The 230,686-nt window shown below is 35.3% G+C and carries 215 protein-coding genes, 2 tRNA genes and 4 pseudogenes (2 of these 221 cut by a window edge); 98 read left to right on the forward strand and 123 right to left on the reverse strand.

What is annotated here, in order from left to right:
• The 3 genes from Dongsha4_RS07080 to htpG all read left to right on the forward strand — a co-directional run.
• A protein-coding gene (locus tag Dongsha4_RS07080; RefSeq protein WP_330204992.1) for a bestrophin family protein crosses the window boundary here: on the forward strand, window positions 1–642 show its 3' portion. It extends 258 nt beyond the left edge of the window; the window shows 642 of its 900 coding nt (coding positions 259–900); its start codon lies beyond the left edge, outside the window; the stop codon is at window positions 640–642.
• Window positions 643–756: 114 nt separating this feature from the next.
• Window positions 757–2,544 (forward strand): signal peptide peptidase SppA, encoded by a 1,788-nt coding sequence (gene sppA / locus Dongsha4_RS07085; RefSeq protein WP_330204993.1) that lies wholly within the window; start codon window positions 757–759, stop codon window positions 2,542–2,544.
• A 216-nt stretch (window positions 2,545–2,760) separates the two neighbouring features.
• Window positions 2,761–4,722, forward strand: a complete 1,962-nt coding sequence (htpG, locus tag Dongsha4_RS07090; protein WP_330204994.1) for a molecular chaperone HtpG — start codon at window positions 2,761–2,763, stop codon at window positions 4,720–4,722.
• A gap of 64 nt (window positions 4,723–4,786) precedes the next feature.
• Here htpG and Dongsha4_RS07095 read toward each other — a convergent pair whose 3' ends face one another.
• Window positions 4,787–5,071, reverse strand: coding sequence for a hypothetical protein (locus Dongsha4_RS07095; RefSeq protein ID WP_330204995.1), 285 nt, complete (start codon window positions 5,069–5,071; stop codon window positions 4,787–4,789).
• Entirely contained in the window at window positions 5,064–5,261 is a 198-nt protein-coding gene (locus Dongsha4_RS07100) for a hypothetical protein (RefSeq protein ID WP_015220890.1), read from the reverse strand. The genes Dongsha4_RS07095 and Dongsha4_RS07100 overlap by 8 nt, the downstream gene beginning before the upstream one ends.
• Window positions 5,262–5,505: 244 nt before the next feature.
• On the opposite strand from Dongsha4_RS07100, the gene Dongsha4_RS07105 reads away from it, so the two are divergent.
• The 6 genes from Dongsha4_RS07105 (at window position 5,506) to uvrB (ending at window position 10,884) form a co-directional block, all read left to right on the forward strand.
• Window positions 5,506–5,751 (forward strand): hypothetical protein, encoded by a 246-nt coding sequence (locus tag Dongsha4_RS07105; protein ID WP_330204996.1) that lies wholly within the window; start codon window positions 5,506–5,508, stop codon window positions 5,749–5,751.
• Window positions 5,744–5,995, forward strand: a complete 252-nt coding sequence (locus Dongsha4_RS07110; protein ID WP_330204997.1) for a type II toxin-antitoxin system RelE family toxin — start codon at window positions 5,744–5,746, stop codon at window positions 5,993–5,995. The genes Dongsha4_RS07105 and Dongsha4_RS07110 overlap by 8 nt, the downstream gene beginning before the upstream one ends.
• Window positions 5,996–6,011: 16 nt before the next feature.
• Window positions 6,012–6,278, forward strand: coding sequence for a DUF4926 domain-containing protein (locus Dongsha4_RS07115; RefSeq protein ID WP_330204998.1), 267 nt, complete (start codon window positions 6,012–6,014; stop codon window positions 6,276–6,278).
• 87 nt (window positions 6,279–6,365) lie between these two features.
• Entirely contained in the window at window positions 6,366–7,862 is a 1,497-nt protein-coding gene (locus Dongsha4_RS07120; protein WP_330204999.1) for a protein kinase domain-containing protein, read from the forward strand.
• Window positions 7,863–7,878: 16 nt separating this feature from the next.
• Window positions 7,879–8,847, forward strand: a complete 969-nt coding sequence (locus Dongsha4_RS07125) for a D-alanyl-D-alanine carboxypeptidase family protein (protein WP_330205000.1) — start codon at window positions 7,879–7,881, stop codon at window positions 8,845–8,847.
• A gap of 42 nt (window positions 8,848–8,889) precedes the next feature.
• A complete protein-coding gene (uvrB, locus tag Dongsha4_RS07130) occupies window positions 8,890–10,884 on the forward strand; it encodes an excinuclease ABC subunit UvrB (RefSeq protein ID WP_330205001.1) in 1,995 nt (664 codons plus the stop codon).
• A gap of 129 nt (window positions 10,885–11,013) precedes the next feature.
• Here the strand turns inward: uvrB and Dongsha4_RS07135 are convergent, their stop codons facing one another.
• The 6 genes from Dongsha4_RS07135 to Dongsha4_RS07160 form a co-directional block, all read right to left on the reverse strand.
• Window positions 11,014–11,316 carry a hypothetical protein gene (locus Dongsha4_RS07135; RefSeq protein ID WP_330205002.1) on the reverse strand — a complete coding sequence of 101 codons (303 nt, stop codon included), beginning with the start codon at window positions 11,314–11,316 and terminating at the stop codon, window positions 11,014–11,016.
• A 91-nt stretch (window positions 11,317–11,407) separates the two neighbouring features.
• A complete protein-coding gene (gene cynS, locus Dongsha4_RS07140) occupies window positions 11,408–11,851 on the reverse strand; it encodes a cyanase (protein ID WP_330205003.1) in 444 nt (147 codons plus the stop codon).
• A 61-nt stretch (window positions 11,852–11,912) separates the two neighbouring features.
• Window positions 11,913–12,338 carry a nuclear transport factor 2 family protein gene (locus tag Dongsha4_RS07145; RefSeq protein WP_330205004.1) on the reverse strand — a complete coding sequence of 142 codons (426 nt, stop codon included), beginning with the start codon at window positions 12,336–12,338 and terminating at the stop codon, window positions 11,913–11,915.
• A 43-nt stretch (window positions 12,339–12,381) separates the two neighbouring features.
• Entirely contained in the window at window positions 12,382–13,254 is an 873-nt protein-coding gene (locus Dongsha4_RS07150; protein ID WP_190362137.1) for an ABC transporter ATP-binding protein, read from the reverse strand.
• Complete coding sequence (gene ntrB, locus Dongsha4_RS07155; RefSeq protein WP_330205005.1) at window positions 13,251–14,084, reverse strand: nitrate ABC transporter permease; 834 nt, start codon at window positions 14,082–14,084, stop codon at window positions 13,251–13,253. The genes Dongsha4_RS07150 and ntrB overlap by 4 nt, the downstream gene beginning before the upstream one ends.
• A gap of 138 nt (window positions 14,085–14,222) precedes the next feature.
• Window positions 14,223–15,839: an ABC transporter substrate-binding protein gene (locus Dongsha4_RS07160; protein ID WP_330205006.1), complete on the reverse strand. Its 1,617-nt coding sequence runs from the start codon at window positions 15,837–15,839 to the stop codon at window positions 14,223–14,225.
• 341 nt (window positions 15,840–16,180) lie between these two features.
• On the opposite strand from Dongsha4_RS07160, the gene Dongsha4_RS07165 reads away from it, so the two are divergent.
• Complete coding sequence (locus tag Dongsha4_RS07165; protein WP_330205007.1) at window positions 16,181–16,939, forward strand: MBL fold metallo-hydrolase; 759 nt, start codon at window positions 16,181–16,183, stop codon at window positions 16,937–16,939.
• A 141-nt stretch (window positions 16,940–17,080) separates the two neighbouring features.
• On the opposite strand, the gene Dongsha4_RS07170 is transcribed toward Dongsha4_RS07165, so the two are convergent.
• Window positions 17,081–18,517, reverse strand: a complete 1,437-nt coding sequence (locus Dongsha4_RS07170; protein WP_330205008.1) for a phosphoglucomutase/phosphomannomutase family protein — start codon at window positions 18,515–18,517, stop codon at window positions 17,081–17,083.
• Between the two features lie 160 nt (window positions 18,518–18,677).
• On the reverse strand, window positions 18,678–19,181 hold the full coding sequence (locus tag Dongsha4_RS07175) for a DUF1499 domain-containing protein (protein WP_330205009.1): 504 nt from the start codon (window positions 19,179–19,181) through the stop codon (window positions 18,678–18,680).
• A gap of 430 nt (window positions 19,182–19,611) precedes the next feature.
• On the opposite strand from Dongsha4_RS07175, the gene Dongsha4_RS07180 reads away from it, so the two are divergent.
• The 5 genes from Dongsha4_RS07180 (at window position 19,612) to Dongsha4_RS07200 (ending at window position 22,913) form a co-directional block, all read left to right on the forward strand.
• Window positions 19,612–20,208 carry a FeoB small GTPase domain-containing protein gene (locus tag Dongsha4_RS07180; protein WP_330205010.1) on the forward strand — a complete coding sequence of 199 codons (597 nt, stop codon included), beginning with the start codon at window positions 19,612–19,614 and terminating at the stop codon, window positions 20,206–20,208.
• Window positions 20,198–21,661: a ferrous iron transporter B gene (locus tag Dongsha4_RS07185; RefSeq protein ID WP_330205011.1), complete on the forward strand. Its 1,464-nt coding sequence runs from the start codon at window positions 20,198–20,200 to the stop codon at window positions 21,659–21,661. The genes Dongsha4_RS07180 and Dongsha4_RS07185 overlap by 11 nt, the downstream gene beginning before the upstream one ends.
• 229 nt (window positions 21,662–21,890) lie before the next feature.
• Window positions 21,891–22,331 (forward strand): helix-turn-helix domain-containing protein, encoded by a 441-nt coding sequence (locus Dongsha4_RS07190; RefSeq protein ID WP_330205012.1) that lies wholly within the window; start codon window positions 21,891–21,893, stop codon window positions 22,329–22,331.
• A complete protein-coding gene (locus Dongsha4_RS07195; RefSeq protein WP_330205013.1) occupies window positions 22,328–22,603 on the forward strand; it encodes a DUF6883 domain-containing protein in 276 nt (91 codons plus the stop codon). The genes Dongsha4_RS07190 and Dongsha4_RS07195 overlap by 4 nt, the downstream gene beginning before the upstream one ends.
• Window positions 22,604–22,661: 58 nt before the next feature.
• Window positions 22,662–22,913, forward strand: a complete 252-nt coding sequence (locus Dongsha4_RS07200; RefSeq protein WP_330205014.1) for a DUF4926 domain-containing protein — start codon at window positions 22,662–22,664, stop codon at window positions 22,911–22,913.
• Between the two features lie 91 nt (window positions 22,914–23,004).
• On the opposite strand, the gene Dongsha4_RS07205 is transcribed toward Dongsha4_RS07200, so the two are convergent.
• Window positions 23,005–23,337: a hypothetical protein gene (locus Dongsha4_RS07205; RefSeq protein WP_330205015.1), complete on the reverse strand. Its 333-nt coding sequence runs from the start codon at window positions 23,335–23,337 to the stop codon at window positions 23,005–23,007.
• 279 nt (window positions 23,338–23,616) lie between these two features.
• Window positions 23,617–24,576: an orange carotenoid-binding protein gene (locus Dongsha4_RS07210; RefSeq protein WP_330205016.1), complete on the reverse strand. Its 960-nt coding sequence runs from the start codon at window positions 24,574–24,576 to the stop codon at window positions 23,617–23,619.
• 183 nt (window positions 24,577–24,759) lie between these two features.
• Between Dongsha4_RS07210 and Dongsha4_RS07215 the strand changes: the two genes are divergently transcribed.
• The 4 genes from Dongsha4_RS07215 to Dongsha4_RS07230 all read left to right on the forward strand — a co-directional run bounded on the left by Dongsha4_RS07215 (window position 24,760) and on the right by Dongsha4_RS07230 (window position 27,016).
• Entirely contained in the window at window positions 24,760–25,479 is a 720-nt protein-coding gene (locus Dongsha4_RS07215) for a fatty acid desaturase (protein ID WP_330205017.1), read from the forward strand.
• Between the two features lie 330 nt (window positions 25,480–25,809).
• On the forward strand, window positions 25,810–26,040 hold the full coding sequence (locus Dongsha4_RS07220) for a FeoA family protein (protein ID WP_330205018.1): 231 nt from the start codon (window positions 25,810–25,812) through the stop codon (window positions 26,038–26,040).
• Window positions 26,041–26,115: 75 nt separating this feature from the next.
• Window positions 26,116–26,400: a DUF5132 domain-containing protein gene (locus Dongsha4_RS07225; protein WP_330205019.1), complete on the forward strand. Its 285-nt coding sequence runs from the start codon at window positions 26,116–26,118 to the stop codon at window positions 26,398–26,400.
• Between the two features lie 88 nt (window positions 26,401–26,488).
• Window positions 26,489–27,016 carry an HMA2 domain-containing protein gene (locus tag Dongsha4_RS07230; RefSeq protein ID WP_330205020.1) on the forward strand — a complete coding sequence of 176 codons (528 nt, stop codon included), beginning with the start codon at window positions 26,489–26,491 and terminating at the stop codon, window positions 27,014–27,016.
• 17 nt (window positions 27,017–27,033) lie between these two features.
• Here the strand turns inward: Dongsha4_RS07230 and Dongsha4_RS07235 are convergent, their stop codons facing one another.
• The 4 genes from Dongsha4_RS07235 to Dongsha4_RS07250 all read right to left on the reverse strand — a co-directional run bounded on the left by Dongsha4_RS07235 (window position 27,034) and on the right by Dongsha4_RS07250 (window position 28,429).
• Window positions 27,034–27,372 carry a HepT-like ribonuclease domain-containing protein gene (locus Dongsha4_RS07235; protein WP_330205021.1) on the reverse strand — a complete coding sequence of 113 codons (339 nt, stop codon included), beginning with the start codon at window positions 27,370–27,372 and terminating at the stop codon, window positions 27,034–27,036.
• Between the two features lie 8 nt (window positions 27,373–27,380).
• Entirely contained in the window at window positions 27,381–27,692 is a 312-nt protein-coding gene (locus Dongsha4_RS07240; RefSeq protein ID WP_330205022.1) for a nucleotidyltransferase family protein, read from the reverse strand.
• An 11-nt stretch (window positions 27,693–27,703) separates the two neighbouring features.
• A complete protein-coding gene (locus Dongsha4_RS07245; RefSeq protein WP_015220863.1) occupies window positions 27,704–28,009 on the reverse strand; it encodes a HigA family addiction module antitoxin in 306 nt (101 codons plus the stop codon).
• Window positions 28,010–28,135: 126 nt separating this feature from the next.
• On the reverse strand, window positions 28,136–28,429 hold the full coding sequence (locus Dongsha4_RS07250; RefSeq protein WP_330205023.1) for a type II toxin-antitoxin system RelE/ParE family toxin: 294 nt from the start codon (window positions 28,427–28,429) through the stop codon (window positions 28,136–28,138).
• 23 nt (window positions 28,430–28,452) lie between these two features.
• Here Dongsha4_RS07250 and Dongsha4_RS07255 point away from each other — a divergent pair, with 23 nt between their 5' ends.
• Entirely contained in the window at window positions 28,453–30,672 is a 2,220-nt protein-coding gene (locus Dongsha4_RS07255) for a heavy metal translocating P-type ATPase (protein ID WP_330205024.1), read from the forward strand.
• A gap of 220 nt (window positions 30,673–30,892) precedes the next feature.
• Here Dongsha4_RS07255 and tgt read toward each other — a convergent pair whose 3' ends face one another.
• Both tgt and Dongsha4_RS07265 read right to left on the reverse strand, forming a co-directional pair.
• Window positions 30,893–32,002, reverse strand: coding sequence for a tRNA guanosine(34) transglycosylase Tgt (gene tgt, locus Dongsha4_RS07260; RefSeq protein ID WP_330205025.1), 1,110 nt, complete (start codon window positions 32,000–32,002; stop codon window positions 30,893–30,895).
• A gap of 26 nt (window positions 32,003–32,028) precedes the next feature.
• Window positions 32,029–32,313: a 4a-hydroxytetrahydrobiopterin dehydratase gene (locus Dongsha4_RS07265; RefSeq protein ID WP_330205026.1), complete on the reverse strand. Its 285-nt coding sequence runs from the start codon at window positions 32,311–32,313 to the stop codon at window positions 32,029–32,031.
• A 301-nt stretch (window positions 32,314–32,614) separates the two neighbouring features.
• On the opposite strand from Dongsha4_RS07265, the gene Dongsha4_RS07270 reads away from it, so the two are divergent.
• Complete coding sequence (locus Dongsha4_RS07270) at window positions 32,615–32,818, forward strand: hypothetical protein (protein ID WP_015220704.1); 204 nt, start codon at window positions 32,615–32,617, stop codon at window positions 32,816–32,818.
• Here Dongsha4_RS07270 and Dongsha4_RS07275 read toward each other — a convergent pair.
• The 36 genes from Dongsha4_RS07275 to rplC all read right to left on the reverse strand — a co-directional run bounded on the left by Dongsha4_RS07275 (window position 32,799) and on the right by rplC (window position 55,395).
• The gene (locus tag Dongsha4_RS07275; RefSeq protein ID WP_330205027.1) at window positions 32,799–34,253 is read right to left on the reverse strand and encodes a HAMP domain-containing sensor histidine kinase; all 1,455 of its coding nucleotides are present in this window, start codon (window positions 34,251–34,253) and stop codon (window positions 32,799–32,801) included. The genes Dongsha4_RS07270 and Dongsha4_RS07275 overlap by 20 nt on opposite strands.
• Window positions 34,254–34,464: 211 nt before the next feature.
• On the reverse strand, window positions 34,465–34,695 hold the full coding sequence (sipA, locus tag Dongsha4_RS07280; protein WP_330205028.1) for a regulatory protein SipA: 231 nt from the start codon (window positions 34,693–34,695) through the stop codon (window positions 34,465–34,467).
• 79 nt (window positions 34,696–34,774) lie between these two features.
• Entirely contained in the window at window positions 34,775–35,464 is a 690-nt protein-coding gene (locus Dongsha4_RS07285; RefSeq protein ID WP_330205029.1) for a J domain-containing protein, read from the reverse strand.
• A 119-nt stretch (window positions 35,465–35,583) separates the two neighbouring features.
• Entirely contained in the window at window positions 35,584–36,525 is a 942-nt protein-coding gene (gene cysK / locus Dongsha4_RS07290) for a cysteine synthase A (protein WP_330205030.1), read from the reverse strand.
• 275 nt (window positions 36,526–36,800) lie between these two features.
• Window positions 36,801–37,892, reverse strand: coding sequence for an RNA polymerase sigma factor, RpoD/SigA family (locus tag Dongsha4_RS07295; protein ID WP_330205031.1), 1,092 nt, complete (start codon window positions 37,890–37,892; stop codon window positions 36,801–36,803).
• A 615-nt stretch (window positions 37,893–38,507) separates the two neighbouring features.
• Window positions 38,508–38,777, reverse strand: a complete 270-nt coding sequence (locus tag Dongsha4_RS07300) for an urease subunit beta (RefSeq protein WP_330205032.1) — start codon at window positions 38,775–38,777, stop codon at window positions 38,508–38,510.
• Window positions 38,778–38,888: 111 nt separating this feature from the next.
• A complete protein-coding gene (rpmE, locus tag Dongsha4_RS07305; protein ID WP_015218369.1) occupies window positions 38,889–39,125 on the reverse strand; it encodes a 50S ribosomal protein L31 in 237 nt (78 codons plus the stop codon).
• 172 nt (window positions 39,126–39,297) lie between these two features.
• Window positions 39,298–39,696 carry a 30S ribosomal protein S9 gene (gene rpsI, locus Dongsha4_RS07310; RefSeq protein WP_330205033.1) on the reverse strand — a complete coding sequence of 133 codons (399 nt, stop codon included), beginning with the start codon at window positions 39,694–39,696 and terminating at the stop codon, window positions 39,298–39,300.
• Window positions 39,696–40,151: a 50S ribosomal protein L13 gene (gene rplM / locus Dongsha4_RS07315; protein ID WP_330205034.1), complete on the reverse strand. Its 456-nt coding sequence runs from the start codon at window positions 40,149–40,151 to the stop codon at window positions 39,696–39,698. The genes rpsI and rplM overlap by 1 nt, the downstream gene beginning before the upstream one ends.
• 18 nt (window positions 40,152–40,169) lie before the next feature.
• Window positions 40,170–40,994 carry a tRNA pseudouridine(38-40) synthase TruA gene (truA, locus tag Dongsha4_RS07320; protein WP_330205035.1) on the reverse strand — a complete coding sequence of 275 codons (825 nt, stop codon included), beginning with the start codon at window positions 40,992–40,994 and terminating at the stop codon, window positions 40,170–40,172.
• A 21-nt stretch (window positions 40,995–41,015) separates the two neighbouring features.
• On the reverse strand, window positions 41,016–41,366 hold the full coding sequence (rplQ, locus tag Dongsha4_RS07325) for a 50S ribosomal protein L17 (RefSeq protein WP_015218373.1): 351 nt from the start codon (window positions 41,364–41,366) through the stop codon (window positions 41,016–41,018).
• Window positions 41,367–41,625: 259 nt separating this feature from the next.
• Window positions 41,626–42,615, reverse strand: coding sequence for a DNA-directed RNA polymerase subunit alpha (locus Dongsha4_RS07330; protein WP_330205036.1), 990 nt, complete (start codon window positions 42,613–42,615; stop codon window positions 41,626–41,628).
• 110 nt (window positions 42,616–42,725) lie between these two features.
• The gene (gene rpsK / locus Dongsha4_RS07335; RefSeq protein ID WP_015218375.1) at window positions 42,726–43,118 is read right to left on the reverse strand and encodes a 30S ribosomal protein S11; all 393 of its coding nucleotides are present in this window, start codon (window positions 43,116–43,118) and stop codon (window positions 42,726–42,728) included.
• A 132-nt stretch (window positions 43,119–43,250) separates the two neighbouring features.
• Window positions 43,251–43,631, reverse strand: coding sequence for a 30S ribosomal protein S13 (gene rpsM, locus Dongsha4_RS07340; RefSeq protein WP_330205037.1), 381 nt, complete (start codon window positions 43,629–43,631; stop codon window positions 43,251–43,253).
• Between the two features lie 87 nt (window positions 43,632–43,718).
• The gene (rpmJ, locus tag Dongsha4_RS07345) at window positions 43,719–43,832 is read right to left on the reverse strand and encodes a 50S ribosomal protein L36 (RefSeq protein WP_015218377.1); all 114 of its coding nucleotides are present in this window, start codon (window positions 43,830–43,832) and stop codon (window positions 43,719–43,721) included.
• A gap of 146 nt (window positions 43,833–43,978) precedes the next feature.
• A complete protein-coding gene (infA, locus tag Dongsha4_RS07350) occupies window positions 43,979–44,206 on the reverse strand; it encodes a translation initiation factor IF-1 (protein WP_015218378.1) in 228 nt (75 codons plus the stop codon).
• 138 nt (window positions 44,207–44,344) lie between these two features.
• Window positions 44,345–44,899, reverse strand: a complete 555-nt coding sequence (locus Dongsha4_RS07355; RefSeq protein ID WP_330205038.1) for an adenylate kinase — start codon at window positions 44,897–44,899, stop codon at window positions 44,345–44,347.
• A gap of 67 nt (window positions 44,900–44,966) precedes the next feature.
• Window positions 44,967–46,280 (reverse strand): preprotein translocase subunit SecY, encoded by a 1,314-nt coding sequence (secY, locus tag Dongsha4_RS07360; protein ID WP_330205039.1) that lies wholly within the window; start codon window positions 46,278–46,280, stop codon window positions 44,967–44,969.
• A gap of 112 nt (window positions 46,281–46,392) precedes the next feature.
• On the reverse strand, window positions 46,393–46,866 hold the full coding sequence (gene rplO, locus Dongsha4_RS07365) for a 50S ribosomal protein L15 (RefSeq protein WP_330205040.1): 474 nt from the start codon (window positions 46,864–46,866) through the stop codon (window positions 46,393–46,395).
• A gap of 28 nt (window positions 46,867–46,894) precedes the next feature.
• Window positions 46,895–47,434: a 30S ribosomal protein S5 gene (gene rpsE / locus Dongsha4_RS07370; protein ID WP_330205041.1), complete on the reverse strand. Its 540-nt coding sequence runs from the start codon at window positions 47,432–47,434 to the stop codon at window positions 46,895–46,897.
• 11 nt (window positions 47,435–47,445) lie between these two features.
• Window positions 47,446–47,814 (reverse strand): 50S ribosomal protein L18, encoded by a 369-nt coding sequence (rplR, locus tag Dongsha4_RS07375; RefSeq protein ID WP_330205042.1) that lies wholly within the window; start codon window positions 47,812–47,814, stop codon window positions 47,446–47,448.
• 2 nt (window positions 47,815–47,816) lie between these two features.
• A complete protein-coding gene (rplF, locus tag Dongsha4_RS07380) occupies window positions 47,817–48,356 on the reverse strand; it encodes a 50S ribosomal protein L6 (protein ID WP_330205043.1) in 540 nt (179 codons plus the stop codon).
• Window positions 48,357–48,401: 45 nt separating this feature from the next.
• A complete protein-coding gene (rpsH, locus tag Dongsha4_RS07385; RefSeq protein WP_330205044.1) occupies window positions 48,402–48,803 on the reverse strand; it encodes a 30S ribosomal protein S8 in 402 nt (133 codons plus the stop codon).
• Window positions 48,804–48,831: 28 nt separating this feature from the next.
• Complete coding sequence (gene rplE / locus Dongsha4_RS07390) at window positions 48,832–49,374, reverse strand: 50S ribosomal protein L5 (RefSeq protein ID WP_015218386.1); 543 nt, start codon at window positions 49,372–49,374, stop codon at window positions 48,832–48,834.
• Between the two features lie 65 nt (window positions 49,375–49,439).
• A complete protein-coding gene (gene rplX / locus Dongsha4_RS07395; protein WP_015218387.1) occupies window positions 49,440–49,796 on the reverse strand; it encodes a 50S ribosomal protein L24 in 357 nt (118 codons plus the stop codon).
• A 3-nt stretch (window positions 49,797–49,799) separates the two neighbouring features.
• Entirely contained in the window at window positions 49,800–50,168 is a 369-nt protein-coding gene (gene rplN / locus Dongsha4_RS07400) for a 50S ribosomal protein L14 (RefSeq protein ID WP_015218388.1), read from the reverse strand.
• Between the two features lie 87 nt (window positions 50,169–50,255).
• On the reverse strand, window positions 50,256–50,504 hold the full coding sequence (gene rpsQ, locus Dongsha4_RS07405; protein ID WP_015218389.1) for a 30S ribosomal protein S17: 249 nt from the start codon (window positions 50,502–50,504) through the stop codon (window positions 50,256–50,258).
• A 12-nt stretch (window positions 50,505–50,516) separates the two neighbouring features.
• A complete protein-coding gene (rpmC, locus tag Dongsha4_RS07410; protein WP_330205045.1) occupies window positions 50,517–50,750 on the reverse strand; it encodes a 50S ribosomal protein L29 in 234 nt (77 codons plus the stop codon).
• 3 nt (window positions 50,751–50,753) lie between these two features.
• Window positions 50,754–51,170 carry a 50S ribosomal protein L16 gene (rplP, locus tag Dongsha4_RS07415; protein WP_330205046.1) on the reverse strand — a complete coding sequence of 139 codons (417 nt, stop codon included), beginning with the start codon at window positions 51,168–51,170 and terminating at the stop codon, window positions 50,754–50,756.
• Window positions 51,171–51,264: 94 nt separating this feature from the next.
• On the reverse strand, window positions 51,265–51,987 hold the full coding sequence (gene rpsC, locus Dongsha4_RS07420) for a 30S ribosomal protein S3 (protein WP_330205047.1): 723 nt from the start codon (window positions 51,985–51,987) through the stop codon (window positions 51,265–51,267).
• 29 nt (window positions 51,988–52,016) lie between these two features.
• On the reverse strand, window positions 52,017–52,370 hold the full coding sequence (gene rplV, locus Dongsha4_RS07425) for a 50S ribosomal protein L22 (RefSeq protein ID WP_330205402.1): 354 nt from the start codon (window positions 52,368–52,370) through the stop codon (window positions 52,017–52,019).
• A 105-nt stretch (window positions 52,371–52,475) separates the two neighbouring features.
• Window positions 52,476–52,754, reverse strand: a complete 279-nt coding sequence (rpsS, locus tag Dongsha4_RS07430) for a 30S ribosomal protein S19 (RefSeq protein ID WP_015218394.1) — start codon at window positions 52,752–52,754, stop codon at window positions 52,476–52,478.
• 42 nt (window positions 52,755–52,796) lie between these two features.
• On the reverse strand, window positions 52,797–53,639 hold the full coding sequence (gene rplB, locus Dongsha4_RS07435; RefSeq protein WP_330205048.1) for a 50S ribosomal protein L2: 843 nt from the start codon (window positions 53,637–53,639) through the stop codon (window positions 52,797–52,799).
• 65 nt (window positions 53,640–53,704) lie between these two features.
• Window positions 53,705–54,043, reverse strand: coding sequence for a 50S ribosomal protein L23 (locus tag Dongsha4_RS07440; RefSeq protein ID WP_015218396.1), 339 nt, complete (start codon window positions 54,041–54,043; stop codon window positions 53,705–53,707).
• Window positions 54,033–54,668, reverse strand: coding sequence for a 50S ribosomal protein L4 (gene rplD / locus Dongsha4_RS07445; protein ID WP_330205049.1), 636 nt, complete (start codon window positions 54,666–54,668; stop codon window positions 54,033–54,035). Before rplD ends, Dongsha4_RS07440 begins: the two co-directional genes overlap by 11 nt.
• 43 nt (window positions 54,669–54,711) lie before the next feature.
• Window positions 54,712–55,395, reverse strand: coding sequence for a 50S ribosomal protein L3 (rplC, locus tag Dongsha4_RS07450; protein WP_330205050.1), 684 nt, complete (start codon window positions 55,393–55,395; stop codon window positions 54,712–54,714).
• A gap of 426 nt (window positions 55,396–55,821) precedes the next feature.
• Here rplC and Dongsha4_RS07455 point away from each other — a divergent pair, with 426 nt between their 5' ends.
• Window positions 55,822–56,547: an SOS response-associated peptidase gene (locus tag Dongsha4_RS07455; protein WP_330205051.1), complete on the forward strand. Its 726-nt coding sequence runs from the start codon at window positions 55,822–55,824 to the stop codon at window positions 56,545–56,547.
• 45 nt (window positions 56,548–56,592) lie between these two features.
• Here Dongsha4_RS07455 and Dongsha4_RS07460 read toward each other — a convergent pair whose 3' ends face one another.
• From Dongsha4_RS07460 to Dongsha4_RS07475, 4 genes are all read right to left on the reverse strand, one after another.
• Window positions 56,593–57,972, reverse strand: a complete 1,380-nt coding sequence (locus Dongsha4_RS07460) for a cation:proton antiporter (protein ID WP_330205403.1) — start codon at window positions 57,970–57,972, stop codon at window positions 56,593–56,595.
• A 404-nt stretch (window positions 57,973–58,376) separates the two neighbouring features.
• Entirely contained in the window at window positions 58,377–60,062 is a 1,686-nt protein-coding gene (bicA, locus tag Dongsha4_RS07465; protein WP_330205052.1) for a bicarbonate transporter BicA, read from the reverse strand.
• Between the two features lie 380 nt (window positions 60,063–60,442).
• Window positions 60,443–60,514, reverse strand: a tRNA-Asn gene (locus tag Dongsha4_RS07470).
• Window positions 60,515–60,743: 229 nt separating this feature from the next.
• Window positions 60,744–61,568, reverse strand: coding sequence for a hypothetical protein (locus Dongsha4_RS07475; RefSeq protein ID WP_330205053.1), 825 nt, complete (start codon window positions 61,566–61,568; stop codon window positions 60,744–60,746).
• Between the two features lie 270 nt (window positions 61,569–61,838).
• On the opposite strand from Dongsha4_RS07475, the gene Dongsha4_RS07480 reads away from it, so the two are divergent.
• Complete coding sequence (locus Dongsha4_RS07480) at window positions 61,839–62,615, forward strand: type 1 glutamine amidotransferase (protein ID WP_425590792.1); 777 nt, start codon at window positions 61,839–61,841, stop codon at window positions 62,613–62,615.
• 121 nt (window positions 62,616–62,736) lie between these two features.
• On the opposite strand, the gene Dongsha4_RS07485 is transcribed toward Dongsha4_RS07480, so the two are convergent.
• Window positions 62,737–63,783, reverse strand: a complete 1,047-nt coding sequence (locus Dongsha4_RS07485) for a PstS family phosphate ABC transporter substrate-binding protein (RefSeq protein WP_330205055.1) — start codon at window positions 63,781–63,783, stop codon at window positions 62,737–62,739.
• Window positions 63,784–64,269: 486 nt separating this feature from the next.
• Here Dongsha4_RS07485 and Dongsha4_RS07490 point away from each other — a divergent pair, with 486 nt between their 5' ends.
• The 3 genes from Dongsha4_RS07490 (at window position 64,270) to Dongsha4_RS07500 (ending at window position 66,654) form a co-directional block, all read left to right on the forward strand.
• Complete coding sequence (locus Dongsha4_RS07490; protein WP_330205056.1) at window positions 64,270–65,283, forward strand: DMT family transporter; 1,014 nt, start codon at window positions 64,270–64,272, stop codon at window positions 65,281–65,283.
• A 65-nt stretch (window positions 65,284–65,348) separates the two neighbouring features.
• Window positions 65,349–65,657: a glutaredoxin 3 gene (grxC, locus tag Dongsha4_RS07495; protein WP_330205057.1), complete on the forward strand. Its 309-nt coding sequence runs from the start codon at window positions 65,349–65,351 to the stop codon at window positions 65,655–65,657.
• 34 nt (window positions 65,658–65,691) lie between these two features.
• Window positions 65,692–66,654, forward strand: a complete 963-nt coding sequence (locus Dongsha4_RS07500) for a pentapeptide repeat-containing protein (protein WP_330205058.1) — start codon at window positions 65,692–65,694, stop codon at window positions 66,652–66,654.
• Between the two features lie 29 nt (window positions 66,655–66,683).
• Here the strand turns inward: Dongsha4_RS07500 and Dongsha4_RS07505 are convergent, their stop codons facing one another.
• Entirely contained in the window at window positions 66,684–67,121 is a 438-nt protein-coding gene (locus tag Dongsha4_RS07505) for an ATP-binding protein (RefSeq protein WP_330205059.1), read from the reverse strand.
• A gap of 90 nt (window positions 67,122–67,211) precedes the next feature.
• On the opposite strand from Dongsha4_RS07505, the gene Dongsha4_RS07510 reads away from it, so the two are divergent.
• The 4 genes from Dongsha4_RS07510 to Dongsha4_RS07525 all read left to right on the forward strand — a co-directional run bounded on the left by Dongsha4_RS07510 (window position 67,212) and on the right by Dongsha4_RS07525 (window position 72,062).
• Window positions 67,212–68,117, forward strand: coding sequence for an alpha/beta fold hydrolase (locus Dongsha4_RS07510; protein ID WP_330205060.1), 906 nt, complete (start codon window positions 67,212–67,214; stop codon window positions 68,115–68,117).
• 223 nt (window positions 68,118–68,340) lie between these two features.
• On the forward strand, window positions 68,341–69,549 hold the full coding sequence (locus tag Dongsha4_RS07515; protein ID WP_330205061.1) for a glycosyltransferase family 4 protein: 1,209 nt from the start codon (window positions 68,341–68,343) through the stop codon (window positions 69,547–69,549).
• On the forward strand, window positions 69,549–71,696 hold the full coding sequence (locus tag Dongsha4_RS07520) for an FHA domain-containing protein (RefSeq protein WP_330205062.1): 2,148 nt from the start codon (window positions 69,549–69,551) through the stop codon (window positions 71,694–71,696). Before Dongsha4_RS07515 ends, Dongsha4_RS07520 begins: the two co-directional genes overlap by 1 nt.
• A gap of 33 nt (window positions 71,697–71,729) precedes the next feature.
• Window positions 71,730–72,062: a hypothetical protein gene (locus tag Dongsha4_RS07525; RefSeq protein WP_330205063.1), complete on the forward strand. Its 333-nt coding sequence runs from the start codon at window positions 71,730–71,732 to the stop codon at window positions 72,060–72,062.
• Between the two features lie 107 nt (window positions 72,063–72,169).
• Here Dongsha4_RS07525 and Dongsha4_RS07530 read toward each other — a convergent pair whose 3' ends face one another.
• Window positions 72,170–73,069 carry a DNA adenine methylase gene (locus Dongsha4_RS07530; RefSeq protein WP_330205064.1) on the reverse strand — a complete coding sequence of 300 codons (900 nt, stop codon included), beginning with the start codon at window positions 73,067–73,069 and terminating at the stop codon, window positions 72,170–72,172.
• A gap of 209 nt (window positions 73,070–73,278) precedes the next feature.
• On the opposite strand from Dongsha4_RS07530, the gene ispF reads away from it, so the two are divergent.
• Entirely contained in the window at window positions 73,279–73,758 is a 480-nt protein-coding gene (ispF, locus tag Dongsha4_RS07535; RefSeq protein ID WP_330205404.1) for a 2-C-methyl-D-erythritol 2,4-cyclodiphosphate synthase, read from the forward strand.
• A gap of 38 nt (window positions 73,759–73,796) precedes the next feature.
• Window positions 73,797–75,737 carry an ABC-F family ATP-binding cassette domain-containing protein gene (locus tag Dongsha4_RS07540; protein WP_330205065.1) on the forward strand — a complete coding sequence of 647 codons (1,941 nt, stop codon included), beginning with the start codon at window positions 73,797–73,799 and terminating at the stop codon, window positions 75,735–75,737.
• Window positions 75,738–75,850: 113 nt separating this feature from the next.
• Here Dongsha4_RS07540 and Dongsha4_RS07545 read toward each other — a convergent pair whose 3' ends face one another.
• From Dongsha4_RS07545 to Dongsha4_RS07560, 4 genes are all read right to left on the reverse strand, one after another.
• The gene (locus Dongsha4_RS07545) at window positions 75,851–78,406 is read right to left on the reverse strand and encodes a hypothetical protein (RefSeq protein WP_330205066.1); all 2,556 of its coding nucleotides are present in this window, start codon (window positions 78,404–78,406) and stop codon (window positions 75,851–75,853) included.
• A gap of 56 nt (window positions 78,407–78,462) precedes the next feature.
• A complete protein-coding gene (locus tag Dongsha4_RS07550) occupies window positions 78,463–79,464 on the reverse strand; it encodes a hypothetical protein (RefSeq protein WP_330205067.1) in 1,002 nt (333 codons plus the stop codon).
• On the reverse strand, window positions 79,445–79,960 hold the full coding sequence (locus Dongsha4_RS07555) for a prepilin-type N-terminal cleavage/methylation domain-containing protein (RefSeq protein ID WP_330205068.1): 516 nt from the start codon (window positions 79,958–79,960) through the stop codon (window positions 79,445–79,447). Before Dongsha4_RS07555 ends, Dongsha4_RS07550 begins: the two co-directional genes overlap by 20 nt.
• Window positions 79,961–80,032: 72 nt before the next feature.
• A complete protein-coding gene (locus Dongsha4_RS07560) occupies window positions 80,033–80,821 on the reverse strand; it encodes a pilus assembly FimT family protein (RefSeq protein ID WP_425590782.1) in 789 nt (262 codons plus the stop codon).
• Between the two features lie 486 nt (window positions 80,822–81,307).
• Between Dongsha4_RS07560 and Dongsha4_RS07565 the strand changes: the two genes are divergently transcribed.
• The 10 genes from Dongsha4_RS07565 (at window position 81,308) to atpC (ending at window position 93,417) form a co-directional block, all read left to right on the forward strand.
• Window positions 81,308–82,231, forward strand: a complete 924-nt coding sequence (locus Dongsha4_RS07565) for a DUF4351 domain-containing protein (RefSeq protein WP_330205070.1) — start codon at window positions 81,308–81,310, stop codon at window positions 82,229–82,231.
• Between the two features lie 214 nt (window positions 82,232–82,445).
• The gene (gene carB / locus Dongsha4_RS07570) at window positions 82,446–85,694 is read left to right on the forward strand and encodes a carbamoyl-phosphate synthase large subunit (protein WP_330205071.1); all 3,249 of its coding nucleotides are present in this window, start codon (window positions 82,446–82,448) and stop codon (window positions 85,692–85,694) included.
• A gap of 219 nt (window positions 85,695–85,913) precedes the next feature.
• Window positions 85,914–86,573, forward strand: a complete 660-nt coding sequence (gene folE, locus Dongsha4_RS07575; RefSeq protein ID WP_330205072.1) for a GTP cyclohydrolase I FolE — start codon at window positions 85,914–85,916, stop codon at window positions 86,571–86,573.
• Window positions 86,574–86,654: 81 nt separating this feature from the next.
• Window positions 86,655–87,653, forward strand: coding sequence for a GTP-binding protein (locus Dongsha4_RS07580; RefSeq protein ID WP_330205073.1), 999 nt, complete (start codon window positions 86,655–86,657; stop codon window positions 87,651–87,653).
• Between the two features lie 46 nt (window positions 87,654–87,699).
• Window positions 87,700–87,963: a hypothetical protein gene (locus Dongsha4_RS07585; RefSeq protein ID WP_330205074.1), complete on the forward strand. Its 264-nt coding sequence runs from the start codon at window positions 87,700–87,702 to the stop codon at window positions 87,961–87,963.
• 75 nt (window positions 87,964–88,038) lie between these two features.
• Window positions 88,039–89,223 carry an NAD(P)H-quinone oxidoreductase subunit H gene (locus Dongsha4_RS07590; RefSeq protein ID WP_330205075.1) on the forward strand — a complete coding sequence of 395 codons (1,185 nt, stop codon included), beginning with the start codon at window positions 88,039–88,041 and terminating at the stop codon, window positions 89,221–89,223.
• Between the two features lie 100 nt (window positions 89,224–89,323).
• Window positions 89,324–90,691 carry a 16S rRNA (cytosine(967)-C(5))-methyltransferase gene (locus tag Dongsha4_RS07595; protein ID WP_330205076.1) on the forward strand — a complete coding sequence of 456 codons (1,368 nt, stop codon included), beginning with the start codon at window positions 89,324–89,326 and terminating at the stop codon, window positions 90,689–90,691.
• Window positions 90,692–91,105 (forward strand): TerB family tellurite resistance protein, encoded by a 414-nt coding sequence (locus Dongsha4_RS07600; RefSeq protein ID WP_330205077.1) that lies wholly within the window; start codon window positions 90,692–90,694, stop codon window positions 91,103–91,105.
• Window positions 91,106–91,264: 159 nt separating this feature from the next.
• Window positions 91,265–92,713, forward strand: a complete 1,449-nt coding sequence (atpD, locus tag Dongsha4_RS07605) for a F0F1 ATP synthase subunit beta (protein WP_330205078.1) — start codon at window positions 91,265–91,267, stop codon at window positions 92,711–92,713.
• A 299-nt stretch (window positions 92,714–93,012) separates the two neighbouring features.
• Complete coding sequence (atpC, locus tag Dongsha4_RS07610; protein WP_330205079.1) at window positions 93,013–93,417, forward strand: ATP synthase F1 subunit epsilon; 405 nt, start codon at window positions 93,013–93,015, stop codon at window positions 93,415–93,417.
• Window positions 93,418–93,672: 255 nt separating this feature from the next.
• On the opposite strand, the gene Dongsha4_RS07615 is transcribed toward atpC, so the two are convergent.
• Both Dongsha4_RS07615 and crtH read right to left on the reverse strand, forming a co-directional pair.
• The gene (locus Dongsha4_RS07615) at window positions 93,673–94,869 is read right to left on the reverse strand and encodes an ATP-grasp domain-containing protein (RefSeq protein ID WP_330205080.1); all 1,197 of its coding nucleotides are present in this window, start codon (window positions 94,867–94,869) and stop codon (window positions 93,673–93,675) included.
• Between the two features lie 314 nt (window positions 94,870–95,183).
• Window positions 95,184–96,674, reverse strand: coding sequence for a carotenoid isomerase (gene crtH / locus Dongsha4_RS07620; protein ID WP_330205081.1), 1,491 nt, complete (start codon window positions 96,672–96,674; stop codon window positions 95,184–95,186).
• A 397-nt stretch (window positions 96,675–97,071) separates the two neighbouring features.
• Between crtH and Dongsha4_RS07625 the strand changes: the two genes are divergently transcribed.
• The 7 genes from Dongsha4_RS07625 (at window position 97,072) to cydB (ending at window position 108,802) form a co-directional block, all read left to right on the forward strand.
• A complete protein-coding gene (locus tag Dongsha4_RS07625; protein WP_330205082.1) occupies window positions 97,072–97,533 on the forward strand; it encodes a phosphate-starvation-inducible PsiE family protein in 462 nt (153 codons plus the stop codon).
• 311 nt (window positions 97,534–97,844) lie between these two features.
• Entirely contained in the window at window positions 97,845–99,284 is a 1,440-nt protein-coding gene (gene cysS, locus Dongsha4_RS07630) for a cysteine--tRNA ligase (RefSeq protein WP_330205083.1), read from the forward strand.
• 276 nt (window positions 99,285–99,560) lie between these two features.
• The gene (locus tag Dongsha4_RS07635; protein WP_330205084.1) at window positions 99,561–103,739 is read left to right on the forward strand and encodes a response regulator; all 4,179 of its coding nucleotides are present in this window, start codon (window positions 99,561–99,563) and stop codon (window positions 103,737–103,739) included.
• 225 nt (window positions 103,740–103,964) lie between these two features.
• Window positions 103,965–104,888 carry an ornithine carbamoyltransferase gene (argF, locus tag Dongsha4_RS07640; protein ID WP_330205085.1) on the forward strand — a complete coding sequence of 308 codons (924 nt, stop codon included), beginning with the start codon at window positions 103,965–103,967 and terminating at the stop codon, window positions 104,886–104,888.
• Between the two features lie 154 nt (window positions 104,889–105,042).
• Window positions 105,043–105,912, forward strand: a complete 870-nt coding sequence (gene fabD, locus Dongsha4_RS07645) for an ACP S-malonyltransferase (protein ID WP_330205086.1) — start codon at window positions 105,043–105,045, stop codon at window positions 105,910–105,912.
• Window positions 105,913–106,080: 168 nt separating this feature from the next.
• On the forward strand, window positions 106,081–107,511 hold the full coding sequence (locus Dongsha4_RS07650) for a cytochrome ubiquinol oxidase subunit I (protein WP_330205087.1): 1,431 nt from the start codon (window positions 106,081–106,083) through the stop codon (window positions 107,509–107,511).
• A gap of 289 nt (window positions 107,512–107,800) precedes the next feature.
• Complete coding sequence (gene cydB, locus Dongsha4_RS07655; protein ID WP_324281876.1) at window positions 107,801–108,802, forward strand: cytochrome d ubiquinol oxidase subunit II; 1,002 nt, start codon at window positions 107,801–107,803, stop codon at window positions 108,800–108,802.
• A gap of 134 nt (window positions 108,803–108,936) precedes the next feature.
• Here cydB and Dongsha4_RS07660 read toward each other — a convergent pair whose 3' ends face one another.
• From Dongsha4_RS07660 to rpmH, 8 genes are all read right to left on the reverse strand, one after another.
• Window positions 108,937–109,926 carry an NAD-dependent epimerase gene (locus Dongsha4_RS07660; protein WP_330205088.1) on the reverse strand — a complete coding sequence of 330 codons (990 nt, stop codon included), beginning with the start codon at window positions 109,924–109,926 and terminating at the stop codon, window positions 108,937–108,939.
• A 404-nt stretch (window positions 109,927–110,330) separates the two neighbouring features.
• A complete protein-coding gene (locus Dongsha4_RS07665; protein ID WP_330205089.1) occupies window positions 110,331–115,601 on the reverse strand; it encodes a translocation/assembly module TamB domain-containing protein in 5,271 nt (1,756 codons plus the stop codon).
• A gap of 98 nt (window positions 115,602–115,699) precedes the next feature.
• Window positions 115,700–116,200, reverse strand: coding sequence for a DUF177 domain-containing protein (locus tag Dongsha4_RS07670; protein ID WP_330205090.1), 501 nt, complete (start codon window positions 116,198–116,200; stop codon window positions 115,700–115,702).
• A gap of 168 nt (window positions 116,201–116,368) precedes the next feature.
• Window positions 116,369–116,857 (reverse strand): protein jag, encoded by a 489-nt coding sequence (locus Dongsha4_RS07675; protein ID WP_330205091.1) that lies wholly within the window; start codon window positions 116,855–116,857, stop codon window positions 116,369–116,371.
• A 28-nt stretch (window positions 116,858–116,885) separates the two neighbouring features.
• On the reverse strand, window positions 116,886–118,031 hold the full coding sequence (yidC, locus tag Dongsha4_RS07680; protein WP_330205092.1) for a membrane protein insertase YidC: 1,146 nt from the start codon (window positions 118,029–118,031) through the stop codon (window positions 116,886–116,888).
• A gap of 276 nt (window positions 118,032–118,307) precedes the next feature.
• Window positions 118,308–118,700, reverse strand: a complete 393-nt coding sequence (locus Dongsha4_RS07685; protein WP_330205093.1) for a PH domain-containing protein — start codon at window positions 118,698–118,700, stop codon at window positions 118,308–118,310.
• Complete coding sequence (rnpA, locus tag Dongsha4_RS07690; protein WP_330205094.1) at window positions 118,690–119,049, reverse strand: ribonuclease P protein component; 360 nt, start codon at window positions 119,047–119,049, stop codon at window positions 118,690–118,692. Before rnpA ends, Dongsha4_RS07685 begins: the two co-directional genes overlap by 11 nt.
• A 79-nt stretch (window positions 119,050–119,128) precedes the next feature.
• Complete coding sequence (gene rpmH / locus Dongsha4_RS07695; RefSeq protein ID WP_015218994.1) at window positions 119,129–119,266, reverse strand: 50S ribosomal protein L34; 138 nt, start codon at window positions 119,264–119,266, stop codon at window positions 119,129–119,131.
• Window positions 119,267–119,711: 445 nt separating this feature from the next.
• On the opposite strand from rpmH, the gene mnmE reads away from it, so the two are divergent.
• The 3 genes and pseudogenes from mnmE to Dongsha4_RS07710 all read left to right on the forward strand — a co-directional run bounded on the left by mnmE (window position 119,712) and on the right by Dongsha4_RS07710 (window position 122,837).
• Window positions 119,712–121,091, forward strand: a complete 1,380-nt coding sequence (gene mnmE, locus Dongsha4_RS07700; RefSeq protein ID WP_330205095.1) for a tRNA uridine-5-carboxymethylaminomethyl(34) synthesis GTPase MnmE — start codon at window positions 119,712–119,714, stop codon at window positions 121,089–121,091.
• 188 nt (window positions 121,092–121,279) lie between these two features.
• On the forward strand, window positions 121,280–121,678 hold the full coding sequence (locus Dongsha4_RS07705) for a thioesterase family protein (protein ID WP_330205096.1): 399 nt from the start codon (window positions 121,280–121,282) through the stop codon (window positions 121,676–121,678).
• 127 nt (window positions 121,679–121,805) lie between these two features.
• A pseudogene (locus Dongsha4_RS07710) lies at window positions 121,806–122,837 on the forward strand (IS4 family transposase).
• Window positions 122,838–122,893: 56 nt separating this feature from the next.
• On the opposite strand, the gene tsaB reads toward Dongsha4_RS07710, so the two are convergent.
• The 4 genes from tsaB to Dongsha4_RS07735 all read right to left on the reverse strand — a co-directional run bounded on the left by tsaB (window position 122,894) and on the right by Dongsha4_RS07735 (window position 125,788).
• Window positions 122,894–123,526, reverse strand: a complete 633-nt coding sequence (gene tsaB / locus Dongsha4_RS07720) for a tRNA (adenosine(37)-N6)-threonylcarbamoyltransferase complex dimerization subunit type 1 TsaB (protein WP_330205099.1) — start codon at window positions 123,524–123,526, stop codon at window positions 122,894–122,896.
• The gene (locus tag Dongsha4_RS07725; protein ID WP_330205100.1) at window positions 123,519–124,352 is read right to left on the reverse strand and encodes a tetratricopeptide repeat protein; all 834 of its coding nucleotides are present in this window, start codon (window positions 124,350–124,352) and stop codon (window positions 123,519–123,521) included. Before Dongsha4_RS07725 ends, tsaB begins: the two co-directional genes overlap by 8 nt.
• A gap of 20 nt (window positions 124,353–124,372) precedes the next feature.
• Complete coding sequence (locus Dongsha4_RS07730) at window positions 124,373–125,518, reverse strand: FtsW/RodA/SpoVE family cell cycle protein (protein WP_330205101.1); 1,146 nt, start codon at window positions 125,516–125,518, stop codon at window positions 124,373–124,375.
• 102 nt (window positions 125,519–125,620) lie between these two features.
• Window positions 125,621–125,788 carry a hypothetical protein gene (locus tag Dongsha4_RS07735; protein ID WP_330205102.1) on the reverse strand — a complete coding sequence of 56 codons (168 nt, stop codon included), beginning with the start codon at window positions 125,786–125,788 and terminating at the stop codon, window positions 125,621–125,623.
• Window positions 125,789–126,009: 221 nt separating this feature from the next.
• Between Dongsha4_RS07735 and Dongsha4_RS07740 the strand changes: the two genes are divergently transcribed.
• The 3 genes and pseudogenes from Dongsha4_RS07740 (at window position 126,010) to Dongsha4_RS07750 (ending at window position 128,532) form a co-directional block, all read left to right on the forward strand.
• Window positions 126,010–127,185, forward strand: a complete 1,176-nt coding sequence (locus Dongsha4_RS07740) for a hypothetical protein (RefSeq protein ID WP_330205103.1) — start codon at window positions 126,010–126,012, stop codon at window positions 127,183–127,185.
• Window positions 127,186–127,332: 147 nt separating this feature from the next.
• Window positions 127,333–127,515 (forward strand): annotated as a pseudogene (locus tag Dongsha4_RS18980) (helix-turn-helix domain-containing protein); the annotation flags it as partial.
• A 909-nt stretch (window positions 127,516–128,424) separates the two neighbouring features.
• On the forward strand, window positions 128,425–128,532 hold the full coding sequence (locus Dongsha4_RS07750; RefSeq protein ID WP_330205405.1) for a Mu transposase C-terminal domain-containing protein: 108 nt from the start codon (window positions 128,425–128,427) through the stop codon (window positions 128,530–128,532).
• Between the two features lie 321 nt (window positions 128,533–128,853).
• On the opposite strand, the gene Dongsha4_RS07755 is transcribed toward Dongsha4_RS07750, so the two are convergent.
• From Dongsha4_RS07755 to Dongsha4_RS07770, 4 genes are all read right to left on the reverse strand, one after another.
• A tRNA-Thr gene (locus tag Dongsha4_RS07755) sits at window positions 128,854–128,926 on the reverse strand.
• 205 nt (window positions 128,927–129,131) lie between these two features.
• On the reverse strand, window positions 129,132–130,559 hold the full coding sequence (locus Dongsha4_RS07760; RefSeq protein ID WP_330205104.1) for a GAF domain-containing sensor histidine kinase: 1,428 nt from the start codon (window positions 130,557–130,559) through the stop codon (window positions 129,132–129,134).
• A 72-nt stretch (window positions 130,560–130,631) separates the two neighbouring features.
• The gene (locus tag Dongsha4_RS07765) at window positions 130,632–131,588 is read right to left on the reverse strand and encodes a glycosyltransferase family 2 protein (protein WP_330205105.1); all 957 of its coding nucleotides are present in this window, start codon (window positions 131,586–131,588) and stop codon (window positions 130,632–130,634) included.
• A 180-nt stretch (window positions 131,589–131,768) separates the two neighbouring features.
• Window positions 131,769–132,662 carry a universal stress protein gene (locus Dongsha4_RS07770; RefSeq protein ID WP_330205106.1) on the reverse strand — a complete coding sequence of 298 codons (894 nt, stop codon included), beginning with the start codon at window positions 132,660–132,662 and terminating at the stop codon, window positions 131,769–131,771.
• 494 nt (window positions 132,663–133,156) lie between these two features.
• Between Dongsha4_RS07770 and Dongsha4_RS07775 the strand changes: the two genes are divergently transcribed.
• Entirely contained in the window at window positions 133,157–135,451 is a 2,295-nt protein-coding gene (locus Dongsha4_RS07775; protein WP_330205107.1) for a ribonucleoside-diphosphate reductase subunit alpha, read from the forward strand.
• A gap of 89 nt (window positions 135,452–135,540) precedes the next feature.
• On the opposite strand, the gene Dongsha4_RS07780 is transcribed toward Dongsha4_RS07775, so the two are convergent.
• Window positions 135,541–135,837, reverse strand: coding sequence for a 2Fe-2S iron-sulfur cluster-binding protein (locus tag Dongsha4_RS07780; RefSeq protein WP_330205108.1), 297 nt, complete (start codon window positions 135,835–135,837; stop codon window positions 135,541–135,543).
• Window positions 135,838–136,014: 177 nt separating this feature from the next.
• Between Dongsha4_RS07780 and Dongsha4_RS07785 the strand changes: the two genes are divergently transcribed.
• Together Dongsha4_RS07785 and Dongsha4_RS07790 are read left to right on the forward strand one after the other, a co-directional pair.
• The gene (locus Dongsha4_RS07785; protein ID WP_330205109.1) at window positions 136,015–137,499 is read left to right on the forward strand and encodes a DUF4335 domain-containing protein; all 1,485 of its coding nucleotides are present in this window, start codon (window positions 136,015–136,017) and stop codon (window positions 137,497–137,499) included.
• 76 nt (window positions 137,500–137,575) lie between these two features.
• Complete coding sequence (locus Dongsha4_RS07790; protein ID WP_330205110.1) at window positions 137,576–138,271, forward strand: SDR family NAD(P)-dependent oxidoreductase; 696 nt, start codon at window positions 137,576–137,578, stop codon at window positions 138,269–138,271.
• Between the two features lie 39 nt (window positions 138,272–138,310).
• Here the strand turns inward: Dongsha4_RS07790 and Dongsha4_RS07795 are convergent, their stop codons facing one another.
• From Dongsha4_RS07795 to Dongsha4_RS07805, 3 genes are read right to left on the reverse strand one after another with little or no spacing between them, the layout of a single operon-like run.
• Window positions 138,311–138,898 carry a pentapeptide repeat-containing protein gene (locus Dongsha4_RS07795; RefSeq protein WP_330205111.1) on the reverse strand — a complete coding sequence of 196 codons (588 nt, stop codon included), beginning with the start codon at window positions 138,896–138,898 and terminating at the stop codon, window positions 138,311–138,313.
• A gap of 42 nt (window positions 138,899–138,940) precedes the next feature.
• Entirely contained in the window at window positions 138,941–139,573 is a 633-nt protein-coding gene (locus Dongsha4_RS07800) for a hypothetical protein (protein WP_330205112.1), read from the reverse strand.
• Window positions 139,574–139,593: 20 nt separating this feature from the next.
• Window positions 139,594–140,874, reverse strand: coding sequence for a HAMP domain-containing sensor histidine kinase (locus Dongsha4_RS07805; protein WP_330205113.1), 1,281 nt, complete (start codon window positions 140,872–140,874; stop codon window positions 139,594–139,596).
• Between the two features lie 308 nt (window positions 140,875–141,182).
• Between Dongsha4_RS07805 and Dongsha4_RS07810 the strand changes: the two genes are divergently transcribed.
• The 6 genes from Dongsha4_RS07810 to Dongsha4_RS07835 all read left to right on the forward strand — a co-directional run bounded on the left by Dongsha4_RS07810 (window position 141,183) and on the right by Dongsha4_RS07835 (window position 149,389).
• Window positions 141,183–142,244, forward strand: coding sequence for an Mrp/NBP35 family ATP-binding protein (locus Dongsha4_RS07810; protein ID WP_330205114.1), 1,062 nt, complete (start codon window positions 141,183–141,185; stop codon window positions 142,242–142,244).
• A 249-nt stretch (window positions 142,245–142,493) separates the two neighbouring features.
• Window positions 142,494–143,828, forward strand: a complete 1,335-nt coding sequence (locus tag Dongsha4_RS07815; protein ID WP_330205115.1) for an adenylosuccinate synthase — start codon at window positions 142,494–142,496, stop codon at window positions 143,826–143,828.
• A gap of 143 nt (window positions 143,829–143,971) precedes the next feature.
• Window positions 143,972–144,535 (forward strand): 50S ribosomal protein L25/general stress protein Ctc, encoded by a 564-nt coding sequence (locus Dongsha4_RS07820; RefSeq protein ID WP_330205116.1) that lies wholly within the window; start codon window positions 143,972–143,974, stop codon window positions 144,533–144,535.
• Between the two features lie 381 nt (window positions 144,536–144,916).
• Window positions 144,917–145,972 (forward strand): tRNA 2-thiouridine(34) synthase MnmA, encoded by a 1,056-nt coding sequence (gene mnmA / locus Dongsha4_RS07825; protein WP_330205117.1) that lies wholly within the window; start codon window positions 144,917–144,919, stop codon window positions 145,970–145,972.
• Between the two features lie 51 nt (window positions 145,973–146,023).
• Window positions 146,024–147,529 (forward strand): hypothetical protein, encoded by a 1,506-nt coding sequence (locus Dongsha4_RS07830; RefSeq protein WP_330205118.1) that lies wholly within the window; start codon window positions 146,024–146,026, stop codon window positions 147,527–147,529.
• Window positions 147,530–147,796: 267 nt separating this feature from the next.
• Complete coding sequence (locus Dongsha4_RS07835; RefSeq protein WP_330205119.1) at window positions 147,797–149,389, forward strand: hypothetical protein; 1,593 nt, start codon at window positions 147,797–147,799, stop codon at window positions 149,387–149,389.
• Window positions 149,390–149,470: 81 nt separating this feature from the next.
• On the opposite strand, the gene Dongsha4_RS07840 is transcribed toward Dongsha4_RS07835, so the two are convergent.
• Window positions 149,471–151,114, reverse strand: a complete 1,644-nt coding sequence (locus tag Dongsha4_RS07840; protein WP_330205120.1) for an acetolactate synthase large subunit — start codon at window positions 151,112–151,114, stop codon at window positions 149,471–149,473.
• 161 nt (window positions 151,115–151,275) lie between these two features.
• On the opposite strand from Dongsha4_RS07840, the gene Dongsha4_RS07845 reads away from it, so the two are divergent.
• The 3 genes from Dongsha4_RS07845 to Dongsha4_RS07855 all read left to right on the forward strand — a co-directional run bounded on the left by Dongsha4_RS07845 (window position 151,276) and on the right by Dongsha4_RS07855 (window position 154,644).
• Window positions 151,276–151,881, forward strand: coding sequence for a 2-dehydropantoate 2-reductase (locus tag Dongsha4_RS07845; RefSeq protein ID WP_330205121.1), 606 nt, complete (start codon window positions 151,276–151,278; stop codon window positions 151,879–151,881).
• Window positions 151,882–152,048: 167 nt separating this feature from the next.
• On the forward strand, window positions 152,049–152,795 hold the full coding sequence (locus Dongsha4_RS07850) for a nucleotidyltransferase family protein (RefSeq protein ID WP_330205122.1): 747 nt from the start codon (window positions 152,049–152,051) through the stop codon (window positions 152,793–152,795).
• 82 nt (window positions 152,796–152,877) lie between these two features.
• Window positions 152,878–154,644, forward strand: a complete 1,767-nt coding sequence (locus Dongsha4_RS07855; protein ID WP_330205123.1) for a glycosyltransferase family 39 protein — start codon at window positions 152,878–152,880, stop codon at window positions 154,642–154,644.
• Between the two features lie 67 nt (window positions 154,645–154,711).
• On the opposite strand, the gene Dongsha4_RS07860 is transcribed toward Dongsha4_RS07855, so the two are convergent.
• On the reverse strand, window positions 154,712–155,194 hold the full coding sequence (locus tag Dongsha4_RS07860; RefSeq protein ID WP_330205124.1) for a hypothetical protein: 483 nt from the start codon (window positions 155,192–155,194) through the stop codon (window positions 154,712–154,714).
• 425 nt (window positions 155,195–155,619) lie between these two features.
• Here Dongsha4_RS07860 and Dongsha4_RS07865 point away from each other — a divergent pair, with 425 nt between their 5' ends.
• The 3 genes from Dongsha4_RS07865 (at window position 155,620) to Dongsha4_RS07875 (ending at window position 160,317) form a co-directional block, all read left to right on the forward strand.
• The gene (locus Dongsha4_RS07865; protein ID WP_330205125.1) at window positions 155,620–157,914 is read left to right on the forward strand and encodes a hypothetical protein; all 2,295 of its coding nucleotides are present in this window, start codon (window positions 155,620–155,622) and stop codon (window positions 157,912–157,914) included.
• A gap of 238 nt (window positions 157,915–158,152) precedes the next feature.
• Complete coding sequence (locus Dongsha4_RS07870) at window positions 158,153–158,701, forward strand: phycobiliprotein lyase (RefSeq protein ID WP_330205126.1); 549 nt, start codon at window positions 158,153–158,155, stop codon at window positions 158,699–158,701.
• A 68-nt stretch (window positions 158,702–158,769) separates the two neighbouring features.
• Window positions 158,770–160,317, forward strand: a complete 1,548-nt coding sequence (locus tag Dongsha4_RS07875) for a pitrilysin family protein (RefSeq protein WP_330205127.1) — start codon at window positions 158,770–158,772, stop codon at window positions 160,315–160,317.
• Between the two features lie 78 nt (window positions 160,318–160,395).
• Here the strand turns inward: Dongsha4_RS07875 and Dongsha4_RS07880 are convergent, their stop codons facing one another.
• Complete coding sequence (locus Dongsha4_RS07880; RefSeq protein ID WP_330205128.1) at window positions 160,396–161,379, reverse strand: cytochrome P450; 984 nt, start codon at window positions 161,377–161,379, stop codon at window positions 160,396–160,398.
• On the opposite strand from Dongsha4_RS07880, the gene Dongsha4_RS07885 reads away from it, so the two are divergent.
• On the forward strand, window positions 161,351–161,767 hold the full coding sequence (locus Dongsha4_RS07885) for a DUF6398 domain-containing protein (RefSeq protein ID WP_330205129.1): 417 nt from the start codon (window positions 161,351–161,353) through the stop codon (window positions 161,765–161,767). The two genes, Dongsha4_RS07880 and Dongsha4_RS07885, sit on opposite strands and share 29 nt — an antisense overlap.
• A 92-nt stretch (window positions 161,768–161,859) precedes the next feature.
• On the opposite strand, the gene Dongsha4_RS07890 is transcribed toward Dongsha4_RS07885, so the two are convergent.
• A complete protein-coding gene (locus tag Dongsha4_RS07890) occupies window positions 161,860–162,003 on the reverse strand; it encodes a hypothetical protein (protein ID WP_330205130.1) in 144 nt (47 codons plus the stop codon).
• A 618-nt stretch (window positions 162,004–162,621) separates the two neighbouring features.
• Here Dongsha4_RS07890 and Dongsha4_RS07895 point away from each other — a divergent pair.
• Together Dongsha4_RS07895 and Dongsha4_RS07900 are read left to right on the forward strand one after the other, a co-directional pair.
• Window positions 162,622–162,960 (forward strand): DUF6883 domain-containing protein, encoded by a 339-nt coding sequence (locus Dongsha4_RS07895; RefSeq protein ID WP_330205131.1) that lies wholly within the window; start codon window positions 162,622–162,624, stop codon window positions 162,958–162,960.
• Entirely contained in the window at window positions 162,957–163,199 is a 243-nt protein-coding gene (locus tag Dongsha4_RS07900; protein WP_330205132.1) for a DUF4926 domain-containing protein, read from the forward strand. The genes Dongsha4_RS07895 and Dongsha4_RS07900 overlap by 4 nt, the downstream gene beginning before the upstream one ends.
• A 52-nt stretch (window positions 163,200–163,251) precedes the next feature.
• Here Dongsha4_RS07900 and Dongsha4_RS07905 read toward each other — a convergent pair whose 3' ends face one another.
• The 3 genes from Dongsha4_RS07905 to Dongsha4_RS07915 all read right to left on the reverse strand — a co-directional run bounded on the left by Dongsha4_RS07905 (window position 163,252) and on the right by Dongsha4_RS07915 (window position 164,222).
• Window positions 163,252–163,659, reverse strand: a complete 408-nt coding sequence (locus Dongsha4_RS07905; protein WP_330205133.1) for a putative toxin-antitoxin system toxin component, PIN family — start codon at window positions 163,657–163,659, stop codon at window positions 163,252–163,254.
• Window positions 163,652–163,876, reverse strand: coding sequence for a hypothetical protein (locus tag Dongsha4_RS07910; protein ID WP_330205134.1), 225 nt, complete (start codon window positions 163,874–163,876; stop codon window positions 163,652–163,654). The genes Dongsha4_RS07905 and Dongsha4_RS07910 overlap by 8 nt, the downstream gene beginning before the upstream one ends.
• Window positions 163,877–163,940: 64 nt before the next feature.
• Entirely contained in the window at window positions 163,941–164,222 is a 282-nt protein-coding gene (locus Dongsha4_RS07915) for a hypothetical protein (RefSeq protein ID WP_330205135.1), read from the reverse strand.
• Between the two features lie 52 nt (window positions 164,223–164,274).
• On the opposite strand from Dongsha4_RS07915, the pseudogene Dongsha4_RS07920 reads away from it, so the two are divergent.
• Both Dongsha4_RS07920 and Dongsha4_RS07925 read left to right on the forward strand, forming a co-directional pair.
• Window positions 164,275–165,279, forward strand: a pseudogene (locus Dongsha4_RS07920) (type I restriction endonuclease).
• Entirely contained in the window at window positions 165,254–166,756 is a 1,503-nt protein-coding gene (locus Dongsha4_RS07925; RefSeq protein WP_330205136.1) for a type I restriction endonuclease subunit R, read from the forward strand. The pseudogene Dongsha4_RS07920 and the gene Dongsha4_RS07925 overlap by 26 nt, the downstream one beginning before the upstream one ends.
• 100 nt (window positions 166,757–166,856) lie before the next feature.
• On the opposite strand, the pseudogene Dongsha4_RS07930 reads toward Dongsha4_RS07925, so the two are convergent.
• From Dongsha4_RS07930 to psbQ, 5 genes and pseudogenes are all read right to left on the reverse strand, one after another.
• Window positions 166,857–167,222, reverse strand: a pseudogene (locus Dongsha4_RS07930) (TniB family NTP-binding protein); the annotation flags it as partial.
• Between the two features lie 44 nt (window positions 167,223–167,266).
• Window positions 167,267–168,130 (reverse strand): LapA family protein, encoded by an 864-nt coding sequence (locus tag Dongsha4_RS07935; protein WP_330205137.1) that lies wholly within the window; start codon window positions 168,128–168,130, stop codon window positions 167,267–167,269.
• 40 nt (window positions 168,131–168,170) lie between these two features.
• Window positions 168,171–168,599, reverse strand: coding sequence for a hypothetical protein (locus tag Dongsha4_RS07940; protein ID WP_330205138.1), 429 nt, complete (start codon window positions 168,597–168,599; stop codon window positions 168,171–168,173).
• A 520-nt stretch (window positions 168,600–169,119) separates the two neighbouring features.
• Complete coding sequence (gene glmU, locus Dongsha4_RS07945; protein WP_330205139.1) at window positions 169,120–170,469, reverse strand: bifunctional UDP-N-acetylglucosamine diphosphorylase/glucosamine-1-phosphate N-acetyltransferase GlmU; 1,350 nt, start codon at window positions 170,467–170,469, stop codon at window positions 169,120–169,122.
• 101 nt (window positions 170,470–170,570) lie between these two features.
• Window positions 170,571–171,023: a photosystem II protein PsbQ gene (gene psbQ, locus Dongsha4_RS07950; RefSeq protein ID WP_330205140.1), complete on the reverse strand. Its 453-nt coding sequence runs from the start codon at window positions 171,021–171,023 to the stop codon at window positions 170,571–170,573.
• Between the two features lie 223 nt (window positions 171,024–171,246).
• On the opposite strand from psbQ, the gene Dongsha4_RS07955 reads away from it, so the two are divergent.
• The 6 genes from Dongsha4_RS07955 to Dongsha4_RS07980 all read left to right on the forward strand — a co-directional run bounded on the left by Dongsha4_RS07955 (window position 171,247) and on the right by Dongsha4_RS07980 (window position 176,977).
• Window positions 171,247–172,320, forward strand: a complete 1,074-nt coding sequence (locus tag Dongsha4_RS07955; RefSeq protein WP_330205141.1) for an NAD-dependent epimerase/dehydratase family protein — start codon at window positions 171,247–171,249, stop codon at window positions 172,318–172,320.
• 68 nt (window positions 172,321–172,388) lie between these two features.
• Window positions 172,389–173,705 (forward strand): glycosyltransferase, encoded by a 1,317-nt coding sequence (locus tag Dongsha4_RS07960; RefSeq protein ID WP_330205142.1) that lies wholly within the window; start codon window positions 172,389–172,391, stop codon window positions 173,703–173,705.
• Between the two features lie 46 nt (window positions 173,706–173,751).
• Complete coding sequence (locus Dongsha4_RS07965; RefSeq protein ID WP_330205143.1) at window positions 173,752–174,051, forward strand: nucleotidyltransferase family protein; 300 nt, start codon at window positions 173,752–173,754, stop codon at window positions 174,049–174,051.
• Window positions 174,035–174,310: a HepT-like ribonuclease domain-containing protein gene (locus Dongsha4_RS07970; protein WP_330205144.1), complete on the forward strand. Its 276-nt coding sequence runs from the start codon at window positions 174,035–174,037 to the stop codon at window positions 174,308–174,310. The genes Dongsha4_RS07965 and Dongsha4_RS07970 overlap by 17 nt, the downstream gene beginning before the upstream one ends.
• A gap of 241 nt (window positions 174,311–174,551) precedes the next feature.
• Entirely contained in the window at window positions 174,552–175,886 is a 1,335-nt protein-coding gene (locus Dongsha4_RS07975) for a hypothetical protein (RefSeq protein ID WP_330205145.1), read from the forward strand.
• 23 nt (window positions 175,887–175,909) lie between these two features.
• Window positions 175,910–176,977, forward strand: coding sequence for an NAD-dependent epimerase/dehydratase family protein (locus tag Dongsha4_RS07980; protein ID WP_330205146.1), 1,068 nt, complete (start codon window positions 175,910–175,912; stop codon window positions 176,975–176,977).
• A gap of 3 nt (window positions 176,978–176,980) precedes the next feature.
• Here Dongsha4_RS07980 and trpC read toward each other — a convergent pair whose 3' ends face one another.
• The gene (trpC, locus tag Dongsha4_RS07985; RefSeq protein WP_330205147.1) at window positions 176,981–177,868 is read right to left on the reverse strand and encodes an indole-3-glycerol phosphate synthase TrpC; all 888 of its coding nucleotides are present in this window, start codon (window positions 177,866–177,868) and stop codon (window positions 176,981–176,983) included.
• 317 nt (window positions 177,869–178,185) lie between these two features.
• Between trpC and Dongsha4_RS07990 the strand changes: the two genes are divergently transcribed.
• Window positions 178,186–178,632 (forward strand): SRPBCC family protein, encoded by a 447-nt coding sequence (locus Dongsha4_RS07990; RefSeq protein WP_330205148.1) that lies wholly within the window; start codon window positions 178,186–178,188, stop codon window positions 178,630–178,632.
• Here the strand turns inward: Dongsha4_RS07990 and Dongsha4_RS07995 are convergent.
• The 4 genes from Dongsha4_RS07995 to Dongsha4_RS08010 form a co-directional block, all read right to left on the reverse strand.
• Window positions 178,629–179,477, reverse strand: coding sequence for a tetratricopeptide repeat protein (locus Dongsha4_RS07995; RefSeq protein WP_330205149.1), 849 nt, complete (start codon window positions 179,475–179,477; stop codon window positions 178,629–178,631). The two genes, Dongsha4_RS07990 and Dongsha4_RS07995, sit on opposite strands and share 4 nt — an antisense overlap.
• A gap of 86 nt (window positions 179,478–179,563) precedes the next feature.
• Window positions 179,564–180,271 carry a Crp/Fnr family transcriptional regulator gene (locus Dongsha4_RS08000; RefSeq protein ID WP_330205150.1) on the reverse strand — a complete coding sequence of 236 codons (708 nt, stop codon included), beginning with the start codon at window positions 180,269–180,271 and terminating at the stop codon, window positions 179,564–179,566.
• Window positions 180,272–180,318: 47 nt separating this feature from the next.
• Window positions 180,319–181,806 (reverse strand): diguanylate cyclase domain-containing protein, encoded by a 1,488-nt coding sequence (locus tag Dongsha4_RS08005; protein ID WP_330205151.1) that lies wholly within the window; start codon window positions 181,804–181,806, stop codon window positions 180,319–180,321.
• Between the two features lie 387 nt (window positions 181,807–182,193).
• Window positions 182,194–182,910: a Crp/Fnr family transcriptional regulator gene (locus tag Dongsha4_RS08010; protein WP_330205152.1), complete on the reverse strand. Its 717-nt coding sequence runs from the start codon at window positions 182,908–182,910 to the stop codon at window positions 182,194–182,196.
• A 262-nt stretch (window positions 182,911–183,172) separates the two neighbouring features.
• Between Dongsha4_RS08010 and Dongsha4_RS08015 the strand changes: the two genes are divergently transcribed.
• On the forward strand, window positions 183,173–185,329 hold the full coding sequence (locus tag Dongsha4_RS08015) for a polyribonucleotide nucleotidyltransferase (protein ID WP_330205153.1): 2,157 nt from the start codon (window positions 183,173–183,175) through the stop codon (window positions 185,327–185,329).
• 137 nt (window positions 185,330–185,466) lie between these two features.
• Here the strand turns inward: Dongsha4_RS08015 and mnmG are convergent, their stop codons facing one another.
• Both mnmG and Dongsha4_RS08025 read right to left on the reverse strand, forming a co-directional pair.
• On the reverse strand, window positions 185,467–187,398 hold the full coding sequence (gene mnmG, locus Dongsha4_RS08020; RefSeq protein ID WP_330205154.1) for a tRNA uridine-5-carboxymethylaminomethyl(34) synthesis enzyme MnmG: 1,932 nt from the start codon (window positions 187,396–187,398) through the stop codon (window positions 185,467–185,469).
• A gap of 382 nt (window positions 187,399–187,780) precedes the next feature.
• A complete protein-coding gene (locus tag Dongsha4_RS08025) occupies window positions 187,781–189,349 on the reverse strand; it encodes a B12-binding domain-containing radical SAM protein (RefSeq protein WP_330205155.1) in 1,569 nt (522 codons plus the stop codon).
• Between the two features lie 206 nt (window positions 189,350–189,555).
• On the opposite strand from Dongsha4_RS08025, the gene amt reads away from it, so the two are divergent.
• The 3 genes from amt (at window position 189,556) to Dongsha4_RS08040 (ending at window position 194,658) form a co-directional block, all read left to right on the forward strand.
• The gene (gene amt / locus Dongsha4_RS08030; RefSeq protein WP_330205156.1) at window positions 189,556–192,351 is read left to right on the forward strand and encodes an ammonium transporter; all 2,796 of its coding nucleotides are present in this window, start codon (window positions 189,556–189,558) and stop codon (window positions 192,349–192,351) included.
• 34 nt (window positions 192,352–192,385) lie between these two features.
• Window positions 192,386–193,798: a diguanylate cyclase domain-containing protein gene (locus tag Dongsha4_RS08035; RefSeq protein WP_330205157.1), complete on the forward strand. Its 1,413-nt coding sequence runs from the start codon at window positions 192,386–192,388 to the stop codon at window positions 193,796–193,798.
• Between the two features lie 218 nt (window positions 193,799–194,016).
• Window positions 194,017–194,658, forward strand: coding sequence for a precorrin-8X methylmutase (locus tag Dongsha4_RS08040; protein WP_330205158.1), 642 nt, complete (start codon window positions 194,017–194,019; stop codon window positions 194,656–194,658).
• Between the two features lie 124 nt (window positions 194,659–194,782).
• On the opposite strand, the gene guaA is transcribed toward Dongsha4_RS08040, so the two are convergent.
• Window positions 194,783–196,330: a glutamine-hydrolyzing GMP synthase gene (gene guaA / locus Dongsha4_RS08045; protein WP_330205406.1), complete on the reverse strand. Its 1,548-nt coding sequence runs from the start codon at window positions 196,328–196,330 to the stop codon at window positions 194,783–194,785.
• 419 nt (window positions 196,331–196,749) lie between these two features.
• On the opposite strand from guaA, the gene ureC reads away from it, so the two are divergent.
• Window positions 196,750–198,459: an urease subunit alpha gene (ureC, locus tag Dongsha4_RS08050; protein ID WP_330205159.1), complete on the forward strand. Its 1,710-nt coding sequence runs from the start codon at window positions 196,750–196,752 to the stop codon at window positions 198,457–198,459.
• Between the two features lie 151 nt (window positions 198,460–198,610).
• Entirely contained in the window at window positions 198,611–199,345 is a 735-nt protein-coding gene (locus Dongsha4_RS08055; protein ID WP_330205160.1) for a DevA family ABC transporter ATP-binding protein, read from the forward strand.
• Between the two features lie 123 nt (window positions 199,346–199,468).
• Here Dongsha4_RS08055 and Dongsha4_RS08060 read toward each other — a convergent pair whose 3' ends face one another.
• Both Dongsha4_RS08060 and Dongsha4_RS08065 read right to left on the reverse strand, forming a co-directional pair.
• Entirely contained in the window at window positions 199,469–200,722 is a 1,254-nt protein-coding gene (locus Dongsha4_RS08060; protein ID WP_330205161.1) for a dihydroorotase, read from the reverse strand.
• 46 nt (window positions 200,723–200,768) lie between these two features.
• Window positions 200,769–201,005 carry a hypothetical protein gene (locus tag Dongsha4_RS08065; RefSeq protein ID WP_330205162.1) on the reverse strand — a complete coding sequence of 79 codons (237 nt, stop codon included), beginning with the start codon at window positions 201,003–201,005 and terminating at the stop codon, window positions 200,769–200,771.
• A 271-nt stretch (window positions 201,006–201,276) separates the two neighbouring features.
• Here Dongsha4_RS08065 and Dongsha4_RS08070 point away from each other — a divergent pair, with 271 nt between their 5' ends.
• Window positions 201,277–201,477, forward strand: a complete 201-nt coding sequence (locus Dongsha4_RS08070) for a hypothetical protein (protein WP_330205163.1) — start codon at window positions 201,277–201,279, stop codon at window positions 201,475–201,477.
• A 196-nt stretch (window positions 201,478–201,673) separates the two neighbouring features.
• On the opposite strand, the gene Dongsha4_RS08075 is transcribed toward Dongsha4_RS08070, so the two are convergent.
• Window positions 201,674–201,883: an Hfq-related RNA-binding protein gene (locus Dongsha4_RS08075; RefSeq protein ID WP_330205164.1), complete on the reverse strand. Its 210-nt coding sequence runs from the start codon at window positions 201,881–201,883 to the stop codon at window positions 201,674–201,676.
• A gap of 40 nt (window positions 201,884–201,923) precedes the next feature.
• On the opposite strand from Dongsha4_RS08075, the gene dapF reads away from it, so the two are divergent.
• Together dapF and Dongsha4_RS08085 are read left to right on the forward strand one after the other, a co-directional pair.
• On the forward strand, window positions 201,924–202,766 hold the full coding sequence (dapF, locus tag Dongsha4_RS08080; RefSeq protein WP_330205165.1) for a diaminopimelate epimerase: 843 nt from the start codon (window positions 201,924–201,926) through the stop codon (window positions 202,764–202,766).
• A 447-nt stretch (window positions 202,767–203,213) separates the two neighbouring features.
• Window positions 203,214–203,564, forward strand: coding sequence for a DUF1830 domain-containing protein (locus Dongsha4_RS08085; protein ID WP_330205166.1), 351 nt, complete (start codon window positions 203,214–203,216; stop codon window positions 203,562–203,564).
• Window positions 203,565–204,042: 478 nt separating this feature from the next.
• Here the strand turns inward: Dongsha4_RS08085 and Dongsha4_RS08090 are convergent, their stop codons facing one another.
• Entirely contained in the window at window positions 204,043–204,636 is a 594-nt protein-coding gene (locus tag Dongsha4_RS08090) for a DUF3782 domain-containing protein (RefSeq protein ID WP_330205167.1), read from the reverse strand.
• 44 nt (window positions 204,637–204,680) lie between these two features.
• Window positions 204,681–205,394: a response regulator transcription factor gene (locus Dongsha4_RS08095; RefSeq protein WP_330205407.1), complete on the reverse strand. Its 714-nt coding sequence runs from the start codon at window positions 205,392–205,394 to the stop codon at window positions 204,681–204,683.
• A gap of 57 nt (window positions 205,395–205,451) precedes the next feature.
• Between Dongsha4_RS08095 and hisG the strand changes: the two genes are divergently transcribed.
• Window positions 205,452–206,081, forward strand: coding sequence for an ATP phosphoribosyltransferase (gene hisG, locus Dongsha4_RS08100; RefSeq protein ID WP_330205168.1), 630 nt, complete (start codon window positions 205,452–205,454; stop codon window positions 206,079–206,081).
• A 57-nt stretch (window positions 206,082–206,138) separates the two neighbouring features.
• Window positions 206,139–207,932 carry an ABC transporter ATP-binding protein gene (locus tag Dongsha4_RS08105; protein ID WP_330205169.1) on the forward strand — a complete coding sequence of 598 codons (1,794 nt, stop codon included), beginning with the start codon at window positions 206,139–206,141 and terminating at the stop codon, window positions 207,930–207,932.
• A gap of 143 nt (window positions 207,933–208,075) precedes the next feature.
• Here the strand turns inward: Dongsha4_RS08105 and Dongsha4_RS08110 are convergent, their stop codons facing one another.
• The 8 genes from Dongsha4_RS08110 to Dongsha4_RS08145 all read right to left on the reverse strand — a co-directional run bounded on the left by Dongsha4_RS08110 (window position 208,076) and on the right by Dongsha4_RS08145 (window position 222,433).
• Window positions 208,076–209,458 carry a UDP-glucose/GDP-mannose dehydrogenase family protein gene (locus Dongsha4_RS08110; RefSeq protein ID WP_330205170.1) on the reverse strand — a complete coding sequence of 461 codons (1,383 nt, stop codon included), beginning with the start codon at window positions 209,456–209,458 and terminating at the stop codon, window positions 208,076–208,078.
• 112 nt (window positions 209,459–209,570) lie between these two features.
• A complete protein-coding gene (locus Dongsha4_RS08115) occupies window positions 209,571–210,500 on the reverse strand; it encodes a UDP-glucuronic acid decarboxylase family protein (protein WP_330205171.1) in 930 nt (309 codons plus the stop codon).
• A gap of 300 nt (window positions 210,501–210,800) precedes the next feature.
• Window positions 210,801–211,499: a bifunctional demethylmenaquinone methyltransferase/2-methoxy-6-polyprenyl-1,4-benzoquinol methylase UbiE gene (gene ubiE, locus Dongsha4_RS08120; RefSeq protein ID WP_330205172.1), complete on the reverse strand. Its 699-nt coding sequence runs from the start codon at window positions 211,497–211,499 to the stop codon at window positions 210,801–210,803.
• 155 nt (window positions 211,500–211,654) lie between these two features.
• Window positions 211,655–214,891, reverse strand: a complete 3,237-nt coding sequence (locus Dongsha4_RS08125) for an efflux RND transporter permease subunit (RefSeq protein WP_330205173.1) — start codon at window positions 214,889–214,891, stop codon at window positions 211,655–211,657.
• A gap of 322 nt (window positions 214,892–215,213) precedes the next feature.
• Window positions 215,214–216,230 (reverse strand): type I glyceraldehyde-3-phosphate dehydrogenase, encoded by a 1,017-nt coding sequence (gene gap, locus Dongsha4_RS08130; protein WP_330205174.1) that lies wholly within the window; start codon window positions 216,228–216,230, stop codon window positions 215,214–215,216.
• Window positions 216,231–216,318: 88 nt separating this feature from the next.
• Window positions 216,319–217,206, reverse strand: coding sequence for a bile acid:sodium symporter family protein (locus Dongsha4_RS08135; protein ID WP_330205175.1), 888 nt, complete (start codon window positions 217,204–217,206; stop codon window positions 216,319–216,321).
• 153 nt (window positions 217,207–217,359) lie between these two features.
• Window positions 217,360–221,019 carry a chromosome segregation protein SMC gene (gene smc / locus Dongsha4_RS08140; RefSeq protein ID WP_330205176.1) on the reverse strand — a complete coding sequence of 1,220 codons (3,660 nt, stop codon included), beginning with the start codon at window positions 221,017–221,019 and terminating at the stop codon, window positions 217,360–217,362.
• Between the two features lie 289 nt (window positions 221,020–221,308).
• On the reverse strand, window positions 221,309–222,433 hold the full coding sequence (locus Dongsha4_RS08145) for a class I SAM-dependent RNA methyltransferase (protein ID WP_330205177.1): 1,125 nt from the start codon (window positions 222,431–222,433) through the stop codon (window positions 221,309–221,311).
• A 44-nt stretch (window positions 222,434–222,477) separates the two neighbouring features.
• Between Dongsha4_RS08145 and mreD the strand changes: the two genes are divergently transcribed.
• From mreD to Dongsha4_RS08160, 3 genes are all read left to right on the forward strand, one after another.
• Window positions 222,478–223,005 carry a rod shape-determining protein MreD gene (gene mreD / locus Dongsha4_RS08150; protein WP_330205178.1) on the forward strand — a complete coding sequence of 176 codons (528 nt, stop codon included), beginning with the start codon at window positions 222,478–222,480 and terminating at the stop codon, window positions 223,003–223,005.
• Window positions 223,006–223,264: 259 nt separating this feature from the next.
• The gene (locus tag Dongsha4_RS08155; protein WP_330205179.1) at window positions 223,265–224,011 is read left to right on the forward strand and encodes a DUF561 domain-containing protein; all 747 of its coding nucleotides are present in this window, start codon (window positions 223,265–223,267) and stop codon (window positions 224,009–224,011) included.
• Between the two features lie 69 nt (window positions 224,012–224,080).
• Window positions 224,081–224,914: a carbohydrate ABC transporter permease gene (locus Dongsha4_RS08160; RefSeq protein WP_330205180.1), complete on the forward strand. Its 834-nt coding sequence runs from the start codon at window positions 224,081–224,083 to the stop codon at window positions 224,912–224,914.
• 192 nt (window positions 224,915–225,106) lie between these two features.
• On the opposite strand, the gene Dongsha4_RS08165 is transcribed toward Dongsha4_RS08160, so the two are convergent.
• The 3 genes from Dongsha4_RS08165 to Dongsha4_RS08175 all read right to left on the reverse strand — a co-directional run bounded on the left by Dongsha4_RS08165 (window position 225,107) and on the right by Dongsha4_RS08175 (window position 229,330).
• The gene (locus Dongsha4_RS08165; protein WP_330205181.1) at window positions 225,107–226,489 is read right to left on the reverse strand and encodes a di-heme oxidoredictase family protein; all 1,383 of its coding nucleotides are present in this window, start codon (window positions 226,487–226,489) and stop codon (window positions 225,107–225,109) included.
• A gap of 34 nt (window positions 226,490–226,523) precedes the next feature.
• Window positions 226,524–227,690: an imelysin family protein gene (locus tag Dongsha4_RS08170; protein WP_330205182.1), complete on the reverse strand. Its 1,167-nt coding sequence runs from the start codon at window positions 227,688–227,690 to the stop codon at window positions 226,524–226,526.
• Window positions 227,691–227,884: 194 nt separating this feature from the next.
• A complete protein-coding gene (locus tag Dongsha4_RS08175) occupies window positions 227,885–229,330 on the reverse strand; it encodes a BCD family MFS transporter (protein WP_099435481.1) in 1,446 nt (481 codons plus the stop codon).
• Window positions 229,331–229,607: 277 nt separating this feature from the next.
• On the opposite strand from Dongsha4_RS08175, the gene Dongsha4_RS08180 reads away from it, so the two are divergent.
• Together Dongsha4_RS08180 and Dongsha4_RS08185 are read left to right on the forward strand one after the other, a co-directional pair.
• Window positions 229,608–230,609 carry a serine hydrolase gene (locus tag Dongsha4_RS08180; RefSeq protein ID WP_330205183.1) on the forward strand — a complete coding sequence of 334 codons (1,002 nt, stop codon included), beginning with the start codon at window positions 229,608–229,610 and terminating at the stop codon, window positions 230,607–230,609.
• Between the two features lie 33 nt (window positions 230,610–230,642).
• Window positions 230,643–230,686 carry the beginning of an MFS transporter gene (locus tag Dongsha4_RS08185; RefSeq protein ID WP_330205184.1) on the forward strand. Its footprint extends 1,327 nt past the window's final position, so only the first 44 of its 1,371 coding nucleotides appear in the window; the start codon lies at window positions 230,643–230,645; the stop codon falls past the right edge of the window.

The following is a 230,686-nucleotide window of genomic DNA, read 5'->3' on the forward strand; positions in this document are numbered from 1 at the left end:
AAATTGTGGGGCGGAATTGTTAATCATTTACGCAATTTAACTTGGCAAATATGGGTTAATATTAAAGAGGAAACACCCGACGATCAAGAGCATAAAATTAATGCTTTAAATTTATTGACAGTATTTGCGATCGCAACTAAAAATCATTTAAGATCAGAGGGAATCAGTGAAGAAATGCGCCCTTTGTTATCTGCTTACTATTATCATCACTTACAAACAAGTCAACATTTACCGCTACAAATTGCCGCTTATTTGGGAGAATATTTACAGCAAGAATATCAAAAAAAACATCTAAATGAATATCAATTAACTAATATGCAACAATTGATTAATCAACTTATGGATATGGTGGGCGGATGTGAAAGAATTTTAAAAACTCCTATCCCCAATTCCTATAGTATTCACTTAAAACAATTACTTTTAATTTATTGTTTAGTATTACCATTTCAGTTAGTAGATCAAATTGAGTGGTGGACTATTCCTTTTGTTTCCATTGTTAGTTATATTGTTTATGGTATAGAAGCGATCGCTCTTGAAATTGAAAATCCTTTTGGTAGAGATAGAAACGACTTACCATTAGACCAAATTTGTCAGGCAATTAACCAAAATATTCAGGATTTTATACTTAATCAAAAACGTTAAAAATTAATGTTAATTATCTTTTCCAGAGGTGTTAAATTTTGACCGACTCTACAATTATTAATTATGATGAGATAAAACCAAGAATCACTATATATCAATCTTCAATCATTTAAAATGAAAAAATTTTTACAGCAAACCCTTGCCAGTTTTTTAGGAAGTTTAGCCAGTTTATCATTATTAGCTTTATTAAGCTCAGGAGGATTATTCATTCTCATTGTGGTTTTACTATCCATGAGTAGCACTCCCAAAATTGAGAATCAATCTGCCTTAGTTTTTAACTTGAATAGTCAAATTAGCGATTATCAAAGAGAAAGTGACCTTAATTCTTTATTAGGAGGAAATAATACCGAGAATTTAACCTTAAGAGATATTACTGATGCTATCAATAAAGCCGCAGAAGATAAACGAATTTCTGTTTTATATTTAGATGGTAGTCAGGGAAATCTTGTTACAGGATATGCCAGTTTGACGGAAATAAATAATGCCCTAGAAAAATTTAAGGCTAGTGGTAAAAAGATTATTGCTTATAATGTTTCTGCAGGAGAACAAGACTACTTTATCACATCCATTGCTGATGAAATTATTTTAAATCCTATGGGCGGAATGGAAATGAATGGTTTAGCTTCCTCTCAACTGTTTTTTGCTTCTGCTTTAGAAAAATATGGTATTGGTGTTCAAGTCGTTAGAGTTGGTAAATATAAATCAGCAGTCGAGCCTTTTATTCTTGATAATTATAGTCCAGAAAGCAAGTTACAAACTCAAGATTTAATTGATGATTTATGGAATTCTTATGTAGAAAATGTAACTAATAATCGAGATTTAAAAGCAGGAGAAATTAATAATATTGCAGATAATAAAGGTATTTTACAAGCCTCAGAAGCTAAGAATTTAAAAATAATTGATCAAGTTAAATATGAGGATGAAATCATCAGTGAATTAAAAACCATTACTAATAGTGAGAACGAAGATAATTTTCGCAAAATATCTATTAAAGATTATATTACTGCCAATCCTCAAGAAACTAGCAGTAGTAATCAAATTGCAATTCTTTATGTAGAAGGAACAATTGTTGATGGGGAAGGTAGAATTGGAGAAGTAGGGGGTAATCGCTATGTGGCAGAAATTAGAAAAATTAGGCAAAATGATGATATAAAAGGGGTCATTGTCAGAATTAATAGCCCCGGTGGAAGTGCGATCGCATCTGAGTTAATTTTACGAGAATTACAGCTAACCGCCAAAGAAAAACCAGTGGTGGTATCCATGGGTGATGTTGCCGCATCGGGGGGTTATTGGATTTCTACCGCAGGGGAAAAAGTATTTGCTAGTAATAATACTATTACAGGTTCGATCGGGGTATTTGGCTTAATATTTAATATAGAAAATATAGCCCAAAATAATGGCATTAATAATGAAGTAGTAAAAACCAATAAATTTGCCGATTTAGGTAATAGTTTTGCACCGAAAACCGACGCAGAATTAAGTGTTATTCAACAAGGAGTTGATCAAGTTTATGACTTGTTTTTAGAAAGAGTTTCTAAAGCGAGAAATCTTCCCATAGAAAAAGTTGCAGAAATCGCCCAAGGAAGAGTTTGGTCTGGACAAGCCGCCCAAAAAATTGGTTTAATAGACGAAATTGGAGGTTTAGATAAATCTTTAGAATATTTAAACGAAAAGCTAGAATTAAATAACAATTATCAGCTTATAAGTTATCCTGAAAAAAGAAGTTGGCAGGTTGAATTAATTAACCAATTAAGTGGAACAAAACTCAATTCCAATTTAACCGATAAAGAAACTATGCTGAAAATGATTTGGGAAGAAAATACAGAATTACAATTAAGAGAAATTTTAAGAAATCCCCATCAAATTTATAGCATTCTCCCCTATAAATTAAACATAAAATAAATAGGCTTTATGGAAAAAACCGTCTAGTTAGGTTGGGTGTCAGGTATCAGGTGTTAAATTTATGGTGAATTTGTTGTGATATTCGATTCGGTAAACCACATCTTGATCGCCTTAAATCTTTTGTGACATCATGACCTATATAGTAGGGATAACAACTATATCCCATCAATTTTTACTGTTTATATAATTTCACTGTCACACTTAAACTAACTGCTTATGACTACTATCTTGGAAAAGGGTAATATTACAATTCATACTGAGAATATATTTCCCATCATCAAAAAATCCCTTTATACTGATCACGAAATCTTTTTAAGAGAATTAATTTCTAACTCTGTGGATGCGATTTCTAAAGCGAAAATGGCATCTTTAGCAGGGGAATTTAGTCAAGAATTGCCTGAACCCGAAATTTCAATTACGATTGATAAGGAGAAAAAAACCCTTGCCATTAGCGATAATGGTATCGGTATGACAGTAGAAGAAGTCAAAAAATATATCAACCAAGTTGCCTTTTCTAGTGCTGAAGACTTTATTACTAAATATGGTAAAACCGCCAATGATTTAATTGGGCATTTTGGTTTGGGTTTTTATTCTGCTTTTATGGTAGCTAAACAGGTAGAAATCGACACTTTATCTTATCGTGATGGAGCGACTGCGGTACACTGGACTTGTGATGGTTCACCTGAATTTCAACTAACTGATTCTAGTCGCACAAACCCTGGTACAACCATTACCCTTACCATCATGGATGAGGAAACGGAGTATTTAGAGGAAGCAAGAATTAAAGGTTTAATCAAAAAATACTCTGATTTTGTACCTGTCGCCATTAAAATGAATGGGGAAACCGTTAACCGTCAAAAGGCTTTATGGAAAGAATCCCCTCAAAATTTGACCGATGACGACTACTTAGAATTTTATCGTTATCTCTATCCTTTTCAAGAAGATCCTTTATTATGGGTACATTTAAACACGGATTATCCATTTTTACTCAATGGTATCCTATATTTTCCCAAATTAAAACCCGATGTGGATGTCACTAAGGGGCAAATTAAGTTATTTTGTAATCAGGTATTTGTTAGTGATCATTGTGAGGAGATTATTCCAGAGTTTTTGATGCCTTTGCGTGGTGTCATTGATAGCCCTGATATTCCTTTAAATGTCTCCCGTAGTGCTTTAACTAATCATCGCACCGTTAGACGTATTGCAGATTTTATCAGCAAAAAAATAGGCGATCGCCTCAAGTCTTTATATAATGATAACAAGGGCGAATATATCCGTTGTTGGGAAGATGTCGGCACTTTTGTTAAATATGGTGCATTAAGAGATGATAAATTCAAGAAACAAGTAGAAGACTTAATTATTTTCCGCACTACCTACGAGGCAAATCAAGGGGAAGAAAAAGCCAAAGTTGAGGTACAATCTGGAGATGATGACGCATGGTCAGATGTTAAAACCGATGAAAGCTACCCTTACACTACCCTCAAAGAATACTTAGACAGAAATAAAGCCAAACACGAAAATCGAGTCTTCTACACAACTAACGCTCAAACCCAAAGCACCTATATTGATTTGTATAAAAATCAAGGGATTGAAGTGTTATACATGGATTCTTTCATCGATAATAACTACTTTATTCCCTTCCTTGAGAGAGAATACACCGATGTTAAATTTTCCCGTGTTGACTCGGAATTAGACTCTAACTTGGTAGAAGAAGATAAAGCAGGAGAAATCGTCAATCCTCAAACCAATAAAACCCGTGGGGATGAAATCAAGGAAATATTCGAGAAGGCAATTAATAAGCCAAAGGTGAATGTCAAAACCCAGTCATTGAAGGCGGAAAAACAGGAAGAAACTCCCCCCGCAATGGTGTTGTTACCTGAAGCTATGCGTCGTTTCCAAGAGATGACGGCAATGATGCAACAGACGGAAATGAAGTTTCCTGATGAACATATGTTAGTAATTAACATTTCACATCCTTTAATTGAAAATATCTATCAACTCAGCAAATCCTCAATTATTCAGGCAGGAGGAGAATCTTCTAATCAGGAAATGGTTAACCTCATGTGTCAATATGTCTATGATTTAGCTTTGATGGCACAACGGGCATTTGACGCACAGGGTATGACAGACTTCGTGGCGCGATCGAACCAAGTGTTAACGAAACTTACCAAGCGCTAAAATTATAGGGTGGGCTAATACCCACCTTTTTTGATGTAAAAATATTAAAGTTGAGATAAAATTGTCATTTTTTATAAATACTTCCTCGATAATCTATTTCATATATTAATAATTCACTATCTATGGAATTTATCCTAAAAATAATCCTAATTTTTCCTATCCTTAATCTTAAATAACCTTTCCAATTACCTGTTAAAGTTTTTATATTTAATTCCTGAAAGGGAATATTATTATCTTCATTAATTTTTTTTATTAAATATTTTAGTTTTTGTTTAATTTTTAATTGCTCTTTTTCAGATAAATTATTAATAAATTTAACCGCACTTTTACTAAATTTTAGTTTAATCATTTAACCAATCATTCATCTCAACAAAATTAGCCTCATTATAGTTATGGGGATGACCAAATTTTCCCTCAATTTCCTTCATTTCTTCATCATTCACAGGAGGTATCAAAGATTGTATTAAAGATAAACGTTCTTCGTGCAATACTTCCCTAATACTTTCTTTGATCATTTCTTTTAAAGTTGCTGTTTCCATTATTCTCTCATTTTTACTTTGTTTAATACTTTAATTATAGCCACGCAAATACTTATTATGATAATGACAACGTTTAGTTTAAATTATAGACTCGATCAGAGATGGTTAACCTCATGTGTCGAGTAGATGATTGATTTTGTAGCGCGATCGAACCAAGTGTTAACTAAACTTACCAAGCGCTAAAATTATAGGGTGAGCTAATACCCACCTTTTTTGATGTAAAAATATTAAAGCTGAGATGAAAATGAGTGCTTATTCAGAAATTTTAAAAGAAGTGCAAAAAATGCCTATTCCCGAACAATTTAAACTTTTAAATACCTTAAAAAATTCTCTTAGTGAATATGTAGAAAATGAAGATGAAGAAATTATTTTAGCTGAAGAAATTGCTGAAAGTGAAATAGCATGGCGAGAATATATTACTGGAAAAGATAAAGGGATAAATTCACAAGATTTAAAGAAAAAACTCTTATTAACGGAAGATAATGTTTGACTATATTCTCCTTAAAAATGCGGAGAAATTTTTATTAAAATTGCCACAAAATGAACAAATAAGAATCATTCAAGCATTAGATAGTTTGCATAATAATGTGACTAATCTTGATATTAAAAAGTTAAAAGGGCGTTTAGAATTTCGTTTAAGAGTGGGGAAATATCGTATTTTATTTATAGAAGATACTGATAATAATTTATATGTTATTACAACAATTGGTTCAAGGGGAGATGTTTATAAATGACCAAATTATAGAAAAGATGAATAAACCTGAATTATTAGACGTGATCGAATTATTAGTAGATATTCCTCAATATAGTCTGAGAAAAGGAGAACAAGGCACAATAGTTGAAGATTATGAATATGCTCTCAATATTAATCATCTCATAGGTGAAGACAAAACGTATCTGTTTGAAAAATATTTGGGATACACTCAAAACAACTATGATTTTCTGAAACAACAAATAAAGAAAAAAGTTATGAAAGATTTTCCTAATGTGGATTATTTAATGAATTGTAACAAATAAGTAAATAGAGAGTTATTTTTTATTACTATTTTAGTATAAAATAGCTACAAGGGGAATCAGCATTTAGTGACGCTGTAAGTTAATTATATGGAAGAGGCGATCGCATCCAGATATAAAATCGTTAAAAACCTCGGCAGTGGTGGCTTTGGAGATACATTTCTCGCTCAAGATTTACAAATGCCTTCTGCTAGACAAGTAGTTATCAAAAAACTTAAGCCTGTTCATCATCATCATATTTCTCTTGAGTTTATCGAGAAACTATTTGAGAAAGAGGCAAAGGTATTAGAAGAATTAGGAGAAAATTGTCCACAAATTCCCACTCTATACGCTTATTTTCGAGAAAATAAAGAATTTTATCTAGTTCAAGAATATATTGAAGGTAAAAGTTTAGCGGAATTGGGAATAATTCACCCCAATCAATGCGAATCTATTTTATCATCCCTGCTTAATACTCTCAAATATGTTCATGGCAAGAATATTATTCACCGTGACATTAAACCTGAAAACATCATTCTTAGAGACAGTGACAAATTACCCGTCTTGATTGACTTTGGTGCAGTCAAAGAAAGTATGGGGGCTGTACAATTAAGCAGTGGTTCGACTGTAAGTTCAGTAATTATTGGTACAAGAGGCTTCATACCACCAGAACAAAGCGCAGGTAGGACAGTATTCAGTAGTGACCTATACGCCCTGAGTTTAACCATTATTTATAGCTTAACAGGAAAATATCCCATAGAACTACCCAATAACAACATTACGGGAGAATTGGATTGGCAAAGCTATATTCCTAATTTACCGTTAAATTTGAAAACAGTACTGGAAAAAGCCTCAAAAATTGATTTAGCTCAAAGGTATCCTACCGCCCAAGAAATGTATGAAGCCTTGCATCTCAGTCAAGGACAAACTATGGCAGTAACTCCAAATCCTATTGACTTACAAAAATCTAGTACTCCTAATCTAGCACCGACAGTCTTAATTCCCAACAGTATGGCTAGTGTGCCTCAACAGGTGTCGCAAGTTTCTCAACCCCTTATTAACCCTCAAAAAAATAATTTGCTAGTCATATTAATAACAGCTTTATTAGTGGCTTTAGGGGTATCAGGAGGATTTTTTGTCGTTCAACAAATGAAAGAAACTCAGGCAAGATTAGAAGAAATTGAAAAAGAGAAAGAGGAAACAGAAGCAAGACTAGCTGAGGAACAGACAAAACGAGAGGAGGAAGAATTAAAACGGCAAGAGTCGGAGAAAATGAGATTAGAGGCTGAAAAGGAAAGAGCAAAAGCTGAGGAATTACGTCGTCAAGCCGAAATAAAGGCACAATCTCAACCTCAAATTCGCACAGTTGTAGTTAATCCGTCCAGTTTAACAGATGGTTCTTATGGAACAATTACGGGTAGTACAGGCTCAAAAAATATTCGTTCTGGACCGGGTACGGGTTATGCTGTAGTAGGAGAAGGATACACTGGTGAACCCATTGAAATTTTAGATAGTGGCTATGACAATGGAGGGTATCTTTGGTATAAGATTTATCATCCTTCATCAGGGGTAACAGGGTGGATGGCAGGACAATTAGTTAATTATTAGAGAAAATGGGGTATATATGAAAAAATTTTGTCAATTTTTGGAGTCTAACTTTCAAATAGTTAATTTTTTTCTCGCTTCAATTATTATAGGTGGACTTTTCGGTTTCTGGTATCTCCCTCAATCCTCTCAAAAGAGAAATACGAATATTAATAATCCTCCCTCTTCTGAAACTAAAATCACCCCCACTAATTCTCCAGAAACGGCAACCGAATCACCTCTTACTATTGCTAATTCTCCTCGCAACAATCCAGAAATACCCGTTGATAATACTTCTGTCACCCCTTCCCCAACTTCCAATAACTCCACTGCATCTATTACACCTCCCGCAACCGTGAATAATACTCCTATTGCTACTTCGCCCACTAATGAGCAAGAAAAGGTAAAGAATCCCATTAATAGTTCACAATCCCCCGAAATAGAGGATCAAGAATTAGTTAAGATTAATTATCTTCTTTCTTCTACTTATTTTGGTCATTTTCCCTTTCAAGAAGCCCCTCAAGCAAGATTAATGAACATGGGAAAATATTATAATCGCACAGAGTATTTAGACAGAGAAGCAGGGGAAGCATTTTTGCGGATGAAGGCGGTGGCGAAAAATCAAGGTGTTGAATTAGTTTTAATTTCAGGATTTCGCTCAATTTCTTCACAAACCCAATTATTCCAAAAACAAATCCAAAAGCGGGGTAGTAAAGAAGAAGCCGTGAAATTAAGCGCACCTCCGGGACATAGTGAACATCATACGGGTTATGCTTTAGATATAGGCGATGGGAAACAACCATCTTTTGATTTGAAAACTCAATTTCAATCTACACAGGCTTATCAGTGGTTAATTAATAATGCCCATAAATATGGCTTTGAGCTATCCTTTCCCCCAAATAACTTACAAGGGGTAAGTTTTGAGCCTTGGCATTGGCGTTTTGTTGCTTCTGATCGTGCTAATACAATTTTTGCTATGCCTAGACATTTACTTTATCAGAATAAATGATATTAAAGTATTATTGAGCAAAATTTTCTCGTTAAAGATCTAATGTTTCATCTTAACTCACCCTTCCAACCCACTGGAGATCAACCAAGTGCGATCGCATCTTTAGTGGAATCATTATCATCAGGAAATCGTTTTCAAACCCTCCTCGGTGCAACAGGTACTGGTAAAACTTATACCATAGCGTGTACTATTGCTCAACATCAAAAACCAACGTTAGTATTAGCCCATAATAAAACCTTAGCGGCGCAACTGTGCAACGAATTAAGGCAGTTTTTCCCTCACAATGCCGTTGAATACTTTATCAGCTATTACGACTACTACCAACCAGAGGCTTATATTCCCGTTACCGATACCTACATCGAGAAAAGTTCGTCTATTAACGATGAAATTGATATGTTGCGTCACTCCGCTACTAGGTCATTATTTGAAAGAAAGGATGTCATTGTCGTTGCTTCCATCAGTTGTATTTATGGTTTAGGGATGCCCGTTGAATACCTCAAAGCCTCTATCCCTTTAGAGATTAACCAAGAATATGATCCTCGTCAACTACTTAGGGATTTAGTAAATGTACAGTATCATCGCAACGATACAGAGCTATCCCGTGCTACTTTTCGCCTCAAAGGGGATGTGTTAGAAATCGTCCCTGCCTACGAAGATCGAGTTATAAGAGTCGAATTTTTTGGAGATGAAATCGAAGCAATTTCTCTTTTAGATCCTGTTACAGGGGAATTATTGCAAGAATTAGAGCGAATTAACATCTACCCTGCCAAGCACTTTGTAACACCTCAAGACCAATTAGAGGGTGCGATCGCGCTTATCGAGATGGAATTAGAAGAAAGGTTAATAGAATTGGAAAAACAGGGAAAATTAGTCGAGGCACAACGATTAAAACAGAAAACAAAATATGATTTAGAGATGTTAAAAGAAGTGGGATATTGTAATGGAGTAGAGAATTATTCAAGACATTTAACAGGTAGAAAAGCAGGGCAACCCCCCGATTGTTTAGTGGATTATTTTCCTGAAGATTGGCTTTTAGTAGTGGACGAATCCCACGTTACTGTACCGCAAATTAGGGGGATGTATAATGGAGATCAAGCACGAAAGAAAGTATTAATTGATCATGGTTTTCGCTTACCCAGTGCGGCAGATAATCGCCCTTTAAAAGCCGATGAATTTTGGCAGAAAGTTCAACAATGTATTTTCGTTTCTGCTACTCCTAGTAATTGGGAAATTGAACAATCAGAAAATAGAATTACGGAGCAAATTATTCGCCCTACTGGTATCTTAGATCCCGAAATTTTTGTAAGACCTACCGAAGGACAAGTGGACGACTTATTAGGAGAAATTAAAGAGAGAATTAAGAGAAAAGAAAGGGTATTAATAACAACTTTAACAAAAAGAATGTCAGAAGATTTGACAGAATATTTGCAGGAAAGAGGGGTAAATGTACAATATTTGCATTCTGAAATTCAATCTATTGAGAGAATAGAAATATTACAGAGTTTAAGGGCAGGAGAATTTGATGTCTTAATTGGAGTGAATTTATTAAGGGAAGGGCTAGATTTACCTGAAGTCTCATTAGCGATTATTTTAGATGCAGATAAAGAAGGATTTTTGAGGTCAGAAAAATCATTAATTCAAACCATAGGAAGGGCGGCAAGACACGTTAATGGACAAGCTATTTTATACGCTGATAACTTTACCGATAGCATGGAAAAAGCGATTAATGAAACGAAGAGAAGAAGAAAAATTCAACTAGAATATAATCAAAAAAATAATATTATTCCTCAATCTATTAGTAAAAAATCCAGTAATTCTATTTTAGAGTTTTTAGATATATCTCGAAAATTAAACTCTCAACAATTAGAGGAAGTTTATAACCAAGTCGAAGAAATTAGCCTTGATAAGATACCAGATTTAATTAAGCAATTTGAGGAAAAAATGAAAGAATCAGCTAAGAATTTAGAATTTGAAAAAGCCGCCGAATATAGAGACAAAATTAAAAACTTAAGGGCAAAATTAGTCTCTTATAACTAATCTTGTGTAGTTGCGTTTATGTTAAGTGAAGTGAGGCTTAGGGTATCAGATAGTTTTGAAAAACAACTTGGTAATACTGAGCTTTTTTGTTGCTCTAATCTACCTTAACCCTTGGAGAGAAAACTTCAACTATGATTGACATACTTTAGTATTGTTATTTTTAATAATAGAGAAAGCGTCAAATTCAAGAATTTCCAATTCTCCCGTCACAGTAACTTGATCCCCCACTTGTATATGTTGAGGGGTTTTATCCCCACAGACACTGTAAGAATCAACGGAAAGAGAACGAGAGTCCGTTTTTAATTGAAAACCATCCTCCCAAACCCTTTCCACTGTGCCAGAAAAAGAGGCATTTCGATTCTGAGCAAAGACAAATAAAGAACTAGAGAAAATAAGACCTAAAGATACTATTCCTGTGAAAGTTAACTTCATAATTTCACCTTACAGACTGTCAAAAATTAACAATAGTTATTCTTTAGACCTCTTGTGAACTAAAATGGTTCTTTGATACTTTGGAAAAAATTTACCATTTTTTATAGGGTAAAAACTTACCACACATTGTAACTTGGACTCGATCGCCTTTTGGATCTTCCACTTTGTCCACATCTAAGGTAAAGTCGATCGCACTCATGATACCATCCCCAAATTTTTCATGGATAACCTCTTTCATGGGCATTCCATACACCTGCATAATTTCGTAAAAACGATAAATCAGAGGATCAGTGGGAATTACAGGGTCTAAAGAGCCTTTTAAAGGGGGTATTGTTAATTCTTTGGCGAGCTCTGTAGATAAACCTAACGCCTCAACTAGCTTTTTCGCTTCTGTTTCATCAGCACTAGCTTGACGGTAAATCACCGATGCGATCCATACTTCATCCCGTCCTAAAATTTCTTCTAATTGAGCAAAAGTAACACCCTTTGATTTTTTTGCTTGTAATAAAGTTTTGGTAATTTCTGCAATAGTCATAATGTGTTCACCTAAATAAAATAATTACAGTTGATTGTGTGTGAGTTTAGAGTTGAACTATTTAACCCCTTTCCCAGAGAAATTTTCGTTCTGATTCCTTGATCAAAACATCATTGATACTAGCAAAACGATTTTGCATTAAGCCGTTGTCGGCAAATTCCCACATTTCATTGCCATAAGAACGATACCACTGATTAGATTCGTCGTGCCACTCATATTCAAAACGAACGGCAATACGATTATCTGTAAAAGCCCATAATTCCTTGCGTAAACGATAATCTAACTCCTTTGCCCATTTACGGTATAAAAAAGCCTTGATTTCTTCTCTACCAGACAAAAATTCAGAACGATTACGCCATTGAGAATCAATGGTATAGGCTAAAACAACCTTTTCAGGATCTCTTGTGTTCCAAGCATCCTCAGCCATTTGCACTTTTTGTTGTGCTGTTTCGAGGGTGAAAGGTGGGAAGGGTGGTTTCGATTCCATAGGTGCGATCGCAATTTTGATATTAAAAAACTCCGAACTCGGATTAATTGTTGACTCTGGCTTCTTCCACCGCTCTAGTTTCTCGGTATAAGTGTTCTTCCATCGCCACTTTCAAGTCATGATAAGCAGGATGATCTTCTACTTCAAAACGATTACGAGGACGGGGGAAAGGTACATCAAGAATTTGAGCAATACCTGCTCGAGGACCTTTTGTCATCATGATGATTTTATCTGACAACAATAAAGCCTCATCGATACTGTGGGTAATCATAATTACCGTTTTCCGATGTTCTTCCCAAATACGCTCAATTTCTTCTTGTAAAAAGCCACGAGTTAAAGCATCTAATGCCCCAAAAGGCTCATCCATTAGTAAAATATCTGGATTAATCGCCAATGCCCTGGCAATGCCTACCCGTTGACGCATCCCCCCCGATAACTCGTGAGGATGTTTTTTAGATGCCCCTGTTAACCCTACCATTTGCAAATGTTCTTTAACAATGCGTTTTTGTTGGGTTATGGGCATTTTTGGGTAAACTGTTTCCACTGCAAAACGGATGTTTTCCTCTACCGTCATCCAGGGCATTAGGGCGTAACTTTGAAACACCATACCTCGATCGGGGCCTGGCCCGATGATGGGTTCTTTATTCATCATTACAGAGCCACCACTAGCAGAACTTAACCCTGCAATAATGCTTAAGAGGGTTGACTTTCCACAGCCTGAAGGACCAATGATACTGACAAAGGTGTTGTATTCTATATCGAGATTGATATTTTCGAGGGCAACAAATTCTTTTTTCTTTGTGCCGAATAAGCCTTGTTTTGTTGAGAATACTTTAGAAACATTACGAAGACACAGTTGGACGTTATCCCCTGCCTCCAAACAAGTTAAATATTCTGGTTGAGTTGATACCGTCATGATGATTCTTTTCCAAATGAAACCATTTTTTCTAAATAAGCGAAGATTTGATCTAGCAAAAGTCCCACTAAACCAATGATGATAATTGCCACGATGATGTTAGGTAGATAAAGATTATTCCATTCACTCCAGATGAAGTAACCCAAGCCAGTACCTAAAAGCATTTCCGCCGCTACAATTACCAACCAAGAAATCCCCATACTGATGCGTAAACCAGAAATAATATTGGGCAACGCCGCAGGGATAATAACTTTGAAAATAGTTCGCCATTTTGATGCACCGAGGGTTTTGGCTACGTCGAGATAGTCAGAGTTAACTTTACTCACCCCAAAGGCAGTATTAACGAGAGTGGGCCAAATACTACTGATTAAGATAATGAAAATGCCTGTTTTTTCTGAATCTCGAAATAAATATAAACCCAAAGGCAACCAAGCAAGGGGGGAAACGGGCTTTAAAAGCTGTACATAGGGATTAAACGCTTTGGTGGCTATTTTTGACATTCCGAGCAAAATCCCCAAAGGTACGGCGACGATCGAAGCCATAATATAGCCGATCGCAACTCGTCTCAAGCTAATTAACAAATTCCAACCGATACCCATGTCATTAGGTCCATTGTTGAAAAAGGGGTTAGTTAGCCACCACCATAATTCTTTGAGGGTTAAGGAAGCTGTAGGCATACCTTTAGCGAAAATTTTGGCATTTGCCCCTAATTCCCACACCAGTAGGAATATCCCCAAAGAAAGAAGGAATATTCCCCAGGCTTGGACATTTTCGTTATCGAGTAATTGTTTCAATTTATCTTGGGGCGATCGCCCTTGTACAATAGTCATAAGAATTTAGAATTGAGAATGAAAAATGTAGAAAATTAGGTGTCAGGTTTCAGGTTTTAGGTGTCAGGCGAATAAAAATTACCCTCCACACCCCCTACTTAAAAAAAACTCCGAACCCCGAACTCCGAACTCCGAACCCTAAAACCCATATTTATCAATCTGCGCCTGAATATATTGATCTGGATTTTGAGGATCAAAAGTGTCAAAAGCAAGGGTTTCCGTGCGATAAATGTCCGCAGGGGGTGTTTGCCCTAATTCTTCCGCTAGTTCCCTCGCTAAATCCGTGAGGAAGATTTCTTGTCCTAATTGGTTATACTTACCATCGGCGGTTAATTGTTTGGCTTTACCGTCTCCTGATATATCCCAACGTACTAATTGAGACATAATCCAGTTTGCGAAACTCTGCCAGGGATAAGGATCAAAGTCGATGCGATCGGGTACATCTAAGTTATTACCTAAACCATCCTCAAATTTACCTGTTAAGACTGCTTGAACTACTTCTACTGGTTGATTCAAAAAGGCGCGATCGGAGATAGCCTCAGCAATTTCGACTCTATTTTCTGGTTTACTAGCGTAACCCGTTGCCTCGATAATGGATTTATTTAACGCTCTAAAGGTGTTAGGATTTTCGTTAATCCATGTATCACTTGCCGCAAAAGCACAACAGGGATGCCCGGGCCATAATTCTTTGGTTAACTTATGAATAAATCCTGCATTTTCATAGACTGCCCGTTGATTAAAGGGATCAGGCATCAAGAAACCGTCAATATCCCCTGCTACTAATTGGGCGATACTGTCTGGCGGTGGTACGGGGCGAATGGTAACGTCCACATCTGGATTAATACCCCCTGTGGCTAAATAGTAACGTAAGAGTAAATTGTGCATAGAATAGGGGAAAGGTACTCCCAACACAAAACCCTTAAAGTCCGCAGGACCGTTGATTTTACCCTTATACTTATTAGAAACGGTGATGGCTTGTCCGTTGATATTTTCGATACTTGCCAATCTTACCCCAAAGGTAGCCGAACCTAATCCCAAAGTCATGGCAATGGGCATGGGTGCTAACATATGATATGCGTCTAACTCCCCTGCGATCGCAGAATCCCTCACCGCCCCCCAACTCGGCATTTTTACAACCTGAGTGTTTAAGCCGTACTTTTGATAAAAACCTAAAGGCTCAGACATAATAATCGGAGTAGCACAGGTAATGGGTATAAAGCCCACCTTTAAATCTGTTTTTTCTAAGTTAGAAGTATCAGGGGGAGGGGCATCGGGTTGAGACTCAGGAGTACCAGCATTGTTGCCACAGGCATTAACAAGGGTAACTAAAGCCGCTCCAATGGCTACATTTTGCAAAAATTTACGACGACTAAATTCACCACTGCGGATAGCATCACCAAAAAATTCTCCAGCTTTTGCACCAAAGGCGGCGGAAAAAGCATTATCCAAACCACCTGCTTGTTTTGCCAATTCTAAGACCAATTTCTCTCTTTTCGGGCTTCCTTTTCCAGCCATTTTTAAGAATAATTCTTTCCTTAATTCTGCGGTGCTTAAGGAGTTGGCAATATCGAAAGTAACGGGTTTATAAACCCCCATTTTTGTCAAATCACTAATCATCTCAAGAGGATCTTGAGGCATAGTTTGCATAAATTCCCAGTGACTTTGACTAGGGTGAAATTTACCACATTGGACGCAAAAATTTTCTGCTGTTTTCCATTCATCTCTAGGAGATAAAATTGTTTTTGTTAATGCCATAATTACCCAATATTAGCAATTTGTATGGGGATATTAAACGGGTTTTTAAGATTAAGTTTTGTAAAGATAAATACAATTATAGAAAATCTTTTCAACAATCAGAAAAAATGTAAGTTAAATCCGTCTTAACTTAATACCAATGTTTGATGATGTTTGATAACGTTTGCAAATTTCTAGCCGAAAACTATAAACCTGAGTTCGGAGTTCGGTTTTCGGAGTTCAGAGTTAAAATAGCTAGATGCAGATTCTCTCATCTTATTACAATCAGAAAACCTCGTTTTACCAGAAGTCTAATAAAGTAGAATGAAGAAATAGCAATTATTTATTCCGCAATTATTCTCATGCAATTAACTTGGTTAGATAGCAACTCATGGTTGATCGAAATGTCTAATACAAGGATTTTACTAGATCCTTGGTTAGTGGGTTCTTTGGTTTTCGGTAATCTTAAATGGTTACTAGAAGGGAAAAAGAAGACATCTCGCCCTATTCCTGACAATATTGATTTTATTCTTCTTTCTCAGGGTTTAGAAGATCATGCTCATCCCCCTACTTTAAAGGTTTTAGATCATAATTTACCTGTGGTGGCTTCGGTAAATGCGGGAAAAGTTTGTCAGGATTTTGGTTATACCAATATCACTACTCTTAAGCATAATGAAAGCTACATTTTTAATGATAAAATTCAAATAGATGCGATCGCAGGTTCTCCCGTTGGGCCGGGTGTAGTAGAGAATGGATATATTCTTAGAGATTTAATGACTGGGGAATCCATTTATTATGAACCCCACGGCTTTCACTCACCCAATTTACAAAAACAAGAATCAATTACCACAATTATTACTCCTTTAACTAACATCAAAATTCCTTTCCTTGGCCCTGTTATTAAAGGTCAAGAAACTGCGGTAGAAGTCTGCCGTTGGCTTAATCCTCAATATATTCTGTCCACAGCCGCAGGAGGAGATATAGATTTTGACGGTTTATTGGTCAATCTTTTAAAACCTGATGGCACTATTGAAAGACTGCGTAATTTGTTAAAAGAGGCTAACTTATCTGTAAATGTTATTGAGCCTCAACCCGGAGAAAAGATAGTTATTACCAAGTAGGCAAAGTCAAAGTTAAAAGGGCAATAAACAAAGATAATTAATTAGTTTATCCCTAATACCCCAACACCCCAATACTCCAACACCCTAATATCCTAATAACCCAAAACCTCAAACCATCAACACCCCAAAATCAAGCTATTTTTATCCTTTCGTTGCCCATTCTTTTGCCCAATGGAGATTTTCTTGGACTATTTTTAAAGTAGGTGCTTCTGAATATAAACGCAATAATGGTTCAGTACCACTGAAACGAATTAATAGCCAACTATTATCTTCAAGACGGTATTTATAGCCATCAATGGCAAGGCAATCGATTACTTTCTTTCCCGCTATTTCTGTAAGGGGATTGTCTGAAAGTTTCTGTTGTAAGAGGTTTTTTTGTTCCAAATTTTTCAAAGGTAGATCGATGCGATCGTACTCTGAGGTAAAATTGACTTGTTGACGGAGGTTATTGTATAAATCACTAATATCTTTTCCTGATTCTACCACTGCTTCAAGGACATATAAAGCAGATAACAAAGCATCCCTTTCGGGGATATGATTACTGTAGCCCACTCCTCCTGATTCTTCTCCTCCTACTAAAACTTGATTTTGTAACATTCTTTCTGCAATGTATTTATAACCGATCGCAGTCTCGGAGATAGGAATATTCATAAACTGAGCTATTTTGGGTATTAAGTCCGATCCGCTCACCGTTTTGACAATTTCCCCCTTCATTCCTTTTCTTTGGGCTAAATGCTCAATTAAAACGGGAATCAAAATTTGCGTACTACAGAAGTTTCCCTGTCCATCAACTGCGGCAATGCGATCGCAATCTCCATCGAAGACTAAGCCCATTCGCAACCCATGAGGGTTATTTTTAGTATCTTCCTTGACTCTACGGAATAATTCAGAGATATAACGAGGTAAAGGTTCAGGCGCACCACCATCGAAAAGAGGATCTCGATTAGCGTTAATTTCTTCTATATCACAGCCTAATAAACGACGTAGCCCCCCAGAAGCCGAGCCGTGCATCACGTCTACAAATATTTTTAATTTGCCAGATGCGATCGCATCTCTGATAATATTAACATTGACTTGAGAACTTAATTGTTGACAGTAGCTTTCCCAAGGATTAAATAATGTAATACTACCTTCTTTATTGCTAGTAATAGCTTCATCCTTAGCGATTAAGGCTTCAATTTTCTGAGTTACATCTTCAGTGACAGAACCACCAAAAGCTCCTTTTACCTTTAAGCCTAAGTATTTTGCAGGATTATGACTAGCGGTTAAAACTAAAGCACCTAAAGCATTTTTTTCCTTCGCCGCCCAACTAAAAGCAGGAGTTGGAGCAAAACTATCTGATAACAACACATCAAAACCAGCTTCCTGTAAGCTATCGGCCGCCAACCTCGCAAAATCTTCCGCTAAAAAACGGCGATCGAATCCTACAATCATTAAATTAGAATTGGGGTTATATTCCCGTAAAACATGAGCCGACAAAGGTGCTAATTTTGCCACTCGCTCAAAAGTAAAATCGGCGGCAATAACTCCGCGCCAACCGTCTGTACCAAATTTGATCGGATTTACTGTAAAAGCCATGATTTTTAATAAGTAATGAAATTAGACAGGGGTTTGGGGTGTTGGGTGTTGGGACAGTAAATAAGTAAGGAGTAATCGATAGGAGTCAGAAGTTCAGAGTTTGTGTTATTGACTATTTATTATTTTATTATTCACTCCATCACTACCTAAACCGAATAATTTAATCTTGAACTGAGGTAAAGTCATTAAACGCAAGGCGAATTTGCTCTAAGCGACGACGATTCACCCCTAAATCAGACTCTCCCAAACGAGAAGCTGATCGCCATTGTACTACTTTTTCATCTTCAGGAAAATAAAATTCGGCATCATCCACAAAGCCCATAATTTTACTTCTTGATTCAGTGCGGATATAGTTATCTGTTTTTTCTACTATCACGGTATCAGGTACAACAGAAAGGATTTTGAGAAAATTATTGTAAGCAGAAGTGCGATCGCTGTTATACTTTAACGGTTTGATGTAGTGAGTTTCATCCTCTGTTTGACTAATAACACAATTAGGAGAAGGAGGACATTGTTTTAATTTACCATCTTTTACCCCTAAATTCGTAGGCACACTCCCCTCAAAATGGAAAATAGAAGCCATTGCAGGTTTTTCCCATGAAACAGAGAAAAGCAAGGATAATACGATAATTAATGAACCAACAAAGGAAATGAGTGCAGACATATTCGACAAAAACTAAATCAGGTTTGCCCATAAGTTTACTGGTGTAAGGGGTGAATGGGCAATAGTCATAAACATGAAGATGAATTTCTATGGGGAAATAATTAATTTTCTTAACTCTTGCTTCTCACCCAACTTTTACAAAAAGTTTATTACCTGAATCCTAATACCTATCATCGCTTCATCGCTTATAAGTTATTTTTGCTTAAAGTAAATGATAAAAAATTGCAACAACTCTTGAAAATATTTTTCAACTGATCTAAAATATAAACATTGAAAAATAATCATAATAACTATTGAAAATTATCTGAATCAAAAATAGTAAAAATAGACTAACTAGGAAACAAAAAAGTAAAAATACGGTAGTTATTATCGAAAAAAACTATGCAAAACTCTAAGACGAAAAGTCTAAATTGCGAGGCAAAGAAATAAAATGAATTGTCATCAATGTCAAAGCAAAACTTGTCATTCTCACAACAAAAATAATTGGTTTTCATCTCTATTTAAGAAAAAAAAGACTAAAGCTATTGAGAGAGAAACTACAGGAAAAATTGCTTTAGTAGGAATGCCAAATGTAGGAAAAAGTGTTTTATTTAATACCTTAACTGGTATTTATGTTGATGTATCTAATTATCCCGGCACAACGGTAGAAATTTCTCAAGGAAAATGTCAAATAGATAATGATTATTTTTCCATTATTGATACTCCGGGGATGTATTCTTTACTGCCTATCACCGAAGAAGAAAGAGTGGCTAGAGATTTACTATTGCAAGACTCTTTGTCTCTTGCTATTCATGTGGTTGAAGCTAAAAACTTAGCCCGAATGTTAACCCTTACTTTTCAGTTAATTGAAGCTGGTTTTCCTACTTTATTAGCAGTGAATATGATTGATGAAGCAGAGAAATTAAAAATAAAAATTGATCCCCTTACTTTAGAAGATAAATTGGGGATTCCCGTAGTCAAAATGTCTGCGGCAACAGGTTTCGGAGTAGATCAATTAAAACGGAGAATTTTAAGTTATGTCAGCTAATATTACCTATCCTAATATTATTGAAAAAGGTTTAGAAAAAATAGAATCTTTTTTAAGTCAAGAAGCAGAATTATTTTTTCAGCAAAATCCCCTAATTTCTCGCCGTAGCTTAGCCTTATTAGTCATTCAAAGAGACAGAGAAGTTATCGCTAATTTGCAACAATATATTCCTAGTATTTCTCCTATTGAAGAAATTATCTATGATGTACAAACTCAATTAGGTAAATCTATCACAGAGGCGATCGCATTTACTAGACAACAGAAAGCCTTAGAAATTGAACAACAAGTATTGCAAGATAATAGCGATAGTCAGAGAGGAATTGGAGAAAAACTACATCAATGGATGATTAATCCTCTCACAGGATTTCCGATTTTAGCCCTCGTGCTTTACTATGGAATTTATCAATTTGTCGGTAACTTTGGTGCAGGCACATTAGTTGATTTAATTGAAGGGTTTTTCGAGGAGAATATTAACCCCTTTGTTAACCATATCGTTGCCCAAATTTTTCCATGGGTAGTAATTCAAGACTTATTCGCCAATGACTACGGTATCGTCACCCTAGGTATTCGCTACGCTACAGCGATTATTTTACCCATTGTTGCAACTTATTTCCTCATGTTTTCCCTTTTAGAAGACACAGGATATTTACCTCGTTTATCTCTCATGTTAGACAGAGTCTTTAAAACTATGGGATTATCAGGAAGGGCCGTCATTCCTATTGTTTTAGGCTTGGGCTGTGATACTATGGCGACAGTGGTTACTCGCACTCTCGAAACTAAAAGAGAAAGAATTATTGCAACCTTCTTACTTGCCCTAGCCATACCCTGTGCGGCTCAATGGGGCGTTATCTTAGGGTTATTAGCAAAAAATCCCCTTGCTTTATCAATATGGGCAGTAGTGGTTTTAGGTATATTTTTGTTAGCAGGATTTTTAACCTCTCGTTTCTTACCAGGTAAACCTGCTCAATTTTATATGGAAGTGCCTCCTTTGAGGATGCCCAAAATTGAAAATATTATCACTAAAACCGTGATTAGAATGAAATGGTATTTCTGGGAAATTATCCCCCTATTCATTTACGCATCTATTCTTATTTGGTTTGGTAAATTAACAGGTTTATTTAGCTTAATCATTAGTTGGATTAATCCCATCACCCTTGCATTAGGTTTACCTGAAGAAGTATCCCCTATTTTCTTATATGGATTTTTCCGCAGAGACTATGGTGCGGCAGGATTGTTTGATATTCAAAGCAATGCAGGATTAACAGGTAATCAGTTGGTGGTTTGTGCCATTATTTTAACTCTGTTTTTACCCTGTATCGCTCAATTTCAAGTGATGTTGAAAGAGAGAGGATGGAAAACTACTTTAGCAATGGTATCTTTTATTTTTCCCTTTGCCTTTTTTGTTGGTTATTTAGTCAATCAAGGCTTAAATATTATTCACCTCACTATCTAATTTTTCTAACCCTGTGAGAAGTTTTACTTTCTATTTACAGGCAAAATACCTGCTGTAGGGTTTTAATATGCGAAAGTCTATTAAGTTGGATAATATCTAACTCCTACGCACTAAATATTAAGTTTTGTAACAAGTAATTGTTAACAATTCCTAGCTGTAAGTGCAAATTAAAACCATTATCTATAAACATAAAACCCAATTTTGTTAAATTCGTTTTACAGATAGTTTCATGTCAGGAGTTTCTCAAGTTAATATTATAGAGTCGATCGCAACTTTAAAAACCTTATTAAACGAGCAGAAAACTTCTGATAACTTTCAGAAAATCCAAGTTTTATATCTACTCAAAAGTAAACAAGTAAAAACCATCACAGAAGTAGCCAAAATAGTAGGCAAACATCGAGTAACAATTCAATGGTGGTTAAGATGTTATCAACAACAAGGAATACAACAGTTTTTAAGAGATAAAAAAGATAAAAATAGCGGCGGCAGAAAATCAATTATTTCCGATAGTGTTATCAAAATATTAACAGAAAAGCTGAAAGACACTCCCGATTTTAAAACTTATAAAGACATTCAACACTGGCTAAATCAAGAGTTTCAAATTCAAGTTAGTTATGATGTGGTTTATTATTTAGTCAGAAAAAAACTTAAATACACTCTCAAAAAATGAAATTGCCTCAAGATGCAATCATTACCGAAGCAAAGCTAACAAAATATTTATTAAAATGGAAACCTATTGATGATAAATCACAATTTTTATTAAAAGCAGGTTATACGATAACAACTGCAAAACAATTAGAAAAAGATTTACGAGAACAAATTTTACCTTTAAATGCCGTTTATACTGAAAGTAATAATTTTGGAGAGAAATATGAAATTAAAGGACAATTAAAAGGAATTAATGGAGTCATTTTAATTGTAATTACTATCTTATCTGGATGATAGAATTTGACTCAGAAAAAACCAAGTTCATTACACTATATCCTAATAAGGAGATAAAATGATGAAATTTGAATTATTTACAAGAGTTGCCTTAAAAGAAAATATACCGAAATATAATTTATGTGAGGGAGATATTGCCACTATTGTTGAATATCATCCCGTTAAAAATGGGGAAGATGGCTATAGTTTAGAAGTATTTAATACCATCAGTGAAACCATTGCCGTTATAACTATTGAGGAATCGAAAATCGAATATTTAAGAGAAAATAAGGTGCTTTCAGTAAGAATTTTACAACCGATTTTTACCTAGTTAATACACTTCAAAAATCGGGCTAGAAGCCCGAAATACGGTTTTATAATGTGGGGAAATTTCTTTCGACACTTAAGCTAAAACCTAAAACTTAAATTTTTGATAAAGACGAAATTTTTGCTAATTTTGCCGAGTCTAAACCAGTTAATTCTTCCAAACTAATCCAACCTTCTTTTAAAAGTTGAGCAAAGGTAAACACTAACATTCCCTCTCTAGTGTCATATTTCCCATCAAGATCATAGCGCTTGGCACTCAATAGATCATGAATTTGCCATAATTGCTCCATGTCTGACATATCCTCAATCTGATTTCTCACTTGTGCCATTAAAGTTTCTGTTTCTCTTTGATAGGCTTTTTTTAAAACTTTTTGACTAATTTCTATTTCGGTATGATTCCATCCTGTTGTATTAATAGTTGTGGACATAGTAGATAATTAAATGATATATATAAGGAAATTTAAAGATTTCTATCATCATATCAATATCTTTCTGTAAAACGCAAAAAAAAGGTGTCACCTCAGTTCGATACACAAATATTTGGTTTAGGTAGGTTTCAGGTTGCAGGTTGCGGGTTAAACAAAAATCCCTTCATCCCCCTATCTGCCTATCTCCCCTTCTTTTATCTTTCTCAAAAATGAAAAAACCCCCTTAACAAAAGGGGGATTATGATTATATATTTATTGCTCAATTTATAAAAAAATCTCTTAACGGATAAAATTTAATAACTCTTTAGGAGATGCTAATAAGTCAATAGCAACAAAAAAGATTTTATTCTCAGGATTAAGTAAAAAGCGCCAAGCAATATCCATACCGACGTTACCACCAAACCAAGGGGTTTGCACTTTCCCAGTTACTTTAATTTGAGTATAGCCATCTTCGGCAGGTTCAGAAACTCCTTGTTGGGGAATTAACTTTAAATTTTGACATTCTTCTTTGAAAAAGCGATAAACATTTTCTTTGCCAACAATGGGGCGTTTGAAAGGAGGTTGCAATGCACCATCTTCAACAAATAAACTGATTAAAGCATCAAAGTCATTAGCGTTTAAGTTATCCATGTAATCAAGTACAGTTTTGTTAGTAACTCCTTCAATGGTTACTTTTGTACGCTTACTCATGTCGGTAGGAGGGGCTACAGGCTCGGCTACTCTGGTAAAGTTACCTAGCTTATTGACATCATAACCCATATCTACCACTGCGTTACGAAGTACAGTGATTTGTTGTCCAGATTCTAACTTTTTAATGGCATCTAATACTGCATTGGCGTTGGCTGAGAGTTGATAACCTTGAGGAATAGGGGCGACAATTCCTTCTTCCATGAATTTTCCTAATTGATACCAGAAACCAAGTTTGATATTAGGAGACCAAACTGCATAAGTACGACAAATAGGAGTATCTGCACGGTTAGCTAAATCACACATGACTTGAGACTGTTGTTGAGGAGACATCCCTTTGATTTCGTTGAGGGTGGATTCGGCTAATACCATACTAGCGGCACCGGGGGCGGCAATGGTAATGGTTTTCCCCATCTCTAAGTAAGCAAACCAAATTAAGGCTAATTGGTCTTCTGCACTTAATTGAGAAAATCTTGCTATAGTTGCAGGTACAACATCGGCGGCTAAAGTCTGGGGAAAAATTGTCCGCGCGGTATCAATGGTAAAAGGCATATAATGACCTCATCTATTTTTTTGTTAACTTATGTAAAGATTCTACCATTGTTTATTAAATAAATCTTTAAAAATAAGGTGTGGATTTTGCTACCCTGAGAAACAAAAAAATCGTGTTACCCTAGTTTTTATGGCTATTCTGACCCTCAACAGTCTTTTTTTTCTTACATACAAGCAATATTTATGCTCAATCATATTAGTTTGTTAGTTGCTTTACTAATTATTCTTTTTTGGGGGATGACAATTTCTTTCGCCTTAGTGGTGGATTTCACTAATCTCACTTTTTTAGCAATTATTTTTCTTATATTTCTACAAATCTTTTTCAATACTGGTTTGTTTATCGTTGCCCATGATGGTATGCACGGTATTCTTGTTCCTTATAATCAAAATATTAATGATGCGATCGCACGTTTAGCTTTAATCTTATATGCAGGGTTATCTTTCAAAGATTTAAAGGAAAAACACTATTTGCATCATCGTTTCACTGGTACGAGTCTTGATCCTGACTTCCATGAGCATAACCCAAATTTTTGCTTTTGGTATTTGAGATTTATGGGAAAATATGTCAGTTTTTTAAATTTATGTCGTCTAGCTTTATTAATTTTAATAATTGTTAATATTTTTCAAATTCACTGGTTAAATTTACTATTATTTTGGGCTTTACCTTTAATTTTTAGTTCTTTACAATTATTCTTTTTCGGTACTTTTTTACCTCACCGTCATCATCATGATAATCAATTTAATTTATCTTGTTTAAGTACTATTAAGAGTCTTCATTTACCGATATTATTATCTTTCATCACCTGTTATCATTTTAGTTACCATCAAGAACATCATCGCTATCCCTTTCTTGCTTGGTGGCAATTACCTTTTACCACGAGATTTATACAGTCGTATTTTTAATAAGCACATCTTCATTGAAATTGAAAATACGAAAATCAATTCAGATAACCTCAGTTGATTCTGTGATTCCGCATAATGTCTGTTATTTATTACGACTCATCTAGGATTGCTATATTCACATTAAATAAATAATCTATGTGTAAAGGTATTTTTTCAAATTAATAAAAGTTTAATTTTTTGATTGATAAAAATAGTTAATAAATGGTTAAGGAAGAAGTATTTATAATTGATCAAAAAAGAAAATCCTGTTACTATTATTAGTAGGATATTCAGAATTTTGATTATTCATTAGATAATAATTAACAACTTTTTCTTAAGTAGAGGTTCTATATGTCGGATGCTATTCCTTTGTCAAATTTAAAAATAGGAACAAAGGCAATTGTTGCGAAATTAGAAACTAAAGATGAAGGGATTATTCGTCACTTAATGGCTATGGGAGTTATCCAAGGAGTTGATATTTCTCTTGAAAGTAAGTTTCCTTCCTATGTAGTTTCTGTTGGTAAAAGTAGAGCCGCTTTAGATAAAGAAACAGCTTCTATTATCTATGTAACTCAAGACTAATATAAGGCAAACAATAACCTTCTTTAATCGATACTTTCATCAGTATTTACTAAGTTAATTTCTAAGGAGAAAATAATGCTAGATAAAATAAAAAATATGTACCAAAATGACCCTCTTAAAACCATTGCTATCGGTGTAGGTGCGGTGATTATTGCTCCGACAGTAGCTTCTTTACTCAAGCCAGTGGCTAAAGCTACTATTAAAACAGGAGTGATTTTATATCAAAAAACAAAAGAAACCATAGCTGAAACAGGCGAACAATTGGGAGACTTAGTGGCAGAAGCACAAGCCGAAGTGTTGGCAGAAAAAGCAGAAAATAGAGACAAAATTACAGTTTTAAATCCCTCTTCTAATGATTAAAAAAGATAAAAATAATTGGCTATCTTACTTATTCAGAAAAAGAGATACTTATCTTCATATATATATTTTTGATGAGGAGAAATAAATTATGACTAATGCAACAGTAACAGCAGTAAATTCGGCTATTACTACCACAGAAAATAAGGAACAAATTGCGACTTTTTTAAAAGAACATGAAGAAGTTGAAATGATTATTCCTGTTATGTTTGGACTGTTTGTAACCAGCCAATTTCAGCTACGGGGGGCAAAGGCTTTATTAGTCAATTTAGGAGTAGCAACGGTTTTTCGTCAACTATTCAAGGAATTGAAAAAAAGCCCTTCTCAAGACACACAATCACCGACACAAAATCAAACCAAAGTTTCCGAAGATGACGAGGAAATGTCGATTCTTCACTCTGTTAAAGGTAGAGTTAGATTGCGTATTCCTCAAATCAAAAAAGATGCACTATTTGCTAAACGCCTAGAAAGATTACTCAATGATGATGATAACGTTTTAAATGTGCGTATGAATCGCACCGTTTCCTCTGTGGTAATCAAATATGATGCGGGAAATTTATCGGATATGGATTTAGGCTTTAAGTTGATGAGTATTATTGATGCGGCAAAGGGAGAGTAAGAAGTATTAGTTGTTAATTATATTTCTGGTGGCATAGGGGGGATAATTTTTTCTAATTCAATAACAAGATTAGGAATATCAACAGTGATTACTTGCCAAATTCTTTTTTGATTAACTTTTTCATATTGATGGGCAATAATATTCCTTTGCCCAATAATATCACTCCAAGGAATTTGCTTGTTTTCTTGCTGAAAATCATCGGATATTCGTCTTGCCGCTTCCCCTAATATTTCTAATTGTCTCTCGATCGCACTTTGTAATAAGATAGATATTATTGCGGTATTCTTGCCATGAGGTATTTTCGGTAAAAAAAATAATTCTTTGACTCGATTGCCACATATCCCAAAGAAAAGCATAATTTCTATTAATTTGACTCATAAATAATTTTATGATTATTGATAATTTCGTAACGAATAAAAGGATTAGATAATGCTGATTTTTCTACTAAGTCAACTTCCTGTTTGAATAGGTTTTTTAACTCATTTTTTAGTCTAACAATATCAAATAGACTCCACATAGCATTATCATCAAACGTGACTAAAAGATCAATATCACTATTCTCATCAAATTTATTAGTCAAAATTGAGCCAAATAAAGCTAATTCTTTAACTAACCATTTTTGACAAATTTTTTCTAACTTATCTTGAGGTATTTTATCAATGTTAATTAAACTCATTATTTTTCATTTTAACTGGCAATATATTCTTTAATTTGGGCTAATACTTCCTTTTCTTTTGTTTGAGTGTGGAATAAATCCCAACGTAGTTGAAGGTTAAGCCAAAAGTCTGCTGATGTGCCGAAAAATTTGGCTAGGCGTAAAGCTGTACTAGGGCTAATGCCCCGACGACAATTTACTATTTCATTTACTCTCTGGTAAGGCACTCGGATTTTATCCGCTAATTCTCTTTGTGATATACCCATAGGCTCTAAAAACTCTTTCAGTAGCATTTCTCCGGGATGGGTTGGTTGTCTATGAGTAGGAATGTTGATCATGTTTATTCTATTCTCTATCAATATCTAAGATTATGGTTTTATCTCGCAAAGGAGCAAAGACGCAAAGGGGTTAATCATCAATTATCGGTGTTGTCTAAGCAAGAGAAAGAAGTATGTAATTAATTCTTAGTGATAATCGATTATTTCAACTTCCCAAATATGGTTATTTTGCCAAGAGAAACAGATACGGTATTGTTGATTAATTCTAATACTATATTGTCCATCTCGATCGCCCTTTAGGGGTTCAAATTGATTACCTGGCGGTATTTTTAATTCAGCTAAAGAAATTATAGAATCTAATTGATCTAATTTTCTTCTTGCTATTTGCCAAAGATTTTGAGGACAAGTTTTTCGGGCTAATTTACTATTTTCCCCATAAAAAATATCCTCTGTGCCTTTATTTTTAAATGATTTAATCATAATAACATATTATCACGGTTTCCATGACATTAATTCAAGCAACAATCAATCATTCTCACAATAATCATCTCGGTGAATATTCCCTTGTCCATAGTATTGAGGGGAGAATCCGCCTTCGCACTCCTGTCTTAACAAAGGCTTTACAAGAACAATGGGCAAAACGTTTGATGGCGATGGAGGAGGTTAAGGATTATCGTTTCAATGTGTCCGCTTCTTCAATGGTGATTACTTATCAAAGAGAAATTTCTCAAGATGTTTTTTTAAATAGTCTCTTTTTAGGGTATAATTCAGATAAAAATGGGATATTGTTGTCAAAAATTGCATCTGACTCTACAAGTATTAATAATCCCACCTCTGACACTGCCTCTCAAAATGAAGAATGCGATCGCCCCTCATGGTCTAATTTAACTTTACCATTAGTATCCACTGGTTTAGCTATTGTTGCTAATCGTTTCCCCTCCAGTTTAATTACCTTTTTGGCTAGAAGTGCCTTAATTACGGCTGGTTTGCCCGTTGCTACTAGGGCGATGGAAAGTGTTTTTATCCATCATAAACTCAATATCGACTGTCTCGATTTAATGGCTTTGGTGTTGAGTGGTTTACAGGGTAAGTTGTTGACTCCCTCTCTGGTGATTACCCTTCATGAGTTAGGGGATTTGATTCGGGAATATACGGCGCGATCGACAGAACAAAAAACTGCTAGTCTATTAGATACCATCGGGCGTTTTGCGTGGGTAGAAAGAGAAGGGGAAATAGTGCAAATTAAAAGTGATGAGGTAATAGCAGGGGAAACCGTCATCGTCTATCCGGGAGAACGCATCCCCGTTGATGGTATGGTAACATTTGGAGAGGCTACCGTTGATCAACAGCAACTCACTGGGGAATCCATGCCCATTGTTGCCCAAATCGATACCTATGTCTATGCTTCCACTTTGGTTCGTTCTGGTAAAATAAAAGTAAAATCTGAAAGGATAGGCACTCAAACAAGGGCGGCGGCTAGTATAGAATTATTAGAAAAAGCTCCTGTCCATGATACCAGAATGGCAAACTATGCGGCAAAAGTTGCAGATAAGTTGATCATTCCTTCCATGATTTTAGCAGGAATTGTCTTCGCTACCACAAAAGATCCCACTCGCACCGCTTCTATTTTAACCCTCGATTTCGTTACTGGTATCCGTGTTTCTATGCCTACGGCTTTCTTGGGTGCATTAAATCATACCACCCGTCACGGTATTTTAGTTAGAAGTGGGCGCACGATGGAATTGTTAGGGGAAATTGATACCATTGTTTTTGATAAAACAGGCACTCTGACGGAAGGTAATATTAAGGTGGTTGGGGTGGAAACTGTCAATGATAATATCACCCCTCACAGATTATTGCAGTTAGCGGTATCTGCGGAACAAAGAATCACTCATCCTGTGGCGGAAGCTATCGTTAACTATGGTAAACAAGAGAAAATCGAAGTTTTACCCCGTAATAGTTGGGATTATAGCGTAGGTTCGGGCATGACGGCAGAAATTGACGGTTTAACGGTGATGGTAGGTAGTGAAAAGTTTTTACGCTCTCAGGGAGTAAATTTTGCTATTATTCCCGAAAATGAGGATAAATTAGATGTTTTAGAGGGTTTATCTTTTGTTTATATTGCCTGTGATGGTGAGTTAATGGGTTATCTGGAATATACTGATCCTTTACGCCCTGAAAGTGCTAGTTTATTGTATGATTTACAAAATCTTTACGGCTTAGAAGTACATCTACTCACTGGTGACAATCAAACAAGGGCGCATCAGGTGGCAAAAGTGCTTAATATACCCCCTCAGCAAGTTCATGCGGATGCTTTCCCCGAAGATAAGGCGAAAATTGTCAGAACTTTGAGTAGAGGTGGTAAAACGGTGGCTTTTGTGGGAGATGGTTTAAACGATTCTGTGGCTTTAGCCTATGCGGATGTGTCTATTTCTTTCGCTGATGGTTCGGATATAGCACGGGAAACGGCGGATGTTGTCTTAATGAATAATGACCTGAGTAGTATTTTAGAGGCGATCGCCATTGCGAAGGAAACTCAGAATTTAATTGAACAGAATACCATGTTAGTGGTTGCTCCTAATCTCATCGGCTTGGGTTTTGCTTCCACCATCGGTTTAAACCCTTTATTAGCTACTATAATCCATAATGGAACTGCGATCGCAGCTGGGTTGAATAGTTTACGCCCGTTAGTGCAACACCAATTGGAAACTAGGGAAAATTGACTATTAGATGTAAACCTAGTTAATTGTTATTTACGGCAAAAGGGGGACTCGAACCCCCACTCATTACTTAAGCGTGACAATTTGGATAACGCGCTTCCCTACACTCAGTCGATTAAGTTTCGGTGCATCTGCAACCTTTGTCTGCAACTCCCTCACGTTTTAGGGATGCTCTGCCTTTTGAGCTATTCTGCCATTTTTTATAGTTAAGTTAATTGTTACACTACACGTCTGATGTTAAATAGTAGCCAAACTCATCAACAAAGGAATCATTAATAATTGCTTGTCTAATTTTACGAGTAAAGTTAATTAACTCATGAATGTTATGCAAAGATAATAAAATATAACCTAGCATTTCTTTAGCTCTGATTAAGTGATTAAGATAGGCACGGGTAAAGTTTTTACAAGTATAGCAGTCACACTCAGGATCAAGAGGGGTAAAATCTTCTTTATATTGGGCATTTTTTAGATTTATCCTTTCTCCTTGAACTAAAGCCGCTCCATGTCTGCCTAAGCGCGTTGGTATCACACAATCAAACAAATCTATTCCAGATGCGATCGCAACTACCATTTCCTTATAACTGCCTACCCCCATTAAATAGCGAGGTTTGTTAGTAGGAAGTAAAGGAGTCGTCCACCGTACTATTTGATGGATTAATTCAGGCTTTTCCCCCACACTTACTCCACCAATGGCATAACCGGGCAAATTAAACTCAATTAATTCTTTTGCCGATTGAGTGCGCAACTCAGGATAAATTCCCCCCTGCACAATCCCAAATAAAGCCTGTTGCTCTGGTTTTTTATGAGCTGAAATACATCTTTCTAACCATGCCGTTGTGCGTTTAACCGCTTTAACAACCTCCTCTTTTGTCGCCGTGGCGGGAGGGCATTCATCAAATGCCATAATCACATCTGCCCCTAAAGAGTTTTGAATACGGATGGAATTTTCCGGTGTCATATTGATAATTCGACCATCCTTGGGAGAGCGAAACTTAACTCCGTCATCTGTAATTTGTCGTAAATCAGCAAGACTAAAAACTTGAAATCCACCAGAATCAGTTAAAATAGGTTGTTGCCATCCCATGAAATTATGCAACCCTCCAGCTTTCTCTATGATTTCTTCTCCGGGTTGAATGTGTAGATGATAAGTATTACCCAAAATCATCTGAGCATGGGCAGACTGGAGTTGAGCAGGTGTAATGCCCTTTACTGTACCAACAGTACCAACGGGCATAAATCTGGGGGTTTCAACTTCCCCATGAGGAGTAGAAAAAACCCCCGCCCTCGCTTTAGTTTTTGTGCAAGATGCGATTAATGAATATTGAAAAACCACTTAGTCAACAATAAAAAATAATAAACTTAAAAACCCTTAATGATTTTCTGAATTTCCTCAGCTAGATCAAAATCTTTTTGAGTAATTCCCCCAGCATCATGAGTAGTTAAATGGATTGTTACCTTATTATAGGATATTTCGATGTCAGGATGATGTCCTGCTCTTTCCGCCGGTTCAACCAGACGATTGACAAATTCAACGGCTTGGATAAAGTCTTTAAACTTGTAGGTAGTACTAATAGACTGTCCGCTAGTAACCCAATCAGGATAATTAGCTAGTTTTTGTCTGACTTCTGTTTCGTTTAAAACCATGTTTTGCGTGATAATGAGCTTCGGTTCTATAATAACGTTACTTTTCTCTAATGGTAAATAACTAGAGTCTATCAAAGAGAAATAAAAAATAGGTAGCATAGTCATAGTACGTGAGTTAGGAGTTCGGAGTGAGGAAAGAGGTGTCAGGTGTTAGGTTTCGGGTTTCAGGTGTTTTTAATTCCTAATTATCAACTATAAACTATTCTCCTTTGCCTATTGCCCTTTGATTGTTAATGACTAAAATTTCCAGAATCAGTGGTAAAATAAACCAAAACTTTTGGCTGATCAATAATTTGTAATTATGGAAACAAAAAAAGTTAATTGTCAAATAGAGTGCGTCAACGGATGTATCTTGGGGGAAGAATGTCCTAATCAAACTTATGTTAAAGAAACAGCCAATTTTATCGAAAATACATCTTTAGATAAGATGCTAGAAATGGCGGAAATAGCTAGATTAAAAAAATTAACTGAGCCACCTAAGTGGGTTATTCCAGATGAGTTGTAGAAACTTTATAAGCGTAAGACTTTGAACTTCCAAGGGGTAAAAATATGGTTAATATTTCCCCTTTATTTGGTTTTTGTTTGATGGTAAATTTCCCTCCTAGAGCATGAAAAATATTTCTGGTTACGTCATTGCTAAGGGATAAACTACCAGTTTCTGGTTGGAAAAGTAAGAGTTTGCCCAAACATTTACTATGGCTATAATTAAAGCTGGATTCAGATAAGAATTGTAATTTCAACTGATTACCTACAGGTAAAATAATTAATTGAAAGTGGCAACCACTAGGCAAACTGCGAGTAAATTTTTCCATTAATCCACTCAATATTTGGCTCAAAATTGCTGGATCACTGATAATTTGAGGTAGTTTTTTTGGTACAATTACATCAAGAATTATATTTCTCCGTTGGGCTTGTTTCTGCCAAGTGGGAATGGTTTGATTTAAAATAGTTTCTAATGAGGTTGGCACTAGGTGAATGGAGTCATTAAGGGGAGAAGATTTTGATTCTAATTCTACCGCCTTAAAAATTAGCTCCATACGATTAATTTGCTCTGTGCATTCTTGTTCAATGGTTTCTAAATATTTACCTAAATCAGGATTTAATTTAGCTTTTTTTTGTAACAATTTTGTGATAGTTTTAATGGTGGTAAGAGGTGTTCTTATTTCATGGGTTAACGCTTGTAACAATTCTAGTTCTGGGTAAGGAGGAATAGGCGTTTTCTTTAGAGAAATACTTTGTTTTCGTTGATAATTAGTTTCTCTTTCAGAAGATTTTATATCAGAAGTACCCTGTTTTTTGATATGTTTTAATAGGTTTTTATTAAAGGTTTCAACAATTTTATAATTGGGGGACGTTCCTAATAGGTAGTTTACTGATTCTTTTAGATATTTAAAGCTATCATAACTAGATGATCTTGTCAATCTATTTAATAGAATTTGCCATGCTTTTTCTGTAACTATTGGGTCAAAAGAAAAATGAAAACTGTCTGGTTTATCATAGTTAATTTCTTTGACCATTAATAGAGAAAATTGTGCGGTGAAAACAAGGCAAAATTGTTCTTGATTTAAAATATCATTATTGTCTAAGTTGATATTAATTAAAGACTGTTGATTGTCTTCGAAAACCTGTTGATTATCACTGGGCATTAGTGCAGTTTTTTGCTGAAATGAAGGAGAAAAAACTACAGTTGTTAAATGAGAAATTATATTTAAGTTATTAATAACTGGCGTGGGAGATGAGATTACTATCCCCTGTTTTGAGGAGAAATATTTATCTGTGTTTATAGTTGTAGATAGGAGTTTTTCCAAGGATGCGATCGCACCTTCCCATTCATGATGTGCTTTAATGGAAGTATGGATGCAATCATCTACATCGGAGTCCCATTCCTCTTCGAGGATTAAATCAACTAATTTGGTGGATAGACATTCAGATATAATCATTCCTCTATTATGAAAAATTCCTTCTACAGCAATTTATGATAACTTTTTCGTGAAAGCAATTGAAGTGTTATAACCGAACCAATTTTATCCTAATTACCGTTGTGTTTGACAAAAAAATTACAGGATTTATTTTACATTAATTAGTTATAACCACTGTAGAAGAACCATACGTTATTATTTGATTTATCTGAAAATATCAATAATTCTACTCTCATTTGTCTGCAAAAGTAAGATACTTTGATTCTAGTAAATATGCTCCTTGAGTAAAACGAATGCTATAGTAACCACCAAAATTTTGTTTCAGGATAATCCCTTCTTCTCCAAGTGCGATCGCACTATTAGGACGTAGCATAGGCATAGGATCAGCCGTTTTTAAGTAGGGAGGTAATGCTATAATTTTTACTTTATCACCTGTTTTAAACACTGGTAAATTTTTCTCCATAAATTATAATTATTCTTGAGTTTTTAATCAGCAAATATATTAGTTTATTGCCTATTATTCAATTTTTGTTTAATAATGATTAAATAAATTTTTCAGCCATTTCTTCTGCCACTTGATTAATTTCCTCCGCTAAATTAAATAATTCTCTCCCTGTGTGTAAATAAGATTCATCATAAGTTTGAGTAAATCTATTCAACTCCTCCAAACCGTCATTAAGATGATTTAAGCCATAGTAAAGATTTGCCGCTATTCCTGCATATAAACTAGGATTTTTTTGAGAAGTCAATATATTTTGTGCTTGATTACAGGCTTGTTGGCAATTTTCTAAATATTCCATAAAAAAAGACATTAACTCATCATCAAAAATATCTGCTGATAATTCTTCAATCTCCAGTTCTAGGGGAGAAATAATTGAATTAATTAAGTTTTTTACAGGAAAATAGACTTCTTTTAACCACTGAAATTGAGAAAATTCTGTATTTTTTTGCTGTTGTCTATTATATCGATAAAATTCACTAGCACTATTACTTTTACCATGACGATATTGAACAGAATTAGCAATACTTTGTTTCAGGGTTTGATCATATATATAACGATTTTCTGGGTCACTTAGTATTTCATAAGCGGCATTTAAAGAGACAATTTTTTCATGATCTGCATTATTATTTTGACTATCAGGGTGAAATTTCTTGGCTAAACGACGATAGGCTTGTTTTATTTCTTGGGCAGAAGCATTATGTCTTATTTCTAAAATTTCGTAGTAATTCATAAATACATTTATCAAAGAATAATGGGTTTAAAAACCCGTCTTTTATAACGAGTAATTTTTGGCTTTGAAAAATCACCTTTGCCCAAGGTATCGCTTAACGAATGCCTTTTTACTTTCTCTTAATTAGGTAGATTTTGGAATAATGGGGTACTTAAATAACGCTCTCCAAAACTCGGTTGAATCATCACTATTAATTTACCCTCATTTTCTTTTCTTTGGGCTAATTTTATTGCCCCTGCTAACGCCGCCCCAGTAGAAATACCCGACAATATACCCTCTTCCTTCGCTAGTCTCTGCCCAAATGCGATCGCATCTTCGTCACTAACTGTAATTATTTCATCAATTAAATCAACCCTTAAAACTTCAGGAATAAACCCTGCACCAATACCTTGTATTTTATGAGGTCCGGGTTTTCCACCCGATAATACAGGACTATTTATCGGTTCAATGGCAATAGTTTTGAAATCAGGTTTTTTTTGTTTAATAACTTCGCTAACTCCTGTAATTGTACCTCCTGTACCGACTCCAGCCACCAGAAAATCAATTTTCCCATCTGTATCTTCCCAAATTTCTTCGGCGGTAGTTTGACGGTGAATTGCAGGATTTGCAGGATTTTGAAACTGTTGCAACATATAAGCATTAGGTAAAGTTTCAGCTATTTCTTGAGCTCTTTCAATACAACCTGCCATACCCTCTACACCAGGAGTTAACTCTAATTTTGCCCCATAAGCCCTTAACATTGCTCGTCTTTCCGCACTCATGGTTTCAGGCATCGTTAAAATTAACTTATATCCTTTTGCCGCCGCCGCCATAGCTAAAGCTATACCTGTATTGCCTGATGTGGGTTCAACCAAAATAGTTTTACCCGGTTGAATCAATCCTTGTTTTTCGGCTTCATTAATCATATTTACCCCAATTCTATCTTTAACAGAAGCTGAGGGATTCATTCCTTCTAATTTAACTAATATTTCTCCAACACAACCTTCTGCTTGAGGAATACGATTGAGTTTTACCAGAGGAGTGCGTCCAATTAATTCAGTAATATTATTTGCGACTTTCATGCTTTTATTTTTATTTCCAATACTAAAGTATTTTAACCTGAGTTCGGGTTAAGCAGATTGAGGTAAAAATCATTTGATACTAACTGTTCTGTTAAGCATAACTTAGATCTAGGTAACGGTAGGCAAAAGCAACAGACAACGCTGATAGGCAAAAGTTTTCTTGTAGCATAAACACAAAAAGGGGATCTTTCACTCACATTAAGATAATATAATTATGAAAAAAAATCCCCCTATACTTAGGAGGAAAAAATATTACAATTTTTGATAATTTTCGATTAAGAAAGCCATCCTTTTAATCTTCTTGCAACTTGTGGTCTTCTTAATTTACGCATAGCTTTAGTTTGAATTTGTCTGACTCTTTCCCGAGATAAATCAAAAATCTTACCCACTTCTTCTAAAGTATGAGCTTTAGAACTAGCTAAACCATAACGCAAAACAATTACTTCTTTCTCTCTTTCACTTAAAACATCACTCAACACTGACACAATTTCTTGGTGCATCATCGCTTCATTCATTTTGTCTTCGGGTAAAAGGAGATTAGTGTCTTCTAATAATTCCATCAATTCCGTATCTTCACCCTTGCCCACACGATGATTTAAAGATAAAGACTGTCTTTTCAACTGCAATAATTGATGTAACGCCTGACGAGTAATACCCATTTCTTCCGCTAACTCTTTTTCCGTCGGCTGACGTTGCAAATCTTGTTTAAGTATTCGCTGGGCTTTTTTTAGTTTATTGAGTTTTTCAACGATATGAATGGGAAGTCTTATGGTACGAGAATCATTAGCGATAGTTCTGGTGATCGCTTGTCTGATCCACCAATAGGCATAGGTAGAAAATTTATAGCCTTTATTTGGATCAAATTTTTCCGCCGCACGATTTAAGCCAATTGCTCCTTCTTGAATTAAATCTAAAAATGGTACTCCTCGATTTAGATACCGTTTTGCAATTGAGACGACTAGACGCAAATTAGAGCGAATCATTTTTCTTTTTGCTGTTCTTCCTTTATAAAGGCGATTGTCTAATTGTCGCTCACTTTCTAGCCCCATTGCTTTGGCTAATTCCATTTTGGTAGGAGTTCTTTCCAATTGACGATGTAATTCTTGTTGTTTTTCTTCACAGTCGCTCAGAAATTTGACGGCATAGGCAAGATTCACTTCTTCTTCGGCACTTAAAAGAGGATAACGAGCCATTTCTTTAAAAAATGAGCCGATCGAATCCTCAATTTTGGTTTTTTGTCTCCGAGATTTAGTTCCACTATCATCTTCTATGACCGAAAAATGAGCTATAACTTGATGTAAATCCTCGTCAAGAGGTTCGTTTACTAACCCATTCTGATAATCTACAGTACTGCTGGTTCGATTCATTTGATAACTCCTCTTTTTCGCACTGAATCAATTTGCTATCACCATGATGTTAACTAAATCACTTTTTTATGAGTTATTTTGTGATGGTTAATACCAAAAATATTTAGTCAATGATAATAACAGATCTATAGATTCTAATTTACCTAAAAAAAGTCCTTTTTGACTACAATTAGATGAGAGATTGTATATTTTCTTAAGGTTTTCTTAAAACTTAATATTTTGTAATAATAATTCTCTTAAAAAATAAGTCAATCATTTAATTAATTTATATAAGGTATTTAAGATAATATCTTATTAAGAATTTATATGATATGTATTGATATTTATTTTTATTGGGTATTTATTATATTTAATATATTGTTAATATGCTAATTTTTCAGGGTAAGTATTATTCTGATTGATTATTTCAGTTGTTTTTACATTTGACCTCATATTTACTTATAAATTGGGGTCTTTGTTCATAACATAAGTTTTTAATCTAAGGGGAATATCAGCTATTTTTCAACTCAATATTTCACCCAATCAAACTAATGGGGAAAATCCCTCTACTAAGTTTTTTTGAGCATTAATCAAACAATCGAGTCTGTAATTGATATGAGTTGATATAATTACAATTTATTGATAAGTTCCCTGAGTTTTGACTAATTCTACTTCTTTCTCGTCTCCGGGTTCAAAACGAATAGCAGTACCTGCCGGGATATTTAGACGCATACTGATAGTTTTTTCTCGATCGAATCTGAGGGCAGAATTAACTTTAGCAAAGGGAAAATGTGAACCAACTTGAATAGGGCGATCTCCTGTATTGGCGACAGTAATTTTGACGGTTTCTCGTCCTTGGTTAAGTTCGATCGAACCTTCTGGGGTAAATATTTCACCTGGTATCATAACTTAGCTCTAAAATAAAATATATCAATAATATTTTAATCCCAAAAAAAGAAAACCCCCCACCAAAAACAACAGTGAGGAGTTTTAATCGATTTATTTTGGTAACGAGTCTTAACTTTCTGAATCTTTCTTTTCCTGTTTGCCAAGCATACCGTACTTACGTAAGAAGCGATCGACTCTTCCTTCCGTGTCAATAATTTTCTGAGTACCAGTGTAAAAGGGATGATTACCAGACCAAACCTCTACATTAATTTCAGGCTGGGTAGAACCCACACGCATTACTTCTTCACCGTTACAAATAACTTTGGCATCAGGATACCATTGGGGGTGTATTCCTTCTTTGGGCATTGTTGTATCTCCTAAAAATTTATAAATTTGTTGAGGAGTCAGGAGTCATAATTCACCGAGTCTGGAGTGTAATCTAAAAACCCATTACCGTGATTGATTCCCTATTCCTACTTGAATTAAATTAACTAAATCTAATCGATAAATCGGAAAAATAGGCAAAAACTGCCAAAAATTAACGTTTAGAGAATTGAGGTGCTTTACGAGCCTTGCGTAAACCATATTTCTTACGCTCTTTTGCACGAGGGTCACGGGTTAAGTAACCTTCAGCTTTCAAAGGTTGGCGATTATCAGGATCTAACTGACACAACGCACGAGCAACCCCTAATTTAACCGCATCAGATTGACCAGTTAAGCCGCCACCATGAGTATTGACGATAATATCATACTCATTTTCCAAACCTAAAGTTTCTAAAGGTGCTTTTAAAGTTTGAATATAGTTAGGAATTAACTGAAAATACTCAGAACCCTCTCTGTTATTAACCTTAATCGCTCCATTTCCCGGAACAAGACGCACTCTTGCAATAGAAGATTTACGACGACCTGTTCCTAAATAAACTACTTGATTAGACATTATTTGTTACCTCCTGCAATAGTATTAACGGTTAAAGTTTCAGGTTGTTGAGCTTCATGGGGGTGATTAGGTCCAGTGTAAACTTTAAGTTTTGTAAACAAACTTCTACCTAAGCTATTTTTAGGCAACATACCCTTAACAGCCTTTTCAATAATTCTTTCAGGAATACGCTTTTGTAACTGAGCGAAAGTTTCTACTTTCATCCCACCGGGGCGGCCAGAATGACGACGATAAAGTTTTTGTTCACTTTTTCTGCCTGTAACAACTACTTTTTCTGCATTAACCACAATCACATAATCCCCAGTATCTAAATGGGGGGTGTAGGAGGCTTTATTTTTACCTCTTAAAACATTGGCAATTTCAGTGGCTAATCTACCTAAACGTTGGTTTTCGGCATCCACTACATACCATTTCTTTTCTATACTGTCTATAGCTGGAACTATTGTTTTATTCATTTTCGTTTTAGACTCTTATTAACTAAAAGTAAAAATAGGTTGAGCATTGAACCAAACTGATTCGGGAAAGGGAAATTCGGGATAACCTACTCTTAACAAACATAATCCTTTAGCAGGGGCTGAATATTTCACTTCTTCCCGACGACAATTCATCCAAATATCTTGGAACTGTGTCAGGGATTTTGTCCCCGCACCAACCTCTACTAACATCCCTACCAGTAATCTCACCATGCCGTATAAAAAGCCACTAGCTTGTATTTCAATGTTGATTAGATCTTGTTCGTATCTAACACAACTAACTTCTTGTACTTCTAGCAAAGAGTGAGAACGTTTTGAACCAGCTCGACGAAAGGCACTCATATCATGGTGTCCGAGCATAGGCTTCAGTGCTTCTGCCATCAAATTTTCATTTAATGGTTGATAATAGTAATGCCAAGTAAAGGGTTGTAAAAATAGGTTGGGAATTTTACCAGTATATATAGTATAACGATAACGACGATAAGTAGCGGTAAAACAGGCGTGCCAATGGGGGTCAACTTCGGAGGAAGCTCTAATTAAGATACCATCGGGTAAACAACTGTTTAAAACTTTCGCCCATTTTTGTGCTGGAATAGGAGAACACACTTCAAAATGTGCCACTTGTGCCGAAGCATGAACTCCACTATCAGTTCTTCCCGCTCCATAAATCGTTACTTTATGTCCTACTATAGATGCGATCGCATCTTCAATTTCTGCTTGTACACTGCGATAGTGTGGCTGTCTCTGCCAACCATGAAAGTTAGTACCGACATATTGAATTACTAAAGCAATTCGCTGTTTATTTGTGGAACTAGAATCAACCATGAATCAGAGACTAAAGAGAAATTAAACTAATTGAATAATCGCCATTTCCGCATTATCCCCACGGCGGCTCTTTGTGCGAACAACACGAGTATAACCACCATTTCTATTTCCATAACGCTCTGTAGCTTTAGCAAAAATATCGTTAACTAAATCTTTGTCATAGATATATCCTAAAGCCTGACGACGAGCAGATAAAGAACCATCCTTTGCTAAGGTAATCATTTTATCCGCAGTAGTGCGAACAGCTTTGGCACGAGCCTTAGTGGTTACGATTTCGCCTTCTCTGAGCAACTGGGTAGTTAAAGCACGGAGAAGGGCTTTACGTTGGTCAGCAGGTAAGCCTAATAAAGGCACTTTACGACGGTGACGCATAATTTCCTCCTAAAATATTAAGAAACTAAGAATTTTAAAAATTAAATATTGTTGCTGAATTCAGCCAGTATTACTGAAGTTCGGAGTTCGGAGTTCGGGGTTCGGGGTTATTTAATTACCAATTATTAACTGACAATTAAAGTAACTACTTTTTTCAGCATCGAACTTCGGTAAACACGATTAAATTTCACGAATCCAGAGTCTTTGACTTGAATCAGTGAAATCATAATCTATTCTTTATACCTATAAATTATCGAATTTAAGGACTGGTGACAGGTTCAGCACTTTGGATCAACTCCCCGGCTGGAGGATCTTTCATTTTACCCTCTCCAAGAGTAATTCCTAAACGTTGCTGTAAAGCCTCAATAACCTCTTCTGCTGATTTTTGACCGAAGTTTTTAATTTCGAGTAAATCATCTTGAGAATACTCCAATAAATCCGCCACAGTGTTAATTTGAGCCCGTTTCAAACAATTGTAAGCACGGACAGATAAATTTAACTCCTCGATGGGAATTTGACTGGTGGGGTCTTCTGGCTCTACTGTTTCTTCCTGTTGTCCTGAAATTGTTGTGGCATCTGTTAAAGGAGAGAATAGATTAACTAAAATCTCTGATGCTGAAGAAAGGGCTTCCTCTGGCTTAATACTACCATTAGTCCAGATTTCTAAAATCAGACGGTCAGCAATTTCCCCTTCATAACGGATTTCTTCCGCCACAAAGTTTACTTTTGAAACAGGCATAAACACTGAATCAATTTGTAAAAAGTCGAGGGAACTATTTTCATCTTTGCCTTTATCTACAGCACGATAACCCTTTCCTTTCTCGACCCGAAATTCCATCTCTAACTTACCACCCTTCCCCAAAGTACAAATATACTGACTTGGTTCAACTACTTCTATTTCCGAAGGGAGATCGAATTGAGCGGCAGTAATGGTACAAGGACCAGTGGCTACAACACGACCAATTTGAGGGGAATCGCTATAGCTTTTGAAAATAACCCCTTTCATATTGAGCATTATTTCCATCACATCTTCTCTTACCCCTTCGACAACAGCAAACTCATGATTAACACCGGCGATTCTAACGGCAGTTACTGCTGCACCTTCTAAATTAGATAAAAGAACTCGTCTCAAGGAATTACCCATAGTTATGCCCTGTCCTTTGTCTAAGGGTTCAAGCACGAACTTTCCGTATTGACCTTGATTTTTTTGAGTTTTACTTGCTACGCAGTCGATTTTAAACACAGCCACAGTGGTTATTTCCTCAGTTGATGAAGTCAGGTTTCAGATGTTGGTGATAATCTTGACTTTTCTCTGGCTTTAATTTTGCCTTAGCAGATTATCCGAATTTTGTTTTTTGATTAGACTCTACGTCTTTTGGGAGGGCGACAGCCGTTGTGGGGAATGGGGGTAATATCACGAATTAAAGTGATTTCTAATCCTGCTCCTTGTAATGCTCTGATAGCAGTTTCTCGTCCTGCACCAGGACCACTTACCATCACTTCCACTTGTTTCATTCCATTATCCATTGCTACTCGAGCGGCACTATCAGCAGCAGTTTGAGCCGCAAAAGGTGTTCCTTTTTTTGCTCCTTTAAAACCACTAGACCCGGCGGTTGCCCAAGAAATAACGTTACCAGTGGTGTCGGTAATAGTTACAATGGTATTATTAAAAGTGGATTTAATATAAGCTGTACCACTAGGGATATTTTTCTTTTGTTTTTTTGGTCCTCCCCTTTTGGTGGGTTTTGCCATGGTATATTTACCTCTTTAACTAATTAGTTTCAATTACTGTGGTTAATAGAATTAGTAAGTTTATTGTTATTTTTAGTTAACAAATAAGATTGCATCTGCCAAAGGCAAGATTTAAGTTTGATGGGATTTATGTTATTTTTTACCCGGTTTTTTCTTACCTGCGATCGCAATTCTGCGTCCTCTACGAGTTCTGGCATTAGTTTTGGTTCTCTGTCCACGCACAGGTAAACCCTGACGATGACGACGACCTCTGTAAGTACCAATATCGCCTAAACGCTTGATGTTCATTGCTTCTAAACGACGCAAATCCCCTTCAATCTGGAAGTTTTCTTCGATGTAGTTTCTTAATTTGGTAACATCTTCGTCGCTGAGATCTCTTACTCTGGTGTCAGGATTTACCCCTGTTGCCGCTAAAATTTTTTGGGAGGTGGTCAAGCCAATACCATATAAATAAGTTAGTCCGATCTCTACTCGTTTGTCACGAGGCAAATCAATACCTGATATCCTAGCCATGTTTTCGTTTCCTTTCTTTGTCTTGCTGTAGTTGGCAAAAAATTTGGTTGTTTTTTAAACAATAAGCTAAACTGTTGTTAACAGTTCTTATCCTTGACGTTGTTTATGTTTGGGGTTAGAACAAATAACCATTACCCGTCCACGACGACGAATAACTCGGCATTTGTCACAAATCTTTTTAACTGATGCTCTTACTTTCATAATCGTAGTTTACACTGCAAGCTTTTGATTATAACAGGATTTGGGATCTCTGTCAAACATAAATAGGTGATCTAAGTCAAGATCTTTTTTGAGTAAATTTCTACTCTTTTCTTGATCTTTCGATTAGATTTACTTATTAGTGATTTTTATTTTTTCCCTTTAAGTCGATAAGTGATTCGACCTTTAGTCAAGTCGTAGGGAGTTAGTTCGACTTTGACGCGATCGCCTGGTAGAATTTTGATGTAGTTACGACGAATTTTACCCGCAATATGAGCTAAAACGTTGAAACCGTTATCTAAATCCACTCTAAACATGGCATTAGGCAGTGATTCTGTCACTGTGCCTTCCATTTCAATTAGGTCTTTTTTAGACATAGTTAATTATCCTCTTGATTTTGTCTATAATTTTTGTCAATTTTATCAAACAGTTTTTTCTGAGATTAAACCTTGTATATGATAGCGAATGACTAAGATATTAAAGTTTTAACCCCATATTTGACAGAAATTAATTTTTTAGGATTTAACTATGGTTGTGATTTCTGCGGTGATTTCCTCCATAGAGCGATCGCCATCTACTGTTTTCAAGAGATTGCTCTGTTGATAATAATCAATTAGAGGAGCAGTTTGTTGACGGTAAACATCAAGACGATTATTGATAGTTTCTTCGTTATCATCTTTTCTGCCTCTGGCCAACAAGCGTTGTAAAATCACTTCATTTGGCACGTCTAAATTAACTACTGCATCACAGTTTTGGTCTAACTTCTTGAGTAAACCCGTTAAAAATTCCGCTTGAGGTACATTACGGGGAAATCCATCGAGAATCCATCCTTTTTGAGCATCATCTTGTCCTAATCTTTCTTCAATCAAGTCAAGAATCAACTCATCAGGTACTAAATCGCCATTATCGACATAACTTTTAGCCTTAACCCCCAAAGGAGTTTGAGCTGCGATCGCACCTCTGAGAATATCTCCGGTGGAAATATGAGGAATACTATGTTTTTCAGCTATCAAAGCCCCTTGAGTACCCTTGCCAGACCCCGGAGGACCTAAAAAAATAATTTTTGTCATATTCTAATAATTAGATATTAGGAATTAGGAATTGGGTTTTAAAACACTCCGAACTCCGAACTTTTACCTATTGTTTAACCATACCCTCATAGCGTTGAGAGATAACATAGGTTTGTACTTGTTTTGCAGTATCGATGGCAACCCCCACTAAAATAAGTAAAGAAGTAGCACCAAAACCCTGAAAAGTAGTAACTCCTGTCGCCCTTTCCACAAAAGTAGGTACTGTGGCCACTACTGTTAAGAAAATCGCACCCAAGAGAGTTAAACGATTTAAAACCCCTTCTAAGTAGGCAACTGTTGCTTTTCCCGGTCGAATACCTGGGATGCTTGTTCCCATTTTCTTCAAATTTTGAGCAATATCTTCGGGATTGGAGACCAAAGACGCATAAAAATAACTGAAAAAGAGAATTAGTAAAGAGTAAACCACCACATACCAAATAGTACCGGGGCGTAAAGCTAAAGCTATCTGATTAACAGCACCACTGAAGGCGGTATTTTCTGCAAAACCAGATACAGAAGAAGGTAATACCAACACCGCCGAAGCGAAAATAATTGGCATTACCCCACCCTGATTAAGTCTTAATGGTAAATAGCTAGTACGTTCCCGATAAAGCCTTCTGCCCACTTGACGACGAGCGGAAATAATGGGAATACGACGAGTTCCTTCTTGCACAAACACAATGCCCACAATCATCACTAAAAATACTAGGACTAGAATTGTCACTTGTGCGATCGCCTGACGACCACCTGTTTGAGCATAATCAATTGTATTAGCTAAAGTTTGAGGTAACACTGCCACGATATTGACAAAAATCAACAAAGAAGCACCATTACCCAGACCTCTTTCAGTAATTACTTCAGAAATCCACATCACAAACATAGACCCTGCAGTAATAGCCAATACAGTTTCAATAACAAACCAAGGACTATCATTTAAGGCATAAGGACGCAACAAACCAACCGTTACCCCAGTACTTTGGATAATTGCCCACCCTAAAGCAACATAACGAGTAATTTGGGCGATTTTCCTACGACCCATTTCACCCTCATTTTTCTGTAAATCTTCCAGTGCAGGTACTGCCGAAGTCATCAACTGCATGATAATAGAAGCGTTGATGTAAGGTAAAATACCCAGAGCGAAGATTCCAATCGTGCTTAAACCTCCCCCTGTAAAGATATTCAAGAACCCTAAAAAGGGAAGATTTTGAATTGCCGCCGCAAAAGCCTCTCTATCTATACCCGGAACAGGAATATAAATACCAAGTCTCACTAAAATAAGTAAACCTAGAGTTATCAGCAAACGACTGCGTAGCCCTGCAGCCTGAGCCATCTGCAAAAAAGTTTCTTGGGCGGTTGGAGTTTTTTCTCTACTAACAACCATGACTTAATTAATTATTGATAGTGAATAATAGAAAATGAATACAGAGTTAGAAAAACTCATAGTCAATTGTCAATGGTCAATTATCAATTATTCCATACTATCTTGACATTAATTAGTCATTATTGCTTGACTCAGTTTGAGTCGAAGTAGAGGAGATAGAACCTCCGGCCGCTTCTATTTTCGCTTGAGCAGATTTACTCCAAGCCGCAGCTTTAATATTCAGAGCAACGTTGATTTCACCGTTACCTAAGATTTTTAAAGGACCATCATTAGCTGTAACAATACCTTGATCCATTAAAGACTCTAAAGTCACTTCAGTATTAGGAGCTAAATTAGCCAATTTCTCCACATTGATAATGGTGAAATTCTTAGGATTGATGATCTTGAAGTGTTTTAATTTAGGTACACGACGATAAAGAGGCATTTGACCCCCTTCAAACCCCGGCTTAGTACCTGTACCAGAACGAGATTTTTGACCTCTCATCCCAAAACCGCCGCTAGCACCTTGTCCAGCAGAAATACCTCTACCGATACGGCGACGACGTTTTTTAGATTTGGGATTGGGCGCTATTTGATGAAGTTTCATAATAATCGCAAAGTATGATTAAGACTGTTTAGGAGAAAATTTGTTCTAAAGGAATATCTCTTTCTTTGGCAACAGAGGAGAAACTACGAATTTGTTGAAGGGCATTGATTGCCGCTCTTGCGTTGTTTAAAGGATTATTAGATCCCTGTTGTTTTGCCAAGATATTTTTAATACCTGCTAACTCTAACACAGTACGCACTGCTCCCCCCGCAATTACCCCAGTACCGGGAGCGGCAGGACGCATAAATACTTGAGATCCTCCAGCCATGCCAGTACTAACGTGAGTAATGGAGTTAGATTTATTAATGTTAACGTTAACAATATGTTTTTTACCGTCAGAAACAGCTTTACGCACAGCGTTGATAACATCTCCTGCTTTACCAACACCTACGCCCACTTGTCCTTTTTCGTTACCGACAACAACGATCGCACGGAAGCTAAGTTTTTTACCCCCTTTCACAACCTTACTAACTCGGCGAATTTGTACTACTCTTTCTTGCCAAGAGTTGTCTTTTTTTTCCTTATTACGTTTTCTTTGTTTGCCTTTGCGTTCTTGTTCTTTTGCCATAATAAATACCTTTAGAAGTTAAGACCTGATTCACGAGCGGCATCAGCAAGGGCTTTTACTCGTCCGTGATAAAGATTACCACCGCGATCAAATACCACTTTATCAATGCCTTTAGATAATGCTCTTTGAGCGATTAATTTACCAACTTCTGCTGACGCATCACAGTTAGAAGTGGAAGCCTCACTTAATTTTTCTCTTAACTCTTTGTCAAGGGTAGAAGCCGCAACTAAGGTATGTTGAGCAACATCGTCAATAATTTGAGCGTAGATGTGAAAGTTAGAGCGGAAAACCGCTAACCGAGGACGCTCAGGAGTACCTTGAACTTTTTTACGGATGCGTAAATGACGACGCTTAACGAGATTTTTACGATTAATGGTCATGGTTATTTCTTACCTGCTTTACCTACTTTACGTCTTACATATTCACCAGCGTAGCGAATACCTTTACCTTTATATACTTCAGGGGGACGAACGGCACGAATTTTAGCGGCAACATTTCCCACTAATTCTTTATCAATACCAGAAACAACAACTTCAGTATTGTTATTAACGGCAACGGAGATACCTTGAGGCATTTCCATTTCTACTGGCTTAGAATAACCCACGTTAAGAGTAAGTTTTGACCCTTGAGCTTGAGCCCGATAACCAACCCCTTGAATTTCTAGTTTTTTCTCGAATCCTTGGCTAACGCCTTGGATCATGTTATCTACCAAAGTGCGACACAATCCATGTCTTTCTCTGGCTTTACGGGAATCGTTATCCCGAACTACTTTGATTTCTTGTCCCTCTTGAGTGAGAGTTACCAAAGCTGGTAAGGTTCTTGATAAATCACCTTTAGGTCCTTTGACTTGAACTAATTGCCCGTCAATAGTCACCTCTACTTTGGTTGGTATCGTGATAGGACGTTTTCCAATACGAGACATGATTTGTTAATTGATAATTGATAATGGACAGTTAATATTCGACTCTTACCAAACGTAGCAAAGGATTTCACCGCCAATGCCTTGTTTTCTTGCCTCTCGATCGGTCATGATACCGCTAGAGGTGGAAATAATGGCTACGCCAATACCGCCTAAGACTCTGGGTAAGTCTTTTTTCTTGCTGTAAACCCTTAAACCAGGGGTGCTTACTCGGCGAATGTTATGGATTACGGGTTGACGATTTCTTCCTTTGTATTTCAAGGAAACAACGATATTCTTCTTGACTCCTTCACCTACTTCTTCATAACCACCGATGAATCCTTCTTCTTGGAGTACATCGGCGATATTACGGGTCATTCTCGTACTAGGAATAGCAACGGTGGAATGACGTACCGCACAGGCGTTACGAATACGAGTCAGCATATCTGAAATAGTGTCGTGTGCTGGCATTCTTTTTTTCTTCCTCTGTTACCTCTGTTTATTTATCACGAAAGGGCATACCCATTTCTTTGAGTAATGCGCGTCCTTCCTCATCGGTGTTAGCGGTGGTAATGATAGAAATATCAAAACCACGAATTTGATCAATGGAATCATACTCAATCTCAGGAAAGATGAGTTGTTCCTTAACACCTAAGCTATAGTTGCCTCTACCGTCAAAACTTTTAGGACTAATGCCTCGAAAGTCACGGATTCGGGGGAGAGAAAGGTTGATTAAACGCTCTAAGAAAGCATACATTTTATCGCTTCTAAGTGTCACCATTGCCCCTACAGGCATTCCTTGACGAATTTTAAAACCAGCGATCGCTTTTTTAGCACGGGTAACAACGGGTTTTTGTCCGGTAATCACAGCTAGTTCACTCAGAGACGACTCCAGTGCTTTAGCATTCTGTGATGCTTCCCCTAAACCTCGGTTAATAACAACTTTAGTTACTTTAGGTACTTGGTGAATGTTGGTGTACCCAAACTGCTCTTTTAATTTTGGAACAATTGTCTCTTGATAGTAAGTTTTTAATTTGGACATTACGGTATTAATTGATATTGATAGATAAACCGTTAAAGAACTTGTTGACAAAAACTAACTGATAATTAATCAATTATTTCGCCTGTTTTTTTCAGTTTTCTTACTTTTTTGCCTTCCTCTGTGATCACATAATTAATGCGACTAGCTACTTTTTCTTTTTCAGAATAAAGCATCACTTTAGAACTATGAATAGGAGCTTCATAGGTAACAATTTGCCCAGATTCTCCTTCTTGACGAGGTTTTTGGTGTTTAGTTCTAATATTTACTCCCTTAACAATAACAGTGCTGTCACTAGGGATGGCTTGAAGAATTTCACCAACTTTACCCTTGTCTTTGCCAGAGATTACTTGCACGGTGTCACCCTTTTTGACGTGCATTTTATAACGGGCGGGTTTTTGTTTGCTTGTTTTTAATGATCTCATGGATTAAATTACCTCCGGTGCCAGAGAAATAATTTTGGTGAAGTTTTTGTCACGTAACTCACGAGCTACAGGACCGAACACACGAGTTCCTCTGGGGTTGTTGTCTTTATTAATAATCACGGCGGCATTGTCGTCAAAACGAATGCTCATACCGCTCTCACGGCGCAAAGAATGTTTAGTTCTTACAATAACCGCACGGACAATATCGGATTTTTTTACAGCCATGTTAGGGATGGCGTCTTTTACTACGGCGATAATAACATCTCCAATGCCTCCGTAGGTACAGTTACCAGTGGATAAAACCCTTAAGCACATAATCTTACGAGCACCACTGTTATCAGCTACATTGAGATAACTTTGTTGTTGAATCATGGTCGTTTACTAATGGTTTAAATGAGAGGGTGAAAATGATTATTTGTCCTATTTTTCAACCTAGGAAGGCTGAACTGGTTTCAACCCCTATAGAGCTTTACGACTAATTATTTCAGCGATTTCCCAACGTTTGGTTTTGCTGAGGGGACGAGTTTCTCTGATTCTCACGCGATCGCCTTCTAAACATTGGTTCTGTTCGTCGTGAGCTTTGTATTTTTTCGTTTTAACGACAATTTTGCGGTATTTGGGGTGAGGGGAACGATTTTCAACGGCAACTACTGCGGTTTTATCCATTTTGTTGCTGACAACTACCCCCACTCTTTCTTTTACTGCCATTAATTTTTACTCCTATGCTTGAGTATTGCTAGTGGTTTTTCTGACAATTCCTTTTTGACGTTCAGTCTGGATGGTGAGCAATTGAGCAACCCAGCGTCTGGTGTGCTTGAACTCATGGGGTTTTTCTAAACGTCCAGTGGTTTGAGCAAGTCTTAATTGAAAGAGTTTTTGTTTCCCAGAGGTAATTTCTGCGGTCAATTCCTCATCGCTTAAGTTTCTTGCTTCGGCAATGCTTTTATAAGCCATAATTTAGTATTCCTCCGCTCTGGTAATAAATTTGGTCTTAATGGGTAACTTTTGAGCCGCTAAACGCATAGCTTCTCTTGCGGTTGCTTCGGGAATACCAGCAATCTCAAACATGATGCGACCGGGTTTGACTACGGCTACCCAAAATTCAGGATTACCTTTACCAGAACCCATACGGGTTTCAGCAGGACGCATAGTAACGGGTTTATCAGGAAAGACACGAATCCAAAGTTTACCGCCTCTGCGAACATAACGGGTAATAGCCCGTCTTGCGGCTTCAATTTGGCGGGATGTAATCCAACAAGGTTCGATCGCCTGAAGTGCAAAATCACCGAAATTAATGGAATTACCACGATAGGCATTCCCTTTCATTCTGCCCCGATGTTGTTTGCGGAATTTAGTTCTTCTTGGACTTAACATGATTTCTAGTTAATAGTTGATAGTTAATAGTTGATAGTCAATAGTTGGATAGTTGAGAGTTAATAACTTTTCACTGTTCACTATTCACCATTCACTATTCAGAGCGATCCTCAAATTTTTGACGACGGGGTTTTTTCCGTGAGGGTTTGTTACGATTGGCAGTGAGATTCAAGTTTTCTTCACCGGGGATGATTTCACCTTTGAAAATCCAAACTTTAATCCCTAAAATACCGTAGATAGTACTAGCGGTTTTGTAACAGTAATCAATGTTAGCTCTTAGGGTATGAAGAGGAACACGCCCCTCTCTAATCCACTCAGTACGAGCAATTTCAGCACCGTTGAGACGACCACTGACCTGAATTTTGATCCCTAACACTTCTGCTTTTTGTGCTCTTTGAATGGCTTGTCTGACCACACGACGGAAAGAGACACGTCTTTCCAATTGTGAAGTTAAAAACTCTGCCATTAAAGCGGCACTAGCATCAACGTTAGTTACCTCAATTACATTAACTCTGAACTGACGCTGATTCTTGAGGAGAGCTTGTAAATCGGTACGGATTTTTTCAATACCCTGACCACCTTTTCCTACAACAACTCCAGGACGGGCAGTATGAATAGAAAGGTCAATTTGGTCTGCTTTACGCTCAATTTTGACATCAGCAATACTAGCGTTTGCTAAGTTTTTGTCAATGTACTGACGAATTTTGTGATCTTCTTGAAGAAGTTTTGGGTAATTTCTTTTATCGGCATACCAGCAAGAAGAATGTTCTTTGGTAATACCGAGTCGAAAACCAATTGGATGTACTTTTTGTCCCATGTTATCTTTATTCAATAAGTGCAGGTTGACTATGCCATTGGAGCTACTGCCACGGTAATATGACAGGTGCGCTTACGGATTTGATAAGCACGACCCTGCGCTCTAGGACGGTAGCGCTTTAAGGTAGGTCCACCGTCAGCAAAGGCTTGAGAAATGACTAAGTCATTGGGATCTAAGCCTTGATTATTTTCTGCATTAGCTACAGCAGAGCGAAGGACTTTAACAATTGGCTCACAAGCACGATAGGGCATAAACTCGAGGAGGATTAAGGCTTCTCGATAGCTACGCCCACGAATTTGGTTCAATACCCGTCTCACCTTGAAGGGTGACATTCTGATATAACGGGCGATCGCTTTTACTTCTTGGGAGGTATCTACCTCAATATTTGTCTTAGATTTAGCCATAGTTATTAATTGATGGTTGATAGTTAATAGATGACCTGATTATTATTGCAGTCAACTATGTCCCTAGTCAGTTAACCAAAACTCTTAACGTTTCGCTTTTTTGTCACTTTTAGCGTGACCACGAAATGTACGAGTAGGTGCAAATTCCCCTAACTTGTGTCCTACCATTTGATCAGTGATAAAGATAGGAACGTGTTGACGGCCATTATGAACAGCAATAGTGTGACCAATCATTTGGGGAATAATAGTAGAGGCTCTTGACCAAGTTTTAACTACTTGCTTATCTCCTTTACTGTTCAATTTTTCAATTTTGGAGAGTAAGCTGTCGGCAACAAAAGGCCCTTTTTTCAGTGAACGACTCATGAATTTTTTTCCCTATTTTGCGGTTAAGCTCTCAGACTTAATTTACTTGCCTTTACCAGCATTACGACGGCGAACAATGTATTTATTGCTGAGTTTTTTCTTCTTACGGGTTTTCTTACCTAATGCAGGTTGACCCCAAGGAGAAACAGGTCCAGAACGACCGATAGGCGCACGTCCTTCCCCACCACCATGAGGGTGATCGCAAGGGTTCATCGCACTTCCTCGGACATGAGGTCTGATACCTAAGTGACGACTCTTACCCGCTTTACCCAATTTGAGGTTTCTGGCTTCGATGTTACCGACTCTACCAATGGTGGCATAGCATTCTTTACGCACCATACGCACTTCTTTAGAAGGAAGTCTGAGAGTAACATAGTCACCATCTTTTGCCATTAATTGAGCAAAACCACCAGCCGCACGGACGATTTGACCACCTTTACCTCTGGTGAGTTCAATGTTGTGAACTTCTGTACCGAGGGGAATTTTTTCGAGGGGTAAAGCGTTTCCAACTTCATAGGGTGCAGTTTCACTGGCGATGATGGTTGCACCTACTTGGATTCCTGCGGGGGCGAGGATGTATCTTTTTTCACCGTCTTCATACTGCACTAAGGCAATACGAGCGTTGCGGTTAGGATCGTATTCGATGGCTAAGACTTCAGCTTTGATGTCTCGCTTATCTCTTTTAAAGTCAATAATACGATAGAGTTTTTTATGACCACCGCCACGATGACGAGAGGTAATTACTCCTCGGTTGTTACGACCTTTTTTACGATGAATATATTTAGTTAGTGATTTTTCCGGAGTACTTTTGGTAATTTCCGAAAAGTCGGAAGATACCGCTTGTCTTCGACCCGGTGTATATGGTCTATATGTACGAACACCCATAGTTCCATTAATTAATTATATTGGCGATGAGCAAATCCCTTTTCTTGACTAATTCCAGAGGGGAATTATAAATCAGGGAAGAATGTGCTTTGCAGAGAATCACCTTCTGCTAAAGTGACGATCGCTTTTTTGTATTGGGGTTTGTAGCCAACATTTTGACCAACACGACGTTGTTTACGGGGTTGATTCATGGTGTTAACTTTAACTACCTTTACATCAAATAAGCTCTCGATCGCAGCTCTGATTTCTGGTTTGGTTGATGTTTTAACTACTTCAAAAACATACTTATTATCTTCCATCATATAGGTGGCTTTTTCAGTCACAATAGGACGGATGACAATATCAGCAAGTTCAGCAGTAGTTTTTCTGACTTTGGTTGTTTTTCCGTATCTGCTATTCGCCACAGTAAACCTCCTGTATTTTGGTTATTGCCTCAGAGGTAGCTACAATTTTGTCAGCGTACAAAATATCATAAACATTTAAACAATCGTGTTTAATCATTTTGACGGTGGGCAAATTACGAGCTGATAAGTAGAGATTTTCAGGGATAGAATCATTAACAACGATCAAAACCTTTGCATCTTTTTCCACACCAAAACGGGTGAGGGCAGATATTACTTCTTTGGTTTTCGGGGTTTCAATTTGATCGAAGTTTTCTACCACGATTAAATCTTCCACACGATCCATAAAAGCGGTTCTGATGGCTAATTTTCTTTCCTTACGGTTCATTTTCATGTCGAAATCTCTGGGTTTAGGTCCAAAGATGACACCACCACCACGCCAAAGGGGCGATCGGATCGAACCTGCTCTTGCTCTACCAGTTCCTTTTTGCCTCCAGGGTTTACGTCCACCCCCTCTAACTTCTGCTCTAGTTTTAGAGGAAACAGTACCCTGACGCTGATTATGTAGTTGACGAACTAAGGCACGATGAACAATATGTTCAGCGGTTTCTGCTTTAGCGACTTTCATCTCTAAAGTAGTTTCGCCTACTTGCTCTCCTTGCCAATTTTTGACTACACAATTAACCATAATATTTTAATTAAGTGTTATATTCTAAGCCGATTTAGTTAGTTTACTGTTGACCTACAATGGTTGCAGGGGTGATACTAACTAAGTTTCCGGGTTTACCGGGGATTGATCCTTTAACTAAGATTAAATTGCGTTCAGAATCAATTTTGACTACAGTTAATTTACGGACTTTAATTTGAGTATTACCATAACGTCCTGCCATTCTCTTACCGGGGTAAGTACGTCCGGGAGTTGTACCTGCACCAGTCGAACCGGGTAAGCGATGGTTTTTAGAACCGTGAGTCATATTACCTCTTTTGAAGTTATGACGCTTTTGATAACCAGCAAAACCTCTACCGATGGTTTTACCACCAACATCCACTATCTGCCCTTCAGAGAAGAAATCAGCACCGATGGTTTGTCCTAGTTCATAACCAGAAACATCATCGAGACGATATTCTTTCAAATGGCGTAATGCAGGAAGTCCTTTAGTAGCCAAATGACCTGCTTCAGGAGCGGTGAGATATTTATTGATTTCTCTAGGTTCTTTTGTGTTTAAGGTACGTTTACGATCTGGTAACTCGTCGTATCCTATCTGTAAAGCGGTATAACCGTCTTTTTCTTGTGTTTTAATTTGAGTAACTCGACATGGACCAGCTTGAATAACAGTTACAGGGATTGCGTTTCCTGTTTCTGTGTCAAAAATGGTAGTCATACCGAGCTTTGTACCGAGTACGCCTAAGCTCACGGGATTTATCCCTCTATATTTCTAAACTACAGGATAGATCTTGTATCAATTTAAGAGCAGTATTTTCTTCTCTGACATATAATTACTCTGGTTAAGTCAAGGATTAATTAACCGAGTTGTCATGACAGAGGCATTTTTGTTACTGTCTTTGTTGATTACTGATTTGTTAACAGACTGTTGTAATCAATTACTAATCTAGTTTTTAGATTAGACATAGCCTTGTTTCTCAACAGACTTAAGATAGAGACTTCATTAAAAGTCTTTTTTACCTCAGTATCTTTGAGAGGCTAATTTATGTACTTTTAGTCACAAATAATCATTATAGGTCATCAGTGACGAATAACGCAAGAGTTAATTTTTAAAAGTTTGTCAATCGTACTCTAATATTGAAGTTAATATAAGGTTATTTAATGTTTAGTGTCAAAAATGTGCGGTCGATTTGTTCTTTCCGTTTCTTCTGTTTCCATTAAACAAACTTTTTCTTTGAAGAGTTGCCCTATTTTCTCTCCCAGTTACAATGTAGCACCTACTCAAAAAATACTGGCGATTTTAGAAGAAGAAGAATCTTCATTAAATCCACTTTCTGAAAATAAAAAATGGAAGCCTCATTTTCTTCATTGGGGATTAATTCCTTCTTGGGCAAAAAATAGTAAAAATTCATCAAATTTGATTAATGCTAGGTTGGAAACTCTGGGGGTAAAACCGTCTTTTAAACAGGCTTTTTCTCGGCGAAGATGTTTGATTCCTGCGAATGGTTTTTACGAGTGGAATAGAGAAGTTTATGGTAAAAATCCTCTATTATTTTATAAGCATAATAGGGAGGTATTTGCTTTTGCTGGATTATGGGAAAAGTGGCAATCTCCTACAGGAGAAATCATTGAAAGTGCGACGATTATTAATACTCAAGCAAGAGGAATTATGGCAGAAATTCACCCTCGAATGCCTATTATTTTGAAGAAATGTGCTTATCAAATTTGGTTAAACAACAGTATTCAAGATCCAACATTATTATCAGATATTTTGCAGTCTAATTTGGAAGATAATTTACATTTTCATATTGTTAGTGAAGCGGTTAATTCTGTTAAAAATAATTATCCTGAGTTACTCAAACCAGAAAAAGTTAGTAAATGTAAGCAACTAAGTTTATTTTAGTAAAAATTTTAAGGGGTGAATATTATTCAACCCCTACTCATGTAATTATTTAGTTGAAGTTAATTCCTTAAGAGAGTTATCAGTTGTTGAAACTTCTGTTTCAGGTTTCTTCAGAACTAATTTTAACAAAGGTGGTGCTAAGAAGGTGGTTAGAATGACCATAATAATAATAGCCGCTTCTAAAGGTTTGCTTAATACGCCACTGGTTGAACCAATACCTGCAAACACTAACCCTACTTCTCCTCTAGGTATCATACCAATACCGATGGCTAAACGATTAATATTGGGTTGTCCAAATACTGCCCATCCTGTGATAACTTTACCAATAATTGCTACCACAATTAAGAAAGATGCGATCGCAAGTCCTGCTCTGTTTTCGGGAATAAGAGGATTAAGTACACTTAAATCAACCCTAGCACCAACGGTAACGAAGAAAACAGGTACAATTACATCGGCAATGGGAATAACTTGTTTATCTAACTCCTTACGTTTATCGGTTTCATCTAATACTAATCCTGCGGCAAACGCCCCTAAAATCGCTTCCAAGTGAATGACGTTGGCTAAAAATGCCATTAATAAAGCAAAGGTGAAAGCAGGAATTACTAGATTACCTCTAGTTTTGAGCTTATCTGCGATCGCCATGAAGGATTGATTAAAGAATTTACCGAGTAAAATCGAACCAATAAGGAAAGCCGAGGCACTAACAATTAAGAGGATAACTTGAGTGAGATTAACTTCACCAGTTTTTGCTAAACTAGCCACTACCGCTAAAACAATGATACCTAAAACGTCATCAATTACCGCCGCACCGACAATAATTTGTCCTTCTTTTGCTTTTAAATAGCCTAACTCTGACAATACCTTAGAAGTAATACCAATACTGGTGGCCGTTAAAGCCGCCCCAGCAAAAATAGCGGGAATAGTGGGAAAATGGAAAAAGTAAATTAAGCCTACTGTACCTAAAGCAAAAGGTGCAACCACACCCACTACAGCTACGATCGCAGCTTGAGAACCAACGGACTTTAGCTCTCTTAGATCAGATTCTAAACCAATTTCAAACAGTAGAACCACCACTCCTAGCTCTGCTAAAACCGAAATAACTTCACTCTGAGAAGCAAATATCTCTGAGAGAAATTCTGGATTCATAGGAGTGAAAAACTGCAAGAAATTCATGATTTGCGAACTACTCGCTTCACTGGTTTCGGGAAAAACCACTAGATTGAGAGCCGAAACCCCAACTATTACACCGCCCACTAATTCGCCTAAAACAGGGGGAAGATTAACTAAACGGGACAACTCACCGCCTAATTTACTGGTGATATAAATAATAGCAAGAGTGAGCAAAACCCCTGTCAAAACCAAAGGAGCTTTATCAGCTTCCGTTGCCGTTGCAAAAAATAAATTTGGTACAGAAAAATTAATCATCATGATTATTGATTGAAAAAAAATTGTTAATGTTGATAAATTGGGTACACGAAACTATCTGAGTTCGGAGTTCAGAGTTCGGAGTTCGGAGTTAAACTAAAAAGACATTGATCTAAATAAATAAAAATGTTTCAATCAATTATTTATTGTCACTTTTCCCTCTTTCCTCTTATGTACCTTAATCAGAGTAGAAAGTAAAACTGAGCCTTACCTGCGACTAAGTGCTTTGAGAAAAACAGATTAGCCCAATCAAGAACAGCAATTTATAATTTAATTGTCAACTTTTAATTAGCAATACATCTTTTAGAGTAGGTATTGTCAACCAAAAAGACGGAAATAACCATAAAAAATCCTAATTCCTCCCTAAATCCCTAGAATTCCTAACACTCTAAAACTTTAATAGTCTAAATTTTGGAAAGAGAAGGATCAACATCAATATCATTGCTTTGTTTTTCCCTCACCACATTTAAACCTTCCTGTAATGCAGTGAGGCGATCGCTCATCCAGTTATATTCAGGAATTAAACCAGCAATACCAAGTTTTTCCAAACGACTTCTGACTTTTCCAGTTGCCCCTACGATAAACACTTCATGCCCATTATCCACCGCTTCTTGAATGGCATTTTCTAAAGCAAGGGAAGAAGTAACACCGAGTAAAGGCACTTGACTTAAATCAACAATTAAAACATCATAGTTAGAGATAGCGTTATGTTCACGGGAAATCGCTTTCGCTACACCGAAAATCATAGGACCATCTAAATGGAATAGTAATACACGTCCTCCAGCTAAATCCAACACCTGTTTTTCTTCTGGATTTAAAGTGATTTCATCATCGGCGGTACTAACCATTTTCACTGATTTAGAACGTAATTCCGATAATTTTTCAATGGTCATAATGTTAGCAATAAACACACCAACACCGACAGCCACCATCAAATCAACGAATACCGTTAGAGCGATAACAGTGTAAACAATTGCTGTTGCTTTCCAAGAAATTTTATGAACCCTTCTTAAGAAGCCCCAGTCCATAATATTGATACCAACTTTTAAGGCAATTCCTGCTAATACTGCCAAAGGAATACTAGAAGTTAAAGGAGCAGCCCAAACAACGATAATGAATAAAACAAAAGCACGAGTTAAACCAGATAAGGCAGTGCGTCCACCGGTTTGAATATTTACAACTGTACCCATTGTTGCTCCTGCACCAGCAATACCACCAAATAAACCAGAGAATAAGTTACCTAAACCCTGTCCGATTAACTCTTTGTTAGAATTATGTTCGGTACGAGTTAAGCTATCTGCCACAACAGAAGTTAACAACGCATCGATACAACCTAACATACCTAAAACCATGGCATCAAATACCATTTTCTGGAATTGAGAAGCATCGATAGTAGGTATTTGTAAAGCAGGTAAACCAGTGGGAATTTCGCCAATACGACGAATATCTGCATCTCCAAAGAAAATGATGGAAACCACCGTACCAACAATTAAAGCTAATAATTGGGGAGGTACAACTCTTCTATAACGGGATGGAACAACGTAAAGAATTACGACAGTCAACACCGCTAAAATGGTTTCTAACGGGTTGGTATTGGAAATTAAATTAGGAAGGTTTTGGATAGTACCAATAACGCCACCTTTGGGGTTAGCTTGGCCTAAAAACGGTGCAGTTTGTAAGATAATTAATATTATCCCAATCCCTGACATGAAACCAGAAATCACCGTATAGGGCATCATGGTGACATATTTACCCAACTTTAAAAACCCAAACAGAATTTGAAAACATCCTGCCATCATCACTACTGTAAATGCGATCGCCATTCCATTTTCTTGGGCGGCAAAATTAGCAATTACAGCAGTCATCACCACAGTCATTGGCCCTGTAGGCTCAGAGATTAAAGTAGGAGTGCCACCAAATAAAGCGGCAAAGAATCCCACTAATACAGCACCCCACAAACCAGCCGAAGCTCCTGCACCAGAAGCAATACCAAAAGCTAAAGCCATAGGTAATGCTATAACCGCCGCCGTTAGTCCACCAAATATATCACCTTGTAAATTTCGAAAATGTATTTTATTCGTTATTTGCATTAAGTTTTCCTCTTTATTATTAATCTATTTTTTATAGACTTGTATCAATGCAATTATAGTTAAAATAGAAAAAAATCAATACGAGTATCTTAAAACAAAAGAAAGGAAATGGAAAGTAAGATTAAATTATTTTTTATTATTTATTAGATAAGTTTTAGTTATTAAAATGATTTAACGATTTTTGGAGAAGTCAGGTAAAAGCAATTAACAGAAATCTACTCGAATTAGATATTCTTATGCTGAACTGAAGTTAAATAAGGTTTATTGAATAAATTAAAAAATGCAGATAAAAAAAGAGGCTATGAAGCCCCTTGTATAAGTACATTTACTTGTATAACTACATTTAATTTGTTAACTGATGTACATATCTAGTTGTTATACTCCCCGAGTAGGATTCGAACCTACGACCAATCGGTTAACAGCCGACCGCTCTACCACTGAGCTATCGAGGATTGCTTTGCTTAACACATTTACTTATTATAGCTAGATAAATAAAAAAAAGCAAGAGAGAAAAGAAATTTTTTTATAGTTTCTTGTTTGTTTCGATTTGAGAAAAACCATAAGGATGAGACAGGAAAAGGGATATAGAGAATTAGGGAATAATGAGTAATAAATGGAAGTCAGAAGTTAAGGTATTAGGGTGTTAGAGAGTAGTAATGAGTAGAGAGAAAGGAGATGAGGCTATTTAAGAGGTACAAACATTTTAGTGTCTTCTATATATTGCCAAGGAATGCCGTCTGGATCACGGCTTTGACTCCATAAACCAAAATCTCGATCGCTCTTTCGTTTTCCCACTGTACTCGGATGTACTTCTAAACGTTTGGCTAAGTCACTTTGATTAAGACTCATGCCATTTTCTTCTTGACTGTCAAGGGTATCAGATTTGTCTTCTTCTTGAGTTGAAGTTTCAACTTCTGGGGAAGTGTTAGAAACGGAATCATCATTAACAGGGGGAGGAGAAGAAGGAGGATTTTCTGGAGGCGTGATGGTAACAGATTCTAATTTTACTTCTGGAGTTGGAGAAGATGCTGGAGAAATACTAGAATAAGATGAAGAGCTTTGCTGTGATGAAGATGCTATGTTTATATCCTCATCAGTATCACTGTCGTCAGGTTCACTATCATCAAGAATACTGCCTAAAGTACTTGCAGTTAAGAAGTAATAAACAATTCCTTTATCTTCGTATTGTCTTTTGACTGCACCATACTCTTCTGCTTTTTGATCTAAATACCAACGGGCAGTTTTCGATTTTAATTCAGTTTTGTTGGTAAGATCGAGTACGGTTACACAACCTTGATGCGCTTGTATTAAATTATTGAAGTAAGGGTCTATTTCTTCTGATAATTGTTGCAATCGAAATCTTTCCCAAAGTTTCAAGCCAAGGGCAAATATAAATATTGCCACTAATAATGGCCATGCAACAAATACAATAATAATGATGAACGCTAAAGGCAGTAACACTAATGGAATACTGTTAGCACCACTATCTATTACTTTTCCATTCATAGTGTTAAGTGGTTAGGTGAATAACAGACCAACAGTTATTTTTAACTAGGTCTAAATACTTGAACAATTATAAGTTAAAACTTTTGAAAATTCAAAATAAACTCGGATTTTGTGCCTTAATTAACAGGAAAAAAAGAGAGAAGTTGAGAAGAGGAATGAACAATCTACGATGTAGAATAAATAATCGGTAATAAATAAGAGATTAAAAGCTAGGTGTTAACATCTAATTTTCAATTCTTAATTTTTAATTTTTAATTCTTTCCTATGTCCATGCAGTTAACTATTGGTTGGCTTTATCCCAAATTAATGAGCACTTATGGCGATCGCGGTAATGTGATTTGTTTACAAAGACGTTGCCAATGGCGAGATTTAGATGTTTCTATTTTAGCCTTAGATCAAGAGAGTTCGATCGCATCTTTTGAGGAATTTGATTTGATAGTGGGAGGAGGGGCGCAGGATAGACAGCAGGAGATTGTGATGCGTGATTTACAGGGAGAAAAAGCCCAAATTATCAAGGAAAAATTAACTTCAGGAATTCCGGGGGTGTTTACTTGTGGTTCTCCTCAATTATTAGGGAAATATTATGAACCTGCTTTGGGGCAAAGGATTGAGGGATTAGGTATTTTAGATTTAGTGACAAAACATCCTGGCATAAATGTACCCCGTTGCATTGGCAATGTGGCTTTTGATATTGTTGCTCCTACTTTAAAAGCAGATTTAGAAGAAATGTTGGGGGAAGTACCTACTGTTGTGGGATTTGAGAATCATGGCGGTAGAACTTATTTAGGAGATGTTTCTCCTTTGGGTAAGGTAGTTAGTGGTTATGGTAATAATGGGGAGGATGGTTATGAAGGGGCTTTTTATCAAAATGCGATCGCAACTTATGCCCATGGGCCTCTTTTACCCAAAAATCCTTTTCTCGCAGATTGGTTAATCATAAAGGCGATCGAACACAAGTACCAAGAAAAAATCACTCTTAATCCCTTAGATGATTATTTAGCCGATAATGGCCGCAAGGCCATGCTTAAAAGAATGTTAAATCAGTAAATTTCAGGAAGGGTAAGGGGCAAAAGGCAATCATTATGAGTTCGGAGTTCGGAGTTCGGAGTTAGGAGTTAAAATAAAAAAGAAATTTCCCCCTAATACCCCTATCTAACCCCGTTACTTATCAATACACATAACCTTCTTTATCCTCAGAGGCATAAGTTTTGGTTAAAAGTTCATTAATACTAGCATTTAATACGGGTTTGCCATTAAAAACTGTACCAACACGATTCTTTTCAAAGTGAATTAAAGCTAAATTATAAGCAGATTCTGGTAGGGGTAGATAACCAACTTTATCAACAACATTTTGAGCTTGTGCTAGATAAAATTTGACGAATTTCTGCAAAGCGGGGTTATCTTGAGCTTTTTTGGCGTCAACATAAATAAATAAAGGGCGAGTCAAAGGGCGATAGGTATTATTCTTGATGGTTTCGTCAGAGGGCAAAATACCTCCATTACCGTTATCGATGGCTACTGCTTTTAATTTATCTTGATGTTGTTCATAATAAGCAAAACCAAAATAGGCTAAAGCATTAGGGTCTTGTATTACACCCTGAACTAAAGCCTCATCATTTTCACTAAATACATAGTCATTACGGCTACTATCTTCAACTCCGACGATAGCAGAAGTGAAAAATTCAAATGTACCAGATTTTTTGTCAGGACCAAATAAATTAATTGTCTTATCTGGCCATTGACTGTTTACCTGATTCCAATTTTCAATTTTGTTTTCTGCTGATGGTTGCCAGAGAGTTTTTAATTCTTCCACTGTCATGGTGTTTGCCCAATCATTACTGGGATGAATAACCACCGTTAAGGCATCAAAAGCAATGGGTAATTCAATATAGGCAATATTATTTTTTTTACATTCTTCCATAAAACGTTGAGGTATCGGCACAGAAGAATTGTTTATATCTGTTTCCCCTTGACAAAATTTTTCAAAACCTCCTATCGAACCTGACAAGCCAACTTTGACTTCCACAGGGGCATTTTCTTTTTGATTAAAATTAGATGCGATCGCTTCTGTAACTGGATATACTGTACTTGAGCCATCAATAAGAATTGCCCGATTTTCCTGAGAAGATTGATTGCTACAGGCAGAGACAATACCTAAAAAACCGGCAACAATCAAAGATTTTGTTACCCCCGTCAGAAAATTTCTCTTGAACATATTTTCATTTCAACTTTTTTTGATATATCTTTAATATTATCTATATTATGATTAAATAATCAAAAATTTCATCGTTTTTAAGTTTCTCTTTAACAAAAAATAATACCTTTAACTTAATCTTAATCTACAGAGATTTACCACCGAGGTAATTAATATCAGTTCTTGCAAATAACAAAAGTAATAAAGCAAAAAAAATCATATATTTAGACAATTTATTATCAATAATTGATTTAATAGATATTTTTAATTATTATTTAATTCGATTTTGTTATAAGTTCTCCTTTCACTATAATCGTTAAACTTTCGTTAACCTTTACATAATTCTTTGATACAGAAATTTCCCACTTTCCCAAGAAAAAAACTGGCAATCAAACAATAATATCTTCTAATTCCCTACTCAGGTAAACTTTAAACCACATAAGAAGTAAACGAAGTGAGATAATTCTCAGTAATATAAAGAAATGTAACGAAAATAGAAATAAATACATGAATCTCAAGGTAACGTCTGATTGGTCATTATTCAAGCCAATAATTTTAATTTCTCCTTTTTTTTTCTGGGGCACAGCAATGGTAGCAATGAAAAGTGTCATACCCCAAACAACTCCGTTATTTATGGCAGGAGTGAGGATTTTTCCCGCAGGGTTATTAATTTTGTTAGTGGCTTTGATGTTGGGCAAATTTCAACCTATTTCCCGTCGGGGTTGGTTATGGATTTGCTTTTTTGCTTTGATAGATGGTTGCTGTTTTCAAGGGTTTATCGGAGAGGGGTTGATGCGTACTGGTGCTGGTTTGGGTTCTGTGATGATTGACTCTCAACCCTTAGCAGTGGCGATTATGTCTCGTTGGCTATTTAAAGAAGTTATCGGTTTTTGGGGATGGTTAGGCTTATTAACGGGGATTGTGGGTATTAGTTTAATTGGTTTGCCTGATGAATGGATTTTAAGGGGTTTACAAGGGGATTTTACTGGGTTTAATTGGAGTTGGAATGGTTTATTTGATAATGGTGAATGGTTAATGTTATTGGCTTCTTTATCTATGGCTGGAGGCACTATTATGATTCCTTTTGTCTGTCGTCATGTGGATGCAGTGGTAGCGACTGGTTGGCATTTGGTTATTGGTGGTTTAGTTTTATTTTTATTTAGTTTTCAGTATGAAGCGAATCAATGGATTAATCTTGATTTAAACTCATGGCTACTTTTATCTTATGCTACTATTTTTGGAAGTGCGATCGCATATGGGGTATTTTTTTTCCTCGCTTCTAAAGGAAATTTAACTAGCCTTAGTGCTTTAACTTTTTTAACTCCCGTATTTGCCCTAACTTTTGGTAATTTATTACTAGAAGAAAAACTTTCTGATCTACAATGGCAAGGGGTATGGTTAACCTTAGTCAGTATTTATTTGATTAATCAAAGAGAAAAAATCAGTAAATTTATGTTTAGGGAAAACCTGTATATTTTTTGGCAAAAATTAAAACAAATACAAATTCTAAATAAAGAATAATCAAAATTTAAGCATTAGTCTTATGTTTTATTAATTAACCCTAATTATTTACCTAAATATTAATAATGTCTAATATTATCACTAAGATTTTAGGTCAACAAAATTCCTATCAAGCACAAGTAGAGATTTATACATGGCAAACTTGCCCCTATTGTATTGGTGCTAAATTATTACTATGGTGGAAAGGATGTAGTTACATTGAATATAAAATTGATGGGGATGACAAAGCAAGACAATTAATGATAAAAAGAGCAGAAGGGAAAAAAACCGTACCTCAAATTTTTATTAATAATAAATCTATCGGTGGTTGCAATGAATTATATCAATTAGAAAATGAGTCAATACTTGATTTTTTACTTAATCAATCTCCATAACTTAGTATATTAATTCTTAAATTTAGAAGCAATTATGACAGCCGATGAGATACTTAGATTATATGATCAAGGGGAAAGAAATTTTAGTAATTCTGATTTATCCAGAGAAGATATAATTGGAGCAAACCTAACCCAAATTGACTTAAATAGAAGTAATTTAAGTTGGGCTAATTTAAGTGGAAGTGATTTAAGTGGTGGAAATTTATCTCGTGCTGATTTAATTCATAGTCGTTTTATCAGTGCAAAATTAATCAGCGTAAACTTAAGTAATAGTAATCTTAGTTATGGGGATTTAAGTTGGACAAATTTGAATAGTGCTAATTTATCTCAGGCAGATTTGAGTTACTGTAATTTGAGTAAATCTTCATTAATTAATAGTGATTTTAGTTATGCTAATTTACAAAATTGTAAACTAACAAAAGCTAATTTTATGGGGGCTAATTTTACTAGGGCTAATTTATCGGGGGCAGATTTATCGGGGGTAAATTTAACGGGGGCAGATTTTACACGGGCGGATTTATCAGGGGCAAATCTTCAAGGATGTGATTTAGAGGAAGCTAATTTGCGTTGTGCTGATTTGTCTAAAAGTATTTTACGAAATGCGGATTTGAGTGAAAGTATTTTACAGGGAGTAAATTTAGAAAATGCTAATTTGAGAGGAGCAAATTTCAGTGGTGCAATGTTAAAAAATACTAATGTTGATCATCAAATAAAGTTATCAAAATTAAATATTAAATCTCCTAACAAAAATAAAATTATTTTTACGGGGGCAAATTTACAAGGAGTTGTTTTAGAAAATGCCGTTGTCAAAAATAGTATTTTTAGCTATGCTTGTTTGTTTAAGGTTAATTTAACAGAGGCATCTTTTCACCGTGCAAGTATGATTGATGCTTATTTATCTCATGGAGATTTAAGGGGGGCAAATTTACGTAGTAGTGCTTTAAGTGGTGTTATTTTGACTGGTACAACTATGCCAGATGGTTCAATTCATCCTTAGATTTAAGATTAAGTTTTCAATTTTTTCATCTAGTTAGCTAAAGATAATTTTTTTCTAATAGTTAAACAATTACGATCATCAGAGATGCGATCGTATCTTAAATCATCGGCTATTTTTTGCAAAATTTCAACCCCTCTCCCCCCCGTTGCAAATTCTCCTTGATGGTTAATCTTCTGTTTCAAAGATTCTAACTGGAAAGGTTGCCCAAAATCCCATACCTGAATTTTGATTTCTTCTTCACTGACATCAATCTCTATTTCAATAATAGTTTCAGGGGGTTTATTTTTATGAGCATGACGCACGGCATTGGTAAAACCCTCGGCTAAAGCTAATTGAGACTGTAACCAATCTTTCTCGCTAATCCATTCTTGTCTAAGAGTTTCAAACTGAGACAAAACTTCTTTGAGATAGATTAAATCACTTTTTACTCTAAATGATATGTGTTGAGTAACTTCCAATTTTCCCACAATCCCCCGCAATTTTTCGCTCTTGTCTCAATCTAAATTAAACTACTATTAGATAAAGTTATTCTAGCCTAAATTAATACCAGCCATATTATGACTATTACACCTTCAACTCAGTATTACAATTGGAACAAATATAAGTGTGCTTACACCAGTTATAATACAGAATCGGATTTTCCTTATGCCATAATTTTAATTCATCCTATCGGAGTTGGTTTGTCGGGTATTTTTTGGCATCGTTTCCTTTCAAATTCAGCAGTTTCTGAGGCACAAATTCCTATCTATAACCCTGATTTATTAGGATGTGGTGAAAGTGATTTAGTGCGTTTAGCGTATGATCCAAAAGACTGGGCTAGTCAGCTTAATCATTTTATAACAAATGTGGTCAAAAAACCAGTTATTTTAGTTGTCCAAGGGGCTTCTTTCCCCATTGCAATTTATATGAGTTCTGGGGATTTAAAATGTGATTTAATTAAAGGGTTAATTTTGTCGGGGCCTCCTGCTTGGAATATTATGATTAATGGGGGAAATTTAAGGGTTAGTGAAATTATTTGGAATCTGTTTTTTGATAGTTTTATTGGTTCTTTATTTTATCAGTATGCCCGTCGTCGAGATTTTATTAAGTCGTTTTCTGTCAAGGAATTATTTGGAGAAGAAAAGGATGTTGATGATGAATGGTTAGATATGTTAGAAAAAGCCGCTACTAATTCTATGAGTCGTTATGCTGTTTTTTCTTTTCTAGCTGGTTTTTGGCGTAAAGATTACTCAAAATTAATGGCAAAATTAGACCAAAAAATTTTATTGTTAATGGGAGAAAAAGCTACCAGTGTGAGTAAAGAAGGCTTTAAAGAAACACCTGATCAAAGAATAGAATTATATCAGAAAAATATTCCTAGTTTAACAGGTAAGAAGTTAAAAGGAAGAAATGTTTTACCCTACGAGTCAACTGAAGATTTTGTCAGAGAAACAATTAATTTTTGTCAATTTTTTACCGATTAATAATAGTAATAGTAAAGGTTATATTACTTTGAGTATGTAAATTATTGATTAAGGTAGGTAAGGCCATATCTGGCAATGGGCAACAGGAGATTTTTAAATAGTGAAAGATAAAATTTGGGTTTTAATCTATAGCATTGCTTTTGTGACAATAATTTGAAGCTCTCATTTTCTATTAAATTATCATAACTACTATAAAATAAGGAATCATAAATTCTTCATCGTGATGAAAATAGCTTATTTAATTAATCAATATCCGAAAGTTAGTCATAGTTTTATTCGGCGAGAAATTCTTGCTTTGGAATCTTTAGGAGTCAATATCAAAAGATTTTCGGTGAGAAAAATTGCTGATGAATTAGTTGATGATGAAGATAAGAAAGAATTATTAAAAACAAGATTTATTCTTGAGTTGGGAATTACTGGATTATTGCTTTATCTACTGAGAGTGATTTTATTTCAACCTCTTAATTTTATAAAAGCCTTGATTATTACTCTCAAAATAGGTTATCGTTCGGAACGAGGAGTTGTCATCAATTTAATATATTTAGCGGAGGCTTGTGTTTTATCGTTTTGGCTAAAACAAGAGGAAATAAGACATATACACGCCCATTTCGGCACAAATTCAACGACGGTTGCTATGCTCACAAGTCTGTTGGGAAATTTCTCCTATAGCTTTACTATTCATGGCCCCGAAGAATTTGATAAACCAAGTGCGATCGCACTTTCAGAAAAAATCAAGAGAGCTACATTTGTGGTGACGATTAGTAACTATGGCAAAAGTCAAGTTTATCGGTGGTGTGATTATCAAGACTGGCAAAAAATCCATGTTATTCATTGTGGTTTGGATAAGAAGTTTATTCAAGCAGAAATTACTCCTATTCCTTCAGAAAATAATTTAGTTTGTGTTGGTAGGTTATGTCCACAAAAAGGGCAATTGTTATTATTAAATGCGATCGCAAGATTAAAACAAAAAGGAATAATTTGTCAACTTACCCTTGTTGGGGATGGAGAATTAAGGCAAGAAATAGAAATATTAGCAGAAAAATTACACATCAAATCACAAATAAATATTACGGGATGGGCTAGTAGTGACGAGGTGAAAATGAAAATTAACGAAGCAAAATTAATGGTAATGCCCAGTTTTGCCGAAGGTTTACCCGTAGTCATCATGGAATCTTTAGCACTCGGAAGACCTGTTATTAGTACATACGTTGCAGGAATTCCTGAATTAGTAGTTGAAAATGAATCAGGCTGGTTGTGTTTTGCGGGAGATGTAGAAAGTTTAACGGAAAAATTAGAAAAGGTATTGAGTTTATCCCCAGAAAAATTAAATCAAATAGGAATAATGGGCAAGAAAAAAGTTAAGTATAATCATGATATAGAAACAGAAGCGAAAAAGTTAAAAAACTTGTTTGAGATAGTAGTTACAAACTAATGGCTCCAAAAGCGGATAAACTAGCACAGAATATAGATAGTATCAAAAGTTTTCTCAGAAGAAAATTAGCCACTTATCCTGAATTAAATGAAGTAATTGAAAAAATTAAATATATAGAAAAAACATTAAGTGAAAAAAAACTAACTCTACAAATTATTAGTAATAATGAAACCCTTAATCAGGGATTGTTTGACTTAATTAGTAATTATCCAGAATTTACGCAAACCTATCATATTAAATATGATTTAACTCCTTCTTCTCCCTTACCCATTTCTCCTCAAATAAAAAATACTCTAACTCTGAAAAGATTAATAGTTGATTCCACAGAAATTATAGAAGAATATATCCTTCAAAAAGATCATAATTATTTAATAGGCAGATGTCCTGAAAATCCTATATTTTTAGATAACACTATTTATCAAGGAATTTCATGGAAACACGCTGAAATAAATCCTATAGAAAATAAGCAAGGAGAAACAAGATGGCAAATTACAGACTTAAATAGTAGCAATGGAACTTTTATTAACGGAGAAAAATTAAATGGTAGTATTATTTTAAATAATTGTGATAATATTACCCTTGCTTACCCAGAATTAAAAGCAAATATTCCTTGTTTTGAAATTAAACAAGAATCAATTAATCCGTCAGAAAATATAAATAATGAATATCGAGATATTATTGACTGTGATTTACTTTTGTTAATTTTGGAAAATAATAATTTGAATCAGAATGAAAAAGAATTTTTAGTTAACTTAGATGTTTCTTTTCTCTCTAAAGTTTTTATCATAGTAGATTTTGCTGAAGAAAAAAATATTCATTTAGAAGAAACCAATACTAATTTAGAGAATCAAATAAACTTGTTAAACATAGAATATAAACCAGAATTATTGTTTCTTAATTTAAAGGCTTATTGTCAAGAAGAAAGGCAAGAGAATTTAAGCAAAATAGAGCAAAAGAATCAAGATAAATTTATCAAAGTATTGACTAATATTATTAAACGTCAACCGGAAAATATCTTAGCAAAAAGATTAATTGCTAAATTAAATCCTTTAATATCACCTTTAGAACAAATTTTAATTCAAGAGGATGAAGAATTAAAAGAAAAAATTAAAGAATCTCAAGATAAACTCACTAAAATTACTCAAAAAAATTGGAAAGAAATAAGTAAAAATGCTCTAAGTAATGTAAAAGAAGAAAAAGATAAATTTTTTAAGCAAATTAAATCAGATTTAGCTCAAGCAAAAAGTTCAGTTTTAGATAATTTTAGTAAACGCAGTATTGTTGGAAAAATTCAAAATTTTGTAGATGAATTACAACCAACAATTTTTAAAAAACAAGGACAACCTCATGTAAAATTGCTTCCTACTCATGGGGATGTTAATGCTGATTTGAATGAAGTCTTGATAAAATTCACAACCAATAGTGTAGAAAAATGGGCTTTAAAAGAATGGGATAAAATTATTAATCACTATAATCATGGAGGCTTAAATGATTTATTAAAAAGAGTTTATACCTATGTTGATGTTATACCTGATTTATTTTCTGAATCTCCTTTTCTTCCCCCTGCTGAATTAGATATTGCTAATAATTTTCTGATTTCTTTTATGGGTATTGAAAGTGAGGTGCGTCATAAACAAGTTTCTATGGGAGGCTATATTATGAAAACCTTACGGGCAAATATGATGCAAATTATGATGATGGCAACCATGCTGTTAGCAATATTAGGGCAAAAAATGGGAAAAAATGAAATTTTTGGACAACTTTCTCAATGGTTTCAACGCTTTCCTTTCTTACTTGGTTTAGCTGTTTTTGCTCTTATTTTTTTCTTGACTAATTCTTATAATCAAGATAATAATTTAAAGCTAGAAGAAGCAGAAGATAAACTCAAAAAAGAAGTTAATACTTATTATCAGTCTCTGAGCAAAAATCTAATTGAAAAAGTAATTCAAGATATAAATTTAGCTCTCGAATATGAAGGGAATAGAATTGATAGTGCTTTAGAAAGAGTGCAAGAAATTTATGGTGACTATATATCAGAAATGGAAAAACAACAAGTTATAATTAAAGCCAATTTAGAATCTTTAAAAGAAAAAGAAAAAAGTTTAAGTAAGGAAATTATAGAATTTAAAAAGTTAGCAAAGACTTAAATACAATTATCATTACACTTAGTATTAAAAATTATGAAAAAAATATTAGTAAGTTTTCTTTTTTCAACCTTATCCATAGGTGTTAATTCAACTTTCCCAATATTAGCAATTCCGCCGACAATAGCAACTATTATCAATATGAGTACAGGCGATCGCGCTTGCTATATTGAACTTTTAGATATGGAGGGGAATATTACCATTGAATTAGCAGATTTTTCTATTTGTGAACAATCCAATTTAATCAATAAAAAAGTAGAACTATTGTATAAACAAACTAATATTTTAGCTTCAGAATGTCAAGGTAATATCGATTGTAAATTAAGTGATCAAGTAATGTTAATTATTGACGTAAAAATAGTTAATTAAGAACAAACACTTCTTATTAAGTACAATAATATTAAAGACTAGATGTCAGATTTATAATTATTTTTAATTTCTCTGAAAGTCTCTTTTTTTTATGATTTTATTATAATTTAATCTAATGTACTGTTAGTTATCAATAATTCGTTTAATAAACCTCTTTTTAAACCATTAGAATTGATATTTCTTCTAGCAAGAATTCGGTTAATTTTATATTCTTTATATAACTCATCAAAAAAATTATTTTCAGAATTAACACTCCTAACATCAGAGTTACTTAAAATCCATTTACAGTCTAATTTGTCTAATTTATCACAAAATTTTTTAAGTCTTATTTGCTCATAATCATTAAATTTTTTGTTAGCATAAGAGTTGAAATTTGATGTTTCATTTAATGGTTTATAAGGAGGATCTAAATAGAATAAACTTTTGTCCTCGGCATATCTTAAAGTTTTCTCAAAATCACCATGAATAATCTCAACTTTTTTAAGGGAATTACTAACAAATCGCAGGTTATTTTTGTCACAAATAATGGGTTTTTTATAACTGCCAATAGGAACATTAAATAGATTACTTTTATTGACACGATACAATCCATTAAAACAAGTCTTGTTTAAAAAAATAAGTAAAGCTGTATGTTTAATTTGGTCAGAGTTTCTTTGATTAAATAAATCTCTTTTTTCATAAAAATACTTTTTTCTGTCCTCTTGATTATGCTCCAATGAATAGTATTCATTTTGCCATTTTTCCAAAATAAAAATCAAATCATTCACATTTTCTTTAATTATTTTATAGGCATTAATCAAATCTAAATTAATGTCATTAATTATAGCCTTTTCGATATTGTGATAATTATTTAAAACCCAAAATAAAACAGCACCACTACCAACAAAAGGTTCAATATAAATAAATTCATCTTCGTTTTTATAAGGAAAATTTGATGTGATTATTTCCAATAATTGGGTTTTGCCTCCTGCCCATTTTAAAAAAGGTTTTGCTTTTGATTTATTCATCTATTATTTTTATGTATTTTTAAACTTATACTATAAATTTATAACCTAATAAAATTGATATACATATTATTTTTACACAATATGGTTAGCTTAAATATTTCTTTATTTGTTCTCTTTTGAAAAACATTAATCTGAGGTTAGTTTATTGAAAGGATTATTTCCATTATAATTATTTACCTATAATAAGTAAAAAAATTGCATATACTTAAATTATGATCAGAATTGGTAACGGCTACGATTTACACAGGTTGGTTGAGGGTAGAAAACTGATTCTTGGCGGTGTAGAAATTGAGCATCATCTTGGTTTATTAGGTCATAGTGATGCAGATGTTTTAACTCATGCAATTATGGATGCTTTATTAGGTGCTTTGAGTTTAGGTGACATAGGGCATTATTTTCCCCCTTCTGATCCAAAATGGGCCGGTGCTGATAGCATGGAGTTATTGTATCAAGTAGATAAGTTGATTAAAGATAAGGGATGGAGTATTGGTAATATTGACAGTGTTATTGTAGCGGAACGTCCAAAGTTAAAGCCTCATTTACCTGCCATGATAAAGTCTTTAGCTGATAAAATTGCGATCGCACCTGAACAAATTAGTATTAAAGCCACCACTAACGAAAAATTGGGTCCTGTGGGTAGAGAAGAAGCCATTTGTGCCTATGCAGTAGTATTGTTAATCAAAGAATAAATTTATCTAAACCGAATTATTAAAAATTATTAAAAATAATGACCGTATTAACCGTTAAATCCCTCAAAAAAGACTTTGGAATCAAAGAAATATTAAAAGACGCAAATTTCAGTATCGAAGAAGGTGATAAAGTTGGCTTAATTGGAGTTAACGGCAGTGGAAAATCCACTCTCCTCAAAATGTTAGCAGGATGGGAAGCCAATGATGGGGGAGAAATGCAGGTAAAATCTGGAGCAAAAATTATCTATTTACCTCAACAACCAGAAATAGACCCAGAAAATACAGTTTTACAGCAAGTTTTAGCCTATTGTGGCGAACAAATGCAGTTGATACTTGAATATGAAGACTTATCCCATCGATTGGCAAGTGTAAGGGAAGAAAAACAACAGGAGTTAATGGCAAAATTGGCAACGGTGACAGAAAAAATTAACCAAGAAAATGCTTGGGATTTAGAAACTAACGCCAAAATTGTCCTTGATAAATTGGGTATTCAGGATTTTGAATTAAAAATGGGAGGCTTATCGGGGGGCTATCGTAAAAGAGTCGCCTTGGCGGCCGCTCTGATGGCTGAACCTGATTTATTATTAATGGATGAGCCGACAAACCATCTTGATGCAGAATTAGTGGAATGGTTACAAACCTATCTGCAAAAGTTTTCTGGTGCTATCTTATTAATAACCCATGATCGCTACTTTTTAGACCAAGTTACTAATCGTATTTTAGAGATCGATCGCGGAGATATGTACAATTATAGTGGCAATTATAGTTATTACTTAGAGAAAAAAGCCCTAGCAGAAGAATCCATCGCCAGTAGTCAACAAAAACTCAAAGGAATCCTCAGAAAAGAACTAGAATGGCTCAAAAGAGGAGCAAAAGCCCGTAGCACAAAACAAAAAGCCCGTATTCAGCGCATTGAGCAAATGCAAAATAAGGAATTTAAGGCTAAACAAGGAAAAGTAGAAATTGATACTCCCTCTCGTCGCATCGGGAAAAAAGTTATTGAAATACATAATATTTCTAAATTCTGGGAAGGCTATCCTCTCATTAAAGACTTTACCTATTTTTTTGAACCCGATGACAGAGTCGGCGTTATTGGCGGTAATGGGGTAGGAAAATCAACCCTTATGAATTTAATAATGGGTAAAATTGAACCCGATGAAGGTAAAATCGAAATTGGTAGCACCATAAAAATCGGCTATTTTGATCAATACTCAGAAAATCTAATTACCGCCACAGAAAACCAACAGAGAGTTATAGAATATATCAAAGACATTGCCAGTTATATCGAAACAGGAGATGGAAAGCAAATCAGTGCTTCTCAACTTTTAGAAAGATTTTTATTCACCCCAAATCAGCAATATGCACCCATAGAAAAACTATCAGGAGGGGAAAAACGTCGTCTTTTTCTGCTTAAAATTCTCATGGGGAATCCCAACGTTTTAATTCTTGATGAACCCACCAACGATTTAGACGTACAAACTTTAGGGGTATTAGAAGAGTATCTCGAATCTTTTAAGGGTTGTGTAATTATTGTATCTCACGATCGCTATTTTCTCGATCGCACTGTGGACACAATTTTTGCCTTTGAAGGAGAGGGAATAATTAGGGAATATCCGGGAAATTACTCTCTTTATTTAGAATATAAAACCAGAGAAGAAAAAGAAAACAAAGTAGAAAAAATAAATGAAGTAAAGGAAAATAAAACAGTAGAAAAGAAAGAAAAATATCAAAGTAATACTGAGCAGAAAAAAAGAAAAATATCTAACTTTCAAAGGAGAGAATTAGAAAAATTAGAAACAGTAATTATACCTGAATTAGAAGATAAAAAAGCTAATTTAGAAAAAAGAATTTATGAAAACGGCGGTAAAGATTATGAGCAATTAAATATATTGACAGAAGAATTAAACCAATTAATCAAAGAAATAGATCATCAAACAGAAAAATGGTTGGAGTTATCAGAGTTAGAAAATAATAGTTGAATAGAGCAGGTAAAATTGTTCTATCAATCAATAGTGACAAAAAAATATCCCCCCACAGGGCGGCAGGGGGTGAGGGCAAGAAATGCCGATTCGAATAGATGAAACTCTTAAAACTATTGATCAAAACTACGGATAAAGGATTCCTGTTTCATAGCACTAAATCGAGGAGTGAGAGGGGGTAGATTTCTCGCATCATTAAATTCGGTATCATAACCCCACTGTCTATTTGGTGCATTATAAAACTTTCCTCCTGTACCAGGCCATTTACCGTTAACGTGATTTGGAGTTCCTAAACTAACAAAAGAACCTCTATAACGTAAAGGAGTGCCGCTCCAACTCTCATGGAGACGAGGATAGTTTTCTAAACCTCCATTATATTGATTCCCTTTAGTCACATCATTTCCAGCTAAAAACGCCAGATTCATTACTGTTTGACTTGCACCACCTAAACTATTGTTATTATTTTTAGTGCTATCATTACAGTTCATATTATCTTCTTTATTTATAACCTTGTTCGGGTCAAAGCATTTGTTAGAAAGAACATTTAGAGAATCACTAAGAATAGAAGCAGGTTGTTTATTTCTGGTGTTGTAATCTCCTTGAAGATAAACAGCTTGATCACTAGCAATAGTTAACCCTGTGGGATCATTAAGATTAAAAGTATTATTTGCTCCTAAACCGGGTAACTGATTTCCTTCGACAATAGCGAAACCATAGGGGCTCGTATTGCCTCCTGCATTGGGGTAAGAGTCACTATCAATAGTCAAATACATTACTAAACCATCATCAGAAGTATCCCTTGCCGCCATACCTAAAGCCTGAAATGAATTTGTCGGGGCTGTATTATCGGCTGGTGCTGTTTTGAATAATAGTTGATTAGCAGATTTGAGTTGAGAGCCATCTAAATATATTCCCTCATAATTCCATATAGTCAGACTTTTCATGTTAATTTGTAACAACCGCATATCTCTACCATTGTTATTATTCTCCCGATTATTAAAAAATCGAAATGGGGGTTTATTATGATTAGACGCATCTCTACCAATATCAGTTAAAGGAGCAGGTACAAAACATCTTTGCACGGTATTTCCACTGGCATCAGGATAAGGAAGAGCAGCAATTTCATTTGCTGTAAGAGAATTTAATTTTGCGACTAAATTAGTTTGTAATGATTGAGGAATATTAGGAATATTGGTAAAAGTTAAGCCATCAACTCCATTATTTCCAACTAAGTCTAAATCAGTAAATTTCAGAGGATTTTCTTCTTCTTGGACTTTTGTGACCAATAGTTGATGAGCAAATTGTGCCGCATCTCTTTTCTGTTGAGGGGTTAAACTGTTCCAAGTACTCGGAAAGGCTGATTTAATATTTTTCCTCATATTCGAAAAATCAGCTTTATATACAGGTTGACAAGCACTGAAGTCTGGATTTTGTGCCTTAGAATAGAATTGATTGCTTGTATTGTTATTAAAAGATTCGTTACTACTGGGAATAGAAGCTAATTGCTCACTCACTAATATAGGTTGTCTTAAACTGTGTCTTTGAGAAGAAGTTAGAGAAACAGCCACAGGAGCTGACACGGGAGAATTATTTGCTTGGGTTCGTTCAATGACTTCAATAGTGAAAGGTATATCTTCACCGTATTTTGATTGATTTGTACCTGTGGGGATAAATTTAATTCTAATATCAGCTTTGGTAAAATATTCACCTGATGAGTCTAAAAAGTCTGGTTCAGGTAATCCTAAAGGGTCTATGCCGACTCTTAAATCTGTAATACTGAAAGGCACTTTAACCTGACTATTATAATTATTGGGACTAACAGGAGAGGGGTTATTTCCTTTTTTCGCACTATCATTTCCTTTACTTGCAAATATATCATCCCCTGCGGTGGTAACATCACCATCTACTGCTAATTGATTTCCTATATATAAATCTCCATTGGTATGAACTGGCCCGCTTAGAGTCATGGTTGCACCGGGGAAGATTTCTAAGTCATCCTTATAAAAAGCGGCAAATTGAAACAGAGGAATTAAGCGGTTTTTAATGTCCATTTGCAGAATTGCGATCGCACCTCTTCCCTGACCATTTCCCTGTTGTTGTCTTTGCTGTACATCACTATCTTTAAAAGCTAAAGCAATAATAGAATGTCCATACTCAATCATATTCAATCCAGCATGATTATCCCCCGGAGGAACATTGCCAACTTTACCAACACCGCCATCTTTTTCTAAAACATAAGTGGTGGCAGAGTAACCACTACGCTCACTATCTCCCCCTGAAAATTGATAAGTTTTACATTGATAATCCCCTGTACCATCACTAATACTATTATCAAAACAAGCCATTGTACTTTCTGGACTTGTACCACTAGGAACGCTATTACTTTGATATATTTTCGTAATTTCGTTAGCTCTTTCATTCAAAGCCGCTTCTGCCCCATAAAAACCGCTAGTGCTATCCACCGTTGCAGTATTGCTTACTTGTTCTATACGACTACTTCTGGCATAAACTAAAACTAAACCTGCCAAACCAAATAAAATAGCAAGAGCAATTACTAAAACATATCCTTTTTCAGAATCAGTTTTGAGTAACTTAGATAAAAACCAGCATTTAATAAACGATAAACCATCTTTTTTTAGAATTAATTGCTTTTTAGTGTTATTTTCCATGACATTAAATAAATCAAATAAAAGTTTAATATTGGTTAATAGTAAGAAATATAAATTTAAAAATTTAAACGGTTACGAGGAAGAAATTGCTGTGATAGAGTTAAATCCTCTGCACTTAATTTCGCAAAATTACCTTTATCTTGGGGAGCTAAAGCCGTCACTTCAACATCAAGAGACTTAATGAGATTCCACGTATAGTCCCCCGAAAAACTTGGGTTACAGTTACTTACCCCTGTTAGGTCAATAGTTTTACACTCTGACGGGGTTGCACTCACATTTTCCTGAATAATCGCTGTAATATCTAATTTTTCTACGTCTTCCACTAAGTCAAAAACCTCCCCATTCCTAATTAGTTGTAAGGTGTTATTCATAACTTTGTATGTACTTTCGTCAAATAGATAAATTGCCGTTGTCCCCGCCGAATAATCATTTGCCCAAGTATGACTATTTGTAGTCAAATTGACAATATCTGGTTCTGTTCCCCCAGATGGTGTCATCGTCGTACCACCACTGTTAAGAGTTTCTTCTCCGTTGTATTCAAAGAATTCCCCTTTATTAGTGGAAGTATCGACAATATAAGCTCTTACTGTATTGCCGTTGCGGAAATTCTGCCATTCTTTTACAGTGTCAGGCCAACCATCATTATTACTATCATTAACCGATATACAAGCAGGAGAGGTAGTCAAACTTTTATCAAGCACAGCAACAGAGTCAGTACTGTTAGCACTGATGTCATCACAAAGAGTTAAAGGTTCTAAACCTCCTCGGCGAATAGTAATTTCCGACGTTCCGTTATTTGTACTAAGAGCAACCGCAGGAAATTCCTTATTACTGACATTCTCTCCCATTTGTTGTAAGTCTGGCCCGATACTTTGAAAAGCCGTTCTCAACCTTTGGTTTACATCTGTGGTTAGCTTATCTTTGCCGAAAAATTCTTTAATTTGGAAAAATCCAGAAAGGGCAGCACCGAGAATAATGCTACCCATCAGTAAAGTCGAAATTGCCTCAATTAGGCTAAAGCCTTTTTCGAGATTGCTTTTATCTTTGCAGTTGTGCAAAATTAGTCTGTACAGTGTAAATTTTTTCATTGTCTCTTTTTTTATCGATAACTTGAACTACTATGTAACGAATCAACCTATCTGTTGAACTACTCGGACAGTTGCTCACTTTAATTTGACCAGTAGGTTTCCCTGTTTGTGGATCTATTTCATCTTCAACCGTGGGATTATCTGTACAAACATACACATTCGCATCAAAGGTATGACCAAAACTGATGCGATCTGCTAGGGTTGTCGGTGTATTACCTGTTACTGTAACATTGGTAACGTTTTTACCTAGTTGGAAACGCAGATCATCTAAAACATCTTTTCCCACGGCCACGGCGGCACTTTCGATTTCTTGTTTTAAATTTTGCATTTTCAACATCAGAACCATTTGTCCGTTTAAAGCAAAAGCCATACTCAAAACAATAATTGCAACTAAACATTCAAGAAAAGTAAAACCCTCCTCTCGATTTCGGTATTTAATTAGCCAGTGTTTAAGTAAATTTTTCATAAAAATACATAATTAAAAATAAAAAATTATTGGGGGTAAATAGCAAAACATTAAATTAAACTCCGAACTCAATTAATTAGTTTCGATCGCACCTCCTTTTAAAATCGTTAAAGTTTCTTCATTGCTAGAACCATCCTTGAAAGTCAGTTCCAACTTAGCCTGAGAATTTCCTGAATTATCATAAATAGTAGCTATACCACGACTATTAAAACACAGAGTCCAATTAGTTATGTTAGATGACACCGTCACATTTTCAGGTAGTTGCAAATACTCATAAACAGACTTCCCATTGATATTTTTTTTCAAATTCAAAGCACTGTCTTCCTTCCAGTTTTCCACTAACTCCACAGTGCCATCTTTGTTTTGGGAACTACCTAAAGCCTGTCCTAAACGAATAGTTGTAGCGTCTAAAATACCAATAACTTCATTATTTGCAGTATCACCACCAACTTTTAAAAAATCTCCTTCAGCAAATCCCCCAGTAGAATATACTTTAATATCAGTCTGAGAACTACCTGCATCTTCACTCAATCTTGTTAACGCTTCACAACCCCTAGTATTAGCAATTTCAATTAAGAATTTATCCGACTGATTCGGATCAAAACTTAACCTTGCCGCCGAAGTTTGAGAAATGGCTCGTTGACGAGTAACACCCACCAAAGATTTAGCTAGGTTATAAGCATCACCACTAGCACTACTAGAATCCCCGAAAAAGAGACGAGGTCCCACCAATGCTCCCATAATTCCCAAAATTACTAAAACCGTAAGAACCTCTACCAACGTATAACCATAATTTTGTGAGATTTTTAAAGATTTTATAAAGTTGCTTAAAAATTGAGTTTTTTTTCCTTGCTGTTCCACTGATACCCCCTGCCCCCATGTAAAAATATCTAAGTACCTAGCCAGAATTTACTCTTGATCTTAACCATTTTCAGTAGAGAAAATATCAGTAATAATACGCATTTTTATTTTAATTTTTGATTAAGTTAACGTATAACATTAAGTGTCTATTAAGTAACTAATGATTAAAACTCAATAACATTAAAAAATGTAAAATATTACAGGGAATATAAAATAGTTTTCTCGCTTTGTTCCAAGCTCAGTTCGAGACAAAAATATTCGGTTGAGGCAGTTATCAATTAATTATAGGTTAGCAGGTTTCAGCTTGAAAACCATTGAAATCTTGATTAATAAATCTAAAAATTTAGAATAGGAAAATTGATTAAGATATATTTGTTATCAATTCTTCAAACTAATACTTAACAGAAAACACCTTATATTTCTTTAAAGAATAATTTATCAAAACGAGAAATAAAAGAATCTTTATTTTATTCCAAATTACGATCCATGATAGACCACGATCGCCTTTTTAAAGAACTAATACAAACATTTTTTTGGGAATTTATGGAGTTATTTATTCCTGAAGTTTTGCAATATGTATCAAAAGAAACTTTAACCTTTTTACCCGAAGAAGTTTTTACCGATGTTACCGCAGGGGAAAAACGAAAAATTGATCTTTTAGCCCAAGTAAAATGGCAAGAAGAAGAAGGTTTCTTCCTCATTCATATTGAGAATCAAGCCTATAATCAAAAAGAATTTGAACGGAGAATGTTTCATTATTTTGCCCGTTTAGATCAAAAATATCGCTTACCTATTTATCCCATCTTTATTTTCTCCTATGATAAGCCAAAAAGAGAAGAGAAAAATCAATATCAAGTCATTTTTCCTAACAAAAAAATCCTCGAATTTAACTTTACTACTATCCAGTTAAATCGACTACCTTGGCGACAATTTTTGTCTCAACCCAATCCCATTGCTTCGGCTTTAATGGCAAAAATGGATTTTAAACCAGAGGAAAGAGTTAAGGTAAAATTAGAATGCCTGAGAATGTTAGCAACTTTAAGTTTAGATCCTGCTAGAATAAAGTTAATTTCAGGATTCATTGATACCTATTTAAAATTAAACCCAACGGAAAAACAAGCATTTGATACCGAATTAAAACAAACAGAAATAACAAAGGAGGAAAAAATTATGGAAATCGTCACCAGTTGGATGGAGGAAGGCATTGAAATAGGAGAAAAAAGAGGAGAAGAAAGAGGTGAAAAAAATGTAATTAAGCGTTTAATTAAAAGGCGATTTAATAATCTTTCTCAAGAATTAGAAGACAAAATTAATAGTTTATCTCTATCTCAAATTGATAATTTAGCAGATGCAATTTTTGATTTTCAATCTCTGGATGATGTGATTCACTGGTTAGAAATTAACGCTTAATCGCATCTCTAGGAATTAAATTAAATAAAAAAATAATTATTGTTATTTATTCAACAAAAGCAAATAAAATTACCATTTTTGTTCATTCCTTATATTTTTGCACAAACCCTATTTATGAGTAAATCTTGATAAAGAGATAGAGAAATAACCGCTATGTAGATTAAAATGATCGGGATCGATGTATAAAATTGAATATTGTTAAGCCGTAAAATCTATGCCACGTCGTGAAGATATAAATAAAATATTACTATTAGGTTCAGGACCTATTATTATTGGACAAGCCTGTGAATTTGACTATTCTGGTACACAAGCCTGTAAAGCGCTACGAGAGGAAGGTTATGAAGTAGTTTTAGTTAACTCCAACCCTGCTACTATTATGACTGATCCCGAAACGGCAGAACGTACCTATATAGAACCCATTACCCCCGAAATAGTCGAGAAAGTCATCGCCAAAGAAAGACCTGACGCATTATTACCCACAATGGGAGGACAAACTGCCCTCAATACTGCTGTTGCTTTAGCAGAATCAGGAGTATTGAATAAATACGGAGTAGAGTTAATTGGGGCGAAATTACCTGCTATCAAAATGGCAGAAGATAGGGAATTATTCAAAGAAGCGATGGCTCGTATCGGTGTGCCTGTATGCCCTTCAGGGATTGCTAGTAACTGGGAAGAAGCTAAAGCCGTAGCGGAAGAAATTGGTTCTTATCCTTTAATTATACGTCCTGCATTCACTATGGGCGGTACTGGTGGCGGTATTGCCTATAACCAAGAAGAATATGAGGAAATGGCAAAGTTTGGGATTGATGCTTCTCCCGTGTCGCAGATTTTGGTAGAAAAATCTCTCATCGGTTGGAAGGAATACGAGTTGGAAGTAATGCGCGATTTAGCGGATAATGTGGTTATTATCTGTTCGATCGAAAATATTGATCCGATGGGGGTACATACTGGAGATTCTATCACCGTTGCCCCTGCTCAAACTTTAACTGATAAAGAATATCAAAGATTAAGAGACTACGCTAAAGCTATTATCCGAGAGATTGGGGTAGAAACAGGAGGTTCTAATATTCAGTTTTCCGTTAATCCTGTTAATGGGGAAGTGATTGTAATTGAGATGAATCCCCGTGTATCTCGTTCCTCAGCATTGGCATCAAAAGCGACAGGTTTCCCCATTGCTAAATTTGCGGCAAAATTAGCGGTAGGTTATACCCTTGATGAGATTTCCAATGATATTACCCAGAAAACTCCTGCTTCTTTTGAGCCTACCATTGATTATGTAGTGACCAAAATTCCTCGTTTTGCCTTTGAAAAATTCCCCGGTGCTGAACCCATTTTAACTACACAAATGAAGTCTGTGGGAGAGGCAATGGCTATCGGGCGTACTTTCTGTGAATCTTTCCAAAAAGCGTTAAGATCTTTAGAAACAGGGCGTTATGGCTTTGGTTGTGATAAAAACGAGACTTTACCCACTCTCTCTCAAATTAGCTCCCATTTACGCACCCCTAACCCTGAAAGGATTTTTAGTGTTTACCATGCCTTTAAATTGGGGATGAGTGTAGAACAAGTGTTCGAGTTAACTGCGATCGACCCTTGGTTTTTGGATAAAATGCAGTCATTAGTGGAGATAGAGAAGTTTATGAAGCGGACTTCTTTAAAAGACATTAAAGCTGATGATATGCTTACCATTAAACAACATGGATTCAGCGATCGCCAAGTTGCTTTTGCGACCAAGACAACAGAAGATGAAGTAAGAGCATATCGTAAATCGTTAGGTATCACCCCTGTTTATAAATTAGTGGATACTTGTGCCGCCGAGTTTGAAGCCTTTACCCCGTACTATTACTCTACCTATGAATCAGGGGAAAGTGAAAACAATATCACCGATAAACCGAAAGTAATGATTTTAGGCGGAGGCCCTAATCGTATCGGACAGGGTATAGAATTTGATTATTGTTGTTGTCATGCGGCTTTTGCTTTATCAGATGCAGGTTATGAAACAATTATGGTTAACTCCAATCCTGAAACTGTTTCCACTGATTATGATACAAGCGATCGCCTTTATTTTGAGCCTTTAACTAAAGAAGATGTCTTAAATATCATCGAAGCGGAGAATCCTGATGGTGTAATTATTCAATTTGGGGGACAAACTCCCTTAAAATTAGCTGTACCTTTGAAAAACTACCTCGCACATCCTGATACTACCGTTAAAACCAAAATTTGGGGAACTTCTCCCGATTCCATCGACACCGCCGAAGATAGAGAGAAATTCGAGGCAATCCTGAAGGAGTTAGACATCAAACAACCTCCCAACGGTATCGCGCGCAGTTTTGAAGAGGCTTTAGCCGTTGCTAATCGCATCAGTTATCCTGTGGTTGTGCGTCCTTCCTATGTACTCGGAGGCAGAGCTATGCGTATCGTTTATAATGAGCAGGAATTAGAACATTATATGACCTATGCGGTAGATGTTGAGCCTGACCATCCTATTTTAATCGATAAATTCCTCGAAAATGCCATTGAGGTTGACGTAGATGCGATCGCAGATCATACTGGACAGGTGGTCATTGGTGGTATCATGGAGCATATCGAGGAAGCAGGGGTGCATTCTGGGGATTCCGCTTGTTCGATTCCTTATACTTCCCTCTCCGATGATGTTTTAAGCATCATTCGCACTGCAACCGTCAAATTAGCTAAATCCTTGCAAGTAATCGGCTTAATGAACATCCAATATGCCGTACAAGGAGAAACCGTCTATATCCTCGAAGCGAATCCTCGTGCGTCTCGTACTGTGCCGTATGTTTCTAAAGCGACAGGCAGACCTTTAGCCAAAGTTGCTTCCCTCATCATGTCTGGTAAAACCCTTGCAGAATTGGACGTAACCGAAGAGATAATCCCTCGTCATGTGGCAGTTAAAGAGGCTGTATTGCCCTTCAGCAAGTTCCCCGGTACGGATACCTTATTAGGTCCTGAAATGCGTAGTACAGGCGAGGTAATGGGCATTGATAGCGATTTTGGTAAAGCCTTCGCTAAAGCGGAAATCGGTGCAGGTGTAATTCTTGATACCACTGGAACGGTCTTTATTTCCATGAATAATCGAGACAAAGGTGCGATCGTATCTGTGGCAAAAGACTTACAAGCTCTAGGTTTCAAGATTGTGGCGACTTCCGGGACTCGTCAAACCCTGTTAGAAAATGGGGTGAAGGATGTGGATTTAGTCTTAAAACTCCATGAAGGTCGTCCCCATGTAGTGGACTTGATTAAAAATAAGCAAATTCAGTTTATTATCAATACTCCTAGCAATGAGGAGGAAACCCAAACCGATGGGCGTAAAATTCGTCGGGCGGCTTTAGATTACAAGTTACCGATTATTACAACTATTGCAGGAGCAAGGGCAACAGTGGAAGCGATTCGATCGCTTCAGTCAGAACCTTTACAGGTTAAGGCTTTACAGGATTATTTTGTGTAATTTATTCTGATGGTGGGCATTGCCCACCCTACTGGTTAATTTTAATTATTTTTATCTCATTCATTGAAGTTTGATGACTTTTTATTGTAGGTGCAATCCCATCTGAATCTTCTGCCTAGAACCCATCTCATAGATTTAATTTAAAAATATACACTCATAGCCTCTTGTCAAAATAAATGATAACGATTATCATTTTAAAGAGTCTCATCAGCAAATAATATGACATATACAGAATCTTCCATTATCAATTCTGCTAACCAGAATCATGGCTTACCTAACCTCATCACAGAATCACAGCCTCCCGTAACAGAAGCGGATATGATTCAAGCTGTTAGAACATTGTTACTAGGTTTAGGGGAAAATCCCGACAGAGAAGGATTAAAAGACACCCCTAAAAGAGTGGTAAAAGCCTTGAAATTTCTCACCTCTGGTTATAGTCAATCCCTTGATGAATTGCTAAATGGTGCAGTATTCCATGAAAATGCGAATGAAATGGTGTTAGTGAGAGATATTGACTTATTTAGCTCTTGTGAGCATCATATACTACCGATTTTAGGTAGGGCGCACGTTGCTTATATTCCTAATGGCAAAGTCATTGGTTTATCGAAAATTGCTCGTATTTGCGAAATGTATGCTAGAAGATTGCAAGTGCAAGAACGTTTAACCGCTCAAATTGCCGATGCTTTACAAGGTTTATTGCAACCTCAAGGGGTAGCGGTGGTTATCGAAGCAACTCATATGTGTATGGTAATGCGGGGAGTGCAAAAACCCGGTTCTTGGACTTCAACAAGTGCATTACGTGGGGTATTTAATGATGATGCCAAAACCCGTCAGGAGTTTATGAATTTAATTCAGCATCGTCCTACTTTTAACAGTTAATGGCGGTAGGCTAAGGTATTAAAGTGAAACAGGCATTTTGCCTGTGATAATTATTACTATATCTTTTGCATTCTTATATTTATGGATAGTTTAATTTTACCGAAAAGAGGTTTACCCGTCACTATTATTACGGGGTTTTTAGGTAGTGGTAAAACCACTTTATTAAACCATATTTTGACTAATAATCAGGATTTAAAAGTTGCGATTTTAGTTAATGAATTTGGTGATATTGACATCGATAGTCAGTTGTTAATATCTGTAGAAGAAAATATGGTAAGTCTCAATAATGGTTGTATTTGTTGCACTATAAATGATGATTTAATGGACACAGTTTTCCAAGTTTTAGAAAGTGATAAAAAAATTGATTATTTAATAGTAGAAACCACAGGAGTTGCCGATCCTCTCCCCATTATTTTAACTTTTTTGAGTCCAGAATTAAGAGATTTAATTCGTCTTGACTCTGTATTAACTTTAATTGATGCGGATAATTTTACCTCCGAACATTTTGATAGTGAAGCGGCTTTTAAACAAATTATTTACGGCGATATTATTATTTTAAATAAGGTTGATTTAGTTTCAGAAACCAAAATTAAACAATTAGAAGAGGACATTTTATGTATTAAAAATAGAGCAAATATTTTATGTTCTCAATATGGAAAAGTACCTTTACCTCTTATCTTAGATATTAATAGTCATAACCCTAATAATTACAGTCTTGAACAATCAAAACAAAAACAACATCATCACCATCATAATCACGATCATGATCATCACCATTCCCATCATTTAGAAATTGATGGTTTTATTTCTATTTCTTTTGAGTGCGATCGCCCTTTTAATGTAGATAAATTTCAGAACTTTATTACCGATAATATCATGAGTCAGGTGTATAGAGCAAAGGGAATTTTATGGTTTGCTGAAAGTCAATTAAAACACATTTTTCAATTAAGCGGTAAAAGATACGATATTGATACAGAGGAATGGCAAACAAATCCTAAAAACCAGTTAGTAATGATAGGTAGAAATATTGACGAAAATCAATTAAAAACTAAACTTAAAGAATGCCTTGTTAGTCAATAGTTAATGAATAATTGATACAATAACTGCCCATTAATTTTTAGTCATATTGTTAGATCTTATTAATCGGGTTAATGTTAATTATATGTTGAGTGTGCGATCGCATCTCACTTTTTATTATCAATTAGAAACAGGTTTCATAAAATCAACGGTAACGACACTAGAGGGTATTTTCACGACTCAAACTCAAGAAACCAAAAATAAAAATCTGGTAGGTATTGGCAGAGTAAATAAAAATTTTGATCAAAGTACTTACACCATATATAACCCCTATAATAATCAATTAGAATTTAGGCACATTAGCTATTTCTAGCTTAAAATTAACCAACCAAAGACTTCTTTCACCATAAAAGTTATTATATAGAATAAACTAGAAATTATAGTTCTCATGGCAAAAATAGAAACTAGAACTGAACCTATGGTGTTGAACATGGGTCCTCATCATCCCTCAATGCACGGGGTTTTGAGGCTCATTGTCACCCTAGATGGAGAAGACGTAATCGACTGTGAACCTGTAATCGGTTACTTACATCGAGGCATGGAGAAAATTGCCGAAAATCGCACTAACGTTATGTTTGTGCCTTATGTAAGCCGTTGGGATTATGCGGCGGGGATGTTTAACGAAGCCATTACTGTTAACGCACCTGAAAAATTGGCAGATATTGAAGTACCCAAACGGGCGCAATATATCCGAGTGATTATGCTAGAGTTGAATCGCATTGCAAATCATCTTCTTTGGCTTGGGCCTTTTCTAGCAGATGTTGGAGCACAAACTCCCTTTTTCTATATTTTCCGTGAAAGAGAGATGATTTATGATCTCTGGGAAGCGGCTACAGGAATGCGCTTAATCAATAATAACTATTTCCGTATCGGTGGGGTTGCGGTAGATTTGCCCTATGGTTGGGTTGACAAATGCGAAGATTTTTGTGATTATTTCTTACCCAAAGTGGATGAGTATGAAAAGCTAATCACCAATAACCCTATTTTCCGTAAACGGGTGGAAGGAGTAGGAGTGATTACCCGTGAACAAGCTATCAACTGGAGTTTATCTGGTCCTATGTTGCGCGGTTCTGGGGTAAAATGGGATTTACGCAAGGTCGATCGCTATGAATGTTATGACGACTTTGATTGGGATGTGCAGTGGGAAACCGCAGGGGATTGTTTTGCCCGTTATTTAGTGCGTATCCGTGAAATGCGCGAATCTGTTAAAATCATCCGTCAAGCATTGAAAGGTTTACCCGGTGGTCCTTACGAAAACTTGGAAGCAAAAAGGCTACAGGAAGGCAAGAAATCAAAATGGAATGATTTTGAATATCAATACATTGCCAAAAAAGTACCTCCTACTTTTAAAATACCTGCTGGAGAGCATTATGTGCGCATGGAAAGCGGTAAGGGTGAGTTAGGAGTATTTATTGTTGGTAATGATGATGTTTTCCCCTGGCGTTTCAAAATTAGAGCCCCTGATTTCAACAATTTACAGATTCTACCTGAACTGCTTAGAGGTGTGAAAGTCGCTGATATTATGGCAATCCTCGGTAGTATTGATGTCATTATGGGATCTGTCGATCGCTAATTTTAAGTGATAAGTAATGGGGTATTGGGGTATTAGGGGGTTTGCCCTTTGCCCCTTGCCCATTCCCTCACCATTATTTTTTATTCCCTTACTGAGTATAATGTCAAATAATCCCCGTCAAGTAGCGTTTCAGGCTTTAGAAGATGTTTATCAAAATCATGCTTATACCGATATTGCTTTAGATCGGGTTTTGAAAAATAATTCCCTCTCAAGAAGCGGGTTGCATAGCAGATCCTTTCAGGATCGCGCCTTAGTATCTGAATTAGTATATGGTATAGTGAGGAGAAAAAGAACATTAGATAGTATTATCAATCAGTTTGCCAGTAAAAAAGCCGCTCAACAACCTTTAAAACTGAGAATTATTCTGCAATTAGGATTATATCAAATACGTTATCTCGATAAAATTCCTCCCTCGGCGGCAGTCAATACTAGCGTAGAATTGGCGAAAAAAAACGGCTTAGGAAAAATATCGGGAGTGGTTAATGGTATATTGAGATCATACTTGCGTCAAAGTGCAGATAGTGATCCTTTGATTTTACCTTCCGATAAAATTGCCTATTTAGGAGTCAAGTATAGTTTTCCTGATTGGATTGTTAAACTCTTTATTAATCAATTTAATTATCAAAAAACAGAGGCACTTTTAGACTGGTTTAATAATACTCATTATATCGATTTAAGAACAAATATTATCAAAATAAACAGAGAAAATCTGCAAGAGAAGCTGTTAGAAAATAATATAGAAACATTTTACTTAAAAGAGACTCAAGGTTTAAGGCTAAAAAAAGCGGTAGGAAATATAAGTAATTTAGAAGAGTTTAAACAAGGATTATTTACTATTCAAGATGCAAGTGCGCAGTTAGTAACTCATTTGCTCAATCCCCAAGCAGGAGAGATGATTATTGATGCCTGTGCCGCCCCCGGTGGGAAAACCACCCATATCGCTGAGTTAATGGGAGATAAAGGTAAAGTTATTGCCATAGACACCTATGCTAAACGTCTCGAAAAAATCAAGGAAAATGCCACGAGGTTGGGGTTAACTTGTATTGAAGTAAAAGAAGGAGATAGTAGTGAGTTAACAGAATGGGAAAATCAAGCGGATAGAGTTTTGGTAGATGTACCTTGTTCAGGTTTAGGCACATTACACACAAATCCTGATATTCGTTGGCGTAAAAAACCAGAGGAGATAGAAAAGTTAACTAGATTACAGCAGAAAATCTTAACCAATGCCAGTAAATGGGTAAAAAATGGCGGTACTTTAGTTTATGCCACTTGTACTCTTAATCAAAAAGAAAACGAAAATATAGTCATCGAATTTTTAGCAAACAATCCTCAATGGCAGTTGGACACAAAAAATAATAATTTCCTTGATAATTATTCGCTACCATCAAAGGGAATGATCAAAATATTTCCTCCTGATGACAATATGGATGGATTTTTCATAGCAAAACTAATTAAAGGAGAAGTTTAAATGAGTAAGGAGAATAAAACTAAGTTACTAATTAAGATTCTAGTGGGTGCGGCTTGGATTGATGGGGTAATTCAGGCAGAAGAAAGGGAATATTTAAAAAAAGTTGTCACCGAAAATCACCTAGAAAATGATCCAGAAATAAAGTCTCTCCTCTCGGAAATTAAACCCATAAATGCTCAAGAATGTTATCAATGGCTAGAAGATTATCTTGGTAGCAGTCCTAAAACAGAAGATTATCAAAAGTTACTTGAAGCAATTAGTGCTTTAGTTTACAGTGATGGTGATATTGATATTCAGGAAGCAAAACTCTTGAGTCGTCTGCAAGATTTAGAACCCAATGGAGATAATAAGTCTATTCCAAAACAAATTTTACACTCTATCAAAAAGATATATCAAAAAGCGATCGCAACTTAAAGGATAATATTCTTTATTCCGAGGTTCACAAACCCATTTTTTCATGAACGGTTAATTAGGAATCCCTTGTCAAATTTGATCCAGTCCATGATAATCTTGAAAGTGGCAAATTTTATTATAAATTAACATTTACTTAAGGTAAATTAAAACTAAATCAGCATGGTTGCAGTACAAGAAAAAACAAACGTCGGTAAAATCACCCAGATTATTGGACCGGTGGTTGACGCTGAATTTCCTAGTGGCAGTCTTCCCCGTATTTATAATGCCCTTCGTGTTGAAGGTACTAATTCCGCAGGTGAAAAAGTAGCAGTTACCTGTGAAGTACAACAACTTCTCGGCGATAACCAAGTTCGTGCAGTATCCATGAGTACTACCGATGGTCTAGTCAGAGGAATGGAAATTGTTGACACTGGTGCACCTATCAGCGTTCCCGTTGGTAAAGCAACTTTAGGACGTATCTTCAACGTTTTAGGTGAACCCGTTGATAATAAAGGTGACGTAAATACCTCCGAAACTTTCCCCATTCACCGTAAAGCTCCTGCTTTAACAGATTTAGATACCAAACCTACCGTTTTTGAAACTGGTATTAAAGTTGTGGACTTATTAACCCCCTATCGTCAAGGTGGTAAAATCGGTCTATTCGGTGGTGCTGGTGTTGGTAAAACCGTTATTATGATGGAATTAATCAACAACATCGCTATTCAACACGGTGGTGTATCTGTATTTGGTGGTGTAGGTGAGCGTACCCGTGAAGGAAATGACCTCTACAACGAAATGATTGAATCTAAGGTTATCGATCCTGATAATCCTGAAAATTCCAAAATTGCTCTTGTTTATGGTCAGATGAATGAACCCCCCGGAGCTAGAATGCGCGTGGGTTTATCTGCTTTAACTATGGCGGAATATTTCCGTGATGTTAACAAACAAGACGTATTACTATTTATCGACAACATTTTCCGTTTCGTTCAAGCTGGTGCGGAAGTATCTGCGTTATTAGGTAGAATGCCCTCTGCGGTAGGTTATCAGCCCACCCTCGGTACTGATGTGGGTGACTTACAAGAGCGTATTACCTCCACTAAAGAAGGTTCTATTACCTCGATTCAAGCAGTTTATGTTCCTGCGGACGACTTAACTGACCCTGCTCCTGCTACTACCTTCGCTCACTTAGATGGTACTACAGTATTGTCTCGTAACTTAGCGGCTAAAGGTATTTATCCTGCGGTTGATCCTTTAGGTTCTACTAGCACCATGTTGCAACCCAACATCGTTGGTGAAGAACACTATAACACTGCTCGTGCGGTACAGGCTACTTTACAACGTTATAAAGAGTTACAAGATATTATTGCCATTCTCGGTTTAGACGAATTATCTGAAGAAGATCGTTTAGTGGTTGATCGCGCTCGTAAAATTGAGCGTTTCTTATCTCAACCTTTCTTCGTTGCAGAAGTATTCACTGGTAGCCCGGGTAAATATGTTTCTTTAGAAGATACTATCAAAGGTTTCCAAAAAATCCTCTCTGGTGAATTAGATGATTTACCTGAACAGGCTTTCTACATGGTAGGAAACATTGATGAGGCGATGGCTAAAGCTGAAAAAATGAAAGGCTAAAACCCTTAAGAATCTGTAGAGGTGTGTGACTGCATCTCTACTATATTTATTTACCTCATTTCGATACAAATATATGGTATTTAGGCAGGTTTCGGGTATCGAGTAACAGGTATCGGGTAAACATTTTCAGAAATCTTGATTATTCAATCAAAGAATCAATTAAAATATACTTTTCGTGAATTTCTTAACCTGACACCTAACATCTGACACCTGACACCTTTACACCATTAGAAATTTTATATCGAATTCAGGTTATCTATAAACATAAGGCTATTAAATATTTAATTTATCTTTGAATTATGACTTTAACGGTAAGAGTAATTACTCCCGATAAAATTGTTTGGGATCAAACTGCTCAAGAGGTAATTCTTCCTAGCAGTACCGGACAGTTGGGTATTTTAACAGATCACGCTCCCCTGTTGACTAGCCTTGATATAGGTGTTATGCGTGTACGTCCTGATAATAAAGAATGGAAATCCATTGCTGTTATGGGTGGTTTTGCAGAAGTTGAACACAATGAGATTAAGGTTTTGGTTAATGGTGCTCAATTAGGAGAAACTATTGATAAAGAACAAGCTCAAATTGCAGTCAATGAAGCTCAAACAGTGTTAGATCAAGCCACCGCAAAAGGCGATCGCCGTGAGCAAATTAAAGCTACTCAACAATTGAAAAAAGCAAAAGCTAGATTACAAGCGGCAGGTTAATCAATTAACAGTTAGTAATTAGCAATTAGTAATTAATGCAAGGTGTAGCTTAAATGGCTTTTTTACTTTAGGTATGATAAATCATTCCAAAAAAAGGGGTTAGGTTTTAGGTTGAGTTAAAATTTTTAACTTATGACAATTGCATTTTTCATATAAGCAAAGCCCCTTGTCAGTTAAAGTTTTTACTAATTATTTTGTAGTAATTTTCCGTACTAATCCTAGAAGAGCAACTTAAATTAAACTAGCACGAATAATTTAATCTTTAAAGATTATTTGTAAACTTTTATCCAAATTACTATTTATTTTAATGGGTAATAGATTTAAAGATTCTGGCTCTGAAAATAAATGGGGTGATAGGGTTCTGATAGACCATTGAATATATCTATATAAACTATTGGTTTTTTGTTTTGCTTTTGGTGTTTCATTCCATAGGCGAGTACCAGTTGGTCTTTCCTCTCTATCTTGAGATATTAACTCTTTGTGGTTAATTTCTTCTTGATGAGATTTTTTGATTTCTCCGATTAAAGCATCAATGAAATTATCTTGATTAGAATGGGCAATTATTACTTTTTTTATTGATGTATTTTCAAGAATTTGTCTAAAGAATTGATTTATATTAGACTGCCAAAATTGTTGGTTTTTGTTATGCAAAATATATAATTTTTGAGTAAAAATATTTTTATGTTCTAAGTTATTTAAAATAAAAATAGCTTCATCAATGCTATCAGAAATAATGGCAATATCACTTTTATTATTAATATCTAAACAAGAATAGGCAATATGCAAAAATTGATCGTTACTTAGATATTTTAATAAATTAGGGTGTCTATTTAAACTTTCATCGTTAATTCTAATTTTGCCATCTAGTGCCATTACTTCACCGTTGTTTTTCACCCCAAGAGGATTAATTTCGATAATATCAAGATCATTTTGGATGAATAAATCATACATTTTTTCAATAATAGCGGTGACTGGTGCGATCGCTTTTTTTTTCAGATTCATTTTCATAACTAAATGACGAGCATGGAATGGCAAAAACTCCTCTTCAATCACACAAGTTTGCAAATTATCTAAAAGGATTTCAACGTTAATCCCCCCCTGAGAAGAACCCATTAAAACAGGTTTTTTAAGGACATAATCAAACATAATCCCCAAAAATATCTCATTTTCTACATCATAGCGACTCTCTGCCAGAATTACTTTGGGATACTCTCCTTCTATGGATAAATTAAATAAAGATTGAGCAACTGCGATCGCATCTATGGTATTCTCAACAAAACGTACACCTCCAAACTTAGCCCTACCACTGACTAAAACTTGAGATTTTAAGACGATGGGGTAATGAATATGTAAATTTTTTAATTCACTAGGGTCAGCAATTGACTGAGAAGGTAATACAGGGATACCAACTTGGGAAAATAATTCTTTAGCTTGATATTCTAATAAGTCCATTAAAGAAATAATCCATAGAAAATAGTTTCATTTTAACCTGAGTAGTCGGCTTCAGAGTGGGGAGTTAGTAAAGAGGTGTCAGGTTTCAGATGTTGGGGCGTTGGGGTGTTAAGGTATTAGGGAGAAACAAGTAATGAGTTAGGAGTTAACAGTTAAGAGTTAGAAATTATTAATTATCAACTATTCACCTTTACCTTTTACCCTAAATAGAAGGAATAAAAGGAGGTTTACCTCTTGTCTCTTGACTTTTGTACCTTACCCATTTCCGATCTAAACTAAAAATAAATCATAGCTGAATTTATCAACCCCTAATTCTAATATCCCAAATCTACGGCAATACGATGAGCGCAACTGAAACCAGAAAACGCAACCGCATTTAAACCCTGCCCCGGAAATGTACTATCTCCCACGCAATATAAATTTTTAATAGCAGTACGATTAAATGGCATTGATAATAAACCTAAAAGACGACGAGCAGGAATAGGTCCATAAGTGCCGTTAATTCTTCCTAAAAAGCGTCGATGAGTGCGAGGAGTGCCAATTTCCATATAGTCTAACCCTGCATCCAAACCGGGGAAAATCTTTTCTAAACGTTCAATTAAACGCCCTGCCGCTTCCTCTTTCTTGAATTCATATTGTTTCGGAGTTAATCCTTGCCAATAATCCATCGAACTAGGGGTAAAAGTATGAATAATATGGTAGCCCGATGGTGCTAAACTGCGATCGAGGAGGGTTGGAATAGAAACAAAAATAGTTCCCTGTTCAGCTTCTAAGTTGTTCCAATCCTCTAAAATAATATGATGACATTCAGGATTATTCTCTAACACTTTAGCTTCAACTCCCAAGTGTAAACTCAAAAAACTGGGGGATTGACGATAATTCTCTTGCCACTTAACCTCTTTTCTTGGTTTTTTATTATCTATTAACTTCTCAAAAGTATCCCAACGAGTTGCATTCGATACAATTCTTTGAGCATAATATTCTTTTCCATTCGCCAATCTTACTCCAATGGCTTGATGGTTTTCCACAATGATTTCTGTAACTCTTGCCTGATATTTAATTTCTCCTCCTAGCTTTTCTAAACCTTCCGCTAAAGTTTCCCCGATTTTGCCCACCCCACCTTTAGGATAATTGATTCCACCATAATGACGATCAGAAAACACCATTCCCGCATTTATCATCGGAGTTAAATCAGCAGGTACAACAGACCAACAATAACACTCCATATCAATAAATTTTAATAAGTCAGGATTTTTGATATACTTACGAGCAACATCACCGACATTTAAGGGTAAATATTTAACTAAACTTAAACAGGCAAGAGGTTTTTGGAAGAAAACACGAGTTAAGTAGCGAATTTCCTCTAAAGAAAGCAATTCCATGGAGTTAAGAGCATTAAAAACAGTCCAACACTCATCATAAAACTTTCTAATTCCTTCTTTTTCTTCAGGAAAATAATGATACAATTCCTCTAAGAATAAATCATAGTCTCGATGTACTTTCAAGTCGAGATTATTAGGTAAATGATAGTGTATTTGAACTGGATCAGGGATAGTCTCCATTTTCACATTGACAGCATCCAAAGCACGAGTTAACAAATTCGTTGTGCCTTCAGTGCCAAAACCAAATATCATTGAAGCACCAACATCAAAGCGATAACCCTGACTCTCGAAATACCCAGCACTACCTCCAGGAATGAGATAACGCTCTAACACCAGAACTTTTACTCCTTTTGCGGCTAACTGAGTGGCTGTTACTAAGCCACCTATACCCGAACCAATTACAATTACGTCATACTGATTCATATTTTCTTTTCGATCTTAAAACTTTCCCTCTAATCTCCCTTTTACCAGTTTAGCGGTTTATGGTCTCAAAAAAAGCCGTATTTATCCCTAAATTATTACTTCTCAAAAACTATATTAACCTCAGTTATTCAGCAAAAATATTAGTTTTAGGGAGACTTTATATTTTAGGTGACAGGTTTTAGGTAAATATTGGATGAGCATTTATCAGTTAATTGAATTAAGGTGGTAATTTATCTTTACCATCAAAAAAGTAAAGTTTTTAACAATAAATATAAGGAAACAAAAGATAAATCATGTAAAATAAGTTTTGTCTTATATGTGATAAATTTTAATCAATATATACTATTTTAAATCGTTTATATATTTCTAAAAATCAGTTTGAATAAGTAAGTATCAAATGTTAAATAAAATAATTTCTTTGCTGAATGATTTTTTCAAAGATAGAAATTTCATGAAGCTAATTCATATTACCGAAAACTTAGTCTCTAAGGTTCTTTCTATTGCTTTAATCGTAGTTATCTTTGTTTCTCTTTTTGATTTAATTTTAGTCTTATCTCAAGATTTATTTGTACAAGAGCCTGTTGGTTTTTTCAATGTTACTTTAATTGAAATTTTTGGCTTTTTTCTTAATGTTTTGATTGCCCTAGAATTATTGGAAAATATAACTGTTTATTTAAGAAAACACGTTGTACAGTTAGAGTTAGTTTTAACAACTGCTTTAATTGCGGTGGCAAGAAAAATTATTATTTTTGATACTAGCAAATATGATAAAGTTGACTTAATTGCTCTCGGTTTTGCAGCCCTCTGTTTAGCATTGAGTTACGGAATAATTTGTTATATTCACAAGAGAAAAGTTTAAATTTATTCGTTGTTTGAATTGAAAATAGCTGTAAATCTGAAACCTATTACCCGAAACTGTCAAACCTGCCCAAATCAAACATTCCTACTCAAGAAATGAGGTTAGCAATACATCATTGCTTTATAATTGGATTTAGTCTATGTAGGGGTTTAAAAGTGTTCAAAATACCCAGAACATAAGAAAAATTTTATTAACGATTTAATTTATCTTGTTTAATATTTACTGGTTTTTAAGCAAACAAATGACCAGAAACTGAGTATTAAATTCTATTTTTACCCCTCATATATATATTAATAAATAATTTGTAACCGATGAGTTTAACTTTATATAATACCCTTACCAAGCAAGAAGAAGAATTTAAGCCTTCTAATCCAGAAAGAGTAACTATGTACTGCTGTGGAATTACAGCCTATGATTATTGTCATTTAGGTCATGCTCGTACTTGTATCATTTGGGATGTAGTGAGACGTTATTTAACTTGGAGAGGTTATAAAGTTAGATACATTCAAAATTTTACGGATATTGATGACAAGATTCTCAATCGAGCAAAGGCAGAAAATACAACCATGGAAGAGGTGGCTGAACGTTTTATTCAAGCCTATTTTGAGGATATGGAAAAATTAAATGTACAGAAAGCAGATTCTTATCCTCGTGCGACTCATACTCTTGATGGAATTAAAAGATTAATTTGGGAATTGGAGGAGAAAGGTTTTGCTTATGGGGCTCAAGGGGATGTTTATTATTCCGTAAGTAAGTTTAAAGGTTATGGTAAGTTGTCTGGAAGAAACTTAGATGATTTACAGGCGGGGGCTAGTGGTAGAGTTAATATTCAAGATCAGATTAAGCAGGAGTCTTCTGATTTTGCCCTCTGGAAAAGTGCTAAACCTGATGAGCCTAGTTTCGAGTCTCCTTGGGGTAAGGGGCGCCCGGGGTGGCATATTGAATGTTCGGCGATGGTTAGGGATAATTTGGGTGAAACTATTGATATTCACGTGGGGGGAAGTGATTTAATTTTTCCTCACCATGAAAATGAGATAGCCCAATCGGAGGCGGTAACGGGTAAACCTTTGGCTCGTTATTGGTTACATAATGGCATGGTGAAGGTGGAAGGGGAAAAAATGTCTAAGTCTTTGGGTAATTTTATTACTATTAGGGATTTATTGGCTAAATATGACCCCATGGCGGTGCGTTTATTTATTCTTCAGGCGAATTATCGTAAACCTCTTGATTTTACTGATGTGGCGATGGAAGCGGCAACAAATGGTTGGCATACTTTAATGGAAGGTTTAAATTTTGGCTATAAGTATGGCAAGGATTTAGATTGGACATTAGAAGGAGATATTCAAGAAATCCCTTCAGTAAAAGATGATTTTTGTCGGGCGGTAGATCAAGATTTTAATTTTGCTTCGGGTTTAGCAGTTTTATTTGAGTTAGCCAAAGAGTTACGCAAAGAGGGAAATTTATTAAGTCATGAAGGTAGAATAAGTCAAAATTCAGAGGATTTGGAGTCTAAATGGCATACTTTGGTTAATTTGGCTCAAGTTCTGGGTTTAGAAGCGAAGTTTGATCAATGTCTTTCTGTCTCTTCTCAAATTAGTGATCAAGAAATTGAAGATTTAATCTCTCAAAGAACTATAGCACGTCAAAATAAAAACTACCAAGAGAGCGATCGCATCCGAGATTTACTTAAGGAGAAAGGAGTTACCCTTGTGGATGTGGGCAAAGGGGAGACAAAATGGCATAGGGATTAGTTTTGGCAAAAGTAGTCAATGTTTTAAATATTAACTTATCACCAAAATTTGACATCTTTAACTTTACACCATCAAAAATTCCGTATCAAATTAAGATAACTATACAGTTAGGAATTAGGAATTAGAAAAAAGCTGATAGAAAAAACTGATAAAATTAATAAATTCAAACTTGCCAAGATTGAATACTTATAACTTAAATGTTTAATAACATATTTAAAAATTTAATAATGATACTAGCTACTTAATTTTATTTTATTAATCTCTTTTTATAAAACCATGCTTAAAAAGCTAAAAACTATCGATATAGCCCTTATAGTTCTTGTGATATTAGCTTATTTAGGTAATTATTTTAAATTGCCTTTATTTTTTGGGGTGGACTTTATATTTGGTAGTATTTTTGTTTGGATAATTACTTATTTTTATGGTTTTCGACAGGGAATTATTGCTGGTTTTATTAGTAGTATAGAAACATATTTTTTATGGGGACATCCCTATGCAATTATTATTTTTACTGTAGAGGCTATTTTTGTTAATTATTTTTTCCATCATCGCTACAATCAAAATTTAGTCTTAATTAATATTCTTTACTGGCTTTTTCTTGGGATTCCTCTCATTGCTTTTTTTTATGGTTTTATTCTTGATGTTTCTTTGACAGGAACAATTTTAATTATTTTAAAACAATCAATAAATGGAATTTTTAATGCTTTAATTGCTACACTTATTTACAGTTATTCTATTTATTTACCTAATAAATTATTACTAATAAATAAAAAAAATCACAATTTATTTTTTAGACAAAATTTATTTAATTTACTTGTTAGTTTTGTACTCGTACCCACACTAATTATTTCTGTAATTAATAGCTATAATTCTATTAATGAAATAGAAAGCATTATCATATCGGATTTAAAAACTACTGCTTATCAATGGCGAGAGAATATGATTTATTGGCAAAATGTTCACGTTAGAGCAGTAAAAAATTTAGAAGATAATCCTTCTATTTTTAATGATTTTAATTTACTTTCAGAAAAACTGGATAATACCAGAGGAATAATTGATGATATAAGTTTATTATACGTGAGCGATCGCAATGGAAATATAGTTGCCTCTAGTCCAGATAAAAATCAATATGGAAAACCCTTAATTGGCTTAAATATAGCTAATACAGAAGAGTTTATTAAGGCAAAAAAACAAGATAATTTTTATTTTACTAATATCCATTATGACTCTATTTTTCTCAATAATCATGTTTCTTTAATTTATCCTATTACTAATCGATATAATCAATTTCAAGGATTTATATATGCTTCTATAACAAATAAAAATATTTCTGAAATTTTCATGAATCAAGACAGTGTTTCTGAAATTTCAATTCTGGATGGCAATCAAAAAATAATTGCTAGTAATACTGGAAATATAAATATTAGTAATATCAATGAAAAAGACTATGAAATTATTAACTTAGAAAATGGTTTTTCTCAATGGCTACCAATACATCCCGGTATGCCCATTATGACAAGATGGAGTCAATCATTTTATGTTTATGAAATCCCCATCAATGAAGAAACTCCTTGGAAAGTATTAGTGAAAATATCCACAACCCCTTATATAGAAAGGTTAAACATAATATACATAAAATCTTTAGGAGTTTTATTTTTTATTACAATAATAGCCTTATTTATTTCTGACAGTATTAGTAAAAAATTAGTTAAACCATTAGAAAAATTAGGGAAAATTTCCACAAATTTACCAGATAAAATATTTAATAATGAAAATATTTTTTGGCAAGAAACGGATGTAGTAGAAATAGAAGTATTGACAGAAAACTATCAATTAATGGTTCAGGCTTTACAAGAAAAATTTGCTCAACTAAAAGATTCTGAACAAAATTTGACACAAAAAGTAACTGAAAGAACAAATGAATTAACCATCAAAACAAAACAACTACAGGCAGAAATAGAAGAAAAAAAAGCGATCGAATCTTTACTCAGAGAAAAAGATGAACGTTATGAATTAGCAGTTTCTGGTACAAATGATGGTATTTGGGATTGGAACTTAAACACGAATGAAGTATATTACTCTCCTGCTTGGATGCGCATAATTGGTTATGAATCTGAACCATTATCCCCAACCCTAGAAACATGGCTCAAACGCATTCATGAAGATGATTTAGAAAAACATTTACATGATATTCATGCCTATTTGAATCAAGAAACAAACTTATATCAAAATACCCATCGCTTAAAGCATAAACAAGGGCATTATGTTTGGGTTTTAGCTAAAGGAAAAAGAGATAATGATGCTCAAGGGGAGGCTTACAGATTAGTGGGAACAATAACCGATATAAGTGATAAAATCAGGGCAGAGCAAGAATTACAGTTAGCAAAAGAACAAGCTGAAAAAGCCAATCAAGCTAAAAGTGAATTTTTAGCTACCATGAGTCATGAAATTCGCACTCCCATGAATGCGGTAATTGGTATGACTGGCTTATTATTAGACACCCCTTTAAATAATGAGCAAAGAGAATTTGCGGAAATCATTCGCACCAGTGCCGATAGCTTATTAACTATTATCAATGACATCTTAGACTTTTCCAAAATTGAATCAGGCAAATTAGAGTTAGAATGTCAACCCCTATCCATTATCAACGTCATCGAAGAATCATTAGACTTATTAGCCCCAAAAGCAATCAATAAAGGTATAGAGTTAATTTATTTTATTTCCCCCGACATACCCAAAACCATCATGGGGGATGTGACTCGTTTAAGACAAGTATTAGTAAATTTGTTGAATAATGCCGTCAAGTTTACCAATGAGGGAGAAATAGTTGTTTCTGTGGGTGTTAGTCGTCAATCCATTAAAGAAAATATCCTTGAATACGAGTTAATTTTTTCTGTGAAAGATACTGGCATTGGTATTCCTCACAGTCGCATGGATAAATTATTTAAGCCTTTTTCTCAAGTGGATGCTTCTACTACCAGACATTATGGCGGTACAGGATTAGGACTGGCTATTTGTAATAGATTAGTTACAATGATGGGAGGACAAGTGTGGGTAGAAAGCAAGGGGGTTGTGGCAGGAGATTCGCCTTTAAATTATCAACCTAATTCTTCATTAGATGATTTAGGATCGATATTTTCATTTACTATTAATACGAAAGTATCTAGTTGGCTTGTCAATCAAGAAAATACTTCCTATTCCCATATTCTTCAAGATAAAGTAATTTTAATTGTTGATGACAATGAGATTAATCGTCAAGTGTTGATGATTCAGTGTCATAACTTAGGTATGAAAACCATTATTACTGCTTCAGGCAGAGAGGCTTTATTAGCCCTCAAAAATGAGCAAAAACCTGATTTAGCAGTGTTAGATATGCAAATGCCCGGGATGGATGGTTTAACTTTAGCCAAGCAGATTCGTTTACTACCCCATTGTCAGGATTTACCCTTGATTTTACTCAGTTCTATCGGTAATGTAGAGATACAAAAATCTTTAAAAGAAGTGGATTGGGCGGCAACTCTCACAAAACCCATCAAACAATCTCTGCTAGAAGATATTTTTATTAATGTTTGTCAAGAAAATCTCAATTATCCTCGTTTATTTTCTTCTTCTTTCTCCTCTCCTTTTGAAAATATTGCGGGTATTGCCCCGTTAAAAATTCTCATAGCGGAAGACAATATTGTTAATCAAAAAGTAATTACTAACATTCTCAAACGTTTAGGTTATCGGGCAGATGTGGTGGCTAATGGTTTGGAGGTGATGGAAACCTTGAATCGTCAATCTTATGATTTAATTTTGATGGATGTGCAAATGCCTGAAATGGATGGTTTGACAGCTACTCGTCAGATTCGCACCCTCTGGAATTCTCCTAATAGTAATTTTCAAGGCATTCCCCCTCATATCATAGCAATGACGGCTAATGCCATGGAGGGCGATCGAGAAATTTGTCTGGCCGCAGGAATGGATGATTATTTATCTAAACCCGTGAGAGTAGAAAAGTTAATGGAAAAGCTGAAAAATTTACGAAAAACCTATCCTAATTCAGAAATTAACCCTAAAATTGAAACAGAAAAGAATGATAAAAATCATATGGTGCAACTAGACAGAGAAGCAATTAATGAACTAAAAGAAATGTTAGGAGAAGATGATTTTCCCATAGTCTTCGCAGAATTAATACAGACTTACTTAGAAGAAAGTCCTAGTTTGATTCAAGGCTTACTAAATGGATTAGAAAATCAAAATTACCAACAAATTAAAATTAATGCCCATAGTCTTAAATCTAGTAGTGCCAGTTTAGGGGCAAAGCATTTTTCCCAATTATGTAAGCAATTAGAAATGTCGGTGGTTGAAGAAAATTTTGAGTTAATACCCCAACTAATCCCGCCAATTGTTAAAGAATATCAGGAGGTAGAAAAATATATGAAAATAGAGCTAAATCATCTGAATTCGAGATAAAATTCTTGGTTAAGATAGGCAAAGAAAGGGTAAAGTTAAAAGAATAAAGGTAAATAGTTCAGAATTGAGAATTAAAAACTCCGAACACTCATTTCTCATTTCTCTACAACACCTTATTTGCAGAAATCCTAACAAAATCGGGCAAATTATGTCTTTTCCACTATTCATGATCCTGACACAGTGGGTTAAGATATGGAAATCATTTTTAGATAAAAATATTATAGTATGGTCAATTTAAAAGGTAGAGATTTATTAAGTATTGCTGACTTAAATCAACAGGAAATTAGAACCATCTTAGATTTAGCCGCCGATTTAAAAAGTGGAAAAAAACAGTTTCAAACCAATAAAACTTTAGGATTGCTATTTTATAAAGCCTCTACTCGTACAAGGGTTTCTTTTAGTGTGGCAATGTATCAATTGGGGGGTAATGTTATCGACTTAAATCCTAGTCGCACTCAAGTGGGTAGAGGAGAACCTTTACAAGATACTGCAAGAGTATTGGATCGTTATTTAGATATTTTAGCCATTCGCACTTTTGCTCAAGAAGATATACAAACTTTTGCTGATTATAGTGATATTCCTATTATTAATGCTCTAACAGATATAGAACATCCTTGCCAAATTTTAGCGGATTTACAAACTATTGAAGAGTCTTTCGGTAGTTTAGAGGGAGTAACGATGACTTATTTAGGAGATGGAAATAATGTGGCTCATTCTTTGCTTTTAGGAGGGGTTTTGATGGGGATGAATGTCAGAATTGCTACTCCTGAAGGATATGAACCTAATAAAGATATTATTAAACAGGCTCAAGCCTTGGCAACAAAATCAGACCAAGTAGTAATCACCCATAATGCAAAAGAAGCGGTAGAAAATAGTCAAGTTTTATATACTGATGTTTGGGCTAGTATGGGACAAGAAGAAGAAAGCGCTACTAGAGAACCTATATTTCAGCCTTATCAAATTAATGAAGAATTATTAGGTATTGCGGATAAGTCGGCGATTGTTTTACATTGTCTCCCTGCTTACCGAGGAAAAGAAATTACAGAAGAGGTGATGGAGGGCAATCAATCTCGCATCTGGGATGAAGCAGAAAATAGAATGCACGCTCAAAAAGCATTAATGGCTTGTTTGTTGGGATTGAATGATTAAAGTGAGCAGATATTTGGGTGTTAGGGTATTGGGGTTAGTGTTAATTAAAAACTTTTGCCTTTTGCCCTTTCAACTTTGCGATTAGTTATTCTACTCACCATTGACGATTAAAAGTATAATATCGACTTGGAACTTTTAGAAAAATGTATCATAAATGACTAAAACAGCATGGGTATTCCCCGGGCAAGGTTCACAAACTCAAGGCATGGGGATAGATTTAATTGAAGTGGCACAGGATAAATTTAAACAGGCAGAAGAGATATTAGGATGGTCTATTATCCAGAGGTGTCAAGGAGATGAAGAAACTCTTTCTCGCACTCTTTATACTCAACCGTGTTTATATACCATAGAAGCGATTTTAGTCGATTTATTGAAGGGTAAGAGCAAAAATGCCGATTTTGTCGCAGGACATAGTTTAGGGGAATATGTGGCTCTCTACGCCGCCAATGTGTATGATTTTGCTACAGGGTTAAACCTCGTGAAGATGCGATCGCAGTTTATGGATCAGGCACAAGGAGGCAAAATGGTAGCTTTAATGAAATTTAACAGAGAAATCCTTGAGAAAGCCATAGAAAATACAGAAAATGTTGTTTTAGCTAATGATAATAGCGATGGTCAGGTGGTTATTTCTGGAGAACCTAGTGCAGTTGATGAAGTGGTAGAAGCAGTAAAAGCTAAATTAGCTGTACCTCTTAAGGTGTCGGGGGCTTTTCATTCTCCTTTAATGGCGACGGCCGCCACCGAATTTGCCAAAGTTTTAGACAAAGCGGAGTTTAAAGACGCTCAAATTCCTGTTTTAGCCAATGTTGATCCTAATCCTAGCATTGATGGACAAGAAATTAAAGAGAGATTAAAACAACAAATGACAGGGGGAGTGCGATGGCGTGAAATTATGGCACAAATGCCCTCATTAGGTGTTCAAGAAGTGATAGAAATTGGGCCGGGGAAGGTGTTAACGGGTTTATTTAAACGTAGTGTCAAAGATGTAAGTTTAGTTAATATAAATGGCTTAGAAAATCTTTAAATGGATTTGATGGTATCGGGTGCTTGGTTTGGCGGTTTTATTTACTGAGAGTGAAAATCAATCAACCTATTGTTAATTTATTCTTTAATTATCTTCCAAGTTGAGAAGTCATCAATAGAATGAAAGAGATAATCCCATATAACTATGTAATCAATAATTCTATTCTTTATGGATTTTCTTTCTGATACTCTCATTCTTTCTCGAATGCAATTTGCATTCACCGCCATTTTTCATATGTTATGGCCTGTTTTAACTACAGGTATGGCAATTTATTTAGTAATTGTAGAAAGTTTATGGTTAAAAACAAAAAATCCTGATTATTACCATCATGCCCGTTTTTGGTCTAAGTTATATGTGTTAAACTTTGGTATTGGTGTAGCTTCAGGATCGCCTATGGCATTTCAGTTTGGCACTAATTGGGCTCCTTTTTCTGAGTCGGTGGGAGATTTTTTCGGTAGTGTTTTAGGTTTTGAAGCAACCATGGCATTTATGCTCGAAGCTGGATTTTTAGGCATTATGCTATTTGGTTGGCAAAGGGTTAACCCCATAATTCACTATATTGCTACTATCTGTGTGGCAGTTGGTGCAAATCTATCCACTTTCTGGATTTTAACGGCTAACTCTTGGTTACAAACTCCTGCAGGAGGTGATTTTGTCGAAGGCAAGTTTATTGTTAAAGATTATTTTGCGGCCATTGCTAATCCTTTTATGCTGAAGAGTGTATCTCATATGTTTTTAGCTACCCTTGAAACTTCTCTTTTTGTCATCGGTGGTATCAGTGCATGGTATATTCTCAAGAAGCGTCATCAGGCTTTTTTTGCTAAATCCTTTAAAATAGTATTAGCAGTTGCGATCGCAATTACACCTTTACAAATATTTGTAGGTCATTTAAGTGCAGAACAAGTATATCATCATCAACCTACCAAATTAGCGGCAATGGAGGCACAATGGGAAACAATTCCTGCGGGGGAAAAAGCCGATTGGAGTTTATTAGCTTTTCCCGATGAAAAAACCGAGAATAATAAATGGGAGATTTCCATTCCTAATGCCTTTCCTTATATTCTTGAGTTTAAATCCCGTTTGAGTGAACCTGTGTTAGGTTTAAAAGAATGGACTCCTGAAAATCGTCCTCGCATGGTGGGTTTAATTTATTATTCATTCCGTTTGATGAGTGGTATAGCTTTTGTTTTAGTGGGCGTAATGCTTGTGAGCACTATTCAATGGTTAAGAGGCAAACTATCAGAGGAAAATATTATTCAACAAAAATGGTTAATGATTTCTTGGATGTGGTGCGCACCTTTGGGGTATTTAGCCGTTGAGTCTGGTTGGATTGTGCGTTGCGTAGGAAGACAACCTTGGACTGTTTATGGTGAAATTCGCACGGCTGATGCGGTTTCTAATTTACCCGCAGGGGATGTGTTAACTTCTTTAACTATTTTCCTTTGTCTCTATACAGTATTATTCTTTTCTGCTTTATATTTCGGTAGTCGTATTATTGCTAAAGGGCCTAAATTTGACTTACCTTTACCCGGAGATGATAAAGATTTACCAGTGGAAGTAGATTCTGCTCAACATATTCCTGACAGTCGCCCTATTTAGTTAACCCCAGTTTGGTTTAAGAATATCGGGTAAGGGTAGGTTTCAGGTTTCAGGTGTTGGGGTATTGAGATATTAGGGTATTAGGGAGAAACGAGTTAGGAGTTAATTAAACACTCTTGCCTTTTGCCTTTTGCCTCTTGACTCTTACCTAGGGTGTTAGGGAGAAACTAACCCTTAAAGTGCATTGTTACTAATTATTAATTGTCAATTAGCTTCAGTTATGCTGTGAGATTGTATTTATCATAGCTACATCGTAAAAAAATCTGTAATCACTTAAGACAGTAAAAAAATGGAATCACTTAACTATCTTTTACCATTGGTATGGTTTGCCATCCTTGCTTTATTTCTATTTATGTATGTGATGTTGGATGGTTTTGATTTAGGGGTAGGGATTCTCTCTCTTACCTCTTCTTCTGAAGAAAGGCGTAGCGTTTTAATGACAAGTTTAAGTAATGTCTGGGATGCTAATGCTACATGGTTAATTTTAATGGGGGGAAGTCTTTTTGGTTCGTTTCCCTTGGCTTATAGCACTATTTTAAATGCTCTTTATATCCCGATAATGATAATGATTTTGGGGTTAGTGGTGCGTACAGTTTCTTTTGAATTTAGGGAAAATTCTCGTCGCAAATTATTCTGGAATTGGGCTTTTGGAGTCGGTAGTTTTGTGGCGACTTTAGGGCAGGGTTTCGCCCTTGCAGGTGTTATTGAGGGTATCCATGTGGATGCTAGTGGGCATTTTATTGGTTCGACTTGGGATTGGTTTAACTGGCGTAGTGTGGTGGTTGCTCTAACTCTTATTCAGGGTTATGTTTTAATTGGTTCTTGTTATTTGATTATGAAAACTACAGGAAGTCTTCAAGAAACTCATTATAAAACCGCTAAAATTGCCGCTATTACTACTCTTATCGGTGCGATCGCAATTACTACTGTAACCCCTATATTCTCTATTTTCGCCAGAAATAGACTCTTTGATAAACCTTTTATTTATGTATTTAGTGCCATTCCCATTTTAGGAGTAATTCTAGTGATTTTACTTTTAAGGAGTTTAGCAAAAAAAAGAGAAGTTACCCCATTTATTTACACAATTTTAATTTTTTTATTAACTTTTGTGGGATTAGCTTTAGTTGTATTTCCCTACATAATCCCCCCAAGTGTTACCATTTTTGATGCGGCAGCTTCTCCTAGCTCTTTAGTTTTTATGTTAACTTTTATCGGTTTTTTAATTCCGATTATGCTGTTTTATAACGTTTATAATTACTTTGTTTTTCGGGGCAAAATTACAGGTAATTAAAAGAGATGGTAATTAGGTTTGAGTTATGAAAGAAGTGTTAGGGAGTTCGGAGTTCGGAGTTCGGGGTTTTTAATTTTTAATTTTTAATTCTTAATTATCAATTCTTAATTATCACCTTTGCCCCTTGCCCTTTCTTAATTTTTATAAAATTCTCGATACCATTTAACAAATTCATCAATACCCTTTTCAATGGAAGTAGAAGGTTTAAAGCCAACGGATTTATATAAGTCATCAACATCAGCATAAGTTATGGGCACATCTCCGGGTTGAATTGGTAAAAATTCTTTCTCGGCGGTGACACCTAACGATTTTTCAATGGTAGTAATAAAATCAATGAGTTTGACGGGTTGATTATTGCCAATATTATACAGACGATAAGGTGCTTTACTATTAGGATTATCTGTTTGAGGTGTGGGAATTTGCTTCATAACCCTAACGACTCCTTCAATAATGTCATCGATATAAGTAAAGTCTCTTTGCATATCTCCATAATTAAAAACTTTTATTTTCTTTCCTTCTAAAATATTTTTAGTAAAAATAAAGTAAGCCATATCTGGTCTTCCATAAGTACCGTAAACTGTAAAGAATCTTAAACCCGTTGTGGGTATGTTGTATAAATGACTATAGGTATGTGCCATTAATTCGTTGGCTTTTTTCGTGGCGGCGTATAAGCTGACAGGGTTGTCAACATTATCTTGAGTAGAAAAAGGAATTTTTTTATTTGCCCCATAAACTGAACTTGAGGAGGCGTAAACTAGATGTTGAATGTTATGGTGGCGACAGGCTTCCAAAATGTTAACGAAGCCCACTAGGTTACTATCAACATAAGCATGAGGGTTTTCTAAAGAATATCTAACTCCTGCTTGGGCGGCTAAATTGACAACAGTGGTAATTTTATTTTCTTTGAATAAGTCCATTATAGAGGTGCGATCGACCAAATCCAAGAGAAAAAACTGAAAATTATGATGTTGTTTTAAAATTTCTAAACGAGCTTGTTTTAAAGATACGTCATAATAGTCATTCATATTATCAATACCGATAACTGAATAGCCATCATTCAATAAACGCTGACTTAGATGAAAACCAATAAAACCGCTACTACCTGTAATTAAAATTGTTTCCATAATATTAATCAAATTTATTAATTTTTTAATAATAGCTGAATACCGTTATTTGAAGTAATAAGATAATAAGATAGCCTGAATTTGATGTAAAATCTTTAACATAGATGAGTTTTAGCTATTTTTTAAGAACAATTTACACTGACTATTTTATTTCATTAATCTTTATCAAATTAATTTTTGATATTTTTAAGTTACAGCATTTTTGATTTGAAAAATAACTTATCAATATGAGAAATTTAACTTGTATTGCTCAGGTAATATTTTTTATATTCTATTAATGTATAAATTTCGACTGCTGTTAATTATTTACTCTTTATCTAAAATAATAACACTTGACTTATTCTGTTTAAAAACAAATTTATTGGGCATATAAACATCTTGTAAAGGCCAATTAAATGTAAACATTAAAAACGATGTTCAAATTCTAATACTCCTCTTGTATCTTGTTCAAAATCACTTGAACCTCTAAAAATAGTTTGGTCATTGAGACGATAGCGAATACTATATCTAGGGGATTGCTCATTAGTTAATATTTTCATAATAGAAATAGACAAATCATCTGTCAAATCTAAAGCTAATTCAGCCCCTAAGCCAAGAGTAGAAATACGGTTTTCGGGATCTAATATTTGAGTAGGAAATAATCTTAATTCATCAAATCCAAATGCTTTTTGAATTTCCCCTTGCACACCACCTAAAAACGCCGCACTAGCTAAATTAACTAAATCAAGATTACCATTTGCTTCTGTTAAATTATTGAAAAACCCCCCCCCTAAAAGAGCGATAATTTCTGCTTCATTTCTTTGAGGACTACTACTTAATACTATATTATTTTCTAAGTTATCACTCCATCCTTTTATTCCTGCTTTAATTTTAATTGTTTGAACTGTGTCGATGGAAAAATTAGTTAAATCTCTAATCTCATTACTATTGGATGTATCTGCAAATTGATAGCGACTTGTCTCTGTTACTGAACTTTCCAACTGTAAATCAAGATAAGGGTTAAACCCATTTTCAGGAGTAAATTTTGCTGTATTGTTATAGTTATTAGCAAGACTTAATTGACTGGTAAATAAGTTTATATTACCGTCAGTTAAGTGAATTATTCCTTGAGGAGATAAATTATTTAACTTGCCTTTTAAGTTTAATTGTCCTTTAGCTCTTAAATTTAAAATAGGAGGTTGTTCAATAATAATATCATCTTTTAAATTAATATATAAATCGCTTATATTAATATCATTCAGTAAACCTTGCTCACTAATTATTTTGTCTGATTGATTTTTAGTTAGCTCAATCTGTCCATCATATAAATTAATTTCCCCTCCCAATTTAGGACGAATAAAACTTCCTGATATATTTAACTCAGCAGAGGCGTTGCCTCTATATAATTCATTAAGATTTAAACTTAAATCATTAACATTTAAACTTAAAAATTGACTATCCAATTGAGAATCAACTAGAGGCAAACGTCCATTTAAACTGATACTGCCTCCACTAAATTCTCCCACTAAACTAGGAATATTTAATTGGCTAAAATCAAATAAAACTTGACCATTAATATTAGAAATCGTTTGATTATCAATAGCTTTTCCTTGGACAACTCCATTATTTAATGTGATGATACCCTCTGTATTAACTTCTTTAATAGAGTTATTTTCTTGATTATATTTTCCTTTTATATTCAAATCAATATTGCCGTCTCCTTCTAACCATTTTAACTGATTATTAGTGAGTATATCGAGTAAGGTAAAACCATCTTTATTTAAGTTTATATCAAGTTTAAAATCATTATTCTTAGGTTTTGATGAATTAGGAAAAATTTGAAAAGGAAGGCTTCCTATTAGTTTTAATGATTCATTATTATTAGTTAAATTACTACTAGCTAAAAAATCAATACGAGAATTTCTTAAGCCAAAACTGGCATTAGTTTGATCAATATTTTTATTATTTATTTGTACATCAATAGCTTCAATATTTCCTTTTGCCAGAGGATTTTTTTCACTACCACTAATTGCGATCGCACTATTAACATTTCCTTGTATATTTAAGGTATCAGGTAAATTAGCTATATCAGCTATTTGAGAAAGAGGAAAATTAGATAAAGTAACCTCTCCAGATATTCTTTCAGGTTGAAAAGTCCCAGTTAAAGATAAAATTGTTTCATCGCTTTTAATAATAACAGGGAGAAATGTGAGTAAACTATTGTGATAACTGCCCGTAACTTGTAAAAAATTGCCTTCATAGCTTCCCCATTGCCAACTATTCCCACGAAAATCAAAATCAGCCTTAACACCATCCTGAGATGAAAAACCTAAGTTTATCACACCATTAAATTTACCCGTTAATTCTTCTAAAGAAGGTAAGTTTTTATCTAAGATTTTCTCCCTTTTTAAAATTAAATTATTCTCAACTTTTTGCAGAGTGTCGATTGTCTCTAAAAGCGAATCTCCCTCCGAATTAATGGCAAAAAGCGGGGGATTAGCAGATAAATCACTCTCTGAAGGTAAAGAAGCGGATTTATTAGAAACAACGGAAATAGTATCATTTTCGACAGAATATTGGTTATCACTATTACTATTAGCAGAGTATAAATCTTTTGCAGAGGCGTATTCCCTTGGCTGAAAACCTTTTGATATATCAGAAAACTCAAAAAATTCCCAACTGGTAAGAAGATTTTGAATATCTCCATTTCGAATTTCCACATCTAATTTTAATTGTGGATTATGAGTTAAAGAAACCAATTCTCCTGTAAACTTATATTCATTTTCTTGATGTTGTAAATTACCATTAATAAATTCAATCACATCATTTTTCATTACGACTTCACTGGTGAGAATATCTCCATGAAGATGATTTAAACTCGGTTTTGTAATGGTGATTTTAGAGGCATCAATATTATAATCATTTAAGTTTAAACTTACCTCTCCTGAAAGAATACCCCCAACTTCTTTAATTTCCGAAGGTAGATAACTTTTCCAAGATTTTGTCACCTTATCTAAGGGTATCTCACTCATATCAACAACGAAATTTTCCGACTCTCTTAAACCTCTTAATTGTGTGCTGTCTTTTTGCAGATAGATTTCTTGGGGTTTTAATTGATTGTCTAAGGTTACGGCTAATTTATCTTCACTATCACTATCATTTAAAGCCAAATCCAATCCCTGTTGTGGAGAAAAAGATAATTCACCCCGAAGAGGAGAAAAGTTTAAATTAGCTATCTCAAATTTGTTAAGGGTAACATCTCCTTTTAACTGAGGTTGAGAAAGATTTCCAATTAATTTACCTTGAAAATCAACATTACCCTGATAATTAAGTAAACTCAAGGAAGCAGGTAAGGATAGTTTTGACAAACTCATTTGTTGAGTAGTCACATCCAAATCAAAATCTTCTATGGTTTGAGTTTTGGTATCTAAATTAATTATTCCCCTTGCTTGAAAATTCTCACTAACTGCCCGATTAACTTGTAAGTATTCCCCATTCCAACCAAAAGATACTGTCACTGGTTGAGAAATTAAGCTAATTCCTTGAGTAAAAGATAAATTACCGTCAACACTTATTTTATCTGGGGTAATAGAATTCACATTCCCTTTTACTGTTAAATCTCCTTTGACTTGCCCCTCCCAACTATTATCAAGTTGAGAAAGAGAAAAACCCTCAGTAAAAGTATTGGCAATAAAATTATTTTCTGCAACTTTGATTTGATTAACTTTAATTTTTCCTTGAGGTAAAAATATATCGCCTTGCCCTTCTATATTTATATTTTCTTGATTATCTAAATCTCCCTTAACAATTAAACCTGCTGTTATATTACCTTTATCAATTCCATGCACATTGAGAAATTGATTTTCTGGATTATTCGATAAAGATAAAAGTTGAGTCAGGGGAAAATTATTAACCTCCAAGGTGGTTTGCCAGTTATTATCCTTGAGATGAGTATTTTCTAATACAATCTGATTTTCTCCTAGGTTAAAAGAAAAATTCCCCTCTAGCTTTAAGTTTTCTTGGTTTAGGTTTTGAGTATTACCACTTAAGTTAAAATTCCCCTGAAGTATAGAATCTTGACATTTTAATTTTTCACAGTTGATGAAGGATAAATCTCGTAAACTTCCTTGGGAAATTTCTATATTGGCTAACCATGAATCAGAGTTAAGTTGTAGGTTTTTAACCCTTGCCTCTCCTTGGGGTAACTTTATGTTGGAAGCACCTGTTAATTGAAAATTAGAAAATTCTTGCCAATTCCCAGAAAAATTATAATTACCTGAAATTTTCCCCAGAGAAATCGGTAATGTTTGTTGATAAAGATTGAGAAGTTTTTCGCCATCAATTTCTTTTCCTTGCCAATCAATACTAAATTTGCTGTTAGCTTTTTGTAAGTTGATAAAACCGTTGCCTTTTATTTCACCTCCTATTTTTGGCAATATGGTGACATCTTCTATATTTAACTGAGAGTCAATAATAGCTAAATTAGCGGTTATTTTATCAAGAGGAATTTTGGCAACCTTAATTTCTTCATCTGCATTGGTAATTTTTACTTTAACTATCGGATTATAGACATTACCTGTTAGGCTAACATTCCCTTGAATTTTTCCTTCTGTTTCTAAATTAAATGGGGTTAACTTCAAAGAGGAAGCTACATCGTCAATGGTTAGAGAATTAGTAATATTGGCATTAATATTCAAGTTTCTATTTTTATCGATAATGCCTGTAACTTGAGTTGGAATTAAACCTAAATTAGTTGTAATGTTATCTAGTTTGATTTCTCCATTTTTTGATAGGTTTATATTGCCATTGCTGTTAACTAGGGGATAAGGTAGTTGTGGAAAAGAAACATCTACTTGGTTAACGTTAATGTTGCCTTCAATACTGTCAAGGGTTTCATTTTGAAATTCAAGAATAAGATTGCTATTTAGTTTGCCTGAGTTTATTTGTAGGGGTAATCTGACTAAATTGAGTTGATTAAAAGTATCTGTCAAGATATTTTCGGCGTTAATATTTAACACCCATTGGTTATCTGAAGGGATTCTCCATCCAGTTAGGTTAACATTTCCCCCTGCAACAACATTTCCTTCTACATTGAATAAATTTTTATTTTCTTCAAAGATGAAATTGGCTAGGTTGATATTTAACTGAGAATATTTTTCTGGATTGAGATTATTTTTGACGAATAAATTACCACTATTTAGTTGTATGTCATTAACATTGACAGTTAATCCCCAAGGTAAGCTACTTTTTTGACTACTAATATTTAGTGTTAACCAACTATCATTTTTATCTTGTTGTAGATAAATTTCTCCTTGATTGAGAGTGATGTCTAAATCTAATTTTTTTGATAGTAGTGTTAGGGGGTTGAAATGGACTATAATTTCTTCTACGATAGCAGAATCGTTTTCTGTGGCGGTAGTGGGGATAATTGTTTTCCCAATAGTTAAATGATTAAAAGAAATCGTATTTATTTTACCTAGTTTAATAGGACGAGAAAGGTAATTACTAATAGATTTTTCTAGTAAGGGGTTTAGTTTTTCTGTAGTGAAATGCCATCCGTAGCTTAATCCTCCTCCTACAGATAATAAAGTCAGGTAGGTAAACCAGCGCCAAAGGTTTTTTTGATTCTGAATGGCTTGTGTGGTTACTTTATTTTTCTTAGAGTTTGATAGGGAATAGTCGGAGGAGTCAATCATCTCTTTTGCGGATAGTGGTCATGTTTTTGTCTCTAGCTTATCCTAATTATTCTAAGTTAAGAATTAAATGATCGTCCCTTCAAGTAATTAATTTTTTTCTAATTATCCATTAATGATTTTAGATTAGCTAAAGCTGACCAACGTTGATCATTTTTATTGTTATCTGTGGATGTTTTGCCGGGAGGTTGACAATCATTACTACATAAACTGCGTAGGGGAATGGCTAAAGATAGTTGTTGATAAATCCATTCCTCTATAATTAATTCTCCGTCGGGGGGTAAACTTTCCCATAAATCTTCCCCTGTAATTTCTCTTTCGGGGGGATAATATTGATCTAATTCGGCTTCGTATTTGAGATAAATAATTTCTGAGGTATCGACTTTTAAACGATAATTAAATGTTTGTAAACATCGATCGCACGTTAATGTAAGAATAGTATCTGCTTGTAATTGTAACTCTAAAAAGTTACCCCCATGACGCACTTGAAATATTCCTTTTACGGGGATAAGAGTGGTTAAGCCTGAGATGCGATCGCACAACTTGATTTTCATGGTTTGCTCAGGCATTTTTAGCAGTTGTGGAATATAAATAGTTTCCATCAGTGAATAATCAATAGATTTTAAAAGGGCAAAGTTGAAAAGGGCAAGGGGCAAGAGAAAAACCTCCCTTTATCCCCCCTATTTAGGTAGTAGAGGAGAAGGCAAAAGTGTTTAATTAACTTCCCCTAATCCCTCAACATCCTAACACCCTAACACCTGAAACCTATATTATCGTCTTAATTTTACGATCAAACGGCGATCAGGCTCATTTCCTTCGCTTTCTGTGGCTAAATCTCCTGATTTCTCCAAAAAGCTATGAACTTGTCTTCTTTCTACCGATGATAAATAGCGTATTTCCTCTGGCATTCCCGTAATACGAACTCTATCGGCGGCTTTTTGTGCGATCGCCATTAGTTCAGCTTGACGACGAATACGATAACCATTTAACTCCACTGTGAAAAAACGTTCTTCCCCATCAAATACTCCGATATTTAACAAAACATTAGCTAAATACTGTAAAGCATCAATGGTTTCACCTTTTTTCCCAATTAAATTTTCAATGACGTTGGGAGTTAATTTAGTTTCATCAATGGTTAGCCAACAAGAAATTGCTCTCTCTTCTTGTTCAACTCTACCAATAGTAACACTGGCAGAAACACCCATTAAAGTTAGTAATGTTTCTAACCACTTTTTACCCCTTTGGATTTGTTCATCCATAATTTATCAATTAATTCCTACTACACTACTAAGAAGTTTTTTCTTTCTTTTTCAGATTTTTTTTCTCAAAAGGAAGATTATCTCTGGTTTTATTGGCTTTTTCTCTTTCTGCCACAATTTTTTGCAAGTTTTCTGGCAAAGGTTCTCTCATGAGAACTAAAGTTTGAATCGTTTGAAAAACGTTAGCAATAACGATATACATTAAAACCCCTGCAGGAAGAGGGAAAAATAAAAACATCCCAGAAAAAATAACAGGTGTAATTTTATTCACCGTTTGTTGCTGTTCATTTCCGCCAGTATTTTGTCCGCCACCAGACAATTCTTGGTTAAGATAAATACTGAAACCGAAGAAGATTACCATGCCGAGAATATCCCAGTTAATCGTACCATCATCGCCGACAACTCCTACACGTCCGAGGGCTTTAATAAACAAAAACCCTTTATCGGCGGCAATACCGGGGATAGTTATTTGAATGGTTGCATCTCCAGTGGAAAGGGCTTGAATCTCACCATCTTCAGTCACCATGACTCTTTCTTGCCCTTTGGTAACTTCCCAACGGGGTTGTAAATGACTGTCAGAATAATCGCTAACGATAGATTGTAATGATTTGCCTTCTGTGGTTTGCAATTCAATTTGTTCTTTTTCCCCTACCACTAACTTGTTTCCTGCTGGTAGAATGGCAGAAATACGATTATGTACCCCGTCATTGATAAATACATTTTGAGCCTTTGTGGCAAAGGGTTGAGGTTGAATACGCTCGATTTGTTCTTGGGGGAAGATTTGCACATCAACGGTATAGTTAATATCTGCAAATGGTGAACCTCTGAGGGTAGCAAACAAAGCGAATAGGATAGGCATTTGTAACAGCAAGGGTAAACAACCAGCTAGAGGATTGCCCAATTCCTGCATTAGTTTCCCCATTTCTTCTTGTTGTTTTTGGGGATTATCTTTATATTTTTTCTGAATCTCTGCCTGTCTTTCTTTCATCAAAGGCTGAGTGATACGCATTTTTCTCATATTGCGAATTTGTCCTGCACTCAGAGGATAAACCGCAAACCTAACGACTAATGTTAGGGCAATAATTCCGAATCCATAACTAGGCACAATCCCATAGAAGAAGTCAAGGATTGGCAACATGATGTTTGTGGATATAAAACCTATACCAAAATCCATTTTGATCTCGTTTTTTCTACTTTTACTTTATTTAATTTGATTGTCAGCAATTATTAACAAATACTCTAACGCTTTAAAATAATGGTTAATTATTGAATGTGTTTTGGGAAAAACATAGTCTATTTTAAGTTATTGACGACATCACTTTGGATCTATTTTTTTCCAGAATGTCCCAGAATGTAAATGATAAGTAAAAATTGCTGATAACTAATCTAATGGCTAAAGATGCAAAGCTCTATATCATCAATCCAAAGAAAAAGTAATGGTCAATGAATCTTATTTTGCGATCGCATCTACGGGTTTACCCGTTTTATCCGCCGCTTTTTCGGCTATGTAGTCATAAATTTCCCGAAAACGAGGTAATGCTCGCATTTCCAAACGACTTTTATCTTTTAAAGTAACCACAATGTCACCCCAAAAACCTAAACCACGAGGCACTTTTACCACTCGGACAATTTCTGAATAAATAATATCGGTGCGATCGCGCCCCATCCAACCACCAGTAACAGAGATACGACGGTCAGTAATACGATAACGCAACCAAATAGAACGTACGATAGCTCCCACCGTTAAAGGTAAGCAAATAACAGTAAACGCCAATAAAATATTGATAATTAGATCCCCCACATGAGGACCTCCTTCATAGAATACGTCTTCTCTAATACCCATTGATTATATTCGCCTTAATTAACAACTTCTCTAATTCTCTCAAAAAATGTTCATAATTGCATTCTTTAACTTCAGGTTTTACCACAATCACAATAAACCAAGGGGATGAAATCCGGGGCAACAAAGAGCGAAAAGCAACTCGAATATGCCTTTTTATTTGATTACGAACCACCGCTTTCTTACTCACTTTACGGCTAACACTAATCCCTATTTGGGTATAAACAGAAACAGACTCATCCACCCGTAACGCTCGGACAATAAAATAACGACTAGAGCGGCGAATACCCTGTTGATAAACAGATTGGAAATTTAAACGCCGTTTCAGTCGATGCTTTGATGGTAGTCCCACCTATATTTCACAGTAAATTTAATGATTAGTAATATCAAACTTAAAATGCTAAATTTAGCTTCTTGCTTTAACAGTAATTTTATACTGCTAATCTTTTTCTACCCTTATTGCGACGAGCTTGAATTACCTTTCTACCATTTTTGGTTCTCATACGGGCACGGAAACCAGAGGTTCTTTTTTGCTTACGTCTAGTACCGTTTAATGTATATTTACTCATAGTTTTTAAATATTTGGCTTATTTATTATAAAAAACAGCGTTTACTATTATAAGTCACACTGGTTAACCCCGTCCAGATTCAATTCTAAACTTTAACATCAACTTAATGTCGTGAAGATTTTAATTTTTCCTTTAAACTGAATAAAAAATTAAGCCTAGCACCTTGCCAAGGCAAATGTTGTTTCAAAGTTTGACGAAGTAAGTTAATCTGATTTATAGGAGAGTTTGTATGAGATTGTGATTAATTTCCCTTAAACTCTCTACTGGCAAATATTGCAATTCCTTTCCTTCTTTTATTGTCCTGCACTAAGGTAAAAACTATATCAAAAGAAGCAAGAATAAATTTTTTTGATTTTAAGCCTAACACCTGACACCTGAAATCTGAAACCTAACATCTAAAATCACCAGAAAACTTTTTCACCAGACCATAATTAACTTAAAGTTCGTGCAAAAAATTGTTCAACAAGAAACCATAGTTGCGATCGCATCTGCTGTAGTACCCTGTCAGGGCAGTATTGGTGTTGTCCGATTAAGCGGTCAGAAAGCCTTAGAAATAGCAAAAAGGATTTTTCACCCTCAAGGCAAAAAACAATGGGAATCCCATCGCATTCTTTACGGTTATATCAAACATCCCGACCATAACACCATCGTCGATGAAGCATTGTTGTTACCCATGTTCTCCCCCCGTTCTTACACAAGGGAAGATGTGATTGAATTTCACTGTCATGGGGGTATAATGCCCGTACAGCAAGTATTAGAATTATGTTTGGAACAAGGAGCAAGGTTAGCAAATTCAGGAGAATTTACCCTCAGAGCCTTTTTAAATGGTAGAATTGACCTCACTCAAGCCGAAAGTATTGCCGAGATTGTTGGAGCAAAATCTGTAGAGGCTTCTACCGTTGTACTAGCATCTCTCAGGGGAAAACTTGCACAACCGATCAAAAATATTCGGCAAACCCTTTTAGATATTCTGGCAGAAGTAGAGGCAAGAATTGATTTTGAGGACGATTTACCGCCCCTCGATGAAGACCAAGTTAAGCAAAATTTACAGGCTAGTTTAGAAGAAATTAAACAGATTTTAGCTACCAAAGATCAAGGGGAATTATTACGCAGTGGGATAAAAGTTGCGATCGTTGGTCAGCCAAATGTAGGTAAATCAAGTCTTTTGAATGCTTGGAGCAGATGCGATCGCGCTATTGTCACCGACTTACCCGGTACAACCAGAGATGTGGTAGAATCCCAATTGGTAGTAAAAGGCATACCCATTCAAGTATTAGACACCGCAGGAATAAGAAACACGGAAGACACAGTGGAAAAAATAGGTGTAGAAAGGTCACTACAAGCCGTCAACCAAGCAGACTTAATTCTATTTACTATAGATGCCAGTCAAGGATGGACAGAAAAAGAAACAGAAATTTATGAAAAAATAAAAGGACTCAACATTATACTGGTCATCAATAAAACCGACTTAGGAAATCCTGACACTATCAATTATCCTCCAGAAATAAAGCAAATAGTCAACACCGCCGCCGCTAAAAATGAAGGCATAGAAGCATTAGAATCAGCCATTATTAATACCATAGAAAAAGGGAAAACTACCGCCAGAAATTTGGATATTGCCATTAACCAGAGACAAGCCGCCGCTTTAACTCGTGCTAAACTAGCTTTAAATCAAGTAGAAGAAACAATCAAAAACCAATTACCTCTCGACTTTTGGACTATCGACTTACGCACAGCTATTCAAGCATTAGGAGAAATAACAGGGGAAGAAGTCACAGAATCTGTTTTAGACCGCATTTTTAGCCGTTTTTGTATTGGCAAATAACATCTATTTTTATCTTTTGTTTAATGCAGGAATATCGGATTTAGGAAGGTATTATCAGTAAGATAATGATTTTGATTCATAGTTATAAATTATTTATCTAACTATGTCTTATTTATATATCAGTGGCGAATCAGTAATTTATGCAGTAACGATTAAAATACTTTTATGTTGCAAAACTAGAAAAAATAATGAGTAATTTTAGTTATTCCAGAAAAATTCATTTTGCCGATACAGACTCAGCCGGGGTAGTGTATTTTTCCAATTTACTGTCAATTTGTCATGAGGCTTACGAGGAAGTTTTATTAAGTTTAGGCATAAATTTAAGTAATTTTTTTACAGATAAGCAATTAGCAATTCCCATTATTCACGCAGAAATCGATTTTTTTAAACCTTTATTTTGTGGTGATTTGATTAATATTCAATGCCAAATAAATTATATTAGTGATAAAGTTTTTGATGTTAATTATTTGGTAGAAAAAGATAAAAACCTAATTGCAAAAGCCATTACTAGACATATTTGCATCAACCCAGAAACCAGAGAATCACAATTTATTCCTAGTTATTTAAAAACACTTTTTGATAAATAGATTATGAGCATGGGCTATTTTGCTGTAAATGTGCTTAGTACAGGACAAAAAAGTAAAGAAAGAAGTTGCAATATTTACCAGCAGGGGGTTTGATAGAAATTAACTACAAAATCAAACAAACCCTCCTATGAATCAGATTAACTTACTTCGTTCCACTTTGAAACAACATTTGCCTTGGCATGGTGCTCGACTTAATTTTTTAGCATTATTTTTAATTGCACTCATCCGTGTTCGGACTGTTGATTTGAGTAGTCTCTCTCTTGCTTTTCGTACATCGGCTAAAGCGGAATCTAACTATAAAAGATTACAACGCTTTTTTGCTAAATTTGATTTAGATTTTGCTCTTATCGCCAAAGTTGTTGTCTCATTAATGGATATACCTCAACCTTGGGTGTTGAGTATTGATAGAACACAGTGGTGTTTTGGCCCTACCTGTTTTAATATTTTTGTTTTGGGTATCATTCATAATGGTGTTGCCTTCCCTGTCGCTTGGACGATGTTAGAGAAAAAAGGAAACTCGAATAGCTGTGAAAGAATGGATTTGTTAGATCAATTTTTGCAGATTTTCCCTCATGCCCAAGTATCCTACGTTTGTGGTGATAGAGAGTTTATTGGTAAAGAATGGTTAACCTATTTAATGATTGAACCTCACATTCCTTTTCGTTTGAGGATTAAGGCAGATCATAAAATTAGTAACGGGCAAAAAAGTTTAGCCGCATCAATTATGTTTGTTCATCTTCAAATTGGGGAGCGTCAAACTCTCTTTGGTAAACGTTGGGTTTGGGGTAGACAAGTCTATGTTTCGGCTCTACGCTTAGATGACGGTGAGTTACTGATTGTGATTAGCAGTGAATCTCCTGACACGGCCATTGCTGATTATGCTCATCGATGGGGTATTGAAACGCTGCAAGTGAATGTTTAAAACTAGAGGATTCAATTTGGAATCAACTCATTTTAATCAACAAGAAAGACTGAGTAAATTATTGGCGTTAATGAGTTTAGCTTTATGTTGGGCAATTCTAATGGTCGATGGTTACATGAACAAATACCCTTGAAAATCAAAAAACATGGTCGTAGGTCAAAAAGTATTTTTCGTTATGGACTCGATCATTTACGGACGGGCAGCGTAGCTGTGCCTTCGGCATCGCTCTTGATTTAGACTTAAGATCTAGTGATTTTATTCACTGTTTAAAATTTTTGTCCTGTACTTAGAAGTTAATTATAAAACGGCTGTAAAGTCTGCCAACTATCAACATTTATTATCCCTTCGTAATTCATTTTAATCTCAGCTATTTCTAATAAATTTTTAGCAGTAAATCCCAACTTATCAGGGGCGAATACTACCTCTATTTTTTCTTCAAATTTCACTTGATACTTACTAACTATTTCCATCCATTTCTGTTTTTTTAACTGCTCATCAGCAAGTATTTTTATTAATAAATAGTTATCTTTTTTTTGATAAATTCCACCATAAATATCTTCATTATTAGCTCTCATTTCTATTGCTAAAAGAGAATTTTCTGGCTTATTTATTGCCTGATTCCATGCGAAAGTTTCTAAAGTAGAGATACCATAAACAGGAATATTTAATTGTTGTGCTAGGGTTTTAGCTGTTACTACCCCTATTCTGGTACTAGTATAACTCCCAGGTCCGATCGCAACTACGAGAAAATCCAAATCTGACCACAAACACAAAGGAGTCATAAATTCTTGCAATTTTACCTGTAATAAATTGGCTAAATCCCTACCTAAATCCCACGACTGACAATAATATTTTCCATGATTATCAACAAAAGCAACCCCTAATTCCCCCGTTGTAGTGTGTAAAGCTAATCCTTTTTTATTCATTAATTTCTGATTCAGGTATTTGGTTAAATGGATTTTCTGATGATTGATTTTGATTAATTTTATTAAGTAATTCTTGGTTTTTCTGCTCTAAATTTTTAATTTGATTTTGCAATTCTATGATTCTATTTTCTAAATCATTATTAATTCTTTGTTGATTTCTTAATTGTTCCAAAGACTCATTATATAATAAAGTTTGTTCTTTTCTTAAAGTATCTATTTCTGAATTGAGTTCTTGTTGTAAACTTTGCAAAATTTGGTCATTTTTATTAAATAAATTTAAGGATAAATTATCAGAAATAAAAAATCCAATTATCGAACCACAAAATAAAACGGTAATTGCCCCTAAACTCCAAAATCGATATTGATAGTTACGAATAGATTGATCTAATTTAGCTAATAATTTGAGAGATTCTTGATCATCGGGTTGAATTTCTAAACATTGCTTAATTCTTAGTCTTGCTTGTATTTCATCCTGACGGTTATGCTTATCTTTCCATCTACCAATATAAGCATTAATTAATAAATGTAACATCGGTAAATGAGACGGATTAAAAGCCAAGGCTTCTTCCAATTCTGCGATCGCATCTTCCCAATGATTGAGAGAAAAATAACCCTGAGCCCTTAAAAAATGAGCTTGAGATTGTTTTTGAGCAATAGCAATTTCCCCATCACTAATACCTAATTCTGAGGCAATTTTCAGCAACTCCTCATTAGTAGGAATAGTTTGTTGTAACTGAGTCAATTCCGTTACCCGTTGAATATAATTTTCAATGGCTTGATTGCGATTATTTAAGAAATTATAATCCTCCATAGGTTGTACCATCATTCCCTTAAAATACTCACCAACTAAACAGAAGTCTTTTCAGTAATATTAGTTTCAATAGCAACTCGAATTAATAAAGCAACCAACATTAAACTACTTAACACCGAACTACCACCATAACTTAAAAAAGGAAAAGGCAAACCAGTAGTTGGTAACGCACCTATATTAACACCTATATTAATTAAAGACTGCCCAATTAAAATAACCATTACCCCCACAGCAATTAAACGTTTCGTCGGGTGGTGACAACGAATAGCCACCAAAAAAGAAATAGTAGTAAAACTAAGCAATAGCAAGATTAATAATAGACAACCAATAAATCCAAACTCTTCTGCAAACACCGCAAAAATAAAATCCGTATATTGGAAAGGTAAATAAAACAATTTTTGTTGAGACATCCCAAAACCAACCCCATACTCTCTCCCCGAACCAATTGCCAATAGACTTTGCACCAACTGATAACCATCCCCCCTCGCATCTGCCCAAGGATCAACAAAAGAAGTAATACGTCTTAACTGATAAGGATTTACCATCACACTTAAACCAGCCACCAACATTCCCCCCATAGCAGTTACGATTAACTGAAGATAAGGCACACCACCAGCCAAAGCCATTAACCATAAAGTCATACCACACAAAGCCGTTGTACTCAAGTTAGGTTGCTTCAAAATACAGGCTAAAGTAAAAGCGAAAATTCCCAACCATGTACCTTTAACCGTCCAATTTAACTTTTTCCAACCACCAAAAACTATTGCCCCCTGTAAAATCAAAAAAGGTTTAAGTAATTCTGAAGGTTGAACTTGAATTGGGCCTAAACTTAACCATCTCTCCGCCCCATTAATATTTTGTCCCAAACCGATAACAGTCAGAAAAATCATGAATAAACAAGCAACATATCCCCATCCCGACCACTTTAAAATATAACTAATGGGTATCTGAATAATTATCTTAAAAAAAATTAAACCAATAACAGCCCAAAAAAATTGTCTTTGAAAATAATACCAACCATTTCCACTATCCTCAATCCCCACTGCATAGGAAGCAGAAAAAAGAATAATTAAACCAAGAGCAATCCAGAGAAATGTCAACCAGCGTAATAATCTTGCTTCTAATGACCATGTATTAATATCAGGTTGATAAAAAGGTATTAAACGGGGAACTATATTCATCGGCTCGCAGTAACAATGTTTAGGAACTTATTATAGTTCTATTCTGCTTTTAGTTGAGACTTGAATCTTACATATTCCCCTAAAATCCAATGGTTAAGAAATTTAATAAGCACAAATTTGCAATTCAATACTAGGGGTATCGTAGAGATGATCCACTCTAATTTTAAAAACTCCTGCTTGATTGCCTGTATAGTAGAGTTGTTGCGAAATAGGTGATAATAGATATGTCGAATAACATTTTATCTGTCGCTTTAACATTTTATTTGTCATGGGGATAATTCCTCCTCAAATCCCCTTCCCTAAACAATCATAACCATCTTTGAACCCTCCTCATCATCAAAGATAGGTTTAACAAATTAACTGTCACTTCTTCTGATTTGACTTTTGACGATTTATAACACTGACAATTCTGAAAATGGCTGAAAAGCTGAAAGTGTTAAGAATCAAACCGTATGCTTAAATGAAAATGCCCAAAATATTTTTCCTAAATCATGAAATTTCATCTATCTAGCATAATTCAGATTTTCTTTGTCAGATTTAATAGATTATTTCGCTCTCATAAAATTGAAGCATTTGAAGCTATTATGATTTTAGCAATCAGTCATGCCTATGGCTGTTTTAATCCTAAACAATTGGCAGATTTCTTAGGAGTTAATCATCAAAAAATATATGCAGAAATTTCTTCATGGACATTATACAAGCTCCAAAAAGTTTTAAAATTATTGATGGTCAATGTGGCAGTAGAACAGTTACAAATTATTGAAAAAAAGAGTAATTCTACACAGTCAAGGGCAAAGATAACATTTGCTGTAGATGATAGTGTTATTGACAGAGTAGGAAAGAGGTTACGCTGTACATTTACTTGGTATAGTGGACGTTGGAAAAAAGTGGTAAATGGACAAAATATATTAGGAATCATATTAACAATCAATGGAAAAGCAATACCCATTGGATTAAAATATTGCTCCAAACAGGGAAGAAAAAATACGGATAAACCAAGTATTTTAATTGCGATGTTAAAGGAAATTAAAGAAGAATGTCTCAAAGAAAATATCAATATTAGTAAATATCCTATTACTCTCGATTCTTGGTATGTATCACAACAATTAAAAGAACAATTAGATGAACTAGGATTCACCAAAATTATTATGGCTGGGAAAAGTAGTTATGTATTTGAAGGAGAAGATTTTAAAGGAAAAGGAAGTGAATGGAAAAAAAGAGTGGATTATCAAGAAAATCAATGGGGAATAGATGTGCCTTGTGTGAGAAAAAAATTATCAAATCCGACTTTTGGGGAGTTAAATTGGTTATTTTTTCAAAAAAGTAATAGTAGTTGTTATTTATTGATGGATTTAAGTAGTATATCGTTGAGAGGAGTAGAAATATGGCGGATATGGTCTGCACACAATATTATTGAACAGTTTTGGAAAATGTTAAAATCGGTACTAAAAATTGCGGAGATGAAATTAAGGAAACAGGGAATTTATATAGGATTATTAATTAAAGTAATAATGTATTTAATACTGTTATCAATGCAGTTTATGCCTAGTTTAGGTCGTTTATCATTGACGCAAATAATGAGAAAAATAGAATCAACAACTAAGCTACCTGATGTAATCAAAGAGCATTTTCAGCACGATTTTCTAGGGGTTTCAGCTATGGCATAGCTTTTCAGGGTTTTTGGAATTATCAGTAACACAATAGTTGCCATCTTTTAATAATGCGGTTAAAGTAATATTATGTTTTTATGAAACATAAGTATGAGCAAAGAAGAGAATGTAATCCCTGTTGACATCCCCTAAGATGTCCAGAGGAAGATTGAACTCATCAATTATTTAATGGAACCGTGCGATCGCATCTCTTATGGGAAAAAGTTAGATGAAGTGAGTGAGAAGTTAAATTGCTCCCGTCGAACAGTACAACGTATGGTGAAAAAATGGGAAGAAGAAGGAATTAAGGGTCTATTTTCAAGTCAAAGAGCCGATAAAGGTCAACATCGTATAGATCCAGTTTTAGTTGATTTCATTAAAAAGCAGTATATAGAAGGGAATCGGGGAGGAAGTAAAGTTAATCGTTCTCAGATTGCGGTTAAAGCACAAGTTAAAGCCAAACAAGAAGGATTGGAAGTACCCAGTCATATGACTGTTTATCGGATTCTTCAAACCATTATCGATGAACAAGCAGTCAAGAAAAATATTCGGAACCCTGGATGGAAGGGCACTAAATTAAGTTTGAGAACAAAGGATGGCACAATTTTAGAGCCAGAATACAGCAATCACGTCTGGCAATGTGACCATACAGAGGCAGATATTTTATTGGTTGATAGCTCTGGTAAGGTATTTAAACGTCCTTGGTTGACCACCGTAATCGATACTTATTCTCGTTGTATTGTAGGCATAAACCTTGGTTTTGATGCTCCCAGTTCAATTGTAGTAGGTTTAGCACTTCGTCATGCTATTTTGCCCAAAGATTACCCTTCGGACTATCAATTACATGAACAGTGGGGAACTTATGGTAAACCAGAGTATATTTTTACTGATAGCGGTACAGATTTTAAGTCTCATCATGTTCAGCAAATAGCATCTCAGCTAGGTATAACCTGGAAGTTTCGTTCTCGTCCTTCTGAAGGTGGTATCGTGGAAAGACCCTTTGGCACTATTAATACACAGTTGTTATCTACGTTGCCCGGATATACTGGGTCAAATATCAAAGAACGACCAAAAGAAGTCGAAAAAAGTGCCTGTCTCACTCTTAATGATTTTCATAAGCTCGTAGTTCGCTATATAGTCAATAATTACAATCAGAGTTTAGATAAGCGGACTGGACAAACTCGTTATCAGAGGTGGGAAGCAGGTTTAACAGTAATACCTTCTTTGCCAACGGAACGAGAATTGGATCTATGCTTGATGAAACAAACTCGTCGTACGGTTTATCAAGGGGGTTATATAAATTTTAATAATTTATCTTATAAAGGAGAGTATTTGTCTGGTTATGCGGGAGTTTTACTCCAATAGCATCGTGGTATATTATTATACCCACATCTTTTATTAATTTATTTAGTTGCAGATGAGTTTACTTCTCGGTGCGATCGAAAGTATTAGCAATGGTTGGTGAGTATGATAGCTTCTTAGCAAGTTGCAGATGAGTTTACTTCTCGGTGCGATTGTATATAATGGGTTTAAGTGGATTGAAAGGAGCAACTGATTCGTAATTATGACATTTAATTTGTTAACGATTATTCAGCGACAGCAATTTGTTAAGGCGACAGTTAATTCGTTAAGATGACAACAATTTGTTAACGATGACAGATAAAATGTTATTCGACAAAATAAGGAAGCTACCTATGGGACTTGAACCCACGACCTACTGATTACGAATCAGTTGCTCTACCAACTGAGCTAAGGTAGCAAAGATGATTTATTTAATCAGTTATTTTACCTGAATTAATAGTTATTTTAGACTAAAACTGAACCAAAAAACAAGACTGGGTCAAAGGTTGCAATATCTTTTATGACTTTGCTATAATGTTGGACAATATTACTTATTACTTATTACTTATTACTCAAGTAGCTCCTCACCCACGGGGAGCTTTTTAATTGAAAATAAACATAATTCAATTTATTGAAGAGATAGGAAGAGATAAAATAAAGCGATAACCCGACTCTACCGAACCTTGTAAGTAGATACTACCTCCTTGTAAATTGGCTAAATAAACGCTAAAAGATAAACAGACTAAATCATAGTCAAGGTTATTTAAGTTGGTGTTTTCTGGATTCAAACGATCTTCATCTCCCACTAAATTAGAGCTCAATTCTTTATTGGTTAAAACTTCCTCATAAAGACTAATTTTTTCCAAAGAGATTCCTTCCCCTAACCAAGGATGATTAACTCTACAGCTAATTTTTAGGGTGTCTCCTCTACGAGAAATATGTAAATGAATTTCCCCACCACTTCTTGAACCTTCGATGAGGGTGTTAACTAAATAGTAAAGAGTTTTTTTTGCTTTTTCTCGATCTAAATTCCACACTTTTTTACCCGGTTCAATGGATAATCGAAGGGTATGCTCTTTATTTTGTGCAGATGATTCTAAACTTTGAAGCACTTGAGTGCCAAGGTTTTCTAAGTCCACTGGTACATACTCTAAATTGACTTCACTTTTAACATTACCTAACTTGGCAATTTCGTCCACAAGAATACTCATTTCTTGTCCACTATCGTGAATAATTTGTAAGTATTCTGCTTGTTTACTATTAAGTTGTCCATAAATTCCTTGTTTTAAAACACTAGACATTCCAATAATCGATGTGAGGGGAATTGACAATTTTTGAATAAGTTGATTCAAGAGTTGAAAACTAAGTTCTCTGATATATTTTTCTGAGTTGGGGGTTGGTTTGATGGCTACTTCTTCTCTGGATGATGTCTTTTCTATTGGTGGGGAGTCATGTTGAATTTTTTTACTTTTTGCTTCTTTTTGGGAAAAGTTTAAATGTAGGGAATTTTTGATACTACTACGTTCATATTCTGCTAAACACCAACGGGCAGTAATCATCAGAAAGTTAATTTCTGTTTGAGTGAATTGTCGGGGTTTGGTATCTATAATTTCTAAACAGCCGATACATTCTCCTGTCTCTGTGATTAGTGGAACTCCTAAATAAGCAACGACACCATATTGATTGGCTAGTAATGAGTAACCGAAAAACGAGTCTGTTAATGTGTTATTTATTATTAAATAGTTGCTACTATCTATAACATAAGCGGCAAAGGCATCTTGACGAGGGATTTTGCGGGATATAGCCAAATCATTCATTAATCCTAAATGGGATAATCCATAGGCTGATTTCATTTTATATTCTTCTTCTATTAAAATTCCTAAGCAACAAATAGGTACATTTAGGGAATCGGCGGCGGTTTGGGTTGCTTCATCAAATACTGGTATCGTTTTTTCTAAGTCCAATCCCAAGGCTGCGATCGCATCTTTGCGTTTATTTTCAATTTCTGAGGCTATATCTTTCTGCCAATGACAAAATAAAGGTCTGCTCATCCGTTTTATTAGATCAACTATATCTTTAAGTATAGTGTTTTCCGAGCCTATAGATTCGTTTATTTTGATTGATTATTTTTGATTGTCACTATTAAAATAAATGTCTCGAATACGATAGATGGGGCGTTTTTGGGATTCATGATAAGTACGCATGAGTAATTCCCCTAATAAGCCAAAAGAAAATAGTTGAACTCCTGTCAAAATTAATAACACACATAAAATTAACAAGGGGCGATCGCCTATACTCTGTCCCAAACCCAATTTCAGAACAGAAAGATAAATTCCAATAAAAAAGCCTAATATCATGGAAATTAAGCCAAAAAACCCGAAAACGTGCATGGGACGAGTGAGAAATTTTTTGATAAAAAAGACGGTAAGTAAGTCCATAATTACCCGAAAAGTGCGTCCAAGGCCATACTTACTCTTGCCAAAACGGCGAGGATGGTGATTTACAGGTATTTCCGTAATTTTTGCCCCTTCAATATATGCCAAAGCTGGTAAAAAACGGTGTAACTCTCCATATAAATTCATATCGGCGATTAATTCCTTACGGTATGCTTTGAGAGAACAACCATAGTCATGTAACTTGACCCCTGTAATTTTGCCAATAATCCAGTTGGCGATTTTTGAGGGTAGAAGGCGAGTAAGAGCATCATCTTGACGATTTTTACGCCAACCACTGACTAAATCATAACCTTCCTCTAATTTTTGTAATAATAAAGGTATATCTGTGGGATCATTTTGTAAGTCTCCATCAAGAGTAATAATGACCTTGCCCCTTGCGTTTTCAAAACCTGCGGCCATAGCAGGAGTTTGCCCATAATTACGTCTTAATATAATTGCTTTAAGACAAGGAGTTGTTAGTAATATATCTTTTAATGCTTCAGTTGAACCATCTTGAGAACCATCATCAACACAGATAATTTCATAGGTTAGATTACTATTTTCCAGACTTTGATTAATCGCATTAATGAGTAGAGGAATGTTTTCCGCTTCGTTGTAAATGGGAATGACTAATGATAAATCCATCTTGTTTTAATTGACTGAATCTAAATATATTCTTGACCCTCTAACTCTTTCTAATCACCCTGTTACTTAATTACTGCAAGAAGTCTATATGATGCCACGCATTTTTTCGACCATCTCACCCAATTATTTTCTGTTCATCATCACCAAATAAAACTATTAAGCAAATTAACTTAATCCTAATTATTTATTCATGGGAAAGTAAATCAGAGGAAACCAACTACAGTTTAAAAGATAATTAGCATTACTCCCAACTGCTAAATTAACGAGGCGATCGAAAATACTATCTTCTTTAAGATTATCAGCAAGTGCGATCGCACTAACGTCATGAGCAAAAGCAACTTTAAAAGTTTCCTCTAAAATATTACCCCTCTTCACCAAAGTTTGGACATTAATAGGGGAAGAAGCAAAACTTTTTTGAATGTCAGCTAACTTCTTTTCTGCCTCTTTGACTTTGTTTTCTGTTAAAATTTCACTGCGAGAAACTTCATCAATTACAGACAAAAATAGACATTCTTGTAAAGTATTACCTTTATCTATTTCCACATAGCTCCGAATTTTTTCAAGGATGTAATGGTGATGAGGTGCATGATTATAAGGCACTAACCAAAAATTATTAAGATTACGACACCTCAAAGCAAATTCGTCATTTCTATATACTGACATTAATTGAGGACGTAAAATCATCATAGGAATCCTCAATTTATTCCTTAATTTAGCAGTCGTTGAACCGAAGAATATTTGTTCTAAAGAAGTACTTACAGGTGAGCCAGTAATCACTAAATCAATGTTATATTTCTTGATTGTAGCCAAAATATTATCTGATGGATTTCCCGATAAAACTTCGATATTGACTTTCATTTTCTCCGGCACATTGTTTAAAGCAGGAGATAATTTTTTTTTCGCTTCCTCTACTTTATCTTTATCAATACGAGGAATTTCTCCTTCATTCCAAATAGCGACACTATGTAAAAAAGTAATTTCCTTAAATCCTCCTTCCCCTAAAGCAGAGACAAAATGTATCATCTTATCTAAGCCATCGGTAAAATCTGTGCATACTAAACCATGATTAAACATAACAATAGTTTTATTTTTGCTTTAATATAATTTCTGCTTACTCTCAGATTAGCATTTTTGAAGGACTTTAACTAAAATCTTGTGCTTTGAGGAAAAAGGTTTCAGGATAAGAGTTGCAGGTTGTAAGTTAGGAAAAAGAAATCAAAAAATTCAGAGTTAGTTTCCTCCTCTCTCCCTTTAACCTTATCTTCCCTTTCAACTCTTTTTACGGCATCAAGAAACAAATACAATACAAAAAATTCTTAAGATTTCGTTAAGAGATATTTTGTTATGATTATTTTGCGAGAAAAATAAAAATTTCCCTTCACTGACAAAAAAATATTTTATCTGGCGAACAAAACCTTAAGGAAAGAGTAAATAAATTTTATTGACTAAATTTTACATATGGTGTATGGACTGATCCACCTACCCCATATATGTGGTATAAAAGAGAAGTCGAAATAAAAAAACAACAATCATTGAGTAGAAATACTTAAGGTAGCGAGGCAGAAGTAATGTTATTGGATACTCAAGAAACTATCAATTCTGGTTACTCATATCAGACAAATCAGAATCACAGCAAAGAAGCAAAAAATGCTAGTCAGATTGAAGTTATAAAAAGAAGTGGTAAATCTGCACCCCTTGATGTCACCAAAATCCGCAAGGTGGTAGATTGGGCTTGTAATGGGAAGGAGGTCAATTCTATTGCCTTAGAGTCAGGATTGAAAACCCGTTTACGTCATGGAATTACCACACGAGAAATTCAGGATAATTTAATTAATTGTGCCTTAGAGTTATGTGATTTAGATCAACCCGATTGGCGTTATGTGGCTGGCCGACTGCATATTTGGAGTTTATGGAAAGAAACTCTAGTTCATCGTGGTTACAATTATGGTAATTATGCTCAAACTGTTCAATCTTTTGTAGAACAGGGCAAATATGATGAACGTATCTTAACTTATTCTACGACAGAATTAGAAGAAGCAGGAAGTTGGATTAATGCCGATTGGGATTTAGATTATGATTATGCTGGTGCTGTTTTATTAACCAGTCGTTATCTTCTGCCTCAAGAATTGCCCCAAGAAGCGTTTTTAACTTGTGCATTACTTTTGGCTATGGTAGAGTCTCCTGATTCTCGTTTATATTATGCTCGTAAATTTTATGAGGCGATCGCATCTCGTCGTATTTCTTTAGCCACACCAATTTTAGCTAATTTAAGAGTACCCTCTGGCTCGTTAACCAGTTGTTTTATCGTCAGTATAGATGACAACTTAGAAAGTATTTTTAGGGAAATTACCAATACAGCTCGAATCTCGAAAAATGGGGGTGGAGTAGGGGTCAATGTGTCTCGAATCCGTGCCACAGGAAGCTCAGTAATGGGCAAGAAAAATGCCTCTGGGGGGGTTATACCTTGGATCAAGTTACTTAATGATACAGCCATTGCCGTGAATCAGGGAGGCAGACGTGCCGGGGCGGTAACAGTGGGTTTAGATATTTGGCATTTAGATGTACCTGAATTTCTGGAAATGCAGACAGAAAACGGGGATCAAAGACGTAAGGCTTATGACGTGTTTCCGCAATTAGTAATTGCTGATGAATTTATGCGTCGGGTAGAAAATAAGCAGGAATGGACTTTAGTTGATCCTTTTGAAGTACAAAACGAGTTAGGCATTGACTTAGCTCCTCTTTGGGGTGGGGAGTTTGAAAAGGCTTACTCTATTATTGAAGCTAACCTCGATACGAAGATTAAGCTCTATAAGAAAGTTAATGCTAGGGAATTATTCAAAGAAATTATGCGGGCACAGGTGGAAACAGGAATGCCTTACCTTGCCTTTAAAGATGCTATCAACAAAGCCAATCCCAATAAACATGATGGTTATATCCCCGGTGTGAACTTATGTACCGAGAGCTTTAGTAATGTTACCCCTAATAAATATGCTCACTGTTGCAATTTAGTTTCCCTCAACCTTGCAAATTTAGAGGATAGCGATATTGAATCGGTGTGTACTTTAGCGGTGAGAATTTTAGACAATACCATTGATATTACTATCCCACCTTTTGCGGATGCGAAAAGCCATAATGATCGTTATCGTACCATTGGTGTTGGTGCTATGGGGTTAGCGGATTGGTTAGCAAAACGAGAGTTGAGATATAGTAACTTGTCAGAAATTAGTGACTTATTTGAGAATATTGGTTACTACTGCACCCAAGCATCTATGGCATTAAGTAAGGAAAGAGGTGCTTATCCTGCTTTTGAAGGTAGTGATTGGAGTAAAGGCTTATTAATTGGTAGCAAACCCGTAGCTTGGTTTGAAGAAAATGCCTCTCAACCTATTCGTTGGCAGAAGTTAGCCATTGATATTCAACAATATGGTATCCGTAATTCTCACATAACTGCGATCGCACCTAATACTTCTTCTTCTTTAGTACAAGGTTGTACAGCTAGTGTATTACCTGTTTATAGTAGATTTTTCTATGACAAATGGGCTAAAGGAACTGTACCCATTGCACCACCTTACGTTCAGGATAAATATTGGTTCTATCAAGAAAACAAAACCCTCCATCAAGATCAAGTAGTAAGGGCGATCGCAACTATTCAACAATGGATAGATACGGGGATTTCTATGGAACTACTGTTCAACTTAAATCAGGGAGTATATTTTACAGATGAGCCTGAAAGATCATTGAAAGCAAAAGATATATTTGATACTTTAATGATGTCATGGGAAAAAGGTTGTAAAGCGGTTTACTATGTACGCATCGTGCAAAGAGATTCATTTAAAGAAGAATGTACCGCTTGTGCGAATTAAGCTAATTAAATAGTGATGAGTAAGAGGTAAATTATGCACTATTTCCTCTTACCCTTTCCCCCTCTTCCCTACCTTAACTTGTAAGCTGGTTAGGGCTTAGTATTAACAGAAATAGGGCCATTAACCAAGGTTTGACAAGCTAAACGATAATTTTCTGGTTTTTTCTTTAACTTCCTAGTCTCAAAGTCTGTTTTTGGAGATAAATTTTCCATGCCTTCGACAATTTCTACTACGCAAGTAGCACACTGACCATAACCACCGCAATTAATTAACTTACCACGCCACTTATATATATCAATATTATTTTGCAAAGCCTTTTCTCTCAGATTTGCACCATCGGCGGCAACCACGTCCTTATTTTCTTTAACAAATTTAATCGTTGGCATTTTTTCTCCTCCTATACTGTTAAGTTTTATATCATAATATAAAGAAATTTTAAACAATAGACCAATTTATATATAGTTGTTGCAAATAAGTAGTCCTAATTTTTATATGGAATTACTTAAAGATGGTTTAAAATTATTCAATAATTAGCTATCCACAACCCAAAATCAATACTGATTATGGTCATTAATAATTCCAGTTCTTTTCGTCGTTATACGCCCCCTACCTGTACTCTTGAAATTTATAATCCCCAACCTTTTTGGGGAAAATGGCGGTATCAATCTTTTCCTCAATACTTTAGTTTTCAACTACATTTTGATGATCCCAGAATACCAAAAGATAATAGAAGCAGTATAATAGGCGATCGCACTTTACTGGAAAAATTAAGACAATTAGTAGATGAATATATAAACTTATACTTAGATGATAGACAAATAGTTAGAGAGAATAAAACTTGCGATATACCTCAAGACGAAAACACAGAATTTATTTGTTTAAGTAGAGAATCAGATTACAGTCATAAACTATATTATCACGGCGTAGAACCACAAAGGGAAACAGTAGAAGTTATCCTGACAAATACTCAATTATTTGATCTCATCAACGCTTTAGAAGCCTATTACTATGACGTAACAAAAAGTAATCAAGAACTAGGTGAAGCTATCTCCAGTAACCTAGGATTAAGTATTTTTATTACTGCCCTTGTGTGTATCATTGGTGGTTGGTTTTGGTGGCGTTATGAACAAAATTTAGCACTACAACAAAATCCGACAGATAATCAATCTCAACCATCAGACACAGAAGAAATAGCCGACAACATTCAAAAAGTTATTCCTCCTTCTCCTCTTGATCCAAAAAGTCTCCCATCAATTATAAGTCCAGAAGTTCCCGAAGAGCTAAAAAATAGGGAATCTCTGCCCCCACCAGAATCTACCATAACTCAACCTCCTGAGAATAATCCGACCACAGAAAATCTTGAGGAATTTCCTGAAAATGTTAATCAGGCAACCTTAACCATGGAAACACCTCCTCCCCCTTCCGTTAATAGTTTACCCCCATCAACCATAAATAATACTTCTCAAATAACGACGATTCAACCCTCCTTGTCTCAGACAATTTCCTTACAACCATCTTCTCCCAACTTAAATACCATTCCTTCATCTCCTCCCAGACTCAACAAATTACCCGTTTTATCATCTCCTAATTCATCCGCACCAAACCTTAACTCCTTTACCTCTGAAGATGTTTCTCCCTCTCAACTTGCCTTAAATAATATAAATAGAACAAGCGATATTACACCCCCTATTGTGATCAAAAATCCCACTCTACCCGAAAATATTAATAATTTGGATACATCAAAGTTAGTGGCAAAAAAACTTCCTTCCACCACCGCAGAAACCGAAGTTAAACAATACTTTGTCTCCCAATGGCAACCCCCCGAAAATTTACAACAGAGTATTGAATACAGGTTACAAATAAATTCAGAGGGACAATTAACTAAAGTTACACCCATAGGGCAAGTAGCAATTATTTATTTAGATCGTACTAATATGCCTTTATTAGGAGAAAAAATAGTATCAACCGTAAAAGAAGAAAATGATTCTCAAAGCATAATTCGCCTAATTCTCAGTCCCAACGGTAGTGTACAAACTTTTAAAGAATAACGGAGGTTATTTAAAGTAGTATGATCGTTTGATTTTAATTTCAGTTTTGTGAAAGGTCTAATTTTTTCTCATCTTTATGAAACATATTTTTATTACTGGGATAAGTGGTGGGTTGGGTGCTTACCTAACCAGAAAATTTGTTGAAGTGGGAAATTTTCAAATTGCGGGAATTTCTCGTAAAAAGCCAATTTATTTAACTCCTGAATATCCCATTCAATGGCAAAAGTTTGACTTGAATCAAACAGAAAAAATTAACTCATCTATTCCCACGATTTTAAACAACCAAATTATGGATGCCCTCATTTTAAATGTCGGTATATGGGAAAAAACGGCTTTTAGTTCAGATTATAGTTTTGAAGAGATGGAATATGCGGAGATTTATCAATTAATACAGGTAAACATAACCGCCAATATAGAATTAGTCCGCTCTATTTTAAAGCAAGGTTTCTTGAAAAAAGGGGGTAAAATAATCTTCATAGGATCAACTTGGGGACTTGAAAATCATGGAGGAAAAGAAGTTGTTTTTTCAGCCACAAAATTCGCCTTAAGAGGTATGGTTCATTCCTTGAGAGAAAATCTAAAACATCAGATGATAAGTCCTAGTGTCCTTAATTTAGGCTATCTATCTGAGAATGAATATCCCCAGTTACCACAAGAAATTCAAATTCCTTTAATTGATGTTTGGAAGGCAATTCAATTTTTATTGGCCACTTCCCCTTATTCATGCGTAAAAGAGATTGATATGCCCGGAATGTTTGATTCTAATTGTTGAGTTTTTTATTTGATTCTTTCTTTTTCCCAATACTCCTGTTCATTGAATGATAGTCTCTGAGATAATGGCATAATCAAAAGAGACACCTTCAACAATAGCACAGAGTAAATTTGCTTGAGTTAAATTAGTACCATGCAAAATTGCTCCACTAAGGTTTGCTTCCTCTAAATCTGCCTGAGATAAATCTGCTCCACTAAGATTAGCATTGCTCAAATCTGCTTTTTGTAAACAAGCTCCCACAAGATTGACACCTCGCAAATCTGCCCCTCTTAAATCGGCATTGCATAAATCTAAATTAGTTAAGATAGCACCAGCCAAAAAACTTCCTGCTAAACTAATATTTTCCACTTGACTCGAAAGTAATATCACACCTCGTAAATCTGCACCTCTTAAATCTGCACCCTGTAAAGAAGCTCCTGTTAAATCTGCACCTCTCAAATTACATCGCAAAATAGCTTTTTCTAAGTTTGCTCCTGTCAAATTTGCTCCTGTTAAATTACTTCCTGTTAAATTACTTTGTGCTAAATTAGCCCCTGAAAGGTTAGCACCATTAAGATTAATTGCCTGTAAATCTTTGATCTTGCCATGGCGGATGTTTTCTATATCTAGGGTATATGACTTACTCATTGTGGGCTAAATTTTGTATGGTCAACATCAGTCATAATATCGTTAATTGTTCTTTTTATGATTATTTTTTACTTCGGTTTCTGAATATTTTTTACATTTTTTAATATAGTTATCAATTTCTTTTTGAAGACAAAATTGGATAAAGTCGGTCATTTTTACTGTTTTTTCGATTCCTAATTTCATTTGCCACTGTCCTTGTATCTCAAGAGGCGATCGCCATAATTCTAAATGACTGACCATCGGTTGAGCATAAAAACTATTTTCTTCACCCCCCAATAATGAAGAAGAAACATGGGTAAAATGATCATGACTGATACGATAGCAGGGAAAATCAGCTATTAAAGGCACACCCCAACCGTCAAAAGCCAATAGACATAATATTTCACCATTCCATGCTTTCCAGAGTTTTCCTAAAATTATCGCTCCCACCACTCCAGCACTAAAACTAATTATAATAATTGGGCAAGGAAAACAAGATTGATTAACTAGATAATTAGATAAAAAATTATAGGCACTAAATCCATCTAATGGTTGTACTTTATTAGTGGGAATAATTATATATTTTAAGTCTTTAAGTGCTTTTATTTGAGAATATAAATAGTTAACAAAATTAATAGTTATTTCTGAACTATGAAAACCTCCTATAATAACAATTAATGGCTGTTGATTATTCATGAAAATTTTTTCAATACAAATTAGTTAGATTTTTGTTTTAAAGGGACTATAATTTTAAACCAAGCCCCCTTAGTTTCAGGATGATTACTAGCTGCGATCGAGCCTTGATGAGCTTCAATAATTTGTTTAACAATACTTAATCCTAAACCACTTCCCCCCCTTGCGGTTCTCATCCTTGATTTATCCCCTCGATAAAGCCTTTCAAAGATGTGAGGTAAATCATTCGGGTTAAAACCACTACCGTTATCAATGACATGAATTTCGACAACTTCTTCCTCATAAATATTTGTTTTTATTTGTGCTTTTACTAATATTGAACCACCTATAAAACAATGCTTTATACTATTATCAAAAAGATTGACAAAAACTTGTGTAAAACGATTAAGATCCGCATCTATAAATATTTTATCTTCTCCTTCATATTGATAACTAATTTCTTTTTTTTCTGCCAAGATTGTCACTGATTGCCAAGCAGATAAAAGTAATTGTTGTAAATCTAAACTTTGAAATTTAAGAGTTTGATAAGGGTTTTGTTCTAATTGATAAATTTCTAACCAATTTTGTACTAAATCCACTAAACGATTAATTTCCTTATGTAATTGTTCCAACCAAATTTTCCCTTTATCATTAGTAAATTTATGGAGAGTTTCCGATAATAATAATAGAGAAGTCAGAGGTGTTCTTAATTCATGACTTAAATCAGAATAGGCTTGTTCTTTTTTTTGGGTTAATTCTCTAATTAACTGCCTATTTTCAATAAAAATTCCTACTTGCCCTGCTGAAAGAGGATAACTATAGGCTTTTAAAAAGAGTGGTTGGTAACTATTTGTATCTAAACTTTCTTCTTCTTCTGCAATGTAATTGGCGGTGGGGAAAAACTGCCATTCTATGGTTAATCTTGTTTGGGTTTTTCTCGTTTGTTGAATAAGTTGATCCAATTCATAAGAGCGAACTAACTCTAAAAATAGTCTTAAAATTTGAGGATTCCAGCGTTGAATATAAAGTATTTTTTTTGCTTCTTCATTACATTCAATTAAACAATTATTAGCATCAATTCTCAAATAGCCCAAAGGGTTTTTCCCAATTAATTCATGGTGTACATCTAACTCTAATTGAGTATAGTAAAATTTGTTATTTAAAAGATTAACCCCCCGCCTAACTTGAGCAATTTTAGAAAGAGACTTAACAGAATCAAATTCAGATAAAGAATATAATATTTCTTTTAGTTGACAATTTGCTCGGTAAGCATTCACAAAATAAATGATTAAACCAATTGCTAAACCCAGTATAAAATTTATCATTTAATAACAAAATATTTGGGAAAATCTCAACTAATAATTATTTCCCATTATAGGGTCTATTATTAACTAATCAGAAATATTTTAACCATAGTTAATAACAATTAGCTATAAAATAAACAAAATATACAATTAACCAATCCTAGATAAAATAAATCTCCATCAATTTAATGTTTATCAGACAAATTCAATTTTATTTCTTGATCAATCAACATTGATAATTAATAATAGAGAATAGATATTTTATAGACAAAAAACTATAAAAGTAACGACAAGAACTAATCAAAAAATATTTAAACTGCCAACAAACTATGTTAACCCCAGAATCAATATTAGAAATATTAAAACCCGTTCAAGATCCAGAATTACAAAAAAGTTTAGTCGAACTGAATATGATTCGCAATGTTTCTGTTGAAGACGGAAATGTTAGCTTTACTTTGGTTTTAACAACTCCTGCTTGTCCTTTAAGAGAATTTATAGTTGAAGATTGCGAGAAAGCAGTAAAAAAATTAGATGGCGTAAAATCAGTAACAGTAGATGTAACGGCAGAAACACCCCAACAAAAACCTCTTCCTGACAGACAATCTGTTAATCAAGTGAAAAATATCATTGCCATTTCTAGTGGAAAAGGAGGAGTAGGCAAAAGTAGTGTTTCCGTTAATGTTGCGGTGGCTTTAGCTCAGAGTGGTGCAAAGGTGGGCTTATTAGATGCAGATATTTACGGACCTAACGCTCCGACAATGCTAGGCTTAAATGACGTTCCCATAAATGTAGAAAAAACCCCTCAAGGGGACATTCTTCAACCTGCTTTCAATCATGGTATCAAAATGGTATCAATGGGATTTTTAATTGATCCTGATCAACCTGTGATGTGGCGTGGACCTATGTTAAATGGTATTATCCGTCAATTTCTCTATCAGGTAAACTGGGGTGAGTTAGATTACTTAATTGTTGATATGCCTCCGGGTACAGGAGATGCTCAATTAACCCTTGCTCAATCTGTGCCTTTAGCTGGAGCGGTTATTGTTACCACTCCTCAAAATGTTTCTTTACAAGATGCTCGTAGGGGTTTAAAAATGTTTGAGCAGTTAGGTATTAATATTTTAGGTATTGTGGAAAATATGAGTTATTTTATTCCTCCCGATATGCCAGACAAGAGCTATGATTTATTTGGTTCTGGGGGTGGAGAAAAGGCTTCTAAAGAATTAAATGTTCCTTTGTTAGGTTGTATTCCTTTAGAAATTTCTTTAAGAGAAGGAGGCGATCGCGGCATTCCCATCGTAGCCCTTCAACCCCAGAGTGCTTCTGCTCAAGCCTTGAAAAAAATCGCCCAACAGATTGCAGGGAAAGTTTCTGTTATGGCTTTGAGATAATTTAGGTTTGTATCTAAGTTGTCTGGTGAAGGTAGGGAACAGGGAACAGGGAACAGTTAAAATATAGAATTGAGAATAAAGAATCAAGAAACCATTAATTTCTCCCCAACCCCCCAACACCCTAACTCCCTACTCGTTACTCATTACTCCAAAAAACTCCGAACTCCGAACTCAAAAACTTCCCTCTTGACATAGGTTTCTGAAACTGCGATAATAATAGTTTGTGTGAAGTTTAGCTTTATTAAACTCTTGGCTAACGTTATCGTAATCGGAGCCCAATGGGGCGATGAAGGAAAAGGAAAAATAACAGATTTACTCAGTAAATCAGCAGATGTGGTTGTTCGCTCCCAAGGGGGAGTGAATGCTGGTCATACCGTTGTGGTAAAAGACCAAAAGTTCAAACTACATTTAATTCCGTCGGGAATTTTGTATCCTGATACTGAGTGTATCATAGGTTCAGGCACTGTGATCGATCCGCAGGAATTATTAGAAGAAATTGATCAATTAAAAGATTTGAATGTTTCTACTGATAATTTATTTATCTCTCAAACTGCCCATGTAACGATGCCTTATCATCGTATTTTAGATCAAGCGGCGGAAGAAAAACGAGGTAAATATAAGATCGGCACGACTGGACGTGGCATTGGTCCGACTTATTCAGATAAAGCGGAAAGAATCGGCATTCGGATGTTAGATTTAATCCATTGCGATCGCTATCCTGATAAGATTGAGTGGACGATTAACTATAAAAATGCCGTTTTAGAAAAACTCTATGGTTTACCGCCTTTAGATGCAAAAGAAGTCACAAAAGAGTATCAGATTTATGCAGAGCGTTTACGCCCTTATGTCATTGACAGTTCTTTGAAAATTGATCAAGCTGTCAGACAGAAGAAAAATATCTTATTTGAAGGTGCTCAGGGAACTCTGTTAGACTTAGATCATGGTACTTACCCTTATGTAACTTCTTCTAATCCTATTGCTGGAGGTGCTTGTGTTGGTGCAGGTGTCGGTCCAACAATTATCGATCGCATCATTGGAGTGGCAAAGGCATACACAACCCGTGTGGGTGAAGGACCTTTCCCGACAGAATTAAGTGATGAGATAGGAGAACATCTAGGGGATAAGGGAGCAGAATTTGGCACAACTACAGGGCGCCGTCGTCGTTGTGGTTGGTTTGATGGAGTAATCGGACGTTATGCGGCTCGGATTAACGGTTTAGACTGCTTGGCAGTAACTAAATTAGACGTTTTAGACGAGTTGTCAGAAATAAAAGTCTGTGTTGCTTATGAAATTGATGGTGAAATCTGTCGAGAGTTTCCCACCCATGCCATGAAATTTGCTTCTTGTAAACCCGTGTACGAAACATTGCCCGGATGGCAACAATCCACAAGCAATTGTCGTACCTTAGAGGAATTACCAAAACAAGCATTAGATTATTTAAAATTCTTGGCTGAGTTGATGGAATTACCCATTGCGATCGTATCTTTAGGAGCAAGTAGAGATCAAACTATCATAGTCGAAGATCCTATTCACGGTCCTAAACGTGCTTTACTCGATGCCAACGGTGATCCTATTAATTCTTAAGTCGATATTATTAATCTCTAAACAAAATACTATGATTCTCTAGCATACTTTCTTGATTTTGTCAAGAGTAGTTTCCAGAGAACTTTCAAATAGTTAATCGCATTACTTAACAGAAAAATTTATAAGGAAATCAGTTAACTAAAATGTCAATTACATTGGAATGTAAAACTAGAGCAGAAGGTGGTAATCCTCGTGCATTGCGTCGTGAAGGGTTTATTCCAGCTAACTTATACGGACATAAAGGGGCAGAATCTGTATCCTTAGTGTTAAGTCAAAAAGAGGCTTTAACTCTGCTCAAAAACGCATCTGTCAATAACACCCTCGTGGAGTTAAGCGTTCCCGAAATCAACTGGAATGGTCAAGTTTTAATTAGAGAAGTACAGACTCATCCTTGGAAACGCAATCTACATCATATTAGCTTCTTTTGTCCCTCTGGAGATAAAGATGTAATCGTAGTTGTACCTTTAAAAATTGTCGGTCATTCTATTGGGATGTCCAAAGGGGGTATTATGGAACAAATGGTAACAGAAGTAAAAGTTCGCTGTTTGCCTGATAAGATTCCTCAATTCTTAGAAATGGACATCAGCCATGTGGATATTGGCAAAACTTTCTCTGTGGGTAATTTAGTTCTTCCTGAAGGTATTACTGTACTAGATGATCCTCATAAAAACATCATCGGTATTGTAGCACCTCGTAAAAAAGCCTAATAATATCCTAATTGGAAACAAAATTAATTGATTAGGTGTCAGGTGTCAGGTATCAGGTATCAGGTTAAATCATCAATAAAAGTAGCATTTTTTCCATGTGAAGATGCTTATTTATTAAAGTTTGTGGGGATTATATCTAGTAATTTATCACAACTACGGTACAAGAATTGAATTGTTGAAACGGGATCTCATTTTTCTTTAATTAATTAAAACTCTTTTTCTTTACTTTACCCTCACCTAAATATTTTTCAGCAACCCCTATTTGAGTCAAGTTATAATTGATATTTGTAGGGATTAGAGTCGGGGTAAAAGAGAATCTTTCCTTTCTTAATTATTTTGATTGCTAGTTATTAACTGAAAATTCTTGTTATTTTGATTGTTATGGATAAGGTTTTAGTCGGATTATCTGGAGGAGTAGATAGTTCTGTTGCGGCGGCGAGTTTGCAAAAACAAGGTTATCATGTGGAGGGTGTCACTCTCTGGTTAATGAAAGGGAAAGGGCAATGTTGTTCTGAAGGAATGGTGGATGCGGCTCATATTTGCGAACAATTAGGTATTAATCATCATATTGTTGATATTAGGGATGTTTTCCAAGAGAATATTATTGATTATTTGGTAACAGGTTATGAAGGGGGAGTCACTCCTTTACCTTGTTCTCAATGTAATCGCACGGTTAAGTTTCCCCCTATGTTAGAATATGCTCAAAATACGTTGGGTATTGATAAAATCGCTACGGGGCATTATGCTAGGGTTGTTTATGATGAAAGATGCGATCGCTTCCAGTTATTAAAAGCTATTGACGACAATAAAGATCAATCTTATTTTCTCTATGATTTACCCCAAGGAATTTTATCTCATCTAATTTTTCCTCTGGGAAATCAAACTAAAACCGAAACAAGGGCAATGGCGGAGGCTTTGAATTTAAAAACGGCAAAGAAACCAGAAAGTCAAGACTTATGCCTTATCGAAGCTCATGGTAATATGAAAGAGTTTTTAGATAAATACATAACTCCTAAGCAGGGGCAAATAGTTGATTTAGAAGGTAATATCTTAGGAGAACATGAAGGAATACATCACTATACCATCGGACAAAGACGGGGTTTAGGTATTGCTTATTCTGAACCCTTGTATGTACTTAAATTAGATCCTGTTATGAATAGAGTGATAGTTGGTACAAGAAATCAGGGTGGTGAAACAGAATGTTATGTAAATCGTGTCAATTGGGTTTCGATCGCATCTCCTGAAGTACCATTAAAAGCAGAAGCTAAAGTGAGATACCGTGCCACCCCTCAACAAGTGAATATCATCCCATTAGAGAATAATCGAGTTAAATTAGTTTTTGATGAACCGCAATTTGGTATTACTCCCGGACAAGCGGCGGTATTCTATCATCAGGAAATATTATTAGGTGGCGGTATTATTGAGAGAGAAAAATAAAAGGTTTAGACATAAGCAAGAGAGAATATTATTCTATCAAATAAATATTAAATGGATAAATTAGAAAAACTTAATTGGAATCCAAAAATACCCGATCAAAGAGTAAGAAAAATAAGGGGAGGTTTATACGGAAAAACCATAGGAAAAGTTGAGTACATAGGTGGTTATGGTTTAACTGCTATCATTAAATTTGGAGAAAATAAAATTGTAAAAGTGCCTGTAGATGAGCTTAAATATTGTCCTGAAGAAGAAACCATAAAAGATATTATAAAAGAGAAATTAGCCTTTAGTTCTCATCTTATTCTTAGACAAATTTTATCTTTTTACAAAATTAAATTATCACGGGAAAAATTATCTTTTCATTCTTCTATAAATTTTCATCTTAATTCAAAAAAAAGGATACTAATTATTTATCAATCAGGCAAAGATATAAAACAAGAATTAATAAGTATTTTAATCCAAGAAAATCTTAAATATCAAGAATTATCTTTTAAAGAATTAGTTAATTTACCAATTAAAAATGATAACACATATACTAATACTAATAATAATATTTTTATTCTTTCTTTACAGTCAATATTAAGCAGTAAAAATAAAGAAGAAAAATTAGATGTTTTCTTTAAAACTTATAACGACTATTTCCAAAATATAGTATTCTATGGAATCATTAATGCTATTAATAATAAAGAAAGTAAAACTTATCAAATAGCAAACAAAATATGTAGTTATCAGCAAAATTTAATTATTTTTCATCAACATATTAACAACGAAATATTAACTCTCTTGGGAAAGGTAGAACAAAATGATAATTTTATTAATTTTTTAACTGAACTAAAAAAAGAGGAAGATTCTAATTTATCACTAATTAAAACAATAGAAAAAGTTAGAATAAATAGTAAAGAGTTAATGACTTTTGTGATTGATAGCTTAGAATTACAGTATGATGGAACTATTGTTGAAAAAATAGAAGACGAAGATCAATTTAAAGACATTCTCAAAATTAAATTATTTGATTCTGCCCAAGCAGATTTAAAGGATTTTTGTGAGCAATTTCAACCAAGATTAAGAACATTTTTAACCGATCATGAATGCAAGTGTATCTTTAATTTTACTCAAAAACCTATTAAAATTCCTCCCTGTGTTGAATTTATTAATTTAGAACATCCCTTAATCAAATGGTTAAATCGTATAGAATTAAAACATTTATCCTTTGTGCCAGTATGTGCGATAAATTTGGAACTAGAAGATGTGAAAAAATCTAAAAATTTATCAACTTTAACCAAAGGAAATTATTTTTATAGTGTATATTATCTTATTCAAAATGAGATTAATTATCTAGTATATTTTGTGATTAATTTGGAAGATAACAAATTATTAGATAGTATTATTGCTAAAGAATTAATTGAATTTGCTAGTCAAGCGGGGAAAAATCCGATGGATGCCATCTATCAAGTTAATCAAATACCTAATTATTATGATGATTACTTAAGGTTGGAAGAAAAAATAACCGCTATTGGGGGAATGAATCTTAGTGCAGGTCTGATTTATGTAAAATAGACTGTTTAAACTATAGCAATTTTTTGTTAAATAGAAGTACACCTCGAACCCCTAAATCCCTTGCGAATTCAGGGGACTTACAAATCAAAAATGTATCTCATAAAAAAAATGTATCTCATAAAGATGAGAAAGGCTATATAATATTATTTTGATAGTTAAATATATTTAGAAATCCACAGAGAATTAAATATTTATGTCTTACAAAAAAAACTTGATGTAATCATTGGGCTGGATTTTGGTACAAGTTATACAAAAGTGTGCGTAGGGGTGAGAAGTGTCGCAGAGAATGAATTACCTAGAACGGAAGTTGTAACATTTGGGAATTCTGCAAAAGAAATCACAGAAAATTTTTTAATCAGTAAAGTGGGTATCGATAAAGATGGTACTTTATTTGGTGGCTTAACGGAATCGGAGTATGATAAAAGAAGCCAAAAAGACTCTTTAGAAGTTGACTTTCTGAAAATGCGTCTAGCGGAAATTGATTTAGATAAATATTTGTCTTTGACAAAAGAAGATGAAGAAAAGTTATCTCAGGGAAAAAAATTATTAGAAATAGTTGAATCTAAGTCAGGGTTAGATAAATTTGAAAAAAGTCAAGGGGATACAACTTTATTTTTTGGGCAACTTCCTCATTGGCAGAAAATAAATCTTAATGAAGTAGAATATATTGAAATTTTATCTGCTTATTTTCTTGCTAAAGTAATTGTGAGAACTAAGGATTGGTTTGTCAATAAATATCAAAGGGAATTAGATGTTGATAATTTGAATTGGTGTGTCAATTTAGGTGCGCCTGTACAGTATTTGGATTCTTTATCTAATGCCCGTTTTGAGAAAGTGTTATTATTGGCAAGATTGTTATGTGAAGATGAAAAACAGTTGGATTCTTTGAAATTACCTGATTTACAATCTCTTTGTCAAAAATTAAAACCTCAATTAAAAGAGGATATTCAAAATCAAGATATTCGTTATAAGGTGACATCAGAAGTTGCTGCTGGTGCTTTTGCTTATGCTACTTCAATTTCGGCTCAAAATGGTTATCTTTTGTATGTGGATATTGGTGGAGGCACTACGGAATTTTGTTATTTTTATTATCAAAAACAGGGTAGCAATGTGCCTGAAATTAATTGTCAAAATGCTTTTGCTCCCATTTTAGGTATTGAGGCAATTATTCACGATGTTCAATTAGAGTCTAATTTAGATAAACAAACTATCAAAAAACAACTAATTGATCCTGATACATCCATTGTAGAGGATTTAGATCGATTAATCATAAAAAGCCAAAAGCCTTTGAAACAAGGGGAAACTATTGCGGCAGTGGCAAAAAGACAACATCAAGCCGTGATGACTAATAATCATCAGAGTAATTCTTATTACTATATTACGAAAGAGGCGATCGAATCTGAATTAAAAACATCCCATACTTCTCAAGAAAAAATGCTTTATGAATTGATGCTTTGGGAAAGAGCAATACATCTTTATACGGCTTGTAAACCCCAAGAACAAATCCTTGTGGGGGGAGGAGGAAAAGATAGTGTCTTTTTCCGTCACTGTATTCAGTCAACCTATTCAGCTTTCAAACAGTTTAATAAACCTTCTACTTTCCAACCGAAACACTATGAAATTAAAGAAGTTTCATCAGGAGTTAAAATAGATAAAAATAACTTTGATATGAATGGAGTTAATCCTAAACATTTTCATCGTTTTGCTATTGCTTTTGGTTTATCAATTCCGAAGGAATTAACTTTGAGTTTCAAACTTCCTTCTCAAAATAGTATTCCTCCTATGCCTCCTATTGAAGAATCCAAAAAACCTGTATCTAAAGTAATTTTTGATGCTATTAGAGTAGTGACAGCTAAATAAATTTTGTAAAGGTAATAGGTGAGTGAGTAAAAATGGTGGGCGGTGCATCGCCCTACAAACAAATTTTCCCTGTTTGAATTTTTATTCCCATATCGGACAACTTAAGTCCCCTGACTTACGAGAAAAACGGATATTTTCACGATAATCTACAGGGCAGTCTATCACCGCAGGAACATCGTCTTCAAGGGCAGTTTTAAGGGTAGGAATGAGGTCTTCGGAGGATTCCACACGATAGCCTTTTAAACCCATACTCTCGGCAAATTTAACGAAGTCTGGATTACCAAAATCAACAAAACTTGTCGCACCAAATTGATTCATTTGTTTCCAGCCGATTAAGCCATATCCATTGTCGTTAAATATCAGTGTCACAAAGGGAGTTTTTGCCCTTAAGGCGGTTTCTAATTCTTGACAATTCATCATAAAACCTCCATCTCCGGTTACTGCCACGACTTTTTTATCAGGGTGAACTAACTTAGCTGCGATCGCACCGGGAATAGCGATCCCCATAGCGGCAAAACCGTTGGAAATAATACAAGTATTAGGGGCTTCACCGTGGTAGTGTCTTGCCATCCACATTTTATGAGCTCCCACGTCAGAAATAACTATATCTTCAGAACCCATTACCTGTCTTAAATCATAGATGATTTTTTGGGGTTTGATGGGAAATCCCTCATCATGGGCATATTGTTCGTAGTCTTCCCGAATTTCCTGTTTGAGAGTGGCCGCAAAAGGTAAAGGTTTAGAAGTGCGATCGCATCTTTTAATAATTTCATTTAAAGCATCGCTAATATCCCCAATTACTTCCACCGTAGGAATATAACTACTATCAATTTCAGCAGAAGTTTCAGCAATGTGAACAATGGGAATTGTGCCATCAGGATTCCAGCGTTTTGGAGAATATTCAATTAAATCATAACCAATCGCAATCACCAAATCACTTTTTTCAAAGGCACAGGTAATAAAATCTCTCTGTTGCAAACCTACAGTCCATAATGCCAGAGGATGAAGATAGGGAATAGTACCTTTACCCATAAAAGTATTCGCAACGGGAATATTTAATTCTGTGGCAAATTGGGTCAACGCATCCGCCGCTTTTGCTCGAATTGTGCCATTTCCTGCCAAAATTAACGGATTTTTGGCTTTTGCGATCGCCACTGCCGCACTATTAACACTTTTAAAAGAGGCATAGATTTTTTCTCGACTGTCAATGCGTAAAGGAGAACCTTGAACTTCCATCGCCGCAATATTTTCAGGTAAATCAATATGTACCGCTCCGGGTTTTTCCTTCTCTGCCACCTTAAAAGCCTTCCTTACCACTTCGGGAGTTATACCTGGTCGTACAATTTGTTTATTCCATTTAGTAACAGGAGCAAACATCGCCACAAGATCGAGGTATTGATGTGACTCGATGTGCATACGATCCGTCCCCACCTGCCCTGTAATTGCCACCAAAGGAGCTCCATCTAAATTAGCATCAGCAACCCCCGTCATTAAATTTGTCGCCCCCGGCCCCAAAGTGGAAAGACAAACCCCCGCTTTGCCTGTCAAACGCCCATATACATCAGCCATAAATGCCGCTCCCTGTTCGTGGCGAGTGGTGATAAACTGAATGGAAGATTCCTTTAAGGCTTCAAGAATATGTAAATTTTCCTCCCCCGGTAAGCCGAAAATATATTCAACTCCTTCATTTTCCAAACATTTAATTAATAGTTCTGCCGTGTTCATTTGCCCCCCACTTTGATTTATTATCTTTAATTGATGTTTAAATTGATTATGTTCAATCTAGTTGTTATATTCTAGGAAAAGGGTTTTTTACCGTTGCCAATAGAGGCGATTGATTTGATCCTACTAATTTCATCTTAACTTTTTCATCTGATATAGAGAGTGTGAGCGTCATTAATTCTTCTGATTTTTCTGCTAATTCTAACCCCGATTCTACTTTTCTCCTAGATCATCCTGCTATTGGTATTCCCGATCATCCCTTACAATATAGAGCAATAGGTGTCATTCAAGGAATATATGAACCTTCACAAAATGCTTTAACTAAAGGAATTATTACTACTGCTGACAATCAAATTTTTCATACTGTACTATTGGGGAAAGCTATTGGTGCAGTTAAAAATCATGTGGATTTAGACCAAGTACAAAATTGGGTTGTCTATCCTCATACTATTCCAGACACAGATAATATTCATTTTCAAATAGCAGGAATCTATCAACCTCAAACAAATATTCCAGACATTTTACCTGATAATTATTTTTCTATTAGAGGGGATATAGCTTATTCTTCTAAATATAAAGAAAAAGTTATTGTTAAAATAAATCAAGGTCAATCTCGCCAAAAACCCAATTATTTTAAACTAGAATTAAAAGGCAAAATTCCTAATAACCAAATTAGACATTTTTTTACTTTTAGTGTTTGTTTAGAGGGCAAAATTTTACGAATCAAAAAATATTTAGATTTAGGTTTAATTGGTTTTAATTATCGATGATAGTAGCTCTGTCACTTCTTGTCGTGTCAATTATTTCTCAGGAAAAGGTTTTCAGGTTTCAGGTTGCAGGTGTCAGGTGAAATAAAATACTTCCTAATACCTCAATCCCCTAAAACCCTAACTATCCGCACCAATCATCACTTATTTCTACTCAATATATTATTAACATGAATGATAAATTTGTGAACCAAGAAAAAAAAATTACTGCCGTTATTTTGGCGGGAGGATTTGGCACAAGGGTAAAACATTTATTACCAGATATACCTAAACCGATGGCGAAGGTTTTAGATAAGCCTTTTCTTGAGTGGATTATTCGTTATTTACATCAACAAAATATCAATAATTTTCTTCTTTCTACAGGGTATTTATCAACGGTAATTGAAGATTATTTTCATCCACATCTATTTAATAATTTATCTATCAAATGCTACGAGGAATTAGAACCTTTAGGCACTGGAGGCGGCTTTATTAATGCAGTTAAACAAGATAAAAGTTATACAGATTATTGGTTAATAGCAAATGGAGATTCTCTTATTTTTAGCGATTTAAAACCTTTTTTTGAGTGTTTAAATGATGAAACTGTAGAAGGAGCTATTTTAGGTTTGACGGTGGAAGATGCTTCTCGTTACGGTTCTTTAAAATTTGATGATGATTATAACTTAATTAGTTTTGCCGAAAAAAAAGAGGGTAAAGGTATTATTAATGGTGGAATATATCTTTTAAAAAATGATGTTTTAGCTAAGTTTCCTCAGAGTCAGAAATTAAGTTTTGAATATGATATTTTTCCTTATTTACTAAGTCAAGGTTGTAAAATAAAAGTCCATATTACTTCCGCTCCTTTTTTAGATATTGGCACACCTGAAACTTTAATTCAAGCGGAAAAGTTTATTGCTGAAAATTGGCAATCTTTTTAACGGGGGAGAAAAATTAAGCGTTGGTGAATTAAGCTATGATTTTTAGTTTAAATGCAAATTAACTTACAAGGAGGATAAATCTTTGCAATTTCAGCAGTTATGGCATAAACAATCACAAAAATTATGGATAGTTTCTATTATCTGTATCGGTATTGTTTGTTGGTTAGCTTTTTTGATGGGTTTAGGAAATATTGGTTTAATCGACAAAACAGAGGCTTTATATGTAGAAGTTGCCCGTCAAATGGTGCTTACAGGTAATTGGATTAGCCCCCATTGGAATGGAGATTATTTTTATTCTTATCCTGCGGGGGGATATTGGTTTCTGGCATTAAGTTTTAAAATTTTTGGTATCAGTGAATGGGCGGCTAGATTCCCAGTGGCTTTAAGTGCGATCGCATCTGTGTTTGTGGTATTTTATACTTTACGTTATTTTGGCTTTATTGGTGAAAAACCAGAAATTAATTCGCCACAGTTATGGTTAACCGCTTGGATTGGTGCAGGTATTATGGCATTAAATCCCTATTGGATAGCTTGGGGCAGAGTGGCAGTGTCAGATATGTTACTATCTAGTTTTATTGGCTTGTCGATGCTATCTTTTTTTCTGGGTTATGCTCAACCTGAGAAACCAAAGCAACAAACGGTTTATTATTGTCTGTCTCCCATTTTAGCTGCGATCGCAGTTTTAATCAAAGGTCCTATTGGTATTATTTTACCAGTGTTAGGAATAGGTGCTTTTTTGATATATGTGGGCAAATTTTGGGAAATTTTTTGGGAAATGAAGCCTTTTCGTGCATTAGCTTTATTTTTGCTTGTTTCTCTCCCTTGGTATATCATGGCTACCATTTTTGACGGAGAAATTTTTATCAATGAATTTATCCTAGAAAGTAACTTTCAACGCTTTACAGAAGTTGTTTTTAACCATCCAGGACCTTGGTACTATTATATTATTTGGGCTACGGTATTAATGTTACCTTGGTCAATTTATTTCCCCATAGCCGTCATCCAATTATCTTGTTGGCGTATTCAAACTGTAAGACAATCTGCCCGTAATTCTCACTTAGGAATATATGCTTTTGCGTGGTTTATTACCACTTTCGTTTTTTTCTCCTCCGCCGATACTAAATTACAGGGTTATACTCTTCCTATTACCCCCGCAGTAGTAATTATTTTAGCCTTATTTTGGGGCGAAAAACTGAGGGAAAATAACAACCATAAAAATAAAAATAATTGGCTATTTATAATTAGCAGTATTGTTAATATTTTAATTCTTATTACACTTGCGATCGCATCTGGGATTAGCGGTAAATTAATAGGAGAAGATCCCACCGCTCCCACCTTAGCAGAGAATTTAGTAACATCAGGAATCCCCATTATGGCGGCAATTTCTTGGGGGACAGGTGCTATACTAGGCATTTATTTATTATCTAAAAAAAGGCTAAGAAAATGGCTTTGGAGTGCTAATTTTATCGCTTTTCTCAGTTTTGTTACCCTAACTTTTCCTCCATTAATTCCTCTTTTAGATCGAGAAAGACAATTAGATTTTAGAGAAATATCAAAACAAATTTCCCAAGTAATCAAACCAGAAGAAGAAGTATTTTTATTAGGTTTTACTCGCTATAGTACCGTTTATTATAGTAACCAAAACATTAATTTTATTTATGACACATCAGAACTAAAAGAGTTTTTAAAAACTCACACAATACCTAGTGACACTATAATTATTCTGGGAGAATCTAACTACTTAAATAACAGTAAAATTAATGATATAAGCTACGAAATTTTATCAGAAAAACAAGCCTACAAATTAATTAGAATTGATAAAAAATTGATAATGAGTAATGAGCATTAGAGCTAGGGGAGAAGGCAAAGAGCGCTCATGCACTCCCTTCAGTCGTGAACGGAGTTAGGAAAGAGGTTTAAGAAGTACCTTTAAGCGATTCTGAAGGAGTAATGTTATCGGTGTTAGTATCGGTATAATTGTCGGTATTGTTATCAGTTATTCTTGCCAATGTTCCTTCAGACAACACTATGGACAAAGTATCGGTATTGCTATCGGTATAAATTAACCGATGAACCACCTCTGATAGCTCATCGAGCTTAGATTGAATGGGTATTAGCTCATCCTTAATTAATTGCTTTACCCCTTTCTCAGTTATCGGTATGGTATCAGCATATTTATCGGTATCATACTTTTTTATCAGTTCATTTCCATCGAGAAAAGATTGTATCCCTAGCTCTAAAAGATAAAGTAGAGTCTGTGTTATTTCTGGTTTTCCACTGATGTGATGAATCCTTGCAGAAAAACTATTAGCCGCTATTTTTGATATTTGCTCATAAACATCAATGGGCAATTTAATATCTAAACGATGAAAGTCATTATTAACTCTTTTAGCAGTCATATCGGTATATTAATCGGTATTTTTATCGGTTAGCTACTCCTATATTATCAGTAAATAGAGTTATGTTGGTACAGCAATCGGTTTAAAATTATTGTTTATCGATATAAGACACATTAATTATTGGTATAACTATCGGTATTGTTGTCGGCATAAATAAGCAATAATAAAAATATAGGTTTTAACTATTGTTATTGAATTACTCAAACTGAAGAAAGAGGGAATAGACTATTGCTGATTTACCTTTTCCTGAAGATGAAAAGTTAACAGCTTCTCAACATTTTAATTATCCTATTGCTATCTCATCCTGAAGGGGATAATTACCTCTACTTTAATAGAGGTTAAGGGATATTAAGAATATCTTTGTTTATGGATAAAAATACTTAGAATGAGGTCAGTGTAAAACTAAAGACCAGTAATTTTTGATCATGACGACACTTAATGGGCAAGTTATTGCCAATGGACAGGGTATCAGATTTGGACAGGTATTGGTATATAAATCAGATTTAAAAGAGGCTAATCTTGTTGGACAAACCACCACTAATGCTAATGGTTCATTTGAATTTAATTTAGACAATTTTAGTGAAGATGATCTTTTTTATATTGTCGCTTCTGAAAGTAATGCCGAAGATAGTGAAGTTATCCTAATCAATGCTATTGGTAGTGTTAACCCTAATTCAGATAGTCAAAATGTAACCATCAATGAACGAACTACTATCGCCTCCACTTATGCTTTAGCACAGTTTATCGGCGATGATGGTACTATTTTTGGTCCTTCTCCGGGATTAGATAATGCTTTTTCCATTGTGCCTAACATTGCCAATATTGAAACAGGGGAAGCAGGAGTAATTATTGCCAATGAAGATAATGAAGAAGCCCTGTTAATTTTTAATACTCTGGTTAATACTTTATCTGCTAGTATCGCCACTCAACAAAATCGCAATACTCTTTTTGATATAACTACTTTACCAAACGGCGATCGCCCTGAAAGCACTTTTGAGGCATTATTTAATTTAGCAGAAGAATTAAACCAAACCCTGAGTGAAGCCAATGCCAGAAGTTTTTTCCGTTTAGCCGAATCAGCTTCTAATCCTTTACCAATGTTAGAGGAATTTCGCACCACTTTACCGATTCCTCTTCACTATACCGAGGGTGGAATGTATGCAGTCGGGAGAATGGCTTTTGATAGTCAGGGTAACGCTTGGATTGCTAATAATTGGGATTATCAGTCTTTTCTTAATGGAGAGGGCGATCGCATCCCCGCCAGTCAGATAACGGTTTTAAATCCAGCAGGAGAACCAATTTTAGGTAGTCCTATTGTTGATAGCCCCATTCCCGACACCAGTTTAGTTAATGGGGTAGGTTACGGAGTAGCGGTAGGAGTTGATGATAAAGCATGGTTTGCTAACTATGGTAACGGTTCTATTGTTCGCTTTACCCCTGACTTTGAAAATAACACGGCTAATTTAGACCTGTGGAGTAGTGTAGGTATCCAAGAAAATGATAACCCCCAAGGAATTGCGATTGATCAAGAAGGCAACCTTTGGATTCCCAATAGTGGGGGCTTTGCAGATTTGGATGATTTAGGCTCAGTCACCGTTTATCCTCAAGGTAATCCATCTCAGGCGGTTACTTTCACAGATAATGATGTCATTGGTAAACCCTTTAACATTACCATTGATAACGAAGGATTGGCATGGGTAACAAATGATCAAGCAGGAAATAGCAGTGTTACTGTCCTCGACTATGAAGATGGAGAAATCAAATTAATCGAGAATATTCCCACCAACGCACCTACCACATCTCCTCCTTTTCCTCACACCTTTGGCACCCCGAGAACCCTTGCTTTCGATACAGATGGCAACGCATGGGTTACAAATTGGACAACTTCGAGTCTAACTTTCATTGATAAAGAGACAAAAGAAACTCAAGAATTTCCCCTTGGTTTAGAAAATTTCGGCTTGTGGGGCTTATCTGTGGACTCAGGAAATCAAGTTTGGGCAGGAGGTTTTGATAATTTTAGTTTAGTACTCCTCAATCAAGAAAATTCCAGAAATTCCACTGTTTTTGAAAGTGAAGCTCTACAACATATTACAGCCGTGCAAGTTGACCCTAGTGGCAATGTTTGGTTAGCTAACAACTGGACAAGAGAAAGTTCTGTATCAGATCCAGAAAATATAGTTGGTGGTGATGGGGTTGTACAATTTGTTGGTTTAGCAGATCCCGTTGAGCCTCCTTTAATTGGTACACCAATAGATCCAGCCGATAAGCCTGAAAACCTTTTAACCACTACCTTTAATCGTTTTCAAAATAGCGATCGCCCCGGCACTTATTTATATGCTAACGAAACAGAAAGCGAAGTTATCCGCCGAGACTTTACCAACTTTGTCGAAGAAGGATTTGCGTTTAAAGCCTCCAGTACAGAAAATGATACTTTAATTCGTTTAAATCGTTTTCAAAATACGGATGTCCCCGGAACTTATCTTTATGCTAACGAAACAGAAAGCATCAGTATTCGGCAAAATAATCCTAACTTTGTGGAAGAGGGAATCGCTTTTTATGCCTATGACGCAGATGCTGATATGGCTACAGACTTTTACCGTTTTCAAAATACCCAACAACCCGGTACATATCTCTATGTTACAGAGACAGAAAAAAACAATATCTTGGAAAATTTCCCTCAATTCACCCTTGAAGGCGTAGCTTTTGAAGCGTTGACATAAATTAACCTCAATTAAATAATTAGGGGTTAATGAAAAAGTGGTGTCAGAAGTGTGAACAAAAGAGAATAGGCAACATGAAAGAAGCAATTAACAATTAGTAATTAGCAATTGAAGAATAAGTTTTCCCCTAATCCCCTATTCCTCAATCTCTCACTCTGAACCCAAGTTCACTAATTATCTGGAACGATGTCAGGTTATAATTACTACCATTGCTTAATATGATGATTTTTTTATAAGAATGGATATTCATAATTTTTTAGATAAATTTGTTGGTGATTGGTTTTCTCAACGCACTACTTATCATCTTCCTCAAAATCAAGTAGATAATGCAAAAGCTAATGTTACTCTTACTCTTTTAACTGCTGATGATAGCAAAATAACTCAGTTAGCCAACCAATATCATTTGAATCTCGATTTGAGTTTAGGTGCGTTCGGGGTAGCCGCACCCTTGGTGCTCGCATCTAGTTGGGATAATTCACCTGATTGGGGAAAACCAAAACAAACGGGAGAAAGTTTAATGTTAATATTTCGTTCTGAAGATGATCTCAATAAAGGTAATATTGTCAGAATTACGAACTCATCGGAAGTAGTTAAGGGAGAATATGTTTTAGCAGAAGATGAATCATTAATTTTAAGAATAACAAAAGATGATCAATACCTTGAGGAAAGAATTAATTTTGCCAGTGATAATTTACGTCTAAGAAATACTATTTTCAAACACAATAATCAAGTACGACAAACTTGCTTTTATTCCGAAATCAAAAGAGTAGTTAAAAAAGAAGATTAGTTTAATAATTTTAATGATAAATAATTATCTATAATTTCATCAAAATAATATTTGAAAACTAAATTTATATGTTTTTTAGACCCTTATATAAAGCCTTTATTTTCGGATTAATAATCTTTCTCGCTTGGACAAATAATTGTGAACTAGCTTTAGCTAAAACATCCTTAAATGAAAGCAGTCAATCCATAGAACCATATCTCAATCAAGTAAAAGAAAACATCACAGAATTTACCCTTAACAACGGTATTCATTTTATCGTTTTAGAAAATCACCAAGCCCCCGTTATTTCTTTTAACACTTATGTGGATGTTGGTGGTGCTAATGAACCGGAAGGAAAAACAGGAGTTGCCCATTTTTTAGAACATTTAGCCTTTAAGGGGACCAAAGAAATTGGTACGATAGACTATGAAAAAGAAAAACAGATTTTAGAAGACTTAGATAAGACTTTTCAACAAATAAAAGAAGCTAAAAAGGAGAATAATCAAGAACAATTAACCGAATTAGAAAATAAATTTGAACAGTTAAATAATCAAGCCCATAATTTAGTTAAGCAAAATGAATTTGGACAAATAATAGAGTTAGAGGGGGGAGTTGGTTTAAATGCGGCGACTTCGGCAGATTCAACGGTTTACTTTTACAATTTTCCCTCTAATAAATTAGAATTATGGATGTATTTAGAATCCGATCGCTTCTTAAATCCAGTCTTTAGGGAATTTTATCAGGAAAAACAAGTAATTCTCGAAGAAAGAAAGTTGCGTACGGATAATTCTCCTGTAGGCAAAATGGTAGAAGCCTTTTTAGATACCGCTTTTACCACTCATCCTTACAAACGCCCTGTCATCGGTTATGAAGAAGACATCATTAACTTAACCAGAGAGGATGTACAAAATTTCTTTGATAGTTACTATGGGGGTAATAATATTACTATTGCCATTGTCGGAGATGTTAATCCCAACGAAGTTAAGCAAATGGCTAATAAATACTTCGGGCGTTTTCCTTCTAGTGCTGAACCCGCTAAATTAAATATAATCGAACCAAAACAAACTAAAACAAAAGAAGTTGCGATCGAATATCCTTCCCAACCTTGGTATTTAGAAGGCTACCACATCCCTAACATTAACGATCCTGATTATGTGGTTTATGATATTATCAGTTCTATTTTGAGTAGCGGACGTACTTCCCGGTTGTATCAATCCTTAGTAGATGAACAGAAAATAGCTCTTTCGGCGGCAGGGTTTAACGGTTTCCCCGGAGATAAATACCCCAATTTAATGTTATTTTATGCCATGTTAGCTCCTGAAAGACAATTAGAAGATTTAGAAGTAGCTTTACACGAACAGATAGAAAAATTAAAATTAGACTTAGTCACAGAAGAAGAATTGCAAAGGGTAAAAACTCAAGCTAGAGCTAGTTTACTACGCAGTCTTAACTCTAATGCAGGTATGGCGAAGTTATTAGCAGAATATCAAGCTAAAACAGGAGATTGGCGTAATTTGTTTTTAAGTTTAGACAAAATTTCTGCCGTTACTGCCCAAGATATTCAAAGGGTTGCTCAAAATACTTTTACATCTGATAATAAAACTGTGGGTAGATTGATAACAAAACCCATGAATTAGAAAGGTTAAGAGTTTACGGTGTTGGGGTATTGGAGTATTAAGGGATTAGGGTGTTAGGGGGAAATTTGTTTTTTATTTTTATCTTCCTGAGTATAATGCTATTTTAAGACCCGATCGCGGATGTAAAGATGGAATACGATCTAAAGATAAGTCCTGATTTGGTTCTAGTTGCCAATGATAGTTTCTCAATAATAGACTAGCAAAAATTTTCATCTCTAGTTGGGCAAAAGCATAACCGAGACAAAATCTTGCACCACCGCCAAAACCCACTAAGCTAAAGTCATTCTTTTTATGTTCCATTCTCTCATTATTGAATCTTTCAGGAGCGAATTTTTTCGGTTCAGTATAGATGTTAGGATCTGTATGAGTCCTTTCTATCCTATACAATACTTGCCACCCTTTCGGCACATAGTAGCCATTATAAACAAAAGGCTTAACTACTCCTCGAAAACCACCAGCAACGGGGGGATAGAATCTTTCTACTTCTTTTAATACTTGATCTAAATAAGTCATTTTTTTGATCTGTTCCATCGTAAAATCAGACTCATACATCAGGGTTTTTTGTTCTAAAATAGCCTTTTCTCGCACTTCGGGATTTTGTGCCAAAGCCATACAAAAAGAAGTTAACATGGACGTTGTAGTTTCATGTCCTGCGAATAGCATTAATAAGGCTTGAACTTTGATTTGAGCTTCAGAAAAACGGTTGCCTTCTTCATCTTGGCTTTGAAGTAGTAGGCTGATGGTATCTTCTTTTAAGTTATTTTTCCGTTTCTCGATTTCTTTTTCTATATGTTGCAAAAGAAAATCCCTCGCTTTTAGAGCTTTGCCGTACTTAGTAAACGGTAGATTAAAGGGAAAAGCAAATAAGCCTTTAGTTAATTCGCCAAACTTTTTGGAAAGTAGCTTAATTTCTGCCTGATTGTCTATTTCACTGCCCAACAATAGCACACTAGCAATCTCAAAGGTCATTTCCTTCATTTCTGGAAACAGGGTCAATTTGCCCATTTCTGCCCATTTTCTCAAGGTGCGATCGATGAAAAATAAATATGATGAAATAACCAATTTAACAGATGATTTTTGTCGCAATTATCTTAATGACGAATATTTAGAATTTTCTCGAAAATTAACCGCAGTTTTATGCAACTATCAACCATCCCCATTAAGTAAAGGGAAGGCAAAATCTTGGGCTTGTGGTATTATTCATGCCTTAGGGATGATCAGCTTTTTAGCAGATTCTTCTTTTGAACCTTACATGAAATCTTCAGAACTTTATCAACGTTTAGGGGTTTCAGAAAGTACAGGTTGCGGAAAATCAAAACAAATTCGTGATTTACTGGAAATGAGCAGATTGGATCAAGAATGGATGATGCCTAGTGTTTCTGAAAGTCATCCAATGGCGGCAATTGCCAATATAGCAAGCACCTTGAAGCAAATCTTGGATTGGAAATAGATTTTTATTTTTTATTACTAGATAAAATAAGAAATTAATATATCCGTTGCCCAGATAGCTATACCACATCGAAAAAAATCTTGATCATGAGTTCAAATACTTGCAGATACAGACAAAGCTGAAGCGATAGTTTGCCAATCATGGGAAGTTCTGGGTATGCGATCGAGATTAATTTGTTTTGCCACTTCTAAACTTTTTCTTGCTTTCTCGAAAAACTTTTGTCGAGTATTATTCATAGTTTAAGACCCTCTTTAATATAACCTGTTTTAAATTATTTTGATAATTTGATTTTAAATAATCATATAATTGAGATAAAATTTGTTTAATTATCATATCTTTTTAGCAATGTTTTTTTAGTAAACTTGAAAAGTTTTTTTTATTTGTAATTGTAAGTTATAGTATCGATCCCTCCTCCTCCTCACAAAAAAATGCGATCGCACCTTATCAATTTTTGTCCATAGCTTTTTAGTCGCTAAAGTAAATTTTTATAAATACATAACCTCAGTTTTGTCTAAGTACCGATATTAACGTTGCATTTGAAAAATGTTGTATTGGTAGGGGGTTATCGGCTGTTAAGAGTCAGAATAAGTCTTACTGCTTATACAAACTCAAATCATATAGAAAAACCTTTGATACTTTTGAGACTGAAGGCACTGTTTTTGGTTCTCTTAATAAAGACAACTTTAATAATTTAGCCAGTATTATTCCTAGTAATACAATAATTTGTCGATTTGAAAGTATTATTTCTTCTTTAGATCAGAAATTTTTTTTGAACACAAAACAAATTCAAACATTAACAAAAACTCGTGATGAATTACTACCTAAACTAATGAGTGGACAGATAAGAGTAAAAGATGAAATTACCAAATAAAGTCATCATTCCTGATAGTAAAATTAGCAATTATTTATTAATCCATCGGGAAGAAGACGATAAATCAAAATTTCTTGCTCAAGCAGGATTTACCCAAGCCAACCCAGAACAATTAAAGATTGCTATTATTGAACTAATTACCAACTATGAAGCCATAGAAGACAGAAGTAATCAATACGGAATTTTCTATCAAGTCAAAGGAGAATTAAAAGGAGTAAATAATCACAATTTAGCCGTCATTACTGTTTGGTTAAAACGGAAAAATGACAATCAAATTCAATTTATCACCCTTAAACCTAACAAGGAGAAAAAACAACCATGATTGAACTATATCAAAGAGTTTCCCTTAATCAAAACTTCCCCGAATATAACTTGAGAAAAGGAGATATAGCCACCTTTATTGATACCGTGCCTCATCCTGAAGGCGGAGAAGAAGGCTATGTTTTAGAAATATTTAACGCCCTTGGAGAATCAATTAATGAAGTGATAGTGCCGAAAAGTGCCGTTAATCCCCTAGAAGAAAACCAAATTCTCACCGTGCGCTCTTTAATTGAAGTTTAAAATATTTGTTAATTAATGAAAAGAGAAATTAAAGTTAGAGATTAAAGATTAATTATTGATAACTATTAATAAAAACATCAGGGTTGATAATGGGGATATTTTCAAAAGGATTTAAAACCAATAAGTCATTATCTCCAGTAATAATAAAGTCAGCGTTTCCATTAATAGCTAACTCTAAAAACTTATTATCCTTTTCATCACGACAAGCCGTTATTTTCCGATGAATAACCACATTTTCACCAGCAGTCATTAACTTTAACAAAAAAGCCTCCCTTTCTTGTAATGTTACATATTTATCAAACTTTTTACGACTCAAAACTTGTTTTAACTCCCCTAAAGTAGCTTCAGAAAATAAAATAATTCCCGTTTTTTCTGCTAACTTAACCACTTGAAAAGGTAGGGAATTTTCAAACAATAACGCACTAACAAATATATTAGTATCTATAACAACTCTAATCATTGTCTTCTGCTAAAATCTCCGCTAAAATTTCAGGAGTTAAACCCCTTGCCTGGGCATTTTTAGAAATTTCTGCCATGACATCAGTTAGACTTTTATCGGCTAAATTGTATTGAAAAAATAAGCTAATAATAGAACTTAATTGTTGCTGAGTTTCAGGTTTAGCAGATTCAAAAGCCTTTTTAACTTCTTCTGCTACAGGAATAGTAATTGTCGTCATAACTTTACCTTTTTAACAAGAGATATTAACAAAGTATTTTATAATGAACTAGTAAAAAAAATAACTATGTATAACTAATATCATCGTAAAACATAGCGTTAATTTCGGGAGACTCATCATCAAAATCATCTGCCATCCAAATTTGCCCTTCCCAACCACCAGCAATGCGAGGCTTTAATGACTTATTATCCCCAGTCACTTTTTCCTCATTAGATGGAAAAGGTAAAACTTTTGCTAAAGGTACACCATCACGGGTTAAAGTTACCTCTACCTGATTTTGAATAGCTGACAATAACTCTGATAACCCCTCTTGTAATAAATTGACATCAAAGGTTTTTTTTAACATAGTCAAAATTGATTTATTGTTATAACTTGATTATAGGGAAGAAAAATATGCTATGAAATATACCACTGAAGACGACATCGAACTGTTTAACCTAGAAATCTTACAAAGCCTAGGTTATGACTGCCTCTGCGGTTATGACATCCAACCAGAAGCCATTAACCAAGAGCGAGAAAACTTCAGTGACGTAGTGCTACTTAACCGCCTAGAAAACGCCCTCAGTGGTATTAACCCAGATATTCCCCCCCATTGCCGACAACAGGCAATTAGAGAATTACTCAATATCACCAGCCCAGACTTAATCAGTAACAACGAAAAGTTCCATCAATAGCTCACCGAAGGTATTACCGTTGAATATCAAAAACAAGGCGAAACCAGAGGCGAACAACTGTGGCTCATTGATTGGCAAAACCCAGACAATAAGGAGTTTTTAGCCGTTAACCAATTTACCATTATTGAAGATAACCATAACCGCCGCCCAGACATTATCCTGTTTATAAATGGCTTACCCTTAGTAGTCATTGAACTGAAAAACCCTGCCGATGCCAAAGCCGACACCTACAAAGCCTTTAACCAACTCCAAACCTATAAACGGGAAATGCCAAGCCTCTTTACCTATAACGCCCTCCTAGTCATCTCCGATGGTATTACCGCCAAAGCAGGTTCACTCTCAGCAGACTATAACCGCTTCATGGAATGGAAAACCAACAGCCGATACCTGAGCGAAGTCGAAGACACAGAGGCATTGAAGATGACGGAAAATTTACCCTTCCATAACTCCTCCCAGTGGGAAAATGTATCTCTCTATAACCCCTCCCCAACCGAGGGAGATAAGATAATTAATCAATTACAAGTATTAACCGAGGGAATGCTTAATAAACATACCCTTTTAGACCTAATCCGTCACTTTACCGTCTTTGAAGCCACCCAAAACCAAGATCCCAAAACCGATATAGTCACCATCAAGAAAACTAAGAAAATCGCCGCCTACCATCAATATTACGCCGTTAATAAAGCCTTAGACAGCATTATTCGTGCCTCTGGTATGTTTCTCTCCTAATAACTCCCAGACAGGCAAAATAGCCTCTCCTAACCCCTCTAAAATAGATAATTTAACCACCCCCTCTCAAATCAACAGAAATCTTGCCAGTGACAGAAAAAATGAAACAGAAAACATCACCTGTAATCAAGAAGGAGATAGAAGAGGGGGAGTTGTCTGGCATACCCAAGGAAGCGGAAAATCCCTGTCAATGGTATTTTTAGCAGGTAAATTAGTTCTTTGTGAAACCCTCAACAATCCTACCGTACTCATCCTGACTGACCGTAACGACTTAGATGACCAACTATTTGACACCTTCGCCAGTTGCCGTCAACTACTGCGCCAAAGCCCCCAACAAGCAGAAGATCGAGCTAAAGTGCAAGAACTATTACAAGTCGCCTCTGGGGGGATAGTATTTTCTACTATTCAAAAATTCGCCCCTACCGATGGTGAAAGCCTTTATCCTCAACTGTCAGACCGTAATAATATCATTGTCTTAGCCGATGAAGCCCACCGTAGCCAATACGGCTTTAAAGCCAAACAGGTTGATATTAAAGATGAGACAGGCAACGTAATTGACAAACAAACTAAATACGGCTTTGCCCGTTATATCCGAGATGCCTTACCCCATGCCACCTTTATTGGCTTTACTGGTACACCCATTGAACAAAGCGATAAAAATACTAAAGAAGTTTTCGGTAACTATATTGATATTTATGATATAGGCCAAGCAGTCAAAGACGGTGCTACTGTTCCCATTTACTATGAAAGTAGGCTAGTTCATTTAGAATTGGACGAATTAGGCAGACAACTGCTAGAAGAATTAGAAGATGATTTACAGTTTGAAGACTTAACCGCTACCCAAAAAGCCAAAGCCAAAGGCACTCAACTAGAGGCATTAGTAGGAGCAACAAAACGGGTGAGTGCGATCGCCCTCGACATAGTTAACCACTTTCAACAAAGACAAAAGGCTAATCGTGGTAAGGCAATGATAGTCACCATGAGTCGCCGTATTGCCGTTAACCTCTACGCAGAAATAATTAAACTGCTTCCCCACTGGCATCACCCAGAATTAACCAAAGGCAAAATTAAAGTGGTGATGACGGCTAACGCCTCCGATGAGGAAAATCTAGTCCAACACCACACCAGTAAAAAAGACCGTCAAATCCTCGCCCAACGCCTCAAAGATGCCGAAGATGAACTAGAAATGGTCATTGTCTGTGATATGTGGTTAACAGGATTTGATGCCCCCTGTCTCCATACCATGTACATTGATAAACCCCTCAAAGCCCATAACCTCATGCAAGCGATCGCCCGCATCAACCGAGTTTATTTTGAGAAGGAAGGGGGGTTAGTAGTAGATTACTTAGGGTTAGCCAGTGAACTAAAAAAAGCCCTGAGTTTTTACGCTGAAAGTGGCGGTAAAGGACAACCTACCTTAGATCGAGAAGTGGCTTTAGGCTTATTACTAACCAAATTGGAAGTAGCGGTACTTTGAGAAATTTTTGTACAAAAATAGCCTAGAATACAGTCAGGGTAAAGTATTTAGGTAAACACGATAAAAATGGCTGAAACTCCTACTATCAAAGGAAAAGTTATCAATCGATGTAAAATCTTTGATTCATAAAGATTTGAGACTCATATTTTGATATTTTTAGTTTAAGTACCGGTAGGTGACCCGCTTCATTTAAAATAATCATCTCCACACCGCATCTTTGCAATACTGTCATGGTTCTTTTTCTGATTTCTGACACCGTACCCTTCGTCATTTGATACTTCAAGTGTTCAATGATTGCTTGAAACAAATCCCTTGCTCCACACTCTTGAGGTACTTGCACGTAAATCACAGGTACTTGAGGCGGTTTACCGTTCTCCTGTGTAGGCTTATGTCTCAAACGATAAGAATTACAGGCGATGGTTTTTCCCGTACGAGATTCTCCCACTGTACAGTAACAAAACTCTTTAAGTGAACTAGGGTTAAATAGATGAGAGGTTTAATTATTAATAATCAGAAATCCCAATCATCATCAAAATCATCAAAATCATCGTAATTTTCAGGAGTATTATTCGTTTGGGCGGGAGCAATAACACGATAAGGTGCATCATAAACTCCTTTATAGGTTCTTTTTGCTTGGGGAGGGGATTTTTCTTCGCTTTGTGATGGAGTTTTTTTGATTTTTTTTGGGTTGATTTCTGTTTTTTCTCTTGATTGATAGGAGTATGGAGAAGCCTGACGAGGTTTGAGTAAATTTTCGGGCGGATAGTTTTCCTCTGAGGGTTTATTTATTTCTGGTATTGAAGTTTTGCTTTCTGCTTCAGCTTCAATGGGGGAGTTATCAATGGGTTTTTGTTCTTCAGATTTAATTTCTTCTTCTATTTTGTTGATATCCGCTTCTATATTCTCTTGCAATTCAAATTCTTGTTGTATTTGAGTATCGGGATAGGTTAGCTCATTTTTTGGAGGGTTATTGATGGGTAAGGAAGTATCGATAATAGGAGTATCTGGTAAATCTTCAAAAACATCATCCTCTTCCCACTGATATTGGGGTTTTTTCATTTCTGTGGGGGGATTCTGGTTAGGGGAAATGGTAGGTTTTGCTTTTATTGGTTGGGGAGATGGTTGAGGGGGGGGAGAATAGGGGGAATTCAAAGATTGGTTTTTTCTAGTTTTTGGAATTGGGTTATTACTTAAAAGATTAATCAATAAACTAGAAATCATCCCGGCAAATAATGCTATAAGTATCCAAATAAAAAGGGGTAAGGCAGGGGAGTTAAAGCCGAAAAAGGTAAGAGCGATCGCACCTCTATTTTGTAATGCAAATATGATAAAAAATGCGATCGAACCTATTAAAACAAAACTTTTAAATCCCATTAGATCTTTGAATACTGGTAATAATCATTTAAAAATAATATCATTTTTGCTTATTTTTTTTGTGCTTAAGAGATTCGGAAATCCGTTTGAGATTGTCTTGATTATTAATTGGTTGACGAGGAGAGGGTAATTCATTGTTAGGCCAGTTATCCATATCATTACAAACACAACTGCTACTTTGCACACCCACATCAATCATTGGTACTGGCATATTGCAACGAGCGCATTCGGTAATATCCCATTTAGAAGACAGTAATTGTTGAATAGTTTGAGATGTACCTTCTAAATAACAATCTCCTATATTTTCGTTAGTGACTAATTGCCAACATTCTTCAAACTCACTAGCATAACCGTGACCATTTAAAATTTTAGAAGGTAATATGACTGTGTTTCGGCTAGGAATAATAATTTTTTTTCCCAATTGAAACCAATAGGCGAGATATTTTTTTACTTTTGCTGACTCTGCCATAGAAATAATCATAGATTACGATTTTACCTTCACTTCTATTCTATGGTAACGATTGATTTACATTCTTTTAGTATTTTTAAGCTAATCTCCAGATTTGGGAATGGTATCAAAGAGAAACGAGTTAGGAGTTAGGAGTTAGGGGATTAGAAGAAACTATCGTCATCAAGAAGCTGAAGTTACTAATTACTAATGGTTTATTACCTTTGCCCTTTTAACTTTGCCTTTTGCCCTCCCCCTCTCGAGGCAAGATAAAGGGGGGTTTCTTTTAAGGGGAGACACAGAGGGGTTTACCCCTTAATTACCTGAGTTCGATATAGAATTTTCGGTTTTGGAAAGGTGTCAGGTATCAGGTGTTAGGTATCGGGTTAAAGAATTGATAAAAAACACATCTTTATTGATTTTATTATTTTCAATCTTTAGATTAATTAAACAACTTGATTAGAAAATTAAACCTAAAACCTGCAACCAGCAACCTGAAACCTAACCATAGCAACAACTTTTAAATCGAACTGAGGTTTAATTAATTCTTTTTCCGCCATCCTTTGATTACTTTTTGTTTCTCTCTGGCAATAGCAAGACTGTCGTCTGGTACATCGTGAGTAATAACTGAACCTGCCGCAATGGTTACATCTTCGCCTATATTAACAGGTGCGACAAAGACACTATTTGAACCAGTTTTGGTGCGATCGCCGATAATGGTAGGATGTTTATTTACACCGTCATAGTTAGCTGTAATAGTCCCTGCACCGATATTGACTTGATTACCGAGAGTTGCGTCTCCAATGTAAGATAAATGAGCGATATTTGTTTTATGTCCAATATTACTTTTTTTGATTTCTACGAAATTGCCCACTCGACAACTTTCACCTAAGACAACTCCTCCTCGTAAATGGGCATAGGGTCCTATTTTTGTATCATTTGCTACTTGAGCATCGCTGATGACCGAGTACAATGCTCTTACGTTTTCTCCTAGTTGACTATTTTCGATGAGACAAGCAGGACCAATATGAGAACCGTTACCGATTATTGTGTTTCCCCTAATATGAGTCTGAGGCTCTATGATCACATCTATGCCTAGTTGAGCAGATTCTTCAACGGTGATGCTATCGGGATCAATCATAGTTACTCCTGCCATCATCCATGCTTCTTTGATTCTGGCTTGTAATATGTCGTAAGCAACTGCTAACTGACAACGGTCATTAATACCACTTATTTCTAAATGATCATCTACATCTAAAGCCATGACTCGATCGAGATAGTCAAATACTTCTGTGAGGTAATATTCTTTTTGATCGTTATTAGTGCTTAATTTGGGTAAAACGGTTTTTAATTTTTGCCAATTGAAACAGTAAACCCCAGCATTGATGCGATTATTTTGTTTTTGGGCTCTATTACAATCTCTATCTTCTACGATTTGGGTAACAATATTATTACTGTCGCAAAATACTCTTCCGTAACCTTTGGGATTGGGCATATTTGCTGTTAGGAGAGTGGCATCATTTTGGTTTTCCTGATGAGTTTTGACTAATTCTTCAATAGTTTGCGATCGCAATAGGGGTACATCTCCATTTAAAACCAATAAATCCCCCTCAAAATCGTCTAAAGGAGGCATTAACTGCTGAATGGCGTGTCCTGTGCCTAATTGCTCTGTTTGTTCTACAAATTCGACTCCAGACAGATGATTAAGGGCAGATTTGACCTTGTCTCCCTGATAACCAATAATAACTAAACTGCGATCGGGTTTGATTAAATCACAACTATTTAATGCTCTTTCGACTAAACTTTTGCTTCCTAACTTATGTAACACTTTAGGAAGTTGAGACTTCATTCTCGTTCCTTTTCCTGCGGCGAGGATTGCAACTGCTAACATTGTCATTTCCTACTCAATTTATTTTACCAATTCCCCATAACTCCGAACTCCGTTCACGACCAAAGGGAGTGTACGAGCGTAGCGAACTCCCCAAACTCAGCTTAACTGTTGCTAGGAACTAAGTTTAAGTAAGCATCAAAATCTTTGATGGCTTCTGAAAACTCATTTTTAGCACTAACGCTATTTCTGTCTTTGGCGGCCGCATCAATTCTTTCAAAATGTCCGAATAAGTCTCTGGCAATTTGTTGGGCAGGTTTTTGATCTTTAGGTAACAATTTACGGGCTACAATCGCCATGTTTTGACGTAATTCCCCTAAAGGACCATGAATAAAGGTTCTGGTATCAACCCAATTTTCTGCGTCAATTAACTGTTGAAGGGTGGACATTTGACCTCTTGCTTCAGCAATAGGGGTACGATATTCTTCTAATTGAGCAATTTTTTCAGGGGTGTAAACGGTGGGGATTTTCGCTTTGGTAGGTGAACCACAGCTAACTAATAATGTTGTTGTAAAGACTAAAATTAAACACAAGAGAGGACGAAATAAATTTTTCATTTGCTCTTTAATAAATTTTTCTAATGGTTTGTATGTTTAATTTTCAACTCTCCATTGTCAACTGTCAATAGTAATTAATTCTTAGGCTAATATGGTTTTTCGTTTACTGATAATCCCAGTTGCTAGTTATAAATTTTTACTCTGTTCTACAATCAATTGTGTGATGAAAATAGAGTTACTATATATCTTTAAACAGAACAGTCAATATACTTAGTTTCAGGTTGTGTCACAAATTGTCTTAATTACGGGGTCAGCAGGGTTGATAGGTTCAGAATCTGTCAAATATTTTGTTGAGTTAGGTTTTGATGTGGTGGGTATTGATAATGATATGCGTCGAGTTTTCTTCGGGGAAGATGCCTCTACGGAATGGAACAAAAATCATCTGCTTGACACTTACAAAAAAAACTATACACATTTTGACGTAGATATTCGAGATCAAGGTGCGATCGCATCTATCTTTGAGAAATATAACAGGGATATAAGCCTAATTATCCATACTGCGGCACAACCTTCCCACGATTGGGCAGTAAATGATCCCTATACTGATTTTACTATCAACGCTAATGGTACGCTAACCCTATTGGAAAGTACCCGTAAATATTGCCCCCAAGCGGTTTTTATCTTCTGCTCTACTAATAAAGTTTACGGAGATACACCGAATTTTTTACCCCTGCAAGAAGAAGAATTACGGTGGGAAATTGACTCAAATCATCCCTATTTTAAGGGCATTGATGAAACTATGAGTATTGATCAAACGCAACATTCTCTCTTTGGTGCGTCTAAGGTGGCGGCAGATGTATTAGTACAAGAATATGGAAGGTATTTCGAGATGAAAACTGCTTGTTTTCGGGGGGGTTGCTTAACAGGTCCAAGTCACTCTGGTACTAAGTTGCACGGCTTTTTATCCTACCTGATGCGTTGTGCTATGACTGGTAATCATTACGAGGTTTACGGTTACAAGGGTAAACAAGTTCGGGATAATATTCACAGTTATGACTTGGTTAATGCCTTTTATCATTTCTATCAAAATCCTCGTGTAGCTGAGGTTTATAATATCGGTGGGAGTCGCTTTAGTAATTGTTCGATGTTAGAGGCGATCGCACTTTGTGAGGAGATTACAGGGAAAAAGATGAATTGGAGTTATAGCGAAACAAACCGTATTGGAGATCATATTTGGTGGATTAGCGATGTAAGTAAGTTTCAAAGTCACTATTCTGATTGGCATTTCCAATATACCATTAAGGATATTTTAACGGAAATTTACCATAATAATTGCGATCGATGGTTAGCCCTATAAGGAGAAATAGTCGTAGGGGTTCAATAATACTCAACTCACATCTGTTGATCGCTCTTTTAAATTAGACTATGAATAAAAGTATATTGTCAGGAAAAGTAGTTAAGTTTTTGTTAGGAGGCGGTGTGGCTACCGCTATCAATTTACTGCTGATTTTCCTCCTTATTGATAAATTGGGTTTTGATACGCCGTTTTTACGCAATCTTGCTAACCTAATCTCGATCGAACTTTCTCTGATTGCCAGTTTCTTTATTTATCGCATCTGGGTATGGCGTGGTGGTAGTTGGAATTGGTTTAACGTACTTTTCAAACAACTTCCTCTGTATCATGTTTCGGCTGGAACAGCGATTATAGTACGAGTTTTTTTTGTATTCCCTTTGTTAGACTGGTTAGGAGTTAGCTACAGCGTAAATACGATTTTCGGGGCTTTAATCAGTGCTTCCCTCAATTTTATCATTAGCGATCGCTTTGTCTTCACCAGTGGCAAAAATCAAGGCAAAGAAGCCTATTTTCCAGAAGCCTTAACCCCTGCCTTAGTCGAAGATAGCCCCCCTGCCCCCAAATTTGCGGGAGTAGAGAAAAAAGTCCCCAGTATTGGGGATTTAGGGGCAAATAGACATAAAATTAATTTACTTTCTCTGGTAATTCCAGCCCACAATGAGGAAGATTGCATCGTCAACACTATCCATAATATCAGTGAACATCTCGATCGCACCTCCATCAACTATGAAATTTTAGTGGTGAATGATAACAGTAAGGATAATACTGAAGCTATTTTACAAAAATTGCACGAAGATAATCTGAAAGTACGCTATATCAACAATTACTATCCCAATGGTTTCGGCTTTGCTGTTCGCTGTGGTTTAGAAAACTTCAAAGGGGATGCAGTTGCTATTGTCATGGCGGATAATTCCGATAATCCTGAGAATATGATTGATTACTATAATAAAATTCAGGAGGGATATGATTGCGTATTCGGTTCGAGATTTATCAAAGGAGGCAAGGTGATTGACTATCCTTTTTATAAGCTAATCATTAACCGTTTCGCAAATCTGTTTATTCAAGTATTATTCGGGCTTCCTCTTAACGATACCACTAATGCCTTTAAAATGTATCGCCGAGAAGTGATTGAGGGTATATCTCCCCTTCTCTCCCATCATTTTAACCTTACCGTAGAACTACCCCTAAAAGCGATCGTGCGAGGTTATAGTTATGCCATTATACCTATTACATGGAAGAATCGATCGGCAGGAATATCAAAATTAAAACTAAAAGAAATGGGTAGTCGTTACCTTTTTATTGTGCTTTATACATGGTTAGAAAAGCATCTTTCGAGGGGTGATTATCGGCGAAAAGAAGTAGCAATTAAAGTTAAATCTTCTGATTAAACTGATAATTTTTATATAATAAAAAAGAAAATTAATTAAGGTAATTATGAATATAAATATACCCAAAGAATCTATCTCCAATTTTTGTCAAAAACACCATATTCAAAAGCTATCTTTATTTGGTTCAGTGTTAAGATCAGATTTTAATGAACAGAGTGATATAGATGTATTAGTTGAGTTCTTCCCCGAAAATATACCTGGTTTAATTACCCTTGCAAAAATGGAGTTAGAATTATCCTCAATATTTAAGCGTACCGTTGATTTGCGCACTCCTGAAGATTTGAGTCGCTATTTTCGACAACAGGTATTAGACGTGGCAGAGGTGCAATATGATACAAGACAGTGATTTGATTAGACTACACCATATGTTGGATGCTAGTCTTAAAGCGATGACTTTCATTGAGGGAAAAAATCAATCTGATTTAGATAATGATGATTTACTGGTTTTTGCTTTAGTTAAAGCTATTGAAATCGTAGGAGAAGCAGCAGGAAAGGTGTCAAAAGAATATCAGGCTCATCATCCAGAAATACATTGGTCAGCGATGATTAGTATGCGAAATCGTTTAGTTCATGCCTATTTTGATATTAATAAAAAAATATTATAGCAAACCCTCAAAAAAGATTTACCTGAATTAATTATTATCTTGGATTCATTGCTACAAGTAAAAAAGTAAAAAATTGAAGTTAAAAAGCAATGATTTTTTTTCATTGGGAGATTAATTATTTCAATTACTAAACCACTTTGCAATATAATAAATTTTTGTATTCTTATTGATATACTTAAAATACTGATTCTCTAGTCAATGTTTGGCTCTCAAATATTCATTAAAGCAGTTAAATAAAATTATGCTAAATAAAGTGAAATTAAATAATCTAACATTATTATTTTTTTACTCTATACCGATTATTACTGTTATATTTTTTATCTCTTTATTTGGTGTTGATATACCTTTTTGGGATGAATGGGAATTAGTTACATTATTTGATAAAATTTTTTCAAATACACTATCTTTCCAAGATTTATTTATACAACATAACGAACATAGAATAATTATTCCCAAATTAATTTTTATAGCACTGATATTAATTAATGGATGGAATACAAAGCAATTAATGTTTATAAGTGTTTTATTAGTAATAACCTCATTTATATTTTGTTGTAAAATTAACTATCTTGTATTTAATAATGAGAATAAAAAACAGCATCTTATTAATTTATTAATTGGGTTTTTAGTTTTTTCATTAGGTCAGTGGGAAAATTGGTTGTGGGGATTTCAAATAGCATGGTTTTTAATTAATTTATGTTTCATAATAAGTATTTATTTTTTGATAAAAGTTAACAAAGAAAATTTATATAGGTATCTTTTTTACTCAGCTTTTTTTTGTTTTATAGCCAGTTTTTCTTCTGCTCATGGATTACTTATTTGGTTGGCTGTTCTCCCTCTTATACTAGGATTGAAAATAAATGTAAATAGCAAAATTAAAATCATTATTTTTTGGGTGTCATCTTTTTTAATATGTACTTCTATTTATTTAATTGATTATCATAAACCTAGTCATCATCCGAATATATTATTTAATGCTGAAAATGCTTTTACAAGAATAAAATATTTTTTTGTTTTAATAGGTTCTTTTGCACCGACTATAAAATCGAGGGCAATCATTGGTTTTTTTAGTTTTATAATATTAATTGCTTTTTACTTTTATTGTTATTTAAAAGGATTAACTAAGGTTAAAAAATATTATTTATTACCATTATCTTTTAGCTTATATTCTGTTTTATTTGCCTTGATAACAACTCTAGGAAGAGCAGGTTTTGGAGTTGGTCAGGCAACATCTTCAAGATACTTAACTCCTATGATTTGGTTATATATTTCTCTTATTTATATAGGATATTTTTTATTAAATAAAAAAAGTGATTTAAAGAATAGTTATTTTAAAAAAATTACGATCGCATTTTGTACAGTTTTTTGTATTATTTTTATAATAAATTCTACTGTTTCTATTAAATATGGCTATGAATCTTACCTTTCTAGGGAGAAAAGTAAAAGATGTTTAAACGATATTAACTACCCCATAGAATCAGAAATAAATAAACAATGTTTATCTTATTTATATCCTGATATAGAAATTATGGTTCAAAGAAATGAAAAGTTAAAAAGTTTAAATATTAGAAAATAAAAAAATAAATATATTAAATTGTTATGAAAAAAAATGTATTAATTACAGGCGGTGCAGGATTCGTAGGAAGTGCCTTAGCTTTAGGTTTAGGTCAAAAATATCCTGATTGGCAAATTACAGCCCTAGATAACCTCAAAAGACGTGGCTCTGAGCTTAATTTACCTCGACTAGCAGAAGCTAATATTCACTTTATTCATGGCGATGTGCGTAATAGTGAAGATTTGGACGCTAGTTTATTACAGCCTGATTTGATTTTAGAGTGTTCTGCTGAACCTTCTGTATTGGCAGGGTACAATTCTCCTAAGTATTTGTTAGAAACCAATTTAGTCGGTACAATTAATTGTTTGGAGTTGGCAAGACAAACAATGGCGGATTTTATCTTTCTCTCCACCAGTCGGGTTTATCCGATTAACTATCTTCGTGAATTAACTTATTCGGAAACGAATACTCGTTTTGAGCTTAATGTAACTCAAGAGATTATGGGAGCTTCTAGTTACGGTATCGCCGAGAATTTTCCTTTGGATCAAGTACGATCGCTCTATGGTACAACTAAGTTAGCATCGGAGTTATTAATTGCCGAATATGCCGATAGTTATGGTATTCGTACTTTAATTAACCGTTGTGGAGTGTTGACAGGTCCTTGGCAAATGGGTAAGGTGGATCAGGGTGTATTTGCTTTATGGATGGCGTTTCATTACTTTAATAAGCCTTTGAAATATATCGGTTATGGTGGCACGGGAAAACAAGTCAGGGATTTTCTGCATATAGCGGATTTGTTGACTTTAATCGATATTCAAATTGAAAGACTGGAGGAATTAAAAGGAGAAACTTTTAACGTGGGTGGTGGAGTGGAAAATAGTTTATCTTTGCTAGAAACTACCCAACTTTGTCAGGAAATTACGGGAAATAAAATTGCGATCGCATCTGTGAGAGAAAATAGACAAGGAGATATACCTATCTTTATCACAGATTCCCGTAAAGTCATAGAAAAAACAGGATGGCAACCCCAACGAGATGGGAAAAAAACTTTAACAGATATTTATCAATGGATTCAGAAAAATGAATCTCAGCTAAAGTCCATCTTTACTTAGATATTACTCCTGATACAAATTTTCGATCGCACTAACTAAATTTTCCTGTCTCATTAAAGATTCTCCAATTAAAACAGCATTTACCCCCGCAGACTGAACAAAATCAAGGTCTTTTTTCTCGTATAAACCTGATTCACTAACAACGGTTATTTGTTTCTCCTTAATAATGTCTTGACGGGCTAATAAAATATTTTTTGTAGTGTTTAAATCTACTGAAAAATCTTGTAAATTGCGATTATTAATTCCCATTAATTTTACCCCTTCAATATTTAAAATGCGATCGCACTCTTCTAGGGTATGAACCTCAATTAAGGCAGTCATTCCTAAACCATTAATAATCTTTAAAAAGTAATTAATATCAGCATCTTTAAGAATAGCGGCAATAAGTAAAACTGCATCTGCTCCCCGTAAACGAGCTAAATAAATCTGATAGGGATAGATAATAAATTCCTTACACAAAAGGGGAATTTTAACCGCATTTCTCACAATACTTAAATTATCAAAACTCCCCTGAAAAAACTCTTTATCCGTTAAAACAGACAAACAAGTCGCACCAGCTTTCTCATATTCTTTGGCAATAACTTCAGGATCAAAATTTTCCCTAATTAAACCCTTACTAGGAGAGGCTTTTTTCACTTCTGCAATTAAAGCAGGTTGACGAGATGAATTTTTTAAGGCACTAAGAAAATCAAGAGGTGCATCATTTAATTGACTAACCTGTTTACGCAACTCTAACAAAGATACCTTTTCTCGCATCCTTGCCACTTCTTCTTCTTTTTGCCAAACAATTTTCTCTAAAATATTTTGAGGCTCACTTTCAGGTAATTTAACTTGATAACGTAGAGTTTCTATAGCAACGGTAGGAGATGGTTGTTGACGACGAATTTTCATTAATATTCAAAAAAAATTACTTATTTAAAGACAGTTTCACAATTATAACAGTCTTCAATATAACCTCTGTTCGGTATAAGATCTATAGGTTAGAAGAAGGTATTGGGGTATTAAGTTGTTTAGGGTTAGTGTTAATTAAAAACTATTGCCCATTGCAAGAGTGCCTATTCCCTGCCTTAACCAGAAAATTTTAGAGTGAAACAGCCCTGCCTCGACAGGGCGATAAAGAGGAGTTTGCATGAGTGCCCTTTCTTTGCCTTCGTCAAAATACGTTTTGTTTTCAGGTAATTCTACTAAAATACTATAAACTTACTCTTATGCTAAATTTTAAATATTCTAGTGTCATTAATGCCCCCATAGACAAAGTATGGCATTTTCACGAGCGAGAAGATATTTTGCAAATATTAACGCCCCCTTGGCAACCAGTAAAAGTTATTCGTAGGGAAGGGGGTTTAGAAGTGGGAGCAACATCAGAATTTGTCTTAATGTTTGGTTTTATTAATATTCCATGGATTGCTCGACATAGTCAATGCGAAAAATACAAACAATTTACTGATGAGCAAATTAAAGGTCCAATGGTATCTTGGACTCATTATCATCAATTTCAAACCGAAGGGGGCAATACTCGCCTTACCGATAAAATAGAGTATGAAATCCCGGGGGGATGGTTGAGCGAAATATGTTTAGGTTGGTGGGTGAATTCTCGTCTTCACGATATGTTTGCCTATCGTCATGAAGTTACTCAACAGCACTGTGAAACCTAATTTTCTAACAAAGATGCGATCGCACTATTGGCAAATAGTTTACGAGTATCTTCAATTAACTTTTCTCCCCAAAGATTTTCAATTAAAAAATCAATTTCACCATAATTATTATCTAAATTTAAAGCCTGTTGGGCTAGTTTTATCCCCTCTTGTTGTTTCCCTTGTGAATACATCGCAACTGCGATCGCTAAAATAGGTTCTGCTTGTTGAGAATCGATTTCTAAAGCCTTTCGCCAAGAAGCTATTGCCTCATTCGTTTTTCCTTGCTCATATTCCACTAAGCCAATATTATTAATGGCAGGCCAAAATTGTGACTCCAACTTAATCGACTCCTGATAAGCTGTTATTGCCTCTCCATACTGATTCAATTTAAGATAAGCATTACCTAAATCAAAATAAGCCTGTGGAACTTCTTTACTAATTTTAAGACCTGCTTTTAACTCTTTGACAGCAGATTCATATTCAGCTAACTGAAAATAAGCATTACCCAAAGAAAATAAAACCTCTGACTCTTCAGGTGCTAGTTTTTTCGCTTCTAATAAAGCATTGACACCTTGGTCAATTTGCCCTGTCTGAATTTCTAATGTACCCAAAATAAACCATGTTTCATAATGATTCGGGGATAACTGCACTGCCAACCTTGCACGAGAAGAAGCTAAATCAAATTCCCGAAAACGAATTAACTGCACCGCATCTTGTATTAGTTGAAAACCATAATTATCCAAGTATTCACTATTTAATTCAGGTGTGTAGGGTAACAAAGCCTGTGCTTTTACCATAGATGGACAAACAGAAACCACACCAAGACTTAAGAGAATGGAAAAAATTTTAGAACGAAACAACACTATCTTAAAATATTAATAATTAAATGGATTATGTATTTTAATCTTAAGCTATTGACCTTCAATTTGTAGGAATGATCATGAATTAGCTAGGAAAAATTTAATAATCGCTTAAATTCTGATTTAACAAATTTGTAACATTCACAGGCACTTAGTTCTAAAAAAAGACGATTCAAAATCCGAATATGCCCTCTACTGTAATGAATAATTCCATTTTCCTGAAACTTTTGCGCCACTTGAGTAACTGTAGCACGACGCACCCCTAACATTTGTGCAATAAATTGTTGCGTTAAGGCTAATTCATTGTTACCTACACAATCGTGAGCATGAAGTAACCAACAAGCAAATTGATTATCGATATGATGATGACATTTACACACCACATTCTGAGAAATTTGAATGATTTTTGCCTGAGTATAGAGTAACAATATTTTTTGTAATGAACCACTACGCTGAGATTCTGACTGAAATATATTTGCATCCAGTCTCATGGCACTATCGGGAATTTGTACGATCGCATCATTACTAGCAATATTATTACCTAAAAACACAGATAAACCCACAATTCCCTCATTTCCGACTACATCTATCTCTGTTGTTTTGTAATTTGCAAGAGTATGAACCATAGAAATCAGTGAATGAAGGGGAAAATAAACATATTCAATTACTTCATGATGACGGTAAATTATTTGTCCAGAGATTAAGGAAACACTTTCAAGGTGGGAAAAAAGTATGCCATATTCATCTTCAGATATTGAAGCTAATATTTGATTATCAGAAGTTGGGTTTTTGTTCACAAATTAGGTTGGTTTATTTTTGACATCAAACTCAAGTTATTACAAGTTTAACAGTGATAAATAGAAAAAAGTTGGTCACTAAATTTTGCCTTATACATAGCCATATCTGCACGAGATAATAAATCAGACACCTTAGAACTTTTTATATCTCCGATAACGATGCCAATACTAACCTTAACCTTAACTTTTACCTCATTAATCTTAAAACAAGTCGATAATACTTGTTGAATACGATTTGCACATTCGGTGGCTTCTTGGACAGAATGAATATGACTCAAAACAATCATGAATTCATCTCCGCTAAGTCTGGCTACATGATCAAAATTTCTGACACAAGTTACCAATCTTTTAGCAAAAAAAACTAACACTTCATCTCCCACTTGATGCCCAAAAGTATCATTAATTAACTTAAATTTATCTATGTCTAAATATAAAACTGCAAACTTATTACTATGATTTTTTTCTGCTTCCTTTAAAATATTTTCTAAAAACTCCAATAAAGATAAACGATTGGGTAAATTTGTTAAACAATCATAACGAGATTGATAATACAAATAATCCATATTTTTCTGAACATCAGTTATATCATGAAAAGACAAATCCCAACCATCAATATGATTATCAGAATCTAGTATCTTAGATATATTTACACTGACATCGACAGATGATTGATTAAAAGAGGAGGATAATTTAAGTGAGAAAAAAGAATCTATTTGCTCTGTATTTTCTTCTCTTAATTTTTGAGTGAGAGTTAAAAACTTTTCCACATCATTAGGAACAATCAAAGAAGTAAAATAGCTATTTTCTAACTTATCTAATGAAATATTAAACTTTTTTAAACCTCGATTATTAACTGCTTGAATTTGAAAATCATCATTTAAGATAAAGCGAATGTCAGGAGAGTTAAAAAATAAATTTTGATAATACTTATTTTCTATTTCTTTTTCCCATAATTCTTTAAACATAAACTCATTTTCTTTTTGTAAATCGTCAATATCGTTAATCATTGTTAAATTTTGAGGGTTAGTAAACTCAATGTCATAAGCAATTTCTTGGGCATTTTCATTAATTAAATTTTCAAGATAACCTTGGGAATTTTCCGCCGCCTCAGCAAAAGATTCAAAAGGTCCAAAATAATAAGTTGAAATAGGGTGCGTTGTTTCAAATCTCAGCCACCAAGATAAGTTTTCTACTTTATCCTTTTTTTGTTCACCCATAAACTCACAAGGATCATTAATAAATTCATGATATTCTTTCATTATTTCTGGAAAATATTGCTTTATTTTTTCATTAATTAACTTTTTCTCTGTAGCTAACTCAATATAAAAAAAATCACTGTCAATAAATGGATGACATTGATCAATTAAAATGTGATTATTGGGAATAGAATTGAGTATTCTTGTAATAAGTTTTTGACGAAAATAAGGAGTTAATAAAGCCTTTTGACAAAGATGATTCAAAGGTAGCTTTCTCACAAAACAATCTACTTCTGTCCTGACAATTGGTAAAGTAGAATTAAAGACATAATATGACATTAGATCATTAACCCATTTTCAAATATATACAAAACAAAATTGACTAAATTAGCTTATGTTTGATCAATTCCTTTTAAGTTGTATGCAATTTTCCTGTATCAGTAATTTTACTTAAGTTTTTAAATTTATTTTTGTTCAAGTAGATTCTAACTAAAACTTTCCTTCGTGTCCGTACCATATCGTACTTAAAAAATTAAATTAATCTACTTACAAATGAATACTGATAATATCCTGATAAATTCTTATTAAAATAGGAGTAATTAGAAGAAATGCTCACAAAAGTTACTAAGTTTTAAAAGAAATATTATTTTTAGATAAAATTAGATGTAATTGTTTATTTTTCTGAATATTTAATTATTTCTAAATTTTAATTTTTGTGACCTATTATTACTGTTTTGTAGAGTCAAGTAAGTTCATAAACTCATTTTGAATAGCTTGATGACATTCACAGGATAATTGTTCTAGTTTTTGACGATCTAAAATAACGATTTTCCCTCGGTTATAGCGAATAATACCCGCTTCTTGTAAACCATGAGCCGCATTAGTTACTCCTGCACGACGAACTCCTAACATATGAGAAATAAACTCTTGAGTCAAATCAAATTCATCTTTTCGTACACAATCATACACAGATAATAACCATCTTGCCAATCTTGCTTCTATTTTATGGTGTCTGTTACAAGCGGCAGTTTGAGCAATTTGTCCTAGTCTTGCTTGAGTGTAAAGAAGTAAAAGTTTTTGAAGAGTTTGTCCTTTACTAAATTCTATTTTGAGAATGTCCGCTCTTAGCTTTAAACTTTCTCCCGATATTTGAACGACTATATTGTTAGTTGTATAATTTCCTCCTAAAATAATGGGCAAACCAATCATACCCTCATTTCCAATTAAACCAATTTCTGTGGTTGAACCATCTTCCATAATTTTCACTAAAGAAATCATTGCTGATAAAGGAAAATAAGCATAGTGAATTACATCATAAGGGTTATATAAAATCACTCCCGATGTTAACTTTACTTGTTCTAAATGAGGCTCAAGTTTTTCATATTCATGTGAGGGTAAGCCATCTAATAATTTATTTTTGTAATGAGTATTTTGTTTATTCATCTCTTTTTGTAATACAGTTTTTTTTTTTTTCTTACAATCCTATCAAAAATCATTTTTTCGTCTGTACGATGACGTACATTAATATATTTGAATTTTGCGTATATTCAAAAATCAAACCTAACACCTGCTACCTTTTACTTCGTTATTGTGTATTAATGCGAGAAGTGAGTTAAATAACAATTAATATCTAGTGAGTTAGACCTGCAAAATGTTAGGATTACATAGTGTATAGAGATAAAAGTGAAGTATAAGGAAATTTTGAATGGAAGAATATAATAAATCAATTTCTTTTTTTGAAGGAAGAGATATAAAAATACAGGTAGGATTATTAGCTCCTCAAGCTGGTGGTGCGGTTTTAATTCAGGCTGGAGAAACAGCAGTATTCGTTACAGCAACTCGTAGTGCAGGAAGAGAAGGTATTGACTTTCTACCCTTAACTGTGGATTACGAAGAAAGATTATATGCGGCTGGAAGAATTCCGGGAGGATTTTTACGCAGAGAGGGCAAACCCCCTGAAAGAGCTATTTTAACAGGTCGTTTAATCGATCGCCCTTTACGTCCTTTATTTCCTTCTTGGTTAAGGGATGACATTCAAATCGTGGCGACTACTTTATCGATGGATGAGGAAGTACCCCCCGATGTATTGGCGGTAACAGGGGCTTCAGTGGCGACTTTAGTGGCTCAAATTCCCTTCGCAGGACCGATGGCGGCGGTGCGTGTGGGTTTATTAAACGATGAATTTATCATTAATCCTACTTTCCGTGAAATCGAAAAAGGTGATTTAGATTTAGTGGTGGCGGGTACACCTGATGGAGTCGTGATGGTGGAAGCTGGTGCGAATCAATTGCCTGAACAAGATGTCATCGAAGCGATCGAATTTGGCTATGAGGCAATCCAAGAGTTAATCAAAGCCCAACAAGACTTAATTCAAGAATTAGGTATCAATATTGTTGTGGAGGAAAAAGAAGAGGAAAATCAAGAGGTATTAAATTTTATTAGTCAACAAGCGGCAGAGGAGATCAAAAAAGTTCTCTCTCAATTTGACTTAGATAAAAAGTTGCGAGATGAAGCGTTAGATAAAATCCAACAAGAAAAAGTAGATGAAGTAATCAACGCTTTAGAGGATGATAATGGGATTAAAGTGGCGGTGACAGAAAACTCTAAATTAATACCAAACCTCTTTAAGAAGTTGACCAAAAAATTAATGCGTCAACAAATTATTGAAGAAGGGGTAAGGGTTGATGGACGAAAATTAGATCAAGTGCGCCCCATTTCCTCTCGTGTACGTTTGTTACCTCCCAGAGTTCACGGTAGTGCTTTATTCCAAAGAGGTTTAACCCAAGTGCTTTCCATTGCCACTTTAGGAACTTCTGGAGATGCTCAAGATTTAGCGGACGATTTACACCCCGATTTAGAAAAACGCTATTTACATCATTACAACTTCCCCCCTTATTCTGTAGGTGAAACCAAGCCATTGCGATCGCCCGGAAGACGAGAAATCGGTCATGGTGCATTAGCAGAAAGAGCAATAACCCCTGTATTACCTCCTCAACAAGAATTCCCCTATGTGATTCGGGTCGTATCTGAGGTGATGTCTTCCAACGGTTCAACCTCTATGGGTTCGGTGTGTGGTTCTACCCTTGCGTTAATGGATGCAGGTGTACCTATTACTAAGCCTGTAAGTGGAGCGGCTATGGGCTTGATTAAAGAAGGAGATGAAATTCGTATTCTCACTGATATTCAAGGTATTGAAGACTTTTTGGGGGATATGGATTTCAAAGTAGCAGGTACAGATGATGGTATTACTGCGTTGCAAATGGATATGAAAATTACTGGTTTAAGTATCGAAGTGATTGCCAAAGCCATTAATCAGGCAAAAGATGCCCGTTTGCATATCCTCGGAGAAATGTTAAAAACCATTAGCGAACCTCGCAAGGAATTGTCTTCCTATGCACCTCGTTTAATGACCATGAAAATCGATCCCGAAATGATTGGTTTAGTGATTGGCCCCGGTGGTAAAACCATTAAGGCAATTACCGAGCAAACTGGTTCTAAAATCGATATTAGCGATGATGGTACTGTTACTATCTGTGCAACCCAAGCAGAAAGGGCACAACAGGCGAAACGTATTATTCAAACCATGACTCGCAAACTCAATGAAGGGGATGTCTATTTAGGACGTGTTACTCGCATCATTGACATCGGTGCTTTTGTGGAAGTGTTGCCGGGTAAAGAGGGCATGATTCACATTTCTCAATTAGCGGAGCATCGTGTGGGTAAAGTGGAAGATGAAGTTGCTATCGGTGATGAAATAGTGGTGAAAATTCGTGGCTTTGATAATAAAGGGCGTTTGAATTTAACACGTTTAGGTATTCATCCTGAACAAGCTGCGATCGCACGTCAAGAATCCCAAATCTAAATATTTCGTGATAGAGGTTGAGGGGTTAAGGTATTGGGATATTGGGGATAAGTTAATTAAACTCTTTTGTCCTCCCCCCTCGAGAGGGCAAGGGGGTTACCCTTTTGTCTTTTGCCTCTTACCCTTTCTTTATAAAATCAAGTATTTCTTTTGTTCACTGAAACTAAGTTTTGATTTTGATTATTTTGCAACTCTAAATAAATTAATAAAGCATTGACATCCGCAGGATTAACTCCCCCAATACGAGATGCTTGTCCCACAGTTAAAGGTTTAACTTTAGTTAGTTTTTCCCTTGCTTCCATTGATAAAGTTTCTATGGCCATATAGTTCAAATTTTCATCTAATTTCTTATTACTATGACGGGCAATTTGTTCGATCTGATTTTGTTGTCTTTTTATATATCCTGAGTATTTAATTTCAATTTCTGCCCCCTCTTTTTCTGCTTGATTTAACTCCTCATTATGCAAATTATATCGGCTTAAATCTTCATAGTGAAAACCGGGGCGACGCAGTAAATCTGCTAGGGTAATTGAGCCTTTTATCTTCTGTTGGGTATCCTCTACTATTTTAATGGCTACCTCGTCTCTCTCTTTGATTCTCGTTTCATAGAGTCTTTCTTGTTCAGCGATGATATTCGCTTGTTTACGTTGATATAATTCCCAACGGCGATCGCAGATTAAACCTATTTCTCGCCCTAAAGGTGTCAATCTTTGATCCGCATTATCAGAGCGTAATGTGAGACGATATTCAGAACGAGATGTTAACATTCGATAGGGTTCACGCAATTCTTTAGTACAAAGGTCATCAATTAAAGTACCTAAGTAACTTTGTTCACGGGGAAAAACAATCATTTCCTTATGTTGGGCAAATCGAGCGGCGTTTATCCCTGCGACAATGCCTTGAGCTGCTGCTTCTTCATAACCCGTTGTACCATTAATTTGCCCTGCGGAAAATAACCCCTCAATTTTTTTCGTCATCAGGGTAGGATAACATTGAGTAGCAGGTAAATAATCGTATTCCACCGCATAGGCTGGACGCAACATAACGCAGTTTTCAAGCCCCGGAAGGGTGTGTAACATGGCTAATTGGATGTTTTCAGGTAAACCAGTGGAAAACCCTTGAATATAAAGCTCTGGGATGTCTCTCCCTTCAGGTTCGATAAAGATTTGATGGCTTTCTTTGTCAGCAAAACGGACAATTTTATCCTCAATACTAGGGCAATATCTAGGTCCTTTAGAATCGATGAAACCACCGTAAATAGGTGATAAATGAAGATTATCTTTGATTAATTGATGAGTTTGAGCAGTGGTACGGGTCAAGTAACAGTTCATCTGTTCTTTTTTAATCCATACTTCAGGATCAAAACTAAACCAACGTACTTCTTCATCGGGAGGTTGTACTTCCATTTTGCTATAGTCAACGGTGCGTTTGTCAACCCTTGCAGGTGTTCCTGTTTTTAGTCTGTCGGTTTCAAAACCTAAATCATTGAGGGTTTCTGTTAAGCCTACGGCGGCAAATTCTCCTGCCCTTCCTGCATCCATAGATTTACCGCCAATCCAGATTTTTCCCCCTAAAAATGTGCCTGTGGTAAGCACTACGGCTTTAGTTTTAAAGCAAGTACCGAAATAGGTTTGTACCCCGATTACTTCATCATTTTTGCCCAATACTAAATCTGTCACCATGCCTTCTCTTAAGGACAAATTTGGTTCATTTTCAACGATATTTTTCATTACGGCGGCATATTCTCTTTTATCGGTTTGCGCCCGTAATGCCCATACCGCAGGACCTCTGGAATTATTTAAAACTCTTTTCTGTAAATAGGTGCGATCGGCCATTTTGCCAATTTCGCCTCCCAAAGCATCCACTTCATGGGTTAACTGAGATTTTGCAGGACCACCCACCGCAGGATTACAAGGTTGCCAAGCGATTTTATCGAGATTGAGGGTTAACATCATGGTGCGACATCCGAGTCTTGCACTTGCTAAGGCGGCTTCACAACCAGAATGTCCTCCACCAATTACGATTACGTCAAATTCGTCTTGAAATTCTACGGGGGTTTTAATGGTCATAATTTCTAGGAAATGTTTTTAATTCTGCAATATTTCAGACAAAGTATCTAAATTTCTATGATAGCGATTCATTGGGGTAAAAGGTAATTAACCTAAGTTCGAGATAAATTTTCATCGATGAGTAATAGCAAAAAGGGCAATGGCAATTAATGAATAGTGAATAGTTAGTTGATAATGTAAGAATTAAAAATCCCAAACTCCGTTCACGACTGAAAGGAGTGTACGAGCGGAGCGAACTCTCCTAAATCATTTCTCCCTCTCCCCTCATCACATCATCACCGTTTCTCTCTACTCATTGCCCCTTACTCGTTACTCATTATTTTCTACCAACACCCTGAAACCTGAAACCTGAATCCTTTATCGACATTTGGGGTTAAAGTATCTAGGAATTGAGCACTACTTCGGGGACTAATTTTTTATTTTCTTCTCGTTGTTTAAACTCTTGAAGTTGAGCATCTATTTCCATGCGTACAATTTGACGATATTGGAGAAAATGCTCGTTATGGGCGCATACAGTTAGATAATGTTCCCAGACGGGGGGATTATTCTTGATAATACTAAAGAGATGATGCCAGAATTTCCAGCGAGTATCCCTTTTTATTCCTTGTCGCCAAATTACTATGGCAAGGGCTTTTAAGTCTATTAATGAGGGTATTTTAAAAGGAGGTTTAGCTTTCGGCTCACCCAGTTTTAAAAAACAACGATAGGTGCGATCGAGGAAGGTATGGGGATCATATAATTCCCAAAAGGCTTTAATATATTCTTGGGCAATTTCATCTATAGGGCGAGTGGGGACAAAATTCATCAAAGTGCTTTGGTTAATATCCTGTTTGCCGTCATGACGCAGTCTGCCTTCTTTTTCTAATCTTGTCCATAATGCGGTATTGGGTAAAGCCTGTAACATCCCAAACATAGCCGTAGGAATAGCCGCTCTTTCTACAAATTCAATGATGCGATCGCCCGATCCTCGTTTTTCACCATCAAAACCAATGATAAAACCTGCCATGGGTCTAATTCCTGCTCTAATAAGAGTATCAATGGTATCTTCAAGGGAATTTCGAGTATTTTGGAATTTTTTGGTTAATTTTAAACTTTCTTCATCAGGGGTTTCAATCCCTAAGAATACCGCATCAAAATAACAGTCAACCATTAACTCCATTAACTCCTCATCTTGGGCTAAATCAACAGAAGCCTCTGTGTTAAAACGAAATGGATATTGATGTTGTTGTTGCCATACTTTTAATTCTTTGAGTAATAATTTGACGTTGCGCTTATTACCAATAAAATTATCATCCACCATAAAAATACCTCGGCGCCATCCTAACTCATAAAGATAATCTAATTCTTTGAGGAGTTGTTCGGGGGTTTTTGTGCGAGGTTTACGACCATAGAGAACGATAATATCACAAAACTCACATTGAAAAGGACAACCACGAGAAAATTGTACAGACATGGAATCATAGGCATCTAATTCCAATAAATCATAACGGGGGATAGGAGTTTCGGTAACGCTTGGTTTTTCATCGGTGCGAAAAATCCCTTGAGTTTCTCCCCTTTCTAGGGCTTTAACAAATTCTGGTAGAGTAATTTCTCCTTCATCTAAAACAAGAAAATCTGCACCTTCTATTTCTTCTGGTACAGATGTGGCGTAAGGGCCTCCCACCGCTACTAATTTCCCTCTTTGTTTGGCTTCCGCTATTTGGGATAGTAAATCCGTCTTTTGTACAATCATCCCTGAAAAAAGAACTATATCCGCCCATGCCCATTCTTCCTCTGTGACAGCTCGAATATTGCGATCGACTAATTTCATTTCCCATGTTTGAGGTAGAATTGCCGCAACGGTGATTAAACCAAGAGGGGGGAGTAAAACTTTACGATTGACTAATTCCAGACTTTTATCATAAGACCAAAATGTAGGTGGAAAAACGGGATATACCAATAAAACGCGCACAATTTACTCCTTAAATTTTTTATATTATCTTGATTTCTCTTTCCCTCTGTTATAACTTACATCTGAGATTTTGTAGCTAGATGAATAAAAAGTGTAAAAGGTAAGGGGCAGAGGAAGAATGCAGAATAGAATTCTCTTGAATTTGGATATATTTTGAACAAGTTTGCTATATTCTCTGATAAAGAGAAAAAATTATTGTCATATCAATGAATGATTTACAATGGGTGCTAATCTGTGCAGGATTAGTATTTTTAATGCAACCCGGGTTTATGTGTTTAGAGTCGGGTTTAACTAGAAGCAAAAATAATATTAATGTTGCGGTCAAAAATTTGGCTGATTTTGGCATCTCCGTAATGTTGTTTTGGATGTTTGGTTATGGGGTAATGTTTGGCTTAAGTCATGCTGGATTAATTGGTACTCAAGATTTTTTTCTCGATGTGGGGGATAATTTTAAATTAGGAGCTTTTTTTCTCTTTCAAGCAATGTTTTGCAGTACTGCTACCACCATCGTTTCAGGGGCTGTGGCGGAAAGATTGCGCTTTAATTCTTATATTATGGTGGCGGCGTTGGTATCTGGGTTAGTTTATCCTGTGTTTGGGCATTGGGCATGGAATGGCTTGAGTTATGATAGCAATGCTTTTACTGGTTGGTTAGGGCGTATGGGTTTTGTGGATTTTGCTGGATGCACTGTAGTTCACTGTATCGGTGCTTGGGTTGCTTTTGCTCTACTGTTGGTAATCGGTTCAAGACAAGGACGATTTTTAGGGGGGAAGGTTAATAAAATTAATGGGTCAAATCTGCCTTTATCGGTATTGGGAGTGATGTTGTTGTGGATTGCTTGGTTTGGTTTTAATGGGGGAAGTACTCTTGCTTTTAACAATCAAGTGACAAGGATTTTGGTCAACACTTTGATGGCAGGGGTAGGGGGAATGATTAGCGGTTGTGCTTTTGGTTGGTATAAATATAAAATTCCTGAAGTTGAGTTTTTGATGAATGGAACGGTGGCAGGTTTAGTTTCTATTACGGCTTCTTGTCATGCGGTATCAACGGCGGAGGCAGTAATTATAGGTGCGATCGGATCTTTGTTGATGTTAAATATTAAGGCGAAGTTGGAACATTATCGTATAGATGATGCAGTAGATGCGGTGGCGGTGCATGGTGGCAGTGGTGTTTGGGGGGTGTTAGCTGTAGCTTTTTTTGGGCAATCGGAATTATTGGGTACGGGTTTAAGTCCTTTTCAACAATTTTGGGTGCAGTTATTGGGGGCGGTAGTTTGTTTTGTGTGGGCGTTTGGTATTAGTTTTTTGATTTTATGGAACTTGAATCGTATTTTTCCTTTACGAGTATCTTGGGAGGATGAGGAGTTAGGCTTAAATGTTTCGGAACATCGAGCGAAAACGGAAATTTATGAGTTATTAAATATAATGGATCTACAGGCGCAAACTCAGGATCTTAGTTTAAGAGTACCTGTTGAACCTTTTACAGAAGTGGGGCGCATTGCGACTCTTTATAATCGAGTAATTTCTTCTTTGGAAAAATCTACCTTAAAGTTACGGGAGGGTAATCGGGAATTAGCAGAGGCAAAGCAGAAAGCAGAGATTGCGAACAAAACCAAGAGTATCTTTTTGGCTAATATGAGTCATGAGTTACGCACCCCCATGAATGCGATTCTGGGCTTTTCTCAAATTATGATGCGATCGCAAACTTTATCTCCTGAACACTTAGAAAATATTAGTATTATTCAGAGAAGTGGTAATTATTTGCTCAATTTAATTAATAATGTCCTTGATTTATCAAAGATTGAAGCAGGTAAAATGACTTTGAATGAAAAAAACTTCGATCTTCATGTTTTATTAGAAGAAATTGAGGATTTATTACAGCTTAAAGCAGAAGAAAAAGGTTTACAGTTAAATTTGGAAATTGATGCCTATGTCCCTCGCTTTGTTTGCACGGATGAGACAAAATTACGGCAGGTGCTAATTAATTTGGTCAATAATGGCATTAAGTTTACAGAGGAAGGGGGAATTAATATTTTAGTTTCTCTTTCTAATCAAACTCTGGAAATGGAGAATCAAAGGTATATTAAATTTTCTGTGGAAGATACCGGAGCAGGAATAGCCCCAGAAGATTTATCAAAGGTATTCGAGGCTTTTACACAAACGGAAGTAGGTAGAAATGTTCAAGAGGGTACAGGTTTAGGATTACCCATAAGTAGAAGGTTTGTGCAGTTGATGGGAGGAGAGATTGAGATTCAAAGCACTTTAGGAGAAGGCAGTATTTTTAGTTTTGAAATAGTTGTCACTCTTGTCACAGAAAGAGATGTGCAAACTCATAATCCCCGTCAATCAAGACGAGTGATAGCCTTAAAGTCGGGGCAACCTCGTTATCGTATTTTAGTGGTGGACGATCGCCCCATTAATCGTTTACTATTAATTAAGCTCTTACAGCCCCTCGGATTTGAGTTACAAGAAGCCTGTAATGGACAAGAAGCGATCGCAATTTGGGAACAATGGAAACCCCATCTTATTTGGATGGATATGAGAATGCCTGTGATGGATGGTTATGAGGCAACCCAATATATTAAAGGAACATTAAAAGGTAATGCCACAGCTATTATTGCTTTAACTGCCAGTGTTTTGGAAGAGGAAAAAGCCGTAATTTTATCTGCAGGGTGTGACGATTTTATCAGAAAACCCTTTCGAGAATCCGTTATCTTTGATGCTATAGGGAAGCATTTAGGTGTTGAGTATATTTACGAGGAAGAACCAGAGTCAAATGTTTTTGAACAGAAGCATCAATCTTTGACAAGACAGGATTTGCAAATAATGCCTTCTAACTGGCTCGACAAATTATATCAAGCGGCTAAGGAATTAGATGATGATTTAATATTGGAATTAATTAAGAAAATACCCCCCGAAAATAATATCCTTGCTGATAAATTAAAACATCTTGTGGATAACTTTCAACTTGCCAAAATTAGAAAATTAATTGAAGAAATATAGTAAACTACCTATTATGAATCCTCTTGTTTCACTTATGAATGCTGTGGAAATATCTTCGGAAGAAAAATTGACAGAAAGTATCTTGATAGTTGATGATCAACCTGCCAATTTAAGGGTATTATCGCAAATGTTACAGGTAAAAAACTATAAAGTAAAAAAGGCAGCAGATGGAGAAAGTGCGATTCTGGCGGCTAAATCTAGTCCCCCTGATTTAATTTTATTAGATATTTTAATGCCTGACCTCAACGGTTATGAAGTTTGTCAAAAGCTCAAAGCTGATAATCTTACTAAAGATATTCCCGTAATTTTTATTAGTGCTTTAAGTGATGTTTTTGATAAAGTTAAAGCCTTTGAAGTCGGTGGAATTGATTATATAACTAAACCATTTCAAGAAGAAGAAGTTTTAGCAAGAATAGGCAGTCAATTAACTATTCAAAAGCAAAAAAAGTTATTAGAAAAAGAACAAGAAAAACTAAAAAAAGAGCAAGAGCAATTAAAAAAAGAAATCAGACAGAGAAAAGAAGCCGAAGCCATTTTATATCAATCCCGTGCTATTATTTCTAGTATTCTTAACTCTTCTTTAGATGCGATCGCAGCTTTAGAAGCCGTAAGAGATCCAGTTTCAGGTAATATTTTAGACTTTCGTTGCTTAGTGGTTAATCCGATAACCGCCCAAATTTTTAATCGTCAACCAGAAGATTTAACAGGAAAATTACTATTTAAAAAGTTTATTAAACAAATCAAACCAGAATTATTTGTTGAGTTTATAAAAGTAGTAGAAACAGGAAGAGCTTTAGATAAAGAAGTTGAATATAATTATAAAAAACAACATAAATGGTTTCATTGCATAGCCGTCAAATTAGGAGATGGATTTTCCGTCACTGTTAGAGATATTACCGAAAGAAAAAAACTAGAATTAAAGTTAAGTAAATTAGCGACCATAGATAGTTTAACAGGTGTTTATAATCGTCATTCCTTTGACAAAATCTTAAAACAAGAATGGCAGAGATGCGGTAGAGGAAAACAACCCTTATCTTTGATTATTTGTGATATAGATTTTTTTAAACCCTATAACGATTTTTACGGACATCAAGCAGGAGATAAATGTTTAATAGAAGTAGCAAAAACTATGAGTAATATTGTTAGAAGAACATCCGATTTTTTAGCTCGTTATGGTGGAGAAGAATTTGCAATTATTTTACCCAATACACCCCAACAAGGAGCGTTTAATGTTGCCGAAAATATCCGCCAAGAAATCGAAGCCTTACAACTTCCCCATGAAAAATCCCAAATTAGTAAATATATTACTTTAAGTTTAGGTGTCGCAACTATTATTCCCACTCAAGATGTCTCATTAGAATCTTTAATTAAAAGTGCCGATAATGCCTTATATTCTGCGAAAAAATCGGGTAAAAATCAAACTCAATTAGGAGAGTTATTATTATAAACCTCAGTTTGGTTTAAGAATATAGAGTAGGTGTCAGGTGTCGGGTGTCAGGTTTTAGAGAGAAATTTCTTTTTTATCTTAACTCCGTTCACGACTGAAAGGAGTGTAAGAGCCTTCGGTGCGAACTCTCCAAACTCAGATAAAGTGTTAGAGGATTAAAGAGCGACTAATTTTCAATTCATAATTAAGATATATATTTTGAACTTCCCAATAATGTAATGGAATGGAACTTATTAACAGTACAAAACTTTTCTATAATTGATAGAGAAATCGATAAAAGTGTTTTTTCTCCTGCTGAATATGAAATTGTCAAAAGAGTGGTTTTCAGCACAGGAGATTTAGAATATGCTTCCGTTATTAATTTTGCTAATAATCCCTTATCCAATGGATTGGCCGCTTTAGAAGCAAGAGTACCAATTATGGTAGATACTCAAGTTATACAAGCAGGAATTCTTCCGTTTTTACAGCAAACATTTATGAATCCTGTTTATTGTTTAGAGGATTTTGCTTTATCCGCTTCTGTAACGGCAACAAAATCGAAAATATGGCAAAAATTAGGCAAAAATTACCCTTCTGCTATTTATATAATCGGAGAAAATCCTGTTTCCCTCTTTTCCCTTTTAGATTTAGTCGAGTCAGTGCAACTAAAACCCAGTTTAATTATTGCAACCCCTTCTGGTTTCACTCGTAAAGAAATAATCAATAAAATGTTACAAAAATCGGGCGCTTCTCATATTCGTTTCGATAGTTGTAAAGGAGGAGTTACAGTTGCGATCGCAATTTTTCAGGGACTAATAGAATTAGGGTGGTTAGCCAAAAATTCCACTATGCCCATGAAAAATCCAAAAGTTGGGAACTAGGGAGATTAAGGTATTAGAGTATTAGGGTATTGGGGGATTAGGGAGAAATTTCTTTTTTATCTTAACTCCTAACTCCTAACTCCTAACTCCTAACTCAAATGATTGCCCCTTGCCCCTTTGAAATCTATTCCCACTCAATAGTTCCGGGGGGCTTAGATGTAATATCATACACCACTCTATTAACCCCTTTCACCTCATTAACAATACGGGTGGACATTTGTTCTAATAAGTCATAGGGAGGTCTTGCCCAATCTGCAGTCATACCGTCTTCACTGGTGATTAAACGTAAAACAACGGGGAAGGCATAGGTTCTTTTATCTCCCATTACACCAACACTACGCACAGGTAGTAAAACGGCAAATGCTTGCCAAAAATCATGGTACATATCCCATTTTTTGATCTCGTCTCTGACGATAAAATCAGCGTCTCTGAGGATATTTAATTTTTCGGCGCTGACTTCTCCTAAAATACGAATAGCTAAACCGGGGCCGGGGAAAGGATGACGGGAAACAATTTCTTCTGGTAAGCCGATGCTTCTACCGACTTTTCTCACTTCGTCTTTAAAAAGTTTGCGCAGGGGTTCAACTAATTTAAAGCGTAGATTTTTAGGTAATCCTCCCACGTTGTGATGACTCTTAATTTTAACTGCTACTCTTTCCCCTGTTTTGGGATCAACATTAGTATCCGCAGATTCGATTACATCAGGGTATAGTGTACCCTGTGCCAAGTAGTCAAAAGGTCCTAAACGGTTAGATTCTTCCTCAAATACTTGGATAAATTCATGACCGATAATACGGCGTTTTTCTTCTGGATCGGTTATTCCTTCTAGTTTTGTCAAGAAGCGATCGCGTGCGTTAACATACTCAACATTGATGTGGAATTGTTGATCAAAAATCTCCATTAACCTTTCAGGTTCACCTTTACGCATGAAGCCTTGGTCAATAAACATACAAGTAAGTTGATCACCTATAGCCTCATGGAGTAGAAAAGCGAGGGTTGAGGAGTCCACCCCACCAGACAAAGCTAATAATACTCTCTTATCACCTACTTTTGCTCGAATTTCTCTGATGGATTCTTCCACGAAGGCTTCTGTTGTCCAAGTTGGTTCACAACCACAGATATGATAAACAAAATTGCGGATTAATGCCGTACCATATTGAGAATGGATTACTTCGGGATGAAATTGAACTCCAAATAACTTTTGCTTATGTTGTGCGATCGCAGCACAGGGAGTATTGTCTGTATGGGCAAGAATTTTGAAACCTTCGGGTAATTGAGTACAGGAATCCCCATGACTCATCCACATGGTTGAACCTTCTTCCACATTAGTTAACAAATCTGTGGGATCATCAATAAGTAGAGAGGCTTTACCATATTCTCCACGAGTTGCTCGTTCTACTGTACCCCCTAACTGCTTAACCATTAACTGCATACCGTAACAAACCCCTAAAACGGGAATACCTAAATTCCAGATTTCAGGGTCACAAAGAGGCGCACCCTCATCATAAACGGAATTAGGACCACCTGAGAGGATAATACCGTGAGGATTGATTTGTCGTAATTGTTCTGCACTGGTACGATAAGATATAACCTCAGAATAAACCTCTGTTTCTCGAATACGACGAGCTATTAATTCTGAATATTGCGATCCAAAGTCAAGTATTACAATCATTTGTCGTTTCAGGTTGATGGTAGAATCAAGATTATGAGATTTACCTTCTTGTTTTGGGGTGATACTGTCTGCTATGGTCACTGGCTCTAACTATTTATGTATTGATTTTCTTACTTTTCTTGCTGACTAAAGATTATTTACCGACTTAAAAGCGGGTGACAATAGTTAATTTTTAGTTACAAGTATCACTTTATTTTATCATAAATAGGTAATGCAATTAGGAATGAGGAATTAATGAAATTTTGCTCTTATTACTTTTTTATGTTGATCATAATTTTGTAAGAAGTCTAATTTACCTATTCTTTGTTGTTTAACCTCTCCAGACACGACTTTTTCGTTAACCCCTAATTAAATCGTGTGACCAGAGAAAATTTATTATAGGATAAAAAAATGGCAGTCAATAAGGAGAAAGGATAGCTATGGGCTATTTTATGGATCGTAGGGCGTATGCAGAAACTTATGGTATTACTAAAGGCGATCGCATCCGTTTAGCAGATACAGAATTAATCATTGAGGTAGAGAGAGATTACACCACTTATGGGGATGAAGTCAAATTTGGTGGGGGTAAAGTAATTCGTGATGGTATGGGGCAATCAGGTATTTCAAGGGCAGAGGGTGCGGTAGATACCGTGATTACCAATGCTTTGATTGTGGATTGGTGGGGTATTGTGAAAGCTGATGTTGCACTCAAAGACGGGAAAATAGAAAAAATTGGCAAGGCGGGAAACCCTGAGACACAGCCCAACGTAGATATTATTATTGGGGCTGTTACAGAAGTCATTGCAGGAGAAGGTATGATTCTCACCGCAGGGGGTATTGATACTCATATTCATTTTATTTGTCCTCAACAAATCGAAACTGCGATCGCATCTGGTATTACTACGATGATTGGCGGTGGTACAGGACCTGCTACAGGCACAAAAGCCACCACTTGCACCCCCGGAGAATGGCATTTATCAAGGATGTTAGAATCGGCTGACGCTTTTCCTATGAATTTAGGTTTTTTAGGTAAAGGTAACAGCAGTCAAACAGAAGGTTTAATCGAACAAGTGAAGGCTGGGGCGATGGGTTTGAAACTTCATGAAGACTGGGGTACAACTCCTTGGAGTATCGATACCTGTTTAACCGTTGCCGACAAGTATGATATTCAGGTTGCGATTCATACCGATACTTTGAATGAAGCAGGATTTGTAGAAGATACCATTAACGCCTTTAAAAATAGAGTTATTCATACCTATCATACCGAAGGAGCAGGAGGAGGTCATGCCCCTGATATTATTAAAGTCTGTGGGGAAATGAATGTGTTACCCTCATCTACTAATCCCACTCGCCCTTATACTGTCAATACCATGGAAGAACATTTAGATATGTTAATGGTATGTCATCACCTTGATAAAAAAATTCCCGAAGATGTGGCTTTTGCTGAATCCCGTATCCGCCGAGAAACCATTGCCGCCGAGGATATTTTGCATGATTTAGGTGCTTTTAGTATGATTGCTTCTGATTCTCAAGCTATGGGGAGGGTAGGAGAAACTATAATGCGTACATGGCAAACTGCCCATAAAATGAAAGTCCAAAGAGGTGTTTTAACTTCTCCCGATAATTTGTCTGATAATTTCCGTGTTAAACGCTACGTAGCAAAATACACTATTAATCCTGCTCTCACTCATGGTATCGCTGATTATGTGGGTTCGATCGAAGTTGGTAAGTTAGCCGATTTAGTTTTATGGAAACCTGCGTTTTTCGGAGTCAAACCCCAATTAGTTCTCAAGGGCGGTATGATTGCTTATAGTCAAATGGGAGACAGCAACGCTAGTATTCCCACTCCTCAACCTGTCCATTCTCAACCCATGTTTGCCAGTTATGGAGGTGCGATCGCATCTACTTCTTTAACCTTTATTTCTCAAGCGGCATTAGACTTAGACATAAAAGGAAAACTAGGGCTAAGAAAACCCACCATTGCCGTCAAAAATACCCGTAACTTGACCAAAAAAGATCTCAAACTTAATGACCATACCCCTAAAATGGAAGTAAATCCAGAGACCTATGAAGTAAGAGCAGACGGTGAATTACTAACTTGCGAACCAGCAGAAGTTTTACCAATGGCACAGCGCTATTTTTTGTTCTAACAATAATCGCAAGGGGCAAACCCCTCTGTGTCTCCCCTTTTAAGGGGAGAAGGGTAATAGGCAATGAGAATTAAAAATTAGCAATTAGCAACTCCGAACTTCGAACTTCGAACTCTATCTGCTTATCCTACAGAATTTATTAGTTAAAATCATGATTGCCATAACAGAAAATACTAATAACAACCCCGAAAATTTAGAAAATAATAAAGTAGTTGAAATTAGAAATTTAGACTTTTATTTTGGTCATGGGAATATAAGAAAGCAAATATTATTTGATATTAATTTAACTCTAAAAAAAGGAGAAGTTGTTATCTTAAAAGGTCCTTCTGGTTCAGGCAAAACAACTCTATTAACTCTGATGGGGGCTTTACGCAGTGCTAATTATGGCTCTTTGAAAGTATTTAATCAAGAACTAATAAATGCCTCTGAAAAACTACTCATTAATATTAGAAAAAATATTGGTTATATCTTCCAAGCTCATAATTTATTAAACTCTCTCACCGCTCGACAAAATGTACAAATGTCTTTAGAATTACATCCTCAATTTAGCCATGAGCAAGTAAAACAAAAATCTATTGAAATGTTGAATGCCGTTGGTTTAGCAGATCGTATTAACTATTATCCTGAAAATCTTTCTGGTGGTCAAAAACAAAGAGTTGCGATCGCACGTGCCTTAGTTTCTCATCCGAAAATGGTACTAGCAGATGAACCCACTGCCGCTTTAGATAGTAAATCAGGGCGAGATGTGGTGGACATTATGCAAAAATTGGCTAGACAACAAGGCTGTACTATTCTCATTGTTAGCCATGATGATCGCATTTTGGATGTAGCAGATCGTATTATTGAATTAGAAGACGGAAAACTATTGACAGAGTCCCAAGTGTAAAGATTTGGACTACATTCCTGAAAAACCAAAACTTTCTGAAAAAGGGGACCCCCCCGGGAGGGGGGGGGAATTAGGAATTAGGAATATATATTATTATTAAACAAAAATCTATCGTTGTCAATGTCAATAATGACAAAGGATTTTACCTTTTATTTCCTTTTCCAACCAGTAAGTATTATAAGAAAGAGATTTCAGTTGACTCGGAGTTATTTGCCATGGCTGTTGGGGGGCAAAAATGATAAACTCTGCCCTTTGTCCAACTTGTATTTTTAATGGTTCTTGGTATAGACATTTCAAGGCATTAACACTTAAGGCTTTCCATAATTGTAAAGCAGATAATTCACAAGTAATAACAAGATTTTGCCATAGTAAAGGTAGTGCTAATTCTAAACCGATTGAGCCTGATGGAGCATCTGCAAAAGCAACAGTTTTTTCTTCATAAGTATAAGGTGTATGATTAATAGAAATAGCATCGATCGCACCTGTTTTTATCCCTTCTAATAAGCCTAAACGATCAATTTCAGTACCCAAAGGAGGTTCAAAACGTAAATGAGGATTATAACTGGCAATAGTTTCAATGTTGAGGATAAGATGATGCCAATTAACACTCGCAGTAATAGGTAATTGTTCTTCTTTTGCCCTTTTTATTAAATCCACGCCCCTAGCTGTCGAAATATTCATTAAGTGAATGGGGGTTTTTGTTAATGCCACTATTTCCAACAAAGAAGCAATAGCAACCGTTTCCGCTATCTCTGGATTTCCGATTAAACCAAGACGAATGGAAGTGCGACACTCTCTAACTACCCCTTTTCCTTTTAGTTGTAGATTTGTAGGACAAAGGGCAATAGGTAAATGAAAAGGTTGAGCATATTCTAATAACTTACGCACTAATTGTAAATTACTATGGGGACGATTATCTGTAAAACCGATTACCCCTGATTCTGCTAAATCTGCTAACTCGGCAATGGTATTACCCTCTAAATTTTTGGTTAGACTACCCCAACAGTCAAAGTTTGTTTCTAAGGATTTAGTTTTATCTTGAATCCATGTCACTGTATTGGGATTATCTATGACTGGCAAGGTGTTGGGTAAAATCGCCACCCTTGACACTCCCCCTGCTTTTGCTGAAGCATTAAGGGTTTGTAGAGTTTCTCTTTCTTCGTATCCGGGTTCACCACTATGACAAAATAAATCTACTAGGGCAGGGGCTAAAATTAAGCCATTACCATCAATTATTTTCGCTGAATCGTCTGTTAATTCAATCTTTGGGCTGATTTCTTGAATCTTATTATCATCAATTAAGATGTCAGTTACTTGGTCAAATCCAGATACAGGATCTAAAATTCTAATTTGTTGAAAAAGCAGTGTTTGATTCACCTTTGTTCCTATTTACAACTCAATAACGGTGAAAAAGTATCTACCTTTAATCGGCTAAACTTTTCCATGCCTGAGTTACTATTTTACTCAACCATCGTCTTTGTACTTGATCTAATATTTGATCTTCTGCCAATACTTCTTTGATTAGGTCTTCTAAAGATTTTCCTTCATAATGGGTTTTTTCCACCAAAGATGCGATTGCTTCTGCAACTATTTCGGCGGACACTTTTTCGCTACAAGGATAATCTAGCTGATTGGAGTCACAAGTCAAACAAGAAATCATATTTTTACCCCCCTTCGACTTTTATTAACAATTGTAAATACTTTTTCAGTTTTTAGGATGTTCAGAAGTTTAACCCATTCAAAAACAAAAAGGGTGATAAATACTGTTTTTCTTAACATTTCACTTTACATAATATGGAAATCTTGATTTTGCCAATTCACAAAACCCCATAAAAATTCTCAGGTAAATTTTTGTAAAAAGTTGCTTATTTTGTAAAATTTTATACAGAAATATGCTTAAATAGAGTTAAGAAAGTAAAGGAGAGAAGAAAATGAGTGCAGAAAGTCAAGCCCGTAGTTTAATGATGCGTCATCATAAATTCATCAAAAATCGTCAACAGTCAATGTTAGGACGCACTGCATCAGAAATTGGTATGGAGATTAATGGTTCGGAATATTGGAATCCTGTTCAGGGAAAACCTAATTCTAGTTTTCGTGTTAGTTATGATCGCTCCCATGCTTCTTTAAGTTAAATAGTAGGTTTTAGGTTTAATAAAAACAATTAAAGTAAAAGTTATTGTAATTTGACAGTGTGGCAATAATAGATAAACTTAAGAGAAGATATAGTGGTCTAACTAATCGGTTTTTTATTTTTGAATAGTATAATTCCGACACCTGACACCCGATACCTTCCTAAAATAATCGATATTTCATTGTGCGTAGCATAAATTACCTATATCTGATATATGCGATCGCCTGAATCCAAACAAGGATTTTTTCTTGGCTGGTAGTTACTAAAGAAAGACAATTTTGGTCTTGCCATTTTAGCACCCCTTCCAGAGTTTTATTGGTCATTAAGCCAATCTCGACAGGGGTTTTGTTTTTGATGAAAGATTGAATTTGACGAACGCTAGGAAATCCTGTATCAAATGCGGTCATAATTAATTATTGTTAACTAAAAATTGGGAATATTTAGACTATGACACTGAAGTTTAGCAAATATCATGGACTCGGCAATGATTTTATTTTGATAGATAATCGTCACCAGTCTCAACCCCTCGTTTCTCAGGAAGAAGCGGTAAAAATGTGCGATCGCCATTTTGGCATTGGAGCGGATGGAGTAATTTTTGTTTTAGCAGGAGAAGGAGATACTGACTATACCATGAGAATTTTTAACTCGGATGGCTCAGAACCAGAAATGTGTGGTAATGGCATTCGTTGCTTTGCTCAGTTTATCACTGAATTAGAAGGAAAAGAAGAAATCGGCAAAACCTATCGTATTCATACCCTCGCAGGTTTAATCTGCCCCACCATTATGGGTAATGGACAAGTTAAGGTGGATATGGGTGAACCTCAATTGGAAGCGGAGAAAATTCCTACTACCCTCGGCAAAACAGGGGAAAAAGTAGTCAATGAATCATTAACAGTAGGCGATCGCACTTATCATGTTAGTTGTGTGAGTATGGGTAATCCTCATTGTTTAGTTTTTGTCGAAAATATTGAGCAAATCAATCTCAATGAAATTGGGTCAAAATTTGAAACTCATCCCGTGTTTCCCCAAAAAACCAATACAGAATTTATCCAAGTCATTAGTCATAATTATCTCAAAATGAAAGTTTGGGAAAGAGGTGCGGGAATTACCCTTGCTTGTGGTACGGGTGCTTGTGCTACTGTGGTGGCGGGTGTTTTAAATGAGAGATGCGATCGCATTTCTACCGTAGAATTACCCGGAGGATGTCTTGAAATAGAGTGGTCAGAAAAAGATAACCATGTTTACATGACTGGCCCTGCAACCAAAGTATTTTCAGGACAAATTGCTTGACCTAATCATTAAGTAAGTGTCAAAAAACTATCTCAATTTAAGTTGGAGGTTCAGAAAAAAGTTTCAGGTTTGAGGTGTTAAGGTATTAGGAAATGAGGGGAGACGAGTTCGGAGTTATTAATTATCAACTATTTACCTTTGCCCTCCTCCCTATTTAGGGGAGATAAAGGGGGGTTTGCCTCCTACCCTCAAAGAGAATTGAAGAAAATATAAACAAAACAGCGTGAAATCGAGGAAATAATTACTAAACTCAATTCCATGTCATTATTTTTGATTTAACTAACACAATTTTAATAATTTTTTAATAATTTGCCGAAAATATCATGAAAAAAAGACAAATAAGAAAATTAAATGAAATTAGTAATCATCTTTACAACTAATTGGGATCAAGGAATGTTAGTTTAGATAGTGTCAAGATAAAAGAAAATAAAAAAATTAATGGTTATTATGGCTCAAATACTAGACGCAATTCCCAACAATGAAAATGATAGTATTCTTTGTTGTTACGTCAATGCAACTAGCCAAATTCAAGTAGCAAGAATTACAAATATCGAAAATTGGTATTTTGAGAGAGTAGTATTCCCCGGACAAAGATTGATGTTTGAAACATTACCAGAAGCTCTTTTAGAAATTCATTCGGGAATGATGGCTAGTGCAATTTTGTCAGATACAATTCCTTGCAAACGCCTATGTATTAGTGAAGAAAAAATGGAAGAGAAAAATGAAGATGAAGATAGTAGTTTGTATAATAAACGAAAGGAAGATGAATTGCAAAAATTAGAGGTTGTTTTAACTTGAAATAATTTAATTAAAACTCATTATTAACAATAACTTAATTATATAAAAAACCCTAAATAAATTAGACAATAACCGAATTTAGGAAATAATCTCTAACCGAATAAAAAATAAAAATGATGTTTTATCTATTAAATTTGATTTAACCTTTTATTTTCGGGAAAGTCTATTAATGAAAAACAGAATTTGGGATCATGTAACAACGAAATAGAGGGGGCATAATGAAAAATTTATTGCCCCTTTCTTAGTTTGATAATCAACTCTATTCAATCAATAATTGTGACGTGACTTCTCTTCTAAATCTATAGGTTTTACAAGTTGGATAATATTTATCACTTTGTAAAATGCTCTTACTAAACAACTGATAGTAAGCTAAGACGCATTTAACTTGCACTTTTTCTTAGTTCTTGAAAATAACTAAAACGCTGACTTTTCACCTCTTGCCTACTTCAACCTGCAGACTTAGACACAAAATAGCTTATTACCAAGTTTTTAGCTGAAAATCATCGCCATTGACAATAACTACATTTTCTCCAGACTGGGTTAAAACAAATAAACCTTGACGATAAGCATATTTATCCGCTCCTTCCTCGATTTCAATTCCTGCCACTGCACCATATACTCTTTTTTGACTATATTCAGGGAAAAACTCTCTAAATTCTTGTAAATCATCCATCAATTCTTTGACATTCTCAACCCCTAAGCTACTTTTGACCTCTACTACTAAAACATGATCTTGATTAGTCACTAAAATATCTATTTCTAAAACCCTGCCATGGAGCTTTTTTTTCACCCGTTGACTAACTTGATGAACAGGAATACCACGACTGACAAACAATGTTTCACAGGCAGGAGCAACCATATTTTCCACAAAACGCCCCCATTTTCCCCCTAGATTACCGATTTCTTTGCTTAATCTTGTAATTTGGCGATCGGTTTCTCTCATGCGACGATCGGTTTCTAAGGATTTTTCTTTGAGAATACGCTCTATTTCTTGTAAACGATGATCACTTTCTTTTTGTGACTCTGCTAATTCGGCTAAAATTTTCCAGACTTCATCCGCAGTAGTTGTCATAATTACTTATTTTTCAGTCAATTGCTTACATAGATAATTATATATTAACTTTCTTTTTCCAAACCAAACCAATAGCCCTTACCGTAAATGGTATGAATTAAGGGAGGCTCTTGATTAGACTCAATTTTTTTTCGTAAAAGTCTCACCATTGCCGCCACAACATTACTACTGGGGGCTTCTTCTATTGTCCAAAGATAGTTATAGATTTCTTCTTGAGTAACTAACTGATGAAGGTTTTGGCTGAAAAATTGTAGTAATTTAACCTCTTTTTCCGACAACTTAATCATTCTACCGTTACGATAGGCAATTTGATTTTCAACTTCTATTTCTAAATCGGCTACTTTTATTCTTGTTTCCTGTTTATTTTGCTCTTCTTGACTATCAGCAATTGTACTAACTCTCCTCAATAAAGCCCTCACCCTAGCCAATAATTCCCTTAATTCAAAGGGCTTTACTAAATAATCATCTGCTCCTGCATCTAATCCCAAAACACGATCATCTAAAGTATCTTTTGCTGTCAAAAATAGTACAGGAGTTTTAATCAAAAAAGGTTGATGGCGTATTTGCTGACAAATTTCTAAGCCACTTTTATGAGGTAACATCCAATCAAGAATTAGTAAATCATAGTTTTGCTTTAGGGCTAAATTTAAACCTTCTTCCCCATCATGGGATATTTTTACATGATAACCTTCCTGTTTTAAAATCCTTTGTAAAGTTATGGCTAACTCGATTTCATCTTCTACTAACAAAATCTTCATTGACATGACTGCTTTTAACTGATATTTAATAATTAATTGTCAAACTACTAACCACTTATGTTAACCATTGCATTGCCGAAAGGGGCTCTTTTAAAAGATAGTATTAAACTTTGTCAACAAGCGGGATTAGATTTTAGCTTATTTTTGGAAGAAAGTAACCGTCAATTACAAATAGAAGATCCTCAAGGTTTAGCAAAGGCTTTATTGGTAAGGGCTCAAGATGTACCTGTTTATGTGGAATATGGTCAAGCTCACTTAGGTATTGTTGGTTATGATGTCTTAAAGGAAAAACAAGCTGATGTAGCACAGATTGCTGATTTAGGGTTTGGTTATTGTCGTATGTCTGTGGCTGTTCCTTCTGCTAGTCCTTATCGCAGTTCCAGTGATTTACCTGCTCATGGAATTGTTGCTTCTAAGTTTGTTAATTGTGCCAAGGAGCATTTTCGGGCTTTAGATTTACCTGTGGAAATTGTCCCTCTTTATGGTTCAGTAGAATTAGGTCCGATTACAGGTATGTCAGAAGCGATCGTGGATTTGGTTTCTACGGGCAAAACCTTAAGGGAAAATGGTCTAATTGAAATAGATGTTTTATTTGAAAGTAGTGCTTATTTAGTGGCAAATCCTCTCACTTATCGTCTCAATAGTTATCAACTTAGTGAATGGGTGGGGAAAATCATTAGAAATTAAGAATTGGTAAAATAAAGAAATGCTTTTGCCTTTCACTCACTACTCATTGCTGAAAATATGTTTTCAAAAACTAAAGAAAATGACTGGGGATTAATTTTAAAAATTGTCCCCTATGCAAAACGAAATTCATCTATTTTATTATTATCTTTAATATTATTAATTCCCCTTGCTTTAGCCGGTGCAATTCAACCTTTAATTGTGGGACAAGCTATTTCCCTATTAAGAAAAGAGCCTACATGGTCTTTTTTAGACCCTAATGCGATTTCTAGTGGTTTAAATTTATTAGCAATTATTTTACTTTCCACAATTATTATTCGCACTCTTTTTCAAGCGTGGCAGGGTTTTTTAGTCCAAAAAGTCGGGCAGGAAATTACTGCTTTTATTCGTCAAGATTTGTTTGATCATGTTACTTCTTTATCCTCTAATTTTTTCCATAAAACTCCTGTGGGTAAATTAGTTACTCGTATTACTAACGATGTGGAGGCTTTGGGAGATGTATTCGCTACAGGTGCGATCGGAATTTTGAGCGATGTGGTCTATATTTTGGCGATTATCATCACTATCTTTACTTTACAGTGGCAATTAGCCTCATTATTAGTTTTCCTCTTGATTCCTGTCACTGGCTTAATTATTTACTTTCAAAAACAGTATCGCAAAGCGAATTACACTGCAAGGGAAGAATTATCTGTTCTTAACTCCATGTTGCAAGAAAATGTCACGGGAATTAATGTTGTTCAATTATTTCAAAGAGAAAAGTATAATAGTGAACTGTTTCGCACGGTCAACGATCGCTATCGTATAGCTATTGATAAAACAATTTTCCATGATTCAGCAGTATCGGCAACCTTAGAATGGATTTCCTTAGTTGCGATCGCAGCCGTGTTATGGATCGGGGGAATTTTTATTCTTCAGGATAGCTTAACTTTTGGGATTTTATCGGCTTTTATTCTCTACGCTCAACGATTATTTGATCCTCTGCGTCAATTTGCGGATAAATTTACGATGTTTCAGTCTGGATTCACCGCTATAGAGAGAATTAGCGAATTGATGAATATTCCTGTGGAAATTCAAGATCGCCATGATAATATTAGCTTTGATGAAAATGCAGATCAAGGAAAAGTGGGGGAAATTAGATTTGAAAACGTGAGTTTTGGTTACAAACCTGATGAATATGTCCTGAAAAACCTCAACTTTACCATTAATCCGGGGGAAAAAATTGCTATTGTGGGACCGACTGGGGCGGGTAAAAGCTCTATAATTCGTCTTCTATGCCGTTTATATGAGCCAAATCAAGGGGGAATTTTAGTAGATGGTATAGACATTCGTGACATCACCCAAGCGGAATTACGCCGTCATATTGGGGTGATTTTGCAAGAAAGTTTTATCTTTGCAGGGGATGTGAGAAGAAATATAACCCTCGGTGAAGAATACTCTCTCACAGAAATTGAAGAGGCGGCAAAAGTAACCAACGTCGATCGCTTCATTCGTCAACTACCTGATGGCTATGATACCATCTTAAGAGAAAGAGGAGCGAACCTTTCTGGTGGACAAAAACAACTTCTTGCCTTTGCTAGAGTTGCTATTCGTAACCCCAACATTCTTGTTTTAGATGAAGCCACCTCCAGCCTTGACGTTGCTACAGAAGCAGATACTCAAGAGGCATTGGAAAAATTATTAGTGGGTAAAACGGCTATTATTATTGCTCACCGTTTATCAACTATCCGTAACGTGGATAAAATCCTCGTATTGAAACAGGGTGAATTAATTGAATCTGGTAGCCATGATCAACTTTTAGCACACAATGGTATTTATGCAGGATTGTATAAATTACAAATGCTCGGCAGTGAATAAAGCAAAAATGTGAGGTTTAGGAGTTTGGGGATTGAGGAAAGGAATAAATAAGAGCTTAGGGTTTTAGGGAGAGGTTACTAAACGCTATTGCCAGTTACCCATTCCCTGTTGCCCTCTCTCAATTACTAATTGGGATTAAACTTTTAAGATTTACCAATCCCGACATAACGGAAGCCAGTTTTTTCAATAGCTGTTTTATCGAGAAAGTTACGTCCATCAATAATTAAGTGATTTTTCATCAGTTTGCTGATTTTTTCTAAATCTAATTTCAAAAATTCTTGCCAGTCGGTAACTAATACCAAAGCATCACAACCATCAGCCAACATCTCAGTACTACTTTCGATTACTACCCCAGAAAGTCCATGACTTAAACCTGTTTGAGAGACAATAGGATCATAGGCTTTAACTTTTGCCCCTAAGCGATTTAATTCTTGAATAATATTCAATGCTGGAGCATCTCGCATATCATCAGTATCGGGCTTGAAAGTTAAACCTAATAAACCAATGACTTTCCCTTTGAGAATTTTTAATTCTTGTTGGAGTTTTTCGATAACGATACTCTTTTGGCGTTTGTTGACGTTTACTGCGGCATTAAGTAATTCTGTTTCGTATCCGTAGTCATGGGCAGTGTGAATTAATGCGGATACATCTTTGGGAAAACATGAGCCTCCCCAACCAATACCAGCTTGTAGGAATTTAGGACCAATACGAGAATCTAAACCTATACCTTTTGCTACTTGGGTAACATCAGCACCAACACGATCGCATATATTTGCTACTTCATTAATAAAACTAATTTTAGTGGCTAAGAAAGCATTAGCGGCATATTTAATCATTTCCGCAGAACTCAAATCTGTGACAACGACAGGTACAGGGGGTAAATCTGCATGGTCACTAAAGGTGCGATCGACCAAAGGTTGATATAATTCTTTCATAAGTGCGATCGCTTTTTCATTACTGCTACCCAAAACGATGCGATCGGGATTAAATGTATCATATACGGCTGTCCCCTCTCGTAAAAATTCAGGATTACTTACCACATCAAACTCTGGCATACTATTTTCTGTCATAGTAAAACCTTCCCCCACAGTAGCAGTATGTTTTTCTTTAAAACCTTCTAAAACAATCATGCGAACCCAATCCCCAGAACCAATTGGAACAGTGGATTTGTTAACAATCACTTTATAACCACCATTCAGATGATTACCGATACCTCTAGCTACGGCTTCAACATAACGGGTATCGCTTTCCCCTGTCGGTAGAGCAGGAGTTCCCACTGCGATAAATAAAATCTCTCCATGATTAACACCTGCTCCTAGATCGGTGGTAAAGTGGAGTCTTTCATGCTTCATGCAGGATAGCATCAACTCAGATAAACCCGGTTCATAAATAGGAGATTGCCCTTGTTTCATTAACTTAACCTTCTCCTCATTGTTATCAACACAGATAACATCATGACCAATATGAGCTAAACATACTCCTGTAACTAAACCAACATAACCAGTTCCAATTACACAAACACGCATTGATTGAACTCCTCAAAATTTTAAGAAAATAAACATTTTTAGCAACAAGTCTTTTTATTACTCATTACAAGAGGCTTAAACCTCGTAACTAAACTAATAGCAACACTTTCGATTAATGACAAATTCTTTGACGAAAATCCTCAATAGTCATTTTTAAACCATCTTTAAGAGGAATAGTCGGTTGCCAATTAAGATATTGCTTTGCTTTAGTTATATCAGGTTGTCTCTGTTTAGGATCATCTTCGGGCAGTGGTTTGTAAACCAATTCTGCTTCAGGATTCACCATTTCTTGAATAGTTTTCGCCAATTCTAAAATAGTGTATTCCCCCGGATTTCCCAAATTAACGGGTCCTACATAATCATTGTTCATTAATCGCATTAAACCTTCTACCAAGTCGGAAACATAGCAAAAACTGCGAGTTTGTGAACCATCGCCATATACCGTTAAAGGAATACCCCTTAAGGCTTGAGCAATAAAATTACTCACTACTCTACCATCATTTTCTAACATTCTTGGACCGTAAGTGTTGAAAATTCGAGCCACCCTAATTTCTAGTTTGTGTTCACGATAGTAGTCAAAGGCAAGAGTTTCAGCAACCCTTTTTCCTTCGTCATAGCAACTACGAAGCCCTATACAGTTAACGTTGCCACGATATTCTTCAGGTTGAGGATGTACATCGGGATCTCCATATACTTCGGAAGTGGAGGCCAACAAAAATCTAGCCTTCACTCTTTTGGCTAATCCAAGCATATTTAAAGTCCCCATTACATTAACTTTTGTTGTTTTTACAGGATTGAATTGATAATGGATGGGAGATGCTGGACAAGCTAAGTGATATATCTGATCTACTTCTAGCCGTATTGGTTCGGTAATATCATGACGAATTAACTCAAAGTAAGGATTATTAAACCATTTTTGAATATTGGCTTTCGTTCCAGTGTAGAAGTTATCGAGACATAATACTTCATTTCTTTGTTCCATGAGGCGATCAATCAAATGAGATCCCACAAATCCAGCACCACCAGTGACTAAAATTCTCATAATGTAGTTATTGCAGTTTTTGATCAAAAATTACTTATAAATTAACTTGTATCAGTCACTTTGAGCAAATATTTTCAATCATTTAAGAAAAATGCTATAGGAAGAGTTAAATACCTAAAAAAATAGATTGTGGATTTTAAAACTCATAAAAATTCTCTCAAACCTTCACTGCAAGAATATCTATTCCTTAATCCCTTTTCATAGCCTCAATATCGAATTAATTTTGATTACTTACTTATGGTAATTTCCAATAATTGCTAAAAATGATAGATTATCAATTAAATGAATCTTTATTTTTACTCACTTAGTTAACACCAAAACTCCCATCATTTCTCCTAATAGTGGATAATGAACTGATTGAGAAAAACCTATTTGCCGTGCCAATTCAATTTGGCGATCGCCTCTGAGGAAACGTTGTAAACTGGGATAAATATAGGCATAATCTTCTTTCTTGCCCAACCAATCCGCCATAGTCACCACAATATTATCTAAATACCATTTTTGTATATTCGCAACAAAATAATTGGAGGGTTGATGAAAGTCAAGAATCGCCGCTCTTCCATTGGGTTTTAATACCCGATTGATTTCTCTCAAACAAGAAGGAATATCTTTAACATTTCTTAAACCATATCCCATTGTGACGCAGTCAAAAGTATTATCTTGAAAAGGTAAGCTCAACACATCTGCTTTAACCCATTCTATATTCTCATATCCCTTATTTTCCGACTTAACCTGAGCAATATCGAGTAACTCAGAGGAAAAATCAACTCCAATAACTCTTCCTTTACTTATCTGTTGACGCAACAAAAAAGTTAAATCACCACTACCACAACATAAATCTAAAGCAACACTTTGAGGTTGAGGATTAGTCCATTTTACCGCCATCAACTTCCAAATTCGGTGTAATCCCAGACTCAGCCAATCATTGAGTGAATCATAAACAGGGGCAATGCGGTTAAACATTTCTTGAATTTCTTGAGGTTGCGGAGTCGATTTCATTTACACCAGTCAAAAAGTCTATTGGTTTTCTGATCAAGTTTACAATAACTTGAGTAAGGCAATTAGGAATTAGTAATTAGTAATTAATTAAAACCGTCAAACCTGACACCTGACCTTATTCGACATTTTTAAGCCCAACTGAGGTTATCACATTTTCAACTCAAGGCTTTTTTAGAAGTGGGAGAGGGAATGACATCCTCTTTATAAATAACCGGATTAGTGGAAAAACTAAAAGGTTGATGGAGTAAAAGATAAAGACAGGGAATTAAAAATAAAGTTAGTAAAGTTGCTAAAGATAAGCCTGAAAAAACGACAATACCTAAAGGTTGTAAAAATTCTCCTCCTTCTCCAGCCCCTAAAGCCAGAGGAAACATTCCTAAAACCGTCGTAATGGTTGTCATCAAAATCGGACGTAGTCTTTGAGATGCCGCTTGAAGCATTGCTGTATATCTACTGGGAATTTTAATATCTGGATTTTCCAACTGACTTTGATAAATTTGATTAGCTAATTCCACCATCACAATAGCGTTATTCACCACGATACCAACTAATAATACTGCTCCAACTATTACCGTTGCCCCAATGGGAGTTTGAGTCACATATAAGCCAATAATCCCACCAGATAAGGCTAAGGGAAGGGTAAACATAATAACTAAAGGGTCAACTAAAGAATTATACTGCACAGCCATAACCACAAAAACCAAGAAAGCGGCTAGTCCTCCTAAAATGGGTAAAGTGGATTGTAGTTGGTCATTACTAGCGGCGGCAATACTTGGTAAAATCCTTACTCCTTGGGGTAATTCAATTTCATTAACAATCTTTTTCACCTCTGTTAATGCAGGTCCTAAACTCGCATTTTCGGCTAAACTTCCTTGAATGATATAAACTTGTCTTTGGTTGATACGTTGAATTTCCGAAGGGGCTTCTCCTTTGCGAATAGTGGCTACATCTCCTAAACGAATTAAACTATTATCTTCGGTGAATAAAGGCACTTCGAGTAAACTATCAGCATTTTGAACTAATTTGGGATTAAGTCTGACTCGAATATCTATTAATCGATTATCTTTTTGTAGTTGAGAAACCACTAAACCGCTAACAGTAGTTTGTAAAGAGTCAGCAATATCGCTTATATTTAAGTTATAGTTAGCTAAACGAATTAAATCAGGCTCAATCACAATTTCTGGTTGGGTTGGGTCTGCATCGGGGCGAAAATTACTTAATTTTGCTTGTTGATCAAGAATTTCGATTACTTTTCTTCCTGCTTCTTCAAGAATTTGTTGGTCATTTCCTTGTAAAACAACATCAATATCTGCTCTTACAGGAGAGTTATTTAAAATTAGTCCTCTGACACTCCCTGCAGAGACTCGCAGACGAATATCAACTAAATTTAATTCTTGTAGTTTCTGATTGAGATTGCTGATATATTTATCAATATTAGTATTGGGTTTGAGGGTAATATTGCTAGAACCTCTCAAGACATTTTCACTGGTAGAACTAGAAAATAAAAATCCTCCAGAGGTTGTGAAAACGTATTCGGTTTCTGGCTGTTCAAGGATGATTTCATCTACTAACCCCATAACTTTTCTGTTGGTGGGTAAAGTCGTACCGGGGGGAAATTGAGCAAATAGGTTTACTTGGCCTGTGTTAATACTCGGTAAGATTTCTTGGGGGAGTTGTTGTGCTAATGACCATGATGTTAGACCAAAACTCAAAAAGATACTCAAGACGATTAGCCAACGAATTTTGAGCAAAAAACTTAATGTTGCGGTATAACCATTATTAGCCGCACTAAAAGCCTTATTAAACCAAGAAATTACGAAAAAACGCCTTATTTGACTGGAAAACTGAATTGCTAACAACCTAGATGTAAGCATAGGCACAACGGTTAAAGCAACAACGATGGAAGCGGCAACGGCAAAACTGATGGTTAAGACTAATTCGTTAAATAAAAGAGAAATAAAGCCACCAATCATTAAAAAGGGTAAAACTGCCACAAGGTTTGTGCTAGTGGAAGCAACTAGAGCTGATTCTACTTCAGAAGCACTTTTAACAGATTGATTGAGAATTTGACGGCGATAAATTCCTTTTTCTTCTACTATGGGGTCATGGATTAGTTTTTCTGTTCCTTCGATAATGGTTTCTAACATTACAATGGAGTTATCCACCACGATACCAACCCCTAAAGCTAATCCTCCTAAACTAAAAATATTCAGGGTTAAACCAAACACTTTCATCATGATTACTGCCGCCAAAGTGGCTAGGGGTATGGAGATGACGATAATCAATGTTTGACGCAATGAACCTAAAAATAATAAAACTGCGATCGCAGCTAACGCAGTACCAATTAAACCAGAGGTAATAACATTATTGATGGAATTGCGGATGAAAATAGACTCGTCAAGGGTGGGTAAAATAACTATATCTTCTGGGATAACATTGCCATTGCGTAATTCTTCTATTTTGGCTTTGACATCTTCTACCACTTCGATGGTATTTGCTTCGGGTTGCTTTTGAACACTAATTTTAACAGCAGGTGTACCATTTAAAGAGACAAAAATGCGTTGCTCTTGCGCTCCATCAATAATATCTGCAAATTCCGTTAAATAAACTCTATTGTTGGAATTAGGTACAGCAAAAGAAATATTTTCAAAATCCTCTACACTTTTAAATTTACCGATAACTCTGGTTAAAGGTTCATTTTCTTCCCCAATTAAACGCCCTCCTGTTATATCCTGATTCGCTTCTTCAATTTCATCTAAAACATCTTGTAAACCAATTCCTAATGCTTGAAGGCGATCGAGATCTAGCCGTACTCCAATTTCTTCATTTACTCCCCCAGACACATCCACACTAGCCACCCCCGGCACAACGGTTAACTCTCTGGCTAATTCTTCCTCAGCAAATACTCTCAAAGGTAAAATATCTCTAGTATCAGAAGTCAAGGCAAACTCGTAAATAGGCAATTGGGAAGGCTCATATTTGAAAACCCTAGGAGTGTCAATATTTTCAGGAAGTCGGTTTGTTGCCCTATTTAATGCCGCCGTTGTATCGTTTAAGGCTTGGTCAACATTTCCCCCAACTCTAAAAAATAGATTAATACTAACTCGATTTTCTCTGGTTTGAGAAGAGACTAATTCCACTCCCTCCACTGCCGAAAAAGTTTCTTCTAAGGGTCTTGTAATCTCCTCTACTGCTATTTCTGGGGCTATTCCTTCTGTTTCAACCCTCACACCAATACGAGGATAAGTAATAGAGGGTAACAAATCCACTTGAATAGTAGTGATAAAAAATATACCAACCACCATTACCGCAAGAGTAAGCATAATTGTAGCAATGTGACGGCGGATAGATATAGCACTAATGCTAAAAGAAGATTTATTGGATGAATCCATGGGAATAATATATCTGCGAGAGTGTAGATTTTGCAATTTCAAAACTAAGGTAGCACATACTCATTAAAGTTTGCGGAAAAAGCATTTTGATAGATTAGGACAGAGGTAAATAAATTTCTGAAAATTGATAGTTAATACTTAGTTTCTCCCTTTTATTTGCCTAAAGTAAAGTCATTCATAGTAGCCTATAAAATTACACTCTGGAAGGTAATCACTTTATCTCTGGGTAAAGGTAGGCAACAGGTAATAGGTTTTTTGTAGCATAAACTTATAACCTTTGCTAGTATGATTTTTAATTCCTAATTCCTAATAATTTAGTTTATTATTCTTTTCCAGCCATAGATAAAATGAGATCAATCATTCGGTTAGAATAACCCCACTCGTTATCATACCAAGAAACTACTTTAAAAAAGTGAGAATTTAATTCAATTCCAGCACCAGCATCAAAAATACTTGAATGGGCATCAGAGATGAAATCAGAAGAAGCAACAGGCTCATCGGTATAACCTAAAACTCCTTTTAATTCGCCCTCAGAAGCCTCTTTCATCCTCAGACAAATTTCCTCATAACTGGTAGGTTTTTCCGTCCTAAAAGTTAAATCTACCACAGATACATTAGGAGTTGGAACACGAAAAGCCATTCCTGTAAGTTTCCCTTTCAGTTGGGGTAACACTAAAGCTACTGCTTTGGCCGCCCCCGTAGAAGCAGGAATGATATTTTGTGCCGCACTGCGCCCTCCCCGTAAGTCTTTTTTACTCATGCCATCTACAGTCGGTTGAGTAGCAGTCATAGCGTGAACTGTAGTCATTAATCCTTCTGCTAAACCAAAACTATCGTCTATAACTTTAGCAATGGGTGCTAAACAGTTAGTTGTACAACTGGCATTAGAAACAATATCATCTTTTGTGGGATCATAATTATGATGATTAACTCCTACTAAAAGAGTCGGTATTTGTTCTGGGGTTTTTGTTGGAGCGGAAATAACTACTTTTTTTGCCCCCGCAATTAGGTGTTTTTTTGCTCCTTCATAATCAGTGAATAAACCTGTTGATTCAACAATATATTCTGCTTGATTATCTTTCCAAGGTAATTCTTCAGGATTGCGTATGGAGTAACAAGGAATTAGCTTATCATCAACTAAAATACCTTCTTCTGTGGTTTCTACTTTTCCCTGAAAACGCCCATGAGTAGAATCATATTTAAGTAAATAGGCAATATTTTTAGGCGGTACAAGATCATTTATACCAACAAATTCAATATTGGGATTAGCTAATCCTGCTCGAAAAACTAATCTTCCAATGCGTCCAAATCCGTTAATGGCTACTTTAACTTTTGACATAGATGACTCCATTAATTATGGGTATTGAGAGTTTTGATGTGTTAAACTCCTTACTTCTAATTGTGTTGATTTTAGAGCAAAGCAAATCTTAATTTTTTGGGAATTTTTTATAATCGAGTATTAGGTTTTTTCCTAGCAACCAACCGAAAATCGCACTTGTTACAAACATTATTAGTGAATATATTGCCGCCGGAATTGCCATATTAGGCATATTTAATAAAGTTGTAGCAATAGCAATGGCTAATGTCCCATTTTGAATACCAACTTCTACTGTAATAGATTTACGACTGGATTGATCAAGGTTAGAAATACTTGCTAGAGTATATCCTAAGATCATAGTCAATATATTAAGAGTCAAAGTTACCCCACCTACTTGTAAAAAGAAGTTACCGACATTTTCTTTCTCTTTAAGCAATAAACCAAAGATAATTATTCCTAAAAAAAATAAGGAAAGCCATTTTACTCCTTTTTCAAAAACTGTTGCTAATTTAGGTGAATAGTAATGTATTAACATACCTAAAGAAATGGGTATAAGGGTGATTACAGCTATTTGAAGAATAGTTTTTCCGATGGGTAGTTGTAGTGTTACTCCTTCTCCCATAAACTTGGTCATGGAAAGATTAATTAGTAAAGGGATAGTAAATATTGTAACTAGGCTAGTTATTGCTGTTAAAGTAATGGATAAAGCAACATTTCCCTTTATTAGGTAAGTAATCATATTAGAAGTTGAACCTCCGGGGCAAGTAGCCAATATCATCACTCCGATGGCTAATTCTGGGGCAAGTTGAAAAACTAAAGCTAAAAAATATCCAATAATTGGTAACATAACTAATTGGGCAATTAAACCAATGATGACTGCTTTTGGTTCAACAAAAACTCGTTTAAAGTCATCTAATGTCAAACTAAGACCCATGCCTAGCATTATAATAAACAAAGCTAAAGGCAGAAAAATGGCTGTTAAAAAATTTGATTCCATTATTTTAAAAATTAAATAATATTGAAAATTTTGCTTATTTTACTTTATTATTCTACTTTTATTAATGGTTATTTATTGAGATAATATTATTAGATGTATTGTTCTTAAATCACTAATTTCTTGAAAAGGAAAAAACACAAGAGTTAATAAAGGTTAATTAAGATTAATTCCCAATACTTGCGTATAAGCCCCTCTGGCTTGTGTCACTCCGATAGTTCTTTGTGAAGCCTCAATCATTGGTCTTCTTAAACTCACTACAATAAATTGAGCATCTTTTGCCTGTCGTTGAATCATTTTAGATAGTTTTTCCACATTCGCACCATCTAAAAACATATCCACTTCATCAAAGGCATAAAAAGGAGAAGGGCGGTATCTTTGCAAAGCGAAAATAAAACTTAATGCCGTTAAAGATTTTTCACCCCCCGACATGGAACTTAATCTCTGCACTGCTTTTCCTTTGGGGTGAGCAACGAGAGTTAAACCACCATTAAAAGGATTATTTTCATCCTCTAATTTTAAGTAACCATCTCCATCAGAAAGAGTAGCAAAAATATTTTTAAAATTCTCATTTACTGCGTCAAAGGCTTCTTTAAATGCCCTCAGTCTTAAAGTAGTAAAGTTTTCGATTCTTAATAGTAATTCTGTCCTTTCTCCCTCTAAAGTTGTGAGTTTTTCCGATAATTCTTCTAGTCTTTCTTGATTCTTTTCAAACTGTTCTAATGCTAACATATTAACAGGCTCTAAAGCCTCTAATTTTTTCTCTAGTTTACTTATTTCTAGTTTAATTTGTTCCAATTGTTCCTTCAGATTAGCAAAGGTTATTTTTTGTCCCATACCTTCTTTTAAACCAGTATTAACTAAAAAGGGAATTTCAGGTAGCGGATTAGGTAAATTAGTTTCTACCTCTTGAATGAGAGAGTTTAATTGACTGATTTTAGTTTGATATTCTTGATGTTGTAAAACAAATTTTTCTAACTTCCATTGGAGGTTTTTTTGCTCATTTTCAATTTTCTTTAATTCTTGCTCTTGTTTATCTCTTTTTGCTTTTGCCTGTTGCAATTTTTCCAATAAGCCTTGAACTTGTTGCTCAAATTTAGCTATATTTTGACTAACTATTTCTAACTCTTGATGAAGATTAACTGCTTCTTCTTCTTGTCTCTGTTGATTATGTAATAAGTCATTCATTTTGTCTTCACTAGCTTTTAATTCTTTCTCTAATTGACTTTGCTTATTAACTAAATTTCGTAATTTTTCTTTATTTTCACTTAAAACTAATTGCTTTTCTTCTAACACTGATTCTTGCTCATTAATTAGCTGTTGTAATTGTTGCCATTCTTCGTTATCAAAGCTAGATTCTAATTCTTTTAATTGTGCTTGTTTTTCTTCTAATTCCCTTTGCCATTGGGGTAGTTTTTCTTGCAGACTATTTAACTCTTGTGTACCTGTTACTAATTGTTGATAGTTATTAGCGTTACTCTCAATAATATTTTCTTTTTCTCTTTCTAAACGGCTAATTTCTCCTTGATTTTGCTCTAACATTAATTGCTGTTTTTGTCGATTTTGTCTTGCTTGATTTAATTCTTCCGATAGGCTCTTGATTTTTTCTCTTTTTTGAGATATTGTGATGGTAAGCTGGGGCTTAATGTTTTCAATTTCAGAGATGCGATCGCGCCATTCCCTAAATTCTTCACTCTCAGAAGCCGAAACCTTACCAAAATGTAGGGATGATTTTTGCGACACACTTCCCCCCGTCATCGCGCCACTGATTTCCAATAATTCACCATCAAGGGTGACAATGCGATGTTGCCCAATCAAATTTCTAGCGGTGTCTAAATTTTCAAATACCATAGTATTGCCAAAAACATAGGCAAAAATAGGCTGATAAATCGGCTCAAAATCCACTAAATTCAGGGCTAAATCCACAAATCCCCTTGTTTTCAGTAAATTATTAGGCAAATGAATCCGAGGGGCGTTAATCTTATTTAAAGGCAAAAAAGTTGCCCTTCCAGCCCGTTGTTGCTTTAATAGCTTAATCGCCATAGAAGCGATACTGTCATCCTCTACCACGATAAAACCGAGACGACTTCCAGCGGCAATTTCCAATGCTAATTGATACTGCGACTCTACCTCCCCCAATTGGGCAACCAAACCGCAAACACCGGGTAAATCCGAATTAAGGATAATTTTACTAGCATAAGTGCCTTGTGCCTCCTGTTGCGCCTGACGAGTAGCTTCTAATTTGTCTAATTGTCTTTGTTTGTCTCTTTGCTCATTTTCGAGACGAGTTAAGGTTTCCTGATTTAAAAAGATTTCCGCTTCAATTTTTGCCAATTTTTCGGCTATATTCTGAATACTCGTCTCTGATACTGCTATTTGCTGAGTTAAGCTATTAATTTCTTCATTTTTGGCGATGATAGTATCTTCTAAATGGGCTAGTTGTTGGTTTTCCTGTTGAATAGTTGCCTGTAATTGACTACATCTTTCTGTTAATAATGCCTGTTTAGTTAGTTGAGGATTTAAGACTCCTTGCAAGGCATTTATTTGTTGATTTAATTCTGTTTGTTGGTTAACCCATGCTTGGGATTGAGATGCAATGGCTTGGGCTTTTTTCTTCGTTTCATCTAAGATTTGTTTACTTTCATTTTTACTATTTTCTAACTGAGGAATAAGGTTATTTTCTAAAGATTCAATTTCGTTGCTTAAAGTCGAGATTTCCTGTTGATTCTGTTTAATATTCCGTTGATATTCTTCCTGTTTAATGGTTGCTTCTTTTTCAAGGTTAACTAACTCCTGTTTCCGTTTGACTAGATTTTCTTGTTTTAGTTTCTCCGTAGCTAGTTGAGATGCGATACTTATTTGCTCATCTTCACCCAATGCCTTAACTTGCTGATTAAGGGTGACTAATTCTCCTTGAGTTAAATCAATTTTTTCTTGAATTTTAACTAAACTTGCTTGAGTTTTTGTTTGCTGAATATCTATGTCATTTAATTGCTTTTGATAGTCTTCTTTTTCTTGCAATAAGCAACGCCAATTAATCACTATTTCCCATTGTTTTTTCTCCTGTATTTGGGCTTTAATTTTCTGATACTTTGCCGCTTTTTCGGAATCTTGCTTTAATCTGGCACTATTTTGGATTAATTCTTCTTGGATGATATGACATTTTTCCTCCCTCTCCCTCACTGCCTCTAAAGTGGTTTTAGTTTGCTCAATTTTGCGATCGAACTCTGCAACACCTGCTAATTCATCAATAATTTCTCGTCTTTCCTTGCCATTCATGGTAATGATACGGGTAACATCCCCTTGTAAAACCACGTTATAACCTTCAGGATAAATGCGAAGACGACTTAACTGCTCATGTAATTCTGTAGCCGTACAAGGCATATCATTAATATAGAAGGTAGAGGCATAGCTTCCCCCTTTAGTGACTCTTAGGCGACGGGTAATTTTTAATTCCGTTTGACTATCAAGGTTGAATTTTGTCTCTGATTCTTCTTCACTCTTACTATTGTCATTATCTGCTAATAAAGGATTATTTAAACTGCTTAAATCTTCTAAATCAAATACGACAGAAACCACAGTTTCAATACTCTTACTATTGGTTTTTTGGCTATTATTAATCAAATCTGGTAATCTTTCTGCCCTCATTCCCTTTGAACTAGCCAAACCTAAACAGAATAATAAAGCATCTAAAATATTTGATTTTCCCGAACCGTTAGGACCTGAAATCACCGTAAATCCAGTTAAAAAAGGAACTATATTACTACCACCAAAAGACTTGAATCTTGACAATTCAACTTGTTTAATATGCACCATATAGCAATTCGATTCGGAATATAGAAATTGAGACGAGGAAAACTTAACTTCGATTTATGGTTAGTAATTTACTACTAACATCAAAATTTTTAAAGATGTATAAATATATCATAAATAGGGGTTGATGAAAAAGTTTTGTCTGGGTATCAGTGTCAGATTGCAGGTGTTAGGGTGATGAGGTGATGAGGGGAGAGGGAGAAATGAGTTAGGAGTTCGGAGTTAGGAGTTCGGAGTTCGGAGTTTTTAATTCTTAATTATCAACTATTAACTATTAACTAATTGCCCTTTGTTAATACAATTCGTACTTTAATAAGGTGCAATCTATGCCACCATTATTAATGGCAATACGACGGGAAGTCCTTAAACCAACTTTTTTAGTTAATAGTTTATTACCTGTTAAGATATAAGCTGTCCAACCTTTAAAACGTTGTTTCAAAATATCTCCTAAAAGTTTATATAAAGGGAATAAGGCTTCAGTATCTTCAAGGCGTTTACCGTAGGGAGGATTACAAATCAAAATTCCCGACTCGGCAGGAGGAGTGGCATCCACTAAGTGGCGTTGGAAAAATTCGACGTGATTAGCAATTTGGCAGGTTTTAGCATTATGTTGAGCCTGTTTAATAATACTACTATCAATGTCTGTGCCGACAATAGGAGGTAAATCTGTTTTTTGACTTTTCCTTGCTTCATCAATCAAATGTTGCCATAAATTATGATCATAGTCTTGCCAATTTTCAAAGCAAAACTGATGACGATATAATCCGGGTGCAATATTTAAACCCATTAATGCCCCTTCAATAAGGATAGTACCTGAACCACAAAAAGGATCATATAATGGTATGCTTGAATCCCATTCTGCTATGTATAGTAACGCCGCCCCTAGAGTTTCTTTGAGAGGTGCTAATCCTACCGCAGGGCGATAACCTCGTCGATGCAGACTTTCTCCTGTGCTATCTAAGCTAAGGATACATTCATCGTGATGAATATGGGCGTTAATGACTATGTCGGGAGAATCAGTATCAATGTTCGATCGCACTTTATGATATTTTTGTTGTTGTTCAACGATGGCATTTTTGATTTGAATAGCAGTAAAATGGCTATGATTTAGTTGATCATTTTTACCAGTACAACGAATGGCTAAAGTTTGTTGAGGTTGTAAAAATTCTGACCAATCAATTTTCTGTACATTGCGAAATAACTGTTGTGGAGTTTGACTTTTTATTGTAGCGATAGGTTTCAAAACACGAAAAATAGTTCGTCCCCAAAGATTTACTCGATATAATAATTCTTTATCTCCCTGAAAATGTACTCCTGTAAAGTCGGTTTTAACTTCCTTCGCCCCCAATGTGGTTAATTCTTGGGCGGTAATTTCTTCCAACCCTCTGGAAGTAGTGGCAAAATAAGATGTAGTCACTATGATAAATACTAATTGATATATTCCTATTATTTTATAAAAAAATGAAGGTGTGGCAAAATTTTTGGTGGCAAAGATTAATTATCGTTGTCTCGATCGCAGCTTGTTGTATATTATTAATGGTGAGAGTTTCAGGGCTGGAATTATTAGGAGTTACCCCCAATTGGCTTTTAATCTGGCTTGTTACATGGAGTGTCAGACGTAATCTTTGGCAAAGTGCGATCGCATCTATCTGTTTAGGGTTAATATGGGATAGCTTAACAGGAGTATTTCCCTCTCATGTTTTAGGTTTATTGGTAGTAGGAATATTTACCAGCAATGTTTATGGTAAAGAGTATATTAAAGAAGACTTAATTTCGATTATGTTGATAGTCTTTGGCATGGCAATTATTAACGAAACCATCATCGCCCTTCAATATAGCATACAAACTCAAGTACCTTTAACCGATATATGGTTAAACTATCAGAAAAACTCTCTTACCTCCGCTATTATAAGCAGTTTATGGACTCCCTTAGTTTATTACCCGTTGAATTATCTTGTTAATAAAACAAGTGAGAAAAAGGGGCGATAAGGAAAGAGGTGTCAGGTTTCGGGTGTCAGGCTTAACGGTTGCAGGTGTTGGAATATTTAGGGATGGGGAGAGGAGGAAAGGTTAATTAAACACTTTTGCCCTACCCCCTCGAGAGGCAAGGGGTTTCATTTAAGGGGAGACACAGAGAAGTTTCTCTCTTGCTTTGTCTTAATTACTAATTCCCATTGCCTTTTGATCGGTTGTCCCTATTTTGCTATAATTAGCATTCTAAAAGTTAGAGATACCAATAAATTCTAAGATGATTAATAATTCTAAATTAGCTCAAGCCTTCGCCTCAAAAAAAGCTCTAAAAGTGATTAGCGGTTTAAATAACTTCGATGTTGAAAATGTAACTGCTATATGTAAGTCTGCTGAGTTAGGTGGTGCAACCTTTGTCGATATTGCGGCGGATATGGATTTAATTAAAACTTTACGTCAGCTAATCAGTCTTCCTATCTGTGTTTCTGCCGTTTCTGCTGAAATTTTAGCTCAAGCAGTAGAAAATGGAGCGGATTTGGTTGAAATCGGTAACTTTGATAGTTTTTATGCTCAAGGTATTACTTTCTCCGCAGAAGATGTTTTAAACTTAACCCGTGAAACCCGTAAATTATTGCCTGAAACAACCCTTTCTGTCACTGTACCTCATATTTTAGCCCTTGATGAACAAGTTGAGTTAGCACAGGCTTTAGTTGCTTCTGGTGCAGATATTATTCAAACCGAAGGTGGCACAAGCTCTAACCCCAATCATAGCGGTATTTTAGGATTAATTGAAAAAGCATCTCCTACCCTCGCCGCCGCTTATGCCCTATCCCGTGCGGTTGAAGTACCTGTTATGTGTGCTTCAGGTTTATCTGATGTTACTGCTCCTATGGCGATCGCATCTGGTGCTTCTGGTATTGGTGTTGGCTCTGCTATCAACAAATTAAATGACCAAGTTGCTATGATTGCTGTAGTACGCAGTTTAGTTGAGGCTTTAAATACTGCTTCTGCAAAAGTATCTATGTAACACAGATTATGAGTTCGGAGTTGGAAATTGAGAGTTAAAATTAACAGATTTTGACAAATAAAAGAAATAATGGGCAATAAAAAAACTTTAATTCAGATTATAACCATTTATATCTTATTAATAATAATTGCCCTAGCAATGTTATTTCCCTTGTTTTGGTTATTAAGTACCTCTTTTAAGTCTGCAGGAGAAGATATTTTTGCATTTCCGCCTCAATTTATTCCGCAACAATTTACCCTTGAAAATTTTGTTTTAGTTTGGCAAAATTACCCCTTTGGTAAGTATTTATTAAATAGTAGTATTAGTGCGGTTTTAACTGTTAGTTTAAACTTATTATTTTGTGCTTTAGCCGCTTATCCTTTAGCCAGATTGGAATTTAAAGGTAGAGATTTTATTTTCGTCTTAATCGTGGCAACTATCATGATTCCTTTTCAAATTGTGATGATTCCTCTGTATATTTTTGCGGTTAATTTAGGTCTAAAAAATAACTATTTAGGTTTGATTTTGCCACAAATTACTTCGGCTTTTGGTATATTTTTACTACGACAAGCATTTCAGGGAGTGCCAAAAGAGTTAGAAGAAGCAGGAAGAATGGACGGTTGTAGTGAATTAGGTATTTGGTGGCATATTATGTTACCTGCTATTCGCCCTGCAATTATTACCCTTGCTATCTTTGTTTTTATTGGTTCTTGGAGTGATTTTCTCTGGCCTCTTATCATCCTCGATCGCCCCGACTACTATACTTTACCATTAGGAGTTGCATCTTTAGCTAGTTCTTTGGACTTAAATTGGCGTTTTATTGCCGCAGGTTCGATAATTTCTTTAGTTCCAGTTTTAGTTTTATTTATTACTTTGCAACGTTACATTATCCCTAATGATGCTAATACAGGAGTGAAGGGATAAAAAATAATTAGGAGTTAAGAGTTAGAAATTAATTAAACACTGTTGCCTCTTACCCTCCCCCCTATTTAAGCGAGACAAGGTTTACCCTTTGCCCTTTTCTCCATCACTGATAGATGAACATTCATCCCGAACTCAGATAAAATAGCACTTATCCGATATTTTCTGCTAAACAACTGAGGCAATAAAGCATTATCAAAGAGATTTCAAGAAGCGAATTAAAGCAATACGATCATCTTGAGCCATATTACGGAAAATTTCCTTAGAAGTCTGTGCCTCCCCACCATGCCATAAAATAGCTTCTTCTAAAGTTCTAGCACGTCCATCATGAAGATAGCCAGAGTATGGCAAAACCGTTTGAGTTACACCAATACCCCATAAAGGTGTAGTGCGCCATTCTTTTCCTGAAGCCTGAAAATCAGGACGATTATCTGCTAATCCTTCTCCCATGTCGTGTAATAATAAATCGCTGTAGGGATGAATTGTTTGATGTGCGATCGCATTTACAAAATAATTTCCAGTTTTTAAAGTTGTTACATGACAACCAATACAATTAGCTTCAGCAAATAGCTTTTCTCCTTTTTTTACCTGAGCAGAGTTGACTAAATTTCGTGCTGGTACTGCTAAAGTTTGCACATAAAATGTCGCATCTGTCAAAATTTGCTCATCTATATCCATAGAGCCATCATTTTCAGGAAACAGAGGGTTTGTTACTCCCATATCATTAACATAAGCAGAAGCACTTTGTTGTAAAAGATTCGGTTGATTTGCTTTCCAACCAAAACGCCCTAAAGCTAAAGATTGCTTTTCCTCATCCCACACTCGATTTGCTTTACCTGAGATACCATCTTTATTTGTATCTTTTTCATCTGCTAAGGCTAATATGTCTTCTTCTTCAATGGCTTCTAACAAACCGACACCGAAAACAGGAGATGGTATTCTTAAAGAAGTTTGCACATCTGAAGATAGTGGTTTTCCATTTTTTAAGGTTATTTGTGCTTGAGGATAACGTAAACTGTAAGGCTTACCATCGCCATAACTCTCTTGGATTTCTAGCCAATTAATATTTACCTCCGCTTCTGGAGAATAACCATATACTCCTAAATCTTGAATTTGAGTGCCTAAACCAGGTACAGGAGGAGTATTATCCATATAGACGGATTTTTCTAAATGATAGTTCAGAGGAGATGTTAGAGAGGTTATTTTATCTTGACTAACTCTTGCTAATATTTGTCCTTTTTTTGGTAATCCTCTGCCGTTGCGTATATGACAACCAGCACAAGAAGAATTATTAAATAATGGTCCTAAACCAGCATTAACCGTTGCAGGAGGAGTTACAAAGACTGCCTCAAATGCCATATCTCCATCTCGATGACGTTGTATTTGCTCTGGGTTTAATCCTGCACTATGTTGCTCATAAGCACTAGATGTTCTGTTAAATACTGTTGTTTTCCCTCCCAAAAGTTCATTATTATCATATGCTTTTAGGTTTCCAGAAACTAATACTGTCATAATTATCGCAACAAAGAATAAGCTCAAAAACTTTAGCAATTTCTCTGCTAGAATCTGAAATTTCATGATATTTAATTTGTCTGTCTAATTGATGATGAATTTATGAGTTTTGGATTAGGGGTAAAACGTCTTTTTCCATTGTTTGAAACAGTTGCAAAACCGATTTTTTTGCTTCTTCCATTTGTTTTAATACCTTCGGATTATTTATATTAGTTTCGATGGGGGCTGGAATAGCGTCTAAAGATGCGATCGCATTTTCTATTTCAGATTTGACTCTTTTATCGAGGCTAGGATTTTGGGAAGCTACCCATAAACTCAAACTTTGTACTGATTCTGAATGAGAGTTATCCGATAATGTACCTAAATAGGCGTTTTTGACACTGATTAAATTATTTTTGAAATCATTAAGAGAAGTATGACTGAAACGACTTTCAAGCTCATCTGTAGTTTGTGCCTCTAAGGGAATACCAATTTTATCGTTGCCCACTTCATCTAAACAACCTATTATGCCTTGAGCAATTTCTTCAAAAGCGGCTTGAATGGTAGGATAAGCAGGATTATCCAAATTTCCTGCAGTGGAAAGAATATCTTTATAAGGAGGATAACCTTGAACTCCTTTTGACCAACTATTTAATAATTCCTGAGAAGTATTCTCAAAGGCTTGGGCTAATAATTGTAAATAAGCTAATTCTTGAGGAGTGAAATCTTGTACCTGTTTATTCTTATTCGTGCCAAAGAGTAATAATTCAATGGTGTGAAAGCCTTTCTGTGTTGTTTGAAGATTATTAATGTCATTAAGAGTTAATTTTTGCTTATTGCTTATCACCCCTTGCACATCCACTTCATTAACAGGCCAATCATCCAAATCCCCATCATATCCTAACGAATCCGCCGGTCCAAAAGCAAAACTTTCTCCTTGCTCCCATGGGATACGAGTCTCTATCCATGTGTTTTGAGCATTTTTGAGAGTATCTAAGTTAGGATTAGCAACAAAATTATCAATTGTTTGAGATAGTTGTTCAGCTTTAACTGCTAATTGTTCATAAGTAGGTAGGATAACATAGTTAGTAAAATCTTTTATTATCTCTAATTTGAAGGAGTCTTGATTTTGATTAAGGGCTAATAATTGTCTTTGCTGACTAATACCATTAGAATTTTGTTCTATATCAGAATTGCCTTGAGCTTCAACGGTGGAGTTAGATAAACCGAAAACACCAGTCAATACTATTACTGATGTAACAGCACTATGCCAATAATATTTTTTCATAACTTTTTTGCAATTTATCGATCGAATCTTTTAATCTACTGAATATTTATTGATAATATTTTTTATTAAATAGTCAATTAAAAGTCTAACGAAGTTTGAGGCTTCTTGCAAATATTTATTAATAGTTAAGGATTGAATATTGTTCAACCCCCAACTTGCTTTTATCCAATATTTTTATGCCCAACAAAGGTTAACTAATCTAAATCTCCTTCCATCACCATAGCTGTTGCTTTACGGGTAGTAGCTTGAAATTCCTGAACATTAACCCGATTTAAAAGTGCGATCGCACCTATGATACATAAGGCTTCACAAACAAAAACCAAGCTATAAGCTAACCAAGGATTATTAAACAAAAAACGCCCTAAATCGAGAATCCATCCCCCCACAGCGATGGCGATACCACGAGATAAAGATTGGGCTAACCCCCAAGCCCCCACAAATGTTCCAGCCGTCTCAGCCGCCGTTAAATCAAGCATTAAACTAATTGCCCCGATAGTCGTAATTCCGGCCGCAATACCAAACAACACCATAGCCCCTTTTAATACAGAAGGAGTTTGAGTTAAACCTGAAAGAATAATTAAACCAAAAGATAAAGCTACTAAAATACAACCTAAACGAGTAGTATTATTTTTACCCAAACGAGGAACTACTAAAAAACCTGTTGTGCCATATCCCAATAAAATACCCACTCCCCAAAAAGAGTTTAATAAAGTAGTATCTCCTATGGGCATATTAAAAACCTCTGCCCCATAAGGCTCTAAAACCGCTTCCTGCATAAACAAACTAAGAGTAATCATCACCAAAAAAGAGAAGAAAATACCAGTTTGACGAGAAGAAGTTAATATTTTGAGAGCTTTTTTAAAACTAACTCCCTCCTCTCTATCTTGAAAAGATGAGCGTTGCCGAAAACGAGAATATTTTTTTTCCACTCCCCAAGTTGCCACCAAAGTCAAAATCACCACAATTATCGGTACAACAAAGAAAATACTGTTAATAGGAGCTTGTAAAGTTGCTAAAGGTATTCCCTCACCTTCTACCCCCGACAAATTATTTAACAAAATTTTTCCCGATATACCCCCAATAACAATACCTACCATCAACATTGACCAAATGGTAGCCACAATTTTTGAGCGATTATCTTCATCGGAAATATCTACTAACAAAGCAGTGAAAGGAGTTGAACAAGCTCCCGTTGCAATGCCTTGAATAACAAAAACAATTGCCAAAAGAATGCTAACAAAAATCGTCACATTATTCCATTGCCAACCATTATTAATGACGATATTACTCCCCAACAACCATACCAGTTGAATAGCGAAGAAAATAGCAATACCTGAAATAATGACTCCTAAACGAATATATCCTGTGCGATGAAAACCAAATAATTTTTTGCCATCGGATAATTGCCCTAACCAAATACGAGTAGGAGACACTAATTGAGAAATCGCTAATACCCCTGCGGCAATAGAGGCAGGAATACCCAACTCTGCAATCATGACTCGATTTAAGACTGCTAGGGTTAACACAGAAATTAAGCCAATACCTAAGTTAAATAAACCTAAGCGAAACATAGTTAGAGTATTAACTTTCGGAATGGTTGTGTCTGATAAAGAGATAGATTGATAATTATTGCTTGTCATTGTTATTTTGTTATTTTTCTCAATAAATTTTACGTCGATGAGCAATTAAGATGAAAGTAACTCTAAGAATATAGAAAGAATTTTACTCTCTAAGTTAACCTCAGTTCGGTTTAAGAATATCGGATTAAGGATAGTTATCAGGGTTTGAAGTTATAAGTTATTATTAACTATTTACCTTTGCCCCTTGCCCTTTTCACTATCACTCCATAGATGAAAATTTATCTCAAACTCAGGTTATATAAATTGATTTTAATTTTAGTTTTGTCAGAGGTTGATTATGGTTAAGTGGTTTCGTCGTGATTTTATCTCTATTTTGACTTTAGCTTCTGCAGGTACTTTTTTTACTCCTATGATAAGTAAAGCAATTAATTCTGATGATTTAGAAGCAAAAATTCTTCCTTTATTTACGAATTTACCCGGTAAGTCAACTATGAAGATAAAAGCAGTAAGCCAAGGTAATTCTATGGATGTTTCTCTTAACAGTGATATTCCTCTTTTTTGTGGTAGTAGTTTCAAAGTTTTTGTCTTAACAGTATTTTTGCGACAAATGGAGGAAGGAAAGGTTAATTTTGATGAGGAGTTGGTGATAAATGATGATGTGAGAGTGCTTTCTAGCCCAGTTTTTGGCGGTTTATCGGGTAAAACCACTGCTTTGATTGCCCTAGAGGCGATGATGATGCACAGTGATAATACAGCAACAGATTTGATTATGACTTATGTCACTCCTCAAGCGGTGAGAGAATTTATTACCGAAATCGGTTTAACAAATACTTTAATTCCCGATAGCATTAGTGTGATGTTTTCTTATCTTTTAGGGGCGAAAAATGGTGAGGATTGGGGATGGGAAAAGATAAATCAAGAGATGAATAATCCTAATTTACCCACTAGAAGTATTATGAATCAAGAACAAAGCTCGATCGCATCTTCTACTGATTTTGTTAGTTTTTATAGTCGTGCTTTACAAGGAGAGTTTTTTAAACAAGAAGAAACCTTAACGGAATTTAAACGCATATTGAGACTTCCTGCCGTTTTAGATAAATTTATTCCTTCTGGGGCGATTGGTTATGTTAAAGGGGGAAGCATCGATTTAAAACCCCAATACGCTTTATGTTTGGCAGGGGGTGTTAATTTTTGTAGGGATACATGGGCTTATTATTCTTTTATGATTAATTGGGAAGATTCTACGGGCAAAAAAACCGCCGATATTTCTAATGACTTTCTCAATTCTGTTAAAGCTAGTCTGAAAATTATTGAAAATGCAATCTACAATGGAAGATAAAGTTTTGTAACAAAATTAACCTTCTTAACTATTGTGAGTTTTATCAATACCTTTAAAGCCGTTGAAAGAGATAAGTT

Source organism: Cyanobacterium sp. Dongsha4, from assembly GCF_036345015.1.
In the GTDB taxonomy this organism is placed as follows: domain Bacteria; phylum Cyanobacteriota; class Cyanobacteriia; order Cyanobacteriales; family Cyanobacteriaceae; genus PCC-10605.

Excerpts from the sequence above, each read along its gene's own strand:
- sppA (WP_330204993.1), top strand. The coding sequence starts at position 757 with ATGAAAAAATTTTTACAGCAAACCCTTGCCAGTTTTTTAGGAAGTTTA.
- htpG (WP_330204994.1), top strand. The coding sequence starts at position 2,761 with ATGACTACTATCTTGGAAAAGGGTAATATTACAATTCATACTGAGAAT.
- Dongsha4_RS07095 (WP_330204995.1), bottom strand. The coding sequence starts at position 5,071 with ATGATTAAACTAAAATTTAGTAAAAGTGCGGTTAAATTTATTAATAAT.
- Dongsha4_RS07100 (WP_015220890.1), bottom strand. The coding sequence starts at position 5,261 with ATGGAAACAGCAACTTTAAAAGAAATGATCAAAGAAAGTATTAGGGAA.
- Dongsha4_RS07105 (WP_330204996.1), top strand. The coding sequence starts at position 5,506 with ATGAGTGCTTATTCAGAAATTTTAAAAGAAGTGCAAAAAATGCCTATT.
- Dongsha4_RS07110 (WP_330204997.1), top strand. The coding sequence starts at position 5,744 with ATGTTTGACTATATTCTCCTTAAAAATGCGGAGAAATTTTTATTAAAA.
- Dongsha4_RS07115 (WP_330204998.1), top strand. The coding sequence starts at position 6,012 with ATGAATAAACCTGAATTATTAGACGTGATCGAATTATTAGTAGATATT.
- Dongsha4_RS07120 (WP_330204999.1), top strand. The coding sequence starts at position 6,366 with ATGGAAGAGGCGATCGCATCCAGATATAAAATCGTTAAAAACCTCGGC.
- Dongsha4_RS07125 (WP_330205000.1), top strand. The coding sequence starts at position 7,879 with ATGAAAAAATTTTGTCAATTTTTGGAGTCTAACTTTCAAATAGTTAAT.
- uvrB (WP_330205001.1), top strand. The coding sequence starts at position 8,890 with ATGTTTCATCTTAACTCACCCTTCCAACCCACTGGAGATCAACCAAGT.
- Dongsha4_RS07135 (WP_330205002.1), bottom strand. The coding sequence starts at position 11,316 with ATGAAGTTAACTTTCACAGGAATAGTATCTTTAGGTCTTATTTTCTCT.
- cynS (WP_330205003.1), bottom strand. The coding sequence starts at position 11,851 with ATGACTATTGCAGAAATTACCAAAACTTTATTACAAGCAAAAAAATCA.
- Dongsha4_RS07145 (WP_330205004.1), bottom strand. The coding sequence starts at position 12,338 with ATGGAATCGAAACCACCCTTCCCACCTTTCACCCTCGAAACAGCACAA.
- Dongsha4_RS07150 (WP_190362137.1), bottom strand. The coding sequence starts at position 13,254 with ATGACGGTATCAACTCAACCAGAATATTTAACTTGTTTGGAGGCAGGG.
- ntrB (WP_330205005.1), bottom strand. The coding sequence starts at position 14,084 with ATGACTATTGTACAAGGGCGATCGCCCCAAGATAAATTGAAACAATTA.
- Dongsha4_RS07160 (WP_330205006.1), bottom strand. The coding sequence starts at position 15,839 with ATGGCATTAACAAAAACAATTTTATCTCCTAGAGATGAATGGAAAACA.
- Dongsha4_RS07165 (WP_330205007.1), top strand. The coding sequence starts at position 16,181 with ATGCAATTAACTTGGTTAGATAGCAACTCATGGTTGATCGAAATGTCT.
- Dongsha4_RS07170 (WP_330205008.1), bottom strand. The coding sequence starts at position 18,517 with ATGGCTTTTACAGTAAATCCGATCAAATTTGGTACAGACGGTTGGCGC.
- Dongsha4_RS07175 (WP_330205009.1), bottom strand. The coding sequence starts at position 19,181 with ATGTCTGCACTCATTTCCTTTGTTGGTTCATTAATTATCGTATTATCC.
- Dongsha4_RS07180 (WP_330205010.1), top strand. The coding sequence starts at position 19,612 with ATGAATTGTCATCAATGTCAAAGCAAAACTTGTCATTCTCACAACAAA.
- Dongsha4_RS07185 (WP_330205011.1), top strand. The coding sequence starts at position 20,198 with ATGTCAGCTAATATTACCTATCCTAATATTATTGAAAAAGGTTTAGAA.
- Dongsha4_RS07190 (WP_330205012.1), top strand. The coding sequence starts at position 21,891 with ATGTCAGGAGTTTCTCAAGTTAATATTATAGAGTCGATCGCAACTTTA.
- Dongsha4_RS07195 (WP_330205013.1), top strand. The coding sequence starts at position 22,328 with ATGAAATTGCCTCAAGATGCAATCATTACCGAAGCAAAGCTAACAAAA.
- Dongsha4_RS07200 (WP_330205014.1), top strand. The coding sequence starts at position 22,662 with ATGATGAAATTTGAATTATTTACAAGAGTTGCCTTAAAAGAAAATATA.
- Dongsha4_RS07205 (WP_330205015.1), bottom strand. The coding sequence starts at position 23,337 with ATGTCCACAACTATTAATACAACAGGATGGAATCATACCGAAATAGAA.
- Dongsha4_RS07210 (WP_330205016.1), bottom strand. The coding sequence starts at position 24,576 with ATGCCTTTTACCATTGATACCGCGCGGACAATTTTTCCCCAGACTTTA.
- Dongsha4_RS07215 (WP_330205017.1), top strand. The coding sequence starts at position 24,760 with ATGCTCAATCATATTAGTTTGTTAGTTGCTTTACTAATTATTCTTTTT.
- Dongsha4_RS07220 (WP_330205018.1), top strand. The coding sequence starts at position 25,810 with ATGTCGGATGCTATTCCTTTGTCAAATTTAAAAATAGGAACAAAGGCA.
- Dongsha4_RS07225 (WP_330205019.1), top strand. The coding sequence starts at position 26,116 with ATGCTAGATAAAATAAAAAATATGTACCAAAATGACCCTCTTAAAACC.
- Dongsha4_RS07230 (WP_330205020.1), top strand. The coding sequence starts at position 26,489 with ATGACTAATGCAACAGTAACAGCAGTAAATTCGGCTATTACTACCACA.
- Dongsha4_RS07235 (WP_330205021.1), bottom strand. The coding sequence starts at position 27,372 with ATGCTTTTCTTTGGGATATGTGGCAATCGAGTCAAAGAATTATTTTTT.
- Dongsha4_RS07240 (WP_330205022.1), bottom strand. The coding sequence starts at position 27,692 with ATGAGTTTAATTAACATTGATAAAATACCTCAAGATAAGTTAGAAAAA.
- Dongsha4_RS07245 (WP_015220863.1), bottom strand. The coding sequence starts at position 28,009 with ATGATCAACATTCCTACTCATAGACAACCAACCCATCCCGGAGAAATG.
- Dongsha4_RS07250 (WP_330205023.1), bottom strand. The coding sequence starts at position 28,429 with ATGATTAAATCATTTAAAAATAAAGGCACAGAGGATATTTTTTATGGG.
- Dongsha4_RS07255 (WP_330205024.1), top strand. The coding sequence starts at position 28,453 with ATGACATTAATTCAAGCAACAATCAATCATTCTCACAATAATCATCTC.
- Dongsha4_RS07265 (WP_330205026.1), bottom strand. The coding sequence starts at position 32,313 with ATGGTTTTAAACGAAACAGAAGTCAGACAAAAACTAGCTAATTATCCT.
- Dongsha4_RS07270 (WP_015220704.1), top strand. The coding sequence starts at position 32,615 with ATGGAAACAAAAAAAGTTAATTGTCAAATAGAGTGCGTCAACGGATGT.
- Dongsha4_RS07275 (WP_330205027.1), bottom strand. The coding sequence starts at position 34,253 with ATGATTATATCTGAATGTCTATCCACCAAATTAGTTGATTTAATCCTC.
- sipA (WP_330205028.1), bottom strand. The coding sequence starts at position 34,695 with ATGGAGAAAAATTTACCAGTGTTTAAAACAGGTGATAAAGTAAAAATT.
- Dongsha4_RS07285 (WP_330205029.1), bottom strand. The coding sequence starts at position 35,464 with ATGAATTACTACGAAATTTTAGAAATAAGACATAATGCTTCTGCCCAA.
- cysK (WP_330205030.1), bottom strand. The coding sequence starts at position 36,525 with ATGAAAGTCGCAAATAATATTACTGAATTAATTGGACGCACTCCTCTG.
- Dongsha4_RS07295 (WP_330205031.1), bottom strand. The coding sequence starts at position 37,892 with ATGAATCGAACCAGCAGTACTGTAGATTATCAGAATGGGTTAGTAAAC.
- Dongsha4_RS07300 (WP_330205032.1), bottom strand. The coding sequence starts at position 38,777 with ATGATACCAGGTGAAATATTTACCCCAGAAGGTTCGATCGAACTTAAC.
- rpmE (WP_015218369.1), bottom strand. The coding sequence starts at position 39,125 with ATGCCCAAAGAAGGAATACACCCCCAATGGTATCCTGATGCCAAAGTT.
- rpsI (WP_330205033.1), bottom strand. The coding sequence starts at position 39,696 with ATGTCTAATCAAGTAGTTTATTTAGGAACAGGTCGTCGTAAATCTTCT.
- rplM (WP_330205034.1), bottom strand. The coding sequence starts at position 40,151 with ATGAATAAAACAATAGTTCCAGCTATAGACAGTATAGAAAAGAAATGG.
- truA (WP_330205035.1), bottom strand. The coding sequence starts at position 40,994 with ATGGTTGATTCTAGTTCCACAAATAAACAGCGAATTGCTTTAGTAATT.
- rplQ (WP_015218373.1), bottom strand. The coding sequence starts at position 41,366 with ATGCGTCACCGTCGTAAAGTGCCTTTATTAGGCTTACCTGCTGACCAA.
- rpsK (WP_015218375.1), bottom strand. The coding sequence starts at position 43,118 with ATGGCAAAACCCACCAAAAGGGGAGGACCAAAAAAACAAAAGAAAAAT.
- rpsM (WP_330205037.1), bottom strand. The coding sequence starts at position 43,631 with ATGGCTAGGATATCAGGTATTGATTTGCCTCGTGACAAACGAGTAGAG.
- rpmJ (WP_015218377.1), bottom strand. The coding sequence starts at position 43,832 with ATGAAAGTAAGAGCATCAGTTAAAAAGATTTGTGACAAATGCCGAGTT.
- infA (WP_015218378.1), bottom strand. The coding sequence starts at position 44,206 with ATGTCTAAAAAAGACCTAATTGAAATGGAAGGCACAGTGACAGAATCA.
- Dongsha4_RS07355 (WP_330205038.1), bottom strand. The coding sequence starts at position 44,899 with ATGACAAAAATTATTTTTTTAGGTCCTCCGGGGTCTGGCAAGGGTACT.
- secY (WP_330205039.1), bottom strand. The coding sequence starts at position 46,280 with ATGGTTGTTAGTAGAGAAAAAACTCCAACCGCCCAAGAAACTTTTTTG.
- rplO (WP_330205040.1), bottom strand. The coding sequence starts at position 46,866 with ATGAAACTTCATCAAATAGCGCCCAATCCCAAATCTAAAAAACGTCGT.
- rpsE (WP_330205041.1), bottom strand. The coding sequence starts at position 47,434 with ATGGCAAAAGAACAAGAACGCAAAGGCAAACAAAGAAAACGTAATAAG.
- rplR (WP_330205042.1), bottom strand. The coding sequence starts at position 47,814 with ATGACCATTAATCGTAAAAATCTCGTTAAGCGTCGTCATTTACGCATC.
- rplF (WP_330205043.1), bottom strand. The coding sequence starts at position 48,356 with ATGTCTCGTATTGGAAAACGTCCTATCACGATACCAACCAAAGTAGAG.
- rpsH (WP_330205044.1), bottom strand. The coding sequence starts at position 48,803 with ATGCCAGCACACGACACTATTTCAGATATGCTGACTCGTATTCGTAAC.
- rplE (WP_015218386.1), bottom strand. The coding sequence starts at position 49,374 with ATGTCCAAATTAAAAACTTACTATCAAGAGACAATTGTTCCAAAATTA.
- rplX (WP_015218387.1), bottom strand. The coding sequence starts at position 49,796 with ATGAGATCATTAAAAACAAGCAAACAAAAACCCGCCCGTTATAAAATG.
- rplN (WP_015218388.1), bottom strand. The coding sequence starts at position 50,168 with ATGATTCAACAACAAAGTTATCTCAATGTAGCTGATAACAGTGGTGCT.
- rpsQ (WP_015218389.1), bottom strand. The coding sequence starts at position 50,504 with ATGGCAGTAAAAGAAAGAGTGGGGGTAGTTGTCAGCAACAAAATGGAT.
- rpmC (WP_330205045.1), bottom strand. The coding sequence starts at position 50,750 with ATGGCTTATAAAAGCATTGCCGAAGCAAGAAACTTAAGCGATGAGGAA.
- rplP (WP_330205046.1), bottom strand. The coding sequence starts at position 51,170 with ATGTTAAGTCCAAGAAGAACTAAATTCCGCAAACAACATCGGGGCAGA.
- rpsC (WP_330205047.1), bottom strand. The coding sequence starts at position 51,987 with ATGGGACAAAAAGTACATCCAATTGGTTTTCGACTCGGTATTACCAAA.
- rpsS (WP_015218394.1), bottom strand. The coding sequence starts at position 52,754 with ATGAGTCGTTCACTGAAAAAAGGGCCTTTTGTTGCCGACAGCTTACTC.
- rplB (WP_330205048.1), bottom strand. The coding sequence starts at position 53,639 with ATGGGTGTTCGTACATATAGACCATATACACCGGGTCGAAGACAAGCG.
- rplD (WP_330205049.1), bottom strand. The coding sequence starts at position 54,668 with ATGGTTAATTGTGTAGTCAAAAATTGGCAAGGAGAGCAAGTAGGCGAA.
- Dongsha4_RS07455 (WP_330205051.1), top strand. The coding sequence starts at position 55,822 with ATGTGCGGTCGATTTGTTCTTTCCGTTTCTTCTGTTTCCATTAAACAA.
- Dongsha4_RS07460 (WP_330205403.1), bottom strand. The coding sequence starts at position 57,972 with ATGATTAATTTTTCTGTACCAAATTTATTTTTTGCAACGGCAACGGAA.
- bicA (WP_330205052.1), bottom strand. The coding sequence starts at position 60,062 with ATGCAAATAACGAATAAAATACATTTTCGAAATTTACAAGGTGATATA.
- Dongsha4_RS07475 (WP_330205053.1), bottom strand. The coding sequence starts at position 61,568 with ATGAATGGAAAAGTAATAGATAGTGGTGCTAACAGTATTCCATTAGTG.
- Dongsha4_RS07480 (WP_425590792.1), top strand. The coding sequence starts at position 61,839 with ATGCAGTTAACTATTGGTTGGCTTTATCCCAAATTAATGAGCACTTAT.
- Dongsha4_RS07485 (WP_330205055.1), bottom strand. The coding sequence starts at position 63,783 with ATGTTCAAGAGAAATTTTCTGACGGGGGTAACAAAATCTTTGATTGTT.
- Dongsha4_RS07490 (WP_330205056.1), top strand. The coding sequence starts at position 64,270 with ATGAATCTCAAGGTAACGTCTGATTGGTCATTATTCAAGCCAATAATT.
- grxC (WP_330205057.1), top strand. The coding sequence starts at position 65,349 with ATGTCTAATATTATCACTAAGATTTTAGGTCAACAAAATTCCTATCAA.
- Dongsha4_RS07500 (WP_330205058.1), top strand. The coding sequence starts at position 65,692 with ATGACAGCCGATGAGATACTTAGATTATATGATCAAGGGGAAAGAAAT.
- Dongsha4_RS07510 (WP_330205060.1), top strand. The coding sequence starts at position 67,212 with ATGACTATTACACCTTCAACTCAGTATTACAATTGGAACAAATATAAG.
- Dongsha4_RS07515 (WP_330205061.1), top strand. The coding sequence starts at position 68,341 with ATGAAAATAGCTTATTTAATTAATCAATATCCGAAAGTTAGTCATAGT.
- Dongsha4_RS07520 (WP_330205062.1), top strand. The coding sequence starts at position 69,549 with ATGGCTCCAAAAGCGGATAAACTAGCACAGAATATAGATAGTATCAAA.
- Dongsha4_RS07525 (WP_330205063.1), top strand. The coding sequence starts at position 71,730 with ATGAAAAAAATATTAGTAAGTTTTCTTTTTTCAACCTTATCCATAGGT.
- Dongsha4_RS07530 (WP_330205064.1), bottom strand. The coding sequence starts at position 73,069 with ATGAATAAATCAAAAGCAAAACCTTTTTTAAAATGGGCAGGAGGCAAA.
- Dongsha4_RS07540 (WP_330205065.1), top strand. The coding sequence starts at position 73,797 with ATGACCGTATTAACCGTTAAATCCCTCAAAAAAGACTTTGGAATCAAA.
- Dongsha4_RS07545 (WP_330205066.1), bottom strand. The coding sequence starts at position 78,406 with ATGGAAAATAACACTAAAAAGCAATTAATTCTAAAAAAAGATGGTTTA.
- Dongsha4_RS07555 (WP_330205068.1), bottom strand. The coding sequence starts at position 79,960 with ATGAAAAATTTACTTAAACACTGGCTAATTAAATACCGAAATCGAGAG.
- Dongsha4_RS07565 (WP_330205070.1), top strand. The coding sequence starts at position 81,308 with ATGATAGACCACGATCGCCTTTTTAAAGAACTAATACAAACATTTTTT.
- carB (WP_330205071.1), top strand. The coding sequence starts at position 82,446 with ATGCCACGTCGTGAAGATATAAATAAAATATTACTATTAGGTTCAGGA.
- folE (WP_330205072.1), top strand. The coding sequence starts at position 85,914 with ATGACATATACAGAATCTTCCATTATCAATTCTGCTAACCAGAATCAT.
- Dongsha4_RS07580 (WP_330205073.1), top strand. The coding sequence starts at position 86,655 with ATGGATAGTTTAATTTTACCGAAAAGAGGTTTACCCGTCACTATTATT.
- Dongsha4_RS07590 (WP_330205075.1), top strand. The coding sequence starts at position 88,039 with ATGGCAAAAATAGAAACTAGAACTGAACCTATGGTGTTGAACATGGGT.
- Dongsha4_RS07595 (WP_330205076.1), top strand. The coding sequence starts at position 89,324 with ATGTCAAATAATCCCCGTCAAGTAGCGTTTCAGGCTTTAGAAGATGTT.
- Dongsha4_RS07600 (WP_330205077.1), top strand. The coding sequence starts at position 90,692 with ATGAGTAAGGAGAATAAAACTAAGTTACTAATTAAGATTCTAGTGGGT.
- atpD (WP_330205078.1), top strand. The coding sequence starts at position 91,265 with ATGGTTGCAGTACAAGAAAAAACAAACGTCGGTAAAATCACCCAGATT.
- atpC (WP_330205079.1), top strand. The coding sequence starts at position 93,013 with ATGACTTTAACGGTAAGAGTAATTACTCCCGATAAAATTGTTTGGGAT.
- Dongsha4_RS07615 (WP_330205080.1), bottom strand. The coding sequence starts at position 94,869 with ATGGACTTATTAGAATATCAAGCTAAAGAATTATTTTCCCAAGTTGGT.
- crtH (WP_330205081.1), bottom strand. The coding sequence starts at position 96,674 with ATGAATCAGTATGACGTAATTGTAATTGGTTCGGGTATAGGTGGCTTA.
- Dongsha4_RS07625 (WP_330205082.1), top strand. The coding sequence starts at position 97,072 with ATGTTAAATAAAATAATTTCTTTGCTGAATGATTTTTTCAAAGATAGA.
- cysS (WP_330205083.1), top strand. The coding sequence starts at position 97,845 with ATGAGTTTAACTTTATATAATACCCTTACCAAGCAAGAAGAAGAATTT.
- Dongsha4_RS07635 (WP_330205084.1), top strand. The coding sequence starts at position 99,561 with ATGCTTAAAAAGCTAAAAACTATCGATATAGCCCTTATAGTTCTTGTG.
- argF (WP_330205085.1), top strand. The coding sequence starts at position 103,965 with ATGGTCAATTTAAAAGGTAGAGATTTATTAAGTATTGCTGACTTAAAT.
- fabD (WP_330205086.1), top strand. The coding sequence starts at position 105,043 with ATGACTAAAACAGCATGGGTATTCCCCGGGCAAGGTTCACAAACTCAA.
- Dongsha4_RS07650 (WP_330205087.1), top strand. The coding sequence starts at position 106,081 with ATGGATTTTCTTTCTGATACTCTCATTCTTTCTCGAATGCAATTTGCA.
- cydB (WP_324281876.1), top strand. The coding sequence starts at position 107,801 with ATGGAATCACTTAACTATCTTTTACCATTGGTATGGTTTGCCATCCTT.
- Dongsha4_RS07660 (WP_330205088.1), bottom strand. The coding sequence starts at position 109,926 with ATGGAAACAATTTTAATTACAGGTAGTAGCGGTTTTATTGGTTTTCAT.
- Dongsha4_RS07665 (WP_330205089.1), bottom strand. The coding sequence starts at position 115,601 with ATGATTGACTCCTCCGACTATTCCCTATCAAACTCTAAGAAAAATAAA.
- Dongsha4_RS07670 (WP_330205090.1), bottom strand. The coding sequence starts at position 116,200 with ATGGAAACTATTTATATTCCACAACTGCTAAAAATGCCTGAGCAAACC.
- Dongsha4_RS07675 (WP_330205091.1), bottom strand. The coding sequence starts at position 116,857 with ATGGATGAACAAATCCAAAGGGGTAAAAAGTGGTTAGAAACATTACTA.
- yidC (WP_330205092.1), bottom strand. The coding sequence starts at position 118,031 with ATGGATTTTGGTATAGGTTTTATATCCACAAACATCATGTTGCCAATC.
- Dongsha4_RS07685 (WP_330205093.1), bottom strand. The coding sequence starts at position 118,700 with ATGGGTATTAGAGAAGACGTATTCTATGAAGGAGGTCCTCATGTGGGG.
- rpmH (WP_015218994.1), bottom strand. The coding sequence starts at position 119,266 with ATGAGTAAATATACATTAAACGGTACTAGACGTAAGCAAAAAAGAACC.
- Dongsha4_RS07705 (WP_330205096.1), top strand. The coding sequence starts at position 121,280 with ATGAGTAATTTTAGTTATTCCAGAAAAATTCATTTTGCCGATACAGAC.
- tsaB (WP_330205099.1), bottom strand. The coding sequence starts at position 123,526 with ATGAATAAAAAAGGATTAGCTTTACACACTACAACGGGGGAATTAGGG.
- Dongsha4_RS07725 (WP_330205100.1), bottom strand. The coding sequence starts at position 124,352 with ATGATGGTACAACCTATGGAGGATTATAATTTCTTAAATAATCGCAAT.
- Dongsha4_RS07730 (WP_330205101.1), bottom strand. The coding sequence starts at position 125,518 with ATGAATATAGTTCCCCGTTTAATACCTTTTTATCAACCTGATATTAAT.
- Dongsha4_RS07735 (WP_330205102.1), bottom strand. The coding sequence starts at position 125,788 with ATGACAAATAAAATGTTAAAGCGACAGATAAAATGTTATTCGACATAT.
- Dongsha4_RS07740 (WP_330205103.1), top strand. The coding sequence starts at position 126,010 with ATGAAATTTCATCTATCTAGCATAATTCAGATTTTCTTTGTCAGATTT.
- Dongsha4_RS07750 (WP_330205405.1), top strand. The coding sequence starts at position 128,425 with ATGAAACAAACTCGTCGTACGGTTTATCAAGGGGGTTATATAAATTTT.
- Dongsha4_RS07760 (WP_330205104.1), bottom strand. The coding sequence starts at position 130,559 with ATGAGCAGACCTTTATTTTGTCATTGGCAGAAAGATATAGCCTCAGAA.
- Dongsha4_RS07765 (WP_330205105.1), bottom strand. The coding sequence starts at position 131,588 with ATGGATTTATCATTAGTCATTCCCATTTACAACGAAGCGGAAAACATT.
- Dongsha4_RS07770 (WP_330205106.1), bottom strand. The coding sequence starts at position 132,662 with ATGTTTAATCATGGTTTAGTATGCACAGATTTTACCGATGGCTTAGAT.
- Dongsha4_RS07775 (WP_330205107.1), top strand. The coding sequence starts at position 133,157 with ATGTTATTGGATACTCAAGAAACTATCAATTCTGGTTACTCATATCAG.
- Dongsha4_RS07780 (WP_330205108.1), bottom strand. The coding sequence starts at position 135,837 with ATGCCAACGATTAAATTTGTTAAAGAAAATAAGGACGTGGTTGCCGCC.
- Dongsha4_RS07785 (WP_330205109.1), top strand. The coding sequence starts at position 136,015 with ATGGTCATTAATAATTCCAGTTCTTTTCGTCGTTATACGCCCCCTACC.
- Dongsha4_RS07790 (WP_330205110.1), top strand. The coding sequence starts at position 137,576 with ATGAAACATATTTTTATTACTGGGATAAGTGGTGGGTTGGGTGCTTAC.
- Dongsha4_RS07795 (WP_330205111.1), bottom strand. The coding sequence starts at position 138,898 with ATGAGTAAGTCATATACCCTAGATATAGAAAACATCCGCCATGGCAAG.
- Dongsha4_RS07800 (WP_330205112.1), bottom strand. The coding sequence starts at position 139,573 with ATGAATAATCAACAGCCATTAATTGTTATTATAGGAGGTTTTCATAGT.
- Dongsha4_RS07805 (WP_330205113.1), bottom strand. The coding sequence starts at position 140,874 with ATGATAAATTTTATACTGGGTTTAGCAATTGGTTTAATCATTTATTTT.
- Dongsha4_RS07810 (WP_330205114.1), top strand. The coding sequence starts at position 141,183 with ATGTTAACCCCAGAATCAATATTAGAAATATTAAAACCCGTTCAAGAT.
- Dongsha4_RS07820 (WP_330205116.1), top strand. The coding sequence starts at position 143,972 with ATGTCAATTACATTGGAATGTAAAACTAGAGCAGAAGGTGGTAATCCT.
- mnmA (WP_330205117.1), top strand. The coding sequence starts at position 144,917 with ATGGATAAGGTTTTAGTCGGATTATCTGGAGGAGTAGATAGTTCTGTT.
- Dongsha4_RS07830 (WP_330205118.1), top strand. The coding sequence starts at position 146,024 with ATGGATAAATTAGAAAAACTTAATTGGAATCCAAAAATACCCGATCAA.
- Dongsha4_RS07840 (WP_330205120.1), bottom strand. The coding sequence starts at position 151,114 with ATGAACACGGCAGAACTATTAATTAAATGTTTGGAAAATGAAGGAGTT.
- Dongsha4_RS07850 (WP_330205122.1), top strand. The coding sequence starts at position 152,049 with ATGAATGATAAATTTGTGAACCAAGAAAAAAAAATTACTGCCGTTATT.
- Dongsha4_RS07860 (WP_330205124.1), bottom strand. The coding sequence starts at position 155,194 with ATGACTGCTAAAAGAGTTAATAATGACTTTCATCGTTTAGATATTAAA.
- Dongsha4_RS07865 (WP_330205125.1), top strand. The coding sequence starts at position 155,620 with ATGACGACACTTAATGGGCAAGTTATTGCCAATGGACAGGGTATCAGA.
- Dongsha4_RS07870 (WP_330205126.1), top strand. The coding sequence starts at position 158,153 with ATGGATATTCATAATTTTTTAGATAAATTTGTTGGTGATTGGTTTTCT.
- Dongsha4_RS07875 (WP_330205127.1), top strand. The coding sequence starts at position 158,770 with ATGTTTTTTAGACCCTTATATAAAGCCTTTATTTTCGGATTAATAATC.
- Dongsha4_RS07885 (WP_330205129.1), top strand. The coding sequence starts at position 161,351 with ATGAAAAATAAATATGATGAAATAACCAATTTAACAGATGATTTTTGT.
- Dongsha4_RS07890 (WP_330205130.1), bottom strand. The coding sequence starts at position 162,003 with ATGAATAATACTCGACAAAAGTTTTTCGAGAAAGCAAGAAAAAGTTTA.
- Dongsha4_RS07895 (WP_330205131.1), top strand. The coding sequence starts at position 162,622 with ATGAAATTACCAAATAAAGTCATCATTCCTGATAGTAAAATTAGCAAT.
- Dongsha4_RS07900 (WP_330205132.1), top strand. The coding sequence starts at position 162,957 with ATGATTGAACTATATCAAAGAGTTTCCCTTAATCAAAACTTCCCCGAA.
- Dongsha4_RS07905 (WP_330205133.1), bottom strand. The coding sequence starts at position 163,659 with ATGATTAGAGTTGTTATAGATACTAATATATTTGTTAGTGCGTTATTG.
- Dongsha4_RS07910 (WP_330205134.1), bottom strand. The coding sequence starts at position 163,876 with ATGACGACAATTACTATTCCTGTAGCAGAAGAAGTTAAAAAGGCTTTT.
- Dongsha4_RS07915 (WP_330205135.1), bottom strand. The coding sequence starts at position 164,222 with ATGTTAAAAAAAACCTTTGATGTCAATTTATTACAAGAGGGGTTATCA.
- Dongsha4_RS07935 (WP_330205137.1), bottom strand. The coding sequence starts at position 168,130 with ATGGGATTTAAAAGTTTTGTTTTAATAGGTTCGATCGCATTTTTTATC.
- Dongsha4_RS07940 (WP_330205138.1), bottom strand. The coding sequence starts at position 168,599 with ATGGCAGAGTCAGCAAAAGTAAAAAAATATCTCGCCTATTGGTTTCAA.
- glmU (WP_330205139.1), bottom strand. The coding sequence starts at position 170,469 with ATGTTAGCAGTTGCAATCCTCGCCGCAGGAAAAGGAACGAGAATGAAG.
- psbQ (WP_330205140.1), bottom strand. The coding sequence starts at position 171,023 with ATGAAAAATTTATTTCGTCCTCTCTTGTGTTTAATTTTAGTCTTTACA.
- Dongsha4_RS07960 (WP_330205142.1), top strand. The coding sequence starts at position 172,389 with ATGAATAAAAGTATATTGTCAGGAAAAGTAGTTAAGTTTTTGTTAGGA.
- Dongsha4_RS07965 (WP_330205143.1), top strand. The coding sequence starts at position 173,752 with ATGAATATAAATATACCCAAAGAATCTATCTCCAATTTTTGTCAAAAA.
- Dongsha4_RS07970 (WP_330205144.1), top strand. The coding sequence starts at position 174,035 with ATGATACAAGACAGTGATTTGATTAGACTACACCATATGTTGGATGCT.
- Dongsha4_RS07975 (WP_330205145.1), top strand. The coding sequence starts at position 174,552 with ATGCTAAATAAAGTGAAATTAAATAATCTAACATTATTATTTTTTTAC.
- Dongsha4_RS07980 (WP_330205146.1), top strand. The coding sequence starts at position 175,910 with ATGAAAAAAAATGTATTAATTACAGGCGGTGCAGGATTCGTAGGAAGT.
- trpC (WP_330205147.1), bottom strand. The coding sequence starts at position 177,868 with ATGAAAATTCGTCGTCAACAACCATCTCCTACCGTTGCTATAGAAACT.
- Dongsha4_RS07990 (WP_330205148.1), top strand. The coding sequence starts at position 178,186 with ATGCTAAATTTTAAATATTCTAGTGTCATTAATGCCCCCATAGACAAA.
- Dongsha4_RS08005 (WP_330205151.1), bottom strand. The coding sequence starts at position 181,806 with ATGTCATATTATGTCTTTAATTCTACTTTACCAATTGTCAGGACAGAA.
- Dongsha4_RS08010 (WP_330205152.1), bottom strand. The coding sequence starts at position 182,910 with ATGAATAAACAAAATACTCATTACAAAAATAAATTATTAGATGGCTTA.
- Dongsha4_RS08015 (WP_330205153.1), top strand. The coding sequence starts at position 183,173 with ATGGAAGAATATAATAAATCAATTTCTTTTTTTGAAGGAAGAGATATA.
- mnmG (WP_330205154.1), bottom strand. The coding sequence starts at position 187,398 with ATGACCATTAAAACCCCCGTAGAATTTCAAGACGAATTTGACGTAATC.
- amt (WP_330205156.1), top strand. The coding sequence starts at position 189,556 with ATGAATGATTTACAATGGGTGCTAATCTGTGCAGGATTAGTATTTTTA.
- Dongsha4_RS08035 (WP_330205157.1), top strand. The coding sequence starts at position 192,386 with ATGAATGCTGTGGAAATATCTTCGGAAGAAAAATTGACAGAAAGTATC.
- Dongsha4_RS08040 (WP_330205158.1), top strand. The coding sequence starts at position 194,017 with ATGGAATGGAACTTATTAACAGTACAAAACTTTTCTATAATTGATAGA.
- guaA (WP_330205406.1), bottom strand. The coding sequence starts at position 196,330 with ATGATTGTAATACTTGACTTTGGATCGCAATATTCAGAATTAATAGCT.
- ureC (WP_330205159.1), top strand. The coding sequence starts at position 196,750 with ATGGGCTATTTTATGGATCGTAGGGCGTATGCAGAAACTTATGGTATT.
- Dongsha4_RS08055 (WP_330205160.1), top strand. The coding sequence starts at position 198,611 with ATGATTGCCATAACAGAAAATACTAATAACAACCCCGAAAATTTAGAA.
- Dongsha4_RS08065 (WP_330205162.1), bottom strand. The coding sequence starts at position 201,005 with ATGATTTCTTGTTTGACTTGTGACTCCAATCAGCTAGATTATCCTTGT.
- Dongsha4_RS08070 (WP_330205163.1), top strand. The coding sequence starts at position 201,277 with ATGAGTGCAGAAAGTCAAGCCCGTAGTTTAATGATGCGTCATCATAAA.
- Dongsha4_RS08075 (WP_330205164.1), bottom strand. The coding sequence starts at position 201,883 with ATGACCGCATTTGATACAGGATTTCCTAGCGTTCGTCAAATTCAATCT.
- dapF (WP_330205165.1), top strand. The coding sequence starts at position 201,924 with ATGACACTGAAGTTTAGCAAATATCATGGACTCGGCAATGATTTTATT.
- Dongsha4_RS08085 (WP_330205166.1), top strand. The coding sequence starts at position 203,214 with ATGGCTCAAATACTAGACGCAATTCCCAACAATGAAAATGATAGTATT.
- Dongsha4_RS08090 (WP_330205167.1), bottom strand. The coding sequence starts at position 204,636 with ATGACAACTACTGCGGATGAAGTCTGGAAAATTTTAGCCGAATTAGCA.
- Dongsha4_RS08095 (WP_330205407.1), bottom strand. The coding sequence starts at position 205,394 with ATGAAGATTTTGTTAGTAGAAGATGAAATCGAGTTAGCCATAACTTTA.
- hisG (WP_330205168.1), top strand. The coding sequence starts at position 205,452 with ATGTTAACCATTGCATTGCCGAAAGGGGCTCTTTTAAAAGATAGTATT.
- Dongsha4_RS08105 (WP_330205169.1), top strand. The coding sequence starts at position 206,139 with ATGTTTTCAAAAACTAAAGAAAATGACTGGGGATTAATTTTAAAAATT.
- Dongsha4_RS08110 (WP_330205170.1), bottom strand. The coding sequence starts at position 209,458 with ATGCGTGTTTGTGTAATTGGAACTGGTTATGTTGGTTTAGTTACAGGA.
- Dongsha4_RS08115 (WP_330205171.1), bottom strand. The coding sequence starts at position 210,500 with ATGAGAATTTTAGTCACTGGTGGTGCTGGATTTGTGGGATCTCATTTG.
- ubiE (WP_330205172.1), bottom strand. The coding sequence starts at position 211,499 with ATGAAATCGACTCCGCAACCTCAAGAAATTCAAGAAATGTTTAACCGC.
- Dongsha4_RS08125 (WP_330205173.1), bottom strand. The coding sequence starts at position 214,891 with ATGGATTCATCCAATAAATCTTCTTTTAGCATTAGTGCTATATCTATC.
- gap (WP_330205174.1), bottom strand. The coding sequence starts at position 216,230 with ATGTCAAAAGTTAAAGTAGCCATTAACGGATTTGGACGCATTGGAAGA.
- Dongsha4_RS08135 (WP_330205175.1), bottom strand. The coding sequence starts at position 217,206 with ATGGAATCAAATTTTTTAACAGCCATTTTTCTGCCTTTAGCTTTGTTT.
- smc (WP_330205176.1), bottom strand. The coding sequence starts at position 221,019 with ATGGTGCATATTAAACAAGTTGAATTGTCAAGATTCAAGTCTTTTGGT.
- mreD (WP_330205178.1), top strand. The coding sequence starts at position 222,478 with ATGAAGGTGTGGCAAAATTTTTGGTGGCAAAGATTAATTATCGTTGTC.
- Dongsha4_RS08155 (WP_330205179.1), top strand. The coding sequence starts at position 223,265 with ATGATTAATAATTCTAAATTAGCTCAAGCCTTCGCCTCAAAAAAAGCT.
- Dongsha4_RS08160 (WP_330205180.1), top strand. The coding sequence starts at position 224,081 with ATGGGCAATAAAAAAACTTTAATTCAGATTATAACCATTTATATCTTA.
- Dongsha4_RS08165 (WP_330205181.1), bottom strand. The coding sequence starts at position 226,489 with ATGAAATTTCAGATTCTAGCAGAGAAATTGCTAAAGTTTTTGAGCTTA.
- Dongsha4_RS08170 (WP_330205182.1), bottom strand. The coding sequence starts at position 227,690 with ATGAAAAAATATTATTGGCATAGTGCTGTTACATCAGTAATAGTATTG.
- Dongsha4_RS08175 (WP_099435481.1), bottom strand. The coding sequence starts at position 229,330 with ATGACAAGCAATAATTATCAATCTATCTCTTTATCAGACACAACCATT.
- Dongsha4_RS08180 (WP_330205183.1), top strand. The coding sequence starts at position 229,608 with ATGGTTAAGTGGTTTCGTCGTGATTTTATCTCTATTTTGACTTTAGCT.